This window comes from Pseudomonas matsuisoli (genome assembly GCF_014647635.1).
Taxonomy (GTDB): Bacteria; Pseudomonadota; Gammaproteobacteria; order Pseudomonadales; family Pseudomonadaceae; genus Pseudomonas_P; species Pseudomonas_P matsuisoli.
The window spans coordinates 1-230686 of the sequence record NZ_BMPO01000004.1 but is presented as its reverse complement, the minus strand read 5'-3'; the positions used below and the strand labels follow the sequence as shown (position 1 = coordinate 230686).

The following is a 230686-nucleotide window of genomic DNA, read 5'->3' as shown; positions in this document are numbered from 1 at the left end:
GCTTTCCGGGGTGAGGGTTCGTACGTTTGCGAGCGTGGACCAGGCGCTGCCGGTCATCGACGCCGACTTTGCCGGCGTGGTGATCACCGATGTCCGTATGCCGGGTCGTGATGGTTTCGCGCTGTTGCATGCACTGATGGACATTGATCCGGACCTCCCCGTCATCGTCGTGACCGGTCATGGGGATGTGCCGATGGCCGTGCAGGCCCTACGGCAGGGTGCCTACGACTTCGTCGAGAAACCCTTTACCCCTGAACGCCTGTTGGAGAGCTACAAGCGGGCCCAGGACAAGCGACGTCTGGTGCTGGAGAACCGTCGCTTGCGCCAGCGGGTGTCCGAGATGGGCTTGATCGAGACCCAGCTATTGGGCATTTCCCCGGCGATGGAGGTATTGCGCCGGCAAGTGGCGGAGCTCGCGCCGACCTCGGTGAACGTGTTGATCCGAGGTGAAACTGGAAGCGGCAAGGAGCAGGTCGCCCGGTGCCTGCATGAACTCGGTACGCGCGCGAGCGGCCCATTCGTGGCGCTAAATTGCGCGGCGATCCCCGAGACTATTTTCGAAAGTGAGCTGTTCGGCCATGAAAGCGGGGCGTTCACCGGGGCGGCGGCGCGTCGTGTTGGACGGATCGAATACGCGGACCGCGGCACGCTGTTTCTCGATGAGGTCGAGAGCATGCCCATTTCGCAGCAGGTGAAGCTGTTGCGGGTCATCCAGGACCGTACCCTGGAACGGCTCGGCTCGAACCAGAGCATCCGGGTCGATCTCCGGGTCGTCAGCGCAGCCAAGCCGGACCTGGCCGAAGAAGCCCGGCAGGGGCGTTTCCGCGAGGATCTACTCTATCGGCTCAATGTCGCGGAGTTACGGATTCCACCGTTGCGCGAGCGGCGTGAGGATATTCCGCTGCTGTTCGAGCATTTCCTCACCGATGCCGCACGGCGCCATGGACGCGATCCGCAGCCAGTGCGCGCGGGTACGTTGAATCGGCTCATGGCACATGATTGGCCAGGCAACGTGCGTGAGTTGGTCAACGCCGCGGAGCGTCATGCGCTCGGTCTTTCCACGGCGGAGGACACGGACCGCACCGGCTCGACGCTTGCCGCGCGGGTAGAGGCATTCGAAGCGCAATGCCTGCATGATGCGTTGGCGCAGCACCGGGGCAACATCACTGCGGTCATGGAAGTACTCGCCATTCCGCGGCGCACGCTGAACGAGAAAATGCAGCGCCATGGCCTCAATCGCAGTGATTACCGCAGCGCCGATGGCTCTGACGAATAAGCGGAATATCGCCGATCCAGGCGCGCGGAATAAGCGGATATCCGCTTATTCCGCGCGTGCGGGACTACAGCGAGGCCTCTAGGACGATATCTGCAATAGCTGGCATAGGGCGTGCTAACGTCCTTGGGCTAGTGAGCCTTCCTGCTCGATAAATCCAATAAAAAAGGAGATTCACCCATGCGCTTGACTAAGCGTCTGTCTCTCATCGCTGCTGCCGCTGCCTTCAGTGCCAGCACCGCCGTTATTGCGGCGCCTACCTTCATCAATGTCCTGACTGGCGGCACCAGCGGTGTGTACTACCCAGTGGGTGTTGCGCTTTCGCAGATCTACGGCTCTGGCATCGATGGCGCCAAGACGTCCGTTCAAGCCACCAAGGCGTCGGTGGAAAACCTTAACCTGTTGGCGTCCGGGCGCGGCGAACTCGCGTTTTCCCTGGGCGACTCGGTGTCGGACGCCTGGAATGGCGTCGCAGACGCGGGCTTTCCGAAGCCGCTGAAATCCATCCGCGCCATCGCCGGCATCTACCCAAACTACATTCAGATCGTGGCGAGCGAGGAGTCCGGCATCAAGACGCTGGAGGATCTTAAAGGTAAGCGTATTTCGGTGGGAGCGCCTAAATCGGGTACCGAGCTCAATGCGCGGGCGATCTTCAAGGCCGCGGGCTTGAGCTACAAGGACATGGGGGCGGTCGAGTACATGCCGTTCGCGGAATCTGTCGAGCTGATCAAGAACCGCCAACTCGATGCCACGTTGCAGTCGTCTGGTCTGGGGCAGGCGTCCATCCGCGACCTGGCGTCGACCATGAAGCTCAGCTTCGTCTCGGTCCCGGCTGACGTCGTGGAGAAGATCGGTAACCCGGTGTACATGCCGATGAACATCCCGAAAGACACCTACGACGGACAGACCGACGATGTGCCTACGGTCGCGATCATGAACATCCTGGTGACGAGCGAGAAGGTCGATGACGAGACGGCGTACCTCATGACCAAGCTGATGTTTGAGAACCTGCCGCGCCTTGCCAACTCGCACTCGGCAACCAAGGACATCAAGGTCGAGAGCGCGGCCAAGAATCTGCCCATCCCGCTGCATCCCGGTGCCGAGCGTTATTACAAAGAAGTGGGCGCGCTCTGATCGCATAGCGTCGCGGCGGGCGCCACGACGCCCGCTCCTTGATCCACCGCGCGGCCGTTCCAGGCCGCTCGGTTCCCGCCCCGTCAGGGACACCTCTAAAACGCAGGTGGTTTTTGGAGGTGCCCTCATGGCATGGGCGAATACTCGGGGTACATTTCATGAACGATCCGCAACAGGGTTTGGAAACGAAGCCTGGCGATTGGCCGAAGGCGCTGTTCTTCGTCGCGCTGGCCTTTTCCATCTACCAGATCATCACCGCAGCCTTTCATCCCGTTTCCAGCCAGGTACTTCGCGCAGGTCACGTCGGCTTTCTGCTGATGCTCGTCTTTCTCGCCTTTCCCGCTTACGGCAAGTCGCGACCCTGGCAACCGGCGGCCTGGGTCCTGGCGCTCGCAGGGCTGGGGACCGCGCTTTACCAATGGTATTTCGAGGCCGACCTGATCCAGCGTTCGGGCGACCTGACCACCGCTGACTTCGTGGTGGGAATCCTGCTGATGGTGCTGATCTTCGAAGCGGCCCGGCGCGTCATGGGGATCGCGCTGCCGGTCATCTGCGGGCTGTTCCTGTTGTATGGCTTGTTCGGCGAATACCTCCCCGGCGATCTCGCGCATCGCGGCTACGGCTTCGATCAGATCGTCAATCAGCTCGCCTTCGGGACCGAAGGGTTCTATGGCACGCCGACCTACGTGTCGGCCACGTACATCTTTCTGTTCATCCTGTTCGGTGCGTTTCTCGAGCAGGCGGGCATGATCAAGTTGTTCACCGACTTCTCAATGGGCCTTTTTGGGCACAAGCTTGGCGGGCCGGCGAAAGTCTCGGTGGCGTCCTCCGCGCTGATGGGCACCATCACGGGTTCGGGCGTCGCCAACGTGGTCACGACCGGGCAGTTCACGATCCCGCTGATGAAGCGCTTCGGCTACCGCCCGGCGTTCGCCGGGGCGGTCGAGGCGACGTCGAGCATGGGTAGCCAGATTATGCCGCCGGTGATGGGTGCGGTGGCGTTCATCATGGCCGAAACAATCAACGTGCCCTATGTGGAAGTGGCCAAGGCTGCATTGATTCCGGCACTGTTGTATTTCGGTTCGGTGTTCTGGATCGTCCATCTCGAAGCAAAACGGCAGAATCTCCGCGGTTTGCCAAAGGACCAATGCCCAAGCGCCTGGGGGGCGGTAAAGCAAAACTGGTTCCTGCTCATTCCCCTGGTGGTGCTGGTGTACCTGCTGTTCTCCGGACGCACGCCGATGTTCTCCGGAACGGTGGGCCTTGCGCTAACGGCAATCGTGATCCTGGGCTCGGCGCTGATCTTGCGGGTGTCTTCACGCGCGTTGCGCTTCGCGTTCTGGATCGCATTGGGTGTGCTTTGCGCGGGCTTTTTCCAGCTCGGCATTGGCGTCGTGTTCATGGTAATTGGCGCATTGGTGGCCGGCTGCTGGTTCGTCAAAGGCGGCCGCGAGACGCTAGTCATTTGCCTGCATGCCCTCGTCGAGGGCGCGCGCCATGCGGTGCCCGTCGGGATCGCTTGCGCCTTGGTGGGGGTGATCATCGGCGTGGTTTCGCTGACAGGTATCGCGACGACATTCGCCGGTTACATCTTGGCGATCGGCCAGGACAACCTGTTCCTGTCGCTGGTACTGACGATGCTGACGTGCTTGGTTCTTGGCATGGGCATACCGACGATTCCCAACTACATCATCACCAGTGCGATCGCCGCGCCGGCGTTGCTGGAGCTCGGCGTACCGCTGCTGGTATCGCACATGTTCGTGTTCTATTTCGGCCTCATGGCGGACCTAACGCCTCCAGTAGCATTAGCCTGCTTTGCGGCGGCGCCTATTGCGCGGGAGAGTGGCTTCAAGATCAGTCTCTGGGCGGTGCGTATTGCTGCAGCCGGGTTCGTCGTACCGTTCATGGCGGTCTACGATCCTGCGTTGATGATGCAGGGAGACTCCTGGCTCGCCACGTTGTACATGCTGTTCAAGGCAGCGCTTGCGGTGTGTCTGTGGGGTAGTGCGGTCGTAGGGCAGTTCCAGCAGCGCATGGGCGTGCTCGAGCGACTGCTTGCGGCCGCTGCCGGTGTGATGCTGGTCATGGCGGCACCGCTCACCGATGAGATCGGGTTCCTGCTGGCCGCGGTGTTCTTCGGTGCGCATTACCTGCGTCATCGTCGTGTATCCGCCGCAGCGGCATGATCGGTCTGTGTCTCGGGCTGGCAGGGGCCGTTTGGGCGCAACTGCCCCTGCCTGCCTTTACCTTGGCATGGAACCACACGATCGAGAAAATCCGCTGGGAGGAGGACTATGAGGTGACACCTGAAGGCGTGCTGCTTCAGGAGGCGCGGGTACGGGGCACGGGCGCTGGAATGGAAATTCCCGATGGCGCCGTGCTGCATGACGGCGCTTGGCATTACCGACGGGCAATGCCAGCGTTGCAACCCTTGCGGCTGGGAAGGACGCCCGAAGCTGGAGACTACCAGCTATGCGACGGCGCGGAATGCCATCCGTTGAGTCGCTGGCTGGGCCCGCCTACCGCCAGTCAGCCTGCGGTGGAGTTGTGGAGTTGCGAAGTTGAGGGCCAGCGGTAGGGGCGGTTGCGGTAAACGTCGACGAGAGGGTATTGCGTCGACTGAGGGGGGCGGGCCGTGTCCCACCCCTTCACCCGTTTGATTGTTACGCCGCGTAAGCACGGCGGAGCGGCGGCTGAACGGGCGAGGGGTTCTAACGCTCAAAGCCTATATTCTGCCCTCAGGAGCCCTGCATGAAATTCCATCTTTCACTCGCCGTCGCTGCGTTAGCCCTGTCCACCGTCGCGCAGGCCGAACAGATCGTACGCCCCGGTCTATGGGAAATGTCCACGTCCAACATGCAGATCAGCGGGCAGCAAGTCCCGAGCCTGGACAGCCTGATGCAGCAGATCGGTTCGTTACCGCCTGAACAGAAACAACGCATGGAAGACGTACTTGCCCGGCAGGGTATGGCATTGGGCAACAAGGGCATGCGCGTGTGCCTTAGTGAAAAGCAGGTGCAGCGCGATACGTTGATGCTGCATGACCAAGGTCAGGACTGCAGCCAGCAGGTCACGGACCGAAGCGGCGGCAAGTGGGCATTTACGTTCCAGTGCCCACAAGCCCAAGGCGAAGGCACAGCGGAAATCCTCAACGATCAAGAATTCGTCAGTCACGTGAAAGGCCAATTCACGGTACAAGGCGCAGGACCCCAGCAGGGCAGCATGGATTACCGCGGCCGTTGGGTCTCGGCGGATTGCGGCGATCTCAAACCGGCCCGTTAAGACCTTTGCAGAAGGCGGCGATGAATACCGAGCCGTAGGGTGGATTAGCCACATAGTCGCGTAATCCACTGTCCACCTCGCGACATATTCCTAGCCACCTCGCGGCATCCGGTGCAAGCCCTGCGAGATTCCATGTTACGTCCTTGTAGGGGCGACTTTAGTCGCGAAGGCGACTGAAGGTCGCCCCTACATAAGGCGCAGGCGCTACCCAAACCAGCGACATCGCCGTGTCATTCGCTCACCACCAAGCGTTTAAAAAGCCCTACGGGATCCCACGCCAGTAAACGCGCTAATTGTTCCACGTGGAACAGTTTTCACTGCCCCATCCAGTTACCCTGGCTCTGTCGCTCGCAGGCAGGCTTCAAATAAGTCGCATCTGTCGCAACGCCGTAATAGTGAATGTCCTGCCGGTAGTCGGCGCCGGCGATCTTTGCATCGCGGCAAACCCCGAACGCACCTTGCGGGCACATCTCGACGTATTCCACCGACACTTTCTGCCCGCGCAATTGCGGCTGACAAAAGCCATTCCTGAAGAGATTCGGCGGGATCGTCCGGTTTTGCTGGCACAGCTTCACATCGAGACGTTCCGCTTGGCTGCGAATGATGCACGCCTCGGCCATTGCCTGTCCGGACAAGGCCATTGCGATCAGCAGCAAGGCAATTCTCATGGTCACGCGTCTCCAGAGTTGAAAGGTGGCCGGGGACGTGGCAGCGTGCAGAGACGTGAAGCCCCTGACGGTCCTCTGCATCCATGCTGTCCCATATCCCGACGCATATCATCGGTGGCCCGCTCGGCGCAGGCAAGACGAGCCTTATCCAGCACCTTCTGGCGCAGCGGCCTGCCGCTGAACGCTGGGCCGTACTGGTCAACGAGTTCGGGCAGATCGGGCTGGATGCCGCCCTGCTGAACGTGGGCGATCCGCACATCCATATCACCGAAGTTGCAGGTGGCTGTTTGTGTTGCGTCAACGGCGTGCCGTTCCAGGTCGCGCTAGGTCGCCTGCTTCGCAAAGCCAAGCCTCATCGGTTGTTCATCGAGCCGTCAGGACTGGGTCATCCGTTGCAACTGCTTCGGCAGCTATGTCAGGCGCCCTGGCTCGGGGTGCTCGACGTGCACCCGTTGGTGACCGTCTTGGATGCAGCGGCGCTTGCGCAGGGGGATCGCGTGCCAGACGTCCATGCCCAAGGGCTATCCGAGTCGGGCTTGATCGTGATGAACAAGGCGGACGATGTGCCTCGGTCAGAGAGGGAACGGCTAGAGGGCCGTTTCGACACCCCTATGGTCTGGACGCAATACGGACGGCTCGATCCCTCACTGCTGCCACACATTGACCATGCACCAACGGAGGTGGATGTTGATCTTCCCAAGGAAGTGAATGCAGTGTTGCCAACGATGTGGAGCGACGTATCGCAGCCCATTCGCCAGGCCCACGAAACGGCGGATGGCTGGAGCGTAGGCTGGCGCTTTCATCCTTCCCAAACGTTCGATGTGCCGGCATTGGAACGTTGGCTTGATGGGCTGGACTATCGCCGGGCCAAGGCGATCGTGCATGGCTACAACGGTTGGTATGCCGCCAACCTGCTTGCAGGCGACGCATGCCGGTGGCAAGAGAGCGCTTGGCGGCGTGACTCGCGCATAGAACTGATTTTCGAAAAGCGTCTCGACGCCGCCCGTTTACACGCTGGACTGGACGCCTGCCGAAGGGTTCAGCAACCCTCATGCGCAAGAGGTACGCCGTAGTTGCCAATGAACCTTATGCCCTGGTCCCATCCGAGTTCAGCGGGATTTACCTTACGTGGCTGGCGCAGTGAGCCTACCGGCAAACCGCTGCTGCACTTTCTCCATGGAAATGGCTTCTGTGGCCGAACCTATGAGCCCATGCTGGAGCCCCTTGCAGAGCACTTCGACCTTTGGTTGTGCGATGCGCAAGGCCACGGGGCCAGTGATGCTGGGCCTGCGTTCATTGGCTGGAATGCTTCCGCGCAATTGGCGACCGAGGCATTTCGGGCCGGTCGCGACATCTTCGGCAGTGTCCCTCGCTATGCCTTGGGGCACAGCTTTGGTGGGGTACTGAGCGCGCTGATGCTGGCGGAACACCCTACGTTATTTAACCGCGCGCTGCTGTTGGATCCCGTGTTGTTCAGCCCGACGCTGGTCGGCCTGGCGACGCTCCGCGATGTCTTGGAGCTCTATCGACGCGACACGCTGGCGAGCAGGGCGCTACGGCGGCGTCGTCACTGGCCGGATCGACAGACCGCTGTCGCTTCGCTACGCGGGCGAGGCATGTTCGCTGGCTGGCAGGAAGAGGCCTTGCAGGCCTACGGCAGGTTTGCGCTTAAGGAAGACGGTGAAGGCGTAACGCTATGCTGCACGCCGGAGCGCGAGGCAGAAGTCTTCGCCTCTTCACCGCGTCGGATGTGGCCTGCGTTGGCGCGGGTCGAAACGCCGACGCATGTGCTCGTCGGCGAGCACAGTTTTCCGTTCGTTCATCGGGCGACCCGCCGCTGGTGCGCAATGAACGCGCGCATCTCACGCGAGTTCGTCGCCGGCGGGCATTGCTTCATGCAGGAGCGGCCTACTAAGGCCGCCGAGAGGGTTATCGCTTACTTGCTGCGTTAACCGACCGGCCCTAGTGCGACTGATCGCGCGTGCCGGTATCGGTGCCGTGTTGTCGGCGCCAATCCGAGAGCTGGATGACTTGCGCACTGCGTTGCGTCTCGATGGGTGGAGGCTCATCCACGGCAGGTTCAGGGCACGGGTAGGGCGCAAATTCGATATGTCCCAGATGCATGCCGAACAGCGTCACGCTGCCGGGATGCCGCTGCTCGCCGGTCACTGTGAATTCGAAGCCGTAGATGCGTGCGAAGCGCTTGCGACCCTTGGCGTCGGCGACCCAGGCAAAGCGCTTGAAGGCGACGTTGTCATCGAGGAGCTCAAGGTTCTGCCGGGCGCACTGTTGGCTGACCAAGGCATAGGCACGTTCGCGCACACCGTGACCGTGCCATAACCAGGCGCCGAAGGCGGCAGCCAGCATGACCAACGACATATCGACAAGGGTGAACATGGGACAGCGAACTCCGTGGACTAGCAAGCGGGCAGGACGCCCATGCAGAGTAGATTAGCTGATCGCGGCGCGAAGCGAAGCCCGTCAGTCGTTGCTCGTCTTGAGATGCTTGTAGCGTTCTTCCAATTCTTCCCGGATCTTGCGGCGCTGCGCGGCCTGCGCAAAACGACGCTTTTCGTCGGGCGTCGTGGTTTCACGGGGCGGGACCACCATGGGCCGACGGGCTTCGTCGACCGCCACCATCGTGAAGAAGCTGCTGTTGGTGTGACGAACCGAGCGTTCCTGGATGTTCTCCGTGATGACCTTGATGCCGATCTCCATGGACGTGCGTCCGGTGTAGTTCACCGTGGCCAGGAAGGTCACCAGTTCGCCCACATGGACCGGCTCGCGAAACATGACCTGATCGACCGATAGCGTCACCACGTAGCAGCCCGCATAGCGGCTCGCGCACGCGTACGCCACTTCGTCCATGTATTTGAGCAGCGTGCCGCCGTGAACATTGCCGGAAAAGTTGGCCATGTCCGGCGTCATCAAGACGGTCATCGTCAGTTCGGCGTTACCCGGTTCCATGTGTCGCGTTCCTTGGAAATCAGTGAGAAGCTCTCCGCGCGATGGCGGTCACCGCATCATGCCTCTTTCCGATGACCATCAATAGCATGGCGTCGATCGACAACGCTCATTGGACGGGCTGTCCAAGGCTCGCTAGGTCACGCGCTCGTGAGATACCAGCGCCAATCCTGTTCACTCACTTCGCCCATGAATTGACGATACTCGTGCCGTTTGATGGCGAGATAGACCTTCAGGAAGTCCTCACCGAAGGCCTCATTCGCCCATTGCGAGGCGGACAGTGCATCGAGCGCCGTCAGCCAATCGGTCGGTAATGGATCATGGTTTTGTGCGTAGCCGTTACCGTGAACCGGCGCGCCGGGGTCCAAATGATGCCGAATGCCGTGATGGGTGCCTGCAAGAATGGCTGCTGCGGCCAGGTACGGATTGGCATCCGCGCCGCAAATCCGGTGTTCGATGTGCCGGCTGGTAGGCGCGCCGCCGGGGACGCGGAATGAAACGGTGCGGTTGTTGATGCCCCAGCTTCGAGCCAGCGGCGCATAGCTGTTGGCTTGGAATCGGCGATAGGAATTCGCGTTGGGGCAGAACAGCGCCAGTGAGTCGAGCAAGGTTGCCATCATCCCGGCAATCGACTGGCGAAGCAGCGGTGTACCTGCCGCGTCTTCGCTTGCGTAAAGATTGCGGCCTTCGTCATCCGCCAGGCTGACGTGCATGTGCAGGCCGCTGCCGGCCAGGTCACCGAAGGGCTTGGCCATGAAGCACGCTTGCAGCCCCTGGGCATTGGCGACGCCTTTTACCAAGCGCTTGTAGCGAATGCCTTCGTCCATCGCCTGCAGCGCATCGTGGCGATGCTCCAGGGTAATCTCCACCTGCCCCGGCGCGTACTCGGAAATGGCCGTGCGAGCGGGCAGCCCCTGTATTTCGCAGGCGTGATAAAGGTCATCGAGGAATGGCTGGAGCTGCTCCAGTTCGTACACGCCATACACCTGGGTCGCGCCGGGACGCTGTCCGTTGGCTTGCCGCGCAGGGTAGGGGCGGCCCCCTTCGCCGCGCTCGCGATCCAGTAGGTAAAACTCGATCTCGGTGGCCATGACCGGGTGATAACCGTCGTCTTGCAGCCTGCCGACCACGCGTGACAGGAGGTGGCGTGGATCCGCTGGTGTCGCGGGTTGGCCCGCCTTTGGGTGCATGCTGACTTGAACCTGGCCGGTTGGTGCGCTGCGCCAAGGTTGCAGCAGCAAGCTGCCGGGTAGCGGATAGGTCCAGCAATCGGCATCACCCACGTCCCAGACTAAGCCTGTTTCGTCGACATCATCGCCATTGATCGTAAGGCCCAGGATGGTGCTCGGTAATGGCCGTCCACTTTCGAAGATCGCCAGCAATTCGTTGCGATGCAGCAGCTTGCCTCGAGGTACGCCATTGGCGTCGATGATGAACAGCTCGACATGGCGCACGTCGGGGTGCGCGGCAAGAAAGTCCAATGCTTCCTGCGGTTGGGCGAAGGTCATAGCGAGTCCTTGTATGCCGGCGGTCGCGGGCTCAAGCGGCAAGAGATCGTAGCTCGCCCAACGCATCGTCCAACGTGCTCAGCAGCCGGTCGATGTCTGGGGTTCGGGTGTCCGGACAGCAAAGCGTCATGTTGTGGAACGGCGTGATGAGGATGCCCCGGTTGATGAGGTAGAGGTGCAGCGCCATTTGCAGGCTGTCATGGAACGCGGCCTCAGCTTCTGCGCCGTTGCGGGGCGGTTGCACACGGAATTGGATCTCGCAGCGCGCACCCAGCTGGGTGACGGACCATGCCAAACCATGGCGAGCGATGACGTCCCGGAATCCGGACGCTAGCCGTTGGGCCATCGGAATCATGTGCGCGTAGGCGGCGTCCGTCATGACGGCTTCGAGGTTGGCCCGTACGCAATGCATGGCCAGGGCGTTGGCGGACAACGTGGTGCCCATCCCGCTGTGACCATGACCGTGGACCATCTCCTGCGCATGCTTGCGGGCCAATTGCATGGCCTGCGCCATCGCACTGGTAAAGCCGTAGACGGAGCAGGGCACGCCGCCAGCGACCGGTTTGCCTAGCGTCAGGAAATCCGGCTCCAAGTTCCAAGCGCGCGTACAGCCGCCAGGCCCTGTAGAGATGGTATGCGTTTCATCGACGACCATCAGCGAGCCGTAGCGGCGCGTCAATTCCCGTGCTTTTTCCAAAAAACCAGGATCGGGCAATACCATGCCAATATTGGTCATGGCTGGTTCGCAGAGCAATGCAGCGATATCGCCCTGGGCAAGCGCCGCTTCGAGCGCGGGCAGGTCGTTGAAGGGAATGGCGCGCGTGTGTTGGGTGAGGTTGCGAGCCTGGCCGATGAGGCCGGCTCGGTGCACGGTACGGCCATCCCGATAGCGCACCATCGCTTCGTCGACGGTGCCGTGGTAGCAACCGTCGAACACCAGAATGACTTTACGGCCGGTAATCGCCCGGACCCAACGAAGGACGAAGCGGTTGGCGTCGGTCGCGGTCGTCGCGAACTGCCAATAGGGCAGGCCGAAGCGCGCTGCCAACAGTTCACCGCAGACCACGGCGTCTTCGCCCGGCAGCATCGTGGTCAAGCCACGACCAGCTTGTTCGGCGATAGCCTTGGCAATCGGGGCAGGTGAGTGACCAAACATAGAGCCGGTATCACCGAGGCAAAAATCGATGTACTCGTGGCCGTCGAGGTCGGTGAAGCGGTTTCCCTGCGCCTGTTCGATGAACAGTGGTACCGGCGTGGACCAGTCGCTCATCCAGTGCATGGGTACGCCGTCGAACAACGATTGGCGAGCCCGCTTCGCCATGGCGACGGAAGCCGGATTGTCGTCCAGAAAGCGCTGGCGCTCGCGCGCCGCCAGCACGTCGATAGCCTGCTCGGCGATACCGCTGACTGTCATGTTGAACGCCTCGTTCGGTTTTTCGCACACATTGCGATTGAGCCTTGCGCTTGTCAATCGCCGGGCAGCTGTGCGTCGGAACGCGCTGCCTGGCGCGCCCCGCGGCTGGGCTGAGCCCGCGCCCCGTCCCGCGATAACGTTCGCCTGTGCGCTACAAGAGCCTGCGAATGTTCAGCTTTCCAACCAGACGTCTCGCGCCCAGTGCCAGACGGAATCCCAGCTTTCGTCTGTCATTTCGCCGCTGTCGCCATCGAAGAGCGTCACCTGGTTTTCCAAATCGACGACGTAGTAATCGCGGCCGTCTTGGCAAATGGGCACGAGGTCGCGGGGAACGCCGGCATCCCACGCGTTGGCGGCTACTTCCGGCAGATAGGTGTGGGAGTGGGAGTCGGTGACGGTGACCGGCTCCAATTTTCCATGGATGACGTCGCTTACCGTCAGCAAAAATTCACGAAGTTCGAGCGGCATGTTGATCAGCAACTCTTCCTCGATCTCCACCAGCAAGTCTTCGTCAGGCAGTTCCAGCGGCACTGGAACTGGTTCGTTCAGTTCGCGTAACTGCTCGATGACATCTTCCACGTACAACGCCTCCCGTTAGGTTCGATACCTGTAAAAGCCTAGCGGAGAGTGGCCGGCTGTAACAGGCGGTCGGCGAAAAAGAAAACCCGGGCGGGGCCCGGGTTTCTTCTTGAACAATCGCTAGGATCAGCCGTTCTGGCGGATACCAGCCACCAGCCAAGGCTGGTTCTCGCCTTGGGCACGTTCCATGCGCCAGCTTTCGCTGAAGGCTTCTCCCTGGTCGAAGCGCGAGGTCTTCGAAACGCCGGAGAAAGTCAGTGTGGCGGTTGTTTTCTCGGCATCGTCGTCGACACCGTCCAATTGAACGGCGAGGTCATCGATGTAGGTGGATTGATAGCCATCGCCCAATTCGGCGCGCTCACGCTTGAGGAAGTCGAGCATCTTCGGCGTGACGAACTCGCTGATCTTGTCCATCTCGTTCGAATCCCAGTGCTGCTGCAGGGACAGGAAGTGCTCACGCGCAGCGCTCAGGAAGCGCTCTTCGTTGAACCAAGCTGGGGCGCTGATCGCAGGTGCGGCTGCCGCGCTCGGAGCCAAGGCGCCGCCGAAAATGTTGCGGTTGGCGGCCTGCGGCTGTTCGTTGTGCACCTCGCGCTGGAACGGCGCACCTGCTGGGGCAGGCTGCTGTTGCGCTTGCTGGCGACGGCGCGCTGCAAGGAAGCGGAAGATCAGGAACGCGATCAGGCCGAAAATCAGAATATCCATGAATTGGATGCCTTCGAAGGCACCCCCCATGAACATCGACGCCAATAGACCACCAGCGGCAAGACCCGCCAATGGGCCGAGCCAGCGCGAGGCACCGCCCGCGGCGGGCGTCTGGCGACCGGGTTGTTGCGCATTGGCAGCCTGGTTTTGATTGGCAGGCGGCGTGGCTTGACGCTGTTGATGGCTCGGGGCGTTACCGAACGACTTGCCGCCGCCGAAGCGCTTGGCATGTGCGTCCAGTGCCATGGTCATGCCGAGGCACATGGCCAAGGCGATGCTAAGAAAACGTTGCATCTGGATTTCCCGTAGGTTGATGACTCGCGCGTCATGGTGCATCTGACGTGGGTTGAACACCATAGACGATGTGTTTCGTGGTTTTGCTCTCGCCGCTCATCCAATCGCGGATCGATTCGAACATAGGGCGGTGAAACTGGTGGCTTTGGTGTACGAAATGCGCCTGGGGCATGCGGGTTGGCACCCGCGCTACGGATACGGCGCTTGAACTCCGTAGGGCGGGCGCCAACCCGCGGCTCTTGATGTTCAAAACGCGCCCTAAGCATGCGGTTCAACGTCCGCGCCCGCGCGACGAACCGCTATAGCGGTTCGAGCTTGGCGTACGCGGCCATCAGCCACTTGCTGCCTTCGTCGTCGAAATTCACTTGCACCCGTGCCTGCGCGGCCGAGCCCTCGAAGTTGAGAATGACCCCTTCACCGAACAGCGGATGGCGAACACGCTGGCCAAGGCTGTAACCCGTTTCCGGTACCTCTGCGTTGGCGAACATCGAGCCGGTGCTGCGTGTACCGGCGTAAGGACGGCTCACGCTGTTGGACAGACGCACCTCTTGCAACAGCGATGGCGGAATCTCGCGAACGAAACGCGACACCTTATTGTAGGTTTCGCTGCCATGCAGCCGCCGCGTTTCCGCATAGCTCACCACCAGCTTCTGCATCGCACGGGTGATGCCGACATAGGCCAGACGCCGCTCTTCCTCGAGGCGGCCTGCCTCTTCCAGGCTCATCTTGTGGGGGAAGAGGCCTTCTTCCATGCCCACCAGGAATACCAGCGGAAACTCCAGACCCTTTGCGCTGTGCAGGGTCATGAGTTGGACACAGTCCTCGTGCTCGCCTGCTTGACGCTCGCCCGCTTCGAGCGATGCGTGATCGAGAAACGCCGCCAGCGGGGTCTGCTCTTCATCGCCCTCTTCGCCCTCATAACTGTCGAACGCCCGCGCGGCGGAGACCAGTTCCTCAAGGTTTTCCACGCGGGCCTGAGCTTTCTCGCCCTTCTCTTCGCGGTGATAGGCGAGCAGACCCGATTGCTCTATGACCAGTTGCACGCGGCTGTGCAGCGGCATGTCTTCGGCCTTCAACGCCAACGTGTCGATCAGCTCGACGAACCCATTCAACGCACCTGCCGCACGGCCTGAGACGACCTTGGTACCCACGGCCTGGTGCAGCGCAGCCCACAGCGAGAGTTCCTGGCTACGGGCAAACTGACGCAGCGTTTCCACTGTTTTTTCGCCGATCCCGCGGGCCGGCACGTTGATCACGCGTTCGAGTGCCGCGTCATTACCGCGCTGATGGATCAAGCGCAGGTACGCCATGGCGTTCTTGATCTCGGCGCGCTCGAAGAAGCGTTGGCCGCCGTAAATCCGGTAGGGAATCTTCTCCCGCAACAACGCTTCCTCCAGTACGCGGGATTGGGCGTTGGAGCGATAGAGGATCGCCATTTCCTGGCGGGCCATGCCTTCCTTGATGCCGCGCTCGATGCCTTCCACCACGTAACGCGCTTCATCGTGCTCGTTGAAGCCGGCATAGAGCGAGATGGGTTCGCCATCGCCGCCATCGGTCCACAACTCCTTGCCGAGGCGGCCCTGGTTATTGGCGATGAGTGCATTGGCCGCTTTGAGGATGGAAGCGGTGGAACGGTAATTCTGTTCCAGGCGGATCGTCACGGCATCGGCGAAGTCGTCGCAGAACTGCTGGATGTTCTCAATCTTGGCGCCACGCCAGCCGTAGATGGACTGGTCATCGTCGCCCACCACCATCAGGCTGTCGCCGCCCTTAGCCAGCAACCGTAGCCAGGCGTACTGGACCGAGTTGGTGTCCTGGAACTCATCGACGAGGATATGGCGGAAGCGGCGCTGATAGTGCTCCAGCAAGCTGGGGTGGTCGCGCCATAGGTCCAGCGCGCGTAGTAGCAGCTCGGAGAAATCGATAACCCCCGCGCGGGCACAGGCCGCCTCGTAGGCTTCGTAGATCTGCCGCATCGTCGCAAGGAACAGATCCCCGCCTGCCTGAATGTGTTGCGGGCGCAGCCCCTCATCCTTTTGGCCGTTGATGAACCACTGCGCCTGCCGTGCAGGCCAGCGTTGTTCGTCTAAGCCAAGTTCGCGAATGACGCGCTTGACCAAACGCTGTTGGTCATCGGAGTCGAGAATCTGGAAGTTCTGGTCCAGCTTCGCTTCTTGCCAATGTGCGCGTAGCAATCGGTGAGCAAGGCCGTGGAAGGTTCCGACCCACATGCCGGCAGGGCTCACACCCAGCAGCTGCTCGATGCGATGCCGCATCTCGGCGGCGGCCTTGTTGGTGAAGGTCACCGACAGGATCGAATGCAGCGAGGCGCCTTCGGTCAGCCTTAGCCAGGCAATGCGATGGACAAGCACGCGCGTTTTGCCAGAGCCGGCACCCGCCAGCACGAGTTGACGCCCCAGCGGGGCCGTGACGGCCTGGCACTGGGCATCGTTCAGGGAAGCGATGAGAAGTTCGGGGTCTTTTAGCATCGCGGCATTCTAGCAGCCGGACAGCGGGAAAGGGTGGATGGATGACCAGCGCGACGGATCCCCGTACCGTCCTGGGTCGGGATATGGATAAGTCCTGCACGAATTTGTAGACCGGGTGCGAACCCGGGTTTAGCCGCTCTCGAGGCGGCCAAAAAAGCTAAAAGCTACGCGGGTTGCACCCGCCCTACGGAGCACAGATGCAAGCAAGTCCTGCAACACGCCTGTGTAGACCGGGTGCCAACCCGGTGTAGCCTTTCTCGAGCCAAACAAAAAGCCAAAAGCTACACGGGTTGTATGCACCCTATGGCGGCAGAGCGTACCGCTATTGCAATACGTCCTGTACGGTCACCGGGGCTGCATCGGGTGGCAGGTCGCCGATATCGCGCTGCGCCTGGCTGACCCAGGCGAAGGCACGATCGTTGAGTTCGGCAATGGCGCGCGGGCCGGTGCCTTCGGCGTACATTGGTTTGCCGATCACCACTTGGATCGTACCGCTACGCTTGCCCCAACCATCGCGCGGCCAGAACTGGCCTGCGTTGTGCGCAATGGGCAGCACAGGTAGCCCCGCATTGACGGCTAGCGCGGTACCACCGCGAGAGAACTTACCGATCTGGCCGACGGGTACCCGCGTGCCTTCGGGGAAGATCAGCACCCAAGCCCCTTGCTTCAAGCGCTCATCCCCCTGTTTGGCCAGTTGCTTGAGAGCCAGCTTGGGGTTGTCACGATCGATCGCGATGGGCTTGAGCAGGGCCATCGCCCAACCAAAGAAGGGCACGAACAGCAGTTCGCGCTTGAGGACCTGACTCAGCGGTTCGAAATACCCCGACAGGAAGAACGTTTCCCACGTGCTTTGATGTTTGGAAAGCACGACGCAAGGCGTATCGGGGATGTTCTCGACCCCCGTGACCTCATAGCGAATCCCTACCGTGACGGTCGCCAGCCACGTCGCGAAGCGGCACCACGCCTGAATGACGAAACGGTAACGCGTGCGGAATGGCAGGAAAGGCGCGATCAGCAGGCTCAACGTCCCCCAGACGAACGCGCTTAGGCTCAGCACGAGGTAGAAGATAGCGATGCGAAGGGGGTTGCAGCTCATGGTGTTTCCTGAAGCAGGTGATCGGCCACGGCGGCGAGATCATCGAACACGCGCGTACCTTCGGGTAGTGGTTTTTCCAAGGTGCGCAGGCCTTTGCCGGTCTTGACCAGGAATGGCACACCGCCGAGCTGCATCCCGGCTTGCAGGTCGCGCAAGCTGTCGCCTACCACCGGTACACCGTCGAGATCCGCGAGGCGGAAATGCTTGGCAATGGTACGGAACAGCCCTGCCTTGGGTTTACGGCAATCACAATGACTATCCGGACCATGGGGACAATGCACGATCAGGTCGATGCGCCCATCCTGCTCCATGACCAGTTGCTGCATTTTGAAATGCATATCACTGAGTGTATTGGCGTCGAACAGCCCGCGGGCGAGTCCAGACTGATTAGTGGCGACGGCGATTGTCCAGCCCGCCTGGCTTAGGCGCGCAATGGCCTCCAGCGAGCCTGGGATCGGAATCCATTCGTCCACGGATTTGACGAACGCGTCGGAGTCTTCGTTGATGACACCGTCGCGGTCCAGCACAAGTAGTTTCATAGCACGCTCGAAACGGGGGTTCGAAGGCTACGCCATCCGACGCAGCCTCCAGGTCCCGTCAACCCAGTGACGAAATGTCAGCCACGCCCAGGAACAGGCCGCGTAGCTGCGCCAGCATGGCATAGCGATTCGCTCGCACCGAAGGCTCCTCGACGTTGACCATCACCGCCTCGAAGAACTCATCGACCGGTTTACGCAATGCGGCGAGCCGCGCCAGCGCTGCTTCATAGTCGCGTGCCTCGGCCAGGGGGCGAACATCTTTCTCAGCCTGTTGCAGCGCGGCATAAAGCGCGAACTCGCTTGGGCTGTCGAAGTAATGTGCTTGTACGCTTTCGGGAAGCTTGCCTTCGAATTTGCTCAGCAGGTTCCAGACCCGCTTGTTGGCGGCGGCCAGCGCTTCGGCTTCAGGCAGGCGGCGGAAGGCCTGTACGGCTTGGACGCGCTGTTCGAAGTCCAGGGGCGACGTGGGTTGCAGAGCACGAACCGCGAGGTAGACGGCGACTTCTGTGCCCTCGTCTTCGTAGCGGGCACGCAGGCGGTCAAACATGAACTCCTGCACTTGATCGACCAGACCCTCGGCCTTTACTTTGCTGCCGTATTGACGCACGGCGAAGGTCAGCGTCTTGCGCAGGTCCAGATCCAGATCTTTCTCGATCAGGATTCGCAGCACACCCAGTGCGGCGCGGCGAAGGGCGTAGGGATCCTTACTGCCGGTGGGCAGCATGCCGATACCGAAGATACCGACCAGCGTATCGATCTTGTCGGCAACGGCCACCGCAGCGCCCGTCAGCGTAGTCGGTAGTTCGGCGCCTGCGCCACGCGGCATGTATTGCTCGTTGAGCGCCAGTGCGACGTCTTCCGGCTCTTCATCGTTCGTTGCGTAGTAGTAACCGGCGATACCTTGCATTTCAGGGAATTCGCCGACCATTTCCGTTGCAAGGTCGCACTTGGAAAGAAGGCCGGCGCGTTCAGCGCGTGCCTTGTCGCCGTCGATGCGCTCGGCAATGAAGCCAGCGAGAGCGGACACCCGCTGTGCTTTCTCGAAGACCGTGCCCAGCTGTGCCTGGAAAACCACGTTAGCCAGGCGCTCGTTGAAGGCCTGCAGCGGCTGCTTCTTGTCCTGATTGAAGAAGAATTCGGCGTCCGTCAAACGGGGACGTACGACCTTCTCGTTACCGGAGACGATCTGCGAGGGGTCTTTACTATCGATGTTCGCAACGGTGATGAAACGGGGCAGCAGCTTGCCTTCGCCATCCAGCAGGCAGAAGTACTTCTGGTTGTCCTGCATGGTGGAGATCAGCGCTTCTTGCGGTACGTCGAGGAATCGCTCCTCGAACGAGCAGACCAGCGGGACCGGCCATTCGACAAGTGCGGACACTTCGTCGAGCAGGGCCGGGGGAACGACGGCGGTGCCGTTCTGCTGCTTGGCCAGTTCGTCGACGCGGCGGGAAATCAACTGACGACGCTCGGCGAAGTCGGCGATGACATGCGCGGCGCGCAGCTCTTCGGCGTAACGCGCGGGGGCGGAAATACGCACGGTTTCCGGATGGTGGAAGCGGTGCCCGCGGGATTCACGACCGGCCTTCTTGGTGAGGATTTCGCAGTCGATGACGTCGTCACCGAAAAGCATCACCAGCCATTGCGTTGGGCGAACGAATTCTTCGCGGCGCGCGGCCCAGCGCATACGCTTGGGAATTGGCAGGGCTTCGAGGGAGGCTTCGACGATACCTGGGAGCAGGTCACGCGCCGGCTGGCCAGGGATTTCGCGGGAGTAGCGCAGCTTGGGCCCACTGCGATCGACTTCGGCCAGATCGACACCGCATTTGCGGGCGAAGCCGATGGCGGCCTGGGTCGGGGTGCCCTCGTCATCGAAGGCAGCCTGGATCGGTGGGCCATCGAGGTTGACGCTACGGTCCGGCTGTTGCGTGGCAAGCCCTTCCACAAGCACGGCAAGCCGGCGCGGCGCGGCGTAGACGCGGGTATTGGTGCAGCCCAGGCTTGCCGCGGCCAGACCCTTTTCGATGCCATGCAAGAAGGCATCGCCCAGCGCTTTCAGCGCCTTGGGGGGCAATTCTTCGGTGCCGAGTTCGACGAGAAAATCCTGAGCACTCATTCCGAAGCCTCCTCGAGCTTGGCCAATACTTCATCGCGTAGTTCAGGGGTGGCCATGGGGAAGCCTAAGCGGGCACGGGCTTGCAGGTAGCTCTGCGCAACCGCACGCGCAAGTGTCCTTACGCGCAGGATGTAGCGCTGGCGCTCGGTGACCGAGATGGCGCGGCGCGCATCCAGTAGGTTGAAGGTGTGCGACGCCTTGAGGACCATTTCATAGGTCGGCAGTGGCAGCTGCTCATCGATCAGGCGGTTGGCTTCGGACTCGTAGAAATCGAAGAGCTCGAAGAGCTTCTCGACGTTGGCGTGTTCGAAGTTGTACGTCGACTGTTCAACCTCGTTCTGGTGGAACACGTCACCGTAGGTCACGACACCAAATGGGCCGTCGGTCCAGACCAGGTCGTAGACCGAGTCCACGCCCTGCAGGTACATGGCCAAACGCTCGAGGCCGTAAGTGATTTCACCGGTGACTGGATAGCACTCAAGACCACCGACTTGCTGGAAGTAGGTGAACTGCGTCACTTCCATGCCGTTGAGCCAGATTTCCCAGCCCAGACCCCAGGCGCCAAGAGTCGGGGACTCCCAGTTGTCCTCGACGAAGCGAACGTCATGGACCAGCGGATCGAGGCCAATCGCGCGGAGCGAGCCCAAGTACAGCTCTTGGAAGTTCTCCGGGTTCGGCTTCAGGACGACTTGGAACTGATAGTAGTGCTGCAGGCGGTTTGGGTTTTCACCGTAGCGGCCGTCAGTGGGGCGGCGGGAAGGCTGCACGTAAGCGGCGTTCCAGGTTTCGGGGCCGATGGCACGCAGGAATGTGGCGGTGTGGAAGGTGCCGGCACCGACCTCCATGTCATAAGGCTGCAACACTACGCAGCCCTGTTCCGCCCAGTACTGCTGCAGGGCCAGGATCAGGTCTTGGAAGGTGCGCACGGCGGGCTTGGTCTGACTCACTGGATATCACCCGTTCAGGCTGCGACGAAAAGCCGGGGAGTATATCTGAAAGCAGGTGGGCCCCGCATTCGGCGCCGGTGTACTGGGATTGATGACTGTTTTTATATACAGTAACGCGCATGTAACTCTGGACGGAATGCTCATGCCACGCTGCTTCTGGTGTAACGATGACCCGCTCTACCAGGCCTATCACGACGAAGAATGGGGCGTGCCAAGTCACGATGCAGGCCATTTGTTCGAGATGCTCGTGCTCGAAGGCGCTCAAGCGGGACTGTCATGGATCACCGTGCTGAGAAAGCGTGAGCGCTATCGGGAGGTGCTGTTCGGCTTCGATCCGCAACGATTGGCCCGGATGACCGACGAGGAGATTGAAGCGCGCATGAGCGATCCGGGCATCATCCGCAATCGCCTGAAGCTCAAGGCCGCGCGGCAGAACGCCGCGGCGTGGCTGAAGTTGGAGGATCCGGTGGGCTTCCTTTGGTCATTTGTCGGGGGCGAGCCCAAGGTCAATCATTTCTCGGGCCCCGGGGAGGTGCCTGCGATAACGCCGGAAGCCGAAGCGATGAGCAAGGCACTGAAAAAAGCCGGCTTCACTTTCGTAGGGCCGACGATCTGCTACGCGTTCATGCAGGCCACGGGGATGGTGATGGACCATACGTTGGATTGTGATCGGCACGCAGTATTGGCGAAATAGTCCGAGTTGTTACGGTTTTGACTTATTTACCGCTCCGTGGCGGTCGCTAGGCACGGGGCGGCTCCGTTAGAATGCCGGGCTTTGATCGAGTGGAGTTCGGCTTTCGTGGAGAGACTCAAGGGCGCAATAGCAGTGGCTTTTCTGCGCCTGCTGGCCCTGTTGCCGTGGCGTGTGGCCAGCGGTCTGGGTGCGTTCTTTGGTTGGGTCATGTACCGGCTGCCTGGTCGTTCTCGCGATGTCGCCCGGAAAAACCTCCAACATTGCTTTCCCGAACTGGATGCGAAAGCGCTCGATGCGTTGCTCAAACGCAGCCTGTCTGACATTGGTCGGACGCTGACGGAGAGCGCCTACGCGTGGATTCGGCCTCCGCACGAATCGATCCGCCTGGTACGCGAAGTGGAAGGGCTAGAGGTGCTGCAGCAGGCGTTGGCCTCGGGCAAGGGCGTCGTTGGCATTACCAGCCATCTTGGCAACTGGGAGGCGCTGAATCACTTCTACTGCGACCAGTGCAAACCGATCATTTTTTACCGTCCGCCCAAACTAAAGGCCGTTGACGATCTGTTGCAGCAGCAGCGTGTGCAGATGGGCAACCGCGTCGCGCCCTCCACCAAGGAAGGCATTCTCTGCGTCATCAAGGAGGTCCGCCGAGGCGGTGCTGTTGGCATCCCGGCAGATCCCGAGCCCAGTTTATCCTCAGGTGTCTTCGTACCGTTTTGCGGAACGCGAGCCCTGACGAGTAAGTTCGTGCCCGGCATGCTCAAGGGCGGCAAAGCGGTGGGCGTATTCCTGCACGCGGTCCGTCTGCCGGATCGCAGCGGCTATAAGGTCATCATCGAAGCCGCGCCCGAGGCGATGTATAGCGAGGACACCGACATCGGCGTTGCTGCGATGAGTGCGATGATCGAGAAGTACGTACGCGCTTATCCAAGCCAGTACATGTGGACGATGAAGCGCTTCAAGAAGCGTCCCGAGGGTGAAGCTCGCTGGTACTAGCCTCGCTGGGGCAGCTGATCCGCGGCTGCTCGTGAAATTCATCGATAGATAGGCCGAGGGTGTTCCGCCGAGCCAAAGCGGGCGACTGAAGCGGATCACCGCCCGGTCGCCCCTACAGGCAAAGGAATACTGTAGGGGCGACTTCAGTCGCCAATCCCGTCTCTTGACGCGACCGATAACCTGTCCGATAGGCCAACGACCCGCTAGAATGCGCGCCGCTCGCAGTTGCTTCGATTGCGGCAATGGGTTCCCTCACCCCATCAGGCTCATCAAAAAGGACACTCCATGTCGCTGATTCCCGCATCGGTCAGCAGACCGGCTTTGGCCGTACTGATCGCATTTCACGTTTTTGTCATCATCGCCAGCAATTACCTGGTGCAACTGCCGATCACGGTGTTCGGCTGGCACACCACCTGGGGTGCATTCAGCTTCCCGTTCATTTTTCTCGCGACCGATCTCACGGTTCGCCTGATGGGCAAGGATTCCGCACGCAAGGTGATCGCCCGGGTCATGCTGCCGGCGCTGGTAGCGTCGTATGGCGTTTCGGTATTGTTCCATGAAGGCGCCTTCGGCGGACTAGCCGCATTGGGCGAGTTCAACCTGTTCGTGTTCCGCATCGCACTGGCAAGTTTCTTGGCCTACGTACTGGGACAAATGCTCGACATTCAGGTGTTCGATCGGCTGCGCAAACTGCCGCAATGGTGGATCGCGCCCACCGCTTCAAGCGTTTTCGGGCAGGCGATGGATACGCTGGCGTTCTTTTCCATTGCGTTTTGGCAGAGCAGTGATCCGTTCATGGCCGCGAATTGGGTCGAGATCGCCATCGTGGATTATGTGATCAAACTGACCGTGAGCCTGGTGCTGTTCGTCCCGCTCTACGGCATGCTGCTTGGGGCGCTGATGCGGCTGCTGCCGAAGCAGCCTGCGACCGTGTAGAAGCGGCTTCGGTGGGAGCAGGGTGAAGCGCCAGATGTTCTCCCTGCTGTGCGTTGCGGCGGGTCCGATTGTGTCGGGTTTCGACTAAAAAGCTTCGCGACCAAGGCCGCTCCTACATCCGCGCTTCCGGTTCAGTCTCAATCCAGCGTAGTGCTTCGCAACGTGACCCCTACCGTATGGGCCTTGCCCGGCGCGAGCACGATGCGATCTTCCAGCACGTTCGCCGTTTCAATGCAGAGCATTTCTTGCCAGCCGTCGTCGGGGAACTGCGGGGTACGCGCGGCTTTGTCGATCCAGGGGTTCCACACGACCGCCGACGTTGATCCTCTGGTCTCGAGCGTGATGCGGCGCTCGAGCACCGGATCGGCGATTGCTAAAAGATCAGGAACGCCGAGATACACTCGGTCGGTCTCTGCGGTGAAATGCACCGCGCCTGCTTGGGGCAACTTCTGTTCCCAGCTTTCCAGCGTATTCAAGTAACCGGTGCCGTCCAGACCTTCGATATGGGCCTGGTGAATATCGCCAATCCGGAAGTAGGTATGCAGCGCCTGGCTTAGGGGCAGGGCAGTGTCACCCTTATTCGTCGTCGTAAGGTCCAGATGCAGAGCGTCGTCCAGGCGAACCCGCAGCTGCAGGTTCACAAGATGCGGCCAATTGGGGAGGTCGCTCGGGGCTTCGAAGGTCAGTTCGATGGCTGATTCGGTCTCGTCGATTGCGTCGAGCTGCCATTCCACACCCCGCACCAAGCCATGCTGAGGTGGTTCCGCACCTGTATACGTCGCCTGTACATCGGCTGGATTGCGTGCGAGGGCGCCAAACCAAGGCCAGCAAATTGGAGCCCCACCTCGAATAGGACGGCCTTTGACGCCATCTTCCTCGGGGCTGAGCCAGATCAGCGGAGCCGCACTGACACCGCGTCGATAGCTCATCACGTGGGCGCCTTGGCGGGCTACGACGAGTTCAGCGTCGCCCAACGTCACGCGCAGACAAGGAAGTTGGCCGTGGTCGACGTGTTCGATGAGAGGGGCTGTGCGGGTCATATGCGGTCCTGGCTTGGGGCTCGTTCGTCTTCAGGATCGCGCCGTGTGCATCTTGGGATTCGAATCAGGCCCGAGTGCCGGCGCGACGTTGCTGTCTCGGAGTTCGCCGAAAGGCGCGAGTTCAACGTTCGCGGCGCGGCGGAACGGGGCGCGTGCGACCGCTGCCGTCGATGGCGACAAAAACGAACGTCGCCTCGGTGACTTTGCGCCATTCGCTGGAAAGGGGATCATCGCTCCACGCTTCCACCAGCATCTTGATCGAGCTACGACCCACCTGCAGGGTCTGGGTGTAGAAAGACAGTTGCGCGCCCACAGCGACCGGCACGAGAAAGGCCATGCGGTCAATCGAAACCGTGGCCACACGCCCGCCGGCGACCTTGCTGGCCATCGCGGTGCCGGCGATATCCATCTGTGCGACGACCCAGCCGCCATAGATGTCGCCGAAGCCGTTGGTCTCGCGTGGTAGCGCGGTGATCTGAAGCGCCAGATCGCCTTGGGGGGTCAGGTTTTCGTCTTCGATTTCGATCATGCGGAACGTCTACCTTTTTATAGAAGGTTTGAGTGCGTCGGCGTCTAAGTGGGTGTTTTGAGTATATAGACCGTTATCAGCCGCTTCGACATAGGTTTCGAATTTTTACTCGACGTTGTGCACGGGCCCGAGGGCACACTGCACGCGCGCGAATTGGAACCGACGCAACGCTCATCGCGACAGAGGTTTCACTGGGCCGACTGCGTGTATCTCGATATGTCAAGCACGCGTCATATTTGCTATGGTGGCAGCCCTCCATAAGTCCGCCAGCGAAGCGGGCTGTGGCCTCTGCCCGCACCTCATGAGAACAATCCATGGAATCCGTTAACGCCGGAACGCCGTCTGCGTCTCGTCCTCTGTCACGCAGCGACTACAAGACCCTGTCCCTTTCCGCCCTTGGCGGAGCTCTCGAATTCTACGACTTCATCATTTTCGTCTTCTTCGCCGCCGTGGTGGGAAAGCTGTTTTTCCCACCCGACATGCCGGAGTGGCTGCGTCTGTTCCAGACATTCGGCATCTTCGCTGCGGGTTATCTCGCGCGCCCGCTGGGCGGCATCATCATGGCGCACTTCGGCGACCTGCTTGGCCGCAAGAAGATGTTCACCCTGAGCATTTTCATGATGTCCGTTCCCACGCTCATCATGGGTTTGCTGCCAACCTACGAGCAGATCGGCATTCTTGCGCCACTGCTTCTGCTGTTGATGCGTATCGCGCAGGGCGCGGCGATCGGCGGTGAAGTGCCTGGCGCATGGGTCTTCGTGGCCGAGCACGCGCCGCCGCGCCATGTCGGCTATGCCGTCGGCGTGATGACCGCTGGTATCGTGGCCGGCATCCTGCTCGGCTCGTTGATGGCGACGCTGATCAATGCGCTCTACACGCCGGAAGAAGTGGCCGATTGGGCCTGGCGTCTACCGTTCCTGGTGGGCGGTGTGTTCGGTCTGTTCGCGGTCTACCTGCGTCGTTATCTACATGAGACGCCGGTCTTCGCCGAACTGCAAAAGCGCAAGGAACTGTCTGCCGAATTGCCTTTGAAGACGGTCGTACGCGGCCATAAAGGTGGCGTGGCGTTGTCGGCGCTGGTGACGTGGTTCCTGACGGCAGCGATCGTCGTCGTGATCCTGCTGACGCCAACCTTCTTGCAAACGCTCTACAAGATGAGCGCTGTGACGACCTTGCAGGCGAACAGCCTGGCGATCATCTGCGCATGCATCGGCTGCGTGGTGTCGGGTTTCCTCTGCGACCGCATCGATGGCGGCAAGACGCTGATGATTGGTGCGCTGGGCCTGGGTGTGTCGGTGTGGTTCTTCTATACCAGCATGGCCCTGCAGCCCGAATTGCTGTTCCCGCTTTATGCGTTGTGCGGCTTCTTCGTGGGCTTCATCGGCACCGTACCGTACATCATGGTCAAGGCATTCCCGCCGTTCGTGCGCTTTAGCGGGCTGTCGTTCTCCTACAACATGGCCTATGCCGTGTTCGGCGGGGTGACACCGATGTTCGTCTCGTTGCTGGTCAAGTGGTCGCCACTTGGCCCGATGTATTACGTCGTTTCGGTGTGCGGCCTCGGCGTGTTGATCGGCCTATACATGGCCAGCAAGGGCCGCTGAGTCCTTCCCACGGACCGCGCCTTCTGGCGCGGTCTGCTCGCTTCAAGAACGACAGAAGTACCAAAAATGTCCACCGCTTCCGCTTCAACGCCCGTACCTCGCCCCTTGTCGCGCCGCGACTACCGGACGCTCTCGTTGTCTGCTCTTGGCGGGGCGCTGGAGTTCTACGACTTCATCATTTTCGTGTTTTTCGCAGCGGTGGTGGGCCAGCTGTTCTTCCCGCCGGACATGCCTGAATGGCTGCGCCAGTTCCAGACCTTCGGCATTTTCGCGGCGGGTTATCTGGCGCGCCCGCTGGGCGGCATGGTGCTGGCGCATTTCGGCGACCTGCTTGGCCGTAAGCGGATGTTCACCCTGAGCATCGTCCTGATGACGGTGCCGACGTTGATCATGGGCTTGCTGCCGACCTACGCGCAGATCGGCATTTGGGCGCCGCTGCTGCTGTTGGCGATGCGCATCGTTCAGGGTGCAGCCATCGGCGGGGAAGTCCCTGGCGCCTGGGTGTTCGTCTCCGAGCACGTGCCGGCGCGTAGCGTGGGTTTCGCCTGCGGCACGCTGACGTGCGGCCTATCGGTCGGCATCTTGCTGGGTTCGGTGATGGCGAACGTGATCAACACCGTATTCACCGCCGAAGAGGTGCTGGCCTGGGCGTGGCGCGTGCCGTTCCTGCTGGGCGGCGTGTTTGGCCTTGTGGCGGTGTACTTACGCCGCTGGTTGCACGAGACACCCGTGTTCGTCGAAATGCAGGCACACAAACGACTGGCCGAAGAGCTACCCCTCAAGACGGTCGTGCGCGAGCATCGCTCAGGTGTGATCGTTTCGATCCTGCTGACGTGGCTACTGTCTGCGGGCATCGTCGTGGTCATCCTGATGACGCCGACGTTCCTGCAAAAACTGTACGGTTTCGATGCGGTGACGTCGTTGCGGGCTAATAGCCTGGCAATCATCTGTCTCGCGTTGGGCTGTATAGCGGCAGGCTGGCTGTGCGACCGCATTGGCGCGGGGCGCGTGTTGACGGGAGGCTGCGTGCTGCTCGCGGTCACATCGTGGGTGTTTTATACGTCGCTCGCAACGCATCCTGAGGCGTTGCTTCCGTTGTACGCGCTGGTTGGGCTGGCCGTGGGGGTGACGGGTGCAGTGCCGTTCGTGATGGTCAATGCTTTTCCGCCAGTGGTGCGCTTTAGCGGGCTGTCGTTCTCCTACAACCTGTCCTACGCGATTTTCGGCGGGATGACGCCCATGGCGGTTTCGCTCATGGTGAAGTGGAGCCCGCTTGGGCCTGCGTATTACCTGCTGGGGTTGTGTGCGATCGGTGCGTTGGTGGGGCTCGTGCTCATTCGGCGGGGACGCTGAGAAGCGATCGCCAGCACGCTGGCTCCTAAACGCAGTTGGCGATCTCTAAAATCGCAGGCAATAAAAAACCCGCCGAGGCGGGTTTTTTTCTGATCCTGCTCAACGTCCTGTCGAGCTGCCATCCTGGCGAGGATCCTTCGTCCTTGAGCTGTCTGAGCACATCCTGTGCTGCAGTTGACGAAGAGAAGGTTACCGATTGGCAGTCGTGGGCCCAAGGGACGTTTCGACCGGCGTCGTGTAAGCCTTTCGCTATACCTGTGTACGCCGTGCGGCGAGCGCGGCGAAAAAGTCGACGTACTGCCGGTGACCACCGGTGAATACCGCATCCAGTCGCAGCGGGTCTTCCGAATCGCTGATCCCAGTCAAAGCAGCCCAGGGTTCAACTGCCTCGCCTGCGTGATAGCTGCTCAGGTGCGCCGCGTCGATCCCAGGGCGCCTGACTTCGCCGCCGCTGCTGTCGATGTACAGAATGACGTTTTCCGTATCGAACGCTACGCCCAGTTGCTGGACCAGCGTCAGAAAACCACGATCGCTGCCGCCACGAAGCTGGCACAGTTCGCCGTCGACATTGGTTGCATGGGACGTGACCGTATCGCCGACACCGACTATGCGGGGCATGTGTGCAGGGTCCAGCCGCTCCCGTGCAAGTGCGAGCAAAGCGTCCAGCTCGTGAGGGGCCTGACGGGCATTAAAGTGCTCACCGAAGGGATAGCGACCTGTGCGCTGAAAGTAATAGTGGTTGAGGATGACGAGAACACCGACTTCCTTGATCGCGCCTTTGAGCATGAACTGGAAGTCCGTGGTGCCGGCGTCGTTGTCGCCCGCGGGTCGAAGGCGTTCATTGCCATGTTCGTCGCGCCCGAGATTCGGTGCGTAATGCACGAAGAAGGCGTCGCCCAATCCTCGCGCCGACGCTTCGCCGAGCAGTCCGGCCATGTAGGTTTCGAGATTGCGTTGCAGGGCGCGGTAACGCTCAGGGCTATCGGCGAGGCGCTGATAGCAGGCGTTGATGTTCAGAGTAGGGGACACAAGGTTGTCGAGCACACAGGCCTCGACGAGGGTGTCGATTTCACCTTCATCGCACGTCGCCCCGCAGGCGCGCAGTGCGGCGCGTAGGTGTTCCGCGAATCGCACTGGCAGCACTTCGAGAAAGGCCAATTCCGCATCACTGACGCCGGGATGGGACACATGGCCGTGGCTGTCCTGTAGCTGTACGCCGCCTGCGGCCAAGCCGGGCAGATAGAAGCCTTGGTCCCGCGGATGCTCTGGCGCGCTGAAAGCACGCTCGATAATACCGTTCACGCCACGGCTGCCGATGTGTTCGCCGTTAGTGAGCACATAGAAATGCCCCGCCAGTCGGTTGGCGGCATCGATATAGCGGCGGTCCAGCGTCCGGGTCAGAGGATCGCGCACCAGGTCCATGCAGACCCCATCGAGGTCCTGGATGATGAGCAGGTTCTCGGTCGCGGCGAGGGCGTCGAGGAGTTCGGTGTGATCGAGGCTGAACGGGCGGATAGGCGTTTTCATGCGCGGCATTGTAGCGGGGTGGTCCCGTAGGTGACGAATGTTGAGTGTGGGCATGCAGCCCGTCTGGGAGCGCTACTCCAGCAGTTAAGGCATAGAGCTGCCACGCAGCCAGCCCGCGCCTATAAGGGGCACCGCTCGGCAGACCAAACTGACCATTCTCGGCTCGTTGCTATAACAACAAGATGACGGGTGAGGGCTACGGGGCCGGGTGGGCCGTTTGTTTTTTATAAGATTCCCAGGGCCTAGTGGCCTTTCATCCAACTGTCACATTTCATTCATAGAGTAGTCACACGGCCTACCGATACTGGCCTCCGCTGACCAACCTTGCTAGGAGCTAGGAATGAAAATGAATCGTTTGATGGCGGCATTTACTCTTGTCGCTGCCAGTGTAGGCGCGGCTTCTGCCGTAGCCGCTGTCGACCCGGCGCTGCCTTCCTATGAGAAGACCACCGGTGTTTCGGGCAACCTGTCCAGCGTCGGTTCCGACTCGCTGGCCAACCTGATGACGCTCTGGGCGGAAAACTTCAAGAAGGAATACCCCAGCGTCAACGTTCAGATCCAGGCTGCCGGCTCTTCCACTGCGCCGCCCGCTCTGACTGAAGGCACCTCCAACATGGGCCCGATGAGCCGTCCTATGAAGGACAGCGAAATTCAGGCGTTCGAGCAGAAGTACGGCTACAAGCCGACCGCTGTTCCGGTTGCGATCGACGCCCTGGCGGTCTTCGTCCACAAGGACAACCCCATCAAGAGCCTGTCGCTGCAGCAAGTCGACGCCATCTTCTCCAGCACTCGCCTGTGCGGCGCTGAGAAAGAAGCCAAGACCTGGGGTGACCTCGGTCTGACCGGCGAGTGGGCACAGCGTCCGATTCAGCTGTTCGGTCGTAACTCGGTATCGGGCACCTACGGCTACTTCAAAGAAGAAGCCCTCTGCAAAGGTGACTACAAGTCCAACGTGAACGAGCAGCCAGGCTCGGCTTCGGTCGTGCAGTCCATCTCCAGCACGGTAAACGCCATCGGTTACTCGGGCATCGGCTACCGCACCGCCAGCGTTCGCGCTGTTCCGCTTTCCAAGAAAGACGGCGGTGAGATTGAAGAAGCCGATGAGAAGAACGCGCTGTCCGGCAAGTACCCGCTGGCTCGTTTCTTCTATGTCTACGTGAACAAGGCGCCTAACAAGCCGCTGGCCCCGCTGGATGCCGAGTTCCTGAAGCTCGTTCTGTCCAAGCAAGGCCAAGAAGTCGTAGTGAAGGATGGTTACATCCCACTGCCGAAGGCTGTTGCCGACAAGACGCGTAAAGAACTGGGCCTCTAAGCCCTGCATTGGTCGGCTCACCCGGGTCGACCTCTTGCAAAAGCCCGCCATCGACGAAATTCGGTGGTGGGCTTCAGTATGTCAAATGGCTGTAACTTTTCTGTCACGAAGGCCCGCTAGGGTGTGCGCATGAATGACTTGGCGAATGACACCATGACCGCTTCTTCAGCTGGCGGTAGCCAGCAAATCGACTTCAATACGCCCGCTTTGCGCCGCAAGCGCCGCATCCGTGCTTTCAAGGACCGGATGACCCGTTGGTACGTTTCCATCGGGGGCTTGGCGGTACTGGGTGCCATTACGCTGATCTTCTTTTATCTGGCGCATGTCGTGATGCCAGTGTTCCAGGGCGCATCCATCGAAGCGGGGGAGCCCGTTCAGCCTGCCTGGATCAAGGAAGAAGGCCGCCCCCTCATGCTGTCCGTCGAAGAGCAAAATACCGTTGGTATGCGCTTGAATGACGCAGGCGCGCTGCAGTTCTTCGATGTGAAGACGGGCGACGCCATGAACCGCATCCAGTTGCCAATCCCTGAAGGCGCCCAAATCGCATCGACGGGTGAAGGCGAGCCGGGTAGCCGGCAGGCCGTTCTTGGCTTGTCCAATGGCCAAGCGGTGGTGTTCCAGGTCGATTATCGGATTACCTATCCGAATGACGTCAAAACCATCACGCCTCAAGTTTCCTACCCTTACGGTGAGGCGCCGATCGAGGTCGATCCGCAAGGGCGTCCGCTGGAGCATGTCGCCGTCAGCGTCGGTAGCTCCGAGCTGACCCTCGTAGGTTCCAACAACCGTGAGTTGTCTGCGATCCGTGTGACCAGCGAACAGAACCTCATTACTGGCGAGACGACGCTCGAAGAGGAGCGGCTGAAGCTGCCGCAGATCTCCGACACCATCAAAGCGATCGTGGTCGATCCGCGGCAGACGTGGCTGTATGTCGTGAACGGCCGTGCCAGCGCTGACGTGTTCGATCTGCGCCGTGGTGAGCTGAACGGCCGTTACCCCTTGCTCGACGGCAAGGCCGAGGTGACGAGCGTACATCCACTGCTTGGCGGCATCTCGCTGATGATCGGTTCGTCCACCGGCAACATTTCCCAGTGGTTCATGGTTCGTGATCCCGATGGCGCAGCAAAGTTGACGCACATTCGCGGTTTCCAGCTGGGCAACAGCGCGATTACCCAGATTATTCCGGAGCAGCGCCGTAAGGGTTTCATCGCGCTCAACCAGAACGGTTTGCTGGGCATTTTCCACAGCACCGCCGAGCGCACCTTGTTGACCGAGCAGGTCATGAACGGTCCCACCATGGGCGCGCTGTCCCCACGTTCGGACGTGTTGCTGGTCGAGTCCAACAATGCATTGCGCACCATTGCGATCGATAACCCTCACCCCGAGATATCCATGAGTTCGCTGTGGGGTAAGGTCTGGTACGAGAACTACGGTGAGCCGCAGTACGTGTGGCAGTCGACCTCGGCCAATACCGACTTCGAACCCAAACTGAGCCTCGCACCGTTGACCTTCGGTACGTTGAAGGCGGCTTTCTACGCGATGATCCTGGCCGCACCGTTGGCCATCTGCGCCGCGATTTACACCGCCTACTTCATGGCGCCGGCCATGCGCCGCAAGGTCAAGCCGGTCATCGAGTTGATGGAAGCGCTGCCCACTGTGATCCTCGGCTTCTTCGCGGGTCTGTTCCTCGCGCCTTATCTGGAAGGGCATCTGCCTGGCGTCTTCAGCCTCCTGTTGCTAACGCCGATCGGCGTGCTGCTGTTCGCCTTCATCTGGAGCCGTCTGCCGGAGCGGGTGCGTTTGGCTGTGCCAGATGGCTGGGAAGCGGCGCTGCTGGTTCCAGTGATCCTGGTGATCGGCTACGGCTCCCTCTACATGAGCGGCTACTTGGAGAACTGGTTCTTCGGCGGCAACATGCGCGCCTTCCTGACCGACGCGGGCATCGATTTCGACCAGCGCAATGCCTTGGTCGTCGGTATCGCCATGGGCTTCGCGGTCATCCCGAACATCTTCTCCATCGCTGAAGACGCCGTGTTCAGCGTGCCGAAGAGCTTGACCTTCGGTTCGTTGGCGCTGGGCGCGACGCCCTGGCAGACACTGACCCGCGTGGTCATCCTGACCGCAAGCCCTGGCATCTTCTCGGCGCTGATGATCGGCATGGGCCGCGCGGTCGGTGAAACGATGATCGTACTGATGGCGACCGGTAACACGCCGATCATGGACGCGAACATCTTCGAAGGCATGCGCACGCTGGCGGCGAACGTCGCGGTGGAAATGCCCGAATCCGAAGTCGGCAGCACGCACTATCGAATCCTGTTCCTGGCAGCGCTGGTGCTCTTGTCGTTCACCTTCATCATGAACACGCTGGCCGAGATCATCCGGACTCGCCTGCGTAAGAAATACGCGTCGTTGTAAGCCATGACTCGAAACGAAAACAACGCCGCGGACGAAACGCCGCGGCAAGAGCATCCGACGAAGGTGGGGCGTGTGAAACAACTTTCCGTCAAAAATTGGTTCAAGAGCGGTTTGCCATGGATCTGGATGACCGGCGCTGGCGTGTCCATCGCAGTCATCATGACCGTGGGCCTGCTGTCGTTGATCGCCGTGAAGGGTCTGGCGCATTTCTGGCCGGCGAATGTCGTCGTCTCGGAATACACCGTGCCGGGCGAAGCGCCGCGCATGATCGCCGGGGAGCTGGTTGAGTCCGAGCAGGTGCCCCGTGCACGTCTCGCCTCGGCTGGCCTGCCGGTGAACGTCGACGGTGGCGAGTTCATGACGCGCGAGCTGCTCAAGATCGGCAACCGCGAGTTCTATCCGGCTGACTTCTCCTGGGTCGTGGGCGAGTGGATGGGCGAGCAGACGCTACCGCCTGAGCTGATGGTCATGGAGCGCCGCGAGTGGGGTAACTTCTACGGCTACCTCGTCGATGTACGCGAAGGCGATCGCGTGGTTGCCCAGGGCGACCAAGCGTGGCCGGAGTTGGTCGAACGCGTCGAACGCGTCACCGACCTCTATGAGGAGCTGCGCCGGTTGCAGCGCGTCGACATCGGCGCGATCAACTACGGCCTGGAACAGCTGCGCCTGAAAACGCGCGGTCTGGAACTGGACAATGAACTGGATGCAGCCGCTCAAGCCGACATCGAGGCAGAACGTGCGGAGTTCAACGAGCGTTACAAAGGCCTGGAGGCACGCTTAGGCGAGCTCAACCAGCAGGTCAATCGCGACTACGCCACCATTCGTACGGTGGATGGTCACGAGGAGCGCTTGCAACTGAGCCATGTCGTACGCGCGTTCCGTCCGAACGCGATGTCCGTGACCGAGAAGCTGGGGCACTACTTCGAGAAGATCGGCGAGTTCGTGGGCGACGAGCCGCGTGAAGCCAATACCGAAGGCGGTATTTTCCCCGCCATCTTCGGCACGATCATGATGACGCTGATCATGGCCGTCATCGTTACGCCTTTCGGTGTACTGGCTGCGATCTACCTGCGTGAATACGCCAAACAGGGCGCGATGACGCGGATCATCCGGATCGCGGTGAACAACCTCGCTGGTGTACCGGCCATCGTCTACGGTGTGTTCGGTCTGGGCTTCTTCGTCTACGTGCTGGGCGGCTCGATCGACCGTCTGTTCTATCCAGAAGCATTCCCGGCGCCAACGTTCGGTACACCTGGCCTGTTGTGGGCATCGTTGACCCTCGCCATTCTGGCGGTGCCGGTCGTGATCGTAGCGACCGAGGAAGGTCTGGCCCGTATCCCGCGTGCACTGCGTGAAGGCTCGCTGGCACTGGGCGCGACCAAGGCCGAAACCCTTTGGCGCGTGGTGCTGCCGATGGCGAGCCCAGCGATGATGACGGGTCTGATTCTTGCCGTTGCCCGTGCCGCCGGCGAGGTCGCACCACTGATGCTGGTTGGTGTAGTGAAACTCGCACCAACACTGCCACTCAACGGCAATTACCCGTATCTGCACCTGGACCAGAAGATCATGCACTTGGGCTTCCACATCTTCGACGTCGGCTTCCAGAGCCCGAACGTGGAAGCGGCCCGCCCGCTGGTATACGCGACTGCGCTGTTACTGGTGCTGGTCATCGCGCTGCTCAACCTGAGCGCGGTGTTCATCCGTAACCACCTGCGCGAAAAATACAAGGCGCTCGATCATTAACGTTTGCTAGACGCATCGGCCCGATACCTGTCGGGCCTCGCGAATCGGAGTGAGACATGCAGCACGAAACCCCCTCCCACGGCATCGATATGGCGGCCCTGGGCCGCACCGAGCGCCAGGCATTGGATCTGAGCCGTGAAAAGGTCGCCCTGGACGTTCCGGGCCTCAACCTGTTCTACGGCAGCAAGCAGGCGCTGTACGACGTCAAGATGATGATCCCCAAGCAACGCGTAACGGCGTTCATCGGCCCGTCCGGTTGCGGTAAGTCGACGTTGCTGCGGACCTTCAACCGCATGAACGATCTGGTCGACGGTTGCCGGGTCGACGGCGAGATCTTGCTCGATGGCAAGAACATCTATGACAAGAACGTGGAAGTTGCCGAACTCCGTCGCCGCGTCGGCATGGTGTTCCAGAAGCCGAACCCGTTCCCCAAGAGCATCTACGAGAACGTGGTCTACGGCCTGCGCATCCAGGGCGTGAACCAAAAGCGCGTGCTCGACGAAACCGTTGAATGGGCGCTCAAGAGCGCAGCGCTTTGGGACGAAGTGAAAGACCGTTTGCACGATTCGGCGCTCGGCCTTTCCGGTGGCCAGCAGCAGCGTCTCGTGATCGCGCGTACCGTGGCGGTCCAGCCAGAAGTATTGCTGCTCGATGAGCCGTGCTCGGCACTCGATCCGATCTCTACGCTCAAAGTGGAAGAGCTGATCTTCGAACTCAAGAGCAAGTACACCATCGTCATCGTGACCCACAACATGCAGCAGGCCGCGCGCGTGTCTGATTACACTGCGTTCATGTACCTGGGTAAGCTGATCGAGTACGGGGATACGGATCGGTTGTTCACCAATCCCGAGAAGAAGCAGACCGAGGATTACATCACCGGTCGCTACGGTTAACCGCACCGGCCATGAGAATGCGCGTCATGCTGCGTCAGCGCCGCTTGCCGTACGTGTATGTACTGTCTGCGCGGCGCTTCCTCGCCTGAAACTCATTCTCAAAGGCCGGACCTTGAGGTAGGTGGTAGGAGCGGAGCGTTACCCCTGTAGGAGCCCACTTGTGGGCGATCCGCTGATGAAGTTCACTCCGACGCTATGGGAGAGCCATCGCCAGCCTTTCCTACAAAAAGCCTTCACGCCAGGCTCATGCCAGGACATTTTGGTAGTCGTTACACCATTCACCCGTCAGGGGACTGAAATGATCAATAAAGACGGTCACACCCAGCACATTTCCCAGCAATTCAACGCCGAGCTCGAAGAAGTCCGCAGCCACCTGCTGGCTATGGGTGGGCTGGTCGAAAAGCAGGTCAACGATGCGGTCAACGCATTGATCGACGCCGATTCCGGACTTGCGCAGCAGGTTCGTGACGTCGATGACGAAATCAACCAGATGGAGCGCAATATCGATGAAGAATGCGCGCGCATCCTGGCGCGTCGGCAACCAGCGGCTTCGGACCTACGGCTGATCATCAGTATCTCCAAGTCTGTGATCGATCTGGAGCGTATCGGCGACGAGGCGACCAAGATTGCTCGCCGTGCAATCCAATTGTGCGAAGAGGGTGAATCGCCTCGCGGCTACGTCGAAGTGCGTCATATCGGCAATCAGGTTCGCAAAATGGTGCAGGAGTCGCTGGATGCCTTCGCCCGCTTCGATGCCGACCTGGCCTTGTCCGTGGCCCAGTACGACAAGACGGTTGATCGCGAGTACAAGACCGCGCTGCGTGAACTGGTCACGTACATGATGGAAGACCCTCGTTCGATCTCTCGCGTCCTGAATGTGATCTGGGCACTGCGCTCCCTGGAGCGTATCGGTGATCACGCCCGCAACATTGCGGAACTGGTGATTTACCTCGTACGCGGTACGGACGTTAAGCACATTGGCTTGCGTCGTATGAAAGAAGAAGTCGAAGGCACCCGGGGCGGTGACGAACCGGCGTTGTAGGTTGTTCGTGGGAGCGGGTCTGGCTGCGATCCGCGGGGCGGCCACCCGCCATGCCCGCGATCGCGGTATACCTGCCCCCGATATTCATCAACGAAATGCCATTGCGGGCATGGCCCGCTCCCACAGCGGGAGAGTCGGTAGGTCCGGGCCGCGTCGGCTCACTCGTCCAGCGCTTCGAATTGGCCATCACGCGGAGGTCGAGGCTATGCTGTAGGCCAGTCTTCAGGAGCCGACGATGAGCAAAATCAGTGTATTGATCGTGGATGACGCCTCATTCATCCGCGATCTGATGAAAAAATGCCTTCGCGATAATTTTCCCGGCATCGCGCTCGACGAAGCCACCAATGGCCGTAAAGCTCAACAGATGCTCACCCGGCAATCGTTCGACCTGATCCTGTGCGATTGGGAAATGCCGGAAATGAGTGGTATCGAACTGCTTCAATGGTGCCGTGCGCAGGATTCCCTCAAGGCCACGCCCATCATCATGGTGACCAGCCGTGGCGATAAGGAGAATGTGGTGCAGGCGATCCAGGCGGGAATCTCCGATTATGTCGGCAAGCCCTTCACCAACGAGCAGTTGATCACGAAGGTCAAGAAGGCATTGCACAAGGTTGGCAAACTACAAGCGCTGATCGCGGGGGGGATCGCCAAGCCTCTGGGCAACAGTGCGTTCGCCAATGATTCGCTCAGTGCGCTTACGGGCGGTAATCCGAACCAGGTCAAACCAGCCTCGCCAGCGTCTGCTGCGCCGGCCCGTGCACCTCAGCCGGCGCCCGCTAGCCCGCGCCCGGTGGCGATGCCGAGCGGTCGTGGTCAGGCTCAGTTGCGTTTGCCCAACGGGGCGATGACCTGTGTGATCAAAGCGCTGAGCCTGCGAGATGCTCAAATCGTCGTGAAGCGCGCGGAATTGCTTCCGCAGATTCTCGAAAGTGCGGTGCTCGACCTGGAGCAGGGCGATGATGGCGGTGGAAGCGAGGTTGCGCGGCTCAATGGCTATCTTCACAGCATTGCCGCGCTGGAGCAGAAGCCGGACAGCGAATGGCTGCAGGTGGTGTTCCGCTTTGTGGATCAGGACGCACAGAAAATGGATTACCTTTCGCGCTTGATCGCGCGTGGCACTGCGCAGAAGCATTTCACCCCAGGTGCGTAAAGCATCGGATTGACGTGTTTCCGGCGACCGCTCGACGTGGCGTGCGTGATCTCGACGTACATTTCGGGTGAATTGCGCCCGGGGCATGCGGGTTTCACCCGCGCTACGGTCATACTTTGCGCGATCCGCTTCGGTCGCCTGTGTTTATTGGCGCCAGCGCACCAAAACACGCGCATTGCGTAACTGTGCGACAGTTTCCGGCAGTCGGCCCAGCGGTTGTCGATCATTCCCTGGACATCCACGCCGCTCATGGTTCCTCACGGCGACGTGCCATTCGTCGTTCCGACGGGCGTTTTCGCTCAATGCGCCGATAGTATTTCTACGTGGCGCCAAGGCCACCGCGCTCGAAGAGCACTGACATTCCACGTGTGTGGATGGCCTGTCTCTTGCTAACTGCCTTGGCTGCATTCGGAAAATGCACGTTTGCCAGGGATCCTCCATACATGTCCACCCACGCGCTTTTAGGCTGTCTTCTGCTGATATTCGCAGGCTCCGCGCCAGCAGCGACGATCTATAAGTACGTCGATGCGAATGGGGTCGTTACCTACACCGACAAGGCTGCGCCCGGCGCGCAGGTGTTCACTTTCCGTGACCAGATGGTGGAGAGCCTGGACACGCAGGTGAAGTTGGAAACGCTGAAGCATGTTGCCGGCGAAACGCTGATGGTTCGCAACGACCTGTTTGCGCCGGTCGAAGTCCGACTGGCCATCAACGGGCAGGTTAACGTCAGTGGTGCCCCCGACGAGCCGATCAGCTGGATCGTACCGCCGCGAAGCAACATCCGGCTGGCGACCTTGGCGCCGAGGCAGCCTGGCCAGCCCATGCGCTACACGCCGAAATTCAGCTACGCGCTGGGCGATCCACGGCTACTGCCCAAGCCCTTCAACTATCCGCAGCCATGGCTCGGTGGTCCGTTTCGTCTGACCCAGGGCGCGAACGGCACCTACAGCCACAACACGCCCAAGGGCCGCTACGCGGTCGATATTGCCATGCCCGAAGGCACGCCGATCGTAGCGGCGCGCGCCGGGACCGTGGTGAAGATCGAGAATGCACAGACTGGCCGCGGCGATAATCCATCCGGCAACTTCGTCCGCCTGATTCACGACGACGGGACCATGGGTGTGTATCTCCACCTCATGCGTGGTTCGGTGAAGGTCCGTGAAGGGCAGTACGTCGGTCAGGGCGAGCAGATCGCGCGCTCAGGCAATACTGGAAACAGCACCGGCCCTCATCTTCATTTCGTCGTTCAGCGCAACGTCGGGCTGGCGGTGGAGTCCATCCCCTTCGACTTCGCGCGTCCGGTGGATAAGCTGCCCAATTTCGCGGTGGGTGGGGAATAGCCTGGCGGAACGAAATTCCTAGGTAGGTGAGTAAGTCTGTAGGAGCCAGCCGGGCTGGCTCTCATCAAACAAAAAATATCCTGTTGATTTATAGGCGAAAATTCAGATGACCTCGTGGGAGCGAGCCATGCTCGCGATGGAGTTAGGCCGTCATGCCAATCGCGAGCATGGCTCGCTCCCACAAGGCCCGCACTCACTGCCATGCCCCTGTTTGCTGCGCGACAGCGCGGCGCCTTGGCGGCGGGGAACTCCTACAAAATCTGCGTCCGGCGTCTTGGCGTCTGTTTCAAGAACGCTGCTCTCGGGCCCACGGTCCATTCCACTGTAGCGCTGAGGTAACACTCAATTGTCCACAGCTGGGTTCAGTCCCGTTTGGTGGAACAATATAATGCGCGGCTTTTCGGGTTTGCTGCCTTCGCGCGCAGCGAGCTGCCCTCCGTTTTAAGGAATCCCATGACTCCAGATCAACGATTCGCCCGTCGGGTGCGAGTCGCGATTGCTGCGTTCATCGTGCTGTTCATCTATTTCCTGGTTGCTGACCTGTGGATGCCATTGACGCCGCAGGCTCAATTGACGCGCCCGGTCTTGCGGGTCGCACCGCAAGTCAGCGGGCAGGTCTTGCGCGTCGAGATCGCCAACAATCAGCATGTCTTGGCAGGTGAGGTGTTGTTTCGCCTGGACCCCGAGCCGTTCGATCTGGAGGTAACGGCAGCCGAAATCGCTTTGAAACAAGCAGCGCAGGATAACCGTCAGCTGGATGCCGCCTTGACTGCGGCGCGTGCGGATGAACGCGCGGCCGAGGCCGAGGCGGCGGAGCTCGCGCGTGAGCTACAGCGTTTGTCGCGCCTGCTCAGCAGCCAGAACGTGTCGCGGCAGCAATACGACCAGACGGAAGCCCGCCGGCGCGCCGCTGACGCACGTCTTGCGTCGGCGCAGGCGCGCATCAGCGAGCTCGAGGCACAGCGAGGCAATCGTGGACCCGACAACCTGGCACTATTGCGCGCTGGAAATACGCTGGCTCAAGCAAAGCTTCGCCGGGCCTACAGTGAAGTGCGGGCAGACCGCAACGGCACTGTCAGCAATCTGCAGCTATCACCGGGGGCCTATGTGTCCGCAGGGGCACCGGTCGCCGCATTGGTCAGCGATGAGATCGACATCAGTGCAGACTTCCGCGAGAAGAGCCTACGTCATGTCGAGCCGGGGGACGAGGCCGAGGTAGTCTTCGATGCCTTGCCCGGTCGTGTCTTCCAGGCGCATGTGTCTGCGATTGACGCGGGTGTCCGGGCAGGGCAATACGATGCCAATGGTGACCTCGCCGCGCCGCCGAACTCCGATCGCTGGATTCGCGACGCCCAGCGTCAGCGGCTGCATGTCGTACTCGATGAACCGGCGGCGGCGCCGCTGCCGACGGGCGCCCGTGCCACCGTGCAGTTGTACCCGCACGAATCGGTGATTGGCGGGTTGTTCGGCTGGTTCCAAATCCGCTTCATCAGCCTGTTGCACTACGTTTACTGATGGCCGTCGGGGCGCTTGACGAAAATGGCCTGCGACAATGTCTGCGCATCGCAGGTGGCGGGACGCTGGGGCTGGCCGTGAGCAAGATCGCCGGCTGGGACTTCGGCTCATTCTTCTGCGTGATGCCGATCCTGCTGCTGGGCTTGGTGCCGACGCTCAACGCCCATATCATCCGGCAGTTCCTGGCGCTCACCGTGCTCGCGTGCCTTGAAACCTTGGTGATCTACGGCCTCTTCGGCGATCGGCCCGGCCTGATCCTGCCGCTCGTATTCGTGTCGTTCTTCTGGCGTTTCTGGCTGATGGCGCAGGGGCCGCTGTTTCTCTTCGGTGCGATGGGCATCGTGTTCGTCTCGATCTTGCTGCATTTTGCGAGCTACCCGGATACACATCTGTACGACATGATCGCCAGCCAGCTGACGGCCGCCGTCATCACCGTTGGCATCGCGTTTCTGATGTTCTATCTGTTTCCCGATGTGGAGCCACGCCAGCCACCAAAGCCCGCCGCCAAGGATGTGGCATCCCGGCGGCATGAGGCATTGCTTGGTGCCACCATCGCGACCCTCTCCTTCGCAATCTTTCAGATGCTGGATTTGCGCGACTCATTGTCCGCGCAGGTGGCATCGATCCTGATCCTGTTTCCCATGCACTGGAACGGCATCCGCTTCGCCGGGCGTATCCGTGCGCTGGGCACGCTGTTGGGCTGTGCCGTCGGCTTGGTGATGCAACTGGTATTGATCGACCACTTCAACGTGTTGCCGCTGGTCACGGTCATCTATTGGCTTGCCCTGTTCTACTGCGCGCGCACGCACGTGTTGGAAGGGACCCAGGGCATCGGTTTTGGTGCATTGACGACACTGGCGATCGTCTTCGGACAGTACCTCACGCCGGAGCAGGACGTGGTCTACGCGATCGTCTATCGCTTCACCTCGGTGTCGGTCGCGGTACTGCTGACGCTGTTGACGGTGTATGTCATCCATTCGCTGCTCAATCGTTTCGACGCCACACGCCACGCCTGATGTGTGAGGCGCCGCGTAACGGGGCGCCTTATACTTCGCCGGTCATGGAATACGGCAGGGTAGCGGTGTGATGCGAGCGGCGAAGGATAACGAGCGTGCTCAGGCGGTCGTGCGGCTGGTCATTGGGGGCGTCGCCATAGCGTACATGTGCGCCACCTATGCGCTTGGTCTCATGGACCGAGGCGCGTTCATGCAGGTCGCTACGTACGCGCTGGTGTTCATGTTCCTGTCCATCGTGCTCTTCGGCTGGATCGTCGCCTTTCCAGGCGTATTCCATTACCGGCGCTTGTTAGCCATCGGCCACGACTACGTCGCGATCAGCGCGTGCATGATCATGGGCGGAGAATCCATGCTGCCGGTGTTTGGCGTGATGCTGTGGGTTACGGTGGGCAATGGCATGCGCTACGGTTCGCGGTATCTGGCACTCGCGACCGGCATCGCGTTGGTATCGATCGCAGTGATCGTCGAATCCATGCCCTACCTGCAAGCGCAGCCGTACGTGGTGTTCATGCTGGTCATCACCATGATTGCGGTACCGGCGTACTCGCACATTCTCCTCAGGCAAACCCGCGAGGCCACTGAACAGGCGCGCGCCGCGAACCTCGCCAAATCGCGTTTTTTGGCACAGGCGAGCCATGATCTGCGCCAGCCCATCTATGCCATCAACCTGTTCACAGCCTGCCTGCGCGATGCCAATCTGGGCCAGGAAGAACAACGGATGGTGGAGAATATCGACAAGTCGCTCTACAGCGTCTCGCAGCTGTTTCGTTCGATTCTCGACCTCTACACCCTCGATAACGGCAAGATGGTCGCAAGTACTCAGCCGGTAGCGCTTGGGCCGCTCATGGATGAAGTCGCACGGGAGAACGCTGAAGCAGCGCGCTGGGCAGGCACGGCGATTCGCGTACGTCCAACGTCGCAATGGGTGATGACCGATCCCAGCCTGTTACGAACCATCCTGCAGAATCTCATTTCGAACGCGATCAAGTACGGCAATGGCAAACCAATTTTAGTGGGAAGCCGGGCCCGGCAAGGCGACATCGCGATCGAGGTGATCGACTGTGGTCGAGGCATTCCGCCTGCGGATATCGGGAAGGTGTGCGATGAGTTCTATCGGGTTCGCGCGATTCGCGATCGGGATATAGAAGGGTTGGGCCTGGGGCTCTTCATCGTTAGTCGGCTGGTGAACCTCCTGACCCTGCGACTTTTCTTTCGTTCGAACGAGGGCAGGGGTACGCGGGTCGTGGTGGAGGGGCTCAAGCGAGCGATCGAGCCGGCAATGGCGGAGGAGCGTCCTTCAGTGGTCATCAGCCCACTGACGGGCTTACATGTGTTGCTCATCGAAGACCAGCAGAGCGTGCTGCAGGCCACGGCGACCCTGCTGGAGAAGTGGGGTTGCCAAGTCAGCACAGCGGCTTCGATTCCTGACTCGCTGGTGCCTTGCGATCTGGTCGTGACGGATTTTGACCTAGGGACCGAAGCCTCGGGCGCGGATTGTATCGAGTACCTGCGCCAACTCAGCGGACGCCATATTCCCGCAGTGGTCGTCACCGGTCATGACGTGGCGACGGTCGAAGCGATCATCGCCGATCCCAGCGTGCCCGTACTGTCAAAGCCGGTCGCGCCTGCGGATTTACGGTCGCTCTTGGCGAGCTTGCGCATTCGGCATGCGCTGGGGCACGCGGAAGGCGCCTAACCTTGCCGGAAAAGCCCGGCTTGAGCGCCGATGCCGGCCGCGGCGGCGCGGCTATTGACCTTCAATACGCGTAGCAACGCGGACACATGAATACGTACGGTGAAAGGCGAGATGTCGAGGATGCGGGCGATCTCTTTGTTCGACAGGCCATCGACCAGCAACCGCAGCACGTCTCGCTGCCGAGCAGTAAGCTGGTCGATCTGACTCTGTACATCCAGAGTGCTGATAAGCGTCGATGTGTTGTAGCGGACCACGAAATCGCCGTTGCGCACGTGGACGATGGCATCGGCAATTTCGGTGGCGTTCAACGCCTTACCAATGAAGCCGTCCGCGCCGCAGGACATCAAGGTATCGATAAGTGCCGAATTCTCGATCATCGATACGATGATCAGCGATGTTTGCTGAAATTCCTGACGTAGATCTGCGATCGATTGCTTCGGCTCGACCCCGGGAAACATCAGATCCAGCAGGATCAGCGTTGGCGCAGGTGTCGCGCGCGCCGCATCCAGGACCTCCTGAAGCGTACCGGCCTCTACGACGGTGGCTTCGGGCAACAGGTTTCGCACGATGCGGGACAAGCCTTCCCTGAAAACGGGGTGATCATCGCCGATGATCACACGTTCGGTCCTGCTGATTTTCGCCATCGCGCGTCGCCTGATTGCAGTCCTACAATTCCGTGGTGGATCGAACACCGCACCTACGGTCCGGCTACCTGCCAGATTCAATTCGACGAAGAGTACTGTATTTGTGAGCCATTGGGCAGAACGGCGCGTGGATGTCTCGCGCGCGCCATTCAGTCCCCTCGGTCGGTATGCAAGTGCGAACCCGTTTCCTCAGGGTCCACCTGCAGCACTTTAGCCAAGACGATTTTGGGCCCTTTCATCTTTTTAATGATGATTCGCAGGCCCTCGGTTTCCAGAACTTCGTCCTCTTCGGGAACCCGATTCAGGGCGTCGTAGACCATGCCCGCGAGGGTTTCTGCTTCGAGGTGATCGAGGTCGATGTTGAGCAGGCGCTCCACCTTGAACAGTGGCGTGTCCCCGCGCACCAGCAGCTTGCCTGGCTTGTACGCGACGATGCCGCGCTCGGCCTTGCGGTGCTCGTCCTGGATATCGCCGACGAGCGCTTCCAACACGTCTTCCATGGTAAGAAAGCCCACGACCTTGTGGTCCGCCTCTTCCACCAGCGCGAAGTGGGCGCCCCCCTTGCGGAAGGTTTCCAGCAGCTCGGACAGTGGCATGTTGCGCGACACGCGCTCGATCGGGTGCATGAGCTCCGTGGGATCGAATGCGGAAGGCAGCATTTCCAGTAGCGACAGTTCGAGCAACAGATCCTTCACGTGCAGCACGCCGACGAACAGGTTTTTTTGCTCGTCGTAGACTGGGTAACGGCTGTACTTGTGTCGGCGGAAGAGGGTGAACAGTTCGTGGAGCGGCGTATTCGTCTCGATATACACAAGGTCTTCGCGCGAGTTTGCCCAATCGACGACTTCCAGCTCGCCCAGCTCGACGGCGGACGCCAGCACGCGCATGTCCTGATCGCTCGGGTCGTGCGCACGGCTGGAGTGCAGAATCAGCTTCAGTTCATCGCGGCTGTAGTGATGCTCCTGATGCGCGACGTCCTGACCCGCAATGCGCAGGATGGCGTTGGCACTGGCGTTGAGCAGGTAAATGGCCGGGTACATCAGCCAGTAGAAAAGATAGAGCGGTACGGCCGTCCACAGCGAAAGCAGCTCGGGCTTGCGAATGGCCCAGGACTTCGGCGCTAGCTCACCCACGACGATGTGCAGATAGGAAATGATGAAAAAGGCGGTGAAGAACGCGACCGCATGTACCAGCGCGGGTGTGTCGATGCCCATTGCGGAGAGCAGCGGCTCCAGCAGGTGCGCGAAAGCCGGTTCACCGACCCAGCCCAGGCCCAGCGAGGCTAGTGTGATACCCAGCTGGCAGGCCGATAGGTAGGCGTCGAGCTGGCTGTGGACCTTGCGCAAGATATGGCCGCGCCAGCCGTGGACCTTGGCGATTGCTTCGACACGCGTGGCGCGAAGCTTGACCATGGCGAACTCGGCCGCCACGAAGAAGCCGTTGAGCAGGACAAGGAAGAGGGCGAAGAAGATCAGGCCGAAGTCGGCGAGGTAGACCGAGGTGAAACCAGGAGAAGGGTCCATGAGCGTAAGAGACGAAATGTCCTTGAAAGTAAGAAGCGATCGGGCTCGGGCCTTGCCGAGCGAAGTGCAGCGCGCGTGTCATATGCCCGCGATGCGTCGAAAACGTTCCTACAGATACGGCCTGTAACGGCAGGTTTCAAGCCTTTTTCGTCAGCATCGACCATTTTGACTACGCGGACCGTATCCGTTGCGGCTGGAGATTCAGTCCTCGACGATCTGCGACGGTGGGAAATGGCAGGTAAAGACACTGCCGCGCAGCAGCGTGCTCTCGATGTCCAGCCGTCCTTTATGGCGGAGCAAGACGTGCTTGACGATCGCTAGCCCAAGGCCCGTGCCTCCTGTCTTGCTGGCGCGGCTTGAATCCACGCGGTAGAAGCGCTCGGTCAGGCGCGGTAGGTGCTTGGCATCGATACCAGGGCCGTTGTCCTGCACGGAAAGGTACGCACCGTTCTCATCGCGCCAGCAGCGGATGCGAATCTCACCTTTCTCAGGTGTGTATTTGACGGCATTGAACACCAGATTCGAGAACGCGCTGCGCAATTCGGTCTCGCTGCCCTTGATGCTCAAGTTGGCGTCGGCCTCCAGCACGATGTGGTGCGCGCGCTCGGCCGACAGCGCCTGGGCATCGGTCTTGATCGATGACAACACGCGCAGCATCGGTACCGGATGATTGTCCGAGGGATAGTCGGTCGCTTCCAGGCGTGCAAGCAGGAGCAGGTCGTTGAGCAGGCTCTGCATCCGCGTGGCCTGTTGCTGCATCTGTTCCATTGCACGGCGCCAGCGGGGGTTGGCGCCTTCGCTATTGTCGAGCAGGGTTTCGAGGTAGCCGGTGATGACGGTGAGCGGCGTACGCAGCTCGTGGGAGACGTTGGCGACGAAATCCTTACGCATCTGTTCGAGCTGGTGGACGCGTGTCACGTCACGGACCAGCATCAGATGCTCATCGTTGCCATATCGGGTGATCGTGAATTGAATGCGAACGCGGTCGTTCACCGGCGAGGCAATTTCCAGTGGGACGGCGTGGTTGCCGCTCTCGAAGTAATCCTTGAAACGCGGATGGCGCAGCAAATTGGCGATTGGCTGGCCGACGTCCTGAGGCTCCTTGAGGCCGAGCAGGCTTTCCGCGGCCGGGTTCCACCATTCCAGATTGCCCGAGTTGTCTACCATGATGACTGCGTCGCGTAGGGCAGTGGTCGATTCCTGGGCGCGATCGATGATGGCTTGGAGGCGGTCGCGTGATTGCCGGCTGCGACGCTGAAGGTGATAGACCTGGTCGAAGAGCTCTTCCCATACGCCTTTGGCTTCAGGCACGTCGGCTTCGAGATCGGCTTTTTCCAGCCAGCTGCGCAAGCGCATGAGATCACGCAGGATCCACGCGAGATAGCCCGCTAGCGCCAGCGCCATGCTCCAGCCGTAGGCGCCTGTAATGAAACCGAGCACGAGCGCGACCGTGATCAGGAGAATCGCGTGGCGGATCAGCAGATGACGCCAATTGCTATTCAAGGGGGTGTGCTCCGAAGGGTTCGTCAAAGACGTCCGTGCAGTGACGTTGCCATTTATCGAACAGGGCGCGCATTCTCACATAAGCCGGCGGGCGTGCCATAGGCACGCCTAGTAACGTTCAAGGTCCTGGCCGGAACCATCGTTTGCGCGGGAGATGGCTCGATCGCCGGGGCGCCGATCGCCTGGCAAACGAAGGCGCTCCGTCAGACCTTGATGGAAAACCGGTAACCCGTGCCGCGTACGGTTTGCACCAGGTTTTCGTGGGCCTCGCCCAGTGCCTTGCGCAGGCGGCGAATGTGCACGTCGACCGTGCGCTCTTCCACATACACGTTGCCGCCCCAGACCTGATCAAGCAGCTGTCCGCGGGTGTAGGCGCGTTCCTGGTGGGTCATGAAGAACTGCAGCAGGCGGTATTCGGTCGGGCCCATTTCGGCGGGTCGACCGTCGATGGTCACGCGGTGGCTAACCGGGTCCAGCAGCAGGCCACCTACTTCGATGGGCGTTTCGTTATCGGCATGGCCAGTACGGCGCAGTACCGCCTTCAAGCGCGCGACGAGCTCGCGCGGCGAGAACGGCTTGGTGATGTAGTCATCCGCACCGACTTCGAGACCCTGGATCTTGTTGTCCTCGTCGCCCTTGGCCGTGAGCATGATGATCGGGACATCATTGGTCAGCTCGTCACGCTTTAAACGTCGCGCCAATTCGATGCCGGAGGTGCCGGGAAGCATCCAGTCCAGCAGGATCAGGTCCGGCTTGCGGTCCACGATCAACGCGTGCGCTTGCTGTGTGTTTTCCGCCTCCAGGCAATCGTAGCCCGCCATTTCCAGGGCGACCGCGATCATTTCCCGAATGGGCGCTTCGTCGTCGACGATGAGGATGCTTTTACCCGCCATGTCCTGCCTCGAGTCATTTGCTACAGCGCTGCATTAGATAACGGTTTTGTTGCAGAGATGTGACAAGCGTAGCCTATGTTCATCCCATAATATGGGATGAACTTTCATATATTGAGATAATCAGAAGGGAGCACTAGGATCTCGGTCATGAATGAACAAAACAAAAACATACCTACAGGTGCACAAGCACTGTTTCGCGGCCTCGCGGTTATCGATGCCGTTGCCGAAGGTGCAGTGACCCTGCAGCGGATTGGCGACGTTATCGGCTGCACACGCAGCACCACCCACCGCTTGGTGTCGGCACTCGTCCAAGCGAATTACCTGCGCGCCAGCAACGGTGAATACCAGTTGGGTTCACGGCTGATCGAGCTTGGTTTTCGGGCCCGGGCCCAGGTGCCATTGATTCAAATCGCTCGCCAGCATTTGTGTGCCTTGTCCGAATGCTGTGGCGACACGATCCATCTCGGCGTCCGCGAAGAGGACGACGTTTTCTACCTCGATAAAGTCGCCGGCAGCCGTGGGCTGGAAATGCGCTCGCGCATCGGTATGCGCATGCCGTTAGCCCTGACGGGGGTGGGCAAGGCGCTGATGCTCGACCTAGACGAAACGGAATGGGCGCGGCTCTACGACGCGGGCGTTTCGCGTCGGACCGGGCCAGGCCTGCGTGATGAATTCACACCATGGTCCGATTATCTCGCTCAGCTCAAACGTTATGCCGCGGGTGGTTACAGCTTGGACCTGGAAGAGAACGAGCTCGGTATCCGCTGCGTTGCCGCGCCGATTCGCGACGCAAGCGGCGCGATCGTGGCGGCCCTGTCCGTAGCCAGCGCCATCACCTACATGCCCGAGTCCCGGCTCGAAGAACTGCGCCCCGGCGTGGTAGATGCCGCTCGGGCGATTTCTTTCGATCTGGGCTGGAGGCCTTAATGAGCGCACTCATCGCCCTGGACTGGGGAACCTCATCCCTGCGCGCGCAATTGCTCGACGCAGACGGCGTGGCGGTGGAAACCCGTACCCGACCCTGGGGCATCATGCACACGCCGGCGGGTGATTTCGCCACGGCTTTTCGTACGTTGGTCGGTGACTGGCGGGAGCGCTGGCCGGATGCGCCGGCCCTCGCCTGCGGCATGATCGGTAGCCGTAACGGCTGGCGTGAAGTGCCTTACGTCGATGCGCCTGCCGACGCCGCTGAGCTCGCCAAGGGCCTGCTGAGTTTCGACAGCGGATGCGGCGATCTACATCTGGTGCCGGGCGTCATGCAGCGGGGCGAGCTCCCCAATGTGTTGCGCGGTGAAGAGACGCAAGTGTTCGGCGCCTTGCAGATGTGCCCCGAACTCGTCGAGCGCGGCGTGCTGGTCCTGCCTGGCACGCACAGCAAATGGGTCGACGTGTGCGAGGGCCGCCTGGAGCGTTTCGCCACCTACATGACCGGCGAGCTGTTCGCCGTTCTGCGTGATCATTCGATTCTCGGGCGACCGGCTCGCGACGAAGGTCACGAAGGCGCCGCCGATGCCTTCCAACTGGGCCTTCGCAATGCCCGCGATGCCGGTGCCCAAGGCATCGCATCACGCTTGTTCACCACGCGCAGCCTGTATCTTGCCGAAGCCCTGCCGGCCGCCCACACGCTGGATTACCTGTCCGGCCTGCTCATCGGCGAAGAGTTGCGCAGCGTCGTCGCGTCACTGCATGACGAGGCCTGCCCGCCGCTGGTGCTCATCGGCGATGCCGCGCTCTGCGACCGCTATCGCCAAGCCCTCGCGTTTTACGGAATCACGGAAACGCGCCATCTCGAACACGCCACCCGCGCCGGCCTTTGGCAGATCGCCACCGCCGCCGGACTTGTGGCCGCTCGTGCGTCCTGACAGGAGCTGCTCATGTTCAACGACTACCTTGCACACCTTCCGCTCATCGCGATCCTGCGTGGCATCACCCCGGCGGAAATCGTGCCGGTCGGCCGCGCCCTGTACGCCGCAGGCTTTCGCGTTATTGAGATTCCGCTCAACTCGCCCGAGCCCTTGGAAAGCATCCGCCTGCTGTCCCGCGAACTGGGCGAGGACTGCCTCATTGGCGCCGGCACCGTACTGAACGAGCGACAGGTCGCAGATGTGGCTTCAGCGGGCGGGCGACTGGTGGTTTCGCCGAATGCGAACACGGCGGTGATCCGCGCGACCAAGGCTGCTGGCATGGCCAGTGCACCGGGTGTCGCTACGCCAAGTGAAGGCTTCGCCGCCCTCGACGCCGGTGCGGATGCCTTGAAGCTGTTTCCCGCCGAACAACTTGGCCCAGCCGTACTCAAGGCCTGGCGCGCGGTGTTCCCAAAGGAGCTGCCAATGCTGCCGGTCGGCGGCATTACGCCAGACAACATGACGCCGTACCTCAATGCCGGCGCGAACGGCTTTGGGCTCGGGTCCGCGCTGTACAAGCCGGGCCTCACGCCGGCGCAGGTGTCCGCCAACGCCGAGGCGTTCGCGTCCGCGTGGCGCGCGCTGCGTACCTGATACTTCTCCCACCCGAAACAAGAACGACGGGGATCCCGCCATGAAAATTACCAAGCTCACCACTTACATCGTGCCGCCGCGCTGGTGCTTCCTCAAAATCGAGACGGACGAGGGCGTTACCGGCTGGGGCGAGCCCGTGCTGGAAGGCCGCGCCCATAGCGTGGCCGCTGCCGTCGAAGAGCTGGGCGAATACCTGATCGGCAAGGATCCACGGCAGATCGAAGACCACTGGACCGTGCTCTACCGCGGTGGTTTCTATCGGGGCGGCGGTATCCACATGAGTGCGCTGGCCGGTATCGACCAGGCATTGTGGGACATCAAGGGCAAGGCGTTGGGTGTGCCCGTGCACGAACTCCTCGGTGGCCAGGTGCGGGACAGTATTCGCGTCTACTCCTGGATCGGCGGCGATCGTCCGGCGGAAACCGCAGCCCACGCCCTGGAGCGTAAGGAAAAAGGCTTTACCGCGATCAAGATGAACGCCTCCGAAGAGATGCAGTTCGTCGATACCTTCGACAAGGTCGATCAAGTCCTGGCCAACGTAGCCGCTATCCGCGAAGCCTGCGGTCCGCACTTCGGCATCGGTGTCGACTTCCACGGCCGCGTGCACAAGCCCATGGCCAAGGTCCTGATCAAGGAGCTCGAGCAGTTCCGCCTGATGTTCATCGAAGAGCCAGTGCTCAGCGAAAACTACGAAGCCCTCAAAGAAATCGCGCTGATGAGCAACACGCCCATCGCGCTGGGCGAACGTCTGTATTCGCGCTGGGACTTCAAACGCATCCTGCAGGACGGCTACGTCGATATCCTCCAGCCGGACCCGTCCCACGCCGGCGGCATCACCGAGACGCGCAAGATTGCCAACATGGCTGAAGCCTACGACGTCGCCATCGCGCTGCATTGCCCGCTCGGCCCGATCGCCTTGGCCGTGAACCTGCAGCTCGACGCCAACTGCTACAACGCCTTCATCCAGGAGCAGAGCCTCGGCATTCACTACAACCAGGGCAACGACCTGCTGGACTACATCAAGAATCCCGAGGTCTTCGACTACGCCGACGGCCACGTGAAGATTCCGCAAGGGCCAGGGCTCGGCGTCGAGGTGAACGAGGAATACGTCAAGGAGCGGGCCGAGGTTGGGCATCGCTGGCGCAATCCCATATGGCGGCACAAGGACGGCAGTTTTGCCGAATGGTGAAAATTCGCTTCGGGGCTGCTGCGCTTGCTGGCGCTGCGTTGGAACTCGATTCGAAATGCTCATGCACTTGATGTGCACTGCGCGTTCTCACCGAGTTCCGCCTTGCGCCAGCTGCGCTCGCGACGCCCTGAAGCGAATTTTGGCCGACCCGACTCTCTTTGGCTGACAACGGTGAATCGCGCCTGAAAGGCGTGGTTGAAGCCAGCTCTCCCCAAACCAGCTCGCAACAATTCCAAAACAGGTACCGAGCGATGCAAACGAGTGCTTCACAAGGGGCCGCGCAGGCGGCAGCGAATCTCGGCAAGCCGACGCGTTCGCGTTATTTCATCATGGTGCTGCTGTTCGTAACGGTGGTGATCAACTATCTGGACCGCAGCAACCTGTCCATTGCCGCGCCACATCTAGCGAAGGATCTGGCGATCGATCCGGTGCACATGGGCTTAGTGCTGTCGGCGTTTGGCTGGACGTATGCGGCCATGCAGATTCCTGGCGGCTGGCTGGTGGACAAGGTCTCGCCACGGGTGTTGTATCCGTTGGCAATCGGCCTGTGGTCCCTGGCGACCGTTGGCCTTGGGTTCGTGGGCAGCTTCATCGGGTTGATCGTATTGCGTTTGGCGGTCGGCGCGCTGGAGGCTCCGGCTTATCCCATCAACAATCGGGTCGTGACGAGTTGGTTCCCGGAGAGCGAGCGGGCAACCGCTATCGGTTTCTACACGTCGGGGCAGTTCGTTGGCCTCGCGTTTCTGACGCCGGTGCTGATCTATTTGCAGCAGACGTTCGGCTGGCACATGGTGTTCGTCGTGACGGGTGGGATCGGAATCGTCTGGGCCGTGATCTGGTACGCCGTTTACCGCGAGCCAAAGGACTTCAAAGGGGCCAACGAGGCTGAGATCGCGCTGATCGAACAGGGCGGTGGCCTCGTCGATTTGGACAAGGCGAACAGCACCAAGGCGCCGTTCCAGTGGCGTGATCTGGGTATCGTGTTGAGCAAGCGCAAATTGTGGGGCATTTACCTGGGGCAGTTTTGCCTGACGTCGACGCTTTGGTTCTTCCTCACCTGGTTCCCGACGTATCTGGTGCAGTACCGTGGCATGGACTTCATCAAAGCGGGCTTTTTGGCATCGGTGCCGTTCCTCGCGGCGTTCTTCGGCGTGATCTGCTCGGGGCTGCTGTCCGACTGGCTGGTACGCCGTGGCTACTCGCTGGGCATCGCCCGCAAACTGCCCATCATCAGTGGTTTGCTGATTTCGACCGCCATCTTCGGCGCCAACTACGTGGACACACCAGCGCTGATCATTGCGTGCCTCGCCATTGCTTTCTTTGGCAATGGACTGGCATCGATCACCTGGTCGATGGTCTCGGCCCTTGCGCCGGCACGTCTGCTGGGGCTGACCGGAGGAGTGTTCAACTTCGTCGGTAACCTGTCGGCGATCTGCGTGCCCATCGTGATTGGCTTCCTCGTCGAGGGCGACAATTTCGCACCGGCGATCACCTACATCGCGGTAATGGCGCTGATCGGCGCGTTGAGCTACGGCCTGCTCGTCGGCAAAGTCGAGCGCATCGAGGAATAACGCTGCTCCGTATTCGTAAGGCGGGTGCAACCTGCGGTGTTTCAAAGTACGCCGCGCGGGTTGCACCGCCCTACGAAGACATCGCTGCCTGTGCAACCTGCGCCCGTGCCTGTGCGCAGTACAGCACGCCCTGCAAGTGTATCTGCTCGAGAACACTAGCCCCGAAGCTGCTATCTTCCCGAAACCGAACCATCGGACCGGTCGGTTGACCTGGGATGACGCCGCGCGTCCTCGATAGACACGTCAACGGACCTTGTGACCTGTAATGCCATCAAAGCTGGGCTTACAGCTATTTCTCCTAAAAAGACTCACGAGGAACGCACATGCGCCTGATTCAAGGGTTCGCTCTTTTGCTATCGCTGTGTGCTGGCATGGCCCATGCCGAGGCACTGGATGACATTAATGCGCGCGGCACGCTGCGCGTTGGATTGGAAGGCACGTACCCGCCGTTCAACTATCGCGAAGGTGGTCAGTTGGTCGGCTTCGAGGTGGAGCTGGCCGAGGCCTTGGCGAAGGAGATGGGTGTCAAAGCCGCCTTCACCACCGCCGAATGGAGCGGCCTGCTGGCGGGGCTGCAAGGCAACAAGTACGACGTGGTAATGAATCAGGTATCGGTCTCGGACAAGCGTCGCAAAGTGTTCGATTTCAGCCAGACCTATACCTACTCCAGCCCGCAGCTGATCGTGCGCGAGGACGAAACGCGCCACTTTTCGTCCTTTGAAGATCTCGTTGGTTTGAAACTTGGCGTGGGGCAGGGCACCAACTTCGCCGAGCAGGCGCGTGCGGTCAAAGGCATTCATGTACAGACGTATCCTGGCGCGCCGGAATACCTGCAGGATCTCGTTGCCAAGCGCATCGACGCGGCCCTGAACGACAGCCTGTTGATTCCCTATGCGATCAAGCAGGCCAAGTTGCCGCTCAAGGCCGGTGAGCCGGTCGGTGCTCCGACCGAAATGGCCATTCCCTTCCAGAAGAACAATCCGAAGCTGGAAAAGGCGATCAACGACGCGCTGGATACCCTGAAGGGTAATGGCGAATTCGCAAAGATCTCCAACAAGTGGTTCGCGCAGGACGTCAGCAAGCCTGCTGCTGCCCAGTAATGCCTTGATCGACCGGCGCCGCAGGCGGTGCCGGCTCTGGAGCCTGCATGGACTTGAGTTCCTTTGTGCCCGCGATGTTCACCAACTGGCTCGGGCTCGTCGAAAGCGGCTGGCCATTGCTGGTGCAGGGCACGCTTTACACGTTGATGTTCGCCTCGGTGTCCATGGTGCTTGGACTGGCGCTGGGGTTCATCACGGCAGTGATACGCGTCGTCAACATACCCCTTATCGCACCGTTGTTCGCCGTGTACGTCAGCGCAATGCGCGGCACGCCGTTGCTGGTGCAGATCTTCGTCATCTACTACGGGCTGCCCAGCCTCGGCGTGGAGTTCAGCCCGGTCACGGCGGGCATCCTGGCGTTGACACTGAACGTTGCGGCCTATCTGTCCGAGTCCATGCGCGGCGCCATTCTCGGGATCGATAAAGGTCAGTGGGAATCAGGCATTTCAATGGGGCTGACCTGGTTTCAAGTGCTGTGGCGCATCATCACCCCGCAAGCTTTGCGCCTGGCGGTGCCGAGCCTTTCGAACAGCTTGATCAGCCTGATCAAGGACACGTCGCTGGTCTCAGTGATTACCGTTACCGAGTTGATGCTGGCAACGAAGGAACTAATCGCCGAAACCTTTCAGCCGTTACCGCTCTATCTTACGGCGGCGGCGATCTATTGGATTCTGTCGTCGTTGTTCGAGCGGGTGCAGCGGTTTCTGGAAAAGCGCCTTACGGAGCCGATGAAGCGGTGAGGGTGTTGAGTGCGGTGTGAATCTGGTGGTCATAGGGGCGACCTTCGGTCGCCTTCGCGACTAAAGTCGCCCCTACATGGTTCGGGTAGGCCTCTAGCTCAACGTATCCACAGTATCTGTAGGGGCGACCGGGCGGCGGTCCGCTTTAGTCGCGAAGGCGGCAGAGCCGCCCAAAGGGTCGATGGACCGCACCATTTCGCCGCCATCGCCCCTCACCCCACCGCGTAATGCATCACGATCCCCGCAAAGATCGCCAAGCCCGCCCAATGGTTATGCAGGAACGCCTGGAAGCACACCATTGGCTCGCGATTCCGTGTCTTCCAGAACTCCCACGCAAAGCAACCGGCGGCGGCCATCAAGCCGAGGTGGAACCACCCGCCCAGCTCGAATTGCCCACCCGCCAGGATCAAGCAGAACAGTGCGAAGAGCTGTAACCCCAGGATGATCACCCGGTCGGCGTCACCAAACAGAATGGCCGTGGACTTGATACCGATTTTCAGATCGTCCTCGCGATCCGCCATGGCGTAGTAGGTGTCGTAGCCCACTGTCCACACCACATTGGCGATGAACAGCAGCCACACCGCCGCTGGTAACTCGCCGGTTTCAGCCGTGAACGCCATTGGCATGCCCCAGGCGAACGCCGCCCCCAGCACCACCTGCGGGTAATAGGTGTAGCGCTTCATGAACGGGTAGAGCGCGGCAATGGCGACCGCGCCGAAGGACAGCCAGACCGTCGTGGCATTGGTCAGCAGGACCAGCCCGAACGCGATCACGACCAGAATGGCGGCGAAGCCCAACGCTTCCTTTGCGCTGATGTGCCCCGTGGCCATGGGGCGTTCGCGGGTACGGCTGACGTGCCCGTCGAAATTGCGATCTGCGTAGTCATTGATGACGCAGCCTGCCGCGCGCATCAGCACGGTACCGAACACGAAGATAACCAGGTTCTTCACACTCGGTACGCCCTCGGCGGCGATCCACAAGGCCCAAAGTGTCGGCCATAGCAGTAAATAGATGCCGATGGGTTTGTTCATGCGGGCCAACACCCAAAAGTCGCGCCAGCGGTGCATGTATTTGCCTTGGCGGGTAGGCGGCGTGGCGAAGGCTTTGCGGGTCGACGGTTGGGGCTGTTCGCTAATGGAGCGCTTACGTTTTTTGGTCATCGTCTTACCTGGATGAGGCGGCTTCGGCAGCCCAGAACGCGGGCAGAAATACTTCCATGACCAGCACGCCCAGTGCATTCCGGCGAAAAACGGAGCGGCGTGCCCAGAGCGTTGCATCGTTTGGGAATGGAAGCCAGGCGGGGGGATAGCCTGCTGCTTTCAATTCGCCACGGGAGAACGCGCGATCGCTGAAGAGCAGCTCCCCGAGGGAGCGAGTGCCAAGGCTGGCAAGATCGAAGCCATCGGCGCGCAATGCGGACTCACCCGCAACGCTGCGGGCGTACACCCAGCCTTCACCGTGCCCACGCAACAGAACCTCGCGTGCCCAGCCACAGCTGGCGTGCGGTAGCCCGAGCTCTTCGCATTCGTCGCTGCGTAGTGTCTGCCACCCTTCTTTGAGTGGGAGTACGCTGAACTCTCCTTCGGCCAAGGCCGTGAGCCTGCGCGTGAGGGAGTCCTCATTGAACAACCATTCGCGCTCGCGAGGTTCCACGTGGAGCATCTGGTCGGCAGCCAGCCATTGCGGGGCAGGTCGGGTATTAGGCACAGGGCGCTCTGTGTTCGTCATGGAGCGGCGAGTTTAGCAGCGGCAATAGGGGCTGGCATCCGATGGTACAAAGCCTGGGCTCACTCGAGGCGCGCTTAACGCTGTCGCGGGCATTGCGGATGGCCGCCCCGCCCACTCCCACACGCTTCCACTGAAGCGGACGTCTGTAGGGCGGATGCAACCCGCGGCTTTCAACTCACGCGGGTTGCACCCGCCCTACGGTGTAGGCTCTATTCAGCCCCAACCTTCCAACCGCATGCTTGCGCGAATCAATCGCTGCTCCTCTTGCTCGATCTCCTGAAAACTGTCGCGGATGCCGTGAATGTGGTCACGCGCCGCCCGTTGTGCCTGTTCGGGTAACCGGTTGATCACCGCGTGATAGAGCCTGCTGTGCTGCCGCTCAATCTGTTTCATGCGGGGCGGGCGGTGATAGAGGTTGTTGACTGACGCGTAGACGGTGTTGAGCAACAGATCGGTCAAGGACTGCAGGGTGTGAACGAGCACAGGGTTGTGGGAGGCCTCGCAAATCGCCAGGTGGAAGGCATGGTCTCGTCGTGCATGTTCGCGTGCGTCCAATCCTTCCAGCTGCGCGTGCGCGTCAACCATCTCACGATAGCGACGGCCGAGCAGGATGAAATCCGCTTCCGTGCCGCGCAGGGCTGCTAGCCGTGCGGACTCCGCTTCCAGCAGCCCACGCACTTCCAGCAGGTCGTACAGCGTGCGCGGTTGTGAGCCGAACAGGTGCATGAGAGGGCTGGCGTCCGCAGGCGGAGAAAGGCTCGCGACGAAGGAGCCCTTACCATGAGCGGTCTGGATGATGCCGCGGGCGCGCAGCACACGCATGCCTTCGCGTAACGCTGAGCGCGAGATACCGAGACGCTCGCAAAGCCGTCGCTCGGAGGGCAGCGCCTGGCCGGTTTTTAGAACGCCGTCCACGATGAGTCGCTCGATGCGTTCAGCGACCACATCGGCAACCTGGCGTCGCTCGACAGAAGAGGGCGGCATCATGGTTTTTATTGTTTGGCTCAGTGGTAGGACCAGTAGAGCTGCTTTGAGCGGATTCGTCCATTCGACCGTTGGATAGCCTGCCTTACCGGGCGCCAGATACCGCTCTCCTGCCGCAGCGGCGCACGAACTGGTCGGACCAGTGCAGTCAATGCTGGACGCCGCGGGGCAATCAGGGGCTATCGTGATCAATAACGAACGCCAGTCCAACGTTCGCCAACAAGAACAACAAGATGGATAGCCTGCATGAACATCCTCTACGACGAGCGCGTCGACGGTGAACTGCCGCGTGCCGATAAGGCGATACTGCTGGCTGAGTTGCGCCAGCGGATACCTGATCTCAAGCTGCTGCACAGCGCCGAAGACCTGCGCCCGTATGAATGCGACGGGCTTTCCGCCTACCGCACGACGCCAATGCTGGTCGCGTTACCCGAGCGGCTGGAGCAGGTCGCCACGCTGCTGAAGGTCTGTCACGCGCAGAAGATACCGGTAGTGCCGCGCGGCGCCGGTACCGGGCTGTCCGGCGGCGCCTTGCCGTTGGAGCAGGGCGTACTGCTGGTCATGGCGAAGTTCAACCGCATCCTCGAGATCAACCCTCAGGGGCGGTTCGCTCGCGTCCAACCCGGCGTACGCAATCTCGCCATTTCCCAGGCGGCGGCGCCCCATGAACTCTATTACGCCCCTGATCCTTCCTCGCAGATCGCCTGTTCCATCGGTGGCAACGTTGCCGAGAACGCCGGCGGCGTGCATTGCCTGAAGTACGGTTTGACGGTGCATAACCTGCTGAAGGTGGAGATTCTCACTGTCGAAGGTGAACGGTTGACGCTGGGCAGCGACGCGCTCGATTCGCCGGGCTTCGACCTTTTGGCGCTGTTCACCGGTTCCGAAGGGATGCTCGGCGTCGTGACCGAGGTTACCGTCAAGCTGCTACCCAAGCCGCAGGTGGCAAAGGTGCTACTGGCGGCGTTCGATTCAGTAGAGAAGGCGGGTGCGGCGGTCGCCGACATCATCGCGGCCGGCATCGTCCCTGGCGGCCTGGAGATGATGGACAACCTGTCGATCCGGGCAGCGGAAGACTTCATCCACGCCGGTTACCCGGTGGACGCCGAGGCCATCCTGTTGTGCGAACTGGACGGTGTCGAGGCCGACGTACACGACGACTGCGAACGTGTGCGCCACGTGCTCGAAAAGGCCGGCGCCACCGAAGTGCGGCTGGCAAGGGATGAGGTCGAGCGGGCGAAGTTCTGGGCCGGCCGTAAGAACGCCTTCCCGGCGGTAGGCCGTATATCGCCGGACTACTACTGCATGGACGGCACCATCCCCAAGCGTCAGTTGCCCGCGGTGCTCCGGGGTATCAAGGATTTTTCGGACGAATATGGGCTGCGTGTCGCCAATGTGTTCCATGCGGGTGACGGCAATATGCACCCGCTGATCCTGTTCGATGCCAACGCGCCTGGTGAGCTGGAGCGCGCCGAGGAACTGGGCGCGAAGATCCTCGAGCTCTGCGTCGCCGTCGGTGGCAGCATCACCGGTGAACATGGCGTGGGTCGGGAGAAGATCAACTCGATGTGCGTGCAATTCAATGCCGACGAGCTGACGGTGTTTCATGCGGTAAAAGCGGCGTTCGATCCATCCGGCCTGCTCAATCCCGGCAAGAACATTCCCACCTTGCACCGCTGCGCCGAATTCGGCGGTATGCACGTGCACGCCGGCAAGCTGCCGTTCCCTGAATTGGAGCGTTTCTGATGAGCACGGCATCGATGATCGAACGCGCGGATGACAGTGCCGCCGTACTGGTCGAGCAGGTTCAAGATGCGCTTTCGCAGCGGCGACCGTTGGCGATCAGGGGCGGCGACAGCAAGGCGTTTCTTGGACGCATGGTGGACGGCGAGCCGTTGGACATGCGGGCGCACATCGGCATCGTGAGCTACGACCCTACGGAGCTCGTCGTGACGGCGCGGGCCGGGACGACGCTGGTCGATCTGGTCGCGGCACTGGATGCCCATGAGCAAATGCTGCCATTCGAGCCACCCCGGTTCGATGGCGTGGCGACGCTGGGGGGCAGCATTGCCAGCGGATTGTCCGGACCGCGGCGGCCCTGGGCGGGGTCGGCGCGGGATTTCGTGCTCGGCACGCGCGTGATCACCGGGCATGGCAAGCACCTGCGCTTTGGCGGCGAGGTGATGAAGAACGTGGCGGGCTACGATCTTTCCCGGTTGATGGCCGGCAGTTTCGGTTGCCTGGGCATCATTACCGAGGTGTCTCTGAAAGTGTTGCCGAAACCACGTTTGTGTCGGTCGTTACGCCTTGAGATGCCGGCCGACCGTGCGCTGTTGAAATTGTCGGAGTGGGGCCAGCAACCGCTGCCCATCAGTGGTGCCTGCCACGACGGTTCGGCATTGTGCTTGCGTCTGGAGGGCGGTGAAGGTTCGGTTCTTGCCGCGTGCGATCGCTTGGGCGGCGAACCGCAACAGGCGAGTCTCTGGGACGACCTACGCGAGCAGCGCCTGGATTTCTTCCGCGATCCGCGTCCGCTCTGGCGGCTGTCCGTTCCCCTCGCCACGCCAAGCCTTGCGGTGCCGGGAGAACAATTCATCGACTGGGGCGGCGCGCAACGCTGGTTAAAGTCCGATATGTCCGAGGCGGACCTCCGGCGCATCGTGACGGAGGTGGGTGGTCACGCGATCTGCTACACGGCAGGCCACGCAGCGAGCCCGTTCCATCCGTTGCCGACCGGGCTCATGCGGTATCACCGCCAACTCAAAGCCGCGCTCGATCCCCAGGGCATCTTCAATCCGGGCCGCCAGTACGCAGAGGTATGAGGTCGTCATGCAAACCAATCTGAGTGATAGCGCCAAGCGCCTGGTCCATGCCGCCGAGGCCGAACGCGTCTTGCGGTCGTGCGTACACTGCGGCTTCTGCAATGCGACCTGTCCGACCTACCAGGTGTTGGGCGATGAGCTGGATGGCCCACGGGGGCGCATCTACCTCATCAAGCAATTCCTCGAAACGGACGAGGTGTCGGACAGCACCCAGGAGCATCTGGACCGTTGCCTGACCTGCCGCAACTGCGAAACGACCTGCCCGTCGGGCGTCGAGTATCACAAGCTGCTGGATATTGGCCGGGCCGCGGTCGAGGCTCGGGTCGAACGGCCATTGGGCGAGCGATTGCTCCGTGCCGGATTGCGGGCGGTGGTGCCCAGACCACGGCTATTTCAGGCGCTGACACGTAGCGGCCAGGCCTTCCGGCCTCTGCTTCCCGCTGCCCTCAAAGCAAAGTTACCGGCCCATGTGGCGCGGGCCAAGGAACGCCCGCAAGGACAACACGCGCGTCAGGTTTTAATGCTCGAAGGCTGCGTGCAGCAAAGCCTGTCGCCTAATACCAACGCTGCGACGGCGCGGGTACTCGACCGTTTTGGTATCGGCGTCACGCCCGCCCGTGAAGCAGGCTGTTGCGGTGCGGTGGACTACCACCTCAATGCGCAGGACACCGGCCTGGACCGCGCGCGGCGTAATATCGATGCCTGGTGGCCCGCGATCCAGGCGGGCGCCGAAGCGATCGTGCAAACCGCCAGCGGTTGCGGCGCCTTCGTGAAGGAATACGGCTATCTGCTGCGCGACGATCCCGCCTACGCGGACAAGGCGCGACAGGTGTCCACACTGGCGAAGGATCTCGTCGAAGTGCTCCGGGAAGCGCCGCTGGAAACCGTTACCCTGTGCGCTGACAAGCGCCTGGCCTTTCATTGCCCCTGTACCTTGCAACACGCCCAAAAGCTGGGTGGCGCGGTCGAGGACGTGCTCAAGCGCCTGGGCTTTCACCTCACAGCGGTGCCGGATGCCCACCTGTGTTGTGGCTCGGCGGGTACCTATTCCATCACTCAACCCGTGTTGTCGCGGCAATTGCGCGACAACAAGCTCAATGCGCTGGAAAGCGGCAAGCCTGACGCCATCGTCACCGCCAACATCGGCTGCCAGACCCACCTCGATGGCGCTGGCCGCACGCCTGTTCGGCACTGGATTGAAGTCGTGGATGAGGCGATGGGGTAGGGCAGCAACCCGCGCTTGTGGAACGCGCGAGTGGTTAGGGTCTTACCGAGGGCTTGTGCGTCTCCCAACAAATTCATCCGGCAGTCTCTAATCCGTGTTCGAATAACGCACCGCTGAACTCGTCTGGACTCCCATGTCGTCTGCTTCCAAGCCCTCATCGAATGCTTTTCTAACCGTCGCGCCTGTGGTTTTTCTGCTGCTCTGGTCCGCTGGATTTCCCGTGTCCAAGCTGGCGCTGGAGTACTCCCAACCCATGGGGCTGTTGGCAATTCGCTATGCGTTGACGGCGGCGGTACTGCTGGTGCTCTTCGCGATCTTGCGGCCCGACTTGCCGCGGGGCATGGCGTGGGTGCACGTGGCGGTCGTCGGGTTCTGTATCCAAGTGATGTATTTCGGCTTGAACTATTTCTCACTGATGGAGGGGACGTCGGCAGGTGTGCTAGCACTCATCACGTCGTTGCAGCCCGTGCTGGTCTCGGCGCTTGCGCCGAAGTTGCTGGGTGAGCGTGTCAGCTTGCAACGCTGGGCCGGGCTGGCGCTGGGTCTGACGGGAACCGTTGGCGTCATCGCCGCGCGTTCCGGCATCGAAACCGATTCCATCCTTGGCCTCGTGCTTGCCGTCGGTGCACTCATCGGCATGACGACCGCGATCCTGTACGAGAAACGCCATGGCACCGGGGTGCATCCGGTCATTGGCAACCTGATCCAATACGCGGTCGGGTTGCTGTTCTGTGCGCCGGCCGCCTGGGTAACGGACCAATACCACTATGAGTGGACGTGGGGGCTGATCGGACCCTTGCTGTACCTCGTGCTAGGTAATTCGCTGGTGGCGATTTCGTTGTTGATTGCCCTGACCCGGGCGGGCGAAGTGTCTCGCGTGTCATCGCTGTTCTTCTTCGTGCCGCCGTTGGCAGCAGTCATGTCGATGATTCTGCTAGGCGAACCCATGCCGCCGTTGGCGTGGGGAGCAATGCTCATATCCGTTATCGGTGTAGCGATGGCGACACGGCCAACACAAAACGAAGCCGCTAAATAGAGCGCTCGTTCACCGTTCGTCGATTTTTTGTCGCCAGCATGGCGGGCCACCATTGTGGTTGTCGGGTTATTGACTATGTTGCCTACCAACTAGAAGACCCCGAGACCAGACATGGACGTCGATTCTGCTCTACGGGTGGATACCGCTCCGGTTGTCCGCTTGTTCACTGCCAATGCGCTGCTCGCTGAGCTGTTCCGGCATTTGCTCGAGCCGGACATGCGCGTGTCACTGCAGCCATTCTCCGCCGCCGCGAATGACGTTGCCTCGCTTTGGCTGTTCGATGCAGGCAGCGTAACGGCGGACGCCCTCGAAATTGGGCTCCATCGCTGCGGGTCCGAAACGCCGATCGCGTTGATCAACGCCCCATTGGATGTTGCCGCCACCTGGGTCGAGCGTTGGCCTGTCATCCGTGGCGTGTTCTCACCGCAAACCAGCCGTGAAAATTTGTTGAAAGGGATTGCCACACTGCTCGCGGGACAGGATTGGCTGCCGCGCGTGGTGATGGGACGGCTAGTGCAACGGCTCCGCGACTTGCAACGGCCCCTCTCGGATGCGCTGACGGAGCGCGAGCGGGAAATTCTCGTCTTGGTCGGCCGGGGCTGCTCCAACGCGGAAATTGGCGAAATACTTTGCCTTAGCCCGCACACCATCAAAAGCCATATTCGCAATCTGCTTCGCAAAACCGGTACCTCGAACCGCACCGAGGCTGCCTCGCTGTTCCGCGGTTTCATGGTGTCGCGATGAAGGGCGGTTGGTTGATCCTGCTGGCGCTGCTCGTCATGCCCGCCAAAGCAGAGGAAGACATCATCCAGGGTCTGGTGGTGGACAACACCATCACGCGCTTCGGTCACGACTTTTACCGTCACTTCACGGCGCGGCTCACCGACACGACGCAAATGGACTTCAACCTCGTCGTCCTCGAACGCCCATCGGCGCGCTGGGGAAGTCTCGTTTGGGTGGAGTACGAGCGGCGCGTGCTTTACCGCCAGTTCCTGCAACCCAACAACAACCAGCTTATGGATGCCGCCACGGCTGCCGCCGACATCGTGGTGGAGAACATCGCACGGCGGCGCCTGGAAGATCTGCTCCAGGACAACTTCGACATGGAAAGGGATGAACTATGAAACTGGATCGAAAAGGGCTGGCGCTGCTGGCCTCGTTCGTGTTGCTGCCCGTGAACGGGCATGCCACCGAATTGGTGTACACGCCCGTGAATCCGTCGTTCGGCGGTAACCCGCTCAACGGGACGTACTTGCTCAACAACGCGACGCTGCAGGATCGCAACAAGGATCCGGATGCCCGAACGTCCTCCTACAACAGCCAGTCGGCGCTGGAGCGCTTCACCGGGCAGCTGGAGTCGCGCCTGCTCTCGCAGATTCTCAATAACATCGAGGATGGCAACGCCGGCTCTCTGACCACTGACCAGTTCTTGATCAACATCATCGACGACTCGGGAAACCTGACGGTGCAGATCACGGATCGCATCACGGGCGAAATGTCCGAAATCATCGTCAACGGCTTCGACGCGCCCTGAATTTCGCTCCCGAGAACTCATCATGAAGATGTCTTTTTTTACAGCGCTCTGCCTGTGTGCCGCGCTGAGCCAAGGGTGTACCGTTCGCGACCCAATGCCTGCCGAGGCGCAGGAAGCGCCTAGCCTGACGCCGCGCGCATCCACCTACTACGATCTGCTCGAACTGCCACGACCCAAAGGTCCGTTGGTCGCCGCTGTCTACGGGTTCCGCGATCAGACCGGCCAGTACAAACCCAACCCGTCGAGTTCGTTCTCCACGGCCGTGACACAGGGGGCGGGCAGCATGCTCGTCGATGCGTTGCAGGCCAGCGGCTGGTTCGTCGTGCTCGAGCGGGAAGGCCTGCAGAACCTGTTGACCGAACGTAAGATCATCCGCGCGACGCAGAACAAACCGAACCTGCCGGAAAACCTGCAACCGGAGTTGCCCTCTCTACAAGCCGCGAACCTGCTGCTCGAAGGCGGCATCGTGGCCTATGACACGAACATCCGCAGCGGCGGTGAAGGCGCGCGGTATCTCGGGGTCGGCGTTTCCGAGGAGTACCGCGTCGACCAGGTCACGGTGAACCTTCGTGCGATCGACACGCGCAGCGGGCTGGTGCTGGCCAACGTCATGACGTCGAAGACGATCTACTCCATCGGTCGCCAGGCCGGGGTGTTCAAGTTCATCGAGTTCAAGAAGCTGCTGGAGGCCGAGTCGGGCTACACCACCAACGAGCCGGCCCAGCTGTGCGTGCTGTCCGCCATCGAGTCGGCGGTCGCCAACCTCGTGGCGCAAGGCATTCAGCGTCGCCTGTGGCTGGTGGCGAACGAGTCCGACGTCGCCGGGAGCTCGTTGGCGAAATTCATGGACGTGCCGGTGCGGAGGGATTAATCCCTCCACGCGCTGAGCGGTCCTGTTTTTCATCCGATCGGGTGATATCGGTCCGGCGGCGCCCGGTCGAGAATCCCGCCACGACAAAAAGGTATGTTCACCATGGATCGGGCAAGGCGATTGTGTGCAGGGTTTCTCGGGTTTGCACTGCTGGGCAGTGTCCATGCCGGGGATCTTCTGGACGGTGGGGATCTCGTCGCGACGGGTGATCTGGCGGTAGGTGCCAGTGCCTACGCGCAGTACTCCGCCGTGGCGCAACGCGGCGATGATAACCGCGCGGCGATCGACCAGGCTGGGCGCAACGTTCAGGCGGTGATCGGTCAGGCCGGCCGCGATCAGGAAGCCGAAATCCTTCAACAAGGTACCGACCTTACCGCCTCGATCATCCAGGTTGGTGCCGAGAACGAGGCCGCCATCATCCAGCGCGGCAATGGCAACAGAGCCAGCATCGCGCAGTTCGGTGACCAGAATCAGGCCCGTGTCGAACAGATCGGCAGTGGGCTTTCCAGTCACGTCACCCAATTCGGCAACAGCATGACGACCACCGTCACGCAGTTCCGCTGACGCGTGTCTTCAAACGGGAAGAAGGAGCTTCTTATGAAATGGTGTGCGTGGGTCGTGTTACCGGTGATGCTTGCTTCCTTCACGGCGCAGGCACAAGTCGTTTTCGAAGGTGCGGACATACTTCAAGAAGGCGACCGTTTGACGGCAGAGGTCGTGCAGCAAGGAACGCCGCATTCGGCATATATCGCCCAGACCAATCAGACCGACAGCCACGTTTCGATCGAGCAGAAGGGCTATCAACTCAACGGTTGGGTCGTGCAGTACTACGGCACGCGTTCCACCGTCATGGTCGATCAGGAGGGCTCCTTTAACTATGCGGGGGTCGCCCAAAGCGGAAGGTTCGAGGGCGATAACCATGCTCGGGTCCAGCAGAACGGTACGGGCAACAGCACAAGCATTAGGCAGTACCACGGCGGCAATTCGTTCGACGCGCGGATAGACGGCAACGACAATGTTATCGATGAGCTGTACATGTTCGAGGGCAATGCGACCACGGTGGTACAGCAAGGCAACGGGAACGACATCCGGTGGGGGTACCTCTGGGGTGGGACCGCAATGTTCATGCAGTACGGCGACGCTAACCAGATTGATTTCGGCGCCTCCTATTCCACCGAAATAGATCAGCTGAGTGTGGAGCAACGTGGAACGCTCAACCATGCGGGCCTTGAGTTGGCGAATCTGGGGGGAACGCTAAACGTCATCCAAGTAGGTGACCGTAACGACCTGAGCGCCTCTATAAGCGGTGCGGGCAACAACGTCAGCAGCACATCCGCCGGCGACGACAACCGCATCGAGCTTGATGTGGTAGGCGACGCCAATCTCGTCAGCCTTCAGCAAAGCGGCATCGAAAACGCAATCGATGCGTCGCTGCGTGCCAGTAGTGCAGGGCTATCCATTAGCCAATCCGGCGGTGCCAACAACGCGTTGGTCACCTTGCTCGACGGTGCCGCCGGCATTTACCAAACCGGTAATAGCAACGTTGCCAACATCCATCAGGTGATCCGGTAAACATTTCGAATGCGCTGGTTCGTATCCGCCAATGAATAGCAGTCCCCGAAAAGGAGTTCCCATGTCTTTCCCTCGCCGTACCGCGCTCACGTTGGCCACCTGCCTGGCCTGCATGCCGGTGTTTGCCCAGTCCGTCGCTGAAATCGTCCAGCGCGGCGAGCAGAACCAGTCGAATGTATCCCAGGATGGGACAGGTCATTTCGTGCGCAACGAGCAATCGGGTAACCAGATCAGCGCTCAAGTGGAGCAGACGGGTACCGGTCAGTCGGCACGGATCTATCAATCACGCATGCAGGAAAGCGCGGTTTCGGTCTACCAGTCTGGTGCGAACAACGCGTTCACGGCGTATCAGGATCGCGGCACCGAGCATGCGATCAGTCTGCGCCAGGACGGTCGGGGCCAAGTCGCCACGGTCGCCCAGCGAGGCGACGGCACTGGGCTCTCCATGGACCTTCAACAACAGGGTGCTGGCAACGTCTTCCTGCTGAGCCAGGACGGCTTCGGGCACGTGCTGAATGTGGACACCAACGGCCAATACAACCGCGTCGAGGTGGAGCAGTACGGCGGAAGTACGGTCAGTGCCGACATCAACCAGACCGGCAACAGCAACCAGATCAAAGTGGTGCAAGACATCGTTGGCACCGTGACGATCGATCAGGCCGGCTTTGCCAACCGCGCGAGCCTGAACACGACCGGGCGCGATTACGCCAATGTCGACCTGAAACAGGACGGCAACCGCAACGTGGCGGACATCGATGTCAACGTCCGCATGGCCCAGACCACGGTGACGCAGATCGGTAACGACAACAACACCCGCGTCGACCAGGGGATGCTAGGTGGAGAAGTCCGCGTCACCGTGGAAGGCAACGGCAACGACGCCACGCTGGATATCAATGGCACGAGTCAAACGGCTCATCTCGACCAGTTCGGTAACGACAACGTGGCTGATATGAACATAGATGGCTTTGGCGCGACGGGCATCATCGATCAGACCGGTAGTGCGAATGTGGCGGGCATCGTGCAATCCCCCACGTCTGATTTCTCCTTCAACAGCGCATCGATCGTGCAAAACGGGAACGGCAACGTCGCCAACATCACTCAATGATGTCGTGAGATGGGTAGTACGGACGGACCGTTAATCAACGTAACTGAGGACACTACCCATGAAACTGCTTAGACCTTCCATAACACTGGCCCTGCTGTTGGCAAGTACGACCACGTTCGCCAATTCGGCGGCAATAGACCAGATCGGAAACGATAACGAAGCCACGATCGATCAGCCCGGTGCAGGCCAATACGCGCGAATCGAACAGCAGGGTGATCGTCTGGACGCGAGCGTCGTTCAGCGCGACACAGGGCACTCGGCGCTCGTTCAGCAGCTGAACAGTGTCGACAGTTCCGTCAGCGTTCAGCAGGAAGGTGGTTTTAATGCGATGTCCATCTACCAGACCGACACGCAGGGCGCTGTCGCGAGCGTCGAGCAATCGGGGTCGGAAAATACGCTGTCGCTCACGCAAACCTCGGGCGATTACCCAGGAAGCGGCTATCAGTCGGCCGTTATCAGCCAAGCCGGTTTCGCCAACGATTACCAGATCGTGCAAAACGGCGCAGGCCATTCCCTGACCGCGACGGCCAGTGGCGAGTCGAATACGTTGCGCGTGAACCAGAGCGCTTATGCGACTCAGGCTACGATAAGTCAAACCGGGACCGCGAACGCTATCGACCTGAGCCTGGACTCCGCGGGTCGCGCAGTGCTGACGCAAACCGGCGAAGACAACAACCTCACGATGAATGTGGGTGGTTATGAAGCCGGCAGCGCGACATTGACCCAAAACGGTAACGGCAACGATGCGACGGTCAACATGCCCGGTCGCATGACTGACTTGGCCTTCGAGCAAACAGGCAATGGCAACGTATTAGACGCTTTCGTTAGCGGGCGGGACAACGTGTTCACCGGTTTTTCGCGGGGCGATGACAATATCGTAAACGCCAGAGTGGACGGCTTCCTCAGTACGGGCTCAGTCGAGCAGACCGGCTCCAACAACGAGGCCAATCTCATCGTTGAAGGGTTCGAGAATGTCGCGAGCATTGTGCAAATTGGGGATTTGAACCAGGCGTCCATCAGCCAGGCGAACTTCGAAACGACGCACCGGGCGGCCATCCAACAAGCGGGCAACGGCAACGTCGCCAGCATTACTCAACGCTAGTCCAGACGGGGTCGGGAATCGCCCTTTGGCAGGGAGTTAGTCAAGGGGCGCTCTCACGCCAGTGACAAGAATGTCACGGCCACTCCCTGCGAGCTTCAAAGCAGATAACACGGACCGCTCTCTCTTCTTTGTGTAAGGAAGGACTTCACCCGATGACATTGCTAAAACCGGCTGCAACGCTGGCGCTACTAGTTCTCGCCACTGCGGTACATGCTAATTCGGCGTACCTCGAGCAGGTTGGAAACGACAACCAAGGCACGATCGATCAGACCGGCGCAGGCAGCTACGCACGCTTGTATCAGCAGGGCGAAGGGCTGAACGGACGTATCGCGCAGGACGTGACGGGGCACTCTGCATTCGTCGAGCAGCAAGCCGTTATCGACAGTACCGTGAGCATTGAGCAGCAAGGTGGTTTTAACACCGCAAGTGTCTACCAGCGAGATACCCAAGGTGCATCAGCAGGGATTTTCCAAGACGGCTCGGAGAATACCGTGACCCTTTCTCAGGCGTCATCGGACTACCCGGGCGGAGGCGGGCAGGAAGCAACGCTCACGCAGGTCGGCAGCCAGAACGACTACCGGATCGAGCAGAATGGTCCGGGTAATTCGGTAACAGCAGCGAGCTACGGCAGCCTCAACACCGTCCAGGTCTTCCAGGATGGGTTGAGCAGCCAGGCTGTGATCACGCAGACCGGCCTGGGGAATACCGTTAGCGTGACGCAGGACTTTATCGGTATCGCGACCCTCGCGCAGACGGGCGATGACAACCGCATCGACCTGACCCAGGGAGGCCGCGACCCTTCCGGTGCGACCTTGACACAGACCGGTAACGACAACGTCGCCAGTGCTGCCACCTGGGGGCGTTTCAACCACCTAGACTTCGAGCAGACCGGCAATGCCAACCGTTTGGACGGAACCGTCGATGCGCGTGACAGCACGCTGAGCGGCTTTTCACGTGGCGATGACAACGTCGTGATCGCGCGCGTAAGCGGAGTGCTCAGTGACGGGCTCGTGGAGCAGACCGGGTCGGGCAATACGGCTGATCTGAACGTGGATGGCTACGAGGTTAGCGCCAGAATTACCCAAACGGGCGACACGAACCAGGCCGTATTGGCTATCCAGGGAAGCTATGACTTTGGCGCCGCATCAAGCGCCAGTATCGTTCAAGCGGGCAACGGCAACGTCGCCCGCATTACCCAGCGCTAAGCCAGACGCGAAGGATCGCGCGGCTACCGGCGTGGCTCCTCGGCAGGTCGACGAATGTGGCCGAGGAGCCCTTATTCGAATACCGGGGCGTCGAGGACGATGTTCCGGCAATACGAGCCTGACCGCTCGTAATGGCGGGTTCGGTGGATACAACCCTTCGACCTTGCCCTATACGCCGCCCGACAGGGACATCGATCAGCGGCAAAAAGGTCGCCGGTGTGCGACCAGGCGTGCTTGACCCCGACTATAACGATGCATCGATTGTGCGAGACAAAAGCGGCGGCGTCGCCAGTGTCACTCGATGAAGTTCCGAGCGGAAAATGGAGACCCACCGTTTGTAGCCGCACGGAGGACACTGCCATGAAATTACTCAATTCCGCCTTAACGCTTGCTGCGTTGCTCGCGGCGACGACTACGCTCGCCAATACCGCGACCCTGGAGCAGACCGGTAACGACAACCAGGGGACGATCGATCAGACCGGCGCCGGCCACACCGCGACGCTGATCCAGCGATACGTCAATGCCGTTGGTAGCATTGTGCAGGCTGATACAGGCCATGTTGCTTATGTGGAACAAGGCAATGAAAGCACGGTGACGGTCGAGCAGTCAGGCAGCTCCCAGATCGCGAATGTCTATCACGACAGTGATAACCATCAGACTTCAGTCGTCCAAAGCGGCGCTGAAAACCGACTCGAACTCAGGCAGGCAGATGATGATGGTTCTGGCGGCTACCACACCGCGGTGATCTCGCAGACCGGTTATCAAAATGCCTATCAAATCGAACAAGTCTGGGCCGTTGCCTCTCTTACTGCTTCATCTGACGGCGATTTGAACACGGTGCAAGTTCTGCAGAACGGCATTGGGGTTAGCGGCACGATCAGCCAAGTCGGTAACGAGAACGCCGTCAGTCTCGATCAGAACTTCAGTGGCACGGCGACGCTTACGCAAGTCGGCGATCGCAACCAGATGGACGTTCGCCAAGGCGGTCTCGAATCCCCCAACGCCGTGCTCACGCAGTCCGGTAATGACAACCAGATGACGGCCAACGTCCAACATAAATTCAATGAACTGTATTTCGATCAGATTGGTGATCGGAACACCTTGGACGCGGTTGTTTCCGGTCGGAGCTCATCGCTGCGTGGTTTCTCGCAAGGTGACGACAACGGGGTCGACGCCATCGTGAGCGGAGATATCAACGTGGCAACGATCGAGCAGACAGGCTCTAGCAATACGGCTTATCTACGTGCACAAGGCCATGGACTGGATTCCAGCATCATCCAAACCGGCAACGGCAATCAGGCTTCCCTCACGCACGGCAGTTACGACAGTGGGTACGGTTCCAGCGCCGCGATCGTGCAGGTCGGGGACGGCCATGTCGCTAACGTCGTTCAGCGCGATTGAGTATGTGGCGATGGAGCGCGTTGCTTGTGATGTGGCTCTTTGGCGCGCCCGTGATGGCCGCTGAAGCGCCGCGTCTCTCGGTACAGCGACTCGATGACGGCGCTGCGGAGGTGCAGGTCTGCTTTGCGCGCGATCGCTCCGAACGTCGCTACGAGCTGCTGGTGACCCACCGTGACCTGAACGGTAATCGCAGCCAGAGTCGTCAGCGCGGTACGGTTGCGGCAGACGGAGAGGGCTGCCCGGTACAAACGCGCATCGGGCTCAAGCTCGGGGCCACGCTCGATGTTCGCCTTCGCTGGTGGCAAGGCGCGGAAGAACAGCCTGCGATCGAGCAGCGGCTCGAAGGGCAGCAGTCCACCTAAGCGTTTGCGAGTCAGTAGCCCGGGTGAAACCCGGACCGCGACTCAGCCTTACGCCCAATACCCCGGCTGCGCGTAAATCTCCTTCAGATAGTCGATGAACAGCCGGACCTTCGCAGGCTGGTAGCGATGCTGGGGGTAGACCGCCTGGATGTCGTAATCCGGCAGCGCGAAATCATCGAGGACGGTCACCAGTTCGCCGCGCTCAAGTTCGGATTGGATTTCCCAGGTCGAGCGCCAACCGATGCCGAGCCCCTGGCAAATCCAGGCAAACAGCAGCTCGCCGTCGTTGCAGGACAGGTCGCCGGACACCTTTACCGCAACGGGCTTGCCGTCACGCTGGAAGGTCCAGCTGCGTTGATGCCCTGCTTGTGGGTTGAATGCCAGGCAGTTGTGGTGCACGAGCGCTTCGGGCACTTGCGGAGCGCCGTAGCGCGCGAAGTAACCGGGCGTACCACAAACCACCCGCTGATTGCCGGCAAGCTTGATGGCGACGTAGTTGGGATCGATGGCGCCGCCGATGCGAATACTCATGTCGTAGCCCTCGGCGACGAGGTCGATGATGCTGTCAGTGAAATTGAATGACAGCTTGAGCTCGGGAAAGCGCCGTCGGAAGCCCAGCACATGGGGGGCAATGTGGCGCCGGCCAAAGCCAGCCGGGGCAGAAACGACGAGGTGTCCGGCTACGGATGTGCTGCTGCTGGCGATGCCCGCTTCCATCTCGTCAAACTCGCGCAGCAGTTGGCGCGCCTGTTCGAGCAACTGTTCGCCGTTCTCGGTGAGCGTTAGGCCGCGGGTCGAGCGGTGCATCAGCTTCACGCCCAAGCGCTTTTCCAGGGCGTCGAGACGTCGCCCGAGGATGGCCGGTGTGACGCCCTCGGTCAGCGCGGCTGCGGCGAAGCTGCCTTTCCCTGCGACTTGGACGAAGCTGTGCAATTCGGTGTAACGCGCCATTCGATACTCCTGGTATGGACAGAAACCGATTCTAGGCGCTTCTCGTCCGCTTTGGCTCTGGCATGCTGTGATTGTTATTAGAAAAGTATCGATTAACGCCTGATTTCGTCGCGGGTGCGAATGAAACGTCAACAGATCCTGGAAGACTGGCGATTGGCTCGAAAACGGGCTTAGCTCAGTGATCCCTTTCCTCAAAAATGGAGTGCCTCATGCAAAGCAAAGCCGTCCTGACCCAGACAGAAGTCTCACGCATGCTCGCCGCCGCGCGTGACGAGGCGATTCGAAACGACTGGAAGGTGGCGATCGTGATCGTCGACGACGGTGGGCACCCCTTGGCACTCGAACGCCTTGATGGTTGCGCGCCGGTCGGCGCCTACATCGCGACCGAGAAAGCCCGCTCGGCAGCCATGGGTCGTCGGGAAACCAAAGGCTACGAAGACATGGTCAACGGTGGACGTACTGCGTTCGTCACGGCGCCGATCGTAACGGCGTTGGAAGGCGGCGTGCCGATCGTTCATGAAGGCCACGTCATTGGCGCAGTCGGGGTTTCGGGCGTGAAGGCGGACCAGGATGCCCAGATCGCAAAGGCCGGCATCGAAGCACTCGGTGCCTGAATCCAGAACAATAACGAGGACTGCACGATGAACGAACGACTGAACTGCCAGCGGCTGCAAGTCGCCGCGAATCTCAAGCGCTTTCTCGAAGAGGAGGCATTGCCGGGTACTGGCATTGACGTGGAAGCGTTCTGGAAAGGATTCGACGCATTGGTCCATGACCTGGCGCCGCGCAATCGCGAATTGCTCGCCGAGCGGGACCGCATCCAGACAGCAATGGATGAGTGGCACCGCGGCAATCCCGGACCGATCACCGACATGTCGGCCTATCGCGCGTTTCTCGAATCCATTGGCTATTTGCTACCGGTGCCAGCAGCGGTGGCGGCTGGGACCGCAAACGTCGACCTCGAGATCGCGGGGCAGGCCGGTCCGCAGTTGGTCGTGCCGGTCATGAACGCACGCTACGCACTTAACGCGGCAAACGCGCGCTGGGGCTCGTTGTATGACGCGCTCTATGGCACCGATGCCATTAGCGAGGCCGATGGCGCGGCCAAGGGGCCCGGCTACAACGAGGTGCGCGGCGCGAAGGTCATCGCCTATGCCCGAGCGTTCCTGGATCGCGCGGCGCCTTTGACCGAGGGCGCGCATGCTGACGTTTCGGCATACCGCGTCGTCGATGGCGCATTGCAGGCCACCTTGAAGAACGGTACGCAGACCCGTCTCGCGCAGCCCGAGAAGCTCGTGGGTTATCAGGGGCAGGCCAGCGATCCGGACGCCATCTTGCTGAAGAACAATGGCCTGCACTTCGAGATCCAGATCGACCCTGCCAGTGCCATCGGCAAGACCGATCTTGCGGGCGTCAAAGACGTACTCATGGAATCGGCCGTGTCCACGATCATGGACTGCGAGGACTCCATCGCGGCGGTCGATGCCGAGGATAAGGTTCTGGTGTACCGAAATTGGCTCGGGCTGATGAAAGGGGATCTTGCCGAGGACATGGAGAAAGGTGGCCGGCGTATCACCCGCCGGCTCAACCCTGATCGCGAGTACACCGCAGCGAAGGGCGGCGAATTGACCTTGCACGGTCGCTCGCTGCTGTTCATCCGCAATGTCGGGCATCTGATGACCAATCCGGCGATCCTTGATGCCGACGGCCACGAGATTCCAGAAGGCATTCTGGATGCGGTGTGCACGAGTCTCATTGCCATGCATGACCTCAAGCGTCGAGGTAATTCGCGCACCGGCAGCGTGTATATCGTCAAACCGAAGATGCATGGGCCGAAGGAAGTGGCGTTCGCCAACGAGCTGTTCGGTCGCGTCGAAGGGGTGCTTGGGCTGCCGGCGAATACGTTGAAGATGGGCATCATGGACGAGGAACGACGGACCAGCGTCAACCTGCAGGCCTGCATTGCCGAGGCGTCGGAGCGTGTGGCATTCATCAACACCGGGTTCCTCGATCGCACGGGCGATGAGATGCATACGGCGATGGAGGCAGGCCCGATGTTGCGCAAGGGCGACATGAAATCGACGCCGTGGATTCAGGCGTATGAGCGCAGCAACGTCCTCGTTGGCCTCGCCTGTGGGTTACGCGGCAAGGCGCAGATCGGTAAGGGAATGTGGGCGATGCCGGATCGCATGGCGGACATGCTGACGCAGAAGATCGGCCACCCGAAAGCCGGCGCGAACACCGCGTGGGTACCGTCTCCTACTGCCGCGACGCTGCATGCCATGCACTACCATGAGGTGGATGTGCAGGCGGTCCAGCGTGAACTTGAAACGGTGGATCTCAAGGCTGAGCGGGATGCGTTGCTAAACGCTTTGCTAAGTGTGCCAGTCGTTGCCGAGCGCACTTGGAGCGAAGCGGATATTCAGCAGGAGTTGGATAACAACTGCCAGGGCATCCTGGGCTACGTGGTGCGCTGGGTCGAGCAGGGTGTCGGTTGTTCGAAGGTGCCCGATATCCATAACGTCGGGCTGATGGAGGATCGCGCGACGCTGCGTATTTCCAGCCAGCACATTGCGAACTGGCTGCACCATGGTGTCGTGGCCGAGGCGCAGGTGCGCGAGACCTTGGAGCGGATGGCAAAGGTGGTCGACGGGCAGAATGCGGGGGACCCCGCGTACCGGCCCATGGCTGCAGATTTTTCAGGCTCTGCAGCGTTCCAGGCCGCGAGTGACCTGATCTTCAAAGGTCGGGAGCAGCCATCGGGCTATACCGAGCCGTTGCTGCATGCGTGGCGTTTGAAGTTCAAGCAGAACGGGTAAGGCTTGGCTTAGTCAGCCTTGCTTCAAACGGCCGCATGGGCTTCTGCCCTTGCGGCCGTTTCGTTTTTGGTGCTTGTAAAGCCTTCGCAAGGAATCGCTTAGAGCCATAGAGCAGTGGGCTCCGACACATCGCACGCGGCTAAAGCCGCCCCTACAGAAAGCACTGGGTTTTGCACGTCTACGGGATCAACCTCGAGCATTAGGGGCGGCAATTGCTTTTAGTAGCACGTATCCGAGAGATCCCCTTGATGCGGTAGGGCTCACCTTCGTTTTTGCGCGATACTTCGCTCAGCCGAGAAATAAATCCGATGAGGCAGAAATGAAGAAGTGGCAATGCATCGTGTGTGGGCTGATCTATAACGAGGCCGAAGGTTGGCCCGATGACGGCATTCCGGCGGGCACCCGTTGGGAAGACGTTCCCGCCGATTGGCTCTGCCCCGACTGTGGCGTCGGCAAGAGCGAGTTCGAAATGATCGAGATCAGCTGACGGGGATGGTTCGTCCATAAACGTCGGCATGACAATGGTGGTAGGCGTGCAATACCTTCGAACGCATGACGGGGGAATGCAGGAGTCGCCGTACCCCGGTCTGTGATGGGCATCGATCTAGATGATTACTGCGGACAAGATGCTGTGAGTGGCCGGTAGTGGCCTTTGGGTTCAATCAATGTGGCGTTCATTTGGGTTGCCCAGTCTGCAAGTGTCCTCATGACCCTTACATGCAACAGTTTGTCGCAAAATTCGTCTATTCGGGTGGTATCGTCGCGCGCGGCATGCCATTCTCCTCCAACGCCGCAGCGCTGTAGCTGTGACGCACCCTGCCATTCGTATTGCCGGGGTAGAACAACAACAAACCGTACACGAGGCAATTATGCGCAAACCGGAACTCGCAGCCGCGATCGCGGAAAAGGCCGATCTCACCAAGGATCAGGCCAACCGTGTGCTCAATGCACTTCTTGATGAGATCACCAATGCGCTCCACCGTAAGGACAGCGTTACCTTGGTGGGTTTTGGTACTTTTCTTCAACGTCATCGGGGTGCGCGCACGGGCAAGAACCCGCAAACGGGTGAGCCGGTAAAAATCCGTGCTAGCAATACTGTGTCTTTCAAACCTGGCAAGTCGCTGCGTGAGGCGATTGGCTGACATTCAAGTGAGAGCGACGGCCATTGATGCGCCTGTCGCCTGGGTCGCTGTCCTGTAGGAAACCCATGTAGGCGCCGGCTCGGCTGGCGCCTACCGCTGCCCGCTGTGACAACAGCAACCATCATGTAGTGTTGCCTTCTCTCGTTTCATTTCTCCACGCTCGCTATCCGCCAGCGCTACGCCTCTATAATTGCCTTTTCAAACGATTCGGAACCTTGCCATGAAGTTTCGGTTTTTACTGTGGATGCTAGGGCGACTGATGCGCAAGGCTGCATTGAATGACCCGGCGTTTCGCGAGCAGCTCGGCGACAAGGATTTGAGCTTTCAGCTCTTCACCTTGGACGGAAAGGTGTCACGCGTCTATCGCGTGCATGATCAGCGTGTCGCGAGCCATGAAGGCACAACGGAAGCGCCGGCGTTCGGTATCGGTTTTCGAGATGCGGATTATGGTTTTGCGACGCTGACAGCAAAGAACAAGCAGCTGGCGTTCATGCAGGGCATTCAGGACAAGCACATTCAGATTTCGGGTAATCCGGCGCTTGTCATGTGGTTTCAAGGTCTGGCTTCGAAGCTCAAAAAGCCCAAGGCCGTCAAAGCGGGCGCTTAAGTCTGTACGTGGCGCGACTACGGTTGAGCGTAGCCCGCCATACGGTCTACAGGGTGTCGTTAATTACGCACCTGCGTTGCCAGGTCACGTAGCGCGGCTTCGGCTTCCATCACTTTGGTTACGGCCTCCTCGGCTTTTTCCCGGCTGATTTCCAGGCGGTCGAGCAGGGATTGCGGAACCTCTGCCTCGGCCAATCCACCGACGCCACGCGTATGCAGAAGGCGCGTGGCAAGGCATACAAGGTTGGCATATTCCGCGTTATCGCCGGTGTAGTCCGGGTCGTGCTGGAAGCGCAGCGCATCGGCGACTTCGTCCGGCATGTCCCAGAAGCGCATCAGCCAGGAACCGATCTGCTCGCGGGTAATGCCGAGCAAATGCTGTTCGATGTAGATGTGACTCAGATGCGGATTGACCTCCAGGTGACGGCAGATCAGCGAATAGTGCGGCGGGAACACATGGCCGAGCACCAGGTTTCCGAAGTTGTGCAATAGCCCCGCCAGGTACGTGAGACCAGACTCAGGGCGCTTGATGCGGGGCATCGCGCGGGTCAGGCCTTCGATCACCGCTGCGGTATAGATGGCCTGCTGCCAATAGGGCGTGGCGTGCTGCGGATGATCCTTGGGCAGGCTTAGCGTCTTGCCGAGCGCCAAGCCGAGCGCCAGGTTGATCACAAGGTCGAAGCCCAGAACACGCACGATGGCGTCTTCCACCGAACGAATCTTGCCCGGTGCGGCGTAGTAGGGCGATGCGGCCCAGCTAACCACTTGCGCCGCCAAGGCCGGGTCGGTTTCTACGACGCCCGTGATGTCATCGATGGTGGCGTTCGGGTCGACACGTAACTTGATGATCTTTTGTGCGCTGGTTTGCAGCGGCGGAATCTCGATCGTTTCTTCCAGGCGCTGCTGGATACGGCGGGCCGTAAAAGCTTGCACAGCGCGAGAAATTTCTGCGCGATCGTCGTCGGGCCGATCCAGATTCAGTTCGATATTGGCGATGGGCTCACCGATCAGCGCCGCACTGCATTTGCTCAGCAGTGTCTTGTAGTCCTCACTGGGGATTTCGAGCAACACGCCCGGTTGACCGGACTCGATCAGGACCTGCGGCACCTGCAGCAGTCGCTCATCGTACAGGCAAGGCGAACTGGTCAGTTGGGGCAGGGCGGGAAGGCTGCCAAGGCTATGCTTGCCAAGCATGCGTTGGAGGCGGTCTGGCTTGATCGCGGTCAGCTTGCGGCCGGTGAGTTCGGCCAGCCGATTCAAGTCCAGCAGCTGGTTTTGCGGGAAGAGAATCAGCAGTGTACCCACGCTGTCTTCGAGCAACGCAGCCTGCGCGCGCTCTGCGGTGGGCAGGCCTGGTCGCGACGCAATCTCCCGGTAGGGCACCAGCAGTTTATCCAGCAGCTGCAGGATGACCTGGGGCGCGCGCGGCGACGGGTCTTGGGCGTGGGCGGCGTCGATCATAGTGAGGTCCTGAAAATAACGGCGGCAGTATAACCATCCGGTTTCGCTGGTAGAGACGCAGTGCTCGCTTGCATTGTGACATGCATCACACTTGTCCGTAATGCTGTCCGTGCCTCAACCATCGGGATACCAGCGGTGCCACGTGATCGGGCCAGTGCTCAAGAAGTGCCTGCGCGGCATCGCGCACCTGCGGCAGCAACTCGGCGTCGCGCATGAGATCAGCGACCTTGAATTGCAGCAATCCCGTCTGACGCGTGCCCAGCAGTTCACCCGGGCCACGCAGCTCGAGGTCTTTTTCCGCGATGACGAAGCCATCGTTGGTCTCGCGCATGATTGCCAGCCGCTCGCGGCCGAGTTGCGACAGCGGAGCGTGGTAGAGCAACACGCAATGGCTCGCCGTACTGCCACGGCCAACGCGGCCGCGCAGCTGGTGGAGCTGCGCGAGGCCCAAACGTTCGGGGTTCTCGATGACCATGAGGCTGGCGTTGGGAACGTCCACCCCGACCTCGATGACCGTCGTGGCCACGAGTAGCTGCAGCTCACCTGCCTTGAATTGATCCATGACGGCCGCCTTTTCCGCAGCTTTCATCCGGCCGTGCACGAGGCCGACACGCAGCTCGCCGAGGGCGGCGGAGAGGTCTTCGAAGGTCGTTTCTGCTGCTTGGCACGTCAGCTCCTCCGACTCCTCGATCAACGTGCAGACCCAATACGCCTGGCGGCCCTCCCGGCAACCCGCCCGGACGCGCTCGATGACCTCCGTGCGACGGCTTTCGGCGATTACCAACGTGTTCACTGGCGTGCGGCCAGGGGGCAGTTCATCGAGGATCGAGGTGTCCAAATCCGCATAGGCGCTCATGGCCAAGGTACGCGGAATGGGGGTCGCCGTCATGATCAGCTGATGGGGGCACAGACGGCCATCGATGCCTTTTTGCCGAAGCGCAAGGCGTTGCTGAACACCGAAGCGGTGCTGTTCGTCGATGATTGCCAGGGCGAGCCGCGCGAAGCGGACTTCCGCCTGAAAAAGCGCGTGCGTGCCCACGACCATAGGCGCCCCGGAGACGATTTGCTCCAGCGCTGCGGCGCGTGCTTTGCCCTTGAGCTTACCGGCCAGCCACGCAACCGGGATTCCCAGCGGTTCGAGCCAGCGGCTGAAGTTCAGAAAGTGCTGCTCGGCCAGAATCTCGGTTGGCGCCATCAAAGCCACTTGGTAGCCGGCTTCGATCGCTTGCAGCGCCGCCATGGCTGCGACGACGGTCTTGCCAGCCCCGACATCACCCTGCACCAGGCGAAGCATGGGTTCGTGCTGCGCCAGGTCGTAGGAGATCTCCGCACCCACGCGCCGCTGGGCGCCGGTCGGAGTGAAACCCAGGTTTGCGAGGAACTGCTCTGGCAGGCGCTTGGCAGGCGGCAGCGCGGGCGACGCCTGCTGGCGGACTTGTTCGCGCAGGCGCTGGATGGACAATTGGTGGGTCAGCAGTTCTTCGAAGGCCAGGCGGTGCTGTGCCCAGTGCTGGCCTTCGGCAAGTTCGTCGAGATTGGCATCGGGCGGCGGTCGGTGCAGGTAGCGAATGGCCTGGTCGAGTGGGCCGAGGTGGTAGTCACGTGCGATCTCGGTTGGTAGCCAGTCCGGCAGGCTGTTGGGTCCGAGGCGCGCCAATGCCTGCTCGCTCAACTGCCGCAGGCGTTGCTGCGTCAGCCCTTCGGTCGCCGGATAGATCGGCGTGAGCGTCTGTTCCACCGGCGCCTGTTCGCTGCCACTCTGGGCGCGGTATTCGGGGTGATAGATTTCCAGACCGGTCGCCCCCGGGCGCACTTCACCGTAGCAACGCAGCGAGGTACCCCGTTTCATGCCGTCTTTCTGCGCCTGGCTGAAGTGAAAGAAGCGCAGGCTGAGCGTGCCACTGCCGTCTTGCAATCGGACCAGCAGGCTACGGCGCCGGCCCATCACGACGTCGGCGCCCGCCACGATGCCCTCGACGACGGCGTCCTGCCCAGGACGTAGCGCGCCAATAGGCGTAATCCGGGTGCGATCCTGGTACCGCAACGGTAGGTGGAAAAGTACGTCTTGCAACGTCTCCAATCCGACCTTGGCGAGCTTCTCGGCCAGCGCAGCACCGACGCCCTTGAGCGCGGTGACTGGAGTTGTGGCCAGCCCGGTCATGCGCTGTGCTGTTTGCCCTGCGCCGGTGGCTTGGCGACCGAGCACAAGCGAATGGAGTCGGCGAGGATTTCAATGGCTTTGGGACGCGGGAAGCTGGCGCGCCAGGCAATGGCGACGGTGCGGTAGGGCACCGGTGCGACGAAGGGCCTGACTTCGATCACGCCAGGCGCATAGTGATGGCTGTCCACGGCGGAGAAGGGCAGTACCGATACCCCAAGGCCGGAGGCGACCATATGGCGAATGGTTTCCAGCGAACTGGATTCGATCGTGGTGTGCTTCGCTTCGTCGACTCGCCGGGCCGTGGGGCAGGCTTCGAGCACCTGGTCGCGGAAGCAATGGCCTTCACCCAACAACAGCAGGCTCTTGTCGTTCAGCAGCTCGCTTTCGATCGCCGGCTTGGAGGTCCACGAATGGCTCGCGGGCATCAGCACGTAGAACGGTTCATCGTAGAGCGGCTTGGTCAGTACGTCCGCTTCATTGAAAGGCAGGGCGAGAATGACCGCATCCAATTCGCCGGTGCGCAGCTTGTCGCGAAGGATGTGCGTGAAGTTCTCTTCGATGTACAGCGGCATGTCCGGAGCGACACGGTGCAGCTGTGGGATCAGATGCGGGAACAGGTACGGCCCAACGGTGTAGATGGCACCGATCTTCAATGGCGCGGTTAACTGGTTCTTGCCAGCCTGCGCCAGTTCGCGAATGCCTTGCGCCTGCTCCAGGACCTTCTGCGCCTGGGCGACGATCGCCTCGCCCGTAGGAGTCAGACGAACTGCACTTTTGCTACGTTCGAAGATGAGGATCCCCAGCTCGTCTTCCAGCTTCTTCACCCCCACCGATAGGGTCGGCTGGCTGACGTGGCAACGCTCGGCGGCACGTCCGAAGTGTTGCTCCTGAGCCAGGGTGACGATGTAGCGCAGTTCGGTAAGGGTCATAGTCAAATTCCATCGCAATGGCGGCAAGCATAGCCGTTGTACGGTATGGAACCAACCGCGTATGGGACCGGGTGGCTGAAATGTAAAAGCCGCGCCGACCGGGAGCGTCGACACGGCTCTTGCCTGCGTCGTTGTAGAGCGTCAGCCGCGTTCGAGCGAATACACGAAGGGTGCGACGATCTCCAGGCTGCCATCCTTGAGCATTTCCTTCGGCGGCGGTGGCAACGGCTGTGCGCGACGGATCATTTCCAACGTCGCACGATCCAGGGCCGCGCTGCCCGACTCGCCGACGATTTCGTACGACAGCACCTTGCCCTCGGCATCGACCACGAAGCGCAGGCGGTTTACGCCTTCGGTGCCGCGGCGACGGGCCATCTCCGGATAACGCTTGTAGCGGCCCAGGTGGCTTAGCAACTCGCTCTGCCAGGTCCGTTGCGCATTGGAGGGCGCGCTGGAACTGCTAGGTGCGGCCTGTTGGCGGGTCGCGGCGGTCTCCGCCGGTGGCGCTGGCGTCGGCGGCGCATCGTCAGCAGGCTTCGATTCGGGCTTCGGCGGCTCCGGGCGGGGTGGCTCCGGTTTACGCTCGGGCTTTTTGGGCTCGGGCTTCTTCGGCTCCGGCGGCTTGGGTTTTGGCTTGGGCTTCGGCTCTTCCTTCTTCGCCACGGCGATAGCAGGCTTCGGTGCCTCGGCGACCGGTGGCAGCTCAGGCTCCGGAGGCGGTGGAACCGCTTCGGGTGGCGGCGGCGGAGGGGGCGGCGGCGCCGCGGCAGGCAAGGGTGCCAGCTCCACCATCATGGCCTCTGGCGGCATTTCAATGGGTGGCGGTGCACTGCGCCAATACAGCGCGGCCATCGCGATCGCAGCATGTACCGCGATCACGAGCGCGAAGCTACCTCCCCAGCGGGTGATTTCGGTACTTCTGCTCATTTGTTGACCGACTCGAGTCCTACCAAGCCGATCTTGAGGTAACCCGCGCCACGCAAGGCGTTCATCACATCCATGAGATCGGCGTAGTCAACGCCTTTGTCGGCTTGGAAGAAGATGGTCGTGTCCTTCTTTGACCCTGTCGTTTCGTCCAACAGGCGACCGATCTCCTCGCGCTTTACCTGTGTATCACCAACGAACAGGCTCTTGTCTTCCTTCACGCTGACGAACAGGGGCTTTTGCGGCCGCTGTTGCGGTTCCGCAGTCGATGCCGGCAGGTCCACTTTGACATCCACGGTCGCGAGCGGAGCGGCCACCATGAAGATGATCAAGAGCACGAGCATCACGTCGATGAACGGCGTGACGTTGATCTCATGGTTTTCCTGGAGCTCGTCGGCATTCTCGTTGAGATGCAGGCCCATGGATTACTTCACCTTGACCATGTGAGGCGGCGTGCGCTCGCCTGCCGGGCGGTGATCCATGTCGCGGCTGACCAGCAAAATGACCTGCGCCGAGGCATCACCCACCTGCGCCTTGTAGGCACTGATGGAGCGGGAGAAGACGTTATAGATCACCACCGCCGGGATCGCGGCGACGAGGCCGAGTGCGGTGGCGAGCAGCGCTTCGGCAATACCGGGAGCGACGACAGCGAGGTTAGTCGTCTGCGATTTGGCGATACCGATGAAGCTGTTCATGATGCCCCACACCGTACCGAACAGCCCGATGAACGGCGCTGTGGAGCCAATGGTGGCGAGGATACCGGTGCCCTGGCTCATCTTGCGGCCACTGGCGCCGACCAGACGCTCCTGGCGAAACGCGACACGTTCCTTGATCCCTTCCCGCTCGACGCTATGGGCAGAAAGCTGCAGTTCGTCCTGGGCATCTTCGATCAACGTCTGGCTGAAACTGTGTTGAGCGCGGGCCTGTTCGGCTGCTTGATTCAGCGTGCGGGCTTTCTTGAGATCGACCAGCTCGCCTTTCAGGCGGCGTCTGGCACGACCAAGTTCGATGCTTTTCGCAATCCAGATGGTCCAGGTCAGGATCGAGGCAAAGACCAAGCCGATCATGACGGCCTTCACCACGATGTCGGCCTGTTGGTACATGCCCCATGGCGACAGGTCATGGGTCATGACTTGCTCGCCTTCTTCGTTGATGCTCGGAACGGCGTCCGCGGGTGCTACCGCCGACTCGTTCACGGGCGTCTGACCTGGCTGAGCCGCGTCGGTACCCGTTGCTGCGGGAGCAGACGCCGCAGGCGCCGCCTGCTCGGTCGCATTATTGCCGCTGGGCGTATTGGCATCGGCCATTGCGCCTTGGGCGGATAGCAAGCAGCCGAACGACAGGGCGAGCGCGGGCATCATATGCTTGAGCGATGCCAAGAGGCGGGTCTCAGAGAGCTTCATGGTGATCGAACCTGGAAAGAATGTCTGGGTCGGGACTGCGATACGGCAGTCGAAGGCGGAACATTATTGCAAGTAATTCTTGTTTGTAAAAGCAATAGCCATCTGATGGCATGCTTTGGGGCGTTCTTTTGCGTGTGATGATGGTTTTTTCCAGGGTCTATTTCAGGACACAAAATGAGTAAGAGTCGAACGTTGCTGGTTGCCGGATGCGGTGATGTAGGCGGAAAACTGGGGCAAATACTGGCCGCAGACGACTGGTCTGTGTTTGGCCTGCGTCGAAACGTCGGGGCGCTTCCACCGGAACTCCTTCCGGTCGTTGGCGACTTGAGTGAGTCCCGCTGCCCAGAAGGTTGGCCGGCCGTATCGCCTGACTATGTCGTGTTCGCGGCATCGGCCGACGATCATGACGAAGCGGGTTACCGCGCTGCGTACGTTGACGGTGTACGCCATCTCCTGGCCTGGATGGCTGAGCGTGGGCATCGTCCACGGCGCCTGTTCTTCGTGTCGAGCACCGGTGTGTACAACCAGGCAGACGGCGAATGGATCGACGAGGCGTCCCCAGCGGAACCTGCGCGCTATTCCGGGCGCTTGTTGAAGGAGGCGGAAACGCTGATGTTGCAATCCGGAATCCCGGCGACGGTCGTTCGCCTTGCCGGCATCTATGGCCCCGGCCGTGAATGGATGCTGCGTCAGGCGCGACAAGGTATTCGTGGAGAAGACACGCCGCCGCGCTATGCGAACCGAATCCATCGGGATGACGCCGCAGGCCTGCTGGCGTTCCTCATACAGCGAGACGCAAGTGGGCAGCCCATCGATGACTGCTATCTTGGCGTCGACGACGATCCTGCGCCGTTGCACGAGGTGCTCGATTGGTTACGGGCGCGCTTGCAAGTGACGGAAACCTCCGACGAACCGCTGAAACGGCGCAGCGGCAGCAAGCGGTGCAGCAACGCCAAAGCACGGGCGTTGGGCTGGTCACCCTCGTATCCCAGCTATCGCGACGGTTACGCCGAGATGATTGCCAAAGGCTAAAGGCGCTATATCAGTGCATCGACTGCCGGAGCTGACTCAGAACCGATCAGATACTTCCACCCGCTGCAGCGCGTCTTCGAAGCGATCGAGAAACACCGCCTCGGCACGGGTACGTTTCTGGTCGCGGTTCCACAGCAGGTAGACGTTCACATCGATCACGCCATCCGCCGGCGGCAGGCGCCACATGTCCCCGGATTGCACGTCCCGGGCAACGATATGCTCGGGAAGACAACCGATGCCGCAGCCTACCCCCACTAGCCGGCGTATTTCATCCAGGCTCGGCGAAGAGGCGACGATCCGTCCGGTGAAACCCTGCTGGTCCCGAAACACGGTCAATGGCGACAGGTTGCCGCCGATCTGGTCACTGGTGAAGCTGACGAAGTTCTCGCTTTGCAAGTCGGAAAGCTTCAGGTTCTTGCGCCCATACAGCCGATGGCGCTTGCCGCAGTAAAAGGCGTAGCGCTGCTGCAGCAGGACGCGTTGCTCGAGGCGGGGTTGCGGCGTGCGGCACAGGCTGAGCCCGAACGATGCCGTTTTCTGCAACAGGGCACTGGCGACGTCGGAACTGCGAAGGACGTCGACCTCGAACTCGACCTCGGGATAGTCGGCGTGGAAATCCGCGAGAAAGTCATCGTAGAACTGCGACTGAATGCGGCTGATCATCAGGATGCGGATCTTGCCCGCCACCGTTTCGAGCGGCGAGTCCAGCGCCGGGCCCAGCCGGGAGACCGTGCCATACAACTCGGCGGCGATCTGCATCACTTCCTCGCCTGTCTTTGACAGGCTGATCCGCGGGCCGCGCCGAATGACCAGCGCGCTCCCAAGTTGCTCTTCCAGACGCCGGAGTGCTTGGCTCACCGCGGGTTGACTCAGGTGCAAGCGAGCCGCGGCCCGGCTAATGCTGCCTTCCTGACCGATCACGAGAAAAGTCCGCAAAAGGTTCCAGTCCAGGCGATCGTTCAGGAATCGACGTGCGTCCGGATTGCGGTCGGAGTGAGTCAATGACTTCGTCATTATGCGTGGTACTTATACTTGATTATTCAGATTAGAAGCTTTGTTTAGCATAGGGCGCAGGCGCATCATTCGGCAACGCGCCGTCAGAGCGCGACCCTTCCCGACACGGGGACGTTTTTTCTCCTGCCTATAACAACGATTCCGGAGAGCCTGCGATGACCACTACCTCGACCCCGCGCAGAGCGGCGGCGGCTGCCTTCATCGGCACCACGATCGAGTTCTACGATTTCTACATCTATGCATTCGCCGCGGCATTGGTCCTGGGGCCGTTGTTCTTTCCCGGCGATGATCCCGTCCTGAGCACCATGGCCGCGTTTGGCACCTTTGCCGTGGGCTTCATCGCGCGGCCTTTCGCCGGTCTTATCTTCGGCCATCTCGGCGACCGCCTGGGCCGCAAGAAAATGTTGCTGTTCACCATGGTGCTGATGGGGCTCGCCACCGCGGGTATCGGCCTGCTACCAACCTATGCCCAAGCCGGGATCTGGGGGCCGATCGGCCTGGTCGCGCTGCGCTTCCTGCAAGGCATCTCCGTCGGCGGCGAATGGGGCGGAGCGGTCCTCATGGCCAGTGAGCACGCACCCAAGCGGCGCAAGGTGTTCTTCGCCTCCTTCGCGCAATGGGGCAGCCCCGCTGGCCTGTTGCTGGCGCTGATCGCCTTTCGCGCCATCAGCAGCATGGATCAGGAATCGATGATGACCTGGGGCTGGCGCGTTCCCTTCTTGATGAGCGCCGTGTTGATGCTTGTGGGCTTGTTCATTCGTTTCGGCGTACCAGAGTCGCCGGAATTCGCGGAAGTGAAAGAGAACAAGCAGACGGTGAAAAATCCAGTGCTCGACGTGATCCGCGGTCACTGGCGGCAGATCCTCTTCGCCGCGGCAGCCGTCACCATCGGCTCGGCGGGGTTCTTCTTCACCAATACGTTCATGATCACTTACGTGACGCAATATCAGGGGATTTCGCGCTCGACCATCCTCGATTGCCTGTTTCTCGTAACCGTCCTGCAGTTCATTTCGCAACCCTGCTCGGCGCTGCTTTCCGAGCGCTTGGGTACCGGACGCTTCCTGACGGCGGTCGCCACACTATGCATTCTCGTGCCGTACCCGATGTTCCTGCTCGTGCAGACCGGTAACCTGTTCTACATGACCGCGGGTATCACCCTGGCCGTCGTACTGCTTTCTGCGCTCTATGCCGTCATCGCGGGTTACATGGCCGAGGCCTTCCCGCCGCAGGTGCGGTATTCCGGCATTTCCATCGCCTACCAGCTGTGCTGCGCCTTGACGGGCGGTATGACGCCACTCGTCGGTACCTGGCTCGCTGGGCATTTCGCGGGTCAGTGGTGGCCGCTGGCTTTGTTCTTCAGCTTCCTGGCGCTGCTGTCGCTGATTGGCGTGCTAGGTCTCGCTCGACTGCGTGCCACCCCACATGAAAACCGTTCCATCGCCCGTCCGGAGGTTGCCATCCCATGAGTAAACCGGCTGCAATATCCACTGCCGAATGGCAGGCCCGATGCGATCTCGCGGCGCTGTATCGATTGATCGCGTACTACCGCATGACGGACCTGATCGACACGCACATCACCCTGCGCGTGCCCGGGCCCGAACATCATTTCCTGATCAACCGCTATGGCGTGGCGTTCGAGAAGATGAAGGCCAGCGATTTGGTGCTCATCGACCTCGACGGCAATGTCGTGGACGGCGTGTACGGCCACGGGCGCGTCAATGCAGCGGGGTTCGTCATCCACTCGGCCATCCATCAGGCCCGTGACGACATGCACTGTATCGTTCACACCCACACTGCCGCCGGCATGGCCGTCGCGGCCCAGCGGGATGGGCTGTTGCCGCTGACGCAGCACGCGCTGAAGTTTTACGGCAACCTGGCGTACCACACCTACGAAGGCATCGCGTTATCGCTGGATGAGCGCGTCCGTCTGGTGAATGACCTTGGCACGCACAAGGCGATGATCTTGCGTAACCATGGCCTGCTGGCGGGCGGCGAAAGCGTGGCTCATGCGTTCCACGAGATCTATTTCCTCGAGCGCGCCTGCCAGGCGCAGATCCAGGCGATGTCGGCTGGCGTCGCGCTGAACTATCCCAGCGAGGAGGTGTGCCGCCACACCGCCGAACAATTCAGCCGCGATGGCATCGACGGCATCATCGATCTGGCCTGGACAGCAGCGCTGAGCCTGATCGAGGAACAACGCGATGACTGGTGCAGCTGATCCCATGCCACGCATCGTATTGCTCTGCCGGGACCCTGCGCTAGAAGCATGGCTAGCCGAGGTGTTCGCAACGCACGCGCCGCATCTGGACGTCCAGAGACCGGGCGACGCGGATGCAGGGGCGGCGGAGGTCGCCGTCTGCTGGTACCCGGCGGCGGGAAGCCTCGACCGGTTGCCGGCCCTGAAGTTGATTCATTCGATAGGGTCGGGCGTCGATCATCTGGAGCAAGACCCGTCTCAGCCGCTGAACGTGCCGGTCTGCCGGGTCGTGGACCCAGACCATAGTCTGGGGATGGCCGAATACGTCCATTGGGGCGTGCTGCATTTCCATCGCCGGTTCGATCAAGTTCTGAACGGGCGCTCGACGCAGCAGTGGCAACGTCCGGTACAGCGAACAGCGCGTGATTTTCAAGTAGGTGTCATGGGGCTCGGCGCCATCGGCACGCCCGTCGCTCGGCGCCTGGCCGATGCAGGGTATGCGGTTCGAGGATGGGCACGTACAGCCCGTGAGCTACCGGACGTGGCCACTTACGCCGGCGATGCAGCACGGGACGATTTCTTGAATGGCCTGGACGTGCTGATCAACCTACTGCCGCTGACACCGGCGACCCAGGGGTTGCTCGCGCATGAGGTCTTCGATCGCTTGGCGCCGGGGGCTGCGCTCATTAACTGTGGCCGCGGCGGGCATGTAAACGAAGCGCATCTGCTCGAGGCACTCGACAGGGGGCGTTTGCGTGGCGCGTTGCTGGATGTCTTCGAGCAGGAGCCACTGTCGGTCGACTCACCCCTCTGGCGCTGCCCGCAGGTGTGGATTACGCCCCATATGGCGTCAGCCGCGTCGGATGCCTGTATCGCTACGCAAGTCGCCGAGAACGTGCGGCGTCTAGGCGCAGGATTGCCGTTGAACAACCTGGTCGATCCCGCATTGGGGTATTGAGCGCGCCGAACCGTAGGGCAGGTGGAACGGGCGCGAACGCATTTCGTGCCCGTTTCAGACGCCGCTCTCTGCCTGACACACCGGGGTTTAAGGGCGGCACGGCCCTCGTTTGGGCATACCGCACTTCGGCGCTGCTATGGATCGAACGTCGGGTCGCTTTAGGGACTAGCACCAAGATGCCTCGCCTGCATATCCATATTCGATAACGATATTTAATAATCAATCGTTAGATCGATATTGTTCCGTTATCGCGTACCTGCCGACCAATCGGCGCGCCGCACTTAGTTCGCCGGTCTTGACCGGTAACCGCTTCCCTTCGATGAAGCACTACCTCTTTTCCGGGGGCGTGGCTTCTCTAACCGAGGGGTGCACTGTGTGGAGCGTCACCATGACCGCCGTATCCAACGTTTCCTCGCCTGCCGCTGCCCAGTCATTCGACATTCGTCCGCTCGAGGGAGGACTTGGAGCCGAGGTTCTCGATCTGGACCTCAGCCGCCCGCTTAACGACGAAGATTTCGCGCGTATTCACCGCGCGCATCTGGATCACCACGTCGTGGTCTTTCGCGATCAGGCGATCACGCCCGAGCAGCAGATCGAATTCAGCCGCCGCTTCGGCATCCTGCAGATTCACGTACTCAAGCAATTCCACTTGGCCGGCCACCCGGAAATTCTGATCGTCTCGAACATCGTCGAGAACGGTCAGCCTGTCGGTTTGGGCGATGCCGGCAAGTTCTGGCATTCGGATCTTTCCTACAAGGAACTGCCGAGCCTCGGCTCGATGCTGCACGCGCAGGAGTTGCCGGAAGAGGGCGGTGACACTTTGTTCGCCGACCAGCACAAGGCATGGGATACGTTGCCTGACGCATTGAAGAAAGCCGTCGAAGGCCGCCGCGCCGCGCACTCCTACACCGCGCGTTATGCAGAGCCTAAGTTCGAGGGCAACTGGCGCCCGACGCTGTCCGCCGAGCAACTCGCCCAGGTGCAGGAAGTCATCCACCCGGTGGTGCGTACCCATCCCGAGAACGGCCGCAAGGCGCTGTTCGTCAGTGAAGGTTTCACCACGCGCATTCTCGACCTGCCCGAAGACGAGAGCCGCCAGATCCTCGCCGAGCTGTATGCGCATAGCACCCATCCCGATCTGATCTACCGCCACCAATGGCAACCGCGCGACATGGTGTTCTGGGACAACCGGTCCTTGCAGCACCTGGCAGCGGGCTGCCCATCGCACCTGCGCCGCAAGCTCTATCGCACCACGATTCAGGGCGACGCGACCTTTTGATTTCCAGCGGTGGCCTCTTAGAGGCCACCTGTTCCGCTGACATCCCTTCAACGTTTCAGGAGTACTCAATGAGCACCGTCCTGCAAGGCCACGCGGCCAGCGCTTCGGTCTCCTCGTTTCCGCCCACTGCACTGCTGCAGGTGGATAAGGTCAGCCTCGAATACCGCACGCCCCAACGTGTAGTCCGGGCGACTCACGAGGTCAGTTTCGAAGTCGACCCCGCCGACCGTTTCGTTCTTCTCGGCCCATCGGGCTGCGGCAAATCCACACTGCTCAAAGCCGTGGGTGGATTCATGAAACCCATCGGCGGCGATATTCGTCTGGATGGCGCCACCGTGCGTGAGCCCGGCCCTGACCGCATCGTCGTGTTCCAGGAGTTCGATCAGCTTCCGCCATGGAAGACGGTCAAGGAAAACGTCATGTTCCCGCTGCTCGCCTCGCGCACGTTGAAGCGCGCCGAAGCCGAGGAACGCGCACTGCACTACCTGGGCAAGGTCGGGCTGGCCAAGTTCGTCGACGCCTACCCGCACACCTTGTCCGGCGGGATGAAGGCGCGCGTGGCGATTGCCCGTGCGCTGGCGATGCAGCCGAAAATCCTGCTGATGGATGAACCCTTCGCCGCGCTCGACGCCCTCACCCGCCGCAAGATGCAGGAAGAACTGCTGGAGCTTTGGGAAGAGGTGCGCTTCACCTTGCTGTTCGTGACGCACTCCATCGAAGAGGCGCTGGTGGTCGGCAATCGCATCCTGTTGCTGTCGCCCCATCCAGGGCGTGTGCGGGCCGAGATCAACAGCCATCAGTTCGATCTGCACAGCCTCGGCGGTGTGCAGTTCCAGCAGACGGCGCAGCGCATCCACCGCCTGCTGTTCGGCGAAAGTGAGCCAGCCGCATCCACCGACGAACTCGGCTTTGCCGACGTTCGCATTGCCTACTGACCTCACAGGAGACTTGTCATGACTCAATCTTCTGCACGGCGTCAGGAGTACGAAATCGAACTGCCGCCCTTGGGCGATCTACCGCTGCACCGGGACGTGTCCTTCGGGCAGCGCCTGTGGCAACAGGGCTGGCTGCGCAAGACGCTGATCCTCGTGGTGCTGGCCGTCGTTTGGGAAGTCGCCGCACGAGTGCAGGGCAACGACTTGCTGTTGCCGGGCTTTTTGCAAACGGCGAAAGCGTTCATCGCCGGGATCGGCAGCGGTGAGTTGCCGGTCAAGGTGTGGGTCTCGCTGAAGGTCCTTATCAAGGGCTACCTGATCGGTCTGTTGCTGGCGTTCGTGCTGACCACGCTGGCGGTGTCGACCCAGTTCGGCCGGGACCTGCTCTCGACCCTCACGTCGATGTTCAACCCGCTGCCAGCTATAGCGCTACTGCCGTTGGCGTTGCTGTGGTTCGGTCTGGGCGAGGGCAGCTTGATCTTCGTGCTGGTGCACTCGGTGCTCTGGGCGTTGGCGCTGAACATGTATTCGGGCTTTCTCGGCGTGTCGGACACGTTGCGCATGGCCGGCCGCAACTATGGCCTCAAGGGGCTGCGTTTCGTGGGCTACATCCTCATTCCCGCCGCGCTGCCGTCGATTCTTGCGGGCTTGAAGATCGGCTGGGCGTTCGCCTGGAGGACCCTGATCGCCGCAGAGCTCGTGTTCGGCGCAAGCAGCGGGCAGGGCGGCCTGGGTTGGTACATCTTCCAGAACCGTAACGAACTCTACACCGACAACGTCTTCGCCGGCCTCGCGGCCGTGATCCTCATCGGGCTGCTGGTGGAGAACCTCGTGTTCGCCACGCTGGAGCGCGTGACCGTGAAGCGATGGGGGATGCAGCGGTGAGGCGGCGTACGCCGTGATTTGGGGATAACACAAAATTCTGTAGGAGCGAGCTTGCTCGCGAATGAGATGTTCGGCGCGAAGACTTTGGGTCGGCCTTGCTACCGCTTTCGCGAGCAAGCTCGCTCCTACAGGGGACCTTCGTTTGTCCTGCGGTCCCGGTTTTCCAGCTTAAAAATTGCTCGACCATTTTCAAACCGCCCCGGCCTGCATCCATACCGTGGCGTCACCCGATTAACCAAAAGGACTTCAACATGAACAAAAGACACCCGCTCGGCCGTTTGGCCAGCACCCTCGGACTTCTCGGCGCGCTGTCGTTGCCGCTGGCGGCACACGCAGAAGGCGAAATCAGCATCGCCCAGCAGTTCGGTATCGGTTACCTCATCCTCGACGTCGTGAAAGACCAAGGCCTCATCGAGAAGCACGGCAAGGAACAGGGCGTCGATATCAAAGTCGACTGGCGCACCATCTCTGGGGCGACCGCGATGAACGAGGCCTTGCTCGCCGGTAGCCTGGATATCGTCTCCGCAGGCGTACCACCGATGCTGACCGTCTGGGACCGCACCAAGGGCCGCCAAAATGTGAAAGCCGTGGCCGCACTCGGCTCGCTGCCTAATTACCTGCTGAGCAACAACCCTGACGTGAAGACGGTGAAGGACCTGACGGATAAAGACCGCATCGCCGTCCCTGCTGCCGGCGTTGGTTTCCAATCTCGAACCCTGCAGATCGAAACCGCCAAGCTTTTCGGCAACGACGACTTCAGACGCTTCGACAAGATCAGCGTCAGCCTGCCACATCCAGACGCCACCGCTGCGCTGATGTCCGGCGGCGGGGAAATCAGCGCGCACTTCTCCAGCCCGCCGTTCCAATACCAGGCGCTGGAAAACCCGAAGGTGCATAAGCTGATCAGCTCCTACGACATTCTCGGCGGCCCGGCGACGTTCAACGTGCTGTACACCACCGAGAAATTCCACGACGAGAATCCGAAGACCTACAAGGCGTTCTACGACGCGCTGACCGAAGCGGCAGAGATCATCAACGCGGACAAGGCCAAGGCGGCCGAGACCTACATTCGCGTCGAGAACTCCAAGCTCGATGCGACGTTCGTCCGCAAGATCGTCGAGGACCAAGAAAACATCTTCACCGTCTCGCCGCAGCAAACCTTCATCTATGCCGAGAAGCTGCATGAACTTGGCGTGCTGAAGAACAAGGCCGAGTCGTGGAAGGACTATTTCTTCGAAGAGGCACATGCCAATCCGGGGAGTTGATCCTGCAAATGACGAAACGGCGCCCAGGCGCCGTTTTTTATAAAAGCGATCGCCCACAAGTGGGCTCCTACACAGGACGCGCTTTTCTGTAGGAGCCCACTTGTGGGCGATCGCTCTTCCTACAAACGCAACCCCGACGTGACTTGCCCCGGCCTGCGAACGACCAACACAATAGCGAGTCTGAAACACCCCGTTACTTAGATCGCCCGCTGTACCAAGGAGTCGTCGTATGGAAACCATCACCCTTGTCCTGGTGATGCTGATTGCCGTGATCATCAGCAGCACGCTGGTGAGAATGCTGCCGTTCCCCCTTCCTCTGCCATTGCTGCAGATCGCCCTAGGTGCGGCGATCGGGATGGTGTCGGGTTGGCGTCTGGAGCTGGACCCGGAAGTCTTCTTTCTCATCTTCCTGCCACCGTTGCTGTTCCTCGATGGCTGGCGCATCCCCAAGGAAGGTCTGCTGCGCGACAAGGAAATGATCCTCGCGCTGGCCCTGGGTTTGGTGATCTTCACCGTGGTCGGGGTCGGTTACTTTATCCATCTGCTGATTCCGTCCATGCCGATGCCGGTGGCGTTCGCGCTGGCGGCGGTCATTTCACCGACCGACCCGGTAGCGGTCTCCGCGATCGCCAAGCGTGTGCCCATCCCCAAGCGGCTGATGCATGTGCTGGAGGGCGAGTCGCTGCTCAACGACGCGTCCGGTCTGGTGTGCTTGCGCTTCGCGATTGCCGCCACGCTCACGGGTACGTTCTCGGCATCGGAAGCGGCGATAAATTTCGTCCAGTTGGCCTTGGGCGGCATCGCCATCGGTGTGGCCGTGACCTGGGGTATCACCCGACTGAAGGAGTGGACATCGCGCCGCTTCGGCGAAGAGACCGGGGCGCAAATCCTCATCAGCCTGCTGATCCCGTTCCTCGCCTATCTCGCGGCTGAACACCTGCATTGCTCCGGCATCCTCGCCGCCGTCGCGGCCGGTATCAGCATGAGCTACACGGAGCTGTCCGGCCGTGCGCTGGCTGTGACTCGGGTGCGGCGGACGGCGGTCTGGGACGTCCTGCAGTTCGCACTCAATGGCATGATCTTCGTCCTGCTCGGCGAACAGTTGCCGGGCATCATCGCCGGTGCTAGCCAGGTAGTGCGCGAAACCGGGTATCACGAGCCAATCTGGCTGGTGCTCTACATCGTCGTCATCAACCTCGCGCTGGGTGCGTTGCGTTTCGCTTGGGTCTGGCTGTCGATCCGCTTCACGCTTTATCGCCGTCGCGCCGAAGCGCCTCGTTCGCTCTGGCGTGTGGCGGCCACGACTTCGGTTGCGGGCGCGCGGGGTGCGATTACCCTGGCCGGTGTCCTGACCTTGCCGCTGGTCATGAACGACGGCACGCCATTTCCGGCGCGAGATTTGGCCATTCTGCTGGCGGCCGGGGTGATCATCATGTCGCTGGTCGTCGCCAGCGTGTTCATGCCGATCCTGCTCAAGAACGGCCTCGATCTGCCCGCTGAGCCCGAGCACCAGTCCGAAATGGATCGTGCTCGTGATATCGCCGCGCGCGCCGCCATTCGTGCGATCGAGAAGGCCACGCACGACATGAGCGAGGGCCGCCCGGATGCGGACCGCTACATAGAAGCCGCCGGGCGCATCTCCGATCTCTATCGCTACCGCATCGATAACCGCGCCAAGCCGGACGAGGACGAAGACCGCCAGAACGCCGCGAAGACCGAAGAGATTGAACGCCAGCTCCGCCTCGCCGGCCTGCGTGCCGAGCGTGACGAGTTGTTCCGCATGGTCCGCCGCAAGCGCCTGGAAGAAGAGGTGGCGCGCAAGCTGATCCGCGAAATCGACCTGATGGAAGCACAGCAAAGCGGTTAAGTGTTTTGGGTCGGGTGAAACCTCGTGGGCTCGAGGAGTCGCAGGTATCACCCGCGCTAGGGTTTCGCTCAACAGAGCAAGCGGATGCACCGTCATATCTATAGATCTAAAGCGTATTTATTTTTCGCCACTTATTCCTAGTAAGTTGCATCCATGACCCCGCTCGACCGGACCACCGGAGACCAACCGCCCTTCACGGGCTTCTTTTCCGGAGTGGTTCACGATGCAACTTCCCGCCTTCTTGAAACGGCTTTTGGTTATGGCTCCCTTACTGGCCCTGTCCGCCGGTCAGGCGCTTGCCGCTGACAATCACCTCCGTATCGGTATCAACGACAGCCCGCAGAACGCGGCCATCGAACTTGCTGCACAGCTTGCGAAAGAGAAAGGCATCGAGGTGGAAGTGCTCTCGTTCAGTGATTGGAATACGCCGAACCTAGCGCTTTCCAATGGTGATCTGGACATCAACTACTTCCAGCACCAACCCTTCCTGGAAAACGCCGTACAGCAGAACGGCTACGATCTCGTGCCGATCGCTTACGGTGTAGAAAATAAGGTCGGGCTGTACTCGAAGAAAATTACCTCGTTCAACGAAGTAAAGGACGGTGACACCGTTGCCGTCGCGGACGATCCTGTGAACCAGGGCCGAGGCCTTCACCTGTACGACCGCGCGGGGTTGATCAAGCTGCGTGACGGCGTCGGCCCGAAGGCCGGTTTGGCGGACATCGAAGCGAACCCGAAAAACCTCAAGTTCATCGAACTGCCCGGCCCACAGCTGGCGCGAATTCTCGACGACGTGACCGTCGCTCAGAGCTACCCGTCGCACATTCTGGCCGCCGGCACGACTGATCCTGGCAGCGCGCTGCTGTTCAGCAATGACCAGGAGAACGGCCACCTCTATGCGTTGCGCTTCGTGGTGACGTCGAAGAATGTCGACAACCCGGCCATCCGCACCTTTATCGACATCTTCCAGAACGATCCGCGCGTACGTGAGGCAATCAGCAAGGCCTATGGCAATCCTGAGCTGTACTCGCTGGCATGGCTCTCCGGACGACAGGAGGCATCACGATGAGCGTGGTCTCCCTACGCCAACAGCACGCACAAACCGCCGCCGAGGTATCGGCACTAGTGCACCAGGCGGTGGCGGCAAAAGCGCATATCGAGGTCAAGAGCGTCGGCAAGACCTATCACGCCAAGACGGGCCCGGTGACCGCACTAGAGGCGATCGACCTGACTATTCACCGCGGCGAGATCTTCGGGATCATCGGCCGCAGCGGCGCGGGCAAATCGAGCCTGATCCGGACGTTCAACCGACTGGAAGACGTCAGTGAAGGCCAGATTCTCATCGACGGCGATGACATAGGGCGCCTGCGCGGGGCGGGGTTAGTCGGATTGCGTCGGCGTATCGGCATGATCTTCCAGCATTTCAATCTGCTCAGCTCGCAGACGGTACTGGAAAATCTGGCGCTGCCCTTGAAGGCGGCAGGGCACAAGCGAGCCGACATTGAGCACCGTGCGCGGGAATTGCTGGCGCTAGTGGGGCTGGAAGGAAAGGAGCATGTCTATCCTTCGCGGCTCTCCGGAGGTCAGAAGCAGCGTGTCGGTATCGCCCGTGCGTTGATGCTCGAGCCGGAAATCCTGTTGTGTGACGAGGCCACCAGTGCGCTCGACCCGGAGACCACGCAGTCGATCCTCTCGCTGCTGAAAGAGATCAACACACGGCTGGGCCTCACCATCGTGCTCATCACCCATGAAATGGCGGTGATCCGGCAGATCTGCGACCACGTGGTGGTGCTGGAGCAGGGGCTCGTCGTGGAGCAGGGGCCGGTCTGGCAGATATTCGGCAAGCCGCAGGCCGACGCCACGCGTTCGCTGCTGGCGCCATTGGCGACGCAGTTGCCGGTCGATCTTCAGCAACGTCTGAAACAGACATCTGCGGGCGGCCAGGCTGTCATCGAACTGGTCTACGACGGTGACTCTGCCCGCGAGCCGGACCTTGGCGCGATCGCTGCGGCTTTAGGTGCACATGTCGAACTGCTGCATGGCTCGATCGACCGTATCCAGGGTCATGCGCAAGGGCGGCTTCTGGTTGCAACGGCCGCACCGGAAAACCGGATCACGCAATTCCTCAAGAACAGCCGCTTGTTCAGCTCGGCAAAGGTAGTGGGTCATGTCTGAGTTCATGTTGAAAGCACTGTGGAAAGCCTTTCTCGATACCCTGACCATGGTGGGGATTTCGGCGGCGATCGTCTGGTTTGCGGGTATCGCGTTGGCGATGATCCTCGTCACCACCGCGCGAGGCGCGATCTTCTCCGCGCCCACGCTCAACCGCGTATTGGGCAGCGTGATCAACGCGTTTCGTGCGACGCCGTTCATCATTTTGCTGGTAGCGCTGATCCCGCTGACACGCCTGCTGGTGGGTACGACGATTGGCGTCTGGGCGGCCGTGGTGCCGATCACCTTGTCCGCCACGCCGTTCTTCGCCCGCATCGCGGAGGTCAGCCTCCGGGAAGTGGGCGGCGGCGTGATTGAGGCTGCGCAATCCCTCGGCTGCGAGCGGCGCCACATCATCTTCAATGTGCTGCTGCCAGAGGCGCTACCGGGCATCATCGGCGGGTTCACCATCACCATCGTCGCCATGATCGGTGCGTCGGCCATGGCCGGTGCGATCGGTGCAGGAGGGCTAGGGGACTTGGCGATCCGCTACGGCTACCAGCGTTACGACACCACCGTGATGCTCGCGGTGATCGCGATCCTCATCGTGCTGGTGTGTGGCATCCAGTACGCGGGTGATCGTTACGTACATTTCTTGCGAGCGCGATAAGGGGCGGTTTACCGATCGCTCCCACGACCTTTGTAACGACGCTGTTCATCTTCTTTCCTTCAGCGTTCGGGCCGACTTGCCGGGCGGTCCGGGCGTTTTTTAAGACCTTCACGGCCAATACCTTGCTTCGTCTTGGCGGCAGCGCTGCTGTTCAGCGTGTATCCATGGTTGCCAGCCGCGCCTTAGGTCCAGTGCTGATGACATCGGCCCAGGCGGTACCCGCTCTGCCATTTGCCAAGTTCACTAAGGCGTACTTGAGTTAACTCCAGAATCTTGCGCCTGGTCTGTGTTTTTGCCACCCGGACTCAGGCCTAACATCGACGAGATGTAAGACACACGGCTCGTAACGGATGTCCTGAGGTCCAACGAGCGAGTGATCTTTTCTGGAGGTCTTCATGGCTACTTTGATACCGGCCCTTATCGTGATGGGTGTGTCCGGTTGCGGGAAAAGCTCGGTCGGTGAAGCGATCGTGCGATACAGCGGCGGCATGCTTATCGAAGGGGATCAATATCACCCTGCCGAGAACATCGCCAAGATGAGCGCAGGCATCCCTTTGGATGATGACGACCGCGCGGGCTGGCTTGCTCGGCTTGGCGAGGTTCTGGCTGCTGCGGTAGCCGCTGGAGAGCACCCGGTGATGCCATGCTCGGCGCTCAAACGGCAATACCGGGAGCGTTTGCGTTACGCCGTGCCTGGACTTGGTTTTGTGTTCCTCGAATTGAGCCGGGAGGTGGCCGGGCAGCGAGTCTCCAATCGACCTGGCCATTTCATGCCCGCTAGTCTGATCGACAGCCAATTCGCGACGCTCGAACCACCAAACGGTGAGCCGCAGACGTTGGTATTGGATGCAACCCTGCCAATAGATCGGCTTGGACAGCTTACTGCCGAATGGTGGAGACACCCTCAGCCCCACGTTCGGCGGGCTTGAACGACTAGAATTTCGCGTTCTCCTCAACCACAACAATAAAGAGGCAGACCCATGAACGAACTGGCCACCACGCCCGGTGCGACGGCGTTGTTACTCATCGCAGCTGGCGCCGTCGCGCTGCTCCTGCTGTTGATCATGCGTTTCAGGATCCATGCCTTTCTGGCGCTGGTCCTGGTGAGCATCCTGACCGCTCTTGCCACACAGATTCCCTACGACAAGATCGTACCGACGCTATTGACCGGGTTCGGCAATACGCTGGCCTCGGTCGCGTTGCTCGTCGGGCTGGGCGCGATGATCGGCCGGTTGCTGGAGGTTACGGGCGGCGCGCAGGTCCTGGCCGATACCTTAATCGGTAAATTTGGCGAAGCCCGCGCGCCGTTTGCGCTGGGGGTGGCATCGCTGTTGTTCGGCTTTCCGATCTTCTTCGATGCCGGTCTCGTGGTGATGCTGCCGATCATCTTCAGCGTGGCCAAACGCTTCGGTGGCTCAACCTTGCGCTATGCCTTGCCCGCCGCTGGCGCATTTGCTGCGATGCACGCGCTGGTACCGCCACACCCTGGCCCGGTCGCGGCGGCGGATATCCTCGGTGCGAACATCGGCATGCTGGTCATTATCGGCACGATCATCGCCCTACCAACCTGGTACATCGGCGGCTATCTGTTTGGGGTCTGGGCGGGGAAGCGCTTCGACCTGAAGTTGCCATCAACCTTCCTGACAGACGTCGCCCGCGATCCTTCCATACCGCCACCGCGCTTCGGGCTGGTACTGCTCATTCTGTTGCTGCCGCTCGGGCTCATCTTCCTCGAAACAGGTCTTAACACGCTTACGGTCATGGGGGCGGTAGGTGCCGACAACGATCTCGTGCAAATCCTGCGAATGATCGGGAAAACGCCCGTCGCGCTACTTATCACCGTGTTGTTCGCGTTGCTGGCGTTCAGCGGCCGCTACAGCCGTCAGCATCTGGAGAAGGTGTGCGAAGGCGCATTGGGGCCCATCTGTTCGATCGTTTTGGTGACGGGCGCGGGGGGCATGTTCGGGGGTGTGTTGCGCACCAGCGGCATTGGCGATGCGCTTGCCGGCTTGCTGTCGGATACGGGCATGCCTGTGATCGTTGCAGCCTTCGTGATTTCGGCGGCGCTACGCGTTGCGCAAGGCTCGGCGACCGTTGCTTTGAGTACCGCTGCGGCGTTGATGGCGCCGACCGTTGCCGCGACCACAGGGCTAAGCGCGTTCGACCTGTGCTTTATCGTGGTGGCGATTGCGGGTGGCGCGACGGTTCTGTCCCATGTGAACGACTCCGGATTCTGGCTCGTGAGCCGGTTCCTGGAAATGGACGAGAAGACGACGCTCAAGACCTGGACCGTAATGGAGACATTGCTCGGCGGGATCGCGTTCGTGCTGGCGGTGATTGGCAGCTTGTTGCTTTAGGGTCGGTTGGCCCACGCATAGGGTTGCGGCGATACGTGGATAAGGCGTTGCCGTTATCCACCCTACGGTCATTACGCCGTGCCGAAATTGTGCGGATTTTGCCCGCTCTACAGGCGTACGTCCGTAGGGAGGGTGAAACCCGCGTATGCGTTCTGGTGTTACTCCTTCCACCCTGGCTGATACAGCTTGCCGTGTGCATCATCTAGCGCCTTACGAACGGCGGGCGAGTGCTGGTAGACGTCGATGAATTTCAACAGCTGCGGGTCGTCCTTTTTATCCGGGCGGGCGACGAACTGGATGATGTACTCGGGGTTGTCGACGCCATCGAACAGCAGGGCGGATTTCGGATCGATCGTTTTTGCCAGGCGGATGTAGTGCGGATAGCCCTGGGCAAGATCGACGTCGTCCAACGAGCGGGCCAGCTGTACAGCTTCGAGCTCGACGATCTCGAGATCCTTCGGGTTATCCGTGATGTCGTTCAGCGTCGCGCGGTAGCCGACGCCGGGCGTCAGCGTGATCAGTCCCGCTTTCTGCAATAGTTGCAGGCCACGACCGCCGTTGATGGCGTCGTTGGCGATGGCGACGCGCGCGCCATCCGGCAATGCTTCGAAGCTTTTGTACTTCTTGGAGTACAGGCCGACGTTATTGATGATTCCGGGCTTGACCGCTACCAGGTCGTAGCCGGCGGTCTTGTTGGCGTTTTCCAGGAAGGGAGTGTGCTGGTAGTAGTTGGCGTCGATGTCCTTGTTGGCCAGGCTGGAGTTGGGCGCGATCCAGTCGCTGAACTCAACGAGCTCAACCTCGAGCCCTTGCTTCTTCGCCTCCTCGACAGCGACCTCCAAAGGAGGCGCGAATGCGGCGGTGGTGCCTATCTTGAGCGGAGCGGCCTGCGCGATGCCGGTAAGTCCCACAAGCGCTGAGAAAGCCAGTGGTTTGAGCCAGCCATGGCCCGTGAGCGAGAGGTACTGCATGGGAAGATCCTTCTGGTGCTGGACGTAGGGCGGGTAAAACCCGCGTAGGGTGTGTTGTTCGATTGGCCATTCCAGGGTTTTCACCCGGGCTACGAAGCTGTGGGGTGCTCAGGCGATACCGTTGTTCGGCGGGCAAAGATCTGTACCGCCCGCGTGGATGGCTTTGGCCATCCACCCTACGAACGTGTTGTTGGTCATGCCTGTTGCTCCCGTGCCGGTAATCCTCGCGTCAAAGCCCGGTAATCCGCACCGACATGGCTCGCCGGCAGCCGATCTCCTGCATCGAACAGCTTGTTACGCAGCGTGCCTTCGGCGTACTCCGTCTTGTACAGGCCGCGGCTTTGCAGTTCCGGGATCACGTGGTCGATGAAGTCTGCGTAGCTTTCCGGGGTGACGATGCGTGTCAGGTTGAAGCCATCGAGACCGGTCTCCTCGACCCAGCTCTGCAGCGCGTCGGCGACTTGCACCGGCGAGCCAACGAGTGCCGGGTAGCGGCCACCCAGCGCGTTCTCTTGCAGGATGCGGCGCACGGTCCAGTCGTTGTTCCGGGTGAGCGTTTTCACGGCGGACTCGATGGCGTTGTTCTTCTCGTAGCGAATGGGCTCATCGAGTTCATAACGCGACAGGTCGATCCCCGTGGAGGCGGCATAGTGCGCGAGACCGGCTTCAGGGCTCGCATAGCGCAGGTACTCCGCATGCTTGTCGCGCGCTTCCGCCTCAGTGGCTGCGGTGATGACGCTGATGCCCATGAACACTTTGATCGCGTTCGGATCGCGGCCCGCTTCGCGAGCAGCATTACGAATAGCCTCGACTTGGCGGGTGGTCGCCGCTTTGTTCTGTCCGGAGATGAACACGCACTCGGCATGTCTCCCGGCGAAGCGCAGGCCGCGCGCCGACGAGCCGGCCTGGAACAGCACGGGCGTTCGTTGCGGTGAGGGCTCGCAGAGGTGGTAGCCGTCGACCTGATAGAACTCGCCCTGGTGACGCACCTTGTGCACCTTGCCCGGCTGGGCATAGAGCCGCTGCCCGCGATCTTCCATTACGGCGCCGTCCTCCCAGCTGCCTTCCCAGAGCTTGTACATGACTTCAAGGTATTCATCGGCCTGGTCATAGCGGCGGTCGTGATCGACCTGGTTCGGTCGGCCCATCGCGCGTGCTGCGCTTTCCAGATACCCCGTCACGATGTTCCAGCCCACGCGCCCGCGGGTCAGGTGATCCAGCGTCGACATGCGCCGGGCGAACAGATACGGCGTTTCATAACTGAGGTTGGCGGTCAGCCCGAAGCCCAGATGGCGGGTGGCGCCCGCCATGGCTGAGACCAGCAGAAGCGGGTCGTTGACGGGAAGCTGGATGCTTTCCTTTAGCGTAAGGTCGATACCGTCGCCATAGACGTCGTAGACCCCGACGATGTCCGCCAGGAACAGACCGTCGAACAGGCCGCGCTCCAGCAGTTTCGCCAGATCCGTCCAGTAGTCGAGGGTCTTGTATTCGGTGGAGCGGTCGCGCGGGTGCGTCCACAGTCCATGGTTGATGTGGCCCACGCAATTCATGTTGAAGGCGTTGAGCAGAATCTGTTTGGAAGACGCAGGCATCAGATGTACCCCTTGCGCGGCGGCAGCACGTCGTTGAGGTAGTAGTTACCGATGGCGTGGTACTTCCAGCGCACCGGATCATGGAGCGTGTGGGTGCGGGCATTGCGCCAATGACGGTCGAGGCCGTGTTCGGCGAGTGACGCGCGAGCGCCGCCCAGTTCGATCAGCTTGCTGCCGGCTGCCAGGGATACTTCCGTACTCAGGGCGCGGGCCTCAGCGACGGCCAGTGAGGCGGCGGCGACGCTATGAGCATCTGGCGCGCCGCGTGCGATATCCAGATGCGCACCGGCACGTTCGAGCAACGCCTCGGCAGCGTGCAGTCGAATCGCGAGGCGACCGATTTCGCTGATGGTGAGCGGGTCGTCACTCGCCTTCTCGATGCCGGAGTCCGGCCAGGGGCGGGCGTGATGGCGGACGAAATGCACGGCATCGTCGTAGGCGCCGCGGGCGATACCGGTATCGATGGCCGCGTGCAGGATCTGAGCGAACGGGCCAACCCTGGTCGGGCGTTCGAACGAGGCCTGGAAAGGCACGACATCGTCGGCATCGACATAGACATTCTCGAACACCACCGAACCGCTGCCCGTGGTCCGTTGGCCGAAGCCGGACCAGTCGTCGATGATCGTCAAGCCCTCGGTGTCGCGCTTGGCAAACGCCATGTATTGCTTGCCGTCTTCCGCCATGACGCCGGTTGGAATGCGCTGTGCGTAGAGCGCGCCGGTCGAATAGAACTTGCGGCCATTGATGCGATAGCCGTTGCCGTCGGGCGTGATCGAGGTCGTGCGGATCTGTGACGTCTTGGTGCCGATTTCTGCCAGCGCGTTGCCGAAGCGGACGCCCGATAGCGCCTCGGCGAATAACCGTTCCTGCTGAGCGCGGGTGCCATTCACGCGTAGCACTTCGAGCGCATAGAAATGGTTTTGTGGAATCTGCCCGAGCGAGCCGTCTGCAGCGGCCAGGCGGGCGATGACTTTCGCCAGCGTGGCACTCGACACATCGGCACCGCCGAACTCGCGCGGCACGGTAATGGCCAGCAGACCGGAGGCTGCGAGCCGGTCGAGTTCGGCGAATGGCAGTCGGCGGTCCCGGTCGCGTGCGATGGCGTCTTTGGCGAAGTCGGCAGCCAGGGCCTCGACCGTTGCCAGCGCCTGCGCATCATTGTCGAGGATGGCCGCAGTCTGGCGCGGCGTTACGTTGAGGGAAGCAGTCATGGCTCAGATCCAGGAGTGGCGCGCTGGACGCACGCCATTGAGGTGGTAATGGCCGACGGCGTGGACCTTCCAGCGCACAGGGTCATGCAGCGTGTGGGTACGTGCGTTGCGCCAGTGACGATCGAGGTTGAACTCGGCCAGCGTCGCGCGGCTCCCGGCCAGTTCGAACAGCTTCTCGCTGGCCAGCAGAGCGATTTCGGTGGTCAGCACCTTGGCCTCGGCGACGGCAATCGAGGCGCGCGCCGCCGCGTCGTCGTCCAACGGACCTGCATTAATGGCATCCAGCGTACGCGCCGCGCGGTCGAGCAACGCTTCGGCCGCATGCAGTTCGAGTTTGAGCTTGCCGACTTCAGCGATGATGTAGGGCTCTAGCCGCGCCTCATTCACTGCTGCATCGGCCCAGGGACGTGAGCGCTGGCGCACGAAGTCGATGGTGTCCGCTACGGCAGCGTGGGCGATTCCGGCGTCGATCGCGGCCTGTATCAGCTGCGAAAATGACCCTTGCAGGCTCGGCCTTCCGGCCAGTTGCCCGCTTTGGACGATGTTTTCGGCGGCGACCGGTACGTCGTTCAACAGCACCGTGCCACTGGCCGTGGTCCGTTGGCCGATACCCGACCAGTCATCGATGATGCGCAAGCCCGATGTTCCACGTGGAATGAACGCCATGACGACGTTGCCATCGTCGTCCACCGCCTTGGCCGTGATCCAGTGCGCGAACAGGGCGCCGGTGGAATAGAACTTCGCACCGCTGACTCGGTAGCTACCGTCGCCCTTGCGGATGGCACGCGCGTTGATTTCCAATGTATGGCGAGTGCCGCGTTCAGGCCCGGCGTTTCCGATGCGCGCGCCGTCGAGCACGCTTTGGAACAGGCGGCGTTTCTGATCTTCATCGGCGGCGTGGATCAATACGCTGATCACACCAAAATGATTCTGCGGAATCTGCCCCAGCGCCGGGTCGGCGGTGCAGATGATGCGGAAAACCTCGGCGATGGTGGCGTTGCTGACGCCGGGGCCGCCGTAAACTTTGGGAATGGAAATGCTGCCCAGGCCGCTGGCAGTGAAACGCTCAAGTTCCGCCCAGGGCAGCAGGCGTTTGCGGTCGCGCAGTGCCGCATCCTTGGCAGCGTGTTCGGCAAAGGCGCGTGCAACCTGTATGGCTTCGGCATCGCTACTGATGACGTGGGCGGGATATCGCGCGGGGGCGATGTCCTGCCCGGTGTCGGTGGGAGATGACGTCACGTCGGACCTCTCGGAAAACAAGGAGGCCGGGCGTTCTCGCAAGAAATGGGAACCACCGACCATCGGCTGATTAGGAGAAAGCGATGTCCGGTGGTCCGGTGCGACTACGTTATTGGGGAATAACAAAAAGCGAAAATAGTTAAATCGAATATATATAGGACCAACTTGTTCGCGAGGCCCAAGGCCCCATGAGCAACATTGGGTAACCGAAGCCAGGTAAACGCATCGGGTGGTTCCCGGCTCATCCGTGATAAGCGTTCAGACGCTCGGTCCAGATAGTTGAGCAACACGGCGATCCATCCCAGAACGGCAGCAGCGTGTGCCTTCAATGCCAGCCATATCGTTTCTGCCGTTCGCGAATAGCCGCCGCACGAACGCTTTCCTACTCGTTCATATGTGTAGGTTTTGCCTCGCTGTCATGTAGGCGAGGCGCCGATTACTCGATCAAAGGAGACAGGCATGAAGGCAGTAACCTACGACGCCTACGGCGGCCCCGAACAACTCCGCATAACCGAGCAGCCCAAGCCAAAGGTCGGCCCTGGCGAGATTCTGGTGAAGGTCCGTCGCGCATCAGTGAACCCGGTAGATTGGAAAATCCTGGCCGGCGAGCTGGACCCGGTCATGCAGGTTTATTTCCCGGTTACCCCGGGCTGGGATGTTGCGGGAGTGGTGGAAGCCACCGGATTCGATGTGCCCGAGTTCGCGCCGGGCGATGAAGTCCTGGCGTATGCACGTCGGGATTTCATTCATGACGGGACGTTCGCCGAATACGCCACCGTCCCCGCGCGGGCGGCGACGAAAAAGCCGCAAGGGCTGAACTGGGACGAAGCAGCCTCTTTACCGTTGGCGGGTTTGACCGCCTATCAGGTCCTCCAGCGGATGGCGCCAAAGCGGGGCGAGACATTACTCGTGCACGCCGCGACGGGTGGCGTCGGTCTTCATGCGGTGCAGATCGCACGGGACATGGGTTTGCGGGTTATCGGTACTGCTTCGGAAAAGAACCACGACTACCTCCGGAACCTGGGTGTCGAGCCTGTCGCCTATGGGGAGGGCTTGGTCCAGCGGGTCAAGGCGCTAGCGCCGGAGGGGGTCGATCTCGTGGCCGACTTCATCGGCGGAGTGCGGGATGAAACGCTCGCGGTGCTACGTCAGGGCACGGGTCGCCATGCTTCTATCACCGACGACACCGTGGCGGAGAGGGGCGGGCATTGGGTGTGGGTACGACCAGACCGTGATGACCTGGCCGTACTGGCCGAAATGGCGGCCTCGGGTCGCCTGAACGTACCGATCGCCAAGGTCTTTCCCCTTGAAGAAACCGCAGAGGCGTTCCGCTTGAGTCAGGAAGGGCACACACGGGGCAAGATCGTCATCCGCGTGAGTGATTGAGGAAGCCCGTTCACCCTCCCTCTGCCATGACGATGATTGTTTGCGGGCCGGGCGGCGACCCGTCGGGCCCGCGATTGATCTGCGATCCCAAAGGATCAAAACTCGTAATTCGATAAAGGAATAAATAAATCAAAATTTATTCTTTTTAATTTGCGTGGGCTGTTGCGCATAGTACGTCCCACGCACCCATGAAGGAGCTTCATCATGAGCATCAGACTTGGCGACATCGCCCCTGATTTCGAGCAGGATTCCAGCGAAGGTCGCATTCGTTTTCACGACTGGCTTGGTAATAGCTGGGGCATTCTTTTCTCGCATCCGGCCGATTTCACTCCGGTCTGCACCACGGAATTGGGGTTTACCGCCAAGCTGAAGGACGAGTTCACCAAACGTGGCGTCAAGGCCATCGCGCTGTCGGTCGACCCGGTCGACTCCCACGTGAAGTGGATCGACGACATCAACGAAACACAGAACACCCGGGTCAACTTCCCGATCATCGCGGATGCCGATCGCAAGGTGTCCGACCTTTACGACCTGATCCACCCGAACGCCAACGACACGCTGACCGTCCGCTCGTTGTTCATCATCGATCCGAACAAGAAGGTTCGCCTGACCATCACCTACCCGGCTAGCACCGGCCGCAATTTCAACGAGATCCTGCGCGTCGTGGATTCGCTGCAGCTCACCGACAGCCACAAGGTCGCGACGCCGGCCAACTGGCAGGACGGCGACGAAGTCGTGATCGTGCCTTCGCTGAAGGATGAGGACGAAATCAAGCAGCGCTTCCCCAAGGGCTATCGTGCCGTGCGGCCATACCTGCGTCTGACGCCGCAGCCTAATCGCTGATCCCGATAGGGCCCCGGAAAAGACCAGTTCGCTGTCGCAGTAGGAGTGTGATTCAGATGTTTATCGTTACCTTGGCCGGGAGCCCCAGCACCCGCTCACGTTCCGGCGTCGTGCTGGAACGCGCGCGGCGTGAACTTCATGCTCACGGTCACGAGGTCGTGAGCTACGGCATTTATGACTTCGATGCTCAAGACCTGCTGCACGCGCGTTTCGACAGCCCACAGGTCAAAGGCCTGGCTGCACACGTGGAGCAGGCGGACGGCATTATTGTCGCGACGCCCGTGTACAAGGCGTCGTTCTCCGGTGCGTTGAAAGTGCTGCTTGATCTGCTGCCGGAGCGCGCGTTGCAGCACAAGGTGGTACTGCCGCTGGCGACCGGTGGAAGCATCGCGCACATGCTGGCCGTGGACTACGCACTCAAGCCTGTGCTCGGTGCCTTGAAGGCGCAGGATCTGCTGCAAGGCGTGTTCGCCGATGACAGCCAGGTGAGCTATGACAATGGCGGCACCGTATCCGCAGTGCTGGAGCAACGCCTTCTGGAATCGCTGGAGCAATTCGAAGCCGCGCTCGCGCGTCGGCCTCGCCCAGTCGAACCACACCTGCTCAACGAGCGACTGGTGACGGCGCGCTGGAGTATCTGATCACATGCACAACGCGATCGCCGAATGTGTAAGGGCGAATTCATTCGCCTGAATCTGGGCTACGGCCCGATGAAATACCCGCCTTACTAGCCCGCCAACGGGCAGCAGGCCGACACCTTCTCTTACGTGAACAAGGAATTTGCCATGGGCATTTCTTCTTTGCGCCGGAGTCTGGTCGCCCTGTTTGCCGCGACCATCGCTTTCGGTGCCATTACGCACGCTCAGGCCGAGTCGTTACGCATCGGCTATCAGAAGTACGGCACGCTGGTGCTACTCAAATCCAGCGGTGCGCTGGAGAAACGTCTCGCCGAACAGGGGGTGGACGTGCAATGGACCGAGTTTCCCGCAGGCCCGCAATTGCTGGAGGGGCTGAACGTCGGTTCCGTCGACTTCGGTACCACGGGCGAGACGCCGCCGGTATTCGCCCAGGCTGCCGGCGCGGATCTGCTCTACGTGGCCTACGAGCCACCCGCCCCTCACAGCGAGGCGATCCTCGTACCGAAGGATTCCTCACTGACATCCGTGGCTGATCTGAAGGGCAAGAAAGTCGCCCTCAATAAAGGCTCAAACGTGCATTACCTCTTGGTTCGCGCGCTAGAGGACGCCGGCCTGAAGTACAGCGACATCCAGCCCGTCTATTTGCCGCCCGCCGATGCTCGCGCGGCGTTCGAACGCGGCAGCGTTGATGCCTGGGTCATCTGGGACCCATTCCAAGGCGCTGCCGAGAAGCAGCTGGAGGCCAAGGTTCTGCGGGATGGCGAGAACCTGGTCAGCAACCATCAGTTCTATCTCGCCGCCCGACCGTATGCGGAGAAGAACCCAAAGGTCGTCGAGATCCTGATCGATGAAATCCGAAAGGTCGGCGAATGGACGGCAGCCCATCCCGACGAGGCAACGGCGCAGGTCGCGCCGCTGCTTGGCTTGTCGCCAGAGATCACCCGGTTGGCGGTTACGCGACAAGCGTACGGCGCGCAGCCAATCAATGAAGACGTCGCCGCTGCCCAGCAAAAGATCGCCGATACGTTCGCCGATCTGAAGCTGATTCCCAAACGCTTGAACGTCAGTGAGGCCATCTGGAAAGCGCCTGCTGGCGACGTGGCCAAGGCTGCGCAATAGGTGCTGTTTACTTAAGTGATTGTGGGGGTGGATCGGGCGGCGATCCGCTCCCACAAAAAAATGACTACTGACACCGTTCTAAACCCCACGCGAAAACGCGGGGGAAGGAGATTTCATGAGCCTCAACATCTTCTGGTTTCTACCCACTCACGGCGATGGGCATTACCTGGGCACGTCCGAGGGCGCTCGCGCTGTCGACCATGGCTATCTCGCTCAGGTCGCCCAGGCCGCGGATCGCTTAGGCTTCGGCGGCGTACTGATTCCGACTGGCCGCTCCTGCGAGGACTCCTGGCTGGTGGCCGCTTCACTCATTCCGGCCACGCAGCGGTTGAAATTCCTCGTCGCGCTACGGCCCGGCATCATTTCTCCGACCGTCGCAGCACGCCAAGCGGCGACCCTGGATCGGCTGTCCGGCGGGCGTGCGCTGTTCAACCTCGTTACCGGTGGTGATCCCGATGAGTTGGCTGGCGACGGTCTGAACCTGTCCCATGCCGAGCGCTACGAGGCGTCGGTCGAGTTCACCCGTATCTGGCGTCGCGTGCTGGAGGGCGAGACCGTCGACTATGACGGCAAGCACATTCAGGTGAAGGGCGCGAAGCTGCTCTACCCGCCGCTGCAACAGCCACGCCCACCGCTGTATTTCGGCGGATCGTCCGAGGCTGCGCAGGACTTGGCAGCAGAGCAGGTCGAGCTGTACCTGACCTGGGGCGAGCCTCCTGCGGCGGTTGCGGAAAAGATCGCCCAGGTTCGCGAGAAGGCAGCGAAGCAGGGGCGCACCGTGCGCTTCGGCATTCGCCTGCATGTCATCGTCCGCGAAACCAATGAAGAGGCGTGGAAGGCAGCGGATCGCCTGATCGCCAACCTCGACGACGAGATGATCGCCAAGGCCCAGGCAGCCTTTGCTCGATTCGACTCCTTGGGCCAGCAACGCATGGCGGCGCTGCACAAAGGTCGTCGCGATCAATTGGAGGTCAGCCCAAATCTCTGGGCGGGCGTCGGCCTGGTTCGCGGTGGTGCCGGTACGGCGTTGGTAGGCGACGGTCCGACCGTCGCCGCGCGGGTGAAGGAATATGCGGACCTCGGTATCGATACGTTCATCTTCTCCGGCTACCCGCACCTGGAAGAGTCGTACCGCGTGGCGGAACTGCTGTTCCCGCACCTCGATGTGGCTCGCCCGCAGCAGGGCGATGGCATCGGCTACATCAGCCCGTTCGGTGAGATGGTCGCGAACGACATCCTGCCGAAAGCGGCGTCAGCGAGTTGAGAAGGCCCACGCCGCTGCGCTTTTTGTAGGAGCCCACTTGTGGGCGATCAGGGTCGACCGAACATCCTGTGCTGACTGACCGCCCGCGATCGCCCACAAGTGGGCTCCTACAGGGGCCGGTGCATTCCCCGCATAAACGGACAGAAACTAGAAAAGGCGCGAGACACACATGAGCAACACGACTACCGATAAATGGGCGCAACGCATCGCGCCCTGGGTCCTGCCGATTGGCTTGATCGCTCTCTGGCAGCTCGCGGTCACCACCGGCTGGCTATCCAGCCGAATCCTTCCTGCACCGAGCGCGGTCGTCGAAGCCGGCTGGGCGTTGCTGTCCAGCGGTGAAATCTGGACGCACCTTGCGATCAGCGGCTGGCGTGCGGCGGTAGGCTTCGTCATCGGTGGCGGAATCGGCCTGCTGCTGGGCTTCATCACCGGCCTGTCGAAGTGGGGCGAACGCTTCCTCGACAGCTCCGTGCAGATGATCCGTAACGTGCCGCACTTGGCGCTCATCCCGCTGGTGATCCTGTGGTTCGGTATCGACGAGAGCGCGAAGATCTTCCTCGTCGCCCTCGGTACGCTGTTCCCTATCTACCTCAACACCTACCACGGCATTCGCAACGTCGACCCCGCGCTGGTCGAAATGTCGCGCAGCTACGGCCTGTCCGGTTTCGCGCTGTTTCGTCAGGTGATCCTGCCGGGAGCGCTGCCATCCATCCTCGTGGGCGTACGCTTCGCACTGGGTTTCATGTGGCTGACGCTGATCGTTGCGGAGACCATTTCCGCCAGCAGCGGCATTGGCTATCTCGCCATGAACGCCCGTGAGTTCCTGCAGACCGACGTGGTCGTGCTGGCCATCCTGTTGTACGCCGTGCTCGGCAAATTGGCCGACGTTGCCGCCCGAAGTCTGGAGCGCGTATGGCTGCGCTGGCATCCGGCGTATCAGGTCAAGGGAGGCGCCAAATGACCGCTCTGCACAGCATCAAAAGAGGCGCACCGCTGGCCCTGCGAGGGATTCGCAAGGCATTTGGTGAGCGCGAAGTCCTCAAGGCCATCGACCTGGATATTCCGGCGGGGCAGTTCGTTGCCGTCGTAGGGCGCAGTGGTTGCGGCAAGAGCACGCTACTGCGTCTGCTCGCCAGCCTCGATCAACCCTCGGGCGGAAGCCTTTTTGCGAGCGGCAAGCCGCTGAGCGAAACGCGCGAAGACACACGTCTGATGTTCCAGGATTCGCGTCTGTTGCCATGGAAACGCGTCATCGACAACGTCGGTCTGGGCTTGTCCGGTGACTGGCGGGCCCGTGCAGGAGACGCGTTGAATGCAGTGGGCCTGGCCGACCGTGCCAATGAGTGGCCAGCAGCCTTGTCCGGTGGCCAGAAGCAACGTGTCGCGCTGGCCCGTGCACTGATCCATCAGCCGCGTTTGTTGTTGCTCGATGAACCCTTGGGCGCGCTGGACGCACTCACCCGTATCGAGATGCAGCAGCTCATCGAGCGCCTCTGGCAACAGCATGGCTTCACCGTCCTGCTGGTTACGCACGATGTCAGCGAAGCCGTGGCGGTCGCCGATCGCGTGATCCTCATTGAGGAGGGCGGTATCGGCCTCGATATCGACGTTACCGTGCCGCGCCCACGGCCGCGGGCCTCTGCCGAGTTGGCCGCATTCGAGGCGCAGGTACTCAACCGGGTGTTGTCGCTGCCGCATGGTGAAGACCAGCCCGAGCCCACCAACCCGCTCCCGACGCATTTGCGTTGGGCGCTTTGATCCATTCATCCCATCCGCTGTAGGAGAGAGACCATGACCATCAAGGCCATCAACGTTCGTAACCAGTTCAAAGGCACCATCAAGGAAATCGTCATCGGCGACGTGCTGTCGGAAATCGACGTGCAGACCGCTGCCGGTATCGTGACCTCGGTCATCACCACCCGCTCGGTACGCGAGCTGGAACTCGACGTAGGCAGCGAGGTGATCGCGTTCGTGAAGTCGACGGAAGTGTCGATCGCCAAGCTCTGAGCGCGGTCGCATTCAGCGGTTGGGCTGGGCATGTCATGTGCTCAGCTCAGCGCATTACGTCGGTGCTCGAACGTGGCTCGATGACGTAGGCACCCACGTACGTCCGGATGAAATACGCGGTGAAACCCTGCCCCATACCGACCGCCGTCCTTTCGTGGAAACGCCTAGCGAGGTGACAGCAATAACTCCAGTAACCCGGCGCAGTCGGGTGATTCTTCGAGCGCGTCGATGTGCTCGCGGATGGCATCGGCACGTGCCTGGCCGAGCGTGCCATACGCCAGCAGGTTGTACTTTTCGACGAATTCCTCATCGCTCATGCGATCAAGGGGGTCGCCCTTTGCGACCGTCGTCTCGCTGCTGAAGGTAAGGCCGTCGCGCGTTTCGACGTGTACACGCGAAAGGATTTCTCCTGGGAATCTGGCCGATAGATCATCCGCCTCGACGATGGTGATTTTCTGGCATGCCGCAATGATTTCGGGCGAGTGGATGGCGTCGCCAATGACCTCCGCCGCACCGAGCTGCCCACGTACCAGCAAGGCTGCCAGGGGGAAGGCGAGCGCGTACTGGGCTTCATCTTCGTTAGCCGGCGTGTAGCCCTGCAAGCGGACCGACTCGCTGAACGTCTCGACACGAATCGCCACGACGTTATCGGCGCGAACCTCTTCGTGCGTTTTCATCAGCTGCGTCAGCGCACTGAGCGCCGCTTGTGCCCAGCGGCATACCGGCCAGGGTTTGAAGTACTGCGCATCGATCTCCCAACGGCTACCGAGGTCCGACCATTGTGGCGCGTAGGCCGGGTCTTCGACGGTAACGGCAGGCGCACCGGTAATGCCGGCCTTGGCCATCAACACCGCGTTGATACCGGCGTAAGCGCCTGCGCCGTGGGCATCGCGAAGCATCGAGGGGTGGTCGATCAGGCGCATCATCGGGCAACGCGGTCCGAAGTATTCGGCGATGCCAAGGGCATGACGCGTGGTTTCAGAATCGAGATCCAGCAGTCGCGAAGCAGCCATCACCACGCCCAAGCCGGAGAACGCACCCGATGCGTGATAGTCGGTAGCGCTGGCCATCAGTGCTACGCCGCTTCTCAGGGACACCTCGTAGCCGATGGTGAGCAATGCCAGCAGCTCTTTGCCCGAAATCTCCGACCCGCCTGCACGATAGGCGTCGACGAGAGCCAGAATGGCCGGTACCACGGTTGCGCCAGCGTGACCTTTGGACGTGAAGTGGCCTTCATGGGCATCCAGGCTGTCGATGGTGAAACCGCCGGCATAGGCCGCACCCAGCGGGTGCACACGGCGCCCGTCGAACAGCAGACGCGCACCTAGCCGACCGGCAGGATGGTGTTCCACCGCATACTCACGCGCGGCGCCGCTCGCCTTGCTGCGAAGCGCGCCCGCGCCGGTGCCGATGATGTCCAGCAGGCACGTCTTGACCAGATGGCGAGTGAAGGGCGGAACCCGGTGGAATTCGAGCGTGCGGGTGAAATTTAGAGCGGTCATGTGCCTTATCTCCTTAACGGAAGAGAGCGCCCGAAAGCGCCCTCTGGCTGATACCTGAAAGAATTACTCTTTTGCGGCGGCACGGGCCGCGGCAAGCCATGAGTCGAACTCGGCGCGGTGAGCGGCGATCCACTCATCGGCGTGGCGCTTGATGTCGGCTTGCGAGTTCTCGCCGTTATGCATCTTCAGGTTCTGCTCGCTTTCATCCTTCGGCTCGATATGGAAACGGGAGAGGAATGCGATGGCGGCGGGGTTGTCCTCGGCGAAGTCCTTGCTCGCCACGGTCTTGATGGTGTCGACGGCGGAGCCGAGGTTGATGCCATCGAACGTGGTGTTCACGTCGTTCTTGCCGTCCGGCAGGTCGGTGTAGGGTACGGGGAGCCAGACGACATCCTTGTTGTTCACTAGCACGCTGTCGATCCACTGTGGGACCCAGGTGAAGTAAAGGATCGGTTTGCCTTCCTTGTAGCGAGTGATGACGTCGGCCATCAGCGCGAAATAGGAACCGCGATCGTGGGTCACGGCATCCTGAAGTCCGTAGGCCTTCAGTTGATGCTCGACGATGAGTTCACAGCCCCAGCCCGGGTTGCAGCCCGTGAGGTTCGCTTTGCCATCGCCGTCACTGTCGAACAGTTTGGCGATCTCCGGCTTCTTCAGGTCTTCCAGCGACTTGATGTTGTACTGATCCGCCGTTTTCTTATCGATCTTGTAACCCTGCAGCACGCCTTTCATGGCATCGCCCACTTTCACCATGGCGCTGTCACCGCCGGCTTTCTCGTAGAACGCGGCGTGCAGGTGTTCCCAGATGTGCACCGTGAAATCGGCATCACCGTAGGACAGCGCGAGCATCATCGCGGGGTAGTCCGTCTCCTTCGGCTTCTGGACGTCATAGCCGAGTTCGCTCAGGCCCGCCATGGCGATTTCGCCGCGAAAACGTTCTTCCGAAATGGTCGGGAAAATGGGCGTGACTTCGACGCCGTCTCCTGGCTGCTCCGCGGCATTGGCACTGCCGGCGAATGCACTCAACAGCAGCGACGTTGCCATCGCGCATTGGACAATCCCACGTTTGAAGCTCAGACCGTTTGCTTTCATTTGGACTACCTTTTCGACATTTTTTAATGGCAGGTTTAAATGAGGTGCCGCGTTCTGGACCCTTATTCGGTTTGTGATTGGGGTGTCGCGGCGGGTACGGGCTTGCTGATCTTGGCGCGGAAAATCAGGCCGAGCGGGCCTGACTGGAACCAGCGTGTTCCAGGTGCCGCCTTGTTCGTGCGTTCGCCCATGGCCTGTGTCAGGCGGTCGAGGAAGATGGCCAACAGCACCAGGCCGATGCCACCGACCGAGGCGAGCCCCATGTCCAGGCGACCGATTCCCTGGAGGACCATGAGCCCCAGCCCGCCGACGGAAATCATCGAGGCGATCACTACCATCGACAGCGACAGCATGAGCGTCTGGTTCACGCCGGCCATGATCGTCGGCGCCGCCAAAGGCATTTGCACGCGAAGCAGCATCTGCCGTGGTGTGCAGCCGAATGCGCGCGCCGCTTCGATCTTATCGGCCGGCACCTGGCGGATACCCAGGTTGGTCAGGCGTACCAGCGGTGCGATGGAGAAGATGATGGTGACCATTACGCCTGGCACGTTGCCGATACCGAACAACATGACCACGGGCACCAGATAGACGAAGGCGGGTAGCGTCTGCATCGCATCGAGTACGGGGCGCAGTATGGCTTCGGTCCGGTTGCTCGCGGCGCAGAGGATGCCCAGTGGAATACCGATGGCCGCGCAGAAGAACAGCGACGTCAGTACGAGTGCCAGCGTGACCATGGCGTCGTTCCAGACACCGACCAAACCGATCATCGTCAACGTGATGGCGCACATGGCGCCGATACGGCGGCCGCCTACCTGCCAACCGATCAATGCGGCCAGGATGATGAATATCGTAGGAGGGACCGATAACAATCCGCTCTGGATGCCGGAAAGCACCTGATCGACGGGCCAGCGAATGGAGCGGAACACATCTCGGAAATTCTGGACGAGAAAGGTCAGGGAGCTTTCCACCCAGGAACCGACAGGGACGCGGACGGACGCGAACGGATCAAGCAGGTTGAAATCGGACATGGAGATTTACCTCGGTAATCGACGTGAGCCGCCGACGAAAAACGCAGTCGAGCGTCAGTGGCGGCTCATCGTTTGCAGCAGCTGGGCCGGCGAGATCGTGCCCTGGAAGAGACCCTGGCTGTCGAGGACCGCGACGGGTCTGCCTGCACTGGCGACGATATGGAAGATGTCCTGCAGCGGGGTGTCGGAGCGAACGGAGGGCGCGGTTGGCGAAGGTGTGAACGCTTCGGAGGGATCGAGCTGTGCGACATCACCGGCCTTGAGCACCTTCGATGTATCAAAGCCTTTGAAGAAGGCCCGCACATAGTCGTTGGCGGGGTTGCACAAGAGGTCTTTCGGTGTGCCGATCTGGACGACTTTTCCACCCTCCATGATCGCGATCCGGTGACCGATCCGAATCGCTTCCTCGATGTCATGGGAAATGAAGATGATGGTGCGGTTCTGCTCGGCCTGCAGTCGGATCAACTCGCCCTGCATCTCGCTACGGATCAAAGGGTCGAGTGCGGAAAACGCTTCGTCCATCAGAAGGATTGCCGGATCGCTCGCGAGTGCCCGAGCAAGCCCGACCCGTTGCTGCATACCTCCAGAAAGCTCGTGCGGGTAACAATGTTCGTAGCCGGCAAGGCCTACCTGTTGCAGGGCTTCCATCGCCCTAGCGTTACGTTCCTTTTCGGACATGCCGGCGATTTCGAGCCCGAACGCGGCGTTGACCAGCACGCTCATGTGCGGCATCAGCGCGAAGGACTGGAAGACCATGCTCATGTCCTTGCGGCGAACGTCGAGCAGGGCCTTGTCCGGTAACCCGGTGATTTCCTTGCCGTTGATTTGAATCGAACCGGATGTTGGCTCTATCAACCTGTTGAACAGGCGAACCATTGTCGACTTCCCTGATCCGGAAAGCCCCATGATCACGAATATCTCGCCGCGTCTTACGGAGAAGTTGGCGTCGAATACACCAACGGCCTGCCCCGTTTTTTGAAATATCTCACTTTTATCAGCGCCAGCATTCAACATGTCCATTGCAAGTTCGGGCTGTGCACCAAAGATCTTATATATATGTTGGACAGATAGAATATCGTCAGCGCTATTCATGGCTCCCTCCGCTGCATAGACGCGAGAATTTATATCGCGTCGAAGAAATACGATTGAGTTCTTTCTGGCAGTTAAATAGAGAGATCGTGATAGGTCGCACGGCAAGCCTTCCTGTTCTTATTTTGAATGTCTTATCGTTCGATTAACGTGCAGGTCCAATCTATTACGATCAAAAGGCGGGCATCCAACGACATTTTCAGCCCGCAGTTAATAACTCCAAGTTATTGATGATCGAATTGGTATTGACGAGGTGTTCAAGTCGGGCAAGAAGCGGGGCGTGTAGCTGGCGAAAAGGCTTTGCGCTACGCTCCGCCGGCTGCCTTTGTTGAGAGGCGCATGTCGAAACGTCCGGACGAGACCTGCTCAATCATGGCCAAGCACGCTGACCCCGATATGACTCTGCTGAAAATGCCGTCCCTGCGGGCGGTCAGGTCATTCGTGGCAGCGGCCAAATACCAGAGTTTTACCCGTGCGGCTGAAGCGCTGTGTGTGTCGCAAGCGGCGATCAGTCGGCAGATTCGCGAATTGGAAGCCCACCTGGGTGCGGAGTTGTTCAAACGCACGGGGCGCGCGGTGGAGCTGACGGTCGAGGGCTCCATTTTCTTCGACGCGGCGCAGCTCTCGTTCGTCAATATCTACCAGGCAGCGGAACGCATTCGCAGCCATCACACCAGCAAGCGGGTAGTGACGCTGTGCTGCTCGCCCGCGTTTTCCGCGCTGTGGTTGTCCTCGCATCTGCCGACGTTCTTCAGCCAGAACCCGGACATCGACCTGAATCTCATCACCACGCAGAATTTCCTGTCGATGGAGCCGGGCGCTCGGCCCGATATCTTCATCACCAAGATGGCGAAGATCCACGATGGATACCGCAGTTATCCGCTGTGTCATGACGTTGTGTACCCGGTCTGCACGCCTCTCTATCTAGAGAGCCATCCGGAGATACGGACCCTGGAAGGGCTGCGTGACAGCGTCCTGCTGAATCTCAGCCCCTATGGCCGTTCGCAGGTGGCGGAGCATGTCGATTGGGGGGTGTGGCTGAATTTTCAGCATGTCGATATCGAGAAGCGCAGCCCTGAAAGCCCACATATCTTCAACGCCAACGACTACAACCTGTTGATCGGTATGGTCCTGACCCATCAGGGCGTGGCGCTTGGCTGGAATCATCTGGTTTCCAGCTTCGTCGCCAACGGCACGCTCGTGCGCCCGGTCGAGCAGGAGTTGGTGCTGAGCGAAAGCATGCATTACCTGACGTTCAGGGAAGACCGCGAGAACGATGATGCCTGTTGCCGGCTGCGTGACTGGTTGTTGTCTCGATTCGATTGAAGAGCTTTCTCTAAAAATGCCTTACTTGAAGTTATTGAATAATCCCTGATTAGCGACCGCTTACTTGCCTGCTATTTAAGGTGCGCCTGAATAACGGCGGAAATGCCCTCGCATACATTGAATCAATAACGCTGGATTATTCATTGTGGGCAGGAAATGTTTCTTGCTGGGCCCTCGATAAGACTTTTACTGTCTCGCCATTGAACGACAATAAACCAGGGCGGGCATATGAATTTCGAAGGTGTGTGGACTCCAATAATTACGCCATTCACGGATACGGGAGATATCAATTATCCGGTAGTGGCGAAGGCGATCGATAACCTGATCCATCAGGGTGTTCACGGGCTGATCGTCGGAGGCACGACGGGTGAATACTACGCATTGTCTCGCGAAGAGCGTTTCGAGCTTTTCGACTTCATTGCCGACCATGCCGCCAAGCGCATTCCGCTCATGGCCGGGATCAATGCCACCACGACGGATGACGTGATCACCTTCGGCAAGCATGCACGCGCCGCAGGTTATCAATGCATCCTGCTGGCTGCCCCTTACTACTGCCAGCCCACCCAAGACGAACTGTTCACCCACGCGTGCCGTGTGGATGATGCACTGGGCTTGCCGATCATGCTCTACAACTTCCCCGGGCGTACCGGCACCGAGATGTCCTGGAATTTCCTCAACCGTCTCAAGACCCGCCCTAATTTCCAGGCGATCAAGGAAAGCACCGGGTCGATCGAGCGGATGCACACGCTGCTCAATGACTACCAGGATCAGATCCAGACCAGCTGCGGAATGGATGACCAGATTCTCGAGTACTTCGCGTGGGGCAGTCGCAGCTGGGTCGGTGGAGCCTCCAACTTCCTCGCGCCCGAGCATGTCGCGCTCTATCAAGCGTGTGTGCTTGAAAACGATCTCGTCAAAGGCCGCGAGCTGGCGCGCCGAATCCTGCCGATGCTCAACCTGCTGGAGCAGGGCGGCAAGTTTTGCCAGTACGTGAAATACGGCTGCGAGCTCGCGGGCATAGAAGCAGGGCCTGCGCGTGCGCCGCTGCTTCCGCTCACCGATGAAGAGAAAGCCACCTTCGGCGAAATCTACGACCGGCTTGTTTCCTATCGTGCTTGATGCGTTCGCTGCGGGAGGCGTTCGATGCAGTTGCGTTCTTCTTTTCTGCCTCAGGATGATGGCCGGTGCGGCTGGTATGGCCTGCTGCCGCCACCGACGCCGGGCATTTCGGTCAGTGGGCAGATAAACGCCGACTGGGTCGTTCTTGGGGCCGGGCTGGCCGGTATGGCTGCCGCGCGGCGGTTGGCGGAGCTTTTGCCGAACGCCTCGATCGCTTTGGTCGAAGCGCGCCGTGCCGGTTTCGGTGCAGGTGGGCGCAACTCCGGCTTCATGGTCGACCTGCCGCACGATCTCAACTCCCACAGCTACACCAGCGACAAGGACGCGGACCGTCGCATCATTCGTCTGAGTCGAGGCGGCATCGATTACATGCGCGAGATCGTGACGCGCGAACGAATCGAATGTGACTGGCGCGAGCAGGGCAAGATCCATGGCGCGGCGAACGGCCAGGGCACTCGTGCATTGGAGGCGTTTTCCCGTGGGTTGAGCGATTTGGACGAGCCGCATCGGATGCTCGATGCGGCCGCCATGAAAGCCGTTACCGGAACGGATTTCTACAAGGCTGGCCTGCATGCGCCGGGCTGCGTCCTGGTTCAGCCAGCGGCGTTATGTCGAGGCTTGGCCGGTAGCCTGCCGAAAAACGTAACGCTCTACGAAGACAGCCCGGTCTCGCAGATCCATGTCGGGCAACCGCATCGATTGGTGACGGCCAATGGGACGGTCACCGCGCCACGGTTGGTTCTTGCCACCAATGCCTACGCCTCGGCGTTCGGCGAATTGGGCTTCAAGGGCCGACTCTTGCCGGTGTACACCTACGGCAGCCTGACACGTCAGCTGACGGCTGAGGAGCTAACGCGGCTCGGTGGTGAGGGAAGCTGGGGGCTGATACCGGCGGACCCGCTGGGTACGACCGTCAGGCGTTTGGCCAGTGGGCGTATCTGCATTCGTAATTCCTTCACCTATAACCCGGACGTCGCGGCGACATCGAGAATGCTGGAGCGGGCCAAGCGCGCGCACCAGAAGTCGTTCGACGTACGCTTTCCGATGCTGCCGGGCGTCGATTTCGAATACACCTGGGGCGGCGCGCTGTGCCTTTCGCGCAACTCCGGATCGGCCTTCGGTGAAATTGCGCCGGGCGTATACAGCGCCGTCTGTTGCAATGGACTCGGCCTTACACGTAGCACCATCGCCGGCAAATTGATTGCCGAATACGCGTTGGGCATGGATAGCGAGCTGCTACGGATCATGCTTGAACAACCCAAACCCTGCCGTAACCCGCCCGAACCATTGCTCGGCATTGGCCTCCGCTCTTCCATCGCGTGGAAGGAGTGGACCGCAGGCATAGAGCTTTGAGCTGCATAACAACAGGAGATGAGTTCATGACAGAAACGCTAACGAAGCAGGCCGTCCAGGAAACGATGGCGTCGCTGGCCTATCGCAACCAGGCCTTCATCAATGGCCGGTTTGTGTCAGCGCAGTCCGGCAAGACCTTCACCACGCTCAACCCGGCTACCGGCAAGGCGCTGACGGAGGTTGCCGCGTGCGACGAGGCCGATGTGAATGCGGCGGTGGAGGCGGCGCGTGCGGCGTTCGACTCAGGCGTTTGGTCTGGGCTACCTGTCGCTGAGCGTAAGCAGGTCATGTTCCGTTTTGCCGATCTCATCGATCAGCATCGCCTGGAGCTTTCGGTGCTCGAAGCATTGGAAGCTGGTAAGCCGGTGGGTGAGTGCTTCGGCATGGACATCCCCGATACCGCTGCCACGATTCGCTGGCACGCCGAAGCGGGCGATAAGCAATATGACGCCATTTCGCCCAAGGGCGCGGGCACGCTCGGCATGATCGTGCGTGAACCCATCGGCGTGGTCGGCGCGGTGCTGCCCTGGAACTTCCCCTCGATGATGGCGGGTTGGAAACTAGGCCCTGCCTTGATTACCGGTAACAGTGTGGTGCTCAAGCCCGCTGAGCTGACGTCGCTGAGTACGTTGCGACTGGCCGAGTTGGCGTTCGAGGCGGGCATCCCGGCCGGTGTTCTCAACGTCGTTCCAGGCCTTGGTCAGGAAGCGGGCAAAGCCATCGGCCTGCACCCCGACATCGATATGACGACGTTCACCGGCTCCACCGAGGTCGGTCGTTTGTTTCTCGAATACTCCGCGCGCAGCAACCTCAAACGCGTCACCCTCGAATGCGGCGGCAAGAACCCGCAGCTCGTCATGGGCGATGCCAAGGATATTCCCACCATCGCCTCGAACGTGCTGGCAGCGGCGTTCTGGAACATGGGCGAGAACTGCTCGGCAGGCTCGCGTCTGATCGTGCATCGTTCGATCAAGGATGCGTTGCTCAAGGAGGTGGTCCAGCAGCTCGAGGAATGGGTCACGGGCGATCCGCTGAACCCAGAGGTGCGGCTCGGCGCGTTGATCGAAGAAGCGCACATGAACAAGGTGCTCGAGCATATCGAGAAGGCCAAGGCTGAGGGCTATGAGGTGTTGGCCGGTGGTACGCGTCTTTATGCCGAGACGGGCGGGTATTTCGTGGCGCCGACGATCTTCGACAACGTCGATCCCAAGGCCGGCGTCGCTGTCGACGAGATCTTCGGGCCTGTGTTGGCTGTCATCCCGTTCGACACCGAGGAGGAGGCCATCGCCATTGCCAACGACACCTGCTACGGGTTGGCGTCCTCGCTCTGGACTTCGGATCTGTCCGCGGCACACCGTATCTCGTCAGCCATTCGGGCCGGCACCGTCTCGGTGAACTGTTTCTCCGAAGGTGACATCACGGTGCCATTCGGTGGTTACAAGCAATCCGGTTTCGGCGGGCGGGACAAGTCCATACACGCCCATGACCAGTACTGCGAACTTAAAACCACCTGGATTCAGGTCGGTTGAACCACGCCGCGTCGATCGTGTGATCGGAGAATAGCTATGAACAACACCTCTTACGTTGCGGACCTGATCGCTAAACGGCGAGCTCGCCACGCCCTGCCTCGTGAGCTGTACAGCGATCCCGAGGTTTATCGCCAGGATCTGGAGCAGCTCTGGCACAAAGACTGGGTCTTCGCTGGGCACACCTTCGAGATTCCCAAGGCGGGACAGTATTTTTCGCTACAGGTGGGCGACTACCCCGTAGCCGTCGTGCGCGGCAAGGACGGCGAAGTCCGGGCCTTCCACAACGCCTGCCGCCACCGTGGTACCAAGGTCTGCGAGCACGCTGCAGGCAAGGTCGCCAAGCTGGTTTGCCCGTACCACAAATGGACCTTCGAGCTGGACGGCACGCTGCTGTTCGCTGGCAACATGGGCAGCGATTTCGACAAGTCGCAATACAACCTCAAGCCCGTGCACTGCGAGATCGTGCATACCTTCATCTACATCTGTGTGGCCGAACGGGCGCCCGATTTCGGCGCCTTTCGCAAGGCCGTCAGCCCTTTCATCGCGCCGCACAACCTCGAAAACTGCAAGGTGGCCTTCGAATCGAACCTGATCGAGAAGGGCAACTGGAAGCTGGTCTTCGAGAACAATCGCGAGTGCTACCACTGCGACGGCACGCACCCTGAACTGCTCAACTCTTTCGTGGAGAACCTCTCTGTGGCAGGCGTCGGTGGTGCCGAAGATCCGGAGTTGGTCGAGCACTGGAACCGCTGCGAGCGGGCCGGGATGCCAAGCCGTCTGGTGATGGATGAAGCTGGCCGTTTCCGTATGACGCGAATACCCCTGTCCAAAGGGGCGGTGAGCTACACCATGGATGGTCAGCCTGCGGTAAATGGCCGGCTAGATGCCAGCGGCGAGCCGGATATCGGCGCATTGTTGTACTTCAACTACCCGTCCACCTGGAATCACTTCCTCGGGGATCATGCGTTGAGCTTCCGCGTATTGCCGATCGGGCCGAATGAAACGCTGGTCACCACCAAATGGTTGGTCAACGAGAACGCCCAGGAGGGCATCGACTACGATCTCGACCGCCTCACCAAGGTGTGGATCGCCACCAACGATCAGGACCGCCAGTTGGTCGAGGGCGCGCAGGCTGGAGTGAATTCACCGTCCTATGAGCCGGGCCCGTATTCGGAGATCGCCGAGAACGGTGTCTGCCAGTTCGATGACTGGTACTGCGCGACGATGTTGGAGCGGCTGAGAGGGCCGTTCAAGCTGAAGTCGGTGGGTTGACTCACGGCCCTCCACGCGTACCGCTAGATACGCGTGGAGGGTCTCGGCAGGAACCGATGTAACTCGCGCGTTTTGAGTGCCCATGGGTTTCCCATGGGCATTTTTCATTGGAGGAATGCGGTCAGGTGATGAGGTGTCGGCGTAAGGGTCAGGACGATCTTGCCGACGCCCCTTGCCACACCCGCGCGATATCCCGCGCACTCGCCTCCAGCAACGCGCCGCAGTTCTTGCAGGCTTCGGCCAGGTCCATCGGCCCGGAAACCAGGCTGAAGGCCGCGACGATGCCGTGGTCATAGAGCTTTTCATAACCAGCGCCCAGTGAGCCGACGATGGCGATGACGGGGGCGCCATGTCGCCCAGCGACCTTGGCTACACCCATTGGCGTCTTGCCGCTGAGGGTTTGCTCGTCCATGCGGCCTTCGCCGGTGATGACGAGGTCGGCGCCCTGCATGGCGTCATCGAGACGTGTCAGTTCGGCGACGACTTCGATGCCGGGGCGGAAGCGTGCTTCGAAGAACGCTTTCATGGCGAAACCGATGCCGCCCGCAGCGCCGCAGCCGGGGAAGTCGCGATGGTCCGTACCCAGGACCGGCGCGCATATGTCCGCAAAATGCGCGAGCGCGGCATCGAGCGCCTTGACCTGTTCGGGTGAGGCGCCTTTCTGCGGGCCGAAGACATGCGAGGCGCCGCGTGGGCCGCATAGAGGGTTGTCGACGTCTGCGGCGACTTCCAGGCGTACGTCCTTCAAGCGTGGGTCGAGATGGGTGAGGTCGACTTTCGTCAGGTCCTTCAGCGCGAGCCCGCCCGGCGGCAACTGATCGCCATTCTTGTCGAGAAAGCGCACGCCCAACGCACGTAATACGCCCGTACCGCCATCGTTGGTCGCGCTTCCACCAATACCGAGGACGACACGTTGCGCGCCGGCATCCAATGCCGCGCGGATCAGTTCGCCGGTGCCGATGGAGCTCGTCACCGTGGCGTCACGTTGTTCCTTCGTCAGCAGCATCAGGCCGCTGGCGGTGGCCATTTCGATGATCGCAGTACGCTCGGACTCGATCCAACCCCAGTCCGCGGCCACGGTTTCGCCGCGAGGACCTTCCACGTCCGTCGTGCGCCATTCGCCACCCGCAGCAGCCAGCACCGATTCAACGGTGCCTTCGCCACCATCGGCCATCGGGCAGCGCACGAGTTCGGCGTCGGGCCAGACCTGGGCAAGGCCTCTGGCTATTGCATCGGCGACGCCGGGCGCGCCGAGGCTGTCCTTGAAAGAATCCGGGGCGATTACGATCTTCATGGGCACGTTTTCCGTCTTTTTAGTCTTGTTGTTCGGCCAGTCCCTGCGCATAACGCCGGGCATTCTCGACATAGTGGGCGGCGCTGGCTTCGAGGCCGCGGCGCTGTTCCTCGGTCAGTTCGCGCATCACGCGGGCGGGCGAGCCTACGACCAACGATCCATCGGGTATGACCTTGCCCTCGGCGACGAGTGCGTTGGCTCCAATGACACAGTACTTACCGATTTTCGCTCCATTGAGCACCACGGCGTGAATGCCGACGAGGCTGTAGTCACCCACTTCGCAGCCATGCAGCATGGCCTGGTGACCGACCGTGACGCCGGTGCCGAGAGTGAGAGGAATGCCCATATCAGTGTGCAGAACGGCGCCGTCTTGCACGTTGCTGTCCTTGCCGATGTGGATCAGCTCGTTGTCGCCACGGATCACCGCGCCGAACCAGACGCTGCTGCCTTCATCGAGACGGACCTTGCCGATCACGTCGGCGCTAGGCGCGACCCAGCTATCGCGATGGGCGTCGACCTTCACGTTTTCCAAGCGATATTTCATCGAAAGTCCTCATGGCAGGGACGGTTGTTTTGATTGTGGGAGCGTCCTGCATTGGGTCTTTTTACACCATGGTGGTCCGAGTTGCCTCTCTGGATAAGCCGCAGAGAAACGAAAAGGGCGCTTTTTTGAGCGCCCTTTGTCGTCGAAGAAGAGTGGCTATCAGCTCGATTCGCCCGGCGGGCGGGGGCCTACGGCTGCTGTTTTACGGCGTGGCTGCCAGTGGTTGGGCAGGCGCCGTTCCAGCCAGCGGCGGATGGGGCCGATGAGGAAACGCTGGAAGATCAGGCCGAGGCCGACGATGAACAGCAGGTGCGGGATCAGTGCCCAGAGTGGAATGGTGACGCTGACGATGGCATCGCTGACGGCGTCGCCCATGGCATCGCTCATCATGTCTTCCACCACATCCGAAACCGCTTCGGAGGCGGCTTCCCCCGTATCGTCGAGCCACGTGAGGATGCGCCGTGTCCAGGGCGCGATGAGACCGATCAGTGGGGTGTGAATCGCGAAGATGCACAGCGAGGCTTCACCTAGGCGTTGGGCAATCTGGCGCACGGAAGCCGTACGCGGCGCCGAGAAGGTTGTGCAGGCCAGCAGAAGCATGCTTTGGAACGGGGTCAAAAGCCCGTTGTGCACGAGATAGAACCAATGCTTTCCGTCTTCGTTGAGCAGCCACGCGCCGAAGCCCAGGCTACTTAATCCGACGACGATCAACAGATAGCGATAGCGGGCGACCCAGGCAGCGATCGAGGGCTCCTTGACCGCGCGGTACAACAGGATGCCGATGAGAAATTCAGGCAACCGCACAATGGGGTTACGGTGCATCACGCCAACGGTTATGTAGTCATAGGCGCCGAGCCAAGTGGCCGCCAAGGGCAGCAGCAAGTACAGGCCCCACACGCAGAAACCCAGCAGCAACCAGCGTCGCGCGGCCATCAGCCGGGGTCCGAGAATGGGGAAGAGCAAGTAGAAGAACAGCAACGCGGAGATCGACCAGGTCGCACCGTTCAGCCAGAGAAAGCGCGGTTCCCAAGACTGCAGCAGCAGGAACTGCATGACCACGTGCGCCCCTGCCGCGGTCCAGCCGAGCGGCGGTAGGACTTCGTCCAAGCTGCGATCTTCCACAGGCGCGTAGGGATGCTGGTTGTAGTAGACCAGCACGCCTTCGGCGACGGATTCGCGAAAGAACAGCAGAATCAGGGCGATCGACAGGGTGATCAGGTGGATTGGATAAAGGTTGCATAGCCGCCGGGCGATGAAGCCCTTGGGGCTGCCCTTCATCTGTCCTTCATCGTTGAGGCAGACGTGGGCTAACAGAAAGCCCGACAGCAGAAAGAAGGTGCTGGTCGCATAAAAGCCCATGCCCACGAGCTGACGGAACAGCTGCGGCGCATCGCCGTACAGGCCGCCTAAGTGGTAGACGACCATGTACAGCGCCATCAGGAATCGTAGCCATTCGAGGCCGTAGTAATGCTTGGTCATTGAGGCGAGCGCGTGTCGTGTTCCAATTTCGAAGGGGCGGCATTATGCCCGTTTCGTTTTTATTTCAGTTGGACCATGACAGCCGCTCATCTATAGCCCAGCGGGGACGGGCGGTTATTCCAAGTGGCGCGGGCACGCCTACTCGTCCGATGGCGGCTTTCGGCGCTCAGGGCGTGACCAGATGTAACCTGCGCCGATCAGCATCAAGATGCCCGTGCACACGACGGACAACGTGTGCGAAACGGTCAGCGCCATAAAGGTGAAGGCCGCAAGCATGGTGACTGAGGACGTTATCTTCACCTGGCGGCTGATCCGCCCGCCGTCTTTCCAGTCGCGCAACATAGGCCCGAATAGCCGATGGTTCTCCAGCCAGGCCGCCAGTTTCGGCGAACTCTTGCCCGCGGCCCACGCAGCGAGCAATACGAACTCCGTGGTTGGCAGCCCAGGGACCACGACGCCGATGATCGCCAACGCGATCGCAAGGTACGCGACCAGCAGCCAAAGCCAGCGGAGCCGGCGCGAGGGTTCAGGCATGGTCGTGTCTCGCGATGCCGGTGGCGGCGGAAAACGGTGGAAAGGCAGGTGTCGACGGGATCGTCATGGGCGCTCGCTGTGGCCGCGTCCACCGCGGCAAGAGCGCGAATGGTTCCAGCATGCTGCTTTGGGAGCAAGTGTCTCGATGGGCCGGCTTCTGATCCGTCGTCGAGGTTAGGCCTGGCGGCGGGATGGGCGGAAAGCAATCGCGGGCGTGGCCCGCTCCCACAAAGGCAGGAGTGTCGCGCAAGATTTCCTAGCCCTTGTAGGAGCCCGCTCGTTGGCGATAAACCGTTCCGTAGCCCGGGTGCAACCCGGGATGGATCAATCGGATTTCACCAGCCTAAGGACTATTACAGCGCGCCCATTGTGGGAGTGGGCCATGCCCGCGATGCTTTTTTAAAGACCAATTGAAGTCCAATGGTCGTACTCCTCGCAAGCACGGCCCGCTCCCTCAAGGGGCTACGGCGCTGCCAGTTGGCGGAAAGGTGAGGGGCAGAACAACGGATCCCCTTTTTCATGGTCCATAGCGATGCCCGAAGTCGGGGTGCTGACGCCCGAGGAGGTCTCGAATGCGTCGTTTTCTATTGATCATGCTGGTTGGATTGGCCAGCGGCCTTGCGCAGGCGCAAGGGCTCTATCAACCACCTCGCGTCATCTACTACGACGCGTCGCCTGGGTATCGGCCGCCTGCAGTCATTCACCGCTATGACACGCAGCGCCGCTACCGGTATGACATGCCCCGCCATTACCGTCCAACGCCGCCGCCGCGTTATTCGTGGCGTGAACACGACCGTCGCTGGGCACCGCCACCCGGCCGATTTCAGCATCGCTGGGACCATGGTCCGCGCCAACCCCATTGGCAGAACCGGCCAGGGCCTAGGCCGGGAATAGGCCAGCCGCCCGGTCGAGGCTTTCATGGGCCACGTTGGTAATCGCCTGGGGAAATTAACCGCTTCCGACGCAACGGCCTCGGTGTCTCAGAGACCTTCGGGAGCTGCCAGCTCCAACTCCAACCCGAGCGCGCGCAATGCTTCGGCGGGCGTTTCCCCGAGGCCGCTGTCGGTGATGATCAGGTCGAACCGGTCCAGTGGCGCCACGCGATAGGTGCCGAACGTGCCGTACTTGGAGCTGGAAGCGACCAGCACCGTCTGCGATGCAGCTTCCAGAGCGGCTCGCTTGACCTCGACCTTTGGCGCCGACGGGGTAGTGACACCGCGCTTCAGGTCCCAGGAACTGGTGGACATGAAGGCGATGTCGATCGCGACGCGGCGCAGGGTAGCTGCCGCGAGCGACCCGACGGTGGACAGATTGGGATGGTCCAGTTGCCCGCCGATGTGGATCACTTCGATATCGAGCGCGTCGGCCAGGCACTGCACGATGGTGAAATCGTTGGTTACCACGGTCATGCCCTGGTGTTGGCGAATATGCGGGACCAGCTGGAGCGTGCTGGTGCCGGCGTCCAGATAGAGCGTCATGTCGGCGTGGAGCAGCTCGGCCGCGCGCCTTGCCATGCCGCGCTTTTCGGCCTGTTCGACGACCGCCTTGAGCTGATGGCTGGGCTCGCTACCGACCTGGCTGGCGATGCGCACACCGCCTGGCACCGAGTAGGCTCGACCATCCTTTTCCAGGCTGGCGATGTCGCGGCGAATGGTCATGTGCGAGCAGCCGAACATCTCGGTCAGCTGGTGCACGCTAAGCACCTGATGGCGGCATAGCTGCCGCCAGATCATTTCTCGACGCTGGTCCGGAATGATGGGCCCGCCGCCGACCAGGTCGTGTTCTTCAGTGGTTGGCACGTTACCGTCGCTCCGTTTCGGCGCGCTCGGGTGTGGAGCGCGCCGCCGAGTTTATCGGATCACCGCTTCGATGAGCAGCACGCCAATGAGGCCGATCACCGACTGGATGCAGAGCATCAGCGTCCACGTCCGGAAGGTCTGGGCCACGCTGAGCTGGAAGTATTCCTTGAACAGCCAGAAGCCAGAGTCGTTGACGTGGGAGAGCATGACCGCGCCCGATGCCGTTGCCAGCACCAGCAGTTCAGGTGACAACTCGGGATGCACCAGAGCAAGCGGCGCTACGATGCCGGTCGCCGCAACCGTTGCGACCGTAGCCGAGCCGATGCAGACCCGCAGCAGTGCTGCGATGCCCCACGCGAGAATCAGCGGGTTCACCGGCCAACCGGAGGCATGATGGGTGATGAGCTGATCGAGTTCGATGGACGAAAGCATCTGCTTGAAGCCGCCGCCGGCGCCCAGAATCAGCAGGATCGCACCCAATGGCGCCAGGCCCTTGTTGGCCATCTTGCCGACTTCGCCGAGATTGAAACCGGATTTCAGCCCCAGGGCGAAGAACGCGAAGATCACTGCTGCCAGCAACGACAGGATCGGGTTGTTCAGCGCGCCGAAGAATGCGTGAGCACCGGAGTCCTTGACGGTATAGGCCATGCCGAGGGTGCCGATCAGCATCAGTGCGGGCGGCAGCAGCACTGAAATGATCGATAGCGACAGCGACACTGGACGCGGGGAGCTGGTCTCGTTAGCGCCGACCGGCCCTGCGGACAGGTCCGGCGCGGGGCCAAACCAGGGGCTGATGAGTCGGGTGAGTAACGGTCCGCAAATGACCGCTGTCGGAATGGCGATCAGCAGGCCGAAGAAGATCGTCAGGCCGGTATTGGCGTGAAATGCGGAAACCGCCAGCGTCGGCGCCGGGTGTGGCGGCAGCAGGCCGTGGGAAACATACAGTCCCGCCGCCAGGGGCAAGCCCACGAACAGCAGGTGCGAGCCTGTGCGTTTGGCCACGGTGTAGACCAACGGCGCAAGCATGATGAAGCTGACGTCGAACAAGTGCGGCATGCCGATCAATAGAGCGGCGGCGCAAACCGCCCACGGCACGTATTTCACGGGCCGGGTGCCGATGAAAGCGTTGGCGATACGGTCAGCGCCCCCGGAGCCCAGCAGAATGCCGCCGAGCAGGGTGCCCAGACCGATGACAGGGCCGGTTTTATTCAGCGCCGAGCCGAATCCTTTGACGAAGCTTTCGACCGTTTCGTTAGCGCCAACCCCGGCCGCGAGGCCAAGACCGAGCGCCGACAGCGTCAAGGCGAGGAATGGATTGAGTTTGAGTTTGGTGATCAGCAGGATCAGCACCACGATGGCACCGGCCGCCAAAAGCAGAGTTAGCAGTTCGCTGTTCATGATTGTTGTAAAACTCTGACGGAGAAGAAGGCGCCGTTCAGTCGGCGCTCATGTGCTGGGGGAAGCTGCCATTGCTGAGCCGCAGAGCGGCTTGCCAGAAATGACAGCGAGCCTAGGTTCAGCGTGCTTGCCGGCCCTTGTTCCAGGCTGCGGCAAGATCCGCATCGGGGTTGCTCAAGTCGCCCAGACGCAGTAGTTCACCGGCCTTGATGTCGCGTGCTGTCGTGGCATGGGCGGCGAGATACAGCGGCGCGACGTCGTCAGGTACTTCAGTGGCCTTGAGCAGTACCGCCTGTACGCCAGTCACGTCGTGGTGGTGACCGCCCATGGAAAGCACGGTGCCTGCCGGGATGTCGGCCGTCGCGCGTCCGCCGAGCACGGCGCACAACGTAGGTCGATCAGTGCCCGAGGCGCGCTTGTGCAGCACGGCATTGAGCAGGCTGATCGGTGTTTCCACGCCCATGAAGTGATACGGCAGGTACAGGCAGGCGTAGCGACCGTTGCGGCTCACCACATGACCTTTCTGTGCCAGCAGCTCCCAGGTCGGCGCGTCATGGGTACGGACGACCACGAACACGCCACCGGCGAAGCTCGCTTCTTCCGGCAGGCGCAAGACGTTGAATACGTCGATCACGCCCGTTTGGTTCACCAGCCCGCCGTCTTCGCGTAGGGCGTAGATGTCGGCCAGTTCGGCCACCCGCGCAATGGGGTAATGCAGCAGCTCGACATCAGGGACGAGACCGGTGTTGGTCGCGACCACGGCCATTTCGCAGTAGTCCGCGGTGGCGCTCGTCTTGAGTCCGTTCAGGGCCTTGCGGCGAGCGCTCAGCGTGGCGTGAAGGTCATCGCCCAGACGCAACAGGCCCGCCATATCCGGCGCCGGAATGGTCTGGTCCAGCTGAGTGATCGTGTTGGTCTCGGGATCGAACACCAAGTCGTATTCGCTGGATTTGCCGGCGGCGACGATGTCCAGCCCTAGGATGCGGGCCCAGGTTACCCAGCCAATCAGGTTCGCTGGCTGGTCGCCGTCGGCCGTGGTGTAGACGACGCCATGTTCTGCAGCGAGACGCGAGAGGGCAATTCCGGTGACGGAATCCACTTCCTTGCTGACCATGGCCACGTGCCGGCCAGCCTTGATTGCGCGTTCACCTGCACGATGGCCAACCGCAGGATTGCCGGTGGCTTCGACAAGGATGTCGTAACGCTGCGGGTCCAGCAGCGCCACATTCGCGACCAGCAGCACTGCGTCTTTGGGCGCAGAGGTGACGTCTTCGGCCGATTGGCATTCAACCAGCTGATTTTCGGGATACCCCAGTTCCAGACACAGCGCCTTCAGACCCGGGACGTCCAAGTCGCAGAGGATGGCTGGCAGCAGCCGCGGCATCAGTCGGGTCTGCGCGAGTAACGTGCGGGAAAAACCTCCTTTGGCACCAGTCAGGGCGTAGCGGACGGGTGTGTCGGGATGGTCGGCGAACAGTAATTCGAAATTCATGGACACCTCTGTTGTTGTTCTGCGAAGCCCTGATCGACGGTTCGCCGACTCGGTAGCGTTGCGCAACCATAGTTAAAATTTCACACTGCCGTCAAACTTGATTAACACATATTCACACGTATACCATCCTTCATCACATTTTCAGCGGGATTACCGTTGATAAGCATGCGCTCAACTGCTGCTTATGTGCTTTCATGTGAAATTATCGAATACCAAGAATCTGCACTTGGAGTGCCCATGACCGCTGCCCAACGCCCGCTGCTGGGATGCATCGCCGACGACTTCACCGGCGCCACTGACCTTGCCAATATTCTCGTGCGCAACGGTATGCGTACTGTGCAGACCATCGGCGTACCACACGGTGATGCGGCCGATGTTGCCTCTGCGGAAGCCATCGTCGTTGCATTAAAGTCACGCACCATTGCGCCGGAAGAAGCGGTCCGGCAATCCCGCGAAGCGCTGGAATGGCTCAAGGCGCAGGGCTGCACACAGTTCTTTTTCAAGTACTGCTCGACCTTCGACTCGACGGTCCAGGGCAACATCGGCCCTGTCATCGACGCATTGCAGGACGACCTCGGCAGTGCCTTCACCATTGCTTGCCCCGCCTTCCCGGAAGCGGGCCGCACGCTCTACATGGGCCATCTTTTTGTCAACGGCGCGCTGCTCAGCGAGTCCGGCATGCAGCACCACCCGTTAACACCGATGACCGACGCCAATCTGGTGAGGGTGCTGCAAAGCCAGACGGCTCGGCGGGTCGGGCTGTTGCGTCGAGACGACGTAGCGAGCGGTGTGGAGGGCGTGCGCAAGCAAATCGAAGCGCTCGGTCGTGAGGGTGTCGCTGTCGCTATCGCCGACGCACTGACCGACGAAGACCTGCAAACGCTAGGCGCCGCGTGTGCGGAGCTGCCGCTTATTACCGGCGGCTCGGGTGTCGCCCAAGGGCTCCCCGCCAATTTCCGCAAGCAGGGGCTTTTACGCGACGACAATCCCGCCCATCTCGATGCCGTGCCTGGCACGGCTGTCGTGCTGGCCGGTAGCGCTTCCTCCGCCACCAATGGACAAGTGCAGGCGTGGCTGGAAGCAGGGCGCCCGGCCTATCGCATCGAGCCGCTGCGACTGGCCCGCGGCGAGGTGGTGGTCGAGGAAGCTATCCAGTTCGCCGATCGTGCGGACCCGGTATTGATCTATGCGACCAGCACACCGGACGAGGTCAAGGCCGTTCAGGCGGAGCTTGGTGTCGCCCGTGCCGGTGAGCTGGTGGAGCAAGCATTAGGGAGCATCGCTCAGCGGTTGTATCGCTCTGGTACCCGGCATTTTGTCGTTGCTGGCGGCGAAACCTCTGGCGCGGTCGTGCAAGCCTTAGGTATCACGGCGTTGCAGATCGGCCGGCAGATCGATCCGGGTGTACCCGCAACACTGGCACTGGGTGCTGACGAGCCACTGGCGGTTACGCTCAAGTCCGGCAATTTCGGCAGCCGTGACTTCTTCGCCAAAGCCTTGCGCCGTTTGGCGGGGGACTGGCAATGAGCCGCGAAGCCTCGCTGCGCGAGGAAATCTGCACCGTTGGCGCCAGCCTTTACGCGCGGGGCTATACCGTGGGCAGCGCTGGCAATATCAGCGCCCGCCTCGACGATGGCTGGCTGATCACGCCGACCGATGCCTGTCTGGGCCGGCTTGATCCCGCCGATATCGCGAAAGTTGATGCCTCCGGTGAATGGGTCAGCGGTGAGCGACCATCGAAAACCCTGCTGCTGCATCGCGAGATCTATGATCGCAATCCGGGTGTCGGCGGCGTGCTGCATACCCATTCCACGCACCTCGTCGCCTTGACTCTGGCCGGGGTTTGGAGCCAGGCCGACATCCTGCCGCCGTTGACGCCGTATCAAGTGATGAAGGTTGGGCACATCCCGCTTATTTCCTACCAGCGCCCGGGCGCGCCGGAAGTTGCGCAGCAAGTGGCAGCGCTGGCCAACCGTGTGCGCGGCGTGATGCTCGAACGGCTGGGGCCTGTCATTTGGGAAAGTTCGGTCAGCCGCGCGAGCTTCGCCCTCGAAGAGCTAGAGGAAACGGCACGGTTGTGGTTAATGACGTCGCCGCGACCGGCGCCGTTGGGTGAGCAGGAAATCGAGGTGCTGTGCAAGACCTTCGGGGTGCAGTGGTAGGCGTTACATCGCCACACGCTTCATAGCTCTCGGTACTCGAACCCCATGTCCTTGAAGGTCTGGTTGAACCACGTGCCCATGGACTCCGCCGCCATTAGGCGGTCGTATACCGTCCGCGGTACGGCAAAATAGTGGTAAACGTCCCCACCGTTGAATTCCACTTCTAGAAGCTGTCGGTGGGCGTCGTAGCCCACCGAGCGAATCGCTTCCGATTCAACGAGACGCCGTTTCACGCACGTGGCGGCTCATGCTTGAAGCTGGCTCCCTGAATCTGCCACAACGAGGCGAACAGGCCGCCAGCGGTGAGCAGATTGCCTGGGCTGTCATCTTCGACGATGACGCCGTGCTGCATGACGATGATGCGGTCGAAGCCCATCAGCGTAGACAGGCGATGCGCTACCGCGAGCACGGTTCTACCTTGCATCAAGTCGTTCAAGGCGGCCTGGATCTCGGCCTCGGAATGGGTATCCAGCGCGGAGGTCGCTTCGTCGAGAATCAGGATCGGAGCGTTCTTCAGGAAGGCGCGGGCGATGCCCAGGCGCTGCCGCTGACCGCCTGAGAGCATTACACCGCGCTCACCCACCATCGTTTCGTAGCCCTTCGGCAACTCGCGAATGAACGTGTCGCAGTACGCGTGGCGCGCGGCAGCGACCACTTCCTCATCGGTGGCGTCAGGTCGTCCGTAGCGGATATTTTCGAGGATCGTGCGATTGAATAGCGCGGCTTCCTGCGGCACCACGGCCAGCAGGTTGCGCAGGCTGTCCTGGCTGACATCGCTGATGTCCTGCCCATCGATCATTACGCAGCCACCCTGCACATCATCCAGCCGTTGGATCAGCTGGATGAGCGTTGATTTGCCTGCGCCGGACGGGCCGACGATGCCGATCTTCTGCCCGGCGGGGACGAACAAGTTGAACTGCTCGAACACTCGGCGCCCGTCAGGATAGTTGAAGGCCACCTTGTTGAACTCGATAGTCCCTTCCTGCAGCGTGATCTGCGGCTCCGGATCATCCAGCGCGTGAGGCGCCAGCACGATTTTCAAGGTGTCCGAGATCGCCCCCAGTTGCTGCACCGCTTCGACCAGCGCCAGGGCCAGTTCGCGTGAGCCGTTGAGAATGCGGAAGGTCAGGGTGCTGACGAGTACTACGTCGCCGGGCGTGACGCTGCCGGCACGCCACAGAACGACCGACCAGATGAGCATGCCGCCTGCCATGAGGGCGAGACAGATATCGTGGATGACACGAGCCTTCTCCAGGTACATCCAGCTGCGCCGGTGTGCCTTGGCTTCGATGCCGATTTCGGTCGAGAGCCGTTGGGCCTCGCGCTCGCGAGCGGAGAACGCCTTGATGGTCCAGACATTGGTAACCACATCCACTAATTCGCCGCCGACCCGTGCCGACTGTGCCGCGTAGCGCTGATGCTTGTGCCGGCCGCGAATGCCGAAGCCGACGATGATCCCCGCCACCAACGCGACGAAAAAGATCAACGCGACCGCCATGTACCAGTGCACCGTGAACAGCACCAACACCGCACCCACGAAATCCACGCAGGGCGGCATGATGCGCCAGGCCAGGCTGCCGTAGATGCCTTCCGCAGCCTTACTAGTGGCGGTAATGCGGTTGCCCAGCGCGCCGGCGAAGTTCTCGCTGAAATAGCGCATCGGGTGGCCGGTGAGGTAGCGGAACAGGTCTACCCGCAGGTCGACGCAGCTGGCGATAACCGTGCGGCAACCGGCCCAGCCGGACAATCGCCAAAAGATGTTTTCCAGCACGATCAGCCCGATGAACACGCCCAGGGGATACCAGACGTTGGCCCCTGCGCGATCGTCGGTGGCCATCGCATCCACCAGCAGTTTCATGCCGTACTGCACGGCGACGCCACAGCCGGAGGCCGCTGCGATCAAAAAGAAGATGCCGCCGAACTGCCAGGGCCGCCGGGTGACGTAATGCCACATGAAGGCAACGGGTTTATCCGGTAGAGGCCGAGGTGGAGTAGCGTTGGCGACGTTCATGAAGTCAGGTCCTGCGTACGAAGCAAGGCGCTCACGCAGGCGGCGGCGGGACGTAAGACGCGGGCGGGTATCGGGCTCATCGCGCCCTCCTCATGCCGGGGAACATGGCCATGAACGGCTGGCCAGTGCGCGCCGTCACAACACGATTCGTTGCACTTCTCATGGGGTTATGAAGGCGGGTATGTGCGTCAGGTTCCTTCGCGTTTGCCAAGCGGTCCTCTAGGACATGAGATAAGCCCGTGTGGCGAATCTGTCGATGACGCTACTCGGTGGCGCACCGGGTCGGCGGATACAGAAGACGCGCGGGTTGCACCCGCCCACAACATAAGACCGTTGTAGCGGCGACCGTGTCGCGTCCCGCTTCAGTCGTCTTGGCGGACAAAGCGGAAGGCCGCCCCGCCGCCCCTAGAGTGACGGTTTTTTATGAAGCGCCGGCAAGTAATTGTAAATTTTTTATCCTAAAAATCAGTAACTTGAGTCGAGTATATCGGTCGATATATGGACATGGCTTCCCCCTGCGACCTAGTTTCAGCCAAGACATCATTGCTTACATTGAACTGGGAGACCGATCGTGGGGAGATTGACTGGCAAAGTCGCCTTGATCACTGGTGGCGCGGGAGGATGTGGTCTCGCCGCGTCCGAGTTGTTCGCGAAAGAGGGAGCGAAGGTCGCCATTCTCGATCTGCCTAACAGCCAGGGCGAAGCGCTGGCTGCACGCATCAACGCTGAGGGGGGCGAGGCGCTTTTCGTTGCGGCTGACGTCTCCAGCGCCGAGCAGGTCGATCGAGCAGTGCGTCGGACCGAGGAACACTTCGGAGCGATCACGGTGCTGATCAACCATGCCGGTACGATCTCCGCAGGACCGTTTCTGGAGACCAGCGAAGGCGAGTGGGACCGCCTGATGAGCATCAACGTCAAGGGCATGTTTCTCGTGACCAAAGCCGTGCTGCCAAAAATGATCGAGGCCGGTGGCGGCAGCATCGTCTGTACATCCTCGATTTCCGCCGTGGTCGGTACCCCAATGGAAGTGCTGTATTGCACCACCAAAGGTGCTTGCCACATGTTCGCGCGCGGCATCGCGGTGGAGTATCGAGACAAGAACATTCGTAGCAACGCCGTATGCCCGGGCTTCATCGGCACGGCTCATGGCCAACGGGAATTGGAGCTGCTGCGCGGCTTTGGTGTCGACGTTTCGGATGAGAGCATCGCTGCCATGCAAGGGCGGTTATGCGATCCCAAAGAAGTGGCCGCTGCAGCCCTGTTCCTTGCCAGCGACGAGGCCAGTTTCGTTAATGGCACGCACCTGTTCGTGGATAACGCCTACACCGCCATCTGACGCGGCCAAAGTCCCGCTATAAAAATAACTTATTCAATAAAATCAATTACATGATTCGTCTTTCAATTCTGCCAATACCAGAGCTCTTACAACACGAAGAGGCAGCAAATGGAAAACATCGGCACATATGTCGTTTACGTAATCATGGTGTGCGCGGTCATTGGTGCCATCGCCTCCATTTATGATCCCGAATCCGAACTCGGCAAGGAGTTCACCGCCGGGCTTCACAGCATTGGCCCGATCTTCATTCCCGTCGCGGGAATCATGGCCTCCATCCCGTTCATTTCCAGCTTTATCAGTCAGTTCATCGGACCGATCTTCCTCGCCATGGGCGCCGATCCTGGCATCGCAGGTGCGATCTTCATCGCATCGGATTTGGGTAGCTACCACCTGGCGCACGAGCTAGCGCAAAGCCCTGAAGGCTGGATTCTTGGTCTGATCACCGGGTTTCAGTCCGGTTCGACGGTCATCTTCGTGATTCCGGTTGGCTTGGCGATGCTCGCCAAGTTGGACCACAAATACATGGCGCTGGGCATCATGGCGGGCCTGTTGAGTATCCCGATCAGTATCGTCGTCATCGCCATGCTCATGCAGGCGCTTGGCCTTGGCGTGCGCCCCGATATCGCCACCAGCGGTGCGGCGACTCAGGCGTTGAATTTCACGCTGCCGTTGTTGATCCAGAACCTAATGCCGCTAATCCTGTTCTGTATCGCTCTGGCAGCCGCGCTGCGTTACCTGCCGAACCTGATGGTGTACCTGTTCCTCAAGCTCGGCCAGCTGATGTACGCGGCGGTGACCTTGGTCCTGGTCGCGTCGGTCGTGGAGTACTTCACTCAATTTTTCAGCACGGTGTTCGGTGGCTGGGGATTCGCGCCGATCATTGCCGATGCCGAGGATCAATTCCGCGCACTGGAAATCGCGGGGTATGTCGGGATCATGCTGTGCGGTGCGTTCCCGATGGTCTATCTGATCAAACGCTTTCTATCCAAACCCATCGAGAAAGTCGCTGCGCTGATGGGGCTGTCGCCGGTCGGTGCCGCGGGCATGCTCGCGGCCTCTGCGAACGTGCTGGCGATGTTCCGGCTCGTAGCGGAAATGCCACCGAAAGACAAAGTCCTGGTCATTGCGTTTGCGGTCTGCGCGGCCTTTACCTTCGGCGATCACATGGCCTATTCGGCCAACTTCCAGCCTTCGGTCATCCTGCCATTGATCATCGGTAAGCTTAGCGGAGGCCTGCTTGGCATGCTGTTAGCCTACTGGCTAGCGGTGCCCAAGGCGATCGAGCTGGGACGCCAGGATGAGGCTGAAGGGCTTTTCCGGACATCGCCCCAGTTGGTCTGATTCGATCGTCGAGCTGCCCATCGCTCCGGCAAACCTTCTGACGCGCCGGAGCGACGCGCGTTGGTGCCATCGCTCGCGTTTTCTGAAAGCGAGCGCTAACGTGTCCACCTTACATTGCCGCCAGGCCGCGCCTCAGTGGCTCATTTCACGCTAAATCCGCGTTACGAACGATGAAGGCAGAAGATTCGAAAACGCTGTCCGCGATCATTGCCGCCATTGGCTCCGATGAGCTGGGCGCGCGCATCGATGCCGCGTTGGGGCAGCGGCTCGCGTTCGATATGAGCTGCGGCTATCTCTTTCGCTTCAATCACAACGCGATCCTGGTACATAACGGTTACAACGGCTCCGTACCCGTTAAAACGCTGGATGCCTATGTTCGTGGCGGCTATCTGCTCGATCCATTCTATGTGGCCTGCGTGAACGATCACCCCGCAGGGCTGTGGCGAATGAGCGAACTGGCGCCGGACAGCTTTTTCTCGTCGGGGTTTTCGATCTCCCGCGATATCCATCCCTGCGTATCGTCGGAGCACGGCGCGCTGGTCGAAGAAGTTGGATTCATCATTCCGATTCGTTCACAGGTCGCGATCGTCTATTCGTTCATGCGCAACCTTGACAGCGGTCCATTCACGCAATGGGAGATGCAGGTGTTGGCGGACCTGGAGCCGCTGTTTGCGTCCGTCTTCGACCTGCACGTACGGCTTCGCTACCGTGAGGTCCTTAGCGGGGCGGCGCCCGTCGATGTCCGGTTGGAAGACGCATTCGTCGACATCCTTCAAGGACAGCTGACCGAGACGCAGCGCTATATCGCCAAGCTGATTTTGCAAGGACACAGCAGTGGTTCGATTGCATCGTTATTGAACATTTCCGAGGGCACGGTGAAGGTGCACAAGCACAACATCTATCAGCGCCTCGGGATTGCCAACAACGCTGAACTGTTTCGTCTGTTTATCGATTATCTGGCGAAGCCTGCTTGAGTTCGGAAGGTCCTGTAGGGGCGGCCGGGTGGCGTTCCGCTTTAGCCGCGTGATACCGCGGTCTAAAATGCGCTTCGTAGCCCGGGTGCTAACCCGGATGCCAGTCGCGTGGCGACGACACGGGATTCGCGGCTAAAGCCGCCCCTACGGTAATGGCTGTTCATAGCGCCGTTCGGTGACGTGACGGATCGCCGGGCTTGGACAGCGCGCGGGTTGTACCCGCCCTACGGCCCTAGCGCGGCCACCTTACAGGTTCGGCGGTGTGTAGCTGCTAGCCATTTGAGAAGGGGCATCATGCCGTCTCGCCGAGCTCATCCTTCAACCACTGCGCCAAGCGTTCGGCGCGTCCATCCTGTCGGCGTTGGGATACCCACAATGCGAGGTGTCCATTGGTATCCGCGAATCCCCAAGGCGCGGCCAGCCGTCCTGCGCGGAGGTCGTCGGCCACGAGGGGTTGGGGTGCGATGGCCACGCCAAGTCCGGCTGCAGCGGCTTCGAGCAGGTAGTACAAATGCTCGAAGCCCTGGCCGAGCTTGAGCGCTTCAGCGTCGAGCCCCTTGGCCTGTATCCATTGCGGCCAGGCCTGCGCCCTCGAGGTCGTGTGCAGTAATGCCTCATCGAGTAGACCTGCGGCCGAGGTCTTCAGCAACGCTTCGAAGCGCGGGTGCCTTGCGCTGAGCACCGGGCCTATACGTTCGTGGGCCAATTCGAATACGTGCATGTCTGCCGGCCAAGGTGCTTCCGCGAACAGAAGAGTGGCGTCCACTTCCGGACTGCGTGGATCAAGCTCACCCTGGCTGGTGGAGATTTGCAGGCGCAGGTCCGGCAGTTCGCGCTGCAATCGATCCAACCGCGGAATGAGCCAGCGCGCCAGCAGGCTGCCGGGGCAACCCAGCACAAAGGGCGCGTCGACGCTGCGTTGCTTCACCTCCTGACAAGCGGTGCGCAGCCGTTCGAAGGCATCGCCCGTTGCATCTCGTAGTCGGGCGCCGGGATCCGTGAGTTTGACGCCGCGCCCGTCCTTGACGAACAAGGCGGTGCCGAGCGTTTCTTCCAGGAGTCGAATCTGCCGGCTGACCGCGCCGTGGGTGACGTGAAGCTCAGCTGCCGCTGCGCTTACACTTTGTAGGCGGGCGGCCGCTTCGAAAGCATGTAGGGCGTTGAGTGAGGGCAGTTCGCGAGACATATCTGTGAGATTTCCTGACAGGTTGACGCGATCTTATCGCTTTTCATCAGGGCTGACAGGCGTAGGATAAAGGCTAATCAGGTGGGAGCGAGCTTGCTCGCGAATGCGGTGGCAAGGGCCAGCCATGTAGGTTGGCTTGAGCGCAACGATCGCCAGCAAGCTGGCTCCTACATGGCGTTGTTTGATCGCTCTGGGTCGCCCGCAGCTGCGCTCAGCCCGTTGGGCTCCCACGAAGCCTGCAGGTAATTCGTTGCTTGTGTAGGAGCCAGCTTGCTGGCGATCAGCCGGGCTGCGACCAGCTTGTAGGCCATTAGCGTTTAGTAGAGCACCCATTCGCCGCCAACCCTTTCTCCAAAGGAGCACATCCATGACTTCATTCCGCAGCGGCCCTGATGCCAAGGGCCTGTTCGGCAGCTTCGGTGGCCAGTATGTGGCCGAGACGTTGATGCCGCTGATCCACGACCTTGCCGCCGAGTACGAAAAGGCGAAGGGGGACCCCGAGTTCGCCAAGGAGCTGGCCTATTTCCAGCGTGATTACGTCGGCCGTCCGAGCCCGCTGTACTTCGCCGAGCGCCTGACCGAGCACTGCGGCGGTGCGAAAATCTACCTCAAGCGCGAAGAGCTCAATCACACCGGCGCGCACAAGATCAACAACTGCATCGGCCAGATCCTGCTGGCCAAGCGCATGGGTAAGCAGCGCATCATTGCCGAGACCGGCGCTGGCATGCACGGCGTGGCCACGGCCACCGTTGCCGCGCGCTTTGGCATGAAGTGCGTGATCTACATGGGTACCACCGACATCGACCGCCAGCAGGCCAACGTCTTCCGGATGAAGTTGCTGGGTGCAGAAGTCGTCCCCGTCACCGCCGGCACCGGCACGCTGAAGGATGCGATGAACGAGGCCCTGCGCGACTGGGTAACCAACGTCGACAGCACCTTCTACATCATCGGCACCGTTGCCGGTCCGCACCCGTACCCCGCGATGGTGCGCGACTTCCAGGCCGTGATCGGCAAGGAAACCCGCGACCAGCTGCAGGAACAGGAAGGCCGTCTGCCCGACTCGCTCGTTGCCTGCATCGGCGGTGGCTCCAACGCCATGGGCCTGTTCCACCCGTTCCTCGATGATGCGGGCGTCAAGATCATCGGCGTCGAAGCGGCCGGCCACGGCGTGGAAACCGGCAAGCACGCGGCCAGTCTCAATGGTGGCGTTCCTGGCGTACTGCACGGCAACCGCACGTACCTGCTCCAGGACGACGACGGCCAGATCATCGACGCCCACTCGATCTCCGCAGGTCTCGATTACCCCGGCATTGGCCCTGAGCATTCCTGGCTCTACGACATCGGCCGCGTCGAGTACACGTCGATCACCGATGACGAGGCGCTCGCCGCGTTCCACCAGTGCTGCCGCCTGGAAGGCATCATTCCCGCGCTGGAGTCCTCCCACGCGCTGGCCGAGGTTTTCAAACGCGCACCTGCGCTGCCAAAGGATCACCTGATGGTCGTCAACCTGTCCGGACGCGGCGACAAGGACATGCAAACCGTTATGCACCACCTGGGTGATGCCGTAGAGAAGGAGAGCCAGGCATGAGCCGTCTGCAAACCCGTTTCGCCGAACTCAAGGAACAGAACCGCGCGGCCCTGGTGACCTTCGTCACCGCGGGCGACCCTGATTACGACGCGTCCCTCGCAATCCTCAAGGGCCTGCCGAAGGCGGGCGCCGACGTCATCGAGCTGGGCATGCCGTTCACCGACCCCATGGCGGACGGCCCTTCCATTCAGCTCGGCAACATTCGTGCGTTGGCGAACAAGCAGGACCTCGCCGCCACCTTGCGTATGGTCCGCGCCTTCCGTGACGACGACACCGCCACGCCGCTGGTGCTCATGGGCTACTTCAACCCGATTCACAAGTACGGCGTACCGCGTTTCATCGAAGACGCAAAAGCCGCGGGCGTGGACGGTCTGATCATTGTGGACCTGCCACCCGAGCACAACGCCGACCTCTGCGACCCCGCCCAGGCGGCCGGTATCGACTTCATTCGCCTGACCACACCCACCACGGACGACAAACGTTTGCCGACCGTTCTTAACGGCAGCTCGGGCTTCGTCTACTACGTCTCCGTCGCTGGCGTGACCGGTGCCGGTGCCGCGACGCTCGAACACGTCGAGCAGGCCGTTTCTCGACTGCGTCGCCATACCGACTTGCCCGTTTGCATCGGCTTTGGCATTCGCACGCCGGAACACGCGGCCAATGTCGCGCGTCTGGCCGACGGCGTCGTCGTTGGCTCGGCACTGGTCGATCAGATCGCCAAGACGCAGGAGCGCGCCGATGCCATCGATGGCGTGCTCAGCTTGTGCAGTCAATTGGCTGAAGGCGTACGCAGCGCCCGCCGCTAGGCAAGCATCGCCACACAGAAAAGCCGCTGCCCTAACAGGCAGCGGTTTTTTTTGCGCCCGCGCGTTACGGGAGTCGTTGCGGTCGAGACCCTACGAGTCTCGGGAAGCCAAACCTGAAAACGTAGGGTGGAAAACGGCGAAGCCTTTTCCATCAACGTCGTTCATCCGCCCGTTCGTTTTATCCGCCCGCAATGGAACCGGCGCGAATCTTCATTCCACTCACACCGACAGCATCGGCACGATCATCAGGCCTGGATCGCACCTCGTCAGCGGAAGACCGCACGGGCCGGCCTAGCGCATGAAGGCATACCCGCAGTGCGTGCCGCCTTTGTAGGACTGTATCGATGAGGGTCGATTAGGTATGAGCAAGCTGATGAAGATGCTGATGGCAGTGGTGCTTAGCGCCGTAGCCATGGGTGCCAACGCGGACGGGGCGCAGCAAGGGAAGACAATCCGCATCGCGGTTTCGCCTAATTCACCGCCCATGCTCTTCAAAGACAAGAGCGGGCAGTTGCAAGGCGTCGACCTCGAGATCTTCAACGACTATTGCAGATCCCGCGGATGCAAGTTGGAGATCAAAGAATACGAATGGGATGGAATGCTAGGCGCGGTGGCGAGCCGGCAAGCCGATGTCGCGTTTTCGGGTATCTCGATCACTGCAAAACGCGAAGCCGTCATGGACTTCTCGATGCCGTACTACGAGAACTCCTTCAATCTGGTGAGCCTGGAGTCGAAGAGTCTGACGCTCGATAACCTGACGCAATTAAAGCAATACAGCATTGGATATCCCCGCGGGATGGCCTATTCCGATTTGATCAAAAGCGATCTCGAACCCAAGGGGTTGTACCGCGTCGCGGACGCGAAGCTGTATCCGTCATACAACGAAGTCGTTGCTGATTTGAGAAATGGCAATCTCGATCTGGCATTCATCGAAGAGCCGGTATATCTCAACTACAAGTTCAAACAGAAGTTACCTATCACGATCAGCTACGCCTTCAAGGGCGTCGATCATCTGGGGTTTGCGTTTCAGAAAGGCTCACCGCTTCGCGATGATTTCGACGCTTATCTAAAAGAACTCGGGCCGGACAAACTGGCAGCCATCATGAACAAATGGTTGAAGTCATGATTCATGGTCGAGGATGAACTCTTAACCCTAATTGGATTGCTGCTAAGAGGCGTGGAATACACCCTCTATGTCGCGGGTTCCTGTTTCATGACCGCCTTTACCCTGGGCTTGGGTATTACCGCGTTGCGACGGCTGACCCATCGCAACGTTGGTCGCGTCCTGAGCCTGTTCGTCTTCGTCGTACGTTCGATCCCGGTACTGGTCCTGCTGTTTCTGATCTATTTCGGACTGCCTAGCGTGGGTATTAGCCCGTCACCTTTGCTGGCGATGAACTTGAGCCTAGGCGTCATTGGTGCGGCTTATCTCTCGGAAGTCTTTCGCGGTGCGCTGGATTCCGTCGATGAGAATGAAATAGCGGCTGCCCGTGCCATGGGCTTCACGCCGTTACAGATCATCACGTCTATCGAATTTCCGCAGATGTTGCGGTTTTCCGTACCAGGCATGACGAACGAACTTACCGCGATCATCAAAAGCACACCGTTTGCCTACACGGTGGGTATTCCCGAGATTTTTGGGCAGGCGAAGGCACTTACCGCTTCCACCCTGCTGGGCGTGAATATCTATCTCATCGTGGGGCTGCTCTATTTTTGTATCTACAAAGTCTTCGTACTGATCATCGGCAGAATCGGCTCGCCGCACAGAAGTCAGTGATAGCGGGAATATCGGAATGGCGATTCTGCAAGCGATCGGCTTGGTAAAGCGGTTCGACGATCACGTGGTCTTGAACGGCGTCGATCTGACCATCGAGACCGGCGGTACGCTCGTCATCATGGGGCCGTCGGGCTGTGGGAAGACGACCTTGATCCGTTGCCTCAATCTTCTGGAGAGGCCCGACCAGGGCCAAATCCTGTTTCACGGCGAAAGTGTGTTGAGTAAAGAAATCGACATTCGCCTCTATCGCCGAAAGATTGGATTCGTGTTTCAACACTTCGCGCTCTATAGCCACCTGAGCGCACTGGACAACATCACCCTCGCATTGCGGAAACTACAAGGCTATGGCCGCGAGCAGGCCAACGAGCTGGCACGCCGGGAATTGGCGTACTTCGATCTATCGGCCCACGAGCACAAATTTCCGGCGCAACTCTCCGGTGGGCAAAAACAACGGGTCGCGCTGGCCAGAGCGTTGGTCATGCAACCCGAAATCGTCATTCTGGACGAGCCCACTTCGGCGCTCGACCCGCTGATGAGTCAGGAAGTGAGCCTGCTGATCAAGAAATTGGAAGCACGCAACATCACGACTGTTTGCGTGACCCATGACATCGCTTTCGCGGATCAGATCAGCCAGAACGTCGTTTTCATGTTTCAAGGAAAGATCATCGCGCAAGGTTCGGTTGCCGACTTAGCAAAGGCGTCCGCGATTCCTGAGATGAACTGGTTCTTTGGCAAAAAGCGCTATGAATGAAGGCATGCCGGCGTTCTATGGCGACCTTTTCGAGCAGTCCTCGTTAATTTATCTCGGTCTCTGGGCAACGATAAAACTGACTGTCGTCATATCGATAACGGGCTTTTTATTAGGCATCGTGATCTTCTTTTTGGGATTGAACGCCAACGCGACAGTAAGGCGCTTGGTCGAGGGCTATAAATCGTTTTTTATCGGCACGCCTCTCGTTTGCATCATCTACATTCTGTATTACGGGCTGCCTGCACTGGGGCTGCGATTGAGCCCGTTCGAAGTATTGGTGCTGGGTTTTACCTTGAATGTCGGCGCCTATAACGCCGGATACCTGCTAACCGCCTACAACGGTTTGGACAAGAGTCAGCTAGAAGCGGCCGTTGCTCAAGGCTTCAAAAGCCTCCAAGTCTATGCGTACATCATTCTTCCGCAACTGTTGAAGTCCTCGACGCCGGCCTTGACCAACCAAGTGATCTATAACTTGAAAGACAGTTCTATTGCCTTTCTCGTCCAATACCCAGAGTTCTTCGCGCGTATGCAAGAGTTGGCGGCAGGTAACTTCGATTTCTTCAGGGCGTATCTATTCGCCGCGATCGTTTATCTGATACTCACGACCGTCATATTCCTTTTCGCGCAATACATCGAACGCCGAAACCACTGGCCGGGGCGGCGTTAAGCGCTCTTTGGTTGGAACAAGGGGACGTTCCCGCCGCGCGTTGCGACCGGCCTATTCGAGGCTGGGGCAAACGTCTATCCGTTTTTCCCGATCGCTGGCGACCGCCATTCAACTCTTACTGCGTTCGGCCGTCTAAAAGAGCGAGACGATTGATTGGCCGCGCACTATAGTCCGCGCCGATTTTCCTTCGCCACCTGCACGCGTCCGACGCATAGGGGACACCTTGAAGTCCAGTTCCGCACTCAGTCTTACATTCCTCGATTTCCCTGGTGAGATGGCCGCATTGATGCGGGAAAAGGACTGGTCGCAGACGCCGTTCGGGCCAATCGAGACCTGGTCCCAAGCGCTGCGCTCGGCGATCAGCATCTGTCTGGGGTCGCGTTTCCCGATGGTGCTCTACTGGGGCGAAACCCGTGCGCTGATCTACAACGACGCCTGGAGCGCCGTGCCAGGGCGCAAGCATCCGTGGGCATTGGGACGGCCGGGGCCGGAGGTGTGGGCGGAGATCTGGGACATCATCGGCCCGATGTTCGACCAAGTGATGGCCAAGGGCGAGGCGACCTGGTCCGAGGACCAGCTACTGCCTTTGAACCGCTTTGGCTACGTGGAGGAGTGCTACTTCTATTACAGCTACAGCCCCGTGCGTGGCGAGGACGGGCAGGTCGAGGGTATTTTCACCGCCGTGACCGAAACCACCTATCGCGTGCTCGCAGAGCGTCGCGAGCGTCTGCTGCGCAAGATCTCGGAGTGCATGTCCGCGTCGCTGACCCGCGAGAGTGCCTGCAGCCAGGCGATTGGGGCGTTATCCAACGTGCCCGAGGAATCGCCGTTTTCCCTGGCTTATCTGCGCGACCCGGCCACTGGATTTCTTCAACGCGTCGCGCTGCATGGCATCTCGGACAGCGCCGACCTGGCCCCGGCTGTCATCGACCCTAACGCGAATCCAACGCCCTGGTCGTTCGACCGTGCACTTGAGGTGCCCTACGCGGTGCATGACCTAACGCCGGATCACGCGACACGCCTGCCAGGAACGCCTTGGCCGGAAAAGCCGGTGGAGGCATTGGTAGTGCCCATTCTCAGTGGGCGCCCGGACGCGCCGCACGGTTTTCTCGTTCTCGGCATCAGCCCGCGACGCCGTATCGATGCCGATTACATCACCCTGTTCCAACGGGCCGCCGCGCACTTGAGCACCGCAATCGCCAATGTCGAGCGCTATGAGGAGGAGCGCCGGCGTTCCGAACAGCTGGCCGAACTGGACCGCGCCAAGACCGTATTCTTCTCCAACGCGAGCCACGAATTTCGTACACCGCTGACACTCATGCTCGGCCCACTGGAAGACCTGCTTTCCCGTGCGGAAGGTCATGACGGCAACGTGACGGCATCGCGCGGTGAGCTGGAGCTCATCCAGCGCAATGGGCAGCGTTTGTTGCGGCTGGTGAACACGCTACTGGACTTCTCCCGGATCGAAGCGGGGCGGGTGCGCGCCAGCTTTTTACCGATTGACCTGGCTGCCTACACCGCCGAACTCGCCAGCAGCTTCCGCTCCGCCATGACCCGTGCCGGGTTGGACTTCCGTATCCAATGCGAGCCCTTGGGCGATCCGGTCTGGGTCGATCAGGAAATGTGGGAAAAGATCGTGCTCAACCTGGTTTCCAATGCGTTCAAGTACACCTTGAGCGGTAGCGTCGAGGTGCGCCTCGTGCGGCAGGATGCATACGCCGTGCTGAGTGTTATCGACACCGGGGTCGGTATTCCACAGAGCGAACTGGGCAAGGTCTTCGACCGTTTCCACCGCATCGAAGGACAGATCGGCCGCACCCATGAAGGGACCGGTATCGGTTTGGCGCTGGTCAAGGACCTCACCCAATTGCACGGCGGCGACGTCAGCGTCCGCAGCCAGATTGGCGTCGGCACGGTCTTCGAAGCGCGCTTGCCGTTTGGGAACGCGCATCTGCCGACGCAAAGCGGGGTAACGGAAAAAACGCTCGCCTCGACCGCGACCCGCGCCGATACCTTCGTTGCCGAAGCCTTGCGCTGGTTACCGGACGCGGAGGTGCCGGCGAGCAGCATGGGTATCGATGATGCGCCGGCAGCGGCCCACGGCCATGGCGAGCGTATTCTTTTGGCCGACGACAACGCTGACATGCGCGCCTACGTGCAGCGCTTATTGGTCGAGGCTGGCTATCAGGTCCAGGCGGTCGCGGATGGCCGCGCCGCTGTGGATAACGCGTTACAGGATCGGCCGGACCTGGTCCTGTCGGACATCATGATGCCGGTGCTCGATGGCTTCGGCGTGATCCGCGCGCTACGGGACGATCCGGCAGCGGGCGATATTCCGATCATTCTTCTATCCGCACGTGCCGGCGAGGAAGCGTCCATCGAAGGCATCGCCGCAGGTGCGGACGATTATCTGGTGAAGCCATTCAGCGCACGCGAGCTCATCGCTCGGGTGGAGGGTGTGCTGCGCCTTTCGCGGCTGCGGCGCGAGGCGGCGCATGCCCTGCGCCAAGCCAACGAGGTATTGGAATTACGCGTACGCGAACGGACGCGGGAGCGCGACCAGATGTGGGCGTACAGCCATGATCTGATCGGTATCGCGGACGAAAACGGCATCTGGATCAGCGTGAATCCGGCCTGGACCCGACAGCTCGGCTGGTCGGCTACTGATTTGGTCGGCAAGACATCCGAATGGCTCGAGCATCCGGACGACGTCGCCAAGACGCGGAGCGAGGTTAGCCACCTTGCTGCGGGCGTCCCCACCTTCAACTTCGAGAACCGCTTCCGCACCCGTGCGGGCAACTACCGGACGTTATCGTGGACGGCGGTGCCGGAAGGCGGTTTGCTCTATTGCGTCGCGCGTGATGTGACGGCCGAGCGCGAGCGCGCCGTGGAGCTTGAGCAAGCCAAGGATGCACTGCGTCAAAGCCAGAAAATGGAAGCCATCGGGCAGCTCACGGGCGGCATCGCCCATGACTTCAATAACCTGCTCACGGGCATTCTTGGTGCGTTGGAGATGCTTCAGCGCCGTACATGTGCCGACGACACGCGCGCCCAGCGCTATATCGGTACTGCCGCCGCCTCCGCGCAGCGCGCCGCGGCGCTCACTCAGCGCTTGCTCAGTTTCGGTCGTCGCCAGTCGCTGGATCTGCAACCGGTCGAAGTCAATCGACTGGTTACCGAGCTGGAATATTTGCTGCAGCGCACCGTGACGGAAAACATCCAGCTGGTGCCCGCGCTCGGCACCGATATCTGGCTGACCTGTACCGACATCAATCAGTTGGAAAGTGCGGTGCTCAACCTGTGCATCAACGCGCGGGACGCGATGGAGAAGGGCGGTCAGCTAACCATCACCACGCGCAACGCGCCATCGCCGCGCTTGAGCATGACTGGCGAACGCCTGCAGGGGGATTTCGTCAGGATCAGTATTTCCGACACCGGAAGTGGCATTCCTGAGCCGCTGCTGGACAAGGTGTTCGAACCTTTCTTCACCACCAAGCCACAGGGCAAAGGTACGGGGCTTGGGCTGTCGATGGTGTACGGTTTCGTTAAACAGAGCGGCGGCTACGTCGACATCGTCAGCGTAGTGGGCGAGGGTACGCGCGTGGACGTGTATTTGCCGCGCTACGACGGCAACATGAATGCCGAGGACCCGGCACAAGCCCGCGCACCTGATGGCTTGGGCGAGCGCATCCTGGTGGTGGAAGACGAACCGGGCGTGCGCATGCTCGTACTCGACGTGCTGCAAGACCTAGGCTATCGAACGCGCGACGCGGCGGATGCGGGCTCTGCCCTGGCCTTGTTCGAGGAAGACTCAGGCTTTGACCTCGTGATCTCGGATGTCGGCCTGCCAGGGCTTGGCGGGCGCGAACTCGTCGAGCAACTTCGCCAGCAGCGTCCGGGTATCGGTGTGCTGCTCGTTACGGGCTACGCCGAACGTGCGATGGACGTGCAAACGTTCCTCGGACAGGACATGCACCTGCTGCAGAAACCCTTTTCCGTCGACGATCTTGGCACCAAGGTGAAGGAAATCCTCGAGGAGCGCCGAGCGGCGGGATAGGCGCTTTTCCGGCGGGAAGCTATCGCGACCTCTAACGAATAGGCCCGTAGAACACGGGCCATTCGAATCAGGTAGCGCGATGATGGGCATTCAATCGCGCTTTAACCTGTAGGGCGATGGGGCGGGCGTCCGCTTTTGTCGCCCTCACTGGATAACGCCGCAAAACCCAAAACCGTTTCAAACGGATTGGATGCTTGCTGTTCTACGCTTCAGACGCGCGTGAGGTACTCGCCACTTGCTTGTGCCGCAACGTTGGCGCGAGGAAGGCCATCGCCAAGATGCATGCACCCACCAGCAACACGAAGCCCCCATCCCAGCCGAAGTGGTCCACGGTGTAACCCATTGCCGCACTGGCGGCGACCGAGCCTCCAAGGTAACCGAACAACCCGGTGAAACCTGCCGCGGTACCCGCTGCTTTCTTCGGCGCTAACTCCAGCGCTTGCAAGCCAATCAGCATGACCGGGCCGTAGATCAGGAAGCCGATCGACACCAACGCAATCATATCGACCGTCGGATTGCCTTCCGGATTAAGCCAGTACACGAGTGTCGCAACCGTCACCAGCGCCATGAACACCATGCCAGTCAGGCCGCGGTTGCCTTTGAAAATCTTGTCCGACATCCAACCGCACAGCAGCGTGCCAGGAATCCCGGCCCATTCGTACAGGAAGTACGCCCAAGACGTTTTGTCCACGTCGAAGTGCTTGGCCTCCTTGAGGTAGGTCGGTGCCCAATCCAAGACGCCATAGCGCAGCAGATAGACAAAGACGTTCGCCAGCGCGATGTACCACAGCCACTTATTGCGCAGCACGTATTTGACGAAGATGTCCTTGGTACTGAATTCCTGCTCGTGAGTCTCGTCGTACCCTTCCGGGTAGTCTTTCTTATAGTGCTCGATGGGCGGAAGACCGACCGACTGCGGCGTGTCGCGCATGGTTGCAAAGGCGAATACCGCGACCAGCAAGGCCACGGCAGCCGGTACGTAGAATGCGGAGTGCCAGTCGTTGGTCCAGCCCATGCCCAATATGAACAGTGGCCCGATCAGACCGCCGCCGACGTTGTGCGCCACGTTCCATACCGACACCACACCGCCGCGCTCCTTCTGCGACCACCAGTGCACCATCGTCCGGCCACTAGGCGGCCAGCCCATGCCCTGCGCCCAACCATTGATGAACAGCAGAATGAACATCATGGCGACACTGGACGTTGCCCAAGGTGCGAAACCGAAAATGAACATGATCCCGGCCGACACCAGCAAGCCGAAAGGCAAGAAGTAGCGGGGGTTCGAGCGGTCGGAGACAAGCCCCATGAGGAATTTCGACAGACCGTAGGCGATCGCGATAGCGGACATCGCGAGCCCCAATTGACCTCGGGTATAGCCCTCTTCCTCGATCAGATAGGGCATGGCGAGAGAGAAGTTCTTACGCAGCAGGTAATACCCTGCGTAGCCGATGAAGATGCCGGCGAAGATCTGCCAGCGTAGACGGCGATAGGTACTGTCGACCTTTTCTTCTGGCAATGGCGCCTGATGCGCAGCAGGACGGAAAAACGCAAACATAGGGGAGTTGCTCCGATTTATTATTGTGTGCGGAAACGAATATTACATTTTCATTACAGTGCGGAGCACTGCCTTTCGGCGGGAATAAAGCGATCGTTATCGGTGTGGTGATGTTCGTAAGTGAACATCAGTGGAGGTGGATTGACCCGTCGGACAGCCATCCCTGGTCGGGAAAAGCCGTTGCGTTCGAACAACGTTCACACGCCCTTCTGCGGATAGGAAAAACGATACGGTCGTTCGCTCGGGAGATGCCGCGGTCGCCGCGGCAAGTCATTGCCTGATAATCGTGGTCTAGAGCTATTCACCCTACCAAACAGGAAGCCGCCATGAGTGATTCGAAAACCTACGTGCCGCCCCGCGTCTGGGAGCCGGAAGCATCGTCCGGTGGCACGTTTTCCAGCATTAATCGCCCAATCGCCGGCCCCACGCATGAAAAGGAATTGCCCGTCGGCAAGCATCCGCTGCAGCTCTATTCATTGGCGACGCCAAACGGGGTGAAGGTCGGGATCATGCTCGAGGAGCTTCTCGCGCTGGGACATGCCGGCGCGGAATACGACGCTTGGCTCATTCGGATCGGCGAGGGCGATCAGTTCTCCAGCGGCTTCGTTGGTGCCAACCCTAACTCGAAGATTCCGGCGCTCGTCGACCGGAGCGGGCCGGAGCCGGTGCGTGTATTCGAGTCGGGCTCCATTCTCGTTCACCTCGCCGAGAAGTTTGGCGCGTTCCTGCCCGCCAGTGGTCCTGCGCGGACCGAAACCCTGAATTGGCTGTTCTGGCAGATGGGCTCGGCCCCGTTCGTGGGCGGCGGGTTCGGGCATTTCTACGCCTATGCACCGGAAAAACTTGAGTACCCGATCAACCGTTATGCCATGGAAGCCAAGCGCCAGCTCGACGTGCTCGACCGCCAACTCGCAACGCATCGCTACGTGGCCGGGGACGAATACACCATTGCCGACATGGCGATTTGGCCGTGGTACGGCGTGCTGGCACTCGGTGATCTTTACGACGCGGCTGAGTTCTTGTCGGTGAAGGAATACACCCATGTCCAGCGCTGGGCCAACGCCATCGCTGCGCGCCCCGCTGTGATTCGCGGTCGCAAGGTCAATCGCACGTGGGGCAGCGACGACGAGCAGGCGCACGAGCGCCACAGCGCGGCGGATCTGGATTGATACGCGAGCGGTGAGCCGTACAGAGGTGGGCCGGCCGGTTCACCTTCCGCTCATTCCCCGCCGAATCGCGCGAACACCTCGCGTCCGGTCAGCTCTTCCGTTCGATTGGCGAAGCAATAGTAGGCAGGGCGTTCATCGATGAAGAACTGCTCCGCAAACGCCCAGTCTTCCGCGCCTTGCAGCACATCCACTGAGATCGAATGAAACCCGCCGGCCTTGAGCCGGTAGAAGAGGTGCGTACCGCAGAGCGCGCAGAATCCCCGTTCAGCCCATTCCGACGAGTCGTATACGCTCAGGTGCGTTTCGTCTTCGAAGCGAATCGGATGGGCGGTGTCGACCGTCATGGCCGGGCCGCTACCCCAGTGGCGGCACATGCTGCAATGACAGGCCGTGACCCGGCGATGCTCCAGCTGGACGGAAAAACGTACGGCGCGGCAAAGGCAGGTACCGGACTTTTCGAATGCGGTGGCCATCTCTGACGATCCTGTTACGTGATAAAGAAGACACGTCTTGTGCACACGTTAGCCGGTGCCGGCGGGAACGGCGCCCCAGGGGGCGGGCGGCAAGTCTGCGTTGTCACCAATGGTAAAGCCCATAGATCACCACCCCCAGCCCGAACCCCATTTGCGCCAGCAACAAGGCGCGAATGGCGAAGGTGTAGCTGATGATCGGGTGCTGTCCTTTCGCGTCGTTGGCGAACAACTGGTAGCTTGCGGGAAATTCTGCCTCGATCTCGCGGAGCGCCTTGATGGTCAGCTGCAACAGCTGTCGGCTGCGTGCATCGACAAGCCAGAACACCAAGGCCAGCAACACGGTAAATGCGCCCAGCAAGATCAGAAGTCCTGGGGAAAATCCACGCTCCAGTGCCGCCAGCACCCCACCATCGGCAAAGATCGCCAACACCACGAAGAAGTTGAAACCGCGTAGGCGCTGCTCGGCGTTGAGCTTGAAATGTGCCCAGACAAAGCCACGATCATCCATGCGCTTCCCCTTATCGATTGGACGATTTCGTTTGCGTATCCGGCGCCAGTGCGTCGATGACACGGCGCTCGCTCAGCACGAGGTAATCGATGCCATTCAATGAGAGCGTTCAGAAAGAGGATAAATCCTCCTAGCGCAGCTTTTTGATCCTGAGTAGGCGCGCTTTCGCGCGTTGCAGGATGGAATCCAGAAGGGCTTCTTCCGTTTACCGCATGGTAATCCGGTAAAGCCTGCATCCAGTGCGGGCGTTGTTCACGACGCCAGTAGCGCTCTCACCTGCGTGTTGGCCTGCTCTTCGCGATTAGCCCAATCGCCGGCAATCTCAACGAACGGCTGCCGATGGCGTTCGAGCCAGCTTCGGCAGGCGTTATGAAATGCTTGGCGTTGCGCGATATCCGGCTGGCAGCGTTGGCCGTCGGCATGCCACTCCGCACCTTCGGGCGAAAGCAACAAATGTTGGTCATAGCGCCGTGCGAGCAGTTCATCCTCCAGCCATGTCGGGCAGCTGCCGAACAGCGTCTGACTCCAGATGATGTTGCTCAGCAGATGTGTGTCGAGGATCAGTAACGGTGGTGCTGCCCGGCGCGCGGCGTCCTCCCATGCCAGCTGACCACGGGCGATGGCGGGAATGTCGTCCAAGGAGGTGTCGCGCTGTTCTCTGTCGATGAAGTGGCGCACGTACTCGCCAACGGCAATTCCGCCAAAACGTTGCTGCAACCGCGCGGCCAGCCAACTCTTGCCGGTCGACTCGGCTCCGGTGAGTACCAGTACCTTCATGCGGTTGCAGCCTTCGACTGGCGCCATTCGCGTAAGCCCATGACGGCCAAGGCGGTGAACAGCGCGTAAAGCCCAGCGGTGAGCCAATAGCTCTGGAAGAGAAAGAACGCCACGTACAACGTATCCACCACGATCCATAGCAGCCAGCACTGCCAGCGTTTGAGCGCCATCCACAATTGAGCGAGCAGGCTGAACGCGGTGAGCGTCGCATCCGGCCAGGGATAGGCGGCTTCCGTAAAGCCCATCGCTACCGCCAGCGCAATGCTCACTAATACCGCTGCAGCCAGCCCGCCGCCCACTTCTTCGGCGGTTGCACTCACCACCGGGCGCGAACCGCCGGCGCCGCTTCCATGCGTCCATTTCCACCAGCCATACACCTGCGTGACGGCGAAGATTCCGTTGAGCAAGACCTGTGAATACAGGCGCGCCTCGGCAAAAAACCAGGCATAGAGCAACACCATCACTAGGCCGATGGGCCAGCAAAGCGGGTTTTGGCGGACAGTTAGCCAGACAGCGAGCACGCCGAGGGCGGAGGCGATGAGTTCGAGGGTGGTCATGGGGACCTGTAATCGGCAGGGGTGGGTAGGATACGACAGGTGCGTGGGGTTATTGCTTCCCATGCGCCGAGGCCTATGAAGTCTGCACAATCCTTTCAGGAACGGGACCGGGTATGAACGTAGGGTGGAAAACGGCGGAGCCTTTTTCACCAAGCGGACGTGAACGTGAATAGGGCTGAAACCTTTGGTGGATAATCGCTTCGCGAGTTATCCACCCTACCTCGTTCAAGATCAGAAGCCGCTTCTTAGGACAAGGGTAAAGCTACGTGGCTCGCCGTAGGTGTTGTAGGTGTTGAGGTTGCCGACCCGAGCATAGTAGTGGCGGTCGAACAGGTTATTGCCCATCAGCGCGACTGAGGTCTTGTCGTTCACTTCGTACCCGATCTGAGCGCTGGCGAGCGCGTAACCGCCTTGGCTACGCAGCGGTGTATCGCTGCTGCCATCTGTGCCACTGCTAACGTGTACCCCACCGCCGACGAACAGCCCTTTGAACTCACCATCGAGCAAACGGTATTTGGCGTAGGTCTTCAGCGAATGACGCGGCTCGTACAAGGAGAACTTCTGACCTGGCGAGAATTGATCCTCGACATATTCGCTCGTGAGGTAGCTATAGCCGACGGACAGGTTGAGGTTCTCGCTTGGCTGTCCTGTGATTTCCATTTCCCAGCCTTCCACCTCCACCTCGCCGGCTGAAATGAAGAATCCCGGGTTGTTGAGATCACTCATCGCCCGGTTTGTATCGTTGGTGCGGAACAAAGCGATGGATGCCCCGACTGCACCATCGAGGAACGACGCTTTCAGTCCCGTTTCCCATTGCGCACCCACCCTCGGCTCCAGGCTGGCGCCATCAGCCGTCTGCTGCGCCTGCGGGATGAAGATATCCGAGTAGCTGACATAGCCGTTGAGATTGTCGGTGAAGGCGTAAATCACCGCGCCGTATGGGGTGAACTCACCGGTTTCCTTGCGGGATGATGTCCAACCGGTTACGGCGGAAGGAGCTACGTTACGGCTTCGGTATTCAAAATTACTGCTCCGCCCGCCGAGCACGAGCGTCAGCGGGCCTGCCAACGACAGGCGCAACTGGCCGTAGATGCCGTTCTGGGTGGTCTCGTTTTCTGTACCGTTGGTGTAGACGAAGTCCGGTTCGGAAACGATGTCCGGGTTGTTCACAGGCACATCAAAAAAGGGGGCAGCGTTCACACTGCGCGAACGGGTAAACAACCGATCCCGGTTGTAACCGATGGTGGCGTGGTGATTGCGACCCAGTGTGGAAAAGGGGCCGCTGAGGTACAGGTCAAAGGCTCTACGCTCGAAATCCGAATCGTTCTTTCGCCGGTTGTAGCGGGCGATCACTCCGGTGTCCGGATCAACGCCTGCACCGGCCCCCGGAGCGGGGAAGGCGTCCTTCCAAAACTTGTCCTGGGTGCGGTCTAACAGTTTGCCTTTGAGCTGCCAGCCATTGTCGAAGACGTGCTCCAGGTCAAGCGCTACCTCGGTGGTTTCATAAGCGAAGCGTGCCCATTCAGGGTAAACGTGAGTCGAGCGAGACACATCGAGAAAGCGGCCATCGGTATAAGCCGGCAGGCCCATGTTCGGCGACTCCATGTGGTCTTCCTGGTGGCTACCTGTCAGCGACACCACGGTTCTGGGCGTAAGCTGGTAATCCAAGGTGGCGTAGGTCAGCCACTTGTCCTTGTGGCTTACGTCCCAGAAGTAATCCTGCTCCTGCCAACTGGCAACCACCCGACTGCGCAGCCGACCTTCGGCATCTAGTGGCGCACCGGCATCGACCATGACGCGATGGTTATTCCACGAGCCGATGGATGTGGTCAGCGAAGCGCTCGGCTCGTACAGGCCTCGTTTGCGCACCATGTTGACCAGGCCGCCACCGCTGCCGGAGCCCATGAACAATGCGGCCGGCCCACGCAGCACTTCCACACGCTCATAGATGGACATGTCGTATTCCTGGATGCCGGAGGTGCCGCCATAGACCGGCACGCCGTCGTAAGCCATATCTAGGCTGTAACCTCGGGAATAGTACTGCTGCGTAATCGAGTCCCAGGGCGCGATAGAAACGCCCGTAACTTCGTTGAGTACGTCGCCGATCGTCAGCAGATTCTGGTCATTCATGCGCGTCTGGGTGATGACGCTGACCGACTGCGGAACGTCGATCGGTGCGAGAGCGGCCTTGGTGCCGACTGTGATCGCTTCCGCTTTGTAGCTTCCGCCGTCACCCGAGAGGTGCCGCCCTTCCACCTGAATATCAGGGAGCGTTGTTGGCGGAGCCTCGGACCAGGCGTCCATTGAAAGGGAGGTTAACGCGGAGAAGGCGAAATAGCGGCAATAAAGCGTCTTGCTCATGTTGCGCGTCCTGCGCAAATGGGCTTTGCGCGTTGCCGAGAGAGGCGCGAATAAGCCCTCACAGTAGCCACGCAGATTAGACAAGTTGTTATGTTATATCAATTGACTGGGATGGCTTGGAGATGCCGTAGTGTCTGAGCCTCCGTTTTTAATCCGGCGTGCGCGGATGCCGTAAGCCAGGCTAAGCCCGCGGCTTTTTTTGCCTATATATGCGAGTTACGCCCGCCCTACGAAGCAGGGTGCTAGGTCTCTAATTTTGTGATGCGGAACGGGGCGTTGACCTTCCTGTTTCGCGGTTGGGAGAATCGCCGGCTTTACCACCTTCCGATACAAGGATGCCACCAATGAAGCGTGCACTTTGCGCCCTGTTCCTGCTGGTCAGCACGGGCATTGCGAACGCCTGCCCGTACCCTGTGCCGGTACTGGACAAAGCTTCAATCGAGGCGCTGTACCGCAAGCCGAATAACAAGGGCGTATTGCTCGAGGGGCATCGAGATGGCTCGACTGTCTGGTTGTACGGGACCATCCATATCAATAAGCCGAAGAATTCCCTTCCAGGGCCTGCGGCACTGGGGGCTATTTCGGCGGCCGATGCGGTGTTCTTCGAAATGGACCCGTTCAAGGCGGAGAACCAGGCGGCCTACAAGCAGGCCGCATCCCAAGGCGCTCGTCTCACCCCTTCGCAGAAAGAGCGCGCAGTCGCATTGGCGAAGCAACATTGTCTGCCACCCGAAGTCACCGACAACAGCGCGAGCCTTGTCGTTAGTCTGTTGACGGTCGAAACGTTCAAGGCGAAAGGCCTGTTCCCGGATTACGGGACCGATATCGTCATTCGAGGAATGGCAGGTTCGTTGAAAAAGCCGGTGCACGAATTGGAAACGCCCGAAGAGCAGTCGTCCTACATGGATGGGCTGGTGGGGGACGAGTCGAATATCGACGAGGCATTGAGCGCCATTGAAAAGGGTTCGGCTGCGGATACCGGTGAGCGCATCGTCGAGAAGTGGACGAATCAGGACCGCAAAGGCTTGAGGGCGTTGGGCGAGGAGCTGAAGCTTCTCGGCGATGGCGTTCAACAGCGCAATGCGCGAATGGCCGACAAGATCGACGAATACGTCGCCGGGCACCCAGGGAACGTCTTTGTTGCCACTGGCGTTTTTCACCTAGTGGGCAACAACAATCTTGCCTCGCTCCTGAGGGAAAAGGGGTTCGTGTTCGAGCGGCGGTGACGGCGCTCGAAGATAGGTCGGGTAGGGTGGAAAATGGCGCAGCCTTTTCCACCGTTTGCCTGATGTTGGTTACGCGGAAAACACGCGGTGGATAAGCGCTTCGCGCGTTATCCACCCTACAGGGTTGGGCGCTTTTCCTGATGACTCAGCAGGCACCAGACGACTCCGATTACCAGTAGCGCGACGGCGAAGATTTCCACGAGGCTTGGAAAGCGCTGTTCCCAGAGAAAACCGAACGACAGCGCGGCAATCACTTCCACGACGATGACCTGACCGCTGAGGGCGAGGGGGAGTAAGCGGCTGGCCTGGTTCCAGAGGGCACCGCCAATGATCGAGGCGATCAAGGCGACGCCAGCCGCGACGGCAAGGAAGTGCAGCCAGTCGGCAAACGTATGCGTATTTGGATCGTTCGCTAACACGGGCACCGCGAACAGCAACGCCTGCGCGCCGGTCATGAGGCCCATCAGCAATGACCAGTCGTGGGAAGACACATCCGCGACGGCCAAGCGGCGGGCATTGGCAACGGCGAACCAGCTCCAGCTCAACAGGGCGCCGAATGCGCAGAGCAAGCCAAGACCTGCATGAGTGGTATCGGATTTTTCACCAGAAAGCAGGGCATTGAGGCTGATCAGGGCAACGCCGAACGTGGCGCAACCCAATGCTGGCGCAATGCGGACGAGCGGTACGGCGTTGGAGTCCTTGCGGCCGGCGAGGGCAACGAGCACCGGGATGAGCCCGACGATCATCGAGGTCGTCGCAATGCCCGCGTTCTGCACGCCGGTGCCGACGAGAGAGTAGTAGAAAAGATTGCCGATCAGGCTCAGCCAGAACAGCGAGAACCAGTCCGCTTTGGTGAGGCGCGGGACGACCCGTCGCCAGCGGGGCGCCAGCAGTACGACAGCAATCAGTCCGTAGCACACGAAACGCAGCACGGCGAAGCCTGCACCCGACAGCCCTGGTGTAAGGGCGGGGCCAAGAAAGACGATGCCCCAGCAAGCACCCGCACCGACGCCGTAGCCGATGCCTTTTGCCAATGCGCGATCTGCGTTCATGAATTTACTGTTATTGCGTTCGGGGGGAAGTGCAGTCTGGGGGACGTTTCGTGCTTTGTCTTGCTTAGAACTCTTGGCGTTTTTACCAAGACTGTTCATCAAACCAATAGATACAGCCTCTCGGAAGGGCCGATCAATCTCCGGCTGTTTTGCCAAAAGGCTGCACGCCCTTCTTCTTTTGGCCCCCTTTGGGCATCGCCTCGGCAAGCAGCTTCTGGAAGGTCGGGCAGTCGGTGTGGCGCGGCTCTGGGCAGGCCGCGGCATGGCGCAGCCCTTTGCTAACGGCGCGTAGTTGCCGAATGGTGGCATCGAGCTCGTCAGCTTTGGCGAGAAGCGCTTGCCGATCGATCTCGGGCTCGCCGTCGGTTCCGAGCATTCGGCGAATTTCGTCTAGGCTGAAGCCTACCGATTGCCCAAGTGAAATCAGCGCCAGTTGATTCAGCACCTCGGCGGGGAATTGCCGGCGTTCGCCTTTACGCCCCAATGAACGAATCAATCCTTTCTCTTCGTAGAAGCGCAGCGCCGAAGCCGGAAACCCCGAGCGGTTGGCGACATCCGCAATATCCATGGCTACCTATTGGCCTCAAGTCGACTTGAGCCTTTAGCCTCGCTTGCGTTCATGTTTCCAGTCAACCGAATGAGGCTGTGATGACGCATTTGCCGTATGAGTGTGTGTGGGTTCTTAGCGTTGGCGTAGGGGCCACCGCGTTCATGGACGTGTGGCTGATGTTCTTGAGAGGACGCGGTGTTGCGGTCATGAACTTCGCATTTCTAGGTCGCTGGGTAGGGCATCTGTGCCGTGGCGTTGTGGTTCACCCAAGCATTGCGCGGGCGGCACCGGTTTGGGGTGAGCACGCATTGGGCTGGGCGACGCATTACGTTACGGGCATCGCGTTCGCGGGTTTGCTCGCTGTGCTCATGGGCACCGAATGGATTGAGTCGCCGACGTTACTGCCGGCGTTGGCGGTAGGGATCGTCACTGTCGTGGCGCCGTTGCTCATCGTCCAGCCGGCGATGGGGGCAGGCATTGCGGGGCGCAACACGCCGAATCCTTCGCTGAATGTCGTGAAGAGCATCGCGAACCATGCCGTGTTCGGATTGGGTCTGTATAGCGTGGCGATGTTGATGACAGTCGTCAGCTAAGCGCCGATGGCTGCCTATGATGTCTCATGCACTTGCAGGGGATCTGCGTGGGTTTCCGTAGGGGAGTGTGTAACGGCTGTCGCGGTTCGACGGCGGCGCTGGTTTTCTTCGCGGACCTCGTCTCGATCCCCATAGAAGTCCAAGCGGACGAGGCGCGAGACGATCGCTCCATCCGAGCGCTGCATTTGCTTGGCAATGCGTTCGACATCGAAGCGTTGCTGGCACCAGAGAGTTGCCAACTGCTCGTCATCTTCAGGCAGCCAACGTTTGCCGGCCTGAGGTGGTTTTTCCGATGCCGAGGCCGCCGAAGTAGGTCCAGGAATCTCAGGAAGGCAGCGCCAGGCGCTCTCTTCTCCGGTGTCGTGTAGCCATATCCTGCCGTCATCGCAGAGCGCGCAGACGCCTATCAGGCTCGCGCCATTGGGCGAGGCAGGGAGCGGCTGTATCTGGATTATTTTGCGCACATGAGGCTCCTGGCGTAGACAGTTCGGAATCCTTGGAATCCTATGACAAACGCCAGGAGCATGCAGCGTAGGTGTGCTCAAAATAGCTACTGATCTACTGCACCAGCGCGGCGTCAGCAACCTTCCGCTTGGCCCCTTCCGGTGTGGGGTCGGTCACGGTGGCGATGTTCTGTGCCAATGCCACCGAGAACTGCTGGGCCGCGGGCCAACGCATATGGATCGCGTCCACGAAGGCATCCGCTGGGGCTTTCCAGTAGCGGTCGGCGTTCCAGTAGCGTGCCGGCGTGCCATGCAGTGCGGCCAGAAGACGCTGGTCGAACGTCTCGAGCAATGCGCCGTTCGGGTCGTAACGGGTTTTCCATTCCGGATTGAGCGGCGTGGATACCAGCAGCAGGCTACGGCCTTCCAGATGCAGGGTCCGGGCGAAGCTGGAGAGCGCGGCGAAGCAGCGTTCATCCAAAGGCTCTGCGGCGGCATAGTGCAAACCGCGGTCGCCGTCTGGATTCAGTGGGCCATCCCCGTAGGCGTTGAAGACGAGTGGGTCCCAATGCTCGGTGGTGCCCCGTTGAGTCTTTACGCTCATCGCGTTGCGCAGCAGGGAGCGGGGTTCGAAATAACGCAGGTAATAGGGCCAAGACGATGCTTGCTCATAGACGTACTGGTCTGCGTCTTCCCGGCTGAACACGTCCGTACGTGCGACGGCGCAGCCGCTGAAGTCTTGCGGGTCGACGACCATGACCACGGTGCGCACTGAGGGCTCGCGGTCGATCAGCCAGTCCGCGACGTAGGTAGATTGGTTCGCGCGCAACCCACAAAACGCACCGTTCAACGGTTCGATGGCAGACGATTGGTTGCGCACGATGGTGTTGTCCACGTGGCGCCAGGCCACCGATGAGCCGATGACCAACAGGTTTGGGTCAGTCCCTTCGCGCTCGCGCAGGTACTTCAGCTTTTCGTCCACGCAAAGGCTGTTGGTAAAGGCCGGCGGTGGCAGGTTTTCCGAATGATCGAGGTAGGCCAGCAGGCCCATGAACAGGCCGAAAGCCCCGCCGAGCCCAACGAACAGGCTCAGCAGATAACCGCGTCCAACCTTTCGTGGTGCAGGCGAGGCCTGCGTATGCTCGACGTGACCGCTCATGTCAGTGCACCTTTTGTTGGATCAGGCTGGCGAAGTGGCCGACGTTTTTCAGAGACTCCAACTCGGCCGTACGGAATTTGATGCCGAAGCGTTGCTCGGCCGCGACGATCAGGATGACGTGGGTCTGGCTGTCCCAGCCTTCGATCTGATCCGCGGTGGTTTCAGGGCTGAGCACTATGCTGTCGTCATCGAACACGTCGTGGAAAACCGGGGTGAGGGCGGCATACACGTCTGCTTCGGTCATGTCCTGATTACCTCGATGTGATGAGTGGTGGGGCGGCTTGCGGCCAAGTCGTAGCGCCAGAAGGTGGCTCCGGGCACTGCGCCTTGGGGCGCGGAATAGAGGCTGAAGCCGAGACGCGGATAGTGCTCGGCAACCATCCCGTTGCGACCGGTGGGGCGGTACTCGCCGATCAATGTCGTGTAGCCAGCAGCGATGGCGGCATCGATCAAGACCTGAAGCGAGGCATCCTCGACGCCACGGCCAAGGACTCGGCAGCTCATGAGCCAGCTGTCGATGAACAGCGCATCAGCGGCAACGGCAGGATTCGGGCGGGCGAGCAGTACGCCGATCAATCCGTTGTCGCCAAACTTGTCGGTCAGCCGCAGAGCCAGCGCGACGCCGCGTGCGTCGTCCGCGATGCGTTGCACTTCCGCTTCGCCGTAGCGTTGGGTCGTCAGGTTGAATTGGTTGGTCTTGTTGATCAGTTGCGCGGCTCGCGGCAATTCCGCCGCGCCGATGGGAGCCGCCGTTAAGGTCATCTGCAAACCCTGCAGATAACCCTCCATGTCCGTCGCCTGGTCCAGCGCCGCCTTGCGTTCAGCATTCTGCGCGTAGCTGCGCGTGCGGCCTGTGTCATCGGCGGTGAACGCGACGGCTTCGAAGTAGCCCGCAGCCGCAATGCGCGCGGGATAGTCGGCCACATCGTCGGGCAATTCCGGAACGGCGACCTGCGGCAACTCGCGGCGCACGATGTCGCGCTCGGCAGGGTTGTCGTCGACGAACACCAGGCTATCCAGACCGATATCCAGCATCTCTGCAATCCGGCGCAGGTTTCCAGCCTTGTCGTCCCAATTGGCAACGAAGGCTGCGATATCCGCGCGCCTTAGCGCCATCTCCGGGTGGTTGAAGGCGGCTTCGGCCACGTCCAGATTGTTCTTGCTGCATACAGCCAGGATGATGCCGCGTGCGGCGAGCAAGGCGGCGTAGCGTTGAAAGGCCAGGAACGCCTCGCCGGTAGGACTGCCCTGGCCGAGGGTGATGCCTTCCACGCCGTCATCCCCAATGACGCCGCCCCAGAGCGTGTTGTCCAGGTCGAGGACCAGGCATTTGCGCGACAAGCCGACGCTGGCCGCGAGGATACGGGCCAGCTGATCGCCATACAGCGGGGACAGTTCCGGCCCTACCAACTGCTTTGCCTGGTGCCAGCGGGTGGGGTCGGCAAGACCCGAGCCGTACAGGCCTTGCGCGGCTTGCCAGGCGAGGTCCATTAGCAGCACACCGTCGACGCGTGCCGCTTCCCGAATGGCCGCATTCAGACGGTCGATCAGTGCATAGGGCGAGGCCGGAACCTGCGCTTCGAACGCCCCGAACAGCAGAGGATCGACCGGTACCAAGGTTTGCTGAATAACCTGCGCGGCGTAGCGCTCGCGGGCTCGGCGCCATAGCAGTCGCAGCTCTTCGATACGTGTGGCGATGGCGACATCCACCTCCGCCTGACTCGCTTGCAACGGTAGCTGCAAGGGGGCATCGCGGGCATCGAGCGCCAGCACGACGACCTGCGGCGCGAATGCGTTCAGCGCCGGATCGTCCATCAGCAGCGCCTGGCGGTACATGCCGTAGGGCGCCAGGTACATGGACAGCGCGAGCCGTCGCTGCAGACCCGCGACACGGATCGCCGGCAACAGTTGGTCGAGGGTATGGGACGACAGCAACGCCACGCGTAACGGTGTCAGGCCTGGCGGGTTGGGATCATCGGAAAGTGCGTCGTTGGCCAGTCGGTCGATACGGGCGGTTTGCGTGAAATCCCGACGATAGCCGGCCAGGCGGATCGCTTGTGTCAGCCGCGTTGTCGGGTCGGTTTCGCGCTTGGCCGCGGATAACGCGGCGCCTATGTCGTCGTGCGGCGGTAGCCAGAGCAATTGATTCATCGTCACCTCCCTGTGAGTGTGCGACCGGCTCGGTATCGTCTCCGGCGGATCGTTCAAAAGTGGGTCTTCGCACGTCGCGGCAGCGTTGGGTTCGGCCACGACGGCGGGGCGATACGCATACGTGAAGCGTTGAATCGACAGCTAGAACTGGAAGTAGAGAAATTCACTGGGCGCCACCGAAAATGCGATGGCCAATGCGAAAAAGCCCAGCGCACCGATCGTGACACCGACCATGGGCGAGGCCGCGAAGGCCGCCTGGGGCACCCAGCGCAGCAGCACGTTCTCGCGCGGTTTGGCGTCCAGCGCAGTCTCCATGCCGCGCATCCACTGCTGGATATTGGGCAGGAACCAGCAGAAGGCGAGCAGCAGCGCGATGGTCAGGACGGTCCATTTCTCAGGGCGCGCACTGAGCTCACTGAGCCCGACCATGCCCTGCAGGATCGCCAGCGCAGCGCTGACGCTTTCGGCACGGAAGAACACCATCGCCACGACGACGCAGAGAAATGTCAGCCCCACGGCGGGTACGTGATGGATAAGGCGATCGCTGTCGAGCTTCCATCCACGTTTCACTTTCCACGCGCGCCAGCCGTGGGCGACGACGAGATAGAAGCCGTGCAGCAGGCCGAACACCACGAATTGCCAGCCGGCACCGTGCCACACGCCAGAGATGAACATGGTCAACACGGTCGGGTAGGCCACCAATGCGAAGAACGTCCCGGCGGACATCTTGCCGCGCTTGGGTAGCGGCTTGCCGGCGGCAAGACGTGCACGGGTGACGCGCATCACGATGGGGTTGTAGATGTAGGCGGTGAGGAAGCGCGTCAGCGTCATGTGCCAGCGCGACCAGTAGTCGATGAGGTTGCGCGCTTTGAAGGGGCTGTCGAAGTTGACCGGCAGGCGGACGCCGAACAGCAGGCCCAAACCGATCGCCATCTCGCTGTAGCCGGAAAAGTCGAAGTAGATCTGCAAGGTGTAGCTCAGCGCGCCCGTCCAGGCATCGAAAAAAGCGGGCGCCGTACCGTCGGCTGCCGCAGCGAATACGGGGGCGGCTTTCTGCCCCATGGGGTCGGCGATCACCACTTTCTTGAACAGCCCCAGGAGAAAAACCGTCAGGCCGAGGGCGAACTGGTCCAGACGGAAGTTGAACGTGTCCTTCGCACTGAACTGGCGAAGCATTTCGCTGTGGTGGGTGATCGGCCCAGCGATGAGATGCGGGAAGAAGGTGATGAACAGGCAGTAGTTGAGAAAGTTATGCTCTTCCACTTCACCGTCATGCGCGTCCACCAGGTACGCGATCTGCTGGAAAGTGAAGAACGAGATGGCCAGCGGCAGGATGATTTCATCGATCGACCAGCCCGTTGAAAACAGATCGTCGAGCGTGCCGAACAGGAAGCTGGTGTATTTGTAATAACCCAGCAGCGCGATATTCGCGGTGATGCCCAGCGCCAATGCGAGCGTTGAGCGATGCCCCCGCAGGTATCCGCCGAGCAGGAAATTGAAGGCGATGCTGCCCAGAAGCAGCGGCAGGTTCAGCGGGTTCCACCAGCCATAGAAAACGAGCGAGGCGCAGGTCAGCCAGATCACGGCGAGCCGTTGACGTCCCGTTCCGGCGAAGAGGTAGAAACCGAGTAGAACCACCGGCAGAAAGCCGGCGATGAAGATTGCCGAGTTGAAAAGCATGGTCGCTCTCCAAGATTCATTCCATTGAAACTCAGCACTGCGACAGCCCGGCTCTAGGTCCATCGAGGGGGGCCGTACTCTGAGCACGACACACGCAGCCTGGCACTAGACGGGAACTTTTCGCGAAAGTTGCGTCGAGGAGCGTTCTTACTTTTTCAGCCGATGAACGGCGTTCCTTTCGTGTTCGCTGAATGGATTCAGTGTGAGAAGACGAGGCTCGCATTCGCTGTTATCACGGTGCTGGCGCTATTCGGCCTCGGGTGCATCCTCCCGTAGGATGTCCTCGAGGTTCATCGTTGCGAGGGCAATATGAAGACGGTAGGCATCATTGGTGGGTCCGGTTGGCTGGGCAAGGCGCTGGGCGAGGGCGTACTCGAGCAAGGGCTCGTGGCACCGTCGGATCTGATAATCGCCAATACCTCCGGAGCGAATCCGTTCGCGGATCGCTGGCCCGAGGTCCGTGTGTTGACCGACAACCAGCGGTTGGTCGAGGCGGCGGACTGTGTCGTGCTGTCGGTTCGCCCTGAACAGCTCGAAGCGCTCGATATTCACTGCGCCAACAAACTCGTCGTGTCGCTTATTGCAGGAGCGCCCTTGCCGCAACTTTGCGACCGGCTGGATACGCCGCGCGTTATCCGGGCAATGCCGAATGCGGCCATGTCCTTACGCCGGTCCTATACGCCCTGGTTCGCGGCCCCAGGCGCGACCGAATGTGATCGCATGTTCGTCCAGCAGATGTTCGAGACATGCGGCGAGGCCCAGGCGCTGCCGTCCGAAGACGCGCTGACCTATCTCTCTGGCTTGAGTGGTACAGGGCCCGCCTACGCCGCGCTGTTGGTGCAGGCGCTAGAGGCGCACGCATGCGCTGCCGGGTTGCCGCCTGACATTGCCCGGCGTGCCGCGCACAGTACCGTGGTGGATGCCGGCCAGATGTTGGCCGGGGATTGTGCGGACGAGATCGTTGGGGCCTTGCGAGGTTATGCCGGCGTCACCGCGGCAGGGCTGGAGGCGATGGTGGGTGCAGGGTTCAACGAAGCCGTTGCCGCGGGATTGGAATCCGCGCGGGCGAAGGCGATCGCCATGGCTGAAGGGCGCTGACGCTCACTGGCGTGATCGCGCTTGTTCGAGCAGCGCGACTACTTCAGCGTCCGTCGTCTGTTCGAAATCGTCGTAATGCTGACCCACCGCTTCAAACGGTTGGGGAATGTAGGGGCAGATACAGTCGTCCACCTGCGGGCGTAGCTTGGCCAGTGCTGACGACGCACCGACCGGCGTTGCGAACAACAGCCGCGATGGCCGGGCCGCTGCGGCTGCTTCGAGTGCTACGCGGGCGGTGCTGCCGGTCGCGACGCCATCATCGACGATTACGACCGTTTTGCCTGTCAATGAAATCCACTGCCGGGCACCGCCATAGGCTAAGCGCCGCCGTTTGATCTCCTCCAGTTGGAGGGCTTTGGCGTGTTCGAACCACTCGGTCGAAAGCTGGAAGAAGCTCAGCGTTCGCGGGTCGGCCACAGCGTAGGAAGGGTCACCTTCGGCGATCGCGCCAACGGCGAATTCTTCCCGGCCCGGTACGCCGATCTTGCGCACGAGCAATAGATCCAGTGGCGCGTTCAGTGCCATGGCGATCTCGAATGCGACAGGGACGCCTCCACGGGGCAGGGCGAGCACGACGGGCGTTTCTTGTAACGAAGGTCGGAGCGCGTCCAACAACAGCTTGCCTGCACTGCGTCGATCCCGATAGCGAGGCATGCCTAGACCCCGAACGGGAAGGTGTCGCGTTCTCGGCTGTCGCTCGACGGCGTCGGTAGCGGCGTTAACGCATACGTTTGTTCGAACCAGAGCAGCGCGTCGAACTGCTCGTTGAGCACGGCTTCGAAATAGTGGCTGTAGCGCTCGGTACCCGGACGGTAGATGACGCCGATAGCGCGTTCCAATCGCGGCTCGGCGAGCGCCTCGTGCAGCGCTTGGTCCGTATGATCGCGCCAGCTAGTCAATGAGGCGGGAATCCCGGCCTTGAGAAATTGCCGCTCCCAACTGTCTTCTCGCGACGGCAATACCTGCATCACGCGCGTGTCGCCATCCCATTTATCGGCCGCGACAACCTCGCCGCGGTCCGTGCTCATGCCCAGCAGTACGGCCTGCCGCCCGAAGGCGGTGCGGCACAGTTCGCCAAGGTTGAACTCACCACGCCAGCCCATTGCCGTCGCGCCCGAATTGCCCACATGCGCGTTGTGTGCCCACACCACGGCTTTTGCACCCGGTCCACGGTTTTCCAACAGCCGTTGCAGGGTGTCGAACATGTGCCGGTCTCGTAGATTCCAAGAGGTGCCCGAGCCGCGGAACATGGCGCGGTAGTATTGCTCAGCCGCCCACACGACACGCGCATTCTGAGTCGCTTGAAAGAGGGACTCCTCATCGGCGATACAGTTTTCCAGGCGTTTTTCCAGTAATGCGTACAGCTGTTCCACCACTTTGGCTTCGCAGGAATGTTCCGCGCCACGCTCGACGAAGTGGCCATAGCGTGCCGGATCTTCCAACCATGGCGAGAGACAGGCGTAGCGATCTCGCGCCTCCCTGGCATGCTCGGCGTCGGTTTCGTCGAGGTAGCGCAGAACCTCCTGCAGCGAGCTGCGTAGGCTGTAGATGTCGAGCCCACGGAATTCGACCCTTGCCTCGCTCGGCAACGTCGCATTGAACCCCTCTAGCCAACGGGTGAAGGATTCGACCTCGGTATTGCGCCACATCCAAGTCGGGAAGCGCGCGAACGCATGTTCTTCCAGGCTGGACGGTCCCAGACCGCGGACGTATCGGTCGATGCGTGCCGCATCCGGCCAATCGGCCTCAACCGTAACGATGGAAAAGCCATGTTGCTCGATGAGCCGGCGAGTGATAGCAGCACGTGCACGGTAGAACTCTGCGGTACCGTGCGTTGACTCCCCAATGAGCACGACCCTGGCATCGGCGTAGCGGTCGAACAGCGCGCCAAACGTGTCGCTGTCCATATCCGGCAACGGCTCGGCGTACCGTGCCAATAGGTCAGATACGTCGGGCAGAGCGTCTTCGTTCGGACGCCTGAAGTGCGGCACACGGCGGGTCGAGGGGGAAGCCATGGTTCACCTCCAGCAGACGGGTGTTTCAGAACCCTCTCTTCGGCAGAGCCCGGCACAGCCATGTTGTTCCGCACGATGCGACCGGCGACACCCCTATGGAATTTTCGCAGCGTCTCGACGGTCGGCACCTAGGTGATACTTCGGTGCCATAGGAGATGCCATGCCTTCGATGAACCGTGGCCGCGAGGCCGTCCTCTACCGGATGGTCATGCCCGGCCACCTGTGCCCGTTCGGACTGAAAGCGAAAGATCTGCTCCGACGAAAGGGCTATGCCATAGAGGACCACTGGCTGGAAACGCGGGCACAGACCGATGCGTTCAAGGCCGAGCATGGGGTCGATAGCACGCCGCAGGTATTCATCGGGGGCCAGCGAATCGGTGGGTACGACGCGCTCCGCGAATACTTCGGCCAGCCCGCCGCGAAACCGGACGAGAAAAGCTATACGCCCGTGATGGCGGTGTTTGCAGTGGCTGCGCTCATGGCCCTGGCGGCCAGCTGGGCCAGCCTGGGTGCGCTGCTGACGTTGCGTACGCTGGAGTGGTTCATTGCTTTCAGCATGTGCGTGCTGGCGATCCTCAAGCTTCAGGATGTCGAACGCTTTTCGACGATGTTTCTTGGCTACGACCTACTCGCCCAGCGCTATGTCCCCTATGCGTACGCGTATCCATTCGGTGAAGCATTGGCGGGCATCCTCATGATCGCCGGGGCGCTGCTATGGGTTGCGGTTCCCGTGGCACTGTTCATCGGCAGCGTTGGTGCCATGTCGGTGTTCAAGGCCGTCTACATCGATAAGCGCGAGTTGAGGTGCGCCTGCGTTGGCGGCAGTGGGAATGTGCCGCTCGGCTTCATTTCGTTAACCGAGAACCTGATGATGGTCGCGATGGCGGTCTGGATGTTGTTTCGCTAGCCCAGTGCGGGCTCGCGCCGCTCCCACAAGGGAAGTGGCGCGAGACGGCTTGGGCAGGTCAGCGTACTTGCGTGACGGCTTCGCCGCGGCGGAAGACGCCTTCGAGATTGTCGTAGAACAGGTCGGCCATCGCTTGGCGGGTTTCGTGAGTACCGCTGCCGATGTGCGGTGTCAGCACCACGTTATCCATCCCCATCAGGTCAGCCGGAACGTTCGGTTCGTCAGCGAACACGTCCAATGCCGCGCCGGCGATCGTGCCGTCCTTGAGTGCGCCGATCAGCGCGTCCTGATCCACTACGGAACCCCGTGCGATATTCACGAGGTAGCCTTTCGGGCCAAGGGCCTTGAGCTGTTCTGCCCCGATCAGATGGTCTGTGCTGCCTCCGCCTGGTACGACCAGCACGGCGTAATCAGAGGCCTCGAGCAAGCCTTCCAAGGTTTCGTGATAGGTGTAATCCACGTCGTTGCGGCGACTACGGTTGTGGTAGGCGATGGTCATACCGAAGGCTTCGGCGCGCTTGGCAATCGCGCGGCCAATATTTCCGAGACCAACGATGCCGCACACCTTGCCGCCAATGCTGCCCGACAGCGGGAAGCGCCCTTGCGGCCATTGGCCGGCGCGAACGAAGCGGTCGGCTTCGCACACGCGACGACCGAGCGCCAGAAGGATCGAGAACGCCGTATCGGCAACGCAGTTGTCCAGTACGCCGGGTGTGTTGGTGACGATCACACCCCGGTCGCGTGCGGCGCCGATATCGATGGAGTCGTAGCCAACACCGAAGCTGATGATCGCTTTTAGCTTGGGCAACGCGTCGATCAGCTCTTTTTTCGCGCCAAAGACGCCACTCGTGGCGATGCCATCGATCTTGTCGGCGTTCGCTTTTAGCCAAGCCGTTTTGTCCTGGACCTCCCAAAAGCGATGTACATCGTACGTCTGCTCAATACGCTCGACGAGCGCGGGTAACAGCTGACCCATCATCAGCAACTGCGGGCGTTGGGAAGCTTGGCTCATGGACGTCTCCTGCAATGGATTGCGGTGTTGTTATAGCGCGATCTTAGGGCGCGTACGGCGCGCTGGGTTCAGCTAGACACCAAAAGATCACGAATTCTGACCAGTTGTATGACATCTTGGCTTGAAGATCAATCCGGCTCGAGTTCCGCTACGAACCTGTTGGAAGCATCGGAAAGGGGCGTCCATGACAGGTTCGTCGATGCCCGGATGCTATGTCGTATGACCTGTGATCGGATGTTGGTAGCGTTATCAGTGCCAGCATTGCAATCCTTGTTGTTGTGTGATGTCTTATGTCCAGCTTCAGGTGTCATTCCTACAAAAACAATATGGAGGCCTGCTCATGGCTCGTACCAATGTCGCCGGCAAAGAGGTGTCCGAAGGCTCCTCTTCTGTCCTGGCAAAAGCGATAAAGATGCTAGGTCCCGGCATCATCGCCGTGTTGTCCTGGCTTGGCGCGGGAGATCTGATCACGTCGTCCGTGGCGGGGGCCAACTACGGCTACGCCATGATGTGGGTGCTCGCCGTCTCGTTGCTGCTACGTTTTCTCATCGTCAACATCATGGCGCGGTTTCAGCTCTGTAATAACCAAGGGCTAAGTATTCTCGGCGGCTACGCGCAACTACATCCCGGTTTCGCCTGGTTCCTGTTCGGCTATGCATTGCTGATGGGCCACCTCACCAACGCCTACATGCTCAAAGGCGCAGGTGAAGCGCTGGCGACGTTGATTGGTTGGAATGCGCCGCTGGTGTGTTCGATGGCTGTTGCCATCGCGGTCTGGTTGCTCGTGGGCCGTAGCATCTACAGCGTGATCGAAGGCGTCATGAAAGGCTTGCTGTGCCTGATGACGTTGGCCTTCCTGGCACTGGCGATCATGTCAGGACCGGATTGGGGCGGCATTGCTGCCGGCACTATCGGCTTCAGCATTCCGCCGGACCAAGGCGTGCACGGCGCGCTGATCGTGGCGGTATCCGTGATCGGTGCGGTGGCGGGCTCGATCGCCAACTTCGTGCTGCCGTACGTGATGAAAGAAAAGGGCTGGACGGGCCCGGAGCACAAGCGCATTCAGCGTAACGACCTGCTCTTCGCCGTTTGCGTGGGCATCATCATCAACCTGGCGATCTGGGTTGTGGGTGCGGAGATTCTGCGTCCGAACGGGCTTCAGGTAGACACGCTCGATGACCTCGGCGCGGCGTTGCAGATGTTCTTCGGCCCTACAGGTTGGTACCTGTTCTTCGTCGGTGCGTTCGCGACACTGTTCGCCAGTGTCGCCGGCAAGACTACTGCCTTCCCGATGCTGATCACCGATGCACTGCAACACATCCGTCCAGGGCGTCGCGAGAAGTACGGTAAGACGTTCCACAAGGACCCGATGCACAAGTGGTTCCTCTTGTTCGTACTGATCACCCCGCTGATCTGGTCGCTGCCCGGCATGCCGGATTTTGTGACCCTGACCATCGCAGTGAACGCCTTGAACATCGTCGGCCTGCCGGTGATCTCGCTGGGTCTGCTGATCATGTCGAACCAGAAGAAACTGCTCGGTGAGTACCGCAACAACTGGTTCGAGAACCTGGCGCTGGGCGCCGCGACGGTACTCGCGCTTTGGGTTGCGTTCCAACTGGGTTCTGAATTGCTAGGTTAAGGGGCTTGGGGTCGGGGTTGCTTTGCACCTCGACCCCTTTTTTCCGTCACTGCAACGGTGGCGGCATGGGACCAGAATTGACGGTCCTGCAACGGGTAAGGCGGCCTGCCTCAATCCGACATTCCAACTCGATCAATGATGTTTTTTTTGGGCTGACTGACGCTTTAATCCCACACTGCCCCTATCGACATAGGCGTAACGCCATCCCGAGTCCGCACCTTTTTACGAATGTACAGAACCCTGTAGGAGCCCATTCATGGGCGATCGAGCGTGATAGGTAAGGCGGTGGCGATTGGCACGGCCGCGATCGCCCATAAATGGGCTCCTACAAAAAGCCTTGGCGTCTTCCTGCAAGTGCGTTGGATTTCCCCGAGCAACGTCCCACGGCAGTAGGTAGGGTGGATGACGCGCGAAGCGATCATCCACCCAAAATGCGCCATGCGATTCAGGCCCGCTAGGAGGAAAAGGCTTTGCCGTTTTCCACCCTACGATTTGCCTCGTAACAGCCGCGAAGACCCTTTGGAACACACCTACGCATGCGCCTTGGCAGGCTCTTCCTGCGGTGCGAACTTGGACAGGATGTAGCCCTTCATACCGCGTGCTAGCTCTTCTTCGTCGAAGAATACTTGCCCCAGGTTGTCGCGTCGGAAGATCTCCACGGCATCTGCGCTGTGGGTGCGTATAACCACTTCAATTTCCGGATTCAATGTCCGTGCGGTCTCCGTCATGCGTTGCACGTTCAATGGATCGGGCGTTGCGATAACGAGCATGGCCGCTTTCATGATGTGCGCCTGGATCAGCGTGGCGGGCTCCGCCGAATCGCCGCTGACCGCCACCATGCCCTGGTTACGAATCTGCTCCACACGCTCACGATTCTGCTCGACCACCACGAACGGGATGTTCCGCTCGTCCAGCGCTCGCGCGATACGTCGCCCTACGCGGCCATAGCCGACCAGAACGACCTGGCCTGCGAGGTACTTGCGCTCGGTACTTTGCGGGAGGACGGACAGCGGATCTTCACGATGCTCGAGCTTGCGGGCCAACGCGGACTTGCTCAGTACAAGCGTCTTGATGGGCTTGATCAAGCCGAACACCACGGGGTTCAGCGCGATGGAAATCAATGCGCCGGCCAGCACCAGGCTCAAACCTTCCTGCGGCAGCAGCCCCAGGCTGACACCCAGGCCGGCCAGGATGAACGAGAACTCGCCGATCTGCGCAAGGCTGGCCGCAACGGTCAGGGCAGTGTTCAAGGGGTAGCGGAAGGCGACGACTAGGGCGGCAGCAGCGATCGATTTGCCAACCACGATAATGGCGACCACAGCGAGCACGTGAATCGGCTCTTCGATCAACACCATCGGGTCGAACAGCATGCCGACCGAAACGAAGAACAGCACGGCGAATGCGTCACGCAGCGGCAGTGATTCTTCTGCTGCGCGGTGGCTGAGATCCGATTCGCGCATCACCATGCCGGCGAAGAACGCGCCCAGCGCGAACGACACGTGGAACAACATCGCAGCACCGTAGGCGATCCCGATCGCAGCGGCGATGACCGACAAGGTGAACAGCTCCCGGGAGCCGACCTTGGCCACGTGCATGAGCAGCCACGGCAGCACCCGGCGCCCCACGATCAGCATCAAGGCGAGAAAGCCTGCGACCTGTAGCAGCGTCATGCCGATTGTGTACCAGAGGGGGTGTTGCGCACTGGCCGGATCGACCGGGCCGCCGAGCACGCCGGACAGTGGCGGCAGCAGTACCAGCATCATGACGGTCGCCAGGTCTTCGACGACCAGCCAACCCACCGCGATGCGGCCGTTCATGGAATCCAGGATGCCGCGCGCTTCGAGCGCCTTGAGCAGCACCACGGTGCTCGCGCAGGACAGCGACAGGCCAAACACCAACGAAGCGCCCGGACTCCATCCCCATGAATAGGCGATGCCCATGCCCAGTACCGTAGCGAGCCCCATCTGCACGACGGCACCGGGTACGGCGATCTTCTTCACTGACATCAGGTCGCCGAGCGAGAAGTGCAGACCGACCCCGAACATCAGCAGCATCACGCCGATTTCCATCAGCTCGGATGCGAGCTTCACGTCAGCCACGAAGCCCGGTGTCGCCGGACCGATGACGATGCCGGCGCACAAGTAGCCAATCAGCGCGGGAAGCCGGATCTTTTCAGCGACGAAGCCGAGAATGAGGGCCAAGCCGAAGCCAACCGCCAGGGTCGAGATCAAGGGGACGTTGTGTTCCATTCAAATATCCTCTTTGGTTTCGATCGTGCGAGGAGCCCGATCGGGGGCGGGGCATACGTGAGGCGGACACCGAATGAGTAGCCGGGACGATGCTGCCTTCCTGGCTGCGCGGAGACTCGTGGATTTCGCAGGGTATGCAGTGAGACTAGGCGCTACGCGCCGCGCACGAGCATAACCAATGCGTGCGGCGAATCGAAAGAAACATCTTATGTATCAAGACGCTACGAAGCATCGCATTCCATCGCGTCTATAAGGCGGTTCAGATATTCACGACGCCTGACCAATGGCTGCTAAGCGCCAACCGTAGGACGGTTAGAAACTGACTGATCGTTGCGCAAAAGCCGCGGATTCCACCCGCCCTACGGTGCGCGATTGAGGTTACGTCTCTGTAGATGAAATCACGCGCAGCCTTCAATAGCCCCCGATTTCAGCGGTCCCATAGCCTGCGCAGTTGAGCTTTTTAGGGCGGGTGCAACCCGCGTAACTACCGAAAACCGGCGGCCCTACCCGCCCAACGGTGTGCTTGAACTTTAGCGGATAGAACGTACCAACGATCACAGGTGCCGCGCTGCCCCGTGCGTCAAAACAACCCCATCTGCGAACCCGGCGGCGCGAAGCGCGAGCAGTCCAGGCCAGCCCATTCGCGCTTGTCGAGGCCGAGGCGTCGCCGAGCGAGGCGGAAGCGCTGCGACAACAGATCGGCGAACTGACCTTCACCTCGCATGCGGCTGCCGAAGCGGCTGTCGTAATTCTTCCCTCCACGCGACTGACGAATCAGGCTCATGACATGGTTTGCTCGGTCAGGGAAATGTGTCCTCAGCCAATCCTCGAACAGGTCGGCAATCTCCAGTGGCAGGCGAAGCAACACATAGCCGGCACTACTCGCCCCCGCATCACGGGCCGCTTCTAGCATTGCTTCCAATTCCATGTCGTTGATCATCGGGATGATCGGCGCGGTCATCACGTTTACCGGCACGCCGTGATCGTGCAGCGTCTTCATTGCCCGAAGTCGCGCGCCGGGGGCGGCGGTGCGTGGCTCCATGATGCGCTTGAGTTCGTCGTCCAGCGTGGTGAGGCTGAACGCCACGCTCACCAGGTTCTGTGCAGCCAGCTGCTCCAGCAGGTCCAGATCACGAATGATCAGCGAGCCCTTGGTGATGATGCTCACCGGATGTCGGTAGCGCAGCATGATTTCCAGTGCCTGCCGCGTGAGCTCGTATTCTCGTTCGATAGGCTGGTAACCGTCCGTGTTGATGCCAAGCGCGATCGGCTGCGGAACGTAGTTAGGCTTGCTCAATTCTGCTTCGAGTCGTTCGGCGAGGTTGGTCTTGGCGATCAGCTTCGTCTCGAAATCGATGCCGGGCGACAGGTCCCAATAGGCATGGCTCGGACGGGCAAAACAGTAGATACAGCCATGCTCGCACCCACGGTAGGGATTCACCGACCGGTCGAAGCCGACGTCGGGAGATTGGTTGCGCGTAATGATGGTCTTCGCGGTTTCCCTGCGTACTTCCGTGGCGTGAGTCGGTGGCGTTTCATCCTGGAACCATCCATCGTCCTCAGCTTCCGAGCGCGTCGGCGCGAAGCGGTTATGCGGGTTAATGGCGGTGCCGCGACCGCGGATAGGGACATGGGGGCGAGACATAGGAAGTGCTCAAAAAAGTGTATGGATATACAGTATTTGAGCGTGAGGTTATGGGCAATAGAGAGGAAGAGGAGCCGATGTGCGGTGATTCCTAGGTCTGTAGAAAAATGCCTTGGTTATTTGTTGATTCACCCGCGAATGCGGTCGTTCTAACAAATTTGGATCGACTCAGAGCGCGCCCCCGCCTATTCGGACAGCTCAACTGTCGTTCGGACCGGCTTCGAAAGGTGCCAACAGTTAATAGATCATGCACGTGAAAAGCCCATGCGGTTCCGTTTGCAGGGGCTTTTTAGGCAAAGCTATCGAGACGCCATTTTCTACGCAGGTTCGCTTAACGAAGATGCATCCGCACGTCGTGCATAGCGTTGCGCCAGGACGACGCAGACCATCAACTGGATTTGATGGAACAGCATCAGCGGCAGGATCAGCATGCCCAGGGAGCTGCCAGCGAACAGCACCTGTGCCATGGGGACGCCGGTGGCAAGGCTCTTCTTGGAGCCGCAGAAGAGGATAGTGATGCGGTCTTCGAGGTTGAAGCCCAGTTTCTTGCCCAAAAGCCACGTGATGCCCAACACCACCAAGAGCAGCACGACGCAGACGACGATCAACGTAAGTAGGGCGGTCAGCGGGACCTTACTCCATATCCCTTCGATGACCGCTTCGCTGAAGGCGGTGTAGACCACCAGTAGGATCGAGCCCTGATCGACGTACTTGAGCCAGTTCTTGTTGCGCGTAACCCAGGCACCGATCCAGCGACGAGCGATCTGACCGGCGATGAAGGGCACCAGCAGTTGCAACGTGATCTTGCCGATCGCATCGAGGGTCGAGCCGCCATCCCCCTGCACGCCCATGATGAGCGCGACGATGATTGGCGTCAGGAAGATACCGAACAGGCTCGAGGCGGCCGCGCTACAAATGGCGGCGGCAATATTGCCGCGAGCCAGTGAAACGAAGGCGATGGAAGACTGCACAGTGGACGGTAACGCGCAGAGATAGAGGATGCCCAGGTACAGCTCCATCCCGACCGCAGGGGCGAGTACTGGCTTGAGCGCGACGCCTATCAGCGGGAACAGGACGAAGGTGCAGGCGAATACCACTAAGTGCAGCCGCCAATGACCCGCCCCGGCGAGGATCGCTTCGCGTGAGAGCTTCGCGCCGTGCATGAAGAAGAGCAGCGCGATGGCGAGGTTGGTAATCCAGCTGAATGCCACGGCGACCTGGCCGCTGCAGGGCAGCACGGTGGCAACCGCAACGACGGCGAGCAGCGTCAGGGTGAAGTTGTCGGGGAGAAAGCGGGGTCGAGCCATGGGAGCGTCCGGTGATTGCATCGCGAAGGCGTGCAATCTACGCTCAAGCTCGATCTCCTGCTAACGACAAAATCCACTTCGATGTCTTCAAACGGACAACCGCTGTACCAGCGTCAGCTCCCCACCTTCACGACGTTGCCGCGTGCGGTTTATGCCCGGGCGGAGTCCTTGGCACAACCTTCCGGCACGCGGCGCCACAGCCATGCGTGGGTGCAGCTTACCTATGCCATTCAGGGCGTGCTCGAAGTGCGTACCAATGAAGGGCGATTCGTCGCGCTACCGAAACGCGCGATCTGGTTGCCGGAGCAGATGGAGCACGAGGTGTTCAGCTCCTCCAAAGCCGAGATCCGCAGCCTGTACCTCGATGTTTCCGTGACCGGATGGGCACCTTCGCGCTGCCGTGTGCTCGAGATCAGTCCCTTGACCCACGAGCTCATCCGCAGCTTCAGCGCGTTGCCGACCGAGTACGAAATGGGTGGCCCCGCGGGGCGTCTGGTGGACGTCCTGCTCGATCAATTGCGGGAGGCGCGGGAGCTGGCGTTCACGCTGCCGTGGCCGACGCAGCCGTCGCTCGATGTGATCTGCCGGACGATGCAGGCGCACCTGGACGCTTCGCGCACACTGCATGACTGGAGCCTCGAGTTGGGGTGCTCGGAGAAGACCTTGAGCCGTCAATTTCTAGCCCAGACCGGCTTGACGTTTCGTGCCTGGCGCCAGCGTTTGCGCCTGTTCAGCGCCCTCGTCCCCCTGGAGCGCGGCGACCGCGTAACCGATGTGGCGCTCGCCTGTGGCTACGATTCCACCTCCGCGTTCATCGCCGCGTTCCGGCAGCAATTTGGCGAGACGCCGGGTGAGTTGTTTCGGCGGTGATGTTTTTCGGCTTTGAAGGGGCGTGTTACCTAGCGGGCATGGCCCGCTCCCACGGGTTGATGCACATGTCGGTTTCTGTGGAAGCGTGCCCCTCTAGTGCGGTATTCCGGCAGCGATCCGGTGAGCACGGGAGAGCTGTTGGGCGGTGGTGTTTTTCGAGCTTGGTGGTGGAGTGTGGTACTTCGCGGGCATTGCCCGCTCCCTCGGGTTGATGCACGTGTGGGTGTCTGTGGGAGCGCGCCACGCGCGCGAAGCGATCGCGGAGGCGGCGAGTGGACTGCTGTTCGCCAACGATGCGGCTTGTCGGTGCCCTGTACTTGTCCACCTCCCAGCGATCAGGCAGGCTGGCCGTTCCCATCGCTTCGACGGCCTTTTCATGTTTCGTAACGCGACACTCCTCCTGGTGCTTTCCTCGTGCTTCTCGCTGACCGCCTGTGCCGAATCGGCCGAGGTCTCATGGCCGAAGGATTGGCGCGTCGACGAAATGCCCGCGCCGGACTCTCCCTTCGAGCCCGGCGTGAAAGGCGAGCGCCAGCGTGCATCCAAACTCAAGCCGGACGGTGAACAAGCCGTCGTTGCGGAGTTGACGCGCTTGCCACTGCCCACACAGCAAGAGGTAGTGCTCGACCGGGTTTTGAGTCAGATGCGCCAGGGTGTCCAGTTGGGGTTTGCGCAGTCGGGATTACAGACCCGCTGCGAGCCGCCCAAGGATGCACGCATGGGCAACCTGGCGGCGCGCGAAGTGACCTGTACAGCAAGCCAAGCAGGGCGGCCTGCCTTGCAGCAGTCGCTGCTCATGGCTCGAAGCGAAACGGCGGTTTATTCACTGACGTTCGCCATGCCCGCGGATCAGGTCGAGATCGTGGCTGATGAGGTTAAGCAGGTGCAGGCGAGTTTGCGGTTGGAGTGAGTGCTGCAACTTTTCTGCAGCCGCGATCACCGCGGTTGGTAGGGGCGACTTTAATCGCGAAGCCCATTGAAAATGGGCCATAGCCGATCATTGTTTGGCCGCGATTTGGGCCATCCACGTTCGTCGTCTTCGATTGATGATCGTTACACTGATTCACGCAGCGGGCGAACACCACATGGCCCATCGTTGATGGGCTTCGCGACTAAAGTCGCCCCTACAGCGAATGAGTTCGGCACAAATGTGATGGTCTTTAGCTTTTACCGTCGGGCTTCTTCAACTTCGGATTCGGAAAGAACTGCACCGCCTTCACCTGCGGGTCGGCCGGTTTCTTTGGCTTCAACGCCGTGGTGTTCACCCGTGTCGGCAATTCGTTGGGGACGGAGTTACCACGGGCGTCGAGGGTGTCGGAGTAGCCGCACGCTACGCATTCGCGGTGTGGAACGTCATCGACGCTCCACATTTTGATGGTGTCCTGTGCGCTGCACGCCGGGCACACGGCCCCGGCGATGAAGCGTTTCTTGGTGACGTTGGGCACGTCGCTCATGCGGCCTCCTGGCTCAGCCCAAGATGGCGGAGCAGGGCGTCGATCTTGGGTTCACGGCCACGGAAGTCGACGAACAACACCATTGGTTCCTGCGAGCCGCCGCGGGCGAGGATCGCTTCGCGGAACGCGCGGCCTGTTTCCGGGTTGAGCACGCCGTCTTCCTCGAACTTCGAGAAGGCGTCGGCGGATAGCACTTCAGCCCATTTGTAGCTGTAGTAGCCCGCCGCGTAACCGCCCGCGAAGATATGCGCGAAGCTGTTGGGGAAGCGGTTGTACGCCGGTGGCCGCATGACCGATACCTCGTCGCGAATGGCGCCGAGCACGTCTAGCACGCTACGACCATCGCCGTGGCTCGCGTGCAGTTCGAAGTCGAACAGCGAGAATTCCAACTGGCGAACCATCATCAGGCCGGAGTGGAAGTTTTTCGCGGCAAGCATCTTGTCCAGCAGGTCTTGCGGCAGTGGTTCGCCGGTCTGGTAGTGGCCGGATATCAGCGCCAGGCCTTCTGGCTCCCAGCACCAGTTCTCCATGAACTGGCTCGGCAGCTCGACCGCATCCCAAGCCACACCGTTGATCCCCGAGGCACCGGAATGCTCGACGCGGGTCAGCAGGTGATGCAGGCCATGGCCGAACTCGTGGAAGAGGGTGGTGACCTCGTCATGGGTCAGCAGCGCGGGCTTGCCTTTCTCAGCCGGGGTGAAGTTGCATACCAGGTTCGCGACCGGGCTGACCAGGTTACCTTCGGCGGTGCGGCGCTTGTCGCGCGCGCCATCCATCCAGGCGCCGCCGCGCTTGTTGCTGCGCGCGTAAAGGTCGAAGAAGAAACGGCCCACGTGAGTGCCGTTCTCGGTAATTTCGAACAGGCGCACGTCGGGATGCCAGCCGTCGAAGTCGGACAGTTCGCGAATTTCGATGCCATAGAGTTTCTGCACGATGGCGAACAGCCCAGACAGCACCTTGTCGATCGGGAAATACGGGCGGAGGATTTCCTGGGAGATGCTGTAGCGCTGCTCCTGTAGCTTCTCGCTGTAGTAGCCCACGTCCCAGCTTTGCAGATCGTTGCAGCCGTGCTCGGCGGCGAAGGCTTTCAACTCATCCAAGTCCTGTTGCGCATAGGGCTTGCTGCGCACGGCGAGGTCACGTAGGAAACTCAGCACTTGATCGGTGGACTCGGCCATCTTGCTCGCCAGCGACAGTTCGCTGTAGTGCGCGAAGCCCAACAGCCGCGCAAGTTCTTGGCGCAGGTCGAGGATTTCGTTCATCAGCGGGCCGTTGTCATTCTGGCCGGCATTGGGCCCCTGATCGGAGGCACGGGTGCAGTACGCGGCGTAAACCTCTTCGCGCAGTGCGCGGTTGTCCGCGTAGGTCATCACGGCGTAATAGCTGGGGAACTCCAGGGTGATCAGCCAGCCGTCCTGGTTCTTGGCTTCGGCCGCCTGCTTCATCTGCGCTTTTGCCGAGTCGGTGATGCCTGCCAGCAGGGATTCGTCGTCGATGTGCTTGACCCAGGACTGCGTCGCATCCAGCAACTGGTTGGAAAAGGTGCTGGTCAGCTCGGACAGGCGCATCTGGATTTCTCCGTAGCGCTTCTGCTTGTCGGCCGGAAGGTCGATGCCGGATAGCCTGAAGTCGCGCAGGGTGTGCTCGAGAATGGTTTTCTGCGCGACATCGTAGCCCGCGGCTTCAGGCCCCTTTGCCAGTGCATCGTAGGCGTTGAACAGGTCCCGGTTTTGGCCCAGCTCGGTGAAGTATTCGGACAGCTTTGGCAGGCACGCCTCGTACGCTTTGCGCAGTTCCGGGCTGTTGCAGACGGCGTTCAAGTGGCTGACCGGGCTCCAGGCGCGGCCCAAGCGCTCGCCCATTTCGTCCAGGGCCAGGACGAACCGATCCCAGCTTGGATTCTTGCCCTGCTCAGCCAACAGTTTCGCGAGCGCTGCACGATTGTCGGCCAGGATGGTGTCCACGGCCGGCTCGACATGCTCGGGCTTGATGCGGGAGTAGGGTGGCAGGTCGAACGGTTGCAGGAGGGGATTTTCTGCGGTCACGGCAAGGCACCTTAAGGCTCGAATTCGATAAGCAGGTTATGGGGCCGGCGGCGGCATTTCACAACCCGAATGCGTGTCATGTTAGTTAGTATCAGGACATTCCGCAGCAGACGAGGTTTCTATCGTGGCGATTCGAACATTCGAACAACACGCGCCCAGGCTGGGCCCGCGCGCGTTCGTCGACAGCACGGCCGTGGTCATAGGCGACGTCGAGGTTGGCGAAGACAGCTCCATCTGGCCGCTGACCGTGGTGCGTGGGGACATGCACAAGGTCCGCATTGGCGCACGTACCAGTATTCAGGACGGCAGTGTGCTGCATATCACCCATGCCGGACCGTTCAACCCGGACGGGTTCCCGCTGACCATCGGCGACGAAGTGACGGTCGGCCATAAGGTGATGCTGCATGGCTGCACGATTGGCAATCGCATCCTCGTGGGAATGGGGTCGATCATCATGGACGGCGCCGTGGTCGAGGACGAGGTAATCATCGGCGCAGGCGCGCTGGTGCCGCCGGGCAAGGTGCTCGAGAGCGGCTTTCTGTACGTTGGCAGTCCCGTCAAGCAGGCGCGGCCGCTGACGGACAAGGAACGCAGCTTTTTCAGCTACACCGCCGGGAACTACGTGAAGTTGAAAGATCGGCACTTGGCCGAAGGGTATGACCAGGATCATGGGGTGAAGTAACTCATCCACCGTTCACCTCGGTACCGAATCGCGAACGCACGCGGTACCGGCGGAAGCCCCAGCGAGGATCTGGCATTGCGTAGACCGGGTGACACCCGGGAGCCGGGTTACGCGGGTTGCACCCGCCCTACGACACCGGTTTGCTACGCCGGGCTCTCCCGATGCGACGCGATCGCTTCGGTCGGCACCAGGAGGCTCGCGCGTGGGTTGGCGATTTCGATGCCCAGTTCGCGGAAGCGTTCAAGGATGCGGCGGTTGATCTCCCGCTGCACACCCCAGCGGCCTTTATCGACGCAACGCATCTGCCCTGCGAGTGTCACCATCGAGCCGTCTACCGAATCCACACCCCAGACTTCGATGTCGTTGAGGATCAGGTCCTTGAAGGCCGGGTCTTCGCGCAGGCCCGTCCCGATGGCCTTCAATTCTGCGATGACGCGTTCCACATCCGTTTCATAGCCGACGCTGATGCGGATAGCGGCATTGCCAATGCCTCGGTTGGTGTTGTTCACCGTCGAGACCGAACTGAACGGCACGATGTGTAGCGAACCATCGCCCGCCCGCAGGCGCACGGTACGAATGGACAGGTATTCCACCGTCCCGGAAACGCCCGCGACAGTCACCCAGTCGCCGACCTGCATGGCGTTCTCCATCAGTAGGAATATCCCGGTGATGAAGTCCTGGACCAGCTTCTGCGAACCAAAGCCCAGCGCCACGCCGATGATGCTGGCGCTGGCGAGCAACGGCGCAGTGTTGATGCCGATCTGGCTCAACGCCGTGAGGATCACAGTGAGCGCGATGATGATGAACAACCCGGTACGCAGCATCGGCAGCAGCGTGCGCAGGCGGGCGGCACGGAGCAGATCGCCTTGCTGGGTCCAACGGCGCAGCCGGCGGTTGACCACCAGATTCGCCCATTGCCAGACGAGCACGGCACTCGTCGCCGCGATAAGAATGGTCGTCGCCGCCGACATTAGGCTGCGGCCGATGGTGCCCTGTGCGAACCAGCCGATGGCGTTGAAGCCCCAGGCCTGGAACAGCGCCACGGCGGTGCCGACAGCGATCGCCAGCGTGGTCACGCCTCGCGCCACGGGGTAGTAGTGATGCAGCGACAGGCTCGCCGTTGGTTCTTCGGCGCCCGGCTCGCTGTGAAATAGGCGCCCGAGCGCACCGTGTACCACGACCGAGGCCAGGTGCCCAGCAACGAGGATAGCCCCGGAGATCGCCAGGAAATTGAGCAGTTTGGGGAAGCCGTCTTCAACCCCCATCGCCCACACCAGCCAGGCGCCTAAGACGGCAGCCGAGGCAAAGACCACCCAGATTTTCGACAGCCAGTTGCGTGCCCCCGCCCAGGCGCCGCGTGCGTCTTCTTTCGCGCGGATCATGTCCGCGACGGGCTTGCGCAACTGGAAAATCAAGATCACGGCGAAGACATGGACCAGCAGCGAAATGCATTTGAGCACCAGGATCCGGTTCTCCGAACCTTCTCCCAGGATTTCCACCGCCTCGGCCAGCGCCATGCCGAAGGTAGCGGTGGCCACGAACCGCCGGGTCCAGCGTTCGAGGATTTCGCCGACCCGTTGGCTGACGGGAATCATCTGCAAGCTGTGGCCACGTGGAGAAACCAGCAAACGCACGATCGCCATGGTCACGCGGGTCGTGACGTAGGCGTTGACGAAGTTTTCCAGCACAGGCGCGACTACGGCATTGCCGTCTGCGTAACTGCGCAAGGTCATGGCAGCGGCGGCGAAGAATAGGGCCAGCGGTAATAGGTCGAGCAGCAGAGCGGCCGTGGCATAGGGCAGCCGATGGATGGCGCTGACCCGCCGGCGGGTTTCATGCTCGTAGTGAGGCTCCGGCGGAACGGTTTCGGGGACCGGTTCTGGCGCAGGCCCAGCAGCCTGCTGAGGGGCAATCGGAATGGCCTCCAGCTCCTCCTTGCCGTCGCGCTGGACCTGTACCAATGCCACGTTATCGACGGGCGGGCGTGTGCCGCCGGCTTGCGGCGAAGCGGGTTCGGGCGGGGTCGCTTCCAGTGGCGCCTGGCGCGCGATGATATCGGCTTCTTCGGCGTGGCGAATGAGCCTGCGCTTGGGAAAGGACAACAGCCAACGCAAGCTCCATTCGACGGCCAGCCCCACCGCGAATACCAACGCCAGGCCCATGAGTACCAGCGTAAGCCGTTCCCGGCCTTCGTCGTTATCGAAGCTGGCGCGCCACCAGTCCGGCAGGTCCCGTGCTGCGCGTTGCAGCTGTTTCATCTGGCGGCCCAGTCCGTCGCCCCAGTCACCAATCTGCTGGATGGTTCGCGCGATCAGGCCGCCTTCTTCTAGGGGGACGATAGCCGCGGGCTCTTCGGGCGCCGCCTCTACCGGTGCGGCTTCCGCTGGTGGCGCTGCTTCGGCTGATTCGACCGCCTTGGCTGGGGCGTTTGGGTCTGCCAACGCCTTGAGTGCCACCATCACGTCTTGCCGACGCTCGCGGTCCTGAAGCACATCGATCGCCCGTTGGGCGTCGGAAGGAGACAGTGAGGAAGGATCAGCCGGTGCGGCAGTGGTCCCGAAGGTCGGCAGGAACGATAGGCACAGCAGCGGCAGGTAGCGGAGGATACGCATGGGATGTCCGGGGCATTGATACCTAGTCTGAGAACGTTCGCTTCGCGGATTTATCCGCGGCAGGCCTGAAATCTCCCAGGTAGACTCGTCGCGATAGTCAAGGCCGGACGTAGGGGCACTTCACTCTGCGTTAGCGTGCCCGAATTCTCATTCGAACAGGAGGCTGTATGAACATTCGCCCGATCGCCGAGGCCGATTTCGATCAGGTCTGGCCCATCGTTCGCGACGTGGTGCAGGCACGGGAAACCTATGCGCTTGACCCTGACATGGATCGCGCCGCGGCGTGGAAACTTTGGGTCGAGTTACGGCGTGCGACCTTCGTGGCCGAAGAGAACGGACAGATCCTGGGGACCTACTACATCAAAGCCAATGCTGCCGGGCCTGGAGACCATGTTTGCAATTGTGGCTACATGACGGCAGCCGCCGCGCGCGGCAAGGGCGTTGCGCGCGCCCTGTGCGAGCACTCCCTGGAGACGGCGCGGGAACTGGGCTTTCGTTCGATGCAGTTCAACTCGGTGGTCTCCACGAACGAGATCGCGGTTGCGCTCTGGAAAAAGCTGGGCTTCCAGATCGTCGGCACATTGCCAGAGGCCTACCGACACGCGACACAAGGCCTGGTGGATTGCTACGTCATGAGCCGGAAGGTGTAGCGGATGAATGTCGCACTCAAGTGAATCAATACGGGGCCGATAACGGAGCGAACAATAACGCTGCGTCCGTTCGATGGATGAGCCGGACGCTCACACATCAAGGCCCTCATCATGTTGCGCAATTGGAATATCGCTCCCCGCGCTGCACTCGGTTTCGGAATCATCGCCCTGCTCGTCGCATTCGTGGGGCTGTTCTCTCTACAGAAGATGTCCAGCATTCGCGAACGCGGCATCATCGTCGAAACGGATTGGGTGCCCAGCGCTCGTATCGTCAGTGGCATTCGCGAAAACATGCTGCGGATGCGCACCATCTCGCTGCGTATGGCGATGGACCCGGACCCATCGAGCATTGGCACCTATGAGAGCCAGTACCAGACGCGCAACAAAGCCCTTCTCGACGGTATAAAAGAACTCGAGCCTTACATCGATTCACCGGACGAGCAGCGCATCTTCGATGCGTTCATGAAGGACTTCGCGGTGTATCAGCAAGGCATGCTTGATTCCTTCCGCTTTTCGCGCAGCGGCGACCGCGAGGCGCTCAACAAACTCGTTCTCGTCGATATGAAGCCGGTAGTGGATGGCACTGGTAAACAGCTGGGCGAGCTCGGTGATCTCTATCTCAAGGGGGTCGAGCAGGAGGGCCAACGGTCCGCCGAGCATTACGCCAGCTCGCGCCTGATTGTCAGTGTCGTGATCGCGCTCGCCGCACTCGTTACGGTCCTGATGGCTTGGCTGCTGACTCGGAGTATCGTTCAGCCGCTGCGTGCCGCCGTAGACGCCGCTCGCAGCGTGGCCGAAGGCGACCTCACGCGACGCATCGAAACCGATGGCAATGATGAAGTGAGTGCGTTGCAGCTCGCGCTGCAACAAATGCAGGACAACCTGCGCCGGACGCTGGCGCAGATATCCGGATCGGCCACTCAACTGGCCGCCGCAGCGGAAGAGTTGAATGCCGTCACCGAAGAAGCAGGCCGTGGTTTGCAGCAGCAGAACGATGAGATCGAGCAGGCTGCCACGGCGGTGAACGAAATGAGCGCGGCCGTGGAAGAAGTCGCACGCAATGCCGTGTCGACGTCGGAAGCGTCGAAGCACTCGAGCACTTCGGCGCTGACCGGTCAGAACCGCGTGAACGAGACCATCGGCGCCATCAGCGGGCTGTCGCAGGAAGTGCAGTCCACTGCCTCGCTCGTCAGCCGCCTCGCGGACCAGTCGCAAGATGTCGGTAAAGTGCTGGACGTCATTCGCGCCATCGCCGAACAAACCAATTTGCTGGCCCTCAACGCGGCGATCGAAGCCGCTCGGGCGGGTGAGTCCGGTCGTGGTTTCGCCGTGGTGGCCGATGAGGTTCGCGCCCTGGCGCACCGCACCCAACAGTCGACGCTCGAGATCGAACAAATGGTCTCCGGCATGCGCGACGGTGCCAGTCAGGCGCTGACGGCGATGCAGACGAGCAGTGCGCGAGCCCAGTCGACCCGCGAACTGGCCGAGAACGCTGGGCACGCCCTGAATGAAATCACCTCGTCGATCAACGAGATGTACGAGCGCAATCTCGTGATCGCCAGTGCCGCCGAAGAACAGGCCCAAGTCGCCCGCGAGGTAGACCGCAACCTGGTCAATATCCGCGACCTGTCCGTGCAGTCCGCCACGGGTGCCCACCAGACTAGCGCCTCGAGTCACGAGCTTTCACGACTCGCGTCCGAGCTCAATTCGCTGGCGGGTACTTTCCGGGTTTAGCTACGAGCCCGTTCGCGGGCGATGTCGCGCCGATCCCGGTTCAATAGCGCTTGGCATGCGTATCCACAGCTGGTGAGTACGTGTGTCTGGCGAGTACTCGAGTGGGCGTCCTGTCCTTGTAAATACCGGCATCGCCCGCTCCCGCGACGTCGCCTAACGGCGTGCACCCTGGTCGCTCGTTTTCCGCCTATTGCGCTTCAGCACTGTGCATCCCGATACACGCCGGTGCCGTCGAATCCGTTCGGTGCCCATGAAACAGGTCAATAGCCGAGGTTGGCCTGTGATTTGCTCTGTGAAATTTACACAGTTGTGAAAGTTTCACAGATGACCGACTCAAATCTTGGCCACCGCGACCCTGCCCCCGAAGGCGAACCGAGTGATTCGGCGCCGCAGCGTATCAACACGTTCATCGATATCTGGCTGGGCGAACAGTTGCGTCATCGGCGCAAACAGCTCGGCAAATCGTTGAAAGCGGTCGCTCATGGTTCGGGTATCTCCGTTAGCTTGCTCAGTCAGGCCGAGCGCGGCCTGCGCTCGCTGTCGTTGCGCACCTTGAGTGCCTTGTCGCAGACGCTCGAATTGCCTATGGAGGCCTTGATCCGCAACACGCAGCACCAGGACAGCGAGGCCCATGGCGCCGTGGTGCGTGCGGGGCAGCATCACCGCATCGACGTGCAGAGCAAGCGCATTCACAAGGAAAACCTGTCACCGCCGAGTGCGGGAGGGGCCGTCGAACTTTATCGCGTCGTGATAGAGCCTGGCGGCTCCACGGGTGATGGGCTTTTCACCACGCAGCGCAGCGATCAGATCGGCTACATCGTCGACGGTCAGCTGGAGTTGGTCATCGAGGAACAACTGTTACGCCTGGGTACAGGTGACAGTTTCTGTTACGACGGCGCCACCCCGCGCCGTTGGCGTAACCCCGGAGACACGTTCACCACCGTGATCTGGGGGATCGCTCGCAAGGCATAACCATCAACTGCATCGAGGGAACCGCACCATGAAACGCCACATCATTGCCGCACTGTTCTCCGCCGTGACCTTGGCTGCTGGCGCAGCGAGCGCCGAAACGCTCAAGGTCGCTTCAACGCCGACCGGCAGCCCGTTCACGTTCCTCGACACCAAGACCAATAGCATCGAAGGGGTGATGGTCGACATCGTCAAGGCGGTCGGCAAGGAGGCCGGATTCGAAGTTCAGATCGAACCCATGCAGTTCTCCGCGTTGATCGGCTCGCTGAAGTCCAAGCGCGTCGACCTGATCTCCGCCGCCATGTTCATCACCGAAGAGCGCAAGAAGGTGGTCGACTACTCTGCCCCTGTCTACAGCTACGGCGAAGGTGTGGTTGCGCCAACAGAGGACACCACCGCATACACCAAGCTGGAAGACCTCAAGGGCAAGCGCATCGGCGTCCAGGTGGGCACCGCCTTTGTCGCGCCGCTACAGTCCAGCGGCCTGTTCAGCGAGGTCAAACTGTACGACACCACCGCGGACCTGATGCGTGACGCCAACGCCGGCCGTATCGATGTGGGCATGCTCGATTACCCGATCGCTGCTTACGCCATCTCCCAGAAGAATTTCCCCAACCTGCGCATGGTGGACAGCTTCAAGCCGACCATGGTGAGCGATATCGGCATTGCCACCAACAAGGACAATCCTGAGCTCCTGGCCAAGGTGAACGCCGCAATCGAGAAGCTGAAGGGCGACGGGACGATTGACGCGATCGTCAAGAAATGGGGGCTTTAACCGTCTTGGGTCAGGCGTCGTAGGGTGGGTTCGCGCGGCGTAACCCACCTTTCAACGCAGCCCTGCCACGCCGACGTAATACCAAAGACGCATCTCGCGGATTCGGGCGTCACAGCTCACCGCGATATTCGCGATAACCACGGTGGAAGCCTCGTGCGGGGATTCCACCCTACGGCTTCGGCCTGTTCGTTATTTATGCACGCGTGACGGCGATTCGCTCCGCCATCATGCCGAACCAGGAAGCTTTCCATGTCCGAATTCCTGCAACGCTCCGTGGAGTATTTGCCGATCCTGCTGCAGGGGGCCTGGCTGACGATTCAGGTCACCGTCGGCTCGCTGATCCTGTCCACGTTGCTCGGCCTCGTCTGGGCGACCATGCGGGTGTCCGGCATCCCGATCCTGATGTGGATCAGTGCTTCCGTGATCAACCTGCTGCGCGGCATTCCGATCATCGTGCTGCTGTTCTATATCTATTTCGTGATGCCCGACCTGGGTCTCTCGTTGAGTGCGTTGCAGGCCGGCATCATCGGCCTGGGCATCGCCTACTCCGCGTATCAGGCCGAGAACTTCCGCGCCGGCATCGAGGCCATCGATCGCGGCCAGATAGAAGCCGCCGAATCCATGGGCATGAGCTGGTGGCTGATGATGCGGCGGGTCATCCTGCCGCAGGCGTTTCGCATCGTCCTGCCGCCCTATGGCAACACCATGATCATGATGCTCAAGGACTCCTCCCAGGCGTCCACCATCACCGTGGCCGAGCTCGCCTTGCAGGGCAAGCTGATCGCCACCTCCACCTTCCAGAACGCCACGGTATTCACCCTGGTCGCGCTGCTCTACCTGGTCATGTGCGTACCGTTGATCCTGCTGGTGCGCCACTTCGAAAAACGGGGGCAGAAATGATCGAGATCAAGGGACTCAAGAAGGCCTACGGCAACCTCGAGGTCATCAAGGGCGTCGATGCCCGCGTCGAGCGCGGTGAGGTGGTCTGCATCGTCGGCCCGTCGGGCTCGGGCAAGTCGACCATCCTGCGTTGCATCAACGGCCTGGAGGACTACCAGGGAGGGCGCATCGAGATCGACGGCCAGCATGTCGACCGTCACTCGAAGCAGATCAAGGCGATCCGCACGGAAGTCGCCATGGTGTTCCAGCGCTTCAATCTGTTCCCGCACCGCACCGTGCTCGAGAACATCATCGAAGGCCCGGTCTTCGTGAGGGGCGAACCTCGCGAACAGGCCGTTGCGCATGCGCGCGAGTTGCTTGCCAGCGTCGGGCTGGAAAGCAAGGCGGACGCTAAACCGAGCCAGCTGTCCGGTGGGCAGCAACAGCGTGTGGCCATTGCCCGTGCCTTGGCGATGCGGCCCAAGGCGATCCTGTTCGACGAACCCACGTCAGCGCTCGATCCGGAGTTGGTGGGTGACGTGCTGGACGTGATGCGCCGCCTCGCCGAAACCGGCCTGACCATGGTCGTCGTGACCCACGAAATGCAGTTCGCCCGCGAGGTCGCCGACCGTGTGCTGTTCATCGACGGCGGTGTCATCGTCGAACAGGGCCCTGCGAAAGAACTCCTCAACAACCCTCAGCAAGCACGAACTCAGGATTTCCTGCGGCGCGTGCTGCATCCGATGTGAGTGCTGATCATGTCGCCTAACTATTTCCCGCTACAGCCTTCTCTTTGGGCGGCCACGGCCGTCGCGCCACCGCCTAGCACCTCGTTGAATGAACGTCTCAAGGCCGACGTCGTGATCATCGGCGCCGGATATTGCGGGCTGAGCACCGCACTGCATCTGGCGGAGCAGGGCGTCAACGTCGTCGTATTGGAGGCCGAAGAAGTCGGCTTTGGCGGCTCCGGTCGCAACGGCGGGCAAGTGATCCCGGGCCTCAAGTTCGACCCCAGCGAGTTACTCAAGCAGTTCGGAGAAAAGCGCGGCCAGGAACTGGTGGATTTCGCCGGCAGTACGGCTGACGCGGTGTTCGATCTTATCGACCGGCACGGGCTGGACGTTCCGCATGTCCGCAAGGGCTGGATTCAGGGTGCGCATACCACGGACGCCCTGAAACTGGCCGAGCGCCGCGCTAAAGACTGGGCCGCGCAAGGTGTCGCAACGCGATTGCTGGATCGCGATGAAACGGCGCGCTTGCTAGGCACGAGCAAATACTATGGCAGCTGGGTGGACCCGCGTGCGGGCGGTGTACAGCCCCTGAGCTACGCCCGCGAATTGGCTCGCGCCGCTATAGGTGCAGGTGTTCGTCTGTTTACCCGCTCGCGGGTTACCGGTCTGGAACGTGTGGGGCAAGGGTGGCGTGCCGCCGTCGGAGCTGCCGGGCAGGTGGACGCCGAGCGCGTGGTGATCTGCACCAACGGCTACAGCGACGACCTCTGGCCGGACCTGCGTAAGAGCATCATCAACGCCAACTCCTTCCAGGTCGCCACGGCGCCATTGCCGGAGTCGGTGCGTAGCAGCATCCTGCCCGAAGGACACGTTTCATCCGATGCGCGCAATCTGCTGCTGTACTACCGCATCGACCATACGGGCCGGTTGCTGATGGGGGGCCGCGGCACGTTCCAAGAGCCCGATCCGACGCGGGTGGATCACTGGTCACACCTGGAAGCTGCCGTCGCCAAGCTGTTTCCGCAGACGGCGGGTATACCTTTCGAATACCGCTGGTGCGGCCACGTGGCGGTTACACGCGATTATCTGCCGCACCTGCACGAGCCGGCGCCGGGTGTGTTGATCGACATTGGCTGCCAGGGGCGTGGCGTTGGTTTGCAGACGCGTATGGGGCAGGCGATGGCACGTTATCTGGTGACGGGTGATCGCGATGCCTTGCCAGTGGTGCCCAGCGGGATTCATACCTTCCCGCTGTACGGTTTGCGTCGGTTGTATATCTCGGCGGTGATCGGCTGGTACCGGCTTACGGATGGTGGTGTTTGAGGGCTCCTAGAGCCTGTTCACGATCTTGCGAGCCGTTACGCACCGCCCCTGTGGGAGCGGGCCATGCCCGCGAAGGAGTGATGCAGGTAAAACGGTGGTGACTTGAGCTCGCTTCGCGGGCATGGCCCGCTCCCACGGTGGGGATATGCATTCATACGTTTCTAATAAAGTGCGTTGGCTGAGGGAAAGATCTTGAACACATTCTTACTAGATCTGCGTAAGGCTTGAGATCGCTCTGGGCCACCTCTCACCTATAGGAGCGAGCTTGCTCGCGAATGTAGCGGCATGACCAACACCGGTTTCGCGCCTGGAATTGCACTCGCGGGCAAGCTGATCGCAGCCCGGCCCGCCCCTACAAAAGCCGCCTTCACCGCGCCGCGTAAGATCGTCGAATCACCGTACTTGTAGGAGCCAGCTTGCTGGCGATCGGCCTTTCAAAAGCATCGCCAGCAAGCTGGCTCCTACAGGTAGAGCTGTTCCACTCACCCCCAAGCAATTCATGCCGCCGCCCCCCGGCAAAACGGAATAATGCGTTCCCGCATCGGTCATTTCAGCGCGTTCATATTTGGCGGAATCATTAAATTGGTCAGAGGCGAGGACGCGCCCGAATCGCGCGGATTCAGGCGTCAGCGAAAAACGTCCCGCCATTCTTCAGCACTGCCTTCATCTGGAGATTGACCATGACCCACGTAAGCAAGCGAGTATTCCCGCTGTTCGCCGTTGGCCTGATGGCCCTGAGTGGCGCCAGCGTCGCTGAAGAGATCACCTTCGTGTCCCAAGGGGGCGCCTATCAGGAGGCCCAGGCCAAGGCCATTCTTGAGCCCGCTGCCAAGAACCTTGGGCTGACGCTGAAACAAGACAGCTCGCCCAAGGCCTATCCGATCATCAAGACGCAGGTCGAAAGCGGCCAGGTCAGCTGGGACGTAGTGGACCTGCCCACGGGCGACTGCGTACGCGGTCAGGCCGAGGGCCTGTTCGAGAAGCTCGATCCCGCGCTGATCCCGAACCTCGCCAAATTGCCCGCCGAATTGAAAGACGACTACATGGCGGGCTACATCAGCTACTCGACGGTATTGGCCTACCGCACGGATGCCTTCGACGAAGAAAGCGCGCCGAAGACCTGGGCCGATTTCTGGAACACCAAGGACTTCCCAGGCGCCCGCTCGCTGCGCAACCTGCCGCGCCCAACGCTGGAAATCGCCCTGCGGGCAGACGGCGTACCGGCAGACAAGCTGTACCCACTCGACGTCGACCGCGCCTTCAAGAAGCTCGAAGAGATCAAGCCGGAGATCACCACCTGGTGGACCTCGGGTGGCCAGTCCGCGCAGCTGATCAGCGACGGTGAAGTGGACATGGTGCAGATCTGGAACGGTCGTGTGTCCGCCGTTCAAGCCGCTGGTGCGCCGGTCGCCTTCACCTATAACGACGGCATTCTGGAAACCAACTCCCTGTGCGTGCTCAAGGGCACCAAGCACAAGGACGCGGCCATGAAGTTCGTCAACGAAGCCATCAGCGCCAAGCTGCAGGCGGCCTTGCCGATGATCATCGACTACGGCCCGCTCAATCCTGAGGCCTTCAAGGAAGGCACCATTCCAGAAGAACGCGCGGCGGTCCTGCCGTCCTCGCCGGAGAACATGGCCAAGCAGGCCGTGCTGTCGGCCAAGTGGTGGGCCTCTGAAGAAGGCGTGAAAGCGGAAGAGCGCTGGCTGTCGTTCGTTCAAGCCAGGTAATTGGGGGGCTCCAGCATGTCCGAATCGTCAACGGTCCAGGCCATGCCTGGGCGCCAACCGCAGATGCAGGACAAGGGGCTGTTCACCAGCCCCGATGTCCAGCGTGAAGAGCGTAAGGAGCACCTGACCATGGTGCTCCTGCTGACACCCGCGCTCCTGATGGTCGCCGTACTCCTGCTGCTGCCCATGTTCTGGCTTGGGCTACAGTCGATCCAAGGTGAGGACGGATTCTCCCTCGCCAACTACACGCGAATTTTCACCGAAGCCATCTACTGGGATACCTTCGGCACGACCTTGCAGATCAGCCTGATCGTCACGGTCCTGTCCATTCTGCTTGGCTTTCCTATCGCCTACGCGGCCGCGCGCACCAGCGGCCTCATATCGAGCCTGATCCTGCTCTGTGTGATCCTGCCGTTCTGGACCAGCGTGCTGGTGCGTTCCTACGCCTGGCTGGTGCTGCTGCAACGGCGCGGCGTGGTGAATCAGACCTTGATCGACCTCGGCATCATCAGCCGGCCGCTGGAGTTGGTGCATAACGCCACCGGCACCGTGATCGGCACGCTGCACGTGATGCTGCCGTTCATGGTTCTGCCGCTGTATTCGGTGATGAAGAAGATTCCCAACGACCTCCTGCTGGCGTCGGATAGCCTAGGGGCGAAACCGTTCTACACCTTCCGCCGCGTGTTCCTGCCGATGGCGGCACCGGGCGTGATGGCAGGTTCGATTCTCGTCTTCGTCATCTGCCTCGGCTTCTTCATCACGCCGGAGCTGCTGGGCGGCGGGCGCACCGTGCTGGTGTCCATGCTGGTGCAACGTAACGTCGAGCTCTACCACGCCTGGGGCGCGGCGAGTGCGGTTGGCCTGGTGCTGCTGGCGGTGGTGTTCCTGATCTTCTGGGCGGTGAACAAAGTGATACCCATCGAACGTGTGCTGGGGGTGCGCTGATGAACGTCCTGCGAAGCCTCAAGCCGTCGCGCATCCTGTTCGCCGCATTGGTCGCGCTGATCCTCGCGTACCTGGTGATCCCGGTGCTGATCGTCATCCCGATGTCCTTCTCCGAGGCGCGGTTCCTGCAATTCCCGCCGAAGGCCTATTCACTGCGTTGGTACGAGGCGTTCTTCAGCAGCATCGAATGGATGTCGGCAACCAAGGTGAGCTTCATCGTGGCGGTCGCCACTACCGTAATCAGCCTACCCATCGGCATCGCAGCGGCCTATGCGATCAACAATTCGACGCTGAAAATCATGCGCACCCTGCAGTTGGTGCTGCTGTTGCCGATGATGGTGCCGATCATCCTCATCGCGGCGGGCGTGTTCTTCGTCTATGCGCGGGTTGGCATGATCAGCACGCTGCTTGGGCTGGTCTTCGCCCACATCATGCTGGCGTTGCCCTACGTCATCATCGCGGTGCTGGCGGGCTTGCGTAACTTCGACATGACCCAGGAAATGGTCGCCCGCAGCCTGGGCATGAACCGCTTCCGAGCGTTCATGGCGGTAACCCTGCCGCAGATCAAGCCGAGCGTGGTGTCAGCGGCCTTGTTCGCCTTCATCACCTCGCTGGATGAAACCGTCGTGGCGCTGTTCATCTCAGGCGGTAGCAACGAAACCATCACCAAGCGGATGTTCACCGCACTGCGTGACGAGATCGACCCGACCATCGCCGCCATCAGCACGATGCTCGTGGCGATTACGTTGCTCATGGTGATGATCGCCGGGCGCGGAGGGAATAAGCAGGCGTGATCTACGCCAGAACACGCTCTTTGTAGGAGCCAGCGTGCTGGCGATCGCGTTCAATCAGGCAACGGTACATCGTCGGTTAGATCGGATCGCCAGCAAGCTGATCGCAGCCCGGCTGGCTCCTACAAAAACGGACCGCACACCCTGCCGTCACATCCTGAAATACGGCATCTCTTTCCATCTTCAGCCGCGATTCGGCACCTCGCCTTCGCGGCATTTTTTTAGACTTTTTCCATCGACCCCCACGAAGAATCCACCATGCTCAGAACCCGATTGAAAGACCCGTCCCTGCTGGTCGACCGTGCTTATGTCGGTGGTGAATGGATCGCTGCCGACAACGGCGCCACGCTGCCCGTGATCAATCCTGCCGACGGCAGCGAAGTCGGTCGCATTCCGGCGCTGGAGGCTGAAGAAACACGCCGCGCCATCGAATCCGCCGACCAGGCCTGGAAGAGCTGGCGCAAGGTCACGCCGGCGGAACGCGCCAAGCTTCTGGAAAAGTGGCACCAGCTGATGTTGGAGAACCAGGACGACCTGGCCCAGATCATGACCGCCGAGCAGGGCAAGCCGCTGGCTGAGTCCCGTGGCGAGATTGCCTACGCGGCGACCTTCATCAAGTGGTTTGCGGAGGAAGCCCGGCGCATCTACGGCGACACCATTCCCGCGCCGACAGCGGATCGCCGCATCATCACCTTGAAGCAGCCAGTTGGCGTCGCCGCCGCCATCACGCCATGGAACTTCCCGGCGGCGATGATCACTCGCAAATGCGCGCCTGCGCTGGCAGCAGGCTGCACGGTGGTCGTCAAACCTTCCGAAATGACGCCGTTCTCGGCCTTGGCGCTGGCAGTATTGGCTGAGCGCGCGGGCTTTCCAAAAGGCACGATCCAAGTCGTCACCGGCCTGCCTGCGGGCATCGGCAGCCAGCTCACCGGTAACCCCTTGGTGCGTAAACTCACCTTCACCGGTTCCACCAATGTCGGCAAATTGCTGATGAGCCAGTGCGCCGACAACATCAAGCGCCTGAGCCTGGAGCTGGGCGGAAACGCACCCTTCATCGTGTTTGATGACGCTGATCTGGACCTCGCCATCGCGGGCGTGATGCAGAGCAAATTCCGCAATGCCGGGCAGACCTGTGTGTGCGCCAACCGCATTCTCGTGCAGGACGGCATCTACGATCGCTTCGCTGAGCGGCTGGCTGCGGAAGTCGCCACGCTCAAGGTCGGCAATGGCCTGGAAGAAGGCGTCACGCTTGGGCCGCTGATCAACCGGGCTGCGGTCGATAAGGTCGCCGCGCATATCGGTGATGCCTTGGAGAAAGGCGCTAAGGTGTTGCTAGGTGGTGCACCATCCGGCGACGACCTCTACACCCAGCCGACCATTCTCACGGACGCTACGCCTGACATGCGCCTGGCGGGCGAAGAGACCTTTGGCCCGGTCGCACCGTTGTTCCGCTTCTCTACGGAAGAGGAAGCCATCGAGCTGGCCAACGCCACGCCGTTCGGTCTGGGGGCTTACTACTTCACGCAAGACATGCGCCGTTCATGGCGTGTGGGCGAGGCGCTGGAGTTCGGCATGGTCGGGCTCAACACCGGCGTGATCTCGATGGACGTCGCGCCCTTTGGCGGCATCAAGCAATCCGGTATTGGCCGTGAGGGCTCGAAGTACGGTCTGGACGAATTCCTTGAGATCAAGGCGTGGCATATCGGTGGGTTGGATTGATCTGTACGATGAAATGTACGCGTAGGGTAGGTCAGGCGGCCAACGCTACCTGTAGGGGCGGCCGGGCGGCGATCCGCTTTAGCCGCCTTGGCGACTAAAGTCGCCCCTACAATGTGCGGAAACATTTAACCCCATCGGCCTCATCCCGCCTTGATCAAACTCCGCAGCGGCATGGCGTTCTTGATCACTGGCGACTTGATGACGATGTAGCTGAAGTACTTCTCGATGCCGATGTTCTTGTCGAGGATCGCTTCCATCAGCTCCTGGTAGTGCTGGATGCTGCTGGTGATGAAACGCACCAGATAGTCGTAGCCACCGCTGATGAGGTGGCATTCCAGCACCTCGTCGACGTTGCGGATGTACGACTCGAACTTCACGAAGTCGCCACGCTTATGGTCGGACAGAGTGATTTCGGTGAATACGGTGACGGTGTTCGCCAGCTTGGAAAGGTCGACATGCGCTTCGTAACCGCTGATGAAGCCGGCCGACTCCAGTCGTTTGACGCGTTGCAGGCAGGGGCTGGGTGACAGGCCGACCGCCTCGGCGAGGGCGACGTTGGTCATGCGACCGTCTTTCTGTAGTTGCACCAGAATGTTGATGTCGATCCGGTCCAGCTTCATGCCTGCGTCCATCGAAAATCCCTCACACCCAAAAATATCTCGTCAGAGGTTGGTGCGTTACGCCCGTAACGCGATCTGGTGTGCATGAACCAGATCGGCGAGGCTTGCGTATTCGCACCGTTTTACATCGATGGCCTGCGCCGCTTTCTGCCACGGCAAGCCGTGACGACGTCGCAACGTGCAGACCGGGAAGTCCACCACGCCTTGCCAGGGATCGTCCGTTGCCGGGCTGCGCACGGGCAGTAAATCGGAGCGATCCAGGTCCAGCGTTTTCAAAGCCTTGTCCAGCGCACTGTGAGGATCTTCTGCCCGGTGGTCGACGATGGCGTCGAAGGTCACGGGCAGGCGTTCGGTCAGCACGGTGGCGTCGTCCATGTCCGCCGGTGGAAGCAATACCAGGCGGTAGAACTTGCTCAGGTACATCAGGGCGCCTGGGGCGTCTTCGAAGATCGGCCAACGTCCTGCGTTGTTACCAAAAGCGAGCCCGGCATCCCAGTCTTCGGGTTGCTGCAAGTCCTGCGCCAGACGCAGGTAGGTTTGCGCATGCAGCGCTTTTTGGCCGGAGGAAGGCGCCTGCGTCCGCAGCTCACCGAGGGTCCGCACATAGGCGGCCATCAGCCATTTCGGTTGCGTGTGCGCCAACAAGGGGCGCAGACCTTCCAGTACTCCCCCTTCGCGATCCATCAGCGTGCCGTAGCAGGAGAAGCCAAGCGCCTTGTACTGCGTGATCCTCATCGAAGTCTTCCTCGTGCCTTCACGCTCTGTTGTAGATCCGTCCGAACGGTGTGCCCGAGCGAGATCTGCGCGTCGTGTTCCATGCCGATAACGGCCCGTGCCAGCGCTGGGGGTGCGAGGCGCACCACCGTTTCCTGCATCGTTTTGGGCCGATGAATGGGGCGGCGCTTGCACAAGCGTTACCGTCCGCCCCAGTCGGGTGTCACGCGCCGGCCTTCACCAAGGCGGTCTTCAACGCCTGCAAGGCTTCGGCCAATTGCGCGTCGGTGGTGGTCAGGGGTGCGAGGAAGCGGATGACGTTTCGGTGGACGCCGCACTTGATGACCAGCAGGCCGGCTGCGCGGGCTTCATCGATGATCTTCTGTGCGAGCGTCGCATCGGGCGTTTTTGCCTCGTCGTCGGCGACGATCTCGATCGCCAGCATGAAACCGAGGCCGCGGACTTCGCCAATCCGGGGGTGGCTTTTCTGCAGATCGAGAAGGCCGCTGCGAAGCTGCGTCGCCAGGCGTTCGCCCTGGCCGAGCAGGTCTTCTTCCTCGAACAGGTCCAACACCGCGAGGGCCGCAGCACAGGCGACGGCGTTACCGCCGTAGGTGCCACCGAGACCGCCAGGTGTGGGTGCATCCATGATCTCCGCCCGCCCGACGACGCCGGACAGCGGTAGACCGCCCGCCAGGCTCTTGGCGGTCGTGACGAGGTCCGGCTGGATGCCGGAATGCTGGAAGCCGAACAGTGTGCCGGTACGCCCGAAACCCACCTGGATTTCGTCGCAGATAAGCACGATGCCATGGCGTGTGCAGAGCGCGCGCAGCGCTTGCATGAATTCCACCGGTGCCGGGAGAAAGCCGCCGTCGCCCTGGACCGGCTCGATGATGATGGCGGCGACGCGATCAGGTGCGATGTCGGTGGCGAAGACTTCTTCCAGCCCCTGCAGGGCCTTTTCGGTCGTCACGCCACGGAACGCATTGGGGTAGGGCGCGTGGAAGATGTCCGAAGGGAAGGGGCCGAAATTTTGTTTGTACGGGGTGCCGAACCCGGTGAGCGTGACGCCCAGCAGGGTGCGGCCATGGAAGCCACCGCGGAACGAGATCACACCCGGGCGGTTCGTGTAGCTGCGGGCGATCTTGATGGCGTTTTCGACGGCTTCGGCGCCGGAGGTGAAGAGCACGCTCTTGTAGTGCTCATCGCCACCGATCAGTTTGTTCAGCCGTGCGCAGACCTGCAGATAGCTGTTGTAGGCGACGACCTGAAAGCTGGCGTGGGAGATTTCGCCTACTTGGCGACGTACCGCCTCGACCACCTTTGGATGGTTATGGCCGGTGTTGAGTACGCCGATCCCACCGACGAAATCCAGATAGCGCTTGCCGTCGACATCCCACAATTCCGTGCCCTGCGCGCGAGCGGCCACCACCGGGTGGGCCGTCAGGATGCCGCGCGGCACATGTTGTTCACGAAAGGCCAGGAGGGTGTCGTTGTGGTTGCCAGCAGAAGTCATTTCGGTCTCCATCAGGTGCCAGGACGGCAGGGGCGTTAGGGAGAGCGTACGCAGCCGGCAGGGTGGCTAACGCTGAAGTTGCCGTTCAGTAAGTTGAGATCGGTTGTTTTGCGGAGGTGCCGCAGCATATTTCGCTGCGGGTATTTCGTGGCGTTACGCGTAGGCGAAACGCCGCGCGGGTGGCTTCTGAAGTTGTGGGAGCGGGCCATGCCCGCGATGTTGAACCAGACAGCCGCTAATCGCGGGCATGGCCCGCTCCCACAGTTGAAGAGCTATTCAGTCAGATTTGGATGACAAGCAGCGGCTGGCTCTTCATAAACCAAGAAGTCAAGCTGCCTTGGGCACCACGATGGTGTCTTCCGGATGCAGGCGCAGCGATAGGGGCGCACCGACCTGAGGCAGGCGCAGGTTGCCTTCATGATGGCTGGATTGGCGGAAGCTGATCTGCTGACCCCCTTCCAGCTCAACGAAGATCTTCAGGCTTTCGCCTTGGAAGACGATGTCGGAGACCTTGCCATTCAAGCGGTTCCACTCGGCGCCGGCAGCATCGGTGTCGAGCAGCAGCTTTTCCGCCTGGACCGCCAGGAAGAGATCGCTGCCAACCGGCACCGGGCGGTTCGTTCGTAAGGCGGTGGTACCAAGCATCAGGGCATCGCTGGAGCCGCGCTTGAGTGGGACGAGGGTGCTTTCACCGATGAAGCTCGCGACGAAGTCGTCGTTGGGGTAGTCGTGCAGCCGACGTGGCGTATCTACTTGGACGAGCTTGCCACCCTTCATCACCGCAATGCGGTCGCTCATGGTCAATGCTTCACGCTGGTCGTGAGTGACGTAAACCATGGTGGCGCCGAGACGCTTGTGCAGGGCGCGCAGTTCGATCTGCATGATGTCGCGCAATTGCTTGTCCAGCGCCGACAGGGGTTCGTCCATGAGGATCAACTTGGGCTCGAAGACGATCGCCCGGGCCAGCGCGACACGCTGGCGTTGTCCGCCAGAAAGCGCGGATATGTCGCGATCTTCATAGCCCTTCAGTTCCACCGTCGCCAACGCGCGCAGCGAACGTTCGCGAGCGCTGGCCGCCTTTTCGCCGCGGGCCTTGAGCGGGAACGCAACGTTCTCCAGTACCGTCATGTGCGGGAACAGGGCGTAGTTCTGGAACACCACGCCGATGTCGCGCTTGTGCGGCGGCATCAGGGTCACGTCTCGCTCGCCGAAAAGGATCTTGCCGGAGCTCACGCGGTTGAAGCCGCCGAGGATGCTGAGCAGTGTGGTCTTGCCCGAGCCGGACGGGCCAAGCAGCGACATGAATTCTCCGGCCTCGACCTTCAGGTCGACGTTGTCCAGCGCCTTGAGACTGCCGTAGTGCTTGCAGACCTTGTCCACGGTGACGGACTCGAAGCCTTCATTGAAGCCTTGCATGGTTCCTCCTGCGGCATCGAGCGCCGATCGAACGGTTGTGGTGCGGCGTAGGGCTCGCCACGATTCACGATTCGTCCATCTGACCATAGCCGGTCTCGCTGGAGATGCTCTTTTCGGCCTCGTCTGGCAGTGCTTCATGCTTTTCTGGGCCCGGCAACGAACAGAATATTCTTCGGTGACCGACCATCATGGAGCGACCCATGATCTGCAACCGATTGGACGTCCCATGGCACTGCTTTACAAGGCATCCCCAGAACGCGCGAGTGCATGGCAACGCTGCCTCGCGGTCGAGCATCCTAGCCTCGAATTTCGTCAGTGGCCCGACATCGGTGACGCGCGTGAGATCGAGTACATCATCGCCTGGGAATCCCCGGCGGATCTGGCCGACTTTCCTAACCTGCGCATCCTGTTTTCGGTAGGGGCTGGCGTAGACCAGTTCGATCTTTCGCGGTTGCCGCCGCAAGCCAGCTTGGTCCGGATGGTCGATACGTCGATCTCCGCGAGCATGAACGAATACGTGGTGTGGGCGGTGATGAATTTGCATCGTGACATGCTGGCCTACCGTGAAGACCAGCGCGTAGCGCGTTGGGCGCCGCAACCTATTGTTTCCGCCGGCCGGCGGCGTGTCGGTGTCATGGGACTTGGTCAGCTGGGGCTTGCGGTCATCGAGGCGTTGCGCCCGTTCGGTTTCGAGCGCTTTGGCTGGAATCGCTCGCCGCGGGAAATCGAGGGCGTGACGACTTACGCCGGTAGCGAAGGGCTCGAGGCATTCCTGGGGCAGTGCGACATTCTGATCAACCTGCTGCCGCTGACGCCGGAGACGCGCGGCCTGCTCGATGCGCGGTTGTTTGCCGCGCTGCCGCATGGCGCAGGGCTGATCAATACGGGCCGCGGAGGGCACCTGATCGAGGCCGATATGTTGACCGCGCTAGCCAGCGGTCAACTGCGCGGGGCGATTGTGGATGTCTTCGAAGAGGAGCCGCCTGCAGTAGATCATCCGTTCTGGACGCATCCGCGCATCGTCGTGACGCCCCACATCGCCAGTACCGTGCAGATCGAAGGCGGGGCGGCAGCGGTGGCCGAGAACATTCGCCGCGCCGAGGCCGGAAGTCCCTTGCTCAATGCGGTGGATCGGCAACGCGGGTATTAGGTTCTGTACGAACCTAAGCGTCAACGCTGCGCTTCAGGGGTTCGTACGTCGCGCCATAACTGCGCGGGCCAAGGAAAGGCATCAGGAGGTTTCGCACCGCGGTCGGCAATCGGGCTGCGCGGGACATCCGGTCGGTCATCGTTTGTACGTGATCGACCCGCGCGCGTCGCCGCTGCTCATATTCGGCGGGGACATCGGTCCAGTTCTCACGCGATCCTAGCAGCCTGCTCAATACGATGACGTCTTCCAAGGCAAGCGCCGCGCCTTGAGCCCAGACCGGCGCAGTCGCGTGCGCGGCATCACCTATCAACAGAACGCCGGGCCGGCCCCAGCGTGAGAGCCGCACTTCTTCCAAGGGTGAATAGTGGAGTGTCTGCGGCTGCGCGAGCGCCTGGTTCACGGCCGAAACCACTGGAGCGGGAAAGCGTCGCTTAAGTTCGCCCAGGATTGTCGCGTCTCGAGTGTCTCGATCGCTGCCGAGCGCCGCTGCCCATCCGTAGACCTGATCATTGTCTACCGGGAGAAGATGCACCATCGCCTTGGCGCCGGCCCAGACCGTCCAGCAGTCCACGCCGGGATTCGACACCATGAACCGCCAACTCGCTGAGGACAAGCGTGCTGCGGTCGGTACTTCATGGTCGAAGCAGTGTTGTCGGACCGTCGAGTTCACGCCATCTGCGCCGACGAGCAAGCGGGTCGAGAGGCTGTCCGGTAACGACGTCGTGACCTGTACTTCAGCGTCTTGCGTCTGGACTCCAGTGACCCGAATGCCACGTCGGATACGTTCTTCAGGCACACCCGCGGCCAGCATCATCATGAGATCGCCACGGCGCAGGCATCGCGGCGTCAGTGTTTCGCCCCAGAACGCTGCTTCATCCACCGCGAACAGCAGGCGGCCCTGGTCGGTGCGGTACTCGCGACGCCGAACCGGTCGGCCACGCGCTTCCAGCGCCTCCGCAAGACCCAGTGCGTGCAGCGAAGCGATGGCATTGCCTGGCAGGTTAATCGCCAAGCCGGCGTCTGCCGCGCAAGTCCGTTGTTCCAGGGCTACAGCGTTGATGCCTTGCCTGAGCATCTCTCGCAGGCCAGCCAGGCCTGCAATACCCGCACCGCTGATAACGACGTCGTGATGCAATGACATTGGATGCCCTTTTCCGAAGGAAGAATGCTGGCCATTGAGCTGAAGGGTAGGAGGCGGCAAGCCTTCAACGCCTGATAAAGACAGCCCACAAATGGGACGTGCAGTGAGTTGCGCGAAGGAGCGAAACGGTTCCAACCTGAAGCGCGAATACTGTCGAGGAGGCTGGGATGGCACCCACGACGAGAAATGCCGTCGTCGGCGCGAATGAGTGCGAGAGGGGCGCCGCTGAGCGGCTAGGGCGCGCTCAAGAAAGAATGCAGAACAGCTTCTTGACGGTCACGTCGTTGCGCCAGGCATTGGTGGCGCCGGCGGGAATCAGGATTGCCTCGCCCGCCGCGACATCGAAGCGCCCACCGGTTGGTGTGTCGAAACCGACCGCACCCTCGTAGAACACCATCAGTTCGGTGTAATCCGGCTCTACCTGTTTGCGCGCATACGGCGTGCACTCCCAGAGGCCGATACGCAGGCAACCGCCGCTTTTGAACTGGGTGTTGCTATGGGCGGTTGGCGTGTCGGTCAGCAATACGGAAGCTGCCGGGGGATTGCAGGGCTCCAGCGTCGCGGCAGGGTCTATCTTCACGGGCTGCGCGGGCATCGGCCGTTCTGCCGCCTGGCCGTTGAAGACCATGAAGATGCGGCGCAGCTCGCCGTCGTGACGCCAACGTACGTTCGATCCGCGAGGCACGATCAGGACCTCTCCGGGACCCGCGCTCAAGGCAAAATCGTCGCCTTCGACGTGCAGGGTGCCGGCTTCGACGAGGCTAAGTTCGACCCAGGGAAACGCCTCGATTCGGTGGTTGGCGGTGACGCTGCGGGCCGTGCCGACGGCGTATCCGCGTTGCAGGTCATGCAAATGAAACTGGCGGCCGGCGGGCAACGGGTCGTGCCGCAGCGAAAACGGCAGCGTGGCAGGCAACTGGCGGTCGGAAGCGGGGCGGGAAAAATGCAGAATTGGGAGCATCGTCGAGAAGTGTCCAAAGAATGAGCGATGGAAGGGCCGCCGAGTGCTGGTCAGCGGCCGATCACATCGAGGAACTGTTGCCAGCCCGCGGCGACGCGTACGCCGGGTGCCCGGAACGCATGCAGCGGAATGGGGTTGAATCCTTGGGCCACCATCAGCCCGACATCCGCTTTCTCGCCGAGGCTCATCGCCGCGACTTGCTGGCCGAGGTAGGTCGACAGGGCAACGCCGCCGCCGTTATAGCCGATGGCATAGAGCTGCCCATCGCTCAATTGGCCGGCGTGGGGCAGGTAGTCGAGGGTCATGGCGACCAGGCCGGACCAGCGATAGTCGATTCGAGTCTCGGCGAGCAGGGGGAACACCGTGCCCATGCTGCGCTGCAGGTCGCGGAATGCGGATTCGGAATCGGCTTTGCCGAAGGCGCCGCGGCCGCCGAAGATCAGTCGATCACCGACCACGCGGAACCAGCGCAGCATGCGCTTGGTATCGCCGCAGACCTGGCCGCCGGGCATGATCCGGGCAAGTACGTCCGGCGCCAGCGGTTCGGTCGCGATGATCGCGCTACGAAAGGGAATGAGCCGACGGTGCAGGGAATCGGTGAGGTGTGTTTGGTCGGAATGGCCGTTGGTGGCGTAGATCACTCGCTTGGCCAGCACGCTACCGGTGTGCGTACGTAGGCGGAAACGGCCTTGCTCGGGCTGCACCGTCAGCACGGGGCTGTTCACGTACAGTTTGACGTTGCGCTCCATCAATGTGCGCGCAAGCCCGCGGGCGTAGTTGAGCGGATGGATGCCACCGGCCTTCGGTGTCAGGAGACCACCGTAGTAAAGCGCTGAGCCGGTCAGTTCGCGGACCTGGTCACGTGAGATGACCACGGATGAGGTGCCGCCGGTTTCTCGGCGAATCCAGTCCGCCGTGCTTTGCAGACCCTGTAGCGCATGCTCGGTGTGAGCGGCTGCGATATGCCCCCCGAGCGTTAGCTGGGCTTCGTGCAGTCCGAGGGTATCGATGTTTTCTGCCAGCGCGTCGATCGCCGTATAACCCAGCTTGTACATGTGCAGGGCCGCCTCGCGACCGTGCTTGGCCATCATCCCCGCGAAGCTGACGCGAAACTTGGGGGATACCACGCCACCGTTACGGCCACTGGCGCCCCAGGCGATGCTGTTGGCCTCTAGCACGATCGGCTCCTGACCGGCCTTTACCAATCGGTGCGCGGCCGCCATGCCGGTAAAGCCGCCCCCGACGATGGCCACATCGCAGTGCTGATCGCCTTGCAACGGAGGGAGGGTCGGCGTAGGTATCGCGGTCGCGTTCCAGAGAGAGTCAGGGGTCATCGGGGCATCTGCGAAAATGAAATCGGCTCCGCCCCGGCGACCCTGCGGTGTGGTCGCACGAGGCGGCAGTAGCTTATGGGCGATCAGTTGCCGAGTTCGGCCTCGACCGCGTCCGCCAGTTGCGCGAGCGAGGTGTAGTGGTAAGTCGGCTCGGTGCGATCGGATTCGAGAGTGCCACCCGTGCCCTTCTTGTCGAAGCGACGCTCGATCCAGCAGGTGGTGTAGCCCAGACGCATGGCGACGCCAATGTCGTGGTACTGGCTCTGCGCGGTATGGATGATGTCTTCGAAGAGAATGCCGTGGGTCGATAGGGCGCCACGCACGAACGCGAAGTACTGCGGGTCCGGCTTCTCGTAGCGCGAGTCGTCGATGGTGAATTCGTAGTCGAACGGGTTATCCAGCGTCCTCGCCATGTAGTCTAGCGCCCAACGCTGGCCGTTGGTCATCGCCACCAGTTTGTAGTGCTTGCGCAGGCGCTTGAGGGCTTCGATGGAGTCGGGAAATGCCGGCCAATCCTTTACCGATTGCGCGAGACCCTTGGCGTTCTCTTCGCTGTCCGGCAAGCCCAGCTCGGCGGCCATTAGGTGATAGCAGCGCTCCAGGTCATCCGGGAACCAGATCGAACCTTCCTTGGCGCGGGCGTAACGGTAGGCCTTGAGGATGTCATCGTCGCTATGCGCCTTGCCAGCCTCGCCGCTGACCGCACGCACGTGGTTGAGGATACCGGCTTCGAAATCGATGAGCGTGCCGACGACGTCGAACGACATGGCTTTGAACGGGCGAAAGGACATGGGACGGAAGCTCCTTGGCTTACGGTGTGTTCGGATGGCCCCAGTATCCGCGCGGCACTCTCGCTGGATGTTCCGTTTTGTGTTGGCGATGAAACATAACCTACCGTTTTGGCGGATTCGCCAGCAGTAATGTTTGGTGGGTTATCGACCTTCATGCAGCAACAAGCGCACGCGACTGAAGTCGCCCCTACAGAAAGCCGCTGCCCTGTAGGGGCGACCGGGCGGCGATCCGCTTTAGTCGCCGACGTCCGCGGAACGATTGCGCTAGGTACGTTAGGCCCAAGTATGTTGACGACGTCACAGGGCGGGTGAAGCCCGCGTGGTTATGCCTTGAAAGTCGCGGGTTTCACTGTCCCTACAGAGGGACGGCGACAGCACTTACATCGTTATCCCAGTCGCTCCGACAGACCGGCGGCAAGATGGCGAATGAACGCCAAGAAACGTGGTGGTACATGGCGGCGGTGTTGGTAGACAGCATAAAGATCGGCCCTCGGTGCCTCGTAGTCGGTCAGGAGGGCGATGAGTTCACCGGACTGCACATGCTTCTGTACGTCCCAGCGCGATCGCAGAATCAACCCATGGCCGTCCAGCGCCAGCCGCATTGCGACTTCACCATCATTGCTCGATAGCGTGCCTGAAACCTTCTGACTGAACTCTTTACCGTCCTGGCTGAAGCGCCATACGGCGTAATCGCTTTCGTACTGACGCAGGACTATGCAGTTGTGCTGGGCGAGCTGCGCCACATCCGTCGGTGTTCCGGCGCGCTCGAGATACGCCGGCGAGGCGCAGAGTACGCGAGGGTTATCCAGCAGACGGTGTGCGACCAGCCGAGAGTCCGGCGGCTCGCCAAAGCGCAGGTCAATGTCGACGCTCGCATCCTGCAGGCTTACTGGTTGCGCGGACAATTGCAGCGAAAGCTCCAGATGCGGATGCGCGGCGGCGAACGCCGAGAGCAGGGGGGCGATATGGCGCCGGCCGAAGCCGAAGGAGGCGTTGATCTGCAATCGTCCGCGCAGAATGGGTTGGCGCTGGGCAACGGCGCTCTCCAGCTCTTCGAGCTGGCGGAGGATGGGGCGCGCGCCTTCCAGGTAGAGCTGGCCTTCCGGTGTCAGGTCCAGGCGCCGCGTAGTGCGCCGCACGAGTTGCACGCCCAGGCGCTGCTCCAGAACCGTAAGGCGTTTACTGACCGCCGCCAGTGATAGGCCCAATTCACGCGCTACCGCCGTCAGGCTGCCGCCGCTGGCAACGCGTTGGAAAAAGGCGAGATCATCCGTCGAAGTGATGGATTCTTTACCTTGTTTCAAGAATGGATTTCCTCAGAGGCGAATTGTGCATGTGAGATGAGTGAATACACTGATCCGCATCCTCCAACAAGAAAGGGAGCCACCCATGGCTACGTCGCGTTACAAGATCGCTGTCATCCCCGGAGACGGCATTGGCAAGGAAGTGATGCCCGAAGGCATCCGGGTAATGGATGTGGCCGCGAAGAAATTCGGCATCGAACTGCAATGGGACTGGTTCGATTTCGCCAGCGCCGGCTATTACGTCAAACACGGCAAGATGATGCCGGACGATTGGTTCGCCACCTTGAAGCAGTATGACGCCATCTACTTCGGCGCCGTCGGCTGGCCGGACGTGGTGCCCGACCATATCTCCCTGTGGGAGTCGCTGCTGCAGTTCCGCCGAGAGTTCGATCAGTACGTGAACCTGCGGCCTTGCCGCCTGCTTCCGGGCGTCAAGGCCCCCTTGGCTGGACGCGAACCCGGCGACATCGACTTCTGGGTCGTACGCGAAAACACCGAGGGCGAGTATTCCAGCGTCGGCGGCACCATGTTCCCTGGCACCGAGCGTGAAGTGGTGATCCAGGAAACGGTGATGACCCGCGTGGGTGTCGATCGCATTCTCAAGTTCGCCTATGACCTGGCGCAGAGCCGACCGAAGAAGCACCTGACCTCGGCCACCAAATCCAACGGAATCGCCATCACCATGCCGTACTGGGACGGTCGGGTCGCCGAGATGGGCAAGGCCTACCCGGACGTGAAGGTCGACAAGTACCACATCGATATTCTGACGGCGAACTTCGTTCTGCATCCGGATTGGTTCGATGTCGTGGTGGCGAGCAACCTGTTCGGCGACATCCTCTCCGACCTGGGCCCGGCCTGTACTGGCACGATCGGTGTCGCGCCGTCGGCCAATATCAACCCGGAGCGCACCTTTCCCAGCCTGTTCGAGCCCGTGCATGGCTCGGCACCGGACATCGCCGGGAAAGGCATCGCCAATCCCATCGGGCAGATCTGGTGTGGCGCGATGATGCTGGAGCACTTAGGACACAAGGATGCGGGCGATGCCGTGTTGGCGGCCATTGAAGCTGTGTTGGCAAAGGGACCAGAAAACGCGCCGCTGACGCGCGATCTAGGCGGCCAGGGCAATACCGAGAGCCTTGGCAAGGCGATCGCTGAGGCGCTTTGATCGAGCGTAGGGGTCGCGAACGGCGCTATCACTGAGGACGGTGAGCGCGGCCATCCGCTTTAGCCGCGTGCGGTCTCCAGACATACACATCTGCCAGGTCCTCTGGCGCGAGGCAGCATCGCCCTCCGGCGCCATCTCTGGAAGAATGGCGCCTTTCCCGCCCGGATTCCCCCCTATGCATTACCAGAACATCCTTTTCGATCTGGACGGCACCCTGACCGACCCGCGCGAGGGCATTACCCGTTCTATTCAATATGCGCTGGCGCAGCTGGATATCGATGAACCGGATTTGACCAAGCTTGAGCCCTTCATCGGTCCGCCGTTGAAGCAAGCCTTCATGCAGTTCTACGGGTTCGACGAGCAGACGGCCTGGCAGGCCGTGGAGCATTATCGGGAGCGCTTCAAGGTGACCGGGCTCTACGAGAACCTGCTGTTCGAAGGCATTATCGACCTGCTCGATCTGCTGCGGGAGCAGGGGCGGACGTTGTTCGTGGCGACTTCCAAGCCAACGGTGTTCGCCAAGGAAATTGCGCGGCACTTTGCGTTCGATCACCACTTCACCCTGATCTACGGCAGTGAGCTCGACGGTACCCGGACCGACAAAGTCGAGCTGATCGCACATCTGCTTACCGAGCAGGGCTTGAATCCGGCGGAAACGCTGATGATCGGCGACCGCAAGCACGATGTAATCGGCGGGTTGCGCAATGGGTTGGATGTGGCTGCGGTCGGCTACGGCTTCGGCAGCGAGACCGAGCTGCTCGCTGAGAACCCGACGTACCACTTCCGCACGCTGGCCGAATTGCGTCAGGCCTTCGAGCGGGCCGAGGCGTTGGCGAGCGAAGCATCTGCGTAGCAGCGGTGCGTAGGGTGGAATCCCGCAGGGCTTCCACCGTTTACCGCAGGACTATGGGACGGATACAGCTTTGCAGTGACCGGTGGATTAAGCCATTGCATGGCTAATCCACCCTACGATCACCCGCCGTTCATACCTGAGTCACCTGGCCTCTGCCTGATCTCTTCAGGGCAGGGCATAGGCAATCAGATAGTCGCCGCCGCCCTCGCCCAAGCCGGAACCGGCCACGACGATGTATTGGCGGCCGTCGTTACCGATGTAGGTCATCGGTGCTGCACGCGCGCCAGCGGGTAGCCGCGTTTTCCATAGTTGCCGGCCGCTACCGGCGGCGAAGGCGCGTAGCGCATTGTCGTCCCGGGAACCCACGAATAGGAGGCCTGCACGGGTCAGCAAGGTGCCGCCGACATCGAACGGATCGAACCGCAGCGGCAAGCTGATCGGATAGCCAAAAACGTCGTACTCACGGGCCGAGCCGATGTTATGGCGCCAAGCGATGCGGTTTTCCGTGAGGTCCAGTGATAGGAGCTGGCCCCACGGCGGTGCCTTGCAGGGGGCTCCAAACAGGCCGAGCCAGGGTTTGACCCACGCCACGTAGGGCGTCCCGTATTGCAGGTGAGCATGACGGGAACGTGGCTTGGGCATCTCTCCAGTACCGTCCCATACCGGCAGGATACCTGCGGCCTCTGCCTCCTCGCGCTTAAGCAATTCGACGGTGTACGGCATGTACCGTAGCGTGCTGTAGAACAAGCCGCGTTCGGGATCGTAGGCGCCGCCTTGCCAGCCGAAAACACCTTCTGTCCCCGGGCTGTACAGCGTCTTGCGACCCGGTTGCGGCGGCGTGAACATACCGACGTAGCGCATGCGTCGATAGTCGATACGGCACAGCAGCTGATCGAACGGCGTCACGCCCCAAGCATCTTCTTCTACCGTCACTGGCGGCGCGAGGCTCGGCAAATCGGGCGAGTACGGCTGGGTCGCCGCGGTCGGATCTTCAGGCAGGCCCGCAGGCGGCGCGGGTCGCTCCACGACCTGGGATAAGGGCTCACCGTTCTCTCGGTTGAGCAGGAACAGCTCGCCACGCTTGGTCGTTTGCAGAAGCGCCGGCGTGGTCTTGCCGTCGCCGGCGGGCACGTCGATCAACGTTGGACCGACCGCGACGCCCAGGCTCCACAGGTCATGCCGTAGCGTCTGGAAATGCCAACGCGGCTCGCCGGACGCGATATCCAATGCGACCAGCGAACTGGCGTAACGCTCTTCGGCAGGCGCGCGCTTGCCGCCGTAAAAGGCGGGCACCGCGTTTCCGATCGGGAGATAGAGCAGGCCCCGCGCAAGATCGGCGGTATAGAGGCCCGTCGCGGGTGGCGAGCCGGTAGGCGACGGCTGTTCCGCTGGCGCCGGAGACGGGCTGGACCGGCTGACATCCCATGCCCATTGGACGCGCCCGGTAAGGGCATCGAACGCTCGAACGGCGCCTGAGCGAGCATTGGCGGCACGGCCTGCGTAGCCCCAGCCGCCGATCACAACGCGATCTCCCGCTACGAACGGTACCGAGGACTGGAAGGTTAGATCCCGGGCGTGTTCGCGCGAGAAGTCGTTGAGTGCTACGAATCCGCGTTCGCCGAAGCCCTGGCAAGGTTGCCCAGTACCCGCATCCAGCGCGACAAGGCGCCCGTCGCCCGTGGTTGAAAAAATGCGCTGGGGACAGCTGGTACGGGGGCGTTCGGTTTCGTAATACGCCACGCCGCGGCAACTGAGTGGGCTATCTCCCCAGCTTTCCGGGCCTGGATCGAAACGCCAGCGTTCCTGGCCGGTGACGGCATCCACCGAAATGACCTGGCGGTGCGGGGTACAGAAGTACAGGCTGTTGCCGACCTTGATGGGTGTCGAGTCAAAACTGAAACCGCGCTGATCTGCATTCTCGCCCGGACGCGGAAGGTCGACGCTGCGGAAGCGCCATGCCTCTTGCAGTAGGGTCACATTGTTCTGATCGACCTGGGTCAGCGGCGACCAACGTTCGCCACGTTCATTACGGTCATGCCGGGGCCAGTCAGCGGGATCGCCCAGGGTGCTCATGTCCACATTCAGGCGAGGGGTGGGCAGCGATTGTGGAAACGGCTGCCAGCGCACGAACATCAGGCCAAGCACGACTAGCACGGCGGCAAGCGGGCAGAGTACGTAGCCCACGGGTGATACCTTCCGACGCGGACCGAGGCGGGCGATGACATGCGGCATGAACAGGTAGAGGCCGAGAAACGTCGGCAACAGCAAGCGTGCTTCCAGCGGCCAGGTGTCCAGGCCAACTTCCCACACGGACCAGGCCAGCGTCCCCAGCCAGAATCCGCCATATAGCGCGAGTGCAATGCGCCGCCGCTGGTACAGCGCAACAGCCGTGGCGAGCAAGGCGATGCCCGCGATAACGTAATACCAACTGCCTCCGAGCCAGGCGAGCCAGGCGCCACCTGCGGTAAAGGCAAGGCCAAATAGAAGGACGAGGGTGGCCAATATCCATGGCGGCGACCGACGTGAAGGGCGAGGCATGCGGGTTGCTCACGTTTCCTGTGACAGACCTTCGAGAGTAAAGCAGGCGCCGGGTTCGCCGGATCAGAAAATATTGCTTACTGGACCACTATTTACTGGCTTTCAGTGAGCTGTTCGAGGGTGCTTTGGCGATCCACCGCGGGCTGTTTGCCCAGTTCGGCGACGGCTTCGTAGAACCGGTGCCAGTCACGGCCCGCGCGCTCGAAGAGCGCGGCGAAGGCGGGTACCCATTGGTCGTACAAACCAAAGGGCAACAGGCTGGCGTTGTTCAGTGGCCCTTCCACCCACCGGTCATAGCGATGGTCGTTCGGCCATTCCCGATCGCGTAGGGCACGGTACTCGCGGCGAAAACGGTCGAACGCGGCCCGTTTGCGATCACGCAAGGTTGGCGCCTCTAACGGCTCCTCGTACAAACGCTGGAGATGCGTGCGTAAATCCAAGACCAGCCTGGTGAAGCGCTCACGTTGATCGACCATCGTGTCGGGCTCGGCTGGCAGACCGCGAAACACACGCCATTGGCGCAGGCCTTCGCGCTCGACGAAGGTGGCAAAGGATTCATTGAACGCGGTGTCGTTCGGCACGTAGAGACGTTGATGCGCGAGTTCGTGGAAGATCAGCGCGCTGAGTCGGTCGTCGCTCCAGTGGAGCATGCTGCTCAGTAACGGATCATCGAACCAGCCGAGGGTGGAGTACGCCTCGATACCGGCGATGTACGTATCCTTGCCGTCAAGTTTGAGCAGTGCCGCCGCGCCGCGCGCACGATTGGGGTCGTAAAAGCCCCGGTAAGCCACGCAGCCTGCGATAGGAAAGCAGTGCGTCACAGGCTCCAAGGAAAATTCCTCGGTCGCGAACAGATTCCACACCACGTACGGTCGGCCGAGGTCCGTGTAGACGCGATAACTGCTGTTGTCCGGCAAGGCCAGGGTATCGCTGGCGAAGGTACGCGCTTGTTGCGACAGCGCCAGCTTTGCCCGCAGTGCAGGTGACGTCTCAGGCGCGGACATCACCTGTGAGATGGGCTCGCGCTTGGCCATCAGGGCCAGATGCCCATGCGCCAATTGGCTGTAGTAGCCCGCTGTGGAGCACCCTGCCAGGCATAAGCAGATGAGCAGGGGAACCCACAGGCGGTATCCGTGGTCGAGTAGCCCAGCGTTTGATCGTGGCATGTCGTGCTCTAAAGCCGGTGGCATTTGCTATCCCCGCGGGCAGCCATTCCTCGAAGCGAGGGCCGACAGACCCTAGCCGATCTCCGGCGAGCGCTCCAGCCCTCAAAAACAACATCAGGAGTCTCCGCATGCGTGTTTTTCTCCCCCTTTGCTTACTGTTCGGTGTGTCCGGGTGCGGTCTGATGATGCCGGCCCATGATCCGAGCCAGGCTTGGGTGGAGTTGACGAATGACAACCTGGCCGCGATCGATGTCGACCAACGTGCGCTCGATGACGATCGCTATTTCCAGGTCACGCCAGGTCGCCATGAGCTGGGCGTCCGCTATGCCTTCGAAGTCAGTGCGAGCAACATCGGTAACGGTGCCGAGCCACTGCCACGCGATTGCCGAATAACGGTGCAGTACGATCACTTCGACGCCGGAGAGCGCTACCGTCTGGTTACCGGCCAATATGGCTTTCGCCCTTGGGCGCGCCTCTACGATGGGCGTAACCGAGTCATCGCGCAGGGACAGGAGCGTGGCTGTGGCGATCCTGATCTGGCGGTGCGTTAGCGCTAAGGAAGTGTTCGCGGCGCATATGGAATCCGGCACGCCTATTAGGTGTCATCTGGATAATCTGCCTGCCGGCTCCGTTCACCCGGAACAGGCTCGATCGAAGATTGCGTAGGAATCCCTGCATGCGACCTTTCCTTGTTTTGTTGACGCTGCTGGTGGCGGGATGCGCCGGTCCTTTGCCGAAGCACAATCCAGATGCCGCCTGGATCGAGTTCTATTCCTGGTCGGCGGGCGATCTGCTCATGGCTGAGCGCCTAGACGGGAAGCGTTGGCCGGATGGGCGCTATTTCCAGGTTTCACCGGGGGCGCACGCGCTGGAGGTGCGTTACCGTTTCGAACTTCAGGTCGGGGGCGTCAGCGGGCTGCGTGAGCCGAGCCAATGGACCTGCTTCATCCAATTTCGGTACGACGACTTCGCGGCAGGCAAGCGCTACCGTGTCGAGGCACGCGAAGTGGCGATGCGACCGCAGTCGTGGCTCTATGACAGCGATCGCAATGTGTTGGTCGAAGGCGATGTATTGAACTGCGGCCCCTTTGGTTAACGCCTTCGCCTCCGGTCTGCTTCTTCTCCCCCGGCCTGACTTGGCTTGGGAATGAACCTCACAGCGGAAAATATTTTCTAACATTTGGCGTTCAATGCCGAACGCTCGAATGGCAGTGCTGCAATGACATTTATCCAATGGATGGGCGTGCTGGGCATACTCCTGCTAGTGCTCGCATTGGCATCGGCGTTCCTGCGCTGGCTTCCCGTCACAACCTCGATTCTCTATCTGGCTTTCGGCATCGCCATCGGTTCGATGGGCTTTGCCGTGTCGAACAAAAGCTTCAGTGAGGTCTCCGACTGGCTGGAGCATCTGACGGAAGTGGCTGTACTCGCATCGCTCTTCGTGGGCGGCCTGAAGCTTCGGCTGCCGCTACGACACCCGGCCTGGGTCGGCGCCTATTTGATGGCAGGCCCGGTCATGTTGCTGTGCATCGGCGGCGTCGCGTTGATCGGCCACTACGTCTTGGGCTTTGACTGGGGCATCGCGCTATTGATCGGCGCCATTCTTGCGCCCACCGACCCGGTACTCGCCAGCTTGGTTCAGGTGAACGATGCGCGCGACGATGACCGAATGCGCTTTGCGCTGTCCGGCGAGGCGGGTTTCAACGACGGGGTGGCGTTCCCGTTCGTGATGTTGGGGCTGTTTCTCATCCTTCACGGCGACATGGATCGAGCGAACTGGATTCACTGGTTCAGCGTGGACCTGCTGTGGGCCGTCATCGCCGGGCTTGGATGCGGGTTCTTGCTGGGGAAATTGGTCGGCTGGCTCGCGATCCGCCTGCGGGCGCGGTATGAAGACACCGGCATTTCAGCCAATGATTTCCTGGCATTGGCCCTTATCGCGCTGTCTTACGTATGTGCCGAACTCATCGGCGGTTGGGGTTTCCTGGCGACGTTTGCGGCCGGCGTTGGTCTGCGGCATGCCGAGGTGCGATCGTCCAGCCTGGAGTTGCCTGCCGAAGAGCTGACCCGTCAGGCCCTGCCGCGTCTTGCAGATGATATGCCGCACGAGCTGGACATCGGCGGACAGCGTCTCAGCGGGCCGAATATCGCCGCCGGCGTGATGATGAGCGACATGCTGAGCCTCGGGAACCTGTTGGAACGTGCCGTCGAGGTATTGTTGGTCACCATCCTCGGCATATTGGTCACGACCCATTGGGACTGGCGGGCCTTGCCGTTGGCCGCCGCGCTGTTCTGCGTCATTCGTCCCGTGGCCGTAGCGCTGGTCATTCCGCGGTGCATTGCCACCCCGCTGCAAAAAGGCTTGATGGGGTGGTTTGGCATTCGCGGGATTGGCAGCCTGTACTACCTGTGCTTTGCGCTGAATCACGACCTGCCGATGGCTTGGCACGACGATATCGCCAATATCGTGCTATCGACGGTGGCGTTGAGCATTTGCGTCCACGGCTTGAGCACCCAGCCCTTGTTGGGCTTCTACGAACGGCGTTTGGCGGCACGTGCCAATGATGGGTGAGCGGGTTTACGTCTGAAGACCAATGCCGATCGATCGGTGGTGGCCTTGTATTCGACCTGCGATGACCATACCTGAGTATTACGCTCAGGTTTTCGTGTCGCTCGCCGCCTCTTCGGATGGGGTCGGGCCAAGAGAGGTTTCCCATGTCTCGTCTACAGCAAACACCTTTTTCCATTCTCGACCTTGCCCCCATCCGCGTGGATGAAGCGTCGCCCGTGCACGCGCTGAATCGTTCGCTCTCACTTGCGCAGCAAGCCGAACGATTAGGCTTCCAGCGGTTCTGGGTGGCCGAGCATCACAACATGGATGGTATCGCCAGCGCCGCGACGAGTGTGGTCCTTGGTTATCTAGCGGCCGGTACCACGCGCATTACCTTGGGTTCGGGCGGGATCATGCTGCCGAACCATGCGCCGCTCGTCATCGCCGAACAGTTCGGCACCCTGGCCGCGCTTTATCCAGGTCGGATTGAGTTGGGTCTGGGTCGCGCGCCGGGTGCGGATCAAGCCACTGCCCACGCCCTGCGGCGAGATCGGCTGGGCAGCGCCGATGACTTTCCGGCGGATGTCGAAGAACTCGAACGCCTGCTTGGCCCACGCCAGCCGGGCCAACGGGTGATTGCCATGCCGGGCGTGAACAGCAATGTACCGATCTGGTTACTGGGCTCGAGTCTGTTCAGTGCTCAACTTGCCGCCGCCAAAGGCCTGCCCTACGCGTTCGCTTCGCACTTCGCGCCGCGTTACGTACACGAGGCTATTCGGCTGTATCGCGAGAATTTCCGCCCGTCCGAGGTGCTGGCCGAGCCCTACGTAATGATTGGCGTGCCCTTGGTTGCCGCGGATACCGATGAAGAAGCCGAGTTTCTGGCGACTACCTCATTCCAGCGCGTGTTGAATCTGATGCGTGGGCAAAGCCTGGTCATGCAGCCCCCCGTGCCCAGCATGAAAGGCCTATGGTTGCCGCATGAACAGGACGCGGTGGGTAGCTTCCTTGGAATGGCGGTGATTGGCGGGCCGGAAAAGGTCCGCGCTCGGCTCGACATCCTGTTGGAGCAGACCCAGGCTGACGAACTGATCTTTGCCGGGGACATCTACGACGAGGCCAAGCGTGCGCACAGTTTCGAAATCCTGGCAGGCTTGAAGCACTGACGGCTCGCCCGGGAAGCGTCTTGCACGCTTCCCGGGCACTCTAATCACCTCTAGAAGAAACCGAGTGGATGGGTGTCGTAGCTGATCAGCAGGTTCTTCGTCTGCTGGTAGTGGTCGAGCATCATTTTGTGGGTTTCTCGCCCAATACCGGATTTCTTGTAGCCCCCGAATGCGGCGTGGGCGGGGTACAGGTGGTAACAGTTGGTCCACACGCGGCCGGCCTTGATGCCGCGCCCCATGCGGTACGCGCGGTTGATGTCACGGGTCCACACGCCAGCGCCGAGACCGAACTCCGTGTCATTGGCGATAGCGAGCGCTTCGGCTTCGTCCTTGAAGGTAGTCACGCCAATGACCGGCCCGAAGATTTCTTCTTGGAACACGCGCATCTTGTTCGTGCCCTTGAGGATCGTCGGCTGGATGTAGTACCCGCTGGCCAGGTTGCCCTCTAGTTTCTCGACGCCGCCTCCGGTCAGCACTTCCGCGCCTTCCTGCTGGGCGATGTCGAGGTAGGACATGATCTTCTCGAATTGCTGCTGCGAGGCTTGCGCGCCGACCGTGGTTTCAGTGTCCAGTGGGTCCCCACGTTTGATCTGCTTGACCTTTTTCATCACCGCTTCCATGAAGGGCGCGTAGATGGATTCCTGCACCAGCGCACGGGATGGGCAGGTGCAAACCTCGCCCTGATTGAGAAAGCCGAGCACGACACCTTCTGCGGCTTTTTCGATGAACTCGGGCTCGGCCTGCATGATGTCTTCGAAGAAGACGTTCGGGCTTTTGCCGCCAAGCTCGACCGTGGAGGGAATGATGTTAGTTGCCGCACAACTGAGGATGTGCGAGCCCACCGGAGTGGAGCCCGTGAAGGCGATCTTCGCGATACGTTTACTCGTCGCTAGTGCTTCGCCCGCTTCACGTCCATACCCCTGGACGACATTCAGTACGCCCGGCGGCAACAGATCGCCGACGACTTCACAGAACAGCGTGATCGAGAGCGGCGTCTGTTCAGCAGGCTTGAGCACGACGCAATTGCCAGCGGCGAGCGCGGGGGCGAGCTTCCACGCCGCCATCAGCAATGGGAAGTTCCAGGGAATGATTTGGCCGACGACGCCTAGCGGCTCGTGGAAATGATACGCGGCGGTGTTCTCGTCGATTTCTGCACTGGTGCCTTCCTGGGCGCGAATGCAGCCCGCGAAGTAGCGGAAGTGGTCCACGGCTAACGGCACGTCAGCGGCGAGTGTCTCGCGGATAGGTTTGCCATTGTCCCAAGTTTCGGCGACCGCGAATTTCTCGAGGTTGGCTTCCAGGCGATCCGCGATCTTCAGCAGTGTCAGCGAGCGCGCCTGGACCGATGTCTTGCCCCATGCCTCGGCAGCCGAGTGGGCGGCATCGAGCGCGCGATCGATATCTTCCGCGGTAGAGCGGGGAAACTCTCCGATGACCGAACCGTTCACCGGAGAAGTGTTGGTGAAGTATTGGCCTTTGGCAGGGGCGATGAAGTCACCGCCGATATAATTGGCATAGCGAGCTTGAAGATCGAGCAGCGCACCGTCTGTACCGGGTTGTGCATAGCGCATGACAGTCTCCTTGAGTGTTTTTGAAACGGGAGAACGTATTGACCGAGCGCAAGGCGTTGGTCAGCCTATCGCCGTATCCCCCTCGACCTTGCTATGACCAGCGTAGCTCCAATCCGTGCATCCGGTAGGTCCGCCGTGCGATGCCGACGTCATTCACCGAGCGCGGCGAGCGCGGCGAGCAAGCGAGCGGGAGCGGCTTGCTTAGGCTCCAGAGGAATCAGGCGTAAAAAAAGCAGGTGATTTCGATCGTTTCGACTCGTGTCAGGTCTGAAGAACGGAATCGTGGCTCAAGGCCATATTGTTGCAAGGATGCGGAAATGAAACGCTTTCTCCAAACGCTCGATCGTTCGCTGTTTTTCTTTCTATTACTGCTGCTCGTCTGGCTGCCTCTTCCGGTGGGCAGCAACCGCGATTGGGCCGTGGCCCTTTTTGCGCTAATGACAAGCTTGCTGGCCGCAAGTTGGCTAGTGCTTCAGCTGCTGCAAAAGCGTCGATTGAGTCGCAATCTTCGTCACGCTAAATGGCCGTTGTTATTGCTTGGGCTAACGCAGGTGTGGGTCATTGCGCAATTGGTGCTCGGAATCAGCGTCGATAGCGGTGCGAGCTTTCAATACCTTGTGCTCGGGACAGCCTACGGCTTCCTCTATCTACTGATCGTGGGGCTGGTCAAGACACGCAGACGTTTGAACATGCTCCTTGGGACGCTCGTATGTAGCGGGGCGTTTCAAGCGTTCTATGGGTCGTTCATGACGCTTTCAGGCATCGAATACCTGTTGTTCACCGAAAAGACGTTCCACCTTGGCCATGCCACGGGGACCTATGTGAACCGTAACCACTTGGCGGGCTATCTCGAACTGACCATCGCCTGTGGAATCGGGTTGCTCCTTGCGCTTCGGGATTCTCGCGAGTTTCGCTGGACCTACCTATTGGAGACCATGATGGGCCCGAAGGGACGCCTGCGGCTGGCGCTGGTCGGTATGGTCGTCGCGCTGGTCATGACCCATTCCCGTATGGGAAATGCAGCGTTCTTCACGAGCTTGATGATCGTGGGCGCGGTGTTCGTGATGATCGATAAGCAAAACCGTCGGCGTAACGGGCTTATTCTGGCAAGCGTGCTACTGATCGATACGCTGGTAGTCAGCCAGTTTTTTGGTCTGGAGAAACTGAAGAACCGGATCGTAGAGACGCGCCTGCACGATGTTATCGTCGATGGACGCCTGGTCGAAAAAGCGAACGAACTGCGGGGCGATGTCTTCACCCAAGCGGTGCTGCTTGCGCAGGAAAAGCCTTTGGTGGGAAAGGGAGCGGGTTCGTTCGAGGCTGCGTTCCCGGTGTATGGCGGCAATCTACCGCTGCACTTCGACCACGCGCATAACGACTTCCTGCAGTTCCTGATCGAATACGGAATCATTGGGACGCTGCCGTTGCTGGGGTTCGTCTGCCTGTCGCTGTGGTATGCCCTTGCGGCGATGCGACGGCAGCAATCCCTGTACCGCAGTGGCGTCGGTTTCGGGTCGGCAATGGCGATTCTGGCGCTGATGATTCACTCGTTCACGGACTTCAATCTGCAGATTCCCGCCAATGCGGCAACGTTTGTCGTGGTCTGCGCGCTGGCCGTAGTAGCCAATCATCATCGTGCGCCCGTCGGAAAACGGCGCTCTGCAGAGATCAAAGCCAGCACCGAGGGTTTGGCCATTACCCGAATGCCTCGAGTCCTAGCGTAAGGAGCGGCGGACATAAAAAAACGGCATTCAGGGGCAACCTGATGCCGGTTTTTTTACGACGGTGGCGCGCTTTGCCGCAAGAGACCTGCGGGAGGTGCGCCACGCATGAAAGGGCCTACGCGCAGAATGCTGTCTGCGCGTAGGCCAATTGAATCAAGTCGCGGCTGAACGGGGTTGATGTGAGCTCAAGCGCCTAAGCGCCGAAAAGCGCGTGGGGATCTCGAATAGAAATCGCATGTTCATCGTCAACAGGATGCGTGCGGCCACGATAGGCAGCACGATGCCCGCTAGCGTGCCTGCGACGATATGAGCGGTTGGGTCTTGGATACCCATGAATTTGCTCATGATCACGCGAACGCCGCTGCCTGCCAGGATATGCATCAGGTAGATGTGCATTGACATCATGCCGATGCTCAGAACCCAGCGAACCGGATACGTGGCAGCGGCCATCGATAGCGTAACGACCAGTCCAATGCCAATGACGGCCACGACCAGCGAGAACACGTCCCGGTCGATGTAGTTACGTCCGAGCGTGATATGGAAAACATATTGGCTCGCAACGAACAGCACGAACAAACCAAACGACCAGACGGCTGGTTTGCGGTGGAACGGCTGCGGGTAGGCCGAGAAGCAGACACCCAGGGCAAAGAACACGAAGTTCTGAATCAGGAAGTCGCCTACACCGAAGTTCGGCAAGTACGGTTGGATGCAATAGACCGCGGCCCATAGCCCAAGTATTGGCAAGTACATCGCCCGCGAGCGGTACATGAGCACTGCGACGGTGAAGATGAGGAATAGCGCGTAAAGAAACCAGAATTGCGCGCGGGGTTGCCAGAGCAATTTGAAGACCTGCCCCATGGCGAGGTCCCCATTGGTGTAATGGCTCAGGAACACCTCTATCGAGCCTTGCAGCATCGACCAGAGTACGAACGGATAGAACACCGTATCGACCTTGCTCAGCCACGTGCCTCCGGCGCCGCGTCGGTTCATGGTTTGGATGAAGAATAAGCCAGATAGAAAGAAAAATAGCGGCATGTGGAAGCTATAGATGATGCTGTCCACAAGGGCCTGGAAAGGGGTCTTTTCCAGAATGTTAGCGGTTATGAGTCCTCGAATGACGTGCCCATAAACGACAAGTACGATGCCGATGGCCTTCGCGTAGTCGACCCAATCATTTCTGCTGTTCATAAGACCGTCCTTGAAGTGCGCGAAAATCGCTCGCAACCTGCTCTGGAATCAGGCGGTCAGGATGGTAGGGCCGACAGATCGTTGCTGATAGATCCATCTACCCACATTTCGAAAGCCTGGTCACAATCCCGGACGCTCAAACAAAACCTTTTGCGACTTCTGTGCACTCAATCGCATTAGCGTCTCGCTTGTCGCTAATGGATATTTGTTGATGAAAACAAGGGATGCGCAGTTGCACCCGCTGTTGGCTTGCCTATGACCATCGCCATTCAGGTATGTTAAAAAAAAAGCGTGAAAGGGCGAACCGTTCGTCCGAAGACAAAGGGCCGTTTGGGGAAGGAATTAATGTCTTGCGATTAAAGGCATTCGAAATGCTCGTCCTTGAGCAGGCGTTCGTTAAATCGTTGGCCGGGGGTGCAAACGATCCAGATTTCTTCTTATAAAGCTGCGAAGTTTTCTACGAAAACTAGACGCCTTTTTCTCAACCTTGACCTGGAGGGTCGAAAGATTCATTCCCGGGACATACATCTCGTTGTTGCCCGTGCAGTACACCGGCTTGTTCGATATACGCATGATCTCCAGCGCTTGGTGCGGCTCGCTCTCCACGAACAAAACGGTTTGTGGGTCACTTTGGTAGACGCTGGCTTTGAATTTGCCATGCATGTTCAAGCGCCGCCGCTCTGCAGCCGAAGGCAGGTCCAGCATGTGTAGATGCTCGTACTGGACGCCATGTCGGCTAAGCCACTCTTCGGTTTCCGCGCGATATTTTTCCAGGCGGCTCGTGACGAGATGCTTAATTCTTACCGACGGTATGACCATAGGCAGCGTGCGTTGCATGAACTCGATGTATTTCGGCCCGTCGTCGTTTTCTTGCATTGTTGGATCGACGCAAAGAACACCATCAATATCGAAGCATGCATGTTCGAGACACGAGTGATGCATGATGTTCCATTCGAACAAGCGAGGTTGGGGAACGATATCCAAATAGATATCTACCAAACTTTTGCTTTCGTTCAATACAAAGGCGGCGAGTGTGACGATCTCGCCGCTATAAACTGCTTTTAGTTGCTCTACGGCAGCTTGCAGCGATTTACCAGATGCAACGCTATCATCGACAAGCAGAATTTTGCGCGCTTCCTGCGGGCGCACTAGGTGGCTGAGTTTGTAACTCCGAGTGCTTCCCCGCTTTAAATCATCATTCCTCATGAAGGAATATAGATCGGTCAACGGAAGGTTGGACTTCAGGGCTATCACGCTCGCTGCAAGCATCCCGCTTCGAGGGATACCCACTACCACTTCAATATCTTGCGGAACCTTACTAGCGTATTGGCTAGCAAGCCTCGCCAGATCTCCCACGCTCCTGTAATTCATTGAAGCCGTCCCTCTCACGTTGATTTGACGAATGATCGTTGCCAGCATTCAGCGTAAATCGGACTCTGAGGAACGGAAGGAAAATCCGTGAGCAATGGTTACCACATGTTAGCGAGGGGCTCGCTGCCGGGTCGTATCAGCGAGACCGGCTACCGTGGATTTGGCGTACTAGGATCGGGATCATGCGAACGGCATCGACTGCATAGCGTTTGACCAAGCGCTTCGGCTCCATGCACATCCGGTGCAGCCATTCTAATGACATACGTTGCATCCATTTCGGCGCGCGTTTGACGCGGCCCGAAAGGAAGTTGACTGAAGCGCCCACGCAGAGCCCGACACCAGACGCACGGCCTTGGTCGAACAGCATGCGCGCGAGCATTTCCTGACGGGGGCAGCCTACGGACAGTACGACGAGATGGGCTGCATGGTCGGCAACGAAGTCGAGGCAGGCTGCTACTTCTTCGGGGCGGTCGATAAAACCCATGGGCGGGTTATGGTGTGCGAAGGTCACATTTGGGTAGCGCTGTTTCATGATGGCGATGCACTCGGCCTCGCTACCAATGATCGTGACCCGCCACTTCAGTCGCTCGGCGACGCTCATCAGTTCCTCGGTCAGGTCGCTGCCGGGAATGACTTCCTGAACGTGAATGTGCATCAGTTTGAGCGCAGCCTTGAGTATCCGGCTGTCGCAGGTCCGCAGGCTGGCGGCTGCATAGGCATGGCGAAGCTGCTCATTGTGTTCCAGCTGGACGATATGACTCACGTTGGGCGTCACGATGTAGCTAAACGGTTTCTCACTGGCCGCAATCACGTGACGGATGAGCTCTTGCTTCGAGCCATTGAAGATCTCCATACCGAATGCTTTCACATTGGCAGGCAGGGGCTCCGATTGGAAATCCAATGGCGAGAAATCCGTTTCGTTTTCAGTTCGCATGCAGACCTCTATCTACCAAAATTTGCCCGTAGCATCTTCGTATGGGTATGCGCGTAATGCAGCAGGTACAGAAGGAAGCTATGGGGAGATGAAAGCTTGAGAAACAGTCTGCGTATCTGCATGTCTTCCTTGAGTGCAGCGAAACGTTGGGTTTCGGATATGCCGGTCATATCGAATACACATAGCGGGAACGACAATTTCAGTAGCTCGTCGCGAGGAATGTCCTTTACGAATTCGATGAGCATGCAGTAATCCGCGGACAGACGATATTTTTCGCGAAAACGTGTCTGCTGCTGACGCAGGCGCTGGTTCTCGAAGTACATCGCCTGGTGGCTAGAGAGCATGCCTACCCAGAGTTTGTCGGCATCTTTGGCGGTGTGGGCGCGTGTAGGGCTGTCTTCACGCTGGGTGTAGTAATCGCCCCATACGAAGCGAGGCCGCTTTGGCGCACTTTTAATCGCGTTTGCGACCTTCTCCAGCACGTGTTCGTCGGCAAAAGTATCACCGCTATTCATGAACAGCGTGTAGCCATCGGTAAGGGTCGATCGTTCCAACCCTTTGTTCATGGCGTCATAGATGCCCTTATCTTTTTCCGACGTGATCTCGGCATGGGGATCGTTGAGCGCATTGAGCCACTCGACCCCGCCGTCGGTGGACGCGCCATCGACGACGATCCAGCGGTAATCCTTGCACGTCTGCGATGCGACGCTCCGATAGGTCTTCTCCAGACCGGCCAGATTGTTCCAGTTAATTGTGACGATACTGAACAGCGCCATAGTTCACCCACTCTCGGCTACGGTTGATCGAACGCTCCGCTGCGGAGACTTTGGAGTAGTAAAGGAATAGGGCGGTTGCAAATCCTAGGGTGTCGCCACCGTAGGTCAGTGCATTCGACAGCACCATGTTGAACATCCCGAACCAGAAGCTCAGCTGGAAGGCCAGCAACAATGGTCCTTTGTCCTTGCAGCGCTTCATGATGCGCAGGTAACCCGCGTAGAAGATGAGCGCAATGAACGGGGTCAGGAATCCGAAGCGGTAGTACACGCCCACGATGCCCACATCGGAGAGATAGAAGTGTGGGTTGTAGACGGACGAGAATCCGCCGTTCCATTGCAACGACAGCGCTCCAAGTCCGATGTACATGTTTTCGGCGACGGCACGCATCGAGATAGAGATGGTGACGTCCCGCACGCCTGGACCGCCCGTGGCCTCTTCGAGCAGGGCCTGGAATTTTTCGAACTGGGCGACGTAGAAGTCCGGCATGACAATGTAGGACAGCACCAGAATCATGCCCGCTAAGAGGCCCAGCTTGAGCAGAGAGTCGATGCGGTTACGGAAGATCCACACGGCCGCCAGCGCCCACACCACCATTGTTTGGCGGGTCTGTATGACGAGCCAAAGGTAGGCGGCAAAGAACAGCAACAGCAGCAGCTTGTTCAGCGAAACACGTTCTTTCATCTGATACATGAGCATGAAGGCTGAAAGGCTCACGAACGCGCCGCCAATGCGGTATCGGTCTGGCCGAAGAAGCACTGCGTTCTCGCCTACTTCTTTAGCGTCAACCTGGAAGCTCACCGCTGCGTTCTCAGGGATGATCTTCAGGTAGTACATAAATCCTATGGTCGCGCAGATAAGCGCCACATAGAGTACGAACCGCTCCACTTGCTCCATGGACGGATTCGTCTTGAAGAGCAAGAACAGCGTCGGGAAGAAAACCAAATAGGAAAAACTACGGCGCTCTTCGAGCAGACCGTAGATGATCGGCTGGCCCCAGTTCAATTTGGCCAGTACCGCCGAACTCACAGGCAATACAACGCCCATGAACAGAATCCACAATGCTGTTTTGGACGAGTAGATACGTTTCCAGCAGGCGAACAGAAGCGCCGTAGAGCCCAGGATACCCATGAGGTAAAGCTCGCGGATATAGGGCAAACCAGCCTTCTTATCGTCCGTCAGGAAGATACATCCCGACGAGAGCAGCATGAGAAGGAAAAGCAGGTTGCGGTATGCGAAAAGTTGCCTGAGCACGTCTATCGCTCCTTGGGTGATCGTGCGGCCCGGGCGTGTTCCGGAGCCCGGGAATTAAGGGGCCGAGGTGTCGAGCGCTTCAGCTCAATGCGTCCAGATACGCTTGCGTGTTTCTGTGCACACGGCTGTCGGCGCGAACATTCTCAACTGACCACCACTCGTACTCACCGTGTTGAATGGTCGGTGGGTTTAGCGGAAAGTCTTCCGGAAGATCGAGTTGGTACCCCATCACCACGTAATGTGTATTCGGCGACGCTTCATCGTCACCAAATACGCTGTCTTGGTAAAAATGTTCGTAGATGCCTAACAGTCTTGCATCTGAGCGCGCGAACCCGGTTCCGAGTTCGGTGAGCGTGAGCCTGGCAAATGCCGCATCCAGGCCCTCGTTCTTCAAGATGCGTCCTCCGGGAACGAACCAGCATCCTTGAGCAGGGCGATTGAGTCGCTGGCCGAGCAGTAGTTCCCCACTCGGCCGACGAACGATCAGATCCATGGACACCAACGGTGTGCTGGCAACGACGGTACGGAAGACATCATTCTCGAGAAACACGTTTAACCTCTGATTTCGCCTTGGTGATCAACGAACCAGCGATACGCATCGCGCAGGCCATCTTCCAGGCCGATGGACGCTTGCCAGCCCAGTGCTTTCAAGCGCGAAACATCCATCAGCTTGCGCGGTGTGCCGTCGGGTTTGGTCGAGTCGAATGCCAGTTTCCCGGGAAATTCGGTCACTTTTGCGATCGTTTCGGCCAGCTCGCGAATGGTGCAATCGACGCCGGTCCCCACATTGATGTGGGAAAGCATAGGTTGCGTGTTCGCCTGATACGTCGGTTCGTCCAGGTTCATGACATGAATGCTGGCAGCCGCCATGTCATCGACGTGCAGGAACTCACGCATGGGCTTGCCGCTACCCCAGATCACGACTTCATCGTCGCCGCGCAGGGTCGCTTCGTGAAAGCGGCGCAGCAAGGCGGGGATGACGTGGCTGTTTTCCGGATGGTAGTTGTCATGCGGGCCGTACAGGTTGGTCGGCATGACACTGCGGTAGTCCCGACCGTACTGGCGATTGTAGCTTTCGCACAGTTTGATGCCGGCGATCTTGGCAATCGCGTAGGGCTCGTTGGTCTCTTCCAGTACGCCTGTCAGCAGCGAATCTTCACGCATGGGCTGGTCGGCATGCTTGGGATAGATGCAGGAAGAGCCAAGGAACAGCAGCTTCTGCACGCCCGTGCTGTGAGCGGCATGCACGATGT

At 60.7% G+C, this 230686-nt stretch carries 205 protein-coding genes and 1 pseudogene (1 of these 206 cut by a window edge); 117 read left to right on the top strand and 89 right to left on the bottom strand.

Annotation, left to right across the window (positions count from 1 at the left end; translation table 11 throughout):
• The 5 genes from IEY47_RS10380 to IEY47_RS10360 all read left to right on the top strand — a co-directional run.
• A protein-coding gene (locus IEY47_RS10380; protein ID WP_188983155.1) for a sigma-54-dependent transcriptional regulator crosses the window boundary here: on the top strand, positions 1-1276 show its 3' portion. It extends 68 nt beyond the left edge of the window; the window shows 1276 of its 1344 coding nt (coding positions 69-1344); its start codon lies beyond the left edge, outside the window; its stop codon occupies positions 1274-1276.
• 177 nt (positions 1277-1453) lie between these two features.
• Positions 1454-2407: a TAXI family TRAP transporter solute-binding subunit gene (locus IEY47_RS10375; RefSeq protein ID WP_188983154.1), complete on the top strand. Its 954-nt coding sequence runs from the start codon at positions 1454-1456 to the stop codon at positions 2405-2407.
• 158 nt (positions 2408-2565) lie between these two features.
• Positions 2566-4593 (top strand): TRAP transporter permease, encoded by a 2028-nt coding sequence (locus IEY47_RS10370; RefSeq protein ID WP_188983153.1) that lies wholly within the window; start codon positions 2566-2568, stop codon positions 4591-4593.
• Entirely contained in the window at positions 4590-4985 is a 396-nt protein-coding gene (locus IEY47_RS10365; protein WP_188983152.1) for a DUF1850 domain-containing protein, read from the top strand. The genes IEY47_RS10370 and IEY47_RS10365 overlap by 4 nt, the downstream gene beginning before the upstream one ends.
• A 173-nt stretch (positions 4986-5158) precedes the next feature.
• Entirely contained in the window at positions 5159-5689 is a 531-nt protein-coding gene (locus IEY47_RS10360; protein WP_188983151.1) for a DUF3617 domain-containing protein, read from the top strand.
• Between the two features lie 314 nt (positions 5690-6003).
• Here IEY47_RS10360 and IEY47_RS10355 read toward each other — a convergent pair whose 3' ends face one another.
• The gene (locus tag IEY47_RS10355) at positions 6004-6357 is read right to left on the bottom strand and encodes an NADH:ubiquinone oxidoreductase (protein WP_188983150.1); all 354 of its coding nucleotides are present in this window, start codon (positions 6355-6357) and stop codon (positions 6004-6006) included.
• An 83-nt stretch (positions 6358-6440) separates the two neighbouring features.
• Here IEY47_RS10355 and IEY47_RS10350 point away from each other — a divergent pair, with 83 nt between their 5' ends.
• Positions 6441-7430, top strand: coding sequence for a CobW family GTP-binding protein (locus IEY47_RS10350; RefSeq protein WP_188983149.1), 990 nt, complete (start codon positions 6441-6443; stop codon positions 7428-7430).
• Positions 7431-7436: 6 nt separating this feature from the next.
• On the top strand, positions 7437-8309 hold the full coding sequence (locus IEY47_RS10345; protein WP_188983148.1) for an alpha/beta fold hydrolase: 873 nt from the start codon (positions 7437-7439) through the stop codon (positions 8307-8309).
• A 10-nt stretch (positions 8310-8319) separates the two neighbouring features.
• Here the strand turns inward: IEY47_RS10345 and IEY47_RS10340 are convergent, their stop codons facing one another.
• The 11 genes from IEY47_RS10340 to glyQ form a co-directional block, all read right to left on the bottom strand.
• Positions 8320-8754, bottom strand: coding sequence for a DUF3301 domain-containing protein (locus tag IEY47_RS10340; RefSeq protein WP_188983147.1), 435 nt, complete (start codon positions 8752-8754; stop codon positions 8320-8322).
• Positions 8755-8838: 84 nt separating this feature from the next.
• Positions 8839-9324 carry an acyl-CoA thioesterase gene (locus tag IEY47_RS10335; RefSeq protein ID WP_188983146.1) on the bottom strand — a complete coding sequence of 162 codons (486 nt, stop codon included), beginning with the start codon at positions 9322-9324 and terminating at the stop codon, positions 8839-8841.
• 137 nt (positions 9325-9461) lie between these two features.
• On the bottom strand, positions 9462-10829 hold the full coding sequence (locus IEY47_RS10330; protein WP_188983145.1) for a glutamine synthetase family protein: 1368 nt from the start codon (positions 10827-10829) through the stop codon (positions 9462-9464).
• A gap of 31 nt (positions 10830-10860) precedes the next feature.
• On the bottom strand, positions 10861-12243 hold the full coding sequence (locus IEY47_RS10325) for an aspartate aminotransferase family protein (RefSeq protein ID WP_188983144.1): 1383 nt from the start codon (positions 12241-12243) through the stop codon (positions 10861-10863).
• Between the two features lie 171 nt (positions 12244-12414).
• Positions 12415-12822 (bottom strand): SMI1/KNR4 family protein, encoded by a 408-nt coding sequence (locus tag IEY47_RS10320; protein WP_188983143.1) that lies wholly within the window; start codon positions 12820-12822, stop codon positions 12415-12417.
• A gap of 126 nt (positions 12823-12948) precedes the next feature.
• Positions 12949-13821, bottom strand: a complete 873-nt coding sequence (locus tag IEY47_RS10315) for a Tim44 domain-containing protein (RefSeq protein WP_188983142.1) — start codon at positions 13819-13821, stop codon at positions 12949-12951.
• A gap of 299 nt (positions 13822-14120) precedes the next feature.
• Positions 14121-16310 carry a DNA helicase II gene (gene uvrD / locus IEY47_RS10310; protein WP_188983141.1) on the bottom strand — a complete coding sequence of 730 codons (2190 nt, stop codon included), beginning with the start codon at positions 16308-16310 and terminating at the stop codon, positions 14121-14123.
• 322 nt (positions 16311-16632) lie between these two features.
• Positions 16633-17406: a lysophospholipid acyltransferase family protein gene (locus IEY47_RS10305; RefSeq protein ID WP_188983140.1), complete on the bottom strand. Its 774-nt coding sequence runs from the start codon at positions 17404-17406 to the stop codon at positions 16633-16635.
• Complete coding sequence (gmhB, locus tag IEY47_RS10300) at positions 17403-17945, bottom strand: D-glycero-beta-D-manno-heptose 1,7-bisphosphate 7-phosphatase (RefSeq protein ID WP_188983139.1); 543 nt, start codon at positions 17943-17945, stop codon at positions 17403-17405. The genes IEY47_RS10305 and gmhB overlap by 4 nt, the downstream gene beginning before the upstream one ends.
• 58 nt (positions 17946-18003) lie before the next feature.
• Entirely contained in the window at positions 18004-20058 is a 2055-nt protein-coding gene (gene glyS, locus IEY47_RS10295) for a glycine--tRNA ligase subunit beta (protein WP_188983138.1), read from the bottom strand.
• Entirely contained in the window at positions 20055-21005 is a 951-nt protein-coding gene (gene glyQ / locus IEY47_RS10290) for a glycine--tRNA ligase subunit alpha (protein WP_188983137.1), read from the bottom strand. The genes glyS and glyQ overlap by 4 nt, the downstream gene beginning before the upstream one ends.
• Before the next feature lie 142 nt (positions 21006-21147).
• On the opposite strand from glyQ, the gene IEY47_RS10285 reads away from it, so the two are divergent.
• From IEY47_RS10285 to IEY47_RS10275, 3 genes are all read left to right on the top strand, one after another.
• Complete coding sequence (locus tag IEY47_RS10285) at positions 21148-21699, top strand: DNA-3-methyladenine glycosylase I (RefSeq protein WP_188983136.1); 552 nt, start codon at positions 21148-21150, stop codon at positions 21697-21699.
• 105 nt (positions 21700-21804) lie between these two features.
• Positions 21805-22692 carry a lysophospholipid acyltransferase gene (locus tag IEY47_RS10280; RefSeq protein WP_188983135.1) on the top strand — a complete coding sequence of 296 codons (888 nt, stop codon included), beginning with the start codon at positions 21805-21807 and terminating at the stop codon, positions 22690-22692.
• Between the two features lie 285 nt (positions 22693-22977).
• A complete protein-coding gene (locus IEY47_RS10275; RefSeq protein ID WP_188983134.1) occupies positions 22978-23628 on the top strand; it encodes a 7-cyano-7-deazaguanine/7-aminomethyl-7-deazaguanine transporter in 651 nt (216 codons plus the stop codon).
• A 137-nt stretch (positions 23629-23765) separates the two neighbouring features.
• Here IEY47_RS10275 and IEY47_RS10270 read toward each other — a convergent pair whose 3' ends face one another.
• Together IEY47_RS10270 and IEY47_RS10265 are read right to left on the bottom strand one after the other, a co-directional pair.
• Positions 23766-24668, bottom strand: a complete 903-nt coding sequence (locus IEY47_RS10270; protein WP_188983133.1) for a D-hexose-6-phosphate mutarotase — start codon at positions 24666-24668, stop codon at positions 23766-23768.
• Between the two features lie 121 nt (positions 24669-24789).
• Positions 24790-25197: an acyl-CoA thioesterase gene (locus IEY47_RS10265; protein ID WP_188983132.1), complete on the bottom strand. Its 408-nt coding sequence runs from the start codon at positions 25195-25197 to the stop codon at positions 24790-24792.
• 314 nt (positions 25198-25511) lie between these two features.
• On the opposite strand from IEY47_RS10265, the gene IEY47_RS10260 reads away from it, so the two are divergent.
• Positions 25512-26801, top strand: coding sequence for an MFS transporter (locus IEY47_RS10260; protein ID WP_188983131.1), 1290 nt, complete (start codon positions 25512-25514; stop codon positions 26799-26801).
• Between the two features lie 66 nt (positions 26802-26867).
• On the top strand, positions 26868-28154 hold the full coding sequence (locus IEY47_RS10255) for an MFS transporter (RefSeq protein WP_188983130.1): 1287 nt from the start codon (positions 26868-26870) through the stop codon (positions 28152-28154).
• Positions 28155-28403: 249 nt separating this feature from the next.
• Here IEY47_RS10255 and stpA read toward each other — a convergent pair whose 3' ends face one another.
• Positions 28404-29681, bottom strand: a complete 1278-nt coding sequence (gene stpA, locus IEY47_RS10250) for a glucosylglycerol 3-phosphatase (protein ID WP_229779362.1) — start codon at positions 29679-29681, stop codon at positions 28404-28406.
• Between the two features lie 340 nt (positions 29682-30021).
• On the opposite strand from stpA, the gene IEY47_RS10245 reads away from it, so the two are divergent.
• The 10 genes from IEY47_RS10245 to IEY47_RS10200 all read left to right on the top strand — a co-directional run bounded on the left by IEY47_RS10245 (position 30022) and on the right by IEY47_RS10200 (position 43803).
• A complete protein-coding gene (locus tag IEY47_RS10245; protein ID WP_188983129.1) occupies positions 30022-30993 on the top strand; it encodes a PstS family phosphate ABC transporter substrate-binding protein in 972 nt (323 codons plus the stop codon).
• A gap of 129 nt (positions 30994-31122) precedes the next feature.
• Positions 31123-33408 carry an ABC transporter permease subunit gene (locus IEY47_RS10240; protein ID WP_188983128.1) on the top strand — a complete coding sequence of 762 codons (2286 nt, stop codon included), beginning with the start codon at positions 31123-31125 and terminating at the stop codon, positions 33406-33408.
• 72 nt (positions 33409-33480) lie between these two features.
• Positions 33481-35151, top strand: a complete 1671-nt coding sequence (pstA, locus tag IEY47_RS10235; RefSeq protein ID WP_188983409.1) for a phosphate ABC transporter permease PstA — start codon at positions 33481-33483, stop codon at positions 35149-35151.
• Between the two features lie 56 nt (positions 35152-35207).
• Entirely contained in the window at positions 35208-36044 is an 837-nt protein-coding gene (pstB, locus tag IEY47_RS10230; protein ID WP_188983127.1) for a phosphate ABC transporter ATP-binding protein PstB, read from the top strand.
• Positions 36045-36342: 298 nt separating this feature from the next.
• Complete coding sequence (gene phoU / locus IEY47_RS10225) at positions 36343-37086, top strand: phosphate signaling complex protein PhoU (RefSeq protein WP_188983408.1); 744 nt, start codon at positions 36343-36345, stop codon at positions 37084-37086.
• Between the two features lie 235 nt (positions 37087-37321).
• Entirely contained in the window at positions 37322-38236 is a 915-nt protein-coding gene (locus IEY47_RS10220; protein WP_188983126.1) for a response regulator, read from the top strand.
• A 443-nt stretch (positions 38237-38679) separates the two neighbouring features.
• Complete coding sequence (locus IEY47_RS10215) at positions 38680-39576, top strand: peptidoglycan DD-metalloendopeptidase family protein (protein WP_188983125.1); 897 nt, start codon at positions 38680-38682, stop codon at positions 39574-39576.
• A 453-nt stretch (positions 39577-40029) separates the two neighbouring features.
• Positions 40030-41091: an HlyD family secretion protein gene (locus IEY47_RS10210; RefSeq protein WP_188983124.1), complete on the top strand. Its 1062-nt coding sequence runs from the start codon at positions 40030-40032 to the stop codon at positions 41089-41091.
• Positions 41088-42107 carry a DUF2955 domain-containing protein gene (locus IEY47_RS10205; protein WP_229779389.1) on the top strand — a complete coding sequence of 340 codons (1020 nt, stop codon included), beginning with the start codon at positions 41088-41090 and terminating at the stop codon, positions 42105-42107. The genes IEY47_RS10210 and IEY47_RS10205 overlap by 4 nt, the downstream gene beginning before the upstream one ends.
• A 70-nt stretch (positions 42108-42177) precedes the next feature.
• Positions 42178-43803, top strand: coding sequence for an ATP-binding response regulator (locus IEY47_RS10200; RefSeq protein WP_188983122.1), 1626 nt, complete (start codon positions 42178-42180; stop codon positions 43801-43803).
• Here the strand turns inward: IEY47_RS10200 and IEY47_RS10195 are convergent.
• The 4 genes from IEY47_RS10195 to phoB all read right to left on the bottom strand — a co-directional run bounded on the left by IEY47_RS10195 (position 43800) and on the right by phoB (position 48366).
• Complete coding sequence (locus IEY47_RS10195) at positions 43800-44447, bottom strand: LuxR C-terminal-related transcriptional regulator (RefSeq protein WP_188983121.1); 648 nt, start codon at positions 44445-44447, stop codon at positions 43800-43802. The two genes, IEY47_RS10200 and IEY47_RS10195, sit on opposite strands and share 4 nt — an antisense overlap.
• A 149-nt stretch (positions 44448-44596) precedes the next feature.
• Positions 44597-45970 (bottom strand): hemolysin family protein, encoded by a 1374-nt coding sequence (locus tag IEY47_RS10190; protein ID WP_188983120.1) that lies wholly within the window; start codon positions 45968-45970, stop codon positions 44597-44599.
• Positions 45971-46171: 201 nt separating this feature from the next.
• Positions 46172-47473, bottom strand: coding sequence for a phosphate regulon sensor histidine kinase PhoR (phoR, locus tag IEY47_RS10185; RefSeq protein WP_188983119.1), 1302 nt, complete (start codon positions 47471-47473; stop codon positions 46172-46174).
• 203 nt (positions 47474-47676) lie between these two features.
• A complete protein-coding gene (phoB, locus tag IEY47_RS10180) occupies positions 47677-48366 on the bottom strand; it encodes a phosphate regulon transcriptional regulator PhoB (protein ID WP_188983118.1) in 690 nt (229 codons plus the stop codon).
• Between the two features lie 147 nt (positions 48367-48513).
• Here phoB and IEY47_RS10175 point away from each other — a divergent pair, with 147 nt between their 5' ends.
• The 7 genes and pseudogenes from IEY47_RS10175 to IEY47_RS10145 form a co-directional block, all read left to right on the top strand.
• A complete protein-coding gene (locus tag IEY47_RS10175; protein WP_188983117.1) occupies positions 48514-49293 on the top strand; it encodes an IclR family transcriptional regulator in 780 nt (259 codons plus the stop codon).
• On the top strand, positions 49293-50228 hold the full coding sequence (locus IEY47_RS10170; RefSeq protein WP_188983116.1) for a 2-dehydro-3-deoxygalactonokinase: 936 nt from the start codon (positions 49293-49295) through the stop codon (positions 50226-50228). The genes IEY47_RS10175 and IEY47_RS10170 overlap by 1 nt, the downstream gene beginning before the upstream one ends.
• A gap of 12 nt (positions 50229-50240) precedes the next feature.
• The gene (locus IEY47_RS10165) at positions 50241-50864 is read left to right on the top strand and encodes a 2-dehydro-3-deoxy-6-phosphogalactonate aldolase (RefSeq protein ID WP_188983115.1); all 624 of its coding nucleotides are present in this window, start codon (positions 50241-50243) and stop codon (positions 50862-50864) included.
• Between the two features lie 40 nt (positions 50865-50904).
• A complete protein-coding gene (gene dgoD / locus IEY47_RS10160) occupies positions 50905-52053 on the top strand; it encodes a galactonate dehydratase (RefSeq protein WP_188983114.1) in 1149 nt (382 codons plus the stop codon).
• 251 nt (positions 52054-52304) lie between these two features.
• On the top strand, positions 52305-53624 hold the full coding sequence (locus IEY47_RS10155; RefSeq protein ID WP_188983113.1) for an MFS transporter: 1320 nt from the start codon (positions 52305-52307) through the stop codon (positions 53622-53624).
• A gap of 323 nt (positions 53625-53947) precedes the next feature.
• Complete coding sequence (locus tag IEY47_RS10150; RefSeq protein ID WP_188983112.1) at positions 53948-54724, top strand: transporter substrate-binding domain-containing protein; 777 nt, start codon at positions 53948-53950, stop codon at positions 54722-54724.
• Between the two features lie 110 nt (positions 54725-54834).
• A pseudogene (locus tag IEY47_RS10145) lies at positions 54835-55464 on the top strand (amino acid ABC transporter permease); the annotation flags it as partial.
• A 212-nt stretch (positions 55465-55676) separates the two neighbouring features.
• Here IEY47_RS10145 and ubiA read toward each other — a convergent pair.
• The 3 genes from ubiA to glcC all read right to left on the bottom strand — a co-directional run bounded on the left by ubiA (position 55677) and on the right by glcC (position 58176).
• Positions 55677-56531, bottom strand: a complete 855-nt coding sequence (gene ubiA / locus IEY47_RS10140; RefSeq protein ID WP_229779388.1) for a 4-hydroxybenzoate octaprenyltransferase — start codon at positions 56529-56531, stop codon at positions 55677-55679.
• 97 nt (positions 56532-56628) lie between these two features.
• Positions 56629-57171 carry a chorismate--pyruvate lyase family protein gene (locus IEY47_RS10135; RefSeq protein WP_268240453.1) on the bottom strand — a complete coding sequence of 181 codons (543 nt, stop codon included), beginning with the start codon at positions 57169-57171 and terminating at the stop codon, positions 56629-56631.
• Positions 57172-57405: 234 nt separating this feature from the next.
• The gene (gene glcC / locus IEY47_RS10130) at positions 57406-58176 is read right to left on the bottom strand and encodes a transcriptional regulator GlcC (RefSeq protein WP_373293566.1); all 771 of its coding nucleotides are present in this window, start codon (positions 58174-58176) and stop codon (positions 57406-57408) included.
• A 246-nt stretch (positions 58177-58422) separates the two neighbouring features.
• On the opposite strand from glcC, the gene glcD reads away from it, so the two are divergent.
• The 15 genes from glcD (at position 58423) to IEY47_RS10055 (ending at position 72411) form a co-directional block, all read left to right on the top strand.
• Positions 58423-59922: a glycolate oxidase subunit GlcD gene (glcD, locus tag IEY47_RS10125; RefSeq protein ID WP_188983107.1), complete on the top strand. Its 1500-nt coding sequence runs from the start codon at positions 58423-58425 to the stop codon at positions 59920-59922.
• On the top strand, positions 59922-60998 hold the full coding sequence (gene glcE, locus IEY47_RS10120; protein ID WP_373293558.1) for a glycolate oxidase subunit GlcE: 1077 nt from the start codon (positions 59922-59924) through the stop codon (positions 60996-60998). The genes glcD and glcE overlap by 1 nt, the downstream gene beginning before the upstream one ends.
• Before the next feature lie 7 nt (positions 60999-61005).
• Positions 61006-62223: a glycolate oxidase subunit GlcF gene (gene glcF / locus IEY47_RS10115; protein ID WP_188983106.1), complete on the top strand. Its 1218-nt coding sequence runs from the start codon at positions 61006-61008 to the stop codon at positions 62221-62223.
• A 133-nt stretch (positions 62224-62356) separates the two neighbouring features.
• On the top strand, positions 62357-63259 hold the full coding sequence (locus IEY47_RS10110) for a DMT family transporter (RefSeq protein ID WP_188983105.1): 903 nt from the start codon (positions 62357-62359) through the stop codon (positions 63257-63259).
• 111 nt (positions 63260-63370) lie between these two features.
• Positions 63371-64003, top strand: coding sequence for a helix-turn-helix transcriptional regulator (locus IEY47_RS10105; RefSeq protein WP_188983104.1), 633 nt, complete (start codon positions 63371-63373; stop codon positions 64001-64003).
• Positions 64000-64383 carry a curli production assembly/transport protein CsgE gene (csgE, locus tag IEY47_RS10100; RefSeq protein WP_188983103.1) on the top strand — a complete coding sequence of 128 codons (384 nt, stop codon included), beginning with the start codon at positions 64000-64002 and terminating at the stop codon, positions 64381-64383. Before IEY47_RS10105 ends, csgE begins: the two co-directional genes overlap by 4 nt.
• On the top strand, positions 64380-64793 hold the full coding sequence (locus IEY47_RS10095) for a curli assembly protein CsgF (protein WP_188983102.1): 414 nt from the start codon (positions 64380-64382) through the stop codon (positions 64791-64793). Before csgE ends, IEY47_RS10095 begins: the two co-directional genes overlap by 4 nt.
• Before the next feature lie 28 nt (positions 64794-64821).
• A complete protein-coding gene (locus IEY47_RS10090) occupies positions 64822-65664 on the top strand; it encodes a CsgG/HfaB family protein (RefSeq protein WP_188983406.1) in 843 nt (280 codons plus the stop codon).
• 93 nt (positions 65665-65757) lie between these two features.
• Positions 65758-66228, top strand: coding sequence for a curlin (locus IEY47_RS10085; RefSeq protein WP_229779359.1), 471 nt, complete (start codon positions 65758-65760; stop codon positions 66226-66228).
• A 33-nt stretch (positions 66229-66261) separates the two neighbouring features.
• Positions 66262-67236: a hypothetical protein gene (locus IEY47_RS10080; protein ID WP_188983101.1), complete on the top strand. Its 975-nt coding sequence runs from the start codon at positions 66262-66264 to the stop codon at positions 67234-67236.
• Between the two features lie 61 nt (positions 67237-67297).
• The gene (locus tag IEY47_RS10075) at positions 67298-68341 is read left to right on the top strand and encodes a hypothetical protein (RefSeq protein ID WP_188983100.1); all 1044 of its coding nucleotides are present in this window, start codon (positions 67298-67300) and stop codon (positions 68339-68341) included.
• Between the two features lie 58 nt (positions 68342-68399).
• A complete protein-coding gene (locus tag IEY47_RS10070) occupies positions 68400-69443 on the top strand; it encodes a hypothetical protein (protein WP_188983099.1) in 1044 nt (347 codons plus the stop codon).
• Positions 69444-69595: 152 nt separating this feature from the next.
• The gene (locus IEY47_RS10065; protein ID WP_188983098.1) at positions 69596-70648 is read left to right on the top strand and encodes a hypothetical protein; all 1053 of its coding nucleotides are present in this window, start codon (positions 69596-69598) and stop codon (positions 70646-70648) included.
• A gap of 360 nt (positions 70649-71008) precedes the next feature.
• Positions 71009-72049, top strand: a complete 1041-nt coding sequence (locus IEY47_RS10060) for a hypothetical protein (RefSeq protein WP_188983097.1) — start codon at positions 71009-71011, stop codon at positions 72047-72049.
• A gap of 26 nt (positions 72050-72075) precedes the next feature.
• Positions 72076-72411: a hypothetical protein gene (locus IEY47_RS10055; RefSeq protein WP_188983096.1), complete on the top strand. Its 336-nt coding sequence runs from the start codon at positions 72076-72078 to the stop codon at positions 72409-72411.
• Between the two features lie 48 nt (positions 72412-72459).
• Here the strand turns inward: IEY47_RS10055 and IEY47_RS10050 are convergent, their stop codons facing one another.
• Complete coding sequence (locus tag IEY47_RS10050; protein WP_188983095.1) at positions 72460-73362, bottom strand: LysR family transcriptional regulator; 903 nt, start codon at positions 73360-73362, stop codon at positions 72460-72462.
• A 209-nt stretch (positions 73363-73571) separates the two neighbouring features.
• Between IEY47_RS10050 and IEY47_RS10045 the strand changes: the two genes are divergently transcribed.
• The 5 genes from IEY47_RS10045 to IEY47_RS10025 all read left to right on the top strand — a co-directional run bounded on the left by IEY47_RS10045 (position 73572) and on the right by IEY47_RS10025 (position 77930).
• Positions 73572-73976 (top strand): heme-binding protein, encoded by a 405-nt coding sequence (locus IEY47_RS10045; RefSeq protein WP_188983094.1) that lies wholly within the window; start codon positions 73572-73574, stop codon positions 73974-73976.
• Between the two features lie 27 nt (positions 73977-74003).
• Positions 74004-76181 (top strand): malate synthase G, encoded by a 2178-nt coding sequence (locus tag IEY47_RS10040; RefSeq protein WP_188983093.1) that lies wholly within the window; start codon positions 74004-74006, stop codon positions 76179-76181.
• A gap of 319 nt (positions 76182-76500) precedes the next feature.
• Entirely contained in the window at positions 76501-76668 is a 168-nt protein-coding gene (locus tag IEY47_RS10035; protein WP_188983092.1) for a rubredoxin, read from the top strand.
• A gap of 382 nt (positions 76669-77050) precedes the next feature.
• On the top strand, positions 77051-77323 hold the full coding sequence (locus tag IEY47_RS10030) for an HU family DNA-binding protein (protein ID WP_188983091.1): 273 nt from the start codon (positions 77051-77053) through the stop codon (positions 77321-77323).
• Between the two features lie 220 nt (positions 77324-77543).
• Positions 77544-77930: a helicase gene (locus tag IEY47_RS10025; protein WP_188983090.1), complete on the top strand. Its 387-nt coding sequence runs from the start codon at positions 77544-77546 to the stop codon at positions 77928-77930.
• A 59-nt stretch (positions 77931-77989) separates the two neighbouring features.
• Here IEY47_RS10025 and IEY47_RS10020 read toward each other — a convergent pair whose 3' ends face one another.
• The 6 genes from IEY47_RS10020 to exbB all read right to left on the bottom strand — a co-directional run bounded on the left by IEY47_RS10020 (position 77990) and on the right by exbB (position 84807).
• Positions 77990-79390 (bottom strand): aminoacyl-tRNA deacylase and HDOD domain-containing protein, encoded by a 1401-nt coding sequence (locus IEY47_RS10020; protein ID WP_188983089.1) that lies wholly within the window; start codon positions 79388-79390, stop codon positions 77990-77992.
• Positions 79391-79475: 85 nt separating this feature from the next.
• Positions 79476-81551 carry an ATP-dependent DNA helicase RecG gene (recG, locus tag IEY47_RS10015; protein WP_188983088.1) on the bottom strand — a complete coding sequence of 692 codons (2076 nt, stop codon included), beginning with the start codon at positions 81549-81551 and terminating at the stop codon, positions 79476-79478.
• Entirely contained in the window at positions 81548-82480 is a 933-nt protein-coding gene (locus tag IEY47_RS10010; protein WP_188983087.1) for a hydrogen peroxide-inducible genes activator, read from the bottom strand. The genes recG and IEY47_RS10010 overlap by 4 nt, the downstream gene beginning before the upstream one ends.
• Positions 82481-82621: 141 nt before the next feature.
• On the bottom strand, positions 82622-83407 hold the full coding sequence (locus IEY47_RS10005; protein ID WP_188983086.1) for an energy transducer TonB: 786 nt from the start codon (positions 83405-83407) through the stop codon (positions 82622-82624).
• Entirely contained in the window at positions 83404-83826 is a 423-nt protein-coding gene (exbD, locus tag IEY47_RS10000) for a TonB system transport protein ExbD (RefSeq protein ID WP_188983085.1), read from the bottom strand. The genes IEY47_RS10005 and exbD overlap by 4 nt, the downstream gene beginning before the upstream one ends.
• A gap of 3 nt (positions 83827-83829) precedes the next feature.
• Positions 83830-84807 carry a tonB-system energizer ExbB gene (gene exbB / locus IEY47_RS09995; RefSeq protein WP_188983084.1) on the bottom strand — a complete coding sequence of 326 codons (978 nt, stop codon included), beginning with the start codon at positions 84805-84807 and terminating at the stop codon, positions 83830-83832.
• A 174-nt stretch (positions 84808-84981) separates the two neighbouring features.
• Here exbB and IEY47_RS09990 point away from each other — a divergent pair, with 174 nt between their 5' ends.
• Positions 84982-85839, top strand: coding sequence for an NAD-dependent epimerase/dehydratase family protein (locus IEY47_RS09990; RefSeq protein WP_188983083.1), 858 nt, complete (start codon positions 84982-84984; stop codon positions 85837-85839).
• A gap of 36 nt (positions 85840-85875) precedes the next feature.
• Here the strand turns inward: IEY47_RS09990 and IEY47_RS09985 are convergent, their stop codons facing one another.
• Positions 85876-86853, bottom strand: a complete 978-nt coding sequence (locus tag IEY47_RS09985; protein ID WP_188983082.1) for a LysR family transcriptional regulator — start codon at positions 86851-86853, stop codon at positions 85876-85878.
• A 155-nt stretch (positions 86854-87008) separates the two neighbouring features.
• Between IEY47_RS09985 and IEY47_RS09980 the strand changes: the two genes are divergently transcribed.
• The 13 genes from IEY47_RS09980 (at position 87009) to IEY47_RS09920 (ending at position 101417) form a co-directional block, all read left to right on the top strand.
• Complete coding sequence (locus tag IEY47_RS09980) at positions 87009-88319, top strand: MFS transporter (protein ID WP_188983081.1); 1311 nt, start codon at positions 87009-87011, stop codon at positions 88317-88319.
• Complete coding sequence (locus IEY47_RS09975; RefSeq protein WP_188983080.1) at positions 88316-89071, top strand: class II aldolase/adducin family protein; 756 nt, start codon at positions 88316-88318, stop codon at positions 89069-89071. The genes IEY47_RS09980 and IEY47_RS09975 overlap by 4 nt, the downstream gene beginning before the upstream one ends.
• A gap of 4 nt (positions 89072-89075) precedes the next feature.
• Positions 89076-90008 carry a 2-hydroxyacid dehydrogenase gene (locus tag IEY47_RS09970; protein WP_188983404.1) on the top strand — a complete coding sequence of 311 codons (933 nt, stop codon included), beginning with the start codon at positions 89076-89078 and terminating at the stop codon, positions 90006-90008.
• A gap of 388 nt (positions 90009-90396) precedes the next feature.
• Positions 90397-91287: a TauD/TfdA dioxygenase family protein gene (locus IEY47_RS09965; protein ID WP_188983079.1), complete on the top strand. Its 891-nt coding sequence runs from the start codon at positions 90397-90399 to the stop codon at positions 91285-91287.
• A gap of 68 nt (positions 91288-91355) precedes the next feature.
• Positions 91356-92222, top strand: coding sequence for an ABC transporter ATP-binding protein (locus IEY47_RS09960; protein ID WP_188983078.1), 867 nt, complete (start codon positions 91356-91358; stop codon positions 92220-92222).
• An 18-nt stretch (positions 92223-92240) separates the two neighbouring features.
• Positions 92241-93107 (top strand): ABC transporter permease, encoded by an 867-nt coding sequence (locus tag IEY47_RS09955; protein WP_188983077.1) that lies wholly within the window; start codon positions 92241-92243, stop codon positions 93105-93107.
• Positions 93108-93358: 251 nt separating this feature from the next.
• Entirely contained in the window at positions 93359-94372 is a 1014-nt protein-coding gene (locus IEY47_RS09950) for an ABC transporter substrate-binding protein (protein ID WP_188983076.1), read from the top strand.
• A gap of 229 nt (positions 94373-94601) precedes the next feature.
• Positions 94602-96239 carry a Na+/H+ antiporter gene (locus IEY47_RS09945; RefSeq protein WP_188983075.1) on the top strand — a complete coding sequence of 546 codons (1638 nt, stop codon included), beginning with the start codon at positions 94602-94604 and terminating at the stop codon, positions 96237-96239.
• Positions 96240-96462: 223 nt separating this feature from the next.
• Positions 96463-97308 (top strand): MetQ/NlpA family ABC transporter substrate-binding protein, encoded by an 846-nt coding sequence (locus IEY47_RS09940; RefSeq protein WP_188983074.1) that lies wholly within the window; start codon positions 96463-96465, stop codon positions 97306-97308.
• A complete protein-coding gene (locus IEY47_RS09935; protein WP_188983073.1) occupies positions 97305-98414 on the top strand; it encodes a methionine ABC transporter ATP-binding protein in 1110 nt (369 codons plus the stop codon). The genes IEY47_RS09940 and IEY47_RS09935 overlap by 4 nt, the downstream gene beginning before the upstream one ends.
• Positions 98407-99060, top strand: coding sequence for a methionine ABC transporter permease (locus IEY47_RS09930; protein WP_188983072.1), 654 nt, complete (start codon positions 98407-98409; stop codon positions 99058-99060). The genes IEY47_RS09935 and IEY47_RS09930 overlap by 8 nt, the downstream gene beginning before the upstream one ends.
• A gap of 425 nt (positions 99061-99485) precedes the next feature.
• Entirely contained in the window at positions 99486-99989 is a 504-nt protein-coding gene (locus IEY47_RS09925) for a gluconokinase (protein ID WP_188983403.1), read from the top strand.
• Between the two features lie 51 nt (positions 99990-100040).
• On the top strand, positions 100041-101417 hold the full coding sequence (locus IEY47_RS09920; protein ID WP_188983071.1) for a GntP family permease: 1377 nt from the start codon (positions 100041-100043) through the stop codon (positions 101415-101417).
• Positions 101418-101575: 158 nt separating this feature from the next.
• Here IEY47_RS09920 and IEY47_RS09915 read toward each other — a convergent pair whose 3' ends face one another.
• The 4 genes from IEY47_RS09915 to IEY47_RS09900 all read right to left on the bottom strand — a co-directional run bounded on the left by IEY47_RS09915 (position 101576) and on the right by IEY47_RS09900 (position 106493).
• On the bottom strand, positions 101576-102388 hold the full coding sequence (locus tag IEY47_RS09915; protein ID WP_188983070.1) for a MetQ/NlpA family ABC transporter substrate-binding protein: 813 nt from the start codon (positions 102386-102388) through the stop codon (positions 101576-101578).
• A 194-nt stretch (positions 102389-102582) separates the two neighbouring features.
• Positions 102583-103980 carry an LLM class flavin-dependent oxidoreductase gene (locus IEY47_RS09910; protein ID WP_188983069.1) on the bottom strand — a complete coding sequence of 466 codons (1398 nt, stop codon included), beginning with the start codon at positions 103978-103980 and terminating at the stop codon, positions 102583-102585.
• Complete coding sequence (locus IEY47_RS09905; protein WP_188983068.1) at positions 103980-105191, bottom strand: SfnB family sulfur acquisition oxidoreductase; 1212 nt, start codon at positions 105189-105191, stop codon at positions 103980-103982. Before IEY47_RS09905 ends, IEY47_RS09910 begins: the two co-directional genes overlap by 1 nt.
• A gap of 3 nt (positions 105192-105194) precedes the next feature.
• Positions 105195-106493, bottom strand: coding sequence for an SfnB family sulfur acquisition oxidoreductase (locus IEY47_RS09900; RefSeq protein ID WP_188983067.1), 1299 nt, complete (start codon positions 106491-106493; stop codon positions 105195-105197).
• A gap of 396 nt (positions 106494-106889) precedes the next feature.
• Between IEY47_RS09900 and IEY47_RS09895 the strand changes: the two genes are divergently transcribed.
• From IEY47_RS09895 to IEY47_RS09860, 8 genes are all read left to right on the top strand, one after another.
• Positions 106890-107816, top strand: coding sequence for an NADP-dependent oxidoreductase (locus IEY47_RS09895; RefSeq protein WP_188983066.1), 927 nt, complete (start codon positions 106890-106892; stop codon positions 107814-107816).
• A 204-nt stretch (positions 107817-108020) separates the two neighbouring features.
• A complete protein-coding gene (locus IEY47_RS09890; RefSeq protein ID WP_188983065.1) occupies positions 108021-108659 on the top strand; it encodes a peroxiredoxin in 639 nt (212 codons plus the stop codon).
• A gap of 56 nt (positions 108660-108715) precedes the next feature.
• Positions 108716-109300 carry an NADPH-dependent FMN reductase gene (gene ssuE / locus IEY47_RS09885; RefSeq protein WP_188983064.1) on the top strand — a complete coding sequence of 195 codons (585 nt, stop codon included), beginning with the start codon at positions 108716-108718 and terminating at the stop codon, positions 109298-109300.
• 144 nt (positions 109301-109444) lie between these two features.
• Entirely contained in the window at positions 109445-110416 is a 972-nt protein-coding gene (locus IEY47_RS09880; protein ID WP_188983063.1) for a sulfonate ABC transporter substrate-binding protein, read from the top strand.
• A 115-nt stretch (positions 110417-110531) separates the two neighbouring features.
• Positions 110532-111680, top strand: a complete 1149-nt coding sequence (gene ssuD / locus IEY47_RS09875) for an FMNH2-dependent alkanesulfonate monooxygenase (protein WP_188983062.1) — start codon at positions 110532-110534, stop codon at positions 111678-111680.
• A gap of 169 nt (positions 111681-111849) precedes the next feature.
• Entirely contained in the window at positions 111850-112644 is a 795-nt protein-coding gene (gene ssuC, locus IEY47_RS09870) for an aliphatic sulfonate ABC transporter permease SsuC (RefSeq protein WP_188983061.1), read from the top strand.
• Positions 112641-113441 (top strand): aliphatic sulfonates ABC transporter ATP-binding protein, encoded by an 801-nt coding sequence (gene ssuB / locus IEY47_RS09865; RefSeq protein WP_188983060.1) that lies wholly within the window; start codon positions 112641-112643, stop codon positions 113439-113441. The genes ssuC and ssuB overlap by 4 nt, the downstream gene beginning before the upstream one ends.
• Before the next feature lie 33 nt (positions 113442-113474).
• Positions 113475-113690, top strand: coding sequence for a TOBE domain-containing protein (locus IEY47_RS09860; protein WP_188983059.1), 216 nt, complete (start codon positions 113475-113477; stop codon positions 113688-113690).
• A 164-nt stretch (positions 113691-113854) separates the two neighbouring features.
• On the opposite strand, the gene IEY47_RS09855 is transcribed toward IEY47_RS09860, so the two are convergent.
• From IEY47_RS09855 to IEY47_RS09840, 4 genes are all read right to left on the bottom strand, one after another.
• Entirely contained in the window at positions 113855-115192 is a 1338-nt protein-coding gene (locus IEY47_RS09855; protein WP_188983058.1) for an MmgE/PrpD family protein, read from the bottom strand.
• 63 nt (positions 115193-115255) lie between these two features.
• Positions 115256-116236, bottom strand: a complete 981-nt coding sequence (gene proX, locus IEY47_RS09850; protein WP_229779385.1) for a glycine betaine/L-proline ABC transporter substrate-binding protein ProX — start codon at positions 116234-116236, stop codon at positions 115256-115258.
• Positions 116237-116346: 110 nt separating this feature from the next.
• Positions 116347-117312 carry a glycine betaine/L-proline ABC transporter permease ProW gene (gene proW / locus IEY47_RS09845; RefSeq protein WP_188983056.1) on the bottom strand — a complete coding sequence of 322 codons (966 nt, stop codon included), beginning with the start codon at positions 117310-117312 and terminating at the stop codon, positions 116347-116349.
• A 54-nt stretch (positions 117313-117366) separates the two neighbouring features.
• A complete protein-coding gene (locus tag IEY47_RS09840) occupies positions 117367-118404 on the bottom strand; it encodes a quaternary amine ABC transporter ATP-binding protein (RefSeq protein WP_188983055.1) in 1038 nt (345 codons plus the stop codon).
• Between the two features lie 369 nt (positions 118405-118773).
• Between IEY47_RS09840 and IEY47_RS09835 the strand changes: the two genes are divergently transcribed.
• The 5 genes from IEY47_RS09835 to IEY47_RS09815 all read left to right on the top strand — a co-directional run bounded on the left by IEY47_RS09835 (position 118774) and on the right by IEY47_RS09815 (position 125000).
• Positions 118774-119727, top strand: coding sequence for a LysR family transcriptional regulator (locus IEY47_RS09835; protein WP_188983402.1), 954 nt, complete (start codon positions 118774-118776; stop codon positions 119725-119727).
• Between the two features lie 228 nt (positions 119728-119955).
• Positions 119956-120846 (top strand): dihydrodipicolinate synthase family protein, encoded by an 891-nt coding sequence (locus IEY47_RS09830; protein ID WP_188983054.1) that lies wholly within the window; start codon positions 119956-119958, stop codon positions 120844-120846.
• Positions 120847-120870: 24 nt separating this feature from the next.
• Complete coding sequence (locus IEY47_RS09825) at positions 120871-122199, top strand: NAD(P)/FAD-dependent oxidoreductase (protein WP_188983053.1); 1329 nt, start codon at positions 120871-120873, stop codon at positions 122197-122199.
• 26 nt (positions 122200-122225) lie between these two features.
• Entirely contained in the window at positions 122226-123728 is a 1503-nt protein-coding gene (locus IEY47_RS09820) for an aldehyde dehydrogenase (protein ID WP_188983052.1), read from the top strand.
• 36 nt (positions 123729-123764) lie between these two features.
• Positions 123765-125000, top strand: a complete 1236-nt coding sequence (locus tag IEY47_RS09815) for an aromatic ring-hydroxylating oxygenase subunit alpha (RefSeq protein ID WP_188983051.1) — start codon at positions 123765-123767, stop codon at positions 124998-125000.
• A gap of 148 nt (positions 125001-125148) precedes the next feature.
• Here the strand turns inward: IEY47_RS09815 and IEY47_RS09810 are convergent, their stop codons facing one another.
• The 4 genes from IEY47_RS09810 to IEY47_RS09795 all read right to left on the bottom strand — a co-directional run bounded on the left by IEY47_RS09810 (position 125149) and on the right by IEY47_RS09795 (position 128851).
• On the bottom strand, positions 125149-126294 hold the full coding sequence (locus tag IEY47_RS09810) for a glycerate kinase (protein ID WP_188983050.1): 1146 nt from the start codon (positions 126292-126294) through the stop codon (positions 125149-125151).
• 19 nt (positions 126295-126313) lie between these two features.
• Positions 126314-126838 (bottom strand): gamma carbonic anhydrase family protein, encoded by a 525-nt coding sequence (locus IEY47_RS09805; RefSeq protein ID WP_188983049.1) that lies wholly within the window; start codon positions 126836-126838, stop codon positions 126314-126316.
• A 159-nt stretch (positions 126839-126997) separates the two neighbouring features.
• Complete coding sequence (locus IEY47_RS09800) at positions 126998-128317, bottom strand: acyltransferase family protein (protein ID WP_188983048.1); 1320 nt, start codon at positions 128315-128317, stop codon at positions 126998-127000.
• 138 nt (positions 128318-128455) lie between these two features.
• A complete protein-coding gene (locus IEY47_RS09795) occupies positions 128456-128851 on the bottom strand; it encodes a YbaN family protein (protein WP_188983047.1) in 396 nt (131 codons plus the stop codon).
• A gap of 572 nt (positions 128852-129423) precedes the next feature.
• Between IEY47_RS09795 and IEY47_RS09790 the strand changes: the two genes are divergently transcribed.
• Entirely contained in the window at positions 129424-129786 is a 363-nt protein-coding gene (locus IEY47_RS09790) for a hypothetical protein (RefSeq protein WP_188983046.1), read from the top strand.
• 45 nt (positions 129787-129831) lie between these two features.
• Here IEY47_RS09790 and IEY47_RS09785 read toward each other — a convergent pair whose 3' ends face one another.
• The 3 genes from IEY47_RS09785 to IEY47_RS09775 all read right to left on the bottom strand — a co-directional run bounded on the left by IEY47_RS09785 (position 129832) and on the right by IEY47_RS09775 (position 133540).
• Complete coding sequence (locus tag IEY47_RS09785) at positions 129832-130650, bottom strand: DeoR/GlpR family DNA-binding transcription regulator (protein WP_188983045.1); 819 nt, start codon at positions 130648-130650, stop codon at positions 129832-129834.
• Between the two features lie 51 nt (positions 130651-130701).
• Positions 130702-132048, bottom strand: a complete 1347-nt coding sequence (locus IEY47_RS09780) for a GntT/GntP/DsdX family permease (RefSeq protein ID WP_188983044.1) — start codon at positions 132046-132048, stop codon at positions 130702-130704.
• A 118-nt stretch (positions 132049-132166) separates the two neighbouring features.
• The gene (locus tag IEY47_RS09775) at positions 132167-133540 is read right to left on the bottom strand and encodes a homoserine dehydrogenase (protein WP_188983043.1); all 1374 of its coding nucleotides are present in this window, start codon (positions 133538-133540) and stop codon (positions 132167-132169) included.
• Between the two features lie 237 nt (positions 133541-133777).
• On the opposite strand from IEY47_RS09775, the gene otnK reads away from it, so the two are divergent.
• Together otnK and otnC are read left to right on the top strand one after the other, a co-directional pair.
• Complete coding sequence (otnK, locus tag IEY47_RS09770; RefSeq protein ID WP_188983042.1) at positions 133778-135067, top strand: 3-oxo-tetronate kinase; 1290 nt, start codon at positions 133778-133780, stop codon at positions 135065-135067.
• Positions 135064-135702, top strand: coding sequence for a 3-oxo-tetronate 4-phosphate decarboxylase (gene otnC / locus IEY47_RS09765; RefSeq protein WP_188983041.1), 639 nt, complete (start codon positions 135064-135066; stop codon positions 135700-135702). Before otnK ends, otnC begins: the two co-directional genes overlap by 4 nt.
• Positions 135703-135722: 20 nt before the next feature.
• Here otnC and IEY47_RS09760 read toward each other — a convergent pair whose 3' ends face one another.
• Both IEY47_RS09760 and IEY47_RS09755 read right to left on the bottom strand, forming a co-directional pair.
• The gene (locus tag IEY47_RS09760; RefSeq protein ID WP_188983040.1) at positions 135723-135935 is read right to left on the bottom strand and encodes a KTSC domain-containing protein; all 213 of its coding nucleotides are present in this window, start codon (positions 135933-135935) and stop codon (positions 135723-135725) included.
• Positions 135932-137713: an ABC transporter ATP-binding protein gene (locus IEY47_RS09755; protein WP_188983039.1), complete on the bottom strand. Its 1782-nt coding sequence runs from the start codon at positions 137711-137713 to the stop codon at positions 135932-135934. Before IEY47_RS09755 ends, IEY47_RS09760 begins: the two co-directional genes overlap by 4 nt.
• Before the next feature lie 568 nt (positions 137714-138281).
• Here IEY47_RS09755 and IEY47_RS09750 point away from each other — a divergent pair.
• The 3 genes from IEY47_RS09750 (at position 138282) to IEY47_RS09740 (ending at position 141364) form a co-directional block, all read left to right on the top strand.
• Positions 138282-139049, top strand: coding sequence for an SDR family NAD(P)-dependent oxidoreductase (locus IEY47_RS09750; protein WP_188983401.1), 768 nt, complete (start codon positions 138282-138284; stop codon positions 139047-139049).
• A gap of 108 nt (positions 139050-139157) precedes the next feature.
• A complete protein-coding gene (gene eutH, locus IEY47_RS09745) occupies positions 139158-140390 on the top strand; it encodes an ethanolamine utilization protein EutH (RefSeq protein ID WP_188983038.1) in 1233 nt (410 codons plus the stop codon).
• A 170-nt stretch (positions 140391-140560) separates the two neighbouring features.
• A complete protein-coding gene (locus tag IEY47_RS09740; RefSeq protein ID WP_188983037.1) occupies positions 140561-141364 on the top strand; it encodes a helix-turn-helix domain-containing protein in 804 nt (267 codons plus the stop codon).
• A gap of 292 nt (positions 141365-141656) precedes the next feature.
• On the opposite strand, the gene IEY47_RS09735 is transcribed toward IEY47_RS09740, so the two are convergent.
• Positions 141657-142550, bottom strand: coding sequence for a LysR family transcriptional regulator (locus IEY47_RS09735; RefSeq protein ID WP_188983036.1), 894 nt, complete (start codon positions 142548-142550; stop codon positions 141657-141659).
• Between the two features lie 367 nt (positions 142551-142917).
• On the opposite strand from IEY47_RS09735, the gene trpB reads away from it, so the two are divergent.
• The 7 genes from trpB (at position 142918) to IEY47_RS09700 (ending at position 152196) form a co-directional block, all read left to right on the top strand.
• The gene (gene trpB, locus IEY47_RS09730; protein WP_188983035.1) at positions 142918-144138 is read left to right on the top strand and encodes a tryptophan synthase subunit beta; all 1221 of its coding nucleotides are present in this window, start codon (positions 142918-142920) and stop codon (positions 144136-144138) included.
• A complete protein-coding gene (gene trpA / locus IEY47_RS09725) occupies positions 144135-144944 on the top strand; it encodes a tryptophan synthase subunit alpha (protein ID WP_188983034.1) in 810 nt (269 codons plus the stop codon). The genes trpB and trpA overlap by 4 nt, the downstream gene beginning before the upstream one ends.
• A gap of 361 nt (positions 144945-145305) precedes the next feature.
• Positions 145306-146070 carry a transporter substrate-binding domain-containing protein gene (locus IEY47_RS09720; protein WP_188983033.1) on the top strand — a complete coding sequence of 255 codons (765 nt, stop codon included), beginning with the start codon at positions 145306-145308 and terminating at the stop codon, positions 146068-146070.
• Positions 146071-146073: 3 nt separating this feature from the next.
• Positions 146074-146721 carry an amino acid ABC transporter permease gene (locus IEY47_RS09715; protein WP_188983032.1) on the top strand — a complete coding sequence of 216 codons (648 nt, stop codon included), beginning with the start codon at positions 146074-146076 and terminating at the stop codon, positions 146719-146721.
• Between the two features lie 16 nt (positions 146722-146737).
• Positions 146738-147472: an amino acid ABC transporter ATP-binding protein gene (locus tag IEY47_RS09710; RefSeq protein WP_188983031.1), complete on the top strand. Its 735-nt coding sequence runs from the start codon at positions 146738-146740 to the stop codon at positions 147470-147472.
• Positions 147473-147476: 4 nt separating this feature from the next.
• Complete coding sequence (locus IEY47_RS09705; RefSeq protein ID WP_229779357.1) at positions 147477-148139, top strand: amino acid ABC transporter permease; 663 nt, start codon at positions 147477-147479, stop codon at positions 148137-148139.
• 223 nt (positions 148140-148362) lie between these two features.
• Complete coding sequence (locus IEY47_RS09700; protein WP_229779355.1) at positions 148363-152196, top strand: ATP-binding protein; 3834 nt, start codon at positions 148363-148365, stop codon at positions 152194-152196.
• A gap of 202 nt (positions 152197-152398) precedes the next feature.
• Here the strand turns inward: IEY47_RS09700 and glpT are convergent, their stop codons facing one another.
• Complete coding sequence (gene glpT, locus IEY47_RS09695; protein ID WP_188983029.1) at positions 152399-153751, bottom strand: glycerol-3-phosphate transporter; 1353 nt, start codon at positions 153749-153751, stop codon at positions 152399-152401.
• Between the two features lie 326 nt (positions 153752-154077).
• Here glpT and yghU point away from each other — a divergent pair, with 326 nt between their 5' ends.
• Complete coding sequence (gene yghU / locus IEY47_RS09690) at positions 154078-154920, top strand: glutathione-dependent disulfide-bond oxidoreductase (RefSeq protein ID WP_188983028.1); 843 nt, start codon at positions 154078-154080, stop codon at positions 154918-154920.
• A gap of 50 nt (positions 154921-154970) precedes the next feature.
• Here yghU and IEY47_RS09685 read toward each other — a convergent pair whose 3' ends face one another.
• The 5 genes from IEY47_RS09685 to IEY47_RS09665 form a co-directional block, all read right to left on the bottom strand.
• A complete protein-coding gene (locus tag IEY47_RS09685; RefSeq protein WP_188983027.1) occupies positions 154971-155393 on the bottom strand; it encodes a GFA family protein in 423 nt (140 codons plus the stop codon).
• A gap of 103 nt (positions 155394-155496) precedes the next feature.
• A complete protein-coding gene (locus tag IEY47_RS09680) occupies positions 155497-155901 on the bottom strand; it encodes a hypothetical protein (protein WP_188983026.1) in 405 nt (134 codons plus the stop codon).
• Positions 155902-156153: 252 nt separating this feature from the next.
• Entirely contained in the window at positions 156154-156678 is a 525-nt protein-coding gene (locus IEY47_RS09675) for an AAA family ATPase (RefSeq protein WP_188983025.1), read from the bottom strand.
• Positions 156675-157235 (bottom strand): nicotinamide riboside transporter PnuC, encoded by a 561-nt coding sequence (gene pnuC, locus IEY47_RS09670; RefSeq protein WP_188983024.1) that lies wholly within the window; start codon positions 157233-157235, stop codon positions 156675-156677. Before pnuC ends, IEY47_RS09675 begins: the two co-directional genes overlap by 4 nt.
• A 231-nt stretch (positions 157236-157466) precedes the next feature.
• Positions 157467-159596 carry a TonB-dependent siderophore receptor gene (locus IEY47_RS09665; RefSeq protein WP_188983023.1) on the bottom strand — a complete coding sequence of 710 codons (2130 nt, stop codon included), beginning with the start codon at positions 159594-159596 and terminating at the stop codon, positions 157467-157469.
• Positions 159597-159940: 344 nt separating this feature from the next.
• On the opposite strand from IEY47_RS09665, the gene IEY47_RS09660 reads away from it, so the two are divergent.
• Positions 159941-160822 carry a TraB/GumN family protein gene (locus tag IEY47_RS09660; protein WP_188983022.1) on the top strand — a complete coding sequence of 294 codons (882 nt, stop codon included), beginning with the start codon at positions 159941-159943 and terminating at the stop codon, positions 160820-160822.
• A gap of 116 nt (positions 160823-160938) precedes the next feature.
• Here IEY47_RS09660 and IEY47_RS09655 read toward each other — a convergent pair whose 3' ends face one another.
• Together IEY47_RS09655 and IEY47_RS09650 are read right to left on the bottom strand one after the other, a co-directional pair.
• Entirely contained in the window at positions 160939-161874 is a 936-nt protein-coding gene (locus IEY47_RS09655) for a DMT family transporter (RefSeq protein WP_188983021.1), read from the bottom strand.
• Positions 161875-162007: 133 nt separating this feature from the next.
• Positions 162008-162442, bottom strand: coding sequence for a helix-turn-helix domain-containing protein (locus IEY47_RS09650; RefSeq protein WP_188983020.1), 435 nt, complete (start codon positions 162440-162442; stop codon positions 162008-162010).
• A gap of 80 nt (positions 162443-162522) precedes the next feature.
• Between IEY47_RS09650 and IEY47_RS09645 the strand changes: the two genes are divergently transcribed.
• Positions 162523-163017, top strand: coding sequence for a DUF2938 domain-containing protein (locus IEY47_RS09645; RefSeq protein WP_188983019.1), 495 nt, complete (start codon positions 162523-162525; stop codon positions 163015-163017).
• Between the two features lie 14 nt (positions 163018-163031).
• Here IEY47_RS09645 and IEY47_RS09640 read toward each other — a convergent pair whose 3' ends face one another.
• From IEY47_RS09640 to IEY47_RS09620, 5 genes are all read right to left on the bottom strand, one after another.
• Complete coding sequence (locus IEY47_RS09640; protein WP_188983018.1) at positions 163032-163481, bottom strand: hypothetical protein; 450 nt, start codon at positions 163479-163481, stop codon at positions 163032-163034.
• Positions 163482-163575: 94 nt separating this feature from the next.
• Complete coding sequence (locus IEY47_RS09635) at positions 163576-164619, bottom strand: hypothetical protein (protein WP_188983017.1); 1044 nt, start codon at positions 164617-164619, stop codon at positions 163576-163578.
• 1 nt (position 164620) lies between these two features.
• Positions 164621-164863, bottom strand: a complete 243-nt coding sequence (locus IEY47_RS09630) for an acyl carrier protein (protein ID WP_188983016.1) — start codon at positions 164861-164863, stop codon at positions 164621-164623.
• A complete protein-coding gene (locus IEY47_RS09625; RefSeq protein WP_188983015.1) occupies positions 164860-166770 on the bottom strand; it encodes an HAD-IIIC family phosphatase in 1911 nt (636 codons plus the stop codon). Before IEY47_RS09625 ends, IEY47_RS09630 begins: the two co-directional genes overlap by 4 nt.
• A 141-nt stretch (positions 166771-166911) precedes the next feature.
• Positions 166912-168450 (bottom strand): MBOAT family O-acyltransferase, encoded by a 1539-nt coding sequence (locus IEY47_RS09620; protein ID WP_188983014.1) that lies wholly within the window; start codon positions 168448-168450, stop codon positions 166912-166914.
• 309 nt (positions 168451-168759) lie between these two features.
• Here IEY47_RS09620 and IEY47_RS09615 point away from each other — a divergent pair, with 309 nt between their 5' ends.
• Complete coding sequence (locus IEY47_RS09615) at positions 168760-169548, top strand: pyrroline-5-carboxylate reductase family protein (RefSeq protein WP_188983013.1); 789 nt, start codon at positions 168760-168762, stop codon at positions 169546-169548.
• Between the two features lie 3 nt (positions 169549-169551).
• Here IEY47_RS09615 and IEY47_RS09610 read toward each other — a convergent pair whose 3' ends face one another.
• Both IEY47_RS09610 and IEY47_RS09605 read right to left on the bottom strand, forming a co-directional pair.
• Positions 169552-170202: a phosphoribosyltransferase gene (locus IEY47_RS09610; RefSeq protein ID WP_188983012.1), complete on the bottom strand. Its 651-nt coding sequence runs from the start codon at positions 170200-170202 to the stop codon at positions 169552-169554.
• A gap of 2 nt (positions 170203-170204) precedes the next feature.
• Positions 170205-171563, bottom strand: coding sequence for an erythromycin esterase family protein (locus IEY47_RS09605; RefSeq protein WP_188983011.1), 1359 nt, complete (start codon positions 171561-171563; stop codon positions 170205-170207).
• 160 nt (positions 171564-171723) lie between these two features.
• On the opposite strand from IEY47_RS09605, the gene IEY47_RS09600 reads away from it, so the two are divergent.
• Positions 171724-172470 carry a MauE/DoxX family redox-associated membrane protein gene (locus tag IEY47_RS09600; protein ID WP_229779354.1) on the top strand — a complete coding sequence of 249 codons (747 nt, stop codon included), beginning with the start codon at positions 171724-171726 and terminating at the stop codon, positions 172468-172470.
• A 58-nt stretch (positions 172471-172528) separates the two neighbouring features.
• Here the strand turns inward: IEY47_RS09600 and IEY47_RS09595 are convergent, their stop codons facing one another.
• The gene (locus tag IEY47_RS09595) at positions 172529-173482 is read right to left on the bottom strand and encodes a 2-hydroxyacid dehydrogenase (RefSeq protein WP_188983010.1); all 954 of its coding nucleotides are present in this window, start codon (positions 173480-173482) and stop codon (positions 172529-172531) included.
• A 340-nt stretch (positions 173483-173822) separates the two neighbouring features.
• On the opposite strand from IEY47_RS09595, the gene IEY47_RS09590 reads away from it, so the two are divergent.
• Complete coding sequence (locus IEY47_RS09590; protein WP_188983009.1) at positions 173823-175121, top strand: Nramp family divalent metal transporter; 1299 nt, start codon at positions 173823-173825, stop codon at positions 175119-175121.
• A gap of 530 nt (positions 175122-175651) precedes the next feature.
• On the opposite strand, the gene IEY47_RS09585 is transcribed toward IEY47_RS09590, so the two are convergent.
• The 3 genes from IEY47_RS09585 to IEY47_RS09575 all read right to left on the bottom strand — a co-directional run bounded on the left by IEY47_RS09585 (position 175652) and on the right by IEY47_RS09575 (position 180322).
• Positions 175652-177370, bottom strand: coding sequence for a cation:proton antiporter domain-containing protein (locus IEY47_RS09585; RefSeq protein ID WP_188983008.1), 1719 nt, complete (start codon positions 177368-177370; stop codon positions 175652-175654).
• A gap of 580 nt (positions 177371-177950) precedes the next feature.
• Complete coding sequence (locus IEY47_RS09580; protein WP_188983007.1) at positions 177951-179015, bottom strand: PA0069 family radical SAM protein; 1065 nt, start codon at positions 179013-179015, stop codon at positions 177951-177953.
• 317 nt (positions 179016-179332) lie between these two features.
• On the bottom strand, positions 179333-180322 hold the full coding sequence (locus IEY47_RS09575) for a bile acid:sodium symporter family protein (protein ID WP_188983006.1): 990 nt from the start codon (positions 180320-180322) through the stop codon (positions 179333-179335).
• Positions 180323-180403: 81 nt separating this feature from the next.
• Between IEY47_RS09575 and IEY47_RS09570 the strand changes: the two genes are divergently transcribed.
• Both IEY47_RS09570 and IEY47_RS09565 read left to right on the top strand, forming a co-directional pair.
• The gene (locus tag IEY47_RS09570) at positions 180404-181192 is read left to right on the top strand and encodes an AraC family transcriptional regulator (RefSeq protein WP_188983005.1); all 789 of its coding nucleotides are present in this window, start codon (positions 180404-180406) and stop codon (positions 181190-181192) included.
• A gap of 376 nt (positions 181193-181568) precedes the next feature.
• Positions 181569-182102, top strand: coding sequence for a DUF4946 domain-containing protein (locus tag IEY47_RS09565; RefSeq protein WP_188983004.1), 534 nt, complete (start codon positions 181569-181571; stop codon positions 182100-182102).
• 250 nt (positions 182103-182352) lie between these two features.
• Here IEY47_RS09565 and IEY47_RS09560 read toward each other — a convergent pair whose 3' ends face one another.
• Positions 182353-182646, bottom strand: coding sequence for a YheV family putative zinc ribbon protein (locus IEY47_RS09560; protein ID WP_188983003.1), 294 nt, complete (start codon positions 182644-182646; stop codon positions 182353-182355).
• Complete coding sequence (gene prlC, locus IEY47_RS09555) at positions 182643-184691, bottom strand: oligopeptidase A (RefSeq protein WP_188983002.1); 2049 nt, start codon at positions 184689-184691, stop codon at positions 182643-182645. The genes IEY47_RS09560 and prlC overlap by 4 nt, the downstream gene beginning before the upstream one ends.
• Before the next feature lie 124 nt (positions 184692-184815).
• On the opposite strand from prlC, the gene IEY47_RS09550 reads away from it, so the two are divergent.
• Complete coding sequence (locus tag IEY47_RS09550) at positions 184816-185373, top strand: gamma carbonic anhydrase family protein (protein WP_188983001.1); 558 nt, start codon at positions 184816-184818, stop codon at positions 185371-185373.
• Between the two features lie 143 nt (positions 185374-185516).
• Here IEY47_RS09550 and IEY47_RS09545 read toward each other — a convergent pair whose 3' ends face one another.
• Positions 185517-187985 (bottom strand): mechanosensitive ion channel family protein, encoded by a 2469-nt coding sequence (locus IEY47_RS09545; RefSeq protein ID WP_188983000.1) that lies wholly within the window; start codon positions 187983-187985, stop codon positions 185517-185519.
• 167 nt (positions 187986-188152) lie between these two features.
• Between IEY47_RS09545 and IEY47_RS09540 the strand changes: the two genes are divergently transcribed.
• The 11 genes from IEY47_RS09540 to IEY47_RS09490 all read left to right on the top strand — a co-directional run bounded on the left by IEY47_RS09540 (position 188153) and on the right by IEY47_RS09490 (position 200231).
• Positions 188153-188635 (top strand): GNAT family N-acetyltransferase, encoded by a 483-nt coding sequence (locus IEY47_RS09540; protein WP_188982999.1) that lies wholly within the window; start codon positions 188153-188155, stop codon positions 188633-188635.
• Positions 188636-188743: 108 nt separating this feature from the next.
• Complete coding sequence (locus IEY47_RS09535; protein ID WP_188983398.1) at positions 188744-190369, top strand: HAMP domain-containing methyl-accepting chemotaxis protein; 1626 nt, start codon at positions 188744-188746, stop codon at positions 190367-190369.
• Positions 190370-190693: 324 nt separating this feature from the next.
• Entirely contained in the window at positions 190694-191341 is a 648-nt protein-coding gene (locus IEY47_RS09530) for a helix-turn-helix domain-containing protein (protein ID WP_188982998.1), read from the top strand.
• A 28-nt stretch (positions 191342-191369) separates the two neighbouring features.
• Positions 191370-192113: an ABC transporter substrate-binding protein gene (locus IEY47_RS09525; RefSeq protein WP_188982997.1), complete on the top strand. Its 744-nt coding sequence runs from the start codon at positions 191370-191372 to the stop codon at positions 192111-192113.
• 249 nt (positions 192114-192362) lie between these two features.
• Positions 192363-193013 (top strand): amino acid ABC transporter permease, encoded by a 651-nt coding sequence (locus IEY47_RS09520; protein WP_188982996.1) that lies wholly within the window; start codon positions 192363-192365, stop codon positions 193011-193013.
• Entirely contained in the window at positions 193010-193741 is a 732-nt protein-coding gene (locus IEY47_RS09515; protein ID WP_188982995.1) for an amino acid ABC transporter ATP-binding protein, read from the top strand. The genes IEY47_RS09520 and IEY47_RS09515 overlap by 4 nt, the downstream gene beginning before the upstream one ends.
• A gap of 9 nt (positions 193742-193750) precedes the next feature.
• On the top strand, positions 193751-195046 hold the full coding sequence (locus tag IEY47_RS09510) for an NAD(P)/FAD-dependent oxidoreductase (RefSeq protein WP_188982994.1): 1296 nt from the start codon (positions 193751-193753) through the stop codon (positions 195044-195046).
• Between the two features lie 680 nt (positions 195047-195726).
• Positions 195727-196776: an ABC transporter substrate-binding protein gene (locus tag IEY47_RS09505; RefSeq protein ID WP_188982993.1), complete on the top strand. Its 1050-nt coding sequence runs from the start codon at positions 195727-195729 to the stop codon at positions 196774-196776.
• 15 nt (positions 196777-196791) lie between these two features.
• Positions 196792-197721, top strand: a complete 930-nt coding sequence (locus IEY47_RS09500) for an ABC transporter permease (protein WP_188982992.1) — start codon at positions 196792-196794, stop codon at positions 197719-197721.
• Positions 197721-198515: an ABC transporter permease gene (locus IEY47_RS09495; protein WP_188982991.1), complete on the top strand. Its 795-nt coding sequence runs from the start codon at positions 197721-197723 to the stop codon at positions 198513-198515. Before IEY47_RS09500 ends, IEY47_RS09495 begins: the two co-directional genes overlap by 1 nt.
• Positions 198516-198770: 255 nt before the next feature.
• Positions 198771-200231 carry an NAD-dependent succinate-semialdehyde dehydrogenase gene (locus tag IEY47_RS09490; protein ID WP_188982990.1) on the top strand — a complete coding sequence of 487 codons (1461 nt, stop codon included), beginning with the start codon at positions 198771-198773 and terminating at the stop codon, positions 200229-200231.
• A gap of 140 nt (positions 200232-200371) precedes the next feature.
• Here IEY47_RS09490 and IEY47_RS09485 read toward each other — a convergent pair whose 3' ends face one another.
• The 4 genes from IEY47_RS09485 to IEY47_RS09470 form a co-directional block, all read right to left on the bottom strand.
• Positions 200372-200863 (bottom strand): Lrp/AsnC family transcriptional regulator, encoded by a 492-nt coding sequence (locus tag IEY47_RS09485; RefSeq protein ID WP_188982989.1) that lies wholly within the window; start codon positions 200861-200863, stop codon positions 200372-200374.
• Positions 200864-200908: 45 nt separating this feature from the next.
• Positions 200909-201586: an HAD family hydrolase gene (locus tag IEY47_RS09480; RefSeq protein ID WP_188982988.1), complete on the bottom strand. Its 678-nt coding sequence runs from the start codon at positions 201584-201586 to the stop codon at positions 200909-200911.
• Positions 201587-201788: 202 nt separating this feature from the next.
• Positions 201789-203081, bottom strand: coding sequence for a 4-aminobutyrate--2-oxoglutarate transaminase (gene gabT, locus IEY47_RS09475; RefSeq protein WP_188982987.1), 1293 nt, complete (start codon positions 203079-203081; stop codon positions 201789-201791).
• 327 nt (positions 203082-203408) lie between these two features.
• Positions 203409-204497 (bottom strand): ABC transporter ATP-binding protein, encoded by a 1089-nt coding sequence (locus tag IEY47_RS09470; protein ID WP_188982986.1) that lies wholly within the window; start codon positions 204495-204497, stop codon positions 203409-203411.
• A gap of 226 nt (positions 204498-204723) precedes the next feature.
• Here IEY47_RS09470 and IEY47_RS09465 point away from each other — a divergent pair, with 226 nt between their 5' ends.
• A complete protein-coding gene (locus IEY47_RS09465; protein WP_188982985.1) occupies positions 204724-205647 on the top strand; it encodes a 2-hydroxyacid dehydrogenase in 924 nt (307 codons plus the stop codon).
• 13 nt (positions 205648-205660) lie between these two features.
• On the opposite strand, the gene IEY47_RS09460 is transcribed toward IEY47_RS09465, so the two are convergent.
• The 5 genes from IEY47_RS09460 to IEY47_RS09440 form a co-directional block, all read right to left on the bottom strand.
• Entirely contained in the window at positions 205661-206788 is a 1128-nt protein-coding gene (locus IEY47_RS09460; protein WP_188982984.1) for an FAD-dependent monooxygenase, read from the bottom strand.
• Positions 206789-207032: 244 nt separating this feature from the next.
• Positions 207033-207749, bottom strand: coding sequence for a cupin domain-containing protein (locus IEY47_RS09455; protein WP_188982983.1), 717 nt, complete (start codon positions 207747-207749; stop codon positions 207033-207035).
• Positions 207750-207799: 50 nt separating this feature from the next.
• Positions 207800-209083, bottom strand: a complete 1284-nt coding sequence (locus IEY47_RS09450) for an NAD(P)/FAD-dependent oxidoreductase (protein WP_188982982.1) — start codon at positions 209081-209083, stop codon at positions 207800-207802.
• Positions 209084-209166: 83 nt separating this feature from the next.
• Positions 209167-209874 carry an HAD family hydrolase gene (locus IEY47_RS09445; protein WP_188982981.1) on the bottom strand — a complete coding sequence of 236 codons (708 nt, stop codon included), beginning with the start codon at positions 209872-209874 and terminating at the stop codon, positions 209167-209169.
• Between the two features lie 386 nt (positions 209875-210260).
• Entirely contained in the window at positions 210261-211178 is a 918-nt protein-coding gene (locus IEY47_RS09440; RefSeq protein WP_229779347.1) for a LysR family transcriptional regulator, read from the bottom strand.
• A gap of 85 nt (positions 211179-211263) precedes the next feature.
• On the opposite strand from IEY47_RS09440, the gene IEY47_RS09435 reads away from it, so the two are divergent.
• The gene (locus IEY47_RS09435) at positions 211264-212343 is read left to right on the top strand and encodes a tartrate dehydrogenase (RefSeq protein WP_188982980.1); all 1080 of its coding nucleotides are present in this window, start codon (positions 211264-211266) and stop codon (positions 212341-212343) included.
• A 175-nt stretch (positions 212344-212518) separates the two neighbouring features.
• Entirely contained in the window at positions 212519-213196 is a 678-nt protein-coding gene (locus IEY47_RS09430) for an HAD family hydrolase (protein ID WP_188982979.1), read from the top strand.
• Positions 213197-213361: 165 nt separating this feature from the next.
• Here IEY47_RS09430 and IEY47_RS09425 read toward each other — a convergent pair whose 3' ends face one another.
• Positions 213362-215734, bottom strand: a complete 2373-nt coding sequence (locus tag IEY47_RS09425) for an outer membrane protein assembly factor BamB family protein (RefSeq protein ID WP_188982978.1) — start codon at positions 215732-215734, stop codon at positions 213362-213364.
• 92 nt (positions 215735-215826) lie between these two features.
• Positions 215827-216900, bottom strand: coding sequence for an aminopeptidase (locus IEY47_RS09420; RefSeq protein WP_188982977.1), 1074 nt, complete (start codon positions 216898-216900; stop codon positions 215827-215829).
• A 128-nt stretch (positions 216901-217028) separates the two neighbouring features.
• Between IEY47_RS09420 and IEY47_RS09415 the strand changes: the two genes are divergently transcribed.
• The 4 genes from IEY47_RS09415 (at position 217029) to IEY47_RS09400 (ending at position 220617) form a co-directional block, all read left to right on the top strand.
• The gene (locus IEY47_RS09415; RefSeq protein WP_188982976.1) at positions 217029-217451 is read left to right on the top strand and encodes a PA0061/PA0062 family lipoprotein; all 423 of its coding nucleotides are present in this window, start codon (positions 217029-217031) and stop codon (positions 217449-217451) included.
• Positions 217452-217576: 125 nt separating this feature from the next.
• Positions 217577-217996 carry a PA0061/PA0062 family lipoprotein gene (locus tag IEY47_RS09410; protein WP_188982975.1) on the top strand — a complete coding sequence of 140 codons (420 nt, stop codon included), beginning with the start codon at positions 217577-217579 and terminating at the stop codon, positions 217994-217996.
• A 123-nt stretch (positions 217997-218119) separates the two neighbouring features.
• Entirely contained in the window at positions 218120-219472 is a 1353-nt protein-coding gene (locus IEY47_RS09405; RefSeq protein WP_188982974.1) for a cation:proton antiporter, read from the top strand.
• 143 nt (positions 219473-219615) lie between these two features.
• Positions 219616-220617, top strand: coding sequence for an LLM class flavin-dependent oxidoreductase (locus IEY47_RS09400; protein ID WP_188982973.1), 1002 nt, complete (start codon positions 219616-219618; stop codon positions 220615-220617).
• A 50-nt stretch (positions 220618-220667) separates the two neighbouring features.
• Here the strand turns inward: IEY47_RS09400 and exaC are convergent, their stop codons facing one another.
• A complete protein-coding gene (gene exaC / locus IEY47_RS09395; protein ID WP_188982972.1) occupies positions 220668-222188 on the bottom strand; it encodes an acetaldehyde dehydrogenase ExaC in 1521 nt (506 codons plus the stop codon).
• Between the two features lie 317 nt (positions 222189-222505).
• Between exaC and IEY47_RS09390 the strand changes: the two genes are divergently transcribed.
• The gene (locus IEY47_RS09390; protein ID WP_188982971.1) at positions 222506-223912 is read left to right on the top strand and encodes an O-antigen ligase family protein; all 1407 of its coding nucleotides are present in this window, start codon (positions 222506-222508) and stop codon (positions 223910-223912) included.
• A gap of 153 nt (positions 223913-224065) precedes the next feature.
• Here the strand turns inward: IEY47_RS09390 and IEY47_RS09385 are convergent, their stop codons facing one another.
• The 7 genes from IEY47_RS09385 to IEY47_RS09355 all read right to left on the bottom strand — a co-directional run.
• Positions 224066-225100, bottom strand: coding sequence for an acyltransferase family protein (locus tag IEY47_RS09385; protein WP_188982970.1), 1035 nt, complete (start codon positions 225098-225100; stop codon positions 224066-224068).
• A gap of 396 nt (positions 225101-225496) precedes the next feature.
• On the bottom strand, positions 225497-226519 hold the full coding sequence (locus tag IEY47_RS09380) for a phosphoribosyltransferase family protein (protein WP_229779345.1): 1023 nt from the start codon (positions 226517-226519) through the stop codon (positions 225497-225499).
• Positions 226520-226607: 88 nt separating this feature from the next.
• Entirely contained in the window at positions 226608-227405 is a 798-nt protein-coding gene (locus IEY47_RS09375; protein ID WP_229779340.1) for a WecB/TagA/CpsF family glycosyltransferase, read from the bottom strand.
• Between the two features lie 8 nt (positions 227406-227413).
• Positions 227414-228181, bottom strand: a complete 768-nt coding sequence (locus IEY47_RS09370; RefSeq protein ID WP_188982969.1) for a glycosyltransferase — start codon at positions 228179-228181, stop codon at positions 227414-227416.
• On the bottom strand, positions 228153-229433 hold the full coding sequence (locus tag IEY47_RS09365; protein ID WP_229779338.1) for a hypothetical protein: 1281 nt from the start codon (positions 229431-229433) through the stop codon (positions 228153-228155). The genes IEY47_RS09370 and IEY47_RS09365 overlap by 29 nt, the downstream gene beginning before the upstream one ends.
• Positions 229434-229512: 79 nt before the next feature.
• The gene (locus tag IEY47_RS09360; RefSeq protein ID WP_188982968.1) at positions 229513-229983 is read right to left on the bottom strand and encodes a GDP-mannose mannosyl hydrolase; all 471 of its coding nucleotides are present in this window, start codon (positions 229981-229983) and stop codon (positions 229513-229515) included.
• A 2-nt stretch (positions 229984-229985) separates the two neighbouring features.
• Positions 229986-230686, bottom strand: a 701-nt coding sequence (locus IEY47_RS09355; protein WP_188982967.1) for a GDP-L-fucose synthase family protein, incomplete at its 5' end; no start/stop codon positions are given.

Excerpts from the sequence above, each read along its gene's own strand:
- IEY47_RS10375 (WP_188983154.1), top strand. The coding sequence starts at position 1,454 with ATGCGCTTGACTAAGCGTCTGTCTCTCATCGCTGCTGCCGCTGCCTTC.
- IEY47_RS10370 (WP_188983153.1), top strand. The coding sequence starts at position 2,566 with ATGAACGATCCGCAACAGGGTTTGGAAACGAAGCCTGGCGATTGGCCG.
- IEY47_RS10365 (WP_188983152.1), top strand. The coding sequence starts at position 4,590 with ATGATCGGTCTGTGTCTCGGGCTGGCAGGGGCCGTTTGGGCGCAACTG.
- IEY47_RS10360 (WP_188983151.1), top strand. The coding sequence starts at position 5,159 with ATGAAATTCCATCTTTCACTCGCCGTCGCTGCGTTAGCCCTGTCCACC.
- IEY47_RS10355 (WP_188983150.1), bottom strand. The coding sequence starts at position 6,357 with ATGAGAATTGCCTTGCTGCTGATCGCAATGGCCTTGTCCGGACAGGCA.
- IEY47_RS10350 (WP_188983149.1), top strand. The coding sequence starts at position 6,441 with ATGCTGTCCCATATCCCGACGCATATCATCGGTGGCCCGCTCGGCGCA.
- IEY47_RS10345 (WP_188983148.1), top strand. The coding sequence starts at position 7,437 with ATGAACCTTATGCCCTGGTCCCATCCGAGTTCAGCGGGATTTACCTTA.
- IEY47_RS10340 (WP_188983147.1), bottom strand. The coding sequence starts at position 8,754 with ATGTTCACCCTTGTCGATATGTCGTTGGTCATGCTGGCTGCCGCCTTC.
- IEY47_RS10335 (WP_188983146.1), bottom strand. The coding sequence starts at position 9,324 with ATGGAACCGGGTAACGCCGAACTGACGATGACCGTCTTGATGACGCCG.
- IEY47_RS10330 (WP_188983145.1), bottom strand. The coding sequence starts at position 10,829 with ATGACCTTCGCCCAACCGCAGGAAGCATTGGACTTTCTTGCCGCGCAC.
- IEY47_RS10325 (WP_188983144.1), bottom strand. The coding sequence starts at position 12,243 with ATGACAGTCAGCGGTATCGCCGAGCAGGCTATCGACGTGCTGGCGGCG.
- IEY47_RS10315 (WP_188983142.1), bottom strand. The coding sequence starts at position 13,821 with ATGCAACGTTTTCTTAGCATCGCCTTGGCCATGTGCCTCGGCATGACC.
- uvrD (WP_188983141.1), bottom strand. The coding sequence starts at position 16,310 with ATGCTAAAAGACCCCGAACTTCTCATCGCTTCCCTGAACGATGCCCAG.
- IEY47_RS10305 (WP_188983140.1), bottom strand. The coding sequence starts at position 17,406 with ATGAGCTGCAACCCCCTTCGCATCGCTATCTTCTACCTCGTGCTGAGC.
- gmhB (WP_188983139.1), bottom strand. The coding sequence starts at position 17,945 with ATGAAACTACTTGTGCTGGACCGCGACGGTGTCATCAACGAAGACTCC.
- glyS (WP_188983138.1), bottom strand. The coding sequence starts at position 20,058 with ATGAGTGCTCAGGATTTTCTCGTCGAACTCGGCACCGAAGAATTGCCC.
- IEY47_RS10285 (WP_188983136.1), top strand. The coding sequence starts at position 21,148 with ATGCCACGCTGCTTCTGGTGTAACGATGACCCGCTCTACCAGGCCTAT.
- IEY47_RS10275 (WP_188983134.1), top strand. The coding sequence starts at position 22,978 with ATGTCGCTGATTCCCGCATCGGTCAGCAGACCGGCTTTGGCCGTACTG.
- IEY47_RS10270 (WP_188983133.1), bottom strand. The coding sequence starts at position 24,668 with ATGACCCGCACAGCCCCTCTCATCGAACACGTCGACCACGGCCAACTT.
- IEY47_RS10265 (WP_188983132.1), bottom strand. The coding sequence starts at position 25,197 with ATGATCGAAATCGAAGACGAAAACCTGACCCCCCAAGGCGATCTGGCG.
- IEY47_RS10260 (WP_188983131.1), top strand. The coding sequence starts at position 25,512 with ATGGAATCCGTTAACGCCGGAACGCCGTCTGCGTCTCGTCCTCTGTCA.
- IEY47_RS10255 (WP_188983130.1), top strand. The coding sequence starts at position 26,868 with ATGTCCACCGCTTCCGCTTCAACGCCCGTACCTCGCCCCTTGTCGCGC.
- stpA (WP_229779362.1), bottom strand. The coding sequence starts at position 29,681 with ATGAAAACGCCTATCCGCCCGTTCAGCCTCGATCACACCGAACTCCTC.
- IEY47_RS10245 (WP_188983129.1), top strand. The coding sequence starts at position 30,022 with ATGAAAATGAATCGTTTGATGGCGGCATTTACTCTTGTCGCTGCCAGT.
- IEY47_RS10240 (WP_188983128.1), top strand. The coding sequence starts at position 31,123 with ATGAATGACTTGGCGAATGACACCATGACCGCTTCTTCAGCTGGCGGT.
- pstB (WP_188983127.1), top strand. The coding sequence starts at position 35,208 with ATGCAGCACGAAACCCCCTCCCACGGCATCGATATGGCGGCCCTGGGC.
- phoU (WP_188983408.1), top strand. The coding sequence starts at position 36,343 with ATGATCAATAAAGACGGTCACACCCAGCACATTTCCCAGCAATTCAAC.
- IEY47_RS10220 (WP_188983126.1), top strand. The coding sequence starts at position 37,322 with ATGAGCAAAATCAGTGTATTGATCGTGGATGACGCCTCATTCATCCGC.
- IEY47_RS10215 (WP_188983125.1), top strand. The coding sequence starts at position 38,680 with ATGTCCACCCACGCGCTTTTAGGCTGTCTTCTGCTGATATTCGCAGGC.
- IEY47_RS10210 (WP_188983124.1), top strand. The coding sequence starts at position 40,030 with ATGACTCCAGATCAACGATTCGCCCGTCGGGTGCGAGTCGCGATTGCT.
- IEY47_RS10200 (WP_188983122.1), top strand. The coding sequence starts at position 42,178 with ATGCGAGCGGCGAAGGATAACGAGCGTGCTCAGGCGGTCGTGCGGCTG.
- IEY47_RS10195 (WP_188983121.1), bottom strand. The coding sequence starts at position 44,447 with ATGGCGAAAATCAGCAGGACCGAACGTGTGATCATCGGCGATGATCAC.
- IEY47_RS10190 (WP_188983120.1), bottom strand. The coding sequence starts at position 45,970 with ATGGACCCTTCTCCTGGTTTCACCTCGGTCTACCTCGCCGACTTCGGC.
- phoB (WP_188983118.1), bottom strand. The coding sequence starts at position 48,366 with ATGGCGGGTAAAAGCATCCTCATCGTCGACGACGAAGCGCCCATTCGG.
- IEY47_RS10175 (WP_188983117.1), top strand. The coding sequence starts at position 48,514 with ATGAATGAACAAAACAAAAACATACCTACAGGTGCACAAGCACTGTTT.
- IEY47_RS10170 (WP_188983116.1), top strand. The coding sequence starts at position 49,293 with ATGAGCGCACTCATCGCCCTGGACTGGGGAACCTCATCCCTGCGCGCG.
- IEY47_RS10165 (WP_188983115.1), top strand. The coding sequence starts at position 50,241 with ATGTTCAACGACTACCTTGCACACCTTCCGCTCATCGCGATCCTGCGT.
- dgoD (WP_188983114.1), top strand. The coding sequence starts at position 50,905 with ATGAAAATTACCAAGCTCACCACTTACATCGTGCCGCCGCGCTGGTGC.
- IEY47_RS10155 (WP_188983113.1), top strand. The coding sequence starts at position 52,305 with ATGCAAACGAGTGCTTCACAAGGGGCCGCGCAGGCGGCAGCGAATCTC.
- IEY47_RS10150 (WP_188983112.1), top strand. The coding sequence starts at position 53,948 with ATGCGCCTGATTCAAGGGTTCGCTCTTTTGCTATCGCTGTGTGCTGGC.
- ubiA (WP_229779388.1), bottom strand. The coding sequence starts at position 56,531 with ATGCACCGCTGGCGCGACTTTTGGGTGTTGGCCCGCATGAACAAACCC.
- glcC (WP_373293566.1), bottom strand. The coding sequence starts at position 58,176 with ATGCCGCCCTCTTCTGTCGAGCGACGCCAGGTTGCCGATGTGGTCGCT.
- glcD (WP_188983107.1), top strand. The coding sequence starts at position 58,423 with ATGAACATCCTCTACGACGAGCGCGTCGACGGTGAACTGCCGCGTGCC.
- glcE (WP_373293558.1), top strand. The coding sequence starts at position 59,922 with ATGAGCACGGCATCGATGATCGAACGCGCGGATGACAGTGCCGCCGTA.
- glcF (WP_188983106.1), top strand. The coding sequence starts at position 61,006 with ATGCAAACCAATCTGAGTGATAGCGCCAAGCGCCTGGTCCATGCCGCC.
- IEY47_RS10110 (WP_188983105.1), top strand. The coding sequence starts at position 62,357 with ATGTCGTCTGCTTCCAAGCCCTCATCGAATGCTTTTCTAACCGTCGCG.
- IEY47_RS10105 (WP_188983104.1), top strand. The coding sequence starts at position 63,371 with ATGGACGTCGATTCTGCTCTACGGGTGGATACCGCTCCGGTTGTCCGC.
- csgE (WP_188983103.1), top strand. The coding sequence starts at position 64,000 with ATGAAGGGCGGTTGGTTGATCCTGCTGGCGCTGCTCGTCATGCCCGCC.
- IEY47_RS10095 (WP_188983102.1), top strand. The coding sequence starts at position 64,380 with ATGAAACTGGATCGAAAAGGGCTGGCGCTGCTGGCCTCGTTCGTGTTG.
- IEY47_RS10090 (WP_188983406.1), top strand. The coding sequence starts at position 64,822 with ATGTCTTTTTTTACAGCGCTCTGCCTGTGTGCCGCGCTGAGCCAAGGG.
- IEY47_RS10085 (WP_229779359.1), top strand. The coding sequence starts at position 65,758 with ATGTTCACCATGGATCGGGCAAGGCGATTGTGTGCAGGGTTTCTCGGG.
- IEY47_RS10080 (WP_188983101.1), top strand. The coding sequence starts at position 66,262 with ATGAAATGGTGTGCGTGGGTCGTGTTACCGGTGATGCTTGCTTCCTTC.
- IEY47_RS10075 (WP_188983100.1), top strand. The coding sequence starts at position 67,298 with ATGTCTTTCCCTCGCCGTACCGCGCTCACGTTGGCCACCTGCCTGGCC.
- IEY47_RS10070 (WP_188983099.1), top strand. The coding sequence starts at position 68,400 with ATGAAACTGCTTAGACCTTCCATAACACTGGCCCTGCTGTTGGCAAGT.
- IEY47_RS10065 (WP_188983098.1), top strand. The coding sequence starts at position 69,596 with ATGACATTGCTAAAACCGGCTGCAACGCTGGCGCTACTAGTTCTCGCC.
- IEY47_RS10060 (WP_188983097.1), top strand. The coding sequence starts at position 71,009 with ATGAAATTACTCAATTCCGCCTTAACGCTTGCTGCGTTGCTCGCGGCG.
- IEY47_RS10050 (WP_188983095.1), bottom strand. The coding sequence starts at position 73,362 with ATGGCGCGTTACACCGAATTGCACAGCTTCGTCCAAGTCGCAGGGAAA.
- IEY47_RS10045 (WP_188983094.1), top strand. The coding sequence starts at position 73,572 with ATGCAAAGCAAAGCCGTCCTGACCCAGACAGAAGTCTCACGCATGCTC.
- IEY47_RS10040 (WP_188983093.1), top strand. The coding sequence starts at position 74,004 with ATGAACGAACGACTGAACTGCCAGCGGCTGCAAGTCGCCGCGAATCTC.
- IEY47_RS10035 (WP_188983092.1), top strand. The coding sequence starts at position 76,501 with ATGAAGAAGTGGCAATGCATCGTGTGTGGGCTGATCTATAACGAGGCC.
- IEY47_RS10030 (WP_188983091.1), top strand. The coding sequence starts at position 77,051 with ATGCGCAAACCGGAACTCGCAGCCGCGATCGCGGAAAAGGCCGATCTC.
- IEY47_RS10025 (WP_188983090.1), top strand. The coding sequence starts at position 77,544 with ATGAAGTTTCGGTTTTTACTGTGGATGCTAGGGCGACTGATGCGCAAG.
- IEY47_RS10020 (WP_188983089.1), bottom strand. The coding sequence starts at position 79,390 with ATGATCGACGCCGCCCACGCCCAAGACCCGTCGCCGCGCGCGCCCCAG.
- recG (WP_188983088.1), bottom strand. The coding sequence starts at position 81,551 with ATGACCGGGCTGGCCACAACTCCAGTCACCGCGCTCAAGGGCGTCGGT.
- IEY47_RS10010 (WP_188983087.1), bottom strand. The coding sequence starts at position 82,480 with ATGACCCTTACCGAACTGCGCTACATCGTCACCCTGGCTCAGGAGCAA.
- IEY47_RS10005 (WP_188983086.1), bottom strand. The coding sequence starts at position 83,407 with ATGAGCAGAAGTACCGAAATCACCCGCTGGGGAGGTAGCTTCGCGCTC.
- exbD (WP_188983085.1), bottom strand. The coding sequence starts at position 83,826 with ATGGGCCTGCATCTCAACGAGAATGCCGACGAGCTCCAGGAAAACCAT.
- exbB (WP_188983084.1), bottom strand. The coding sequence starts at position 84,807 with ATGAAGCTCTCTGAGACCCGCCTCTTGGCATCGCTCAAGCATATGATG.
- IEY47_RS09990 (WP_188983083.1), top strand. The coding sequence starts at position 84,982 with ATGAGTAAGAGTCGAACGTTGCTGGTTGCCGGATGCGGTGATGTAGGC.
- IEY47_RS09985 (WP_188983082.1), bottom strand. The coding sequence starts at position 86,853 with ATGACGAAGTCATTGACTCACTCCGACCGCAATCCGGACGCACGTCGA.
- IEY47_RS09980 (WP_188983081.1), top strand. The coding sequence starts at position 87,009 with ATGACCACTACCTCGACCCCGCGCAGAGCGGCGGCGGCTGCCTTCATC.
- IEY47_RS09975 (WP_188983080.1), top strand. The coding sequence starts at position 88,316 with ATGAGTAAACCGGCTGCAATATCCACTGCCGAATGGCAGGCCCGATGC.
- IEY47_RS09970 (WP_188983404.1), top strand. The coding sequence starts at position 89,076 with ATGCCACGCATCGTATTGCTCTGCCGGGACCCTGCGCTAGAAGCATGG.
- IEY47_RS09965 (WP_188983079.1), top strand. The coding sequence starts at position 90,397 with ATGACCGCCGTATCCAACGTTTCCTCGCCTGCCGCTGCCCAGTCATTC.
- IEY47_RS09960 (WP_188983078.1), top strand. The coding sequence starts at position 91,356 with ATGAGCACCGTCCTGCAAGGCCACGCGGCCAGCGCTTCGGTCTCCTCG.
- IEY47_RS09955 (WP_188983077.1), top strand. The coding sequence starts at position 92,241 with ATGACTCAATCTTCTGCACGGCGTCAGGAGTACGAAATCGAACTGCCG.
- IEY47_RS09950 (WP_188983076.1), top strand. The coding sequence starts at position 93,359 with ATGAACAAAAGACACCCGCTCGGCCGTTTGGCCAGCACCCTCGGACTT.
- IEY47_RS09945 (WP_188983075.1), top strand. The coding sequence starts at position 94,602 with ATGGAAACCATCACCCTTGTCCTGGTGATGCTGATTGCCGTGATCATC.
- IEY47_RS09940 (WP_188983074.1), top strand. The coding sequence starts at position 96,463 with ATGCAACTTCCCGCCTTCTTGAAACGGCTTTTGGTTATGGCTCCCTTA.
- IEY47_RS09935 (WP_188983073.1), top strand. The coding sequence starts at position 97,305 with ATGAGCGTGGTCTCCCTACGCCAACAGCACGCACAAACCGCCGCCGAG.
- IEY47_RS09930 (WP_188983072.1), top strand. The coding sequence starts at position 98,407 with ATGTCTGAGTTCATGTTGAAAGCACTGTGGAAAGCCTTTCTCGATACC.
- IEY47_RS09925 (WP_188983403.1), top strand. The coding sequence starts at position 99,486 with ATGGGTGTGTCCGGTTGCGGGAAAAGCTCGGTCGGTGAAGCGATCGTG.
- IEY47_RS09920 (WP_188983071.1), top strand. The coding sequence starts at position 100,041 with ATGAACGAACTGGCCACCACGCCCGGTGCGACGGCGTTGTTACTCATC.
- IEY47_RS09915 (WP_188983070.1), bottom strand. The coding sequence starts at position 102,388 with ATGCAGTACCTCTCGCTCACGGGCCATGGCTGGCTCAAACCACTGGCT.
- IEY47_RS09910 (WP_188983069.1), bottom strand. The coding sequence starts at position 103,980 with ATGCCTGCGTCTTCCAAACAGATTCTGCTCAACGCCTTCAACATGAAT.
- IEY47_RS09905 (WP_188983068.1), bottom strand. The coding sequence starts at position 105,191 with ATGACTGCTTCCCTCAACGTAACGCCGCGCCAGACTGCGGCCATCCTC.
- IEY47_RS09900 (WP_188983067.1), bottom strand. The coding sequence starts at position 106,493 with ATGGTCGGTGGTTCCCATTTCTTGCGAGAACGCCCGGCCTCCTTGTTT.
- IEY47_RS09895 (WP_188983066.1), top strand. The coding sequence starts at position 106,890 with ATGAAGGCAGTAACCTACGACGCCTACGGCGGCCCCGAACAACTCCGC.
- IEY47_RS09890 (WP_188983065.1), top strand. The coding sequence starts at position 108,021 with ATGAGCATCAGACTTGGCGACATCGCCCCTGATTTCGAGCAGGATTCC.
- ssuE (WP_188983064.1), top strand. The coding sequence starts at position 108,716 with ATGTTTATCGTTACCTTGGCCGGGAGCCCCAGCACCCGCTCACGTTCC.
- IEY47_RS09880 (WP_188983063.1), top strand. The coding sequence starts at position 109,445 with ATGGGCATTTCTTCTTTGCGCCGGAGTCTGGTCGCCCTGTTTGCCGCG.
- ssuD (WP_188983062.1), top strand. The coding sequence starts at position 110,532 with ATGAGCCTCAACATCTTCTGGTTTCTACCCACTCACGGCGATGGGCAT.
- ssuC (WP_188983061.1), top strand. The coding sequence starts at position 111,850 with ATGAGCAACACGACTACCGATAAATGGGCGCAACGCATCGCGCCCTGG.
- ssuB (WP_188983060.1), top strand. The coding sequence starts at position 112,641 with ATGACCGCTCTGCACAGCATCAAAAGAGGCGCACCGCTGGCCCTGCGA.
- IEY47_RS09860 (WP_188983059.1), top strand. The coding sequence starts at position 113,475 with ATGACCATCAAGGCCATCAACGTTCGTAACCAGTTCAAAGGCACCATC.
- IEY47_RS09855 (WP_188983058.1), bottom strand. The coding sequence starts at position 115,192 with ATGACCGCTCTAAATTTCACCCGCACGCTCGAATTCCACCGGGTTCCG.
- proX (WP_229779385.1), bottom strand. The coding sequence starts at position 116,236 with ATGGCAACGTCGCTGCTGTTGAGTGCATTCGCCGGCAGTGCCAATGCC.
- proW (WP_188983056.1), bottom strand. The coding sequence starts at position 117,312 with ATGTCCGATTTCAACCTGCTTGATCCGTTCGCGTCCGTCCGCGTCCCT.
- IEY47_RS09840 (WP_188983055.1), bottom strand. The coding sequence starts at position 118,404 with ATGAATAGCGCTGACGATATTCTATCTGTCCAACATATATATAAGATC.
- IEY47_RS09835 (WP_188983402.1), top strand. The coding sequence starts at position 118,774 with ATGGCCAAGCACGCTGACCCCGATATGACTCTGCTGAAAATGCCGTCC.
- IEY47_RS09830 (WP_188983054.1), top strand. The coding sequence starts at position 119,956 with ATGAATTTCGAAGGTGTGTGGACTCCAATAATTACGCCATTCACGGAT.
- IEY47_RS09825 (WP_188983053.1), top strand. The coding sequence starts at position 120,871 with ATGCAGTTGCGTTCTTCTTTTCTGCCTCAGGATGATGGCCGGTGCGGC.
- IEY47_RS09820 (WP_188983052.1), top strand. The coding sequence starts at position 122,226 with ATGACAGAAACGCTAACGAAGCAGGCCGTCCAGGAAACGATGGCGTCG.
- IEY47_RS09815 (WP_188983051.1), top strand. The coding sequence starts at position 123,765 with ATGAACAACACCTCTTACGTTGCGGACCTGATCGCTAAACGGCGAGCT.
- IEY47_RS09810 (WP_188983050.1), bottom strand. The coding sequence starts at position 126,294 with ATGAAGATCGTAATCGCCCCGGATTCTTTCAAGGACAGCCTCGGCGCG.
- IEY47_RS09805 (WP_188983049.1), bottom strand. The coding sequence starts at position 126,838 with ATGAAATATCGCTTGGAAAACGTGAAGGTCGACGCCCATCGCGATAGC.
- IEY47_RS09800 (WP_188983048.1), bottom strand. The coding sequence starts at position 128,317 with ATGACCAAGCATTACTACGGCCTCGAATGGCTACGATTCCTGATGGCG.
- IEY47_RS09795 (WP_188983047.1), bottom strand. The coding sequence starts at position 128,851 with ATGCCTGAACCCTCGCGCCGGCTCCGCTGGCTTTGGCTGCTGGTCGCG.
- IEY47_RS09790 (WP_188983046.1), top strand. The coding sequence starts at position 129,424 with ATGCGTCGTTTTCTATTGATCATGCTGGTTGGATTGGCCAGCGGCCTT.
- IEY47_RS09780 (WP_188983044.1), bottom strand. The coding sequence starts at position 132,048 with ATGAACAGCGAACTGCTAACTCTGCTTTTGGCGGCCGGTGCCATCGTG.
- IEY47_RS09775 (WP_188983043.1), bottom strand. The coding sequence starts at position 133,540 with ATGAATTTCGAATTACTGTTCGCCGACCATCCCGACACACCCGTCCGC.
- otnK (WP_188983042.1), top strand. The coding sequence starts at position 133,778 with ATGACCGCTGCCCAACGCCCGCTGCTGGGATGCATCGCCGACGACTTC.
- otnC (WP_188983041.1), top strand. The coding sequence starts at position 135,064 with ATGAGCCGCGAAGCCTCGCTGCGCGAGGAAATCTGCACCGTTGGCGCC.
- IEY47_RS09755 (WP_188983039.1), bottom strand. The coding sequence starts at position 137,713 with ATGAACGTCGCCAACGCTACTCCACCTCGGCCTCTACCGGATAAACCC.
- eutH (WP_188983038.1), top strand. The coding sequence starts at position 139,158 with ATGGAAAACATCGGCACATATGTCGTTTACGTAATCATGGTGTGCGCG.
- IEY47_RS09740 (WP_188983037.1), top strand. The coding sequence starts at position 140,561 with ATGAAGGCAGAAGATTCGAAAACGCTGTCCGCGATCATTGCCGCCATT.
- IEY47_RS09735 (WP_188983036.1), bottom strand. The coding sequence starts at position 142,550 with ATGTCTCGCGAACTGCCCTCACTCAACGCCCTACATGCTTTCGAAGCG.
- trpB (WP_188983035.1), top strand. The coding sequence starts at position 142,918 with ATGACTTCATTCCGCAGCGGCCCTGATGCCAAGGGCCTGTTCGGCAGC.
- trpA (WP_188983034.1), top strand. The coding sequence starts at position 144,135 with ATGAGCCGTCTGCAAACCCGTTTCGCCGAACTCAAGGAACAGAACCGC.
- IEY47_RS09720 (WP_188983033.1), top strand. The coding sequence starts at position 145,306 with ATGAGCAAGCTGATGAAGATGCTGATGGCAGTGGTGCTTAGCGCCGTA.
- IEY47_RS09715 (WP_188983032.1), top strand. The coding sequence starts at position 146,074 with ATGGTCGAGGATGAACTCTTAACCCTAATTGGATTGCTGCTAAGAGGC.
- IEY47_RS09710 (WP_188983031.1), top strand. The coding sequence starts at position 146,738 with ATGGCGATTCTGCAAGCGATCGGCTTGGTAAAGCGGTTCGACGATCAC.
- IEY47_RS09705 (WP_229779357.1), top strand. The coding sequence starts at position 147,477 with ATGCCGGCGTTCTATGGCGACCTTTTCGAGCAGTCCTCGTTAATTTAT.
- glpT (WP_188983029.1), bottom strand. The coding sequence starts at position 153,751 with ATGTTTGCGTTTTTCCGTCCTGCTGCGCATCAGGCGCCATTGCCAGAA.
- yghU (WP_188983028.1), top strand. The coding sequence starts at position 154,078 with ATGAGTGATTCGAAAACCTACGTGCCGCCCCGCGTCTGGGAGCCGGAA.
- IEY47_RS09685 (WP_188983027.1), bottom strand. The coding sequence starts at position 155,393 with ATGGCCACCGCATTCGAAAAGTCCGGTACCTGCCTTTGCCGCGCCGTA.
- IEY47_RS09680 (WP_188983026.1), bottom strand. The coding sequence starts at position 155,901 with ATGGATGATCGTGGCTTTGTCTGGGCACATTTCAAGCTCAACGCCGAG.
- IEY47_RS09675 (WP_188983025.1), bottom strand. The coding sequence starts at position 156,678 with ATGAAGGTACTGGTACTCACCGGAGCCGAGTCGACCGGCAAGAGTTGG.
- pnuC (WP_188983024.1), bottom strand. The coding sequence starts at position 157,235 with ATGACCACCCTCGAACTCATCGCCTCCGCCCTCGGCGTGCTCGCTGTC.
- IEY47_RS09665 (WP_188983023.1), bottom strand. The coding sequence starts at position 159,596 with ATGAGCAAGACGCTTTATTGCCGCTATTTCGCCTTCTCCGCGTTAACC.
- IEY47_RS09660 (WP_188983022.1), top strand. The coding sequence starts at position 159,941 with ATGAAGCGTGCACTTTGCGCCCTGTTCCTGCTGGTCAGCACGGGCATT.
- IEY47_RS09655 (WP_188983021.1), bottom strand. The coding sequence starts at position 161,874 with ATGAACGCAGATCGCGCATTGGCAAAAGGCATCGGCTACGGCGTCGGT.
- IEY47_RS09650 (WP_188983020.1), bottom strand. The coding sequence starts at position 162,442 with ATGGATATTGCGGATGTCGCCAACCGCTCGGGGTTTCCGGCTTCGGCG.
- IEY47_RS09645 (WP_188983019.1), top strand. The coding sequence starts at position 162,523 with ATGACGCATTTGCCGTATGAGTGTGTGTGGGTTCTTAGCGTTGGCGTA.
- IEY47_RS09635 (WP_188983017.1), bottom strand. The coding sequence starts at position 164,619 with ATGAGCGGTCACGTCGAGCATACGCAGGCCTCGCCTGCACCACGAAAG.
- IEY47_RS09630 (WP_188983016.1), bottom strand. The coding sequence starts at position 164,863 with ATGACCGAAGCAGACGTGTATGCCGCCCTCACCCCGGTTTTCCACGAC.
- IEY47_RS09625 (WP_188983015.1), bottom strand. The coding sequence starts at position 166,770 with ATGAATCAATTGCTCTGGCTACCGCCGCACGACGACATAGGCGCCGCG.
- IEY47_RS09620 (WP_188983014.1), bottom strand. The coding sequence starts at position 168,450 with ATGCTTTTCAACTCGGCAATCTTCATCGCCGGCTTTCTGCCGGTGGTT.
- IEY47_RS09615 (WP_188983013.1), top strand. The coding sequence starts at position 168,760 with ATGAAGACGGTAGGCATCATTGGTGGGTCCGGTTGGCTGGGCAAGGCG.
- IEY47_RS09610 (WP_188983012.1), bottom strand. The coding sequence starts at position 170,202 with ATGCCTCGCTATCGGGATCGACGCAGTGCAGGCAAGCTGTTGTTGGAC.
- IEY47_RS09605 (WP_188983011.1), bottom strand. The coding sequence starts at position 171,563 with ATGGCTTCCCCCTCGACCCGCCGTGTGCCGCACTTCAGGCGTCCGAAC.
- IEY47_RS09600 (WP_229779354.1), top strand. The coding sequence starts at position 171,724 with ATGCCTTCGATGAACCGTGGCCGCGAGGCCGTCCTCTACCGGATGGTC.
- IEY47_RS09595 (WP_188983010.1), bottom strand. The coding sequence starts at position 173,482 with ATGAGCCAAGCTTCCCAACGCCCGCAGTTGCTGATGATGGGTCAGCTG.
- IEY47_RS09590 (WP_188983009.1), top strand. The coding sequence starts at position 173,823 with ATGGCTCGTACCAATGTCGCCGGCAAAGAGGTGTCCGAAGGCTCCTCT.
- IEY47_RS09585 (WP_188983008.1), bottom strand. The coding sequence starts at position 177,370 with ATGGAACACAACGTCCCCTTGATCTCGACCCTGGCGGTTGGCTTCGGC.
- IEY47_RS09580 (WP_188983007.1), bottom strand. The coding sequence starts at position 179,015 with ATGTCTCGCCCCCATGTCCCTATCCGCGGTCGCGGCACCGCCATTAAC.
- IEY47_RS09575 (WP_188983006.1), bottom strand. The coding sequence starts at position 180,322 with ATGGCTCGACCCCGCTTTCTCCCCGACAACTTCACCCTGACGCTGCTC.
- IEY47_RS09570 (WP_188983005.1), top strand. The coding sequence starts at position 180,404 with ATGTCTTCAAACGGACAACCGCTGTACCAGCGTCAGCTCCCCACCTTC.
- IEY47_RS09565 (WP_188983004.1), top strand. The coding sequence starts at position 181,569 with ATGTTTCGTAACGCGACACTCCTCCTGGTGCTTTCCTCGTGCTTCTCG.
- IEY47_RS09560 (WP_188983003.1), bottom strand. The coding sequence starts at position 182,646 with ATGAGCGACGTGCCCAACGTCACCAAGAAACGCTTCATCGCCGGGGCC.
- IEY47_RS09545 (WP_188983000.1), bottom strand. The coding sequence starts at position 187,985 with ATGCGTATCCTCCGCTACCTGCCGCTGCTGTGCCTATCGTTCCTGCCG.
- IEY47_RS09540 (WP_188982999.1), top strand. The coding sequence starts at position 188,153 with ATGAACATTCGCCCGATCGCCGAGGCCGATTTCGATCAGGTCTGGCCC.
- IEY47_RS09530 (WP_188982998.1), top strand. The coding sequence starts at position 190,694 with ATGACCGACTCAAATCTTGGCCACCGCGACCCTGCCCCCGAAGGCGAA.
- IEY47_RS09525 (WP_188982997.1), top strand. The coding sequence starts at position 191,370 with ATGAAACGCCACATCATTGCCGCACTGTTCTCCGCCGTGACCTTGGCT.
- IEY47_RS09520 (WP_188982996.1), top strand. The coding sequence starts at position 192,363 with ATGTCCGAATTCCTGCAACGCTCCGTGGAGTATTTGCCGATCCTGCTG.
- IEY47_RS09515 (WP_188982995.1), top strand. The coding sequence starts at position 193,010 with ATGATCGAGATCAAGGGACTCAAGAAGGCCTACGGCAACCTCGAGGTC.
- IEY47_RS09510 (WP_188982994.1), top strand. The coding sequence starts at position 193,751 with ATGTCGCCTAACTATTTCCCGCTACAGCCTTCTCTTTGGGCGGCCACG.
- IEY47_RS09505 (WP_188982993.1), top strand. The coding sequence starts at position 195,727 with ATGACCCACGTAAGCAAGCGAGTATTCCCGCTGTTCGCCGTTGGCCTG.
- IEY47_RS09500 (WP_188982992.1), top strand. The coding sequence starts at position 196,792 with ATGTCCGAATCGTCAACGGTCCAGGCCATGCCTGGGCGCCAACCGCAG.
- IEY47_RS09495 (WP_188982991.1), top strand. The coding sequence starts at position 197,721 with ATGAACGTCCTGCGAAGCCTCAAGCCGTCGCGCATCCTGTTCGCCGCA.
- IEY47_RS09490 (WP_188982990.1), top strand. The coding sequence starts at position 198,771 with ATGCTCAGAACCCGATTGAAAGACCCGTCCCTGCTGGTCGACCGTGCT.
- IEY47_RS09485 (WP_188982989.1), bottom strand. The coding sequence starts at position 200,863 with ATGGACGCAGGCATGAAGCTGGACCGGATCGACATCAACATTCTGGTG.
- IEY47_RS09480 (WP_188982988.1), bottom strand. The coding sequence starts at position 201,586 with ATGAGGATCACGCAGTACAAGGCGCTTGGCTTCTCCTGCTACGGCACG.
- gabT (WP_188982987.1), bottom strand. The coding sequence starts at position 203,081 with ATGACTTCTGCTGGCAACCACAACGACACCCTCCTGGCCTTTCGTGAA.
- IEY47_RS09470 (WP_188982986.1), bottom strand. The coding sequence starts at position 204,497 with ATGCAAGGCTTCAATGAAGGCTTCGAGTCCGTCACCGTGGACAAGGTC.
- IEY47_RS09465 (WP_188982985.1), top strand. The coding sequence starts at position 204,724 with ATGGCACTGCTTTACAAGGCATCCCCAGAACGCGCGAGTGCATGGCAA.
- IEY47_RS09460 (WP_188982984.1), bottom strand. The coding sequence starts at position 206,788 with ATGTCATTGCATCACGACGTCGTTATCAGCGGTGCGGGTATTGCAGGC.
- IEY47_RS09455 (WP_188982983.1), bottom strand. The coding sequence starts at position 207,749 with ATGCTCCCAATTCTGCATTTTTCCCGCCCCGCTTCCGACCGCCAGTTG.
- IEY47_RS09450 (WP_188982982.1), bottom strand. The coding sequence starts at position 209,083 with ATGACCCCTGACTCTCTCTGGAACGCGACCGCGATACCTACGCCGACC.
- IEY47_RS09445 (WP_188982981.1), bottom strand. The coding sequence starts at position 209,874 with ATGTCCTTTCGCCCGTTCAAAGCCATGTCGTTCGACGTCGTCGGCACG.
- IEY47_RS09435 (WP_188982980.1), top strand. The coding sequence starts at position 211,264 with ATGGCTACGTCGCGTTACAAGATCGCTGTCATCCCCGGAGACGGCATT.
- IEY47_RS09430 (WP_188982979.1), top strand. The coding sequence starts at position 212,519 with ATGCATTACCAGAACATCCTTTTCGATCTGGACGGCACCCTGACCGAC.
- IEY47_RS09425 (WP_188982978.1), bottom strand. The coding sequence starts at position 215,734 with ATGCCTCGCCCTTCACGTCGGTCGCCGCCATGGATATTGGCCACCCTC.
- IEY47_RS09420 (WP_188982977.1), bottom strand. The coding sequence starts at position 216,900 with ATGCCACGATCAAACGCTGGGCTACTCGACCACGGATACCGCCTGTGG.
- IEY47_RS09415 (WP_188982976.1), top strand. The coding sequence starts at position 217,029 with ATGCGTGTTTTTCTCCCCCTTTGCTTACTGTTCGGTGTGTCCGGGTGC.
- IEY47_RS09410 (WP_188982975.1), top strand. The coding sequence starts at position 217,577 with ATGCGACCTTTCCTTGTTTTGTTGACGCTGCTGGTGGCGGGATGCGCC.
- IEY47_RS09405 (WP_188982974.1), top strand. The coding sequence starts at position 218,120 with ATGACATTTATCCAATGGATGGGCGTGCTGGGCATACTCCTGCTAGTG.
- IEY47_RS09400 (WP_188982973.1), top strand. The coding sequence starts at position 219,616 with ATGTCTCGTCTACAGCAAACACCTTTTTCCATTCTCGACCTTGCCCCC.
- exaC (WP_188982972.1), bottom strand. The coding sequence starts at position 222,188 with ATGCGCTATGCACAACCCGGTACAGACGGTGCGCTGCTCGATCTTCAA.
- IEY47_RS09390 (WP_188982971.1), top strand. The coding sequence starts at position 222,506 with ATGAAACGCTTTCTCCAAACGCTCGATCGTTCGCTGTTTTTCTTTCTA.
- IEY47_RS09385 (WP_188982970.1), bottom strand. The coding sequence starts at position 225,100 with ATGAACAGCAGAAATGATTGGGTCGACTACGCGAAGGCCATCGGCATC.
- IEY47_RS09380 (WP_229779345.1), bottom strand. The coding sequence starts at position 226,519 with ATGCTGGCAACGATCATTCGTCAAATCAACGTGAGAGGGACGGCTTCA.
- IEY47_RS09375 (WP_229779340.1), bottom strand. The coding sequence starts at position 227,405 with ATGCGAACTGAAAACGAAACGGATTTCTCGCCATTGGATTTCCAATCG.
- IEY47_RS09370 (WP_188982969.1), bottom strand. The coding sequence starts at position 228,181 with ATGGCGCTGTTCAGTATCGTCACAATTAACTGGAACAATCTGGCCGGT.